Origin of the sequence: Romboutsia sp. Marseille-P6047 (assembly GCF_900604535.1) — a bacterium.
Taxonomy (GTDB): Bacteria; Bacillota; Clostridia; order Peptostreptococcales; family Peptostreptococcaceae; genus Romboutsia_E.
Genome location: NZ_UWOT01000002.1, coordinates 1 through 230,686, shown reverse-complemented (window position 1 = coordinate 230,686; position 230,686 = coordinate 1). Strand labels below are relative to the sequence as shown.

General features: G+C 26.3%; 226 protein-coding genes, 4 pseudogenes, 2 riboswitches and 2 other annotated features. Of the genes and pseudogenes, 42 read left to right on the top strand and 188 right to left on the bottom strand.

Annotated elements, in window-relative coordinates; all coding sequences use genetic code 11:
* Positions 1–2 precede the first annotated feature (2 nt).
* The 14 genes and pseudogenes from EIH23_RS03020 to EIH23_RS16185 form a co-directional block, all read right to left on the bottom strand.
* Positions 3–383 (bottom strand): hypothetical protein, encoded by a 381-nt coding sequence (locus EIH23_RS03020; protein ID WP_122638739.1) that lies wholly within the window; start codon positions 381–383, stop codon positions 3–5.
* Complete coding sequence (locus EIH23_RS03015) at positions 383–1,261, bottom strand: ParA family protein (RefSeq protein ID WP_164488968.1); 879 nt, start codon at positions 1,259–1,261, stop codon at positions 383–385. The genes EIH23_RS03020 and EIH23_RS03015 overlap by 1 nt, the downstream gene beginning before the upstream one ends.
* A gap of 152 nt (positions 1,262–1,413) precedes the next feature.
* A complete protein-coding gene (locus EIH23_RS16825) occupies positions 1,414–1,725 on the bottom strand; it encodes a phosphoenolpyruvate hydrolase family protein (RefSeq protein WP_330566166.1) in 312 nt (103 codons plus the stop codon).
* Positions 1,704–1,778 (bottom strand): hypothetical protein, encoded by a 75-nt coding sequence (locus EIH23_RS17070; protein ID WP_334294984.1) that lies wholly within the window; start codon positions 1,776–1,778, stop codon positions 1,704–1,706. The genes EIH23_RS16825 and EIH23_RS17070 overlap by 22 nt, the downstream gene beginning before the upstream one ends.
* Positions 1,779–2,148: 370 nt before the next feature.
* On the bottom strand, positions 2,149–3,030 hold the full coding sequence (locus EIH23_RS03005; protein WP_122638881.1) for a PTS sugar transporter subunit IIA: 882 nt from the start codon (positions 3,028–3,030) through the stop codon (positions 2,149–2,151).
* Positions 3,031–3,096, bottom strand: a pseudogene (locus EIH23_RS17160) (hypothetical protein); the annotation flags it as partial. It abuts the gene before it with no gap.
* A gap of 10 nt (positions 3,097–3,106) precedes the next feature.
* Positions 3,107–4,231, bottom strand: a complete 1,125-nt coding sequence (locus tag EIH23_RS03000; RefSeq protein ID WP_122638737.1) for a BglG family transcription antiterminator — start codon at positions 4,229–4,231, stop codon at positions 3,107–3,109.
* Positions 4,232–4,301: 70 nt separating this feature from the next.
* Entirely contained in the window at positions 4,302–5,687 is a 1,386-nt protein-coding gene (locus EIH23_RS02995) for a PTS ascorbate transporter subunit IIC (RefSeq protein ID WP_122638736.1), read from the bottom strand.
* Positions 5,688–5,707: 20 nt separating this feature from the next.
* Entirely contained in the window at positions 5,708–5,989 is a 282-nt protein-coding gene (locus EIH23_RS02990; protein WP_122638735.1) for a PTS sugar transporter subunit IIB, read from the bottom strand.
* 17 nt (positions 5,990–6,006) lie between these two features.
* Positions 6,007–6,465 (bottom strand): PTS sugar transporter subunit IIA, encoded by a 459-nt coding sequence (locus tag EIH23_RS02985; protein ID WP_122638734.1) that lies wholly within the window; start codon positions 6,463–6,465, stop codon positions 6,007–6,009.
* Positions 6,466–6,480: 15 nt separating this feature from the next.
* The gene (locus tag EIH23_RS02980; RefSeq protein ID WP_122638733.1) at positions 6,481–7,191 is read right to left on the bottom strand and encodes a transaldolase; all 711 of its coding nucleotides are present in this window, start codon (positions 7,189–7,191) and stop codon (positions 6,481–6,483) included.
* A 256-nt stretch (positions 7,192–7,447) separates the two neighbouring features.
* Entirely contained in the window at positions 7,448–8,857 is a 1,410-nt protein-coding gene (gene nhaC, locus EIH23_RS02975; RefSeq protein ID WP_122638732.1) for a Na+/H+ antiporter NhaC, read from the bottom strand.
* Between the two features lie 12 nt (positions 8,858–8,869).
* A complete protein-coding gene (locus EIH23_RS02970) occupies positions 8,870–9,421 on the bottom strand; it encodes a hypothetical protein (protein WP_122638731.1) in 552 nt (183 codons plus the stop codon).
* Between the two features lie 296 nt (positions 9,422–9,717).
* Entirely contained in the window at positions 9,718–9,885 is a 168-nt protein-coding gene (locus EIH23_RS16185; protein ID WP_164488967.1) for a hypothetical protein, read from the bottom strand.
* A 188-nt stretch (positions 9,886–10,073) separates the two neighbouring features.
* On the opposite strand from EIH23_RS16185, the gene EIH23_RS02965 reads away from it, so the two are divergent.
* The 3 genes from EIH23_RS02965 to EIH23_RS02955 all read left to right on the top strand — a co-directional run bounded on the left by EIH23_RS02965 (position 10,074) and on the right by EIH23_RS02955 (position 12,521).
* The gene (locus EIH23_RS02965) at positions 10,074–10,505 is read left to right on the top strand and encodes an RrF2 family transcriptional regulator (protein WP_122638730.1); all 432 of its coding nucleotides are present in this window, start codon (positions 10,074–10,076) and stop codon (positions 10,503–10,505) included.
* Positions 10,506–10,534: 29 nt separating this feature from the next.
* A complete protein-coding gene (locus EIH23_RS02960; RefSeq protein WP_122638729.1) occupies positions 10,535–11,407 on the top strand; it encodes a nitroreductase family protein in 873 nt (290 codons plus the stop codon).
* Between the two features lie 112 nt (positions 11,408–11,519).
* Positions 11,520–12,521: an NADP-dependent oxidoreductase gene (locus EIH23_RS02955; RefSeq protein ID WP_122638728.1), complete on the top strand. Its 1,002-nt coding sequence runs from the start codon at positions 11,520–11,522 to the stop codon at positions 12,519–12,521.
* A gap of 606 nt (positions 12,522–13,127) precedes the next feature.
* On the opposite strand, the gene EIH23_RS16180 is transcribed toward EIH23_RS02955, so the two are convergent.
* From EIH23_RS16180 to EIH23_RS02945, 3 genes are all read right to left on the bottom strand, one after another.
* On the bottom strand, positions 13,128–13,298 hold the full coding sequence (locus EIH23_RS16180; RefSeq protein WP_164488966.1) for a hypothetical protein: 171 nt from the start codon (positions 13,296–13,298) through the stop codon (positions 13,128–13,130).
* Positions 13,299–13,416: 118 nt separating this feature from the next.
* The gene (locus EIH23_RS02950) at positions 13,417–13,728 is read right to left on the bottom strand and encodes a hypothetical protein (RefSeq protein WP_147515870.1); all 312 of its coding nucleotides are present in this window, start codon (positions 13,726–13,728) and stop codon (positions 13,417–13,419) included.
* 66 nt (positions 13,729–13,794) lie between these two features.
* Positions 13,795–16,179, bottom strand: a complete 2,385-nt coding sequence (locus tag EIH23_RS02945) for a PAS domain-containing sensor histidine kinase (protein WP_122638726.1) — start codon at positions 16,177–16,179, stop codon at positions 13,795–13,797.
* A gap of 236 nt (positions 16,180–16,415) precedes the next feature.
* Here EIH23_RS02945 and EIH23_RS02940 point away from each other — a divergent pair, with 236 nt between their 5' ends.
* From EIH23_RS02940 to EIH23_RS02930, 3 genes are all read left to right on the top strand, one after another.
* Positions 16,416–16,700: a GntR family transcriptional regulator gene (locus EIH23_RS02940; protein ID WP_306666830.1), complete on the top strand. Its 285-nt coding sequence runs from the start codon at positions 16,416–16,418 to the stop codon at positions 16,698–16,700.
* A gap of 152 nt (positions 16,701–16,852) precedes the next feature.
* Complete coding sequence (locus EIH23_RS02935) at positions 16,853–17,545, top strand: DUF1648 domain-containing protein (RefSeq protein WP_122638725.1); 693 nt, start codon at positions 16,853–16,855, stop codon at positions 17,543–17,545.
* 69 nt (positions 17,546–17,614) lie between these two features.
* Entirely contained in the window at positions 17,615–17,896 is a 282-nt protein-coding gene (locus tag EIH23_RS02930; RefSeq protein ID WP_122638724.1) for a DUF5808 domain-containing protein, read from the top strand.
* Positions 17,897–18,045: 149 nt separating this feature from the next.
* Here the strand turns inward: EIH23_RS02930 and EIH23_RS02925 are convergent, their stop codons facing one another.
* The 11 genes from EIH23_RS02925 to EIH23_RS02880 form a co-directional block, all read right to left on the bottom strand.
* Positions 18,046–20,373 carry a bifunctional diguanylate cyclase/phosphodiesterase gene (locus EIH23_RS02925; protein ID WP_122638723.1) on the bottom strand — a complete coding sequence of 776 codons (2,328 nt, stop codon included), beginning with the start codon at positions 20,371–20,373 and terminating at the stop codon, positions 18,046–18,048.
* Between the two features lie 261 nt (positions 20,374–20,634).
* Positions 20,635–20,928: a hypothetical protein gene (locus tag EIH23_RS02920; protein WP_122638722.1), complete on the bottom strand. Its 294-nt coding sequence runs from the start codon at positions 20,926–20,928 to the stop codon at positions 20,635–20,637.
* 31 nt (positions 20,929–20,959) lie between these two features.
* The gene (locus EIH23_RS02915) at positions 20,960–21,169 is read right to left on the bottom strand and encodes a hypothetical protein (protein WP_122638721.1); all 210 of its coding nucleotides are present in this window, start codon (positions 21,167–21,169) and stop codon (positions 20,960–20,962) included.
* 5 nt (positions 21,170–21,174) lie between these two features.
* Positions 21,175–21,267 (bottom strand): hypothetical protein, encoded by a 93-nt coding sequence (locus EIH23_RS17155; RefSeq protein ID WP_122638880.1) that lies wholly within the window; start codon positions 21,265–21,267, stop codon positions 21,175–21,177.
* Positions 21,268–21,502: 235 nt separating this feature from the next.
* Positions 21,503–22,702 carry a sensor histidine kinase gene (locus EIH23_RS02905; RefSeq protein ID WP_122638720.1) on the bottom strand — a complete coding sequence of 400 codons (1,200 nt, stop codon included), beginning with the start codon at positions 22,700–22,702 and terminating at the stop codon, positions 21,503–21,505.
* Positions 22,662–23,231 carry a PAS domain S-box protein gene (locus EIH23_RS02900; protein ID WP_164488965.1) on the bottom strand — a complete coding sequence of 190 codons (570 nt, stop codon included), beginning with the start codon at positions 23,229–23,231 and terminating at the stop codon, positions 22,662–22,664. Before EIH23_RS02900 ends, EIH23_RS02905 begins: the two co-directional genes overlap by 41 nt.
* A 157-nt stretch (positions 23,232–23,388) precedes the next feature.
* Positions 23,389–24,120, bottom strand: coding sequence for a 2,3-diphosphoglycerate-dependent phosphoglycerate mutase (gpmA, locus tag EIH23_RS02895; RefSeq protein ID WP_122638718.1), 732 nt, complete (start codon positions 24,118–24,120; stop codon positions 23,389–23,391).
* A gap of 182 nt (positions 24,121–24,302) precedes the next feature.
* Positions 24,303–25,070, bottom strand: coding sequence for a radical SAM protein (locus EIH23_RS02890; protein ID WP_334294983.1), 768 nt, complete (start codon positions 25,068–25,070; stop codon positions 24,303–24,305).
* A gap of 35 nt (positions 25,071–25,105) precedes the next feature.
* Positions 25,106–25,288 (bottom strand): hypothetical protein, encoded by a 183-nt coding sequence (locus tag EIH23_RS16820; protein WP_330566165.1) that lies wholly within the window; start codon positions 25,286–25,288, stop codon positions 25,106–25,108.
* Positions 25,289–26,698 carry an AmmeMemoRadiSam system protein A gene (gene amrA, locus EIH23_RS02885; RefSeq protein WP_122638717.1) on the bottom strand — a complete coding sequence of 470 codons (1,410 nt, stop codon included), beginning with the start codon at positions 26,696–26,698 and terminating at the stop codon, positions 25,289–25,291.
* A 633-nt stretch (positions 26,699–27,331) separates the two neighbouring features.
* Positions 27,332–27,859 carry a hypothetical protein gene (locus EIH23_RS02880; protein WP_122638716.1) on the bottom strand — a complete coding sequence of 176 codons (528 nt, stop codon included), beginning with the start codon at positions 27,857–27,859 and terminating at the stop codon, positions 27,332–27,334.
* Between the two features lie 314 nt (positions 27,860–28,173).
* Between EIH23_RS02880 and arr the strand changes: the two genes are divergently transcribed.
* Complete coding sequence (gene arr, locus EIH23_RS02875; RefSeq protein ID WP_122638715.1) at positions 28,174–28,620, top strand: NAD(+)--rifampin ADP-ribosyltransferase; 447 nt, start codon at positions 28,174–28,176, stop codon at positions 28,618–28,620.
* A 128-nt stretch (positions 28,621–28,748) separates the two neighbouring features.
* Here the strand turns inward: arr and EIH23_RS02870 are convergent, their stop codons facing one another.
* Entirely contained in the window at positions 28,749–29,261 is a 513-nt protein-coding gene (locus EIH23_RS02870; protein ID WP_122638714.1) for a HugZ family pyridoxamine 5'-phosphate oxidase, read from the bottom strand.
* 179 nt (positions 29,262–29,440) lie between these two features.
* Positions 29,441–29,860 (bottom strand): HIT family protein, encoded by a 420-nt coding sequence (locus tag EIH23_RS02865; RefSeq protein WP_122638713.1) that lies wholly within the window; start codon positions 29,858–29,860, stop codon positions 29,441–29,443.
* Between the two features lie 255 nt (positions 29,861–30,115).
* Between EIH23_RS02865 and bsh the strand changes: the two genes are divergently transcribed.
* Both bsh and EIH23_RS02855 read left to right on the top strand, forming a co-directional pair.
* Entirely contained in the window at positions 30,116–31,102 is a 987-nt protein-coding gene (gene bsh, locus EIH23_RS02860; protein WP_122638712.1) for a choloylglycine hydrolase, read from the top strand.
* Positions 31,103–31,274: 172 nt separating this feature from the next.
* Positions 31,275–31,688: a hypothetical protein gene (locus EIH23_RS02855; protein ID WP_122638711.1), complete on the top strand. Its 414-nt coding sequence runs from the start codon at positions 31,275–31,277 to the stop codon at positions 31,686–31,688.
* 40 nt (positions 31,689–31,728) lie between these two features.
* Here the strand turns inward: EIH23_RS02855 and EIH23_RS02850 are convergent, their stop codons facing one another.
* From EIH23_RS02850 to EIH23_RS02795, 12 genes are all read right to left on the bottom strand, one after another.
* Entirely contained in the window at positions 31,729–32,847 is a 1,119-nt protein-coding gene (locus tag EIH23_RS02850) for a sensor histidine kinase (RefSeq protein WP_243113306.1), read from the bottom strand.
* A complete protein-coding gene (locus EIH23_RS02845) occupies positions 32,837–33,532 on the bottom strand; it encodes a response regulator transcription factor (protein WP_122638710.1) in 696 nt (231 codons plus the stop codon). Before EIH23_RS02845 ends, EIH23_RS02850 begins: the two co-directional genes overlap by 11 nt.
* A gap of 124 nt (positions 33,533–33,656) precedes the next feature.
* Complete coding sequence (gene vanT / locus EIH23_RS02840; RefSeq protein ID WP_122638709.1) at positions 33,657–34,799, bottom strand: serine racemase VanT catalytic subunit; 1,143 nt, start codon at positions 34,797–34,799, stop codon at positions 33,657–33,659.
* 24 nt (positions 34,800–34,823) lie between these two features.
* Entirely contained in the window at positions 34,824–35,375 is a 552-nt protein-coding gene (locus tag EIH23_RS02835; protein WP_164488964.1) for a VanZ family protein, read from the bottom strand.
* Positions 35,376–35,783: 408 nt separating this feature from the next.
* Positions 35,784–36,260, bottom strand: coding sequence for an acyltransferase family protein (locus EIH23_RS17150; protein ID WP_122638707.1), 477 nt, complete (start codon positions 36,258–36,260; stop codon positions 35,784–35,786).
* Positions 36,248–36,448, bottom strand: coding sequence for a hypothetical protein (locus EIH23_RS02825; RefSeq protein ID WP_122638706.1), 201 nt, complete (start codon positions 36,446–36,448; stop codon positions 36,248–36,250). Before EIH23_RS02825 ends, EIH23_RS17150 begins: the two co-directional genes overlap by 13 nt.
* Positions 36,438–37,280, bottom strand: a complete 843-nt coding sequence (locus EIH23_RS02820; protein ID WP_122638705.1) for a D-alanyl-D-alanine carboxypeptidase family protein — start codon at positions 37,278–37,280, stop codon at positions 36,438–36,440. Before EIH23_RS02820 ends, EIH23_RS02825 begins: the two co-directional genes overlap by 11 nt.
* An 11-nt stretch (positions 37,281–37,291) precedes the next feature.
* Positions 37,292–38,359, bottom strand: coding sequence for a D-alanine--D-serine ligase VanG (gene vanG / locus EIH23_RS02815; RefSeq protein ID WP_442970275.1), 1,068 nt, complete (start codon positions 38,357–38,359; stop codon positions 37,292–37,294).
* 177 nt (positions 38,360–38,536) lie between these two features.
* A complete protein-coding gene (locus tag EIH23_RS02810) occupies positions 38,537–38,749 on the bottom strand; it encodes a helix-turn-helix domain-containing protein (RefSeq protein ID WP_122638703.1) in 213 nt (70 codons plus the stop codon).
* A 12-nt stretch (positions 38,750–38,761) separates the two neighbouring features.
* Positions 38,762–39,247, bottom strand: a complete 486-nt coding sequence (locus tag EIH23_RS02805) for a DUF2975 domain-containing protein (RefSeq protein ID WP_122638702.1) — start codon at positions 39,245–39,247, stop codon at positions 38,762–38,764.
* A 208-nt stretch (positions 39,248–39,455) separates the two neighbouring features.
* Complete coding sequence (locus EIH23_RS02800; RefSeq protein ID WP_122638701.1) at positions 39,456–41,681, bottom strand: sensor histidine kinase; 2,226 nt, start codon at positions 41,679–41,681, stop codon at positions 39,456–39,458.
* A gap of 349 nt (positions 41,682–42,030) precedes the next feature.
* Positions 42,031–42,684 carry a YczE/YyaS/YitT family protein gene (locus EIH23_RS02795; protein ID WP_122638700.1) on the bottom strand — a complete coding sequence of 218 codons (654 nt, stop codon included), beginning with the start codon at positions 42,682–42,684 and terminating at the stop codon, positions 42,031–42,033.
* Between the two features lie 140 nt (positions 42,685–42,824).
* On the opposite strand from EIH23_RS02795, the gene EIH23_RS02790 reads away from it, so the two are divergent.
* Positions 42,825–43,268, top strand: a complete 444-nt coding sequence (locus EIH23_RS02790) for a MarR family winged helix-turn-helix transcriptional regulator (protein ID WP_122638699.1) — start codon at positions 42,825–42,827, stop codon at positions 43,266–43,268.
* Positions 43,269–43,345: 77 nt separating this feature from the next.
* Positions 43,346–44,710: an MATE family efflux transporter gene (locus tag EIH23_RS02785; protein ID WP_122638698.1), complete on the top strand. Its 1,365-nt coding sequence runs from the start codon at positions 43,346–43,348 to the stop codon at positions 44,708–44,710.
* Positions 44,711–44,849: 139 nt separating this feature from the next.
* Here the strand turns inward: EIH23_RS02785 and EIH23_RS02780 are convergent, their stop codons facing one another.
* Positions 44,850–45,197 (bottom strand): YrvL family regulatory protein, encoded by a 348-nt coding sequence (locus EIH23_RS02780; protein ID WP_122638697.1) that lies wholly within the window; start codon positions 45,195–45,197, stop codon positions 44,850–44,852.
* Between the two features lie 183 nt (positions 45,198–45,380).
* Here EIH23_RS02780 and mscL point away from each other — a divergent pair, with 183 nt between their 5' ends.
* The gene (mscL, locus tag EIH23_RS02775) at positions 45,381–45,776 is read left to right on the top strand and encodes a large conductance mechanosensitive channel protein MscL (RefSeq protein ID WP_122638696.1); all 396 of its coding nucleotides are present in this window, start codon (positions 45,381–45,383) and stop codon (positions 45,774–45,776) included.
* Between the two features lie 67 nt (positions 45,777–45,843).
* Here the strand turns inward: mscL and EIH23_RS02770 are convergent, their stop codons facing one another.
* The 6 genes from EIH23_RS02770 to EIH23_RS02745 form a co-directional block, all read right to left on the bottom strand.
* Positions 45,844–47,178, bottom strand: coding sequence for an MATE family efflux transporter (locus tag EIH23_RS02770; RefSeq protein WP_122638695.1), 1,335 nt, complete (start codon positions 47,176–47,178; stop codon positions 45,844–45,846).
* A complete protein-coding gene (locus tag EIH23_RS02765) occupies positions 47,178–47,774 on the bottom strand; it encodes a TetR/AcrR family transcriptional regulator (protein ID WP_122638694.1) in 597 nt (198 codons plus the stop codon). Before EIH23_RS02765 ends, EIH23_RS02770 begins: the two co-directional genes overlap by 1 nt.
* 280 nt (positions 47,775–48,054) lie before the next feature.
* A complete protein-coding gene (locus EIH23_RS02760) occupies positions 48,055–48,405 on the bottom strand; it encodes a hypothetical protein (RefSeq protein ID WP_122638693.1) in 351 nt (116 codons plus the stop codon).
* A 125-nt stretch (positions 48,406–48,530) separates the two neighbouring features.
* Entirely contained in the window at positions 48,531–49,571 is a 1,041-nt protein-coding gene (locus tag EIH23_RS02755; protein WP_122638692.1) for an aldose epimerase family protein, read from the bottom strand.
* 79 nt (positions 49,572–49,650) lie between these two features.
* The gene (locus EIH23_RS02750) at positions 49,651–51,012 is read right to left on the bottom strand and encodes an MFS transporter (protein WP_122638691.1); all 1,362 of its coding nucleotides are present in this window, start codon (positions 51,010–51,012) and stop codon (positions 49,651–49,653) included.
* 20 nt (positions 51,013–51,032) lie between these two features.
* Positions 51,033–52,814 (bottom strand): sugar-binding domain-containing protein, encoded by a 1,782-nt coding sequence (locus EIH23_RS02745; protein ID WP_122638690.1) that lies wholly within the window; start codon positions 52,812–52,814, stop codon positions 51,033–51,035.
* Positions 52,815–53,094: 280 nt separating this feature from the next.
* Here EIH23_RS02745 and EIH23_RS02740 point away from each other — a divergent pair, with 280 nt between their 5' ends.
* Entirely contained in the window at positions 53,095–54,024 is a 930-nt protein-coding gene (locus EIH23_RS02740) for an ArsR/SmtB family transcription factor (RefSeq protein ID WP_122638689.1), read from the top strand.
* Between the two features lie 142 nt (positions 54,025–54,166).
* On the opposite strand, the gene cspD is transcribed toward EIH23_RS02740, so the two are convergent.
* The 6 genes from cspD to EIH23_RS16175 all read right to left on the bottom strand — a co-directional run bounded on the left by cspD (position 54,167) and on the right by EIH23_RS16175 (position 58,922).
* Positions 54,167–54,367, bottom strand: coding sequence for a cold-shock protein CspD (gene cspD, locus EIH23_RS02735; RefSeq protein ID WP_122638688.1), 201 nt, complete (start codon positions 54,365–54,367; stop codon positions 54,167–54,169).
* A 306-nt stretch (positions 54,368–54,673) separates the two neighbouring features.
* Positions 54,674–55,432 carry a nitroreductase family protein gene (locus EIH23_RS02730; protein ID WP_122638687.1) on the bottom strand — a complete coding sequence of 253 codons (759 nt, stop codon included), beginning with the start codon at positions 55,430–55,432 and terminating at the stop codon, positions 54,674–54,676.
* Between the two features lie 35 nt (positions 55,433–55,467).
* A complete protein-coding gene (locus EIH23_RS02725) occupies positions 55,468–56,733 on the bottom strand; it encodes a DUF5643 domain-containing protein (RefSeq protein WP_122638686.1) in 1,266 nt (421 codons plus the stop codon).
* A gap of 1 nt (position 56,734) precedes the next feature.
* Positions 56,735–57,241, bottom strand: a complete 507-nt coding sequence (locus tag EIH23_RS02720) for a sigma-70 family RNA polymerase sigma factor (RefSeq protein WP_122638685.1) — start codon at positions 57,239–57,241, stop codon at positions 56,735–56,737.
* A 599-nt stretch (positions 57,242–57,840) separates the two neighbouring features.
* The gene (locus EIH23_RS02715; protein WP_164488963.1) at positions 57,841–58,761 is read right to left on the bottom strand and encodes a GNAT family N-acetyltransferase; all 921 of its coding nucleotides are present in this window, start codon (positions 58,759–58,761) and stop codon (positions 57,841–57,843) included.
* A complete protein-coding gene (locus tag EIH23_RS16175; RefSeq protein WP_164488962.1) occupies positions 58,758–58,922 on the bottom strand; it encodes a hypothetical protein in 165 nt (54 codons plus the stop codon). The genes EIH23_RS02715 and EIH23_RS16175 overlap by 4 nt, the downstream gene beginning before the upstream one ends.
* Positions 58,923–59,143: 221 nt before the next feature.
* Between EIH23_RS16175 and EIH23_RS02710 the strand changes: the two genes are divergently transcribed.
* The gene (locus EIH23_RS02710) at positions 59,144–59,437 is read left to right on the top strand and encodes a DUF2700 domain-containing protein (RefSeq protein WP_122638682.1); all 294 of its coding nucleotides are present in this window, start codon (positions 59,144–59,146) and stop codon (positions 59,435–59,437) included.
* Positions 59,438–59,523: 86 nt separating this feature from the next.
* Here EIH23_RS02710 and EIH23_RS16815 read toward each other — a convergent pair whose 3' ends face one another.
* Both EIH23_RS16815 and EIH23_RS02700 read right to left on the bottom strand, forming a co-directional pair.
* Positions 59,524–60,591, bottom strand: a complete 1,068-nt coding sequence (locus tag EIH23_RS16815; protein ID WP_330566164.1) for a YHYH domain-containing protein — start codon at positions 60,589–60,591, stop codon at positions 59,524–59,526.
* A 210-nt stretch (positions 60,592–60,801) separates the two neighbouring features.
* Positions 60,802–65,007 (bottom strand): DUF7507 domain-containing protein, encoded by a 4,206-nt coding sequence (locus tag EIH23_RS02700; RefSeq protein ID WP_122638681.1) that lies wholly within the window; start codon positions 65,005–65,007, stop codon positions 60,802–60,804.
* 151 nt (positions 65,008–65,158) lie between these two features.
* Here EIH23_RS02700 and EIH23_RS02695 point away from each other — a divergent pair, with 151 nt between their 5' ends.
* The gene (locus EIH23_RS02695; protein WP_122638680.1) at positions 65,159–65,707 is read left to right on the top strand and encodes a hypothetical protein; all 549 of its coding nucleotides are present in this window, start codon (positions 65,159–65,161) and stop codon (positions 65,705–65,707) included.
* A gap of 324 nt (positions 65,708–66,031) precedes the next feature.
* On the opposite strand, the gene EIH23_RS02690 is transcribed toward EIH23_RS02695, so the two are convergent.
* Both EIH23_RS02690 and EIH23_RS02685 read right to left on the bottom strand, forming a co-directional pair.
* Positions 66,032–66,727 (bottom strand): YjjG family noncanonical pyrimidine nucleotidase, encoded by a 696-nt coding sequence (locus EIH23_RS02690; RefSeq protein ID WP_122638679.1) that lies wholly within the window; start codon positions 66,725–66,727, stop codon positions 66,032–66,034.
* Between the two features lie 294 nt (positions 66,728–67,021).
* Positions 67,022–68,023 carry an amidohydrolase family protein gene (locus EIH23_RS02685; RefSeq protein ID WP_330566163.1) on the bottom strand — a complete coding sequence of 334 codons (1,002 nt, stop codon included), beginning with the start codon at positions 68,021–68,023 and terminating at the stop codon, positions 67,022–67,024.
* A 281-nt stretch (positions 68,024–68,304) separates the two neighbouring features.
* On the opposite strand from EIH23_RS02685, the gene EIH23_RS02680 reads away from it, so the two are divergent.
* The gene (locus tag EIH23_RS02680; RefSeq protein ID WP_243113305.1) at positions 68,305–69,657 is read left to right on the top strand and encodes a dicarboxylate/amino acid:cation symporter; all 1,353 of its coding nucleotides are present in this window, start codon (positions 68,305–68,307) and stop codon (positions 69,655–69,657) included.
* Between the two features lie 122 nt (positions 69,658–69,779).
* Here the strand turns inward: EIH23_RS02680 and EIH23_RS02675 are convergent, their stop codons facing one another.
* The 18 genes and pseudogenes from EIH23_RS02675 to EIH23_RS02585 all read right to left on the bottom strand — a co-directional run bounded on the left by EIH23_RS02675 (position 69,780) and on the right by EIH23_RS02585 (position 88,345).
* The gene (locus tag EIH23_RS02675; protein WP_122638678.1) at positions 69,780–70,202 is read right to left on the bottom strand and encodes a hypothetical protein; all 423 of its coding nucleotides are present in this window, start codon (positions 70,200–70,202) and stop codon (positions 69,780–69,782) included.
* A gap of 147 nt (positions 70,203–70,349) precedes the next feature.
* Entirely contained in the window at positions 70,350–70,937 is a 588-nt protein-coding gene (locus EIH23_RS02670) for a TerD family protein (protein WP_122638677.1), read from the bottom strand.
* A 12-nt stretch (positions 70,938–70,949) separates the two neighbouring features.
* Positions 70,950–71,531: a TerD family protein gene (locus EIH23_RS02665; protein WP_122638676.1), complete on the bottom strand. Its 582-nt coding sequence runs from the start codon at positions 71,529–71,531 to the stop codon at positions 70,950–70,952.
* Between the two features lie 28 nt (positions 71,532–71,559).
* Positions 71,560–72,159 (bottom strand): TerD family protein, encoded by a 600-nt coding sequence (locus EIH23_RS02660; protein WP_122638675.1) that lies wholly within the window; start codon positions 72,157–72,159, stop codon positions 71,560–71,562.
* A gap of 18 nt (positions 72,160–72,177) precedes the next feature.
* Positions 72,178–73,251: a toxic anion resistance protein gene (locus EIH23_RS02655; RefSeq protein WP_122638674.1), complete on the bottom strand. Its 1,074-nt coding sequence runs from the start codon at positions 73,249–73,251 to the stop codon at positions 72,178–72,180.
* A 24-nt stretch (positions 73,252–73,275) separates the two neighbouring features.
* A pseudogene (locus tag EIH23_RS02645) lies at positions 73,276–74,772 on the bottom strand (YceG family protein).
* Between the two features lie 206 nt (positions 74,773–74,978).
* Entirely contained in the window at positions 74,979–75,551 is a 573-nt protein-coding gene (locus tag EIH23_RS02640; RefSeq protein WP_122638671.1) for an accessory gene regulator ArgB-like protein, read from the bottom strand.
* Between the two features lie 58 nt (positions 75,552–75,609).
* Entirely contained in the window at positions 75,610–75,750 is a 141-nt protein-coding gene (locus tag EIH23_RS02635) for a cyclic lactone autoinducer peptide (RefSeq protein WP_122638670.1), read from the bottom strand.
* A 12-nt stretch (positions 75,751–75,762) separates the two neighbouring features.
* A complete protein-coding gene (locus EIH23_RS02630; RefSeq protein ID WP_122638669.1) occupies positions 75,763–77,079 on the bottom strand; it encodes a sensor histidine kinase in 1,317 nt (438 codons plus the stop codon).
* Between the two features lie 276 nt (positions 77,080–77,355).
* Positions 77,356–77,931: a helix-turn-helix transcriptional regulator gene (locus EIH23_RS02625; RefSeq protein WP_243113304.1), complete on the bottom strand. Its 576-nt coding sequence runs from the start codon at positions 77,929–77,931 to the stop codon at positions 77,356–77,358.
* A gap of 35 nt (positions 77,932–77,966) precedes the next feature.
* Entirely contained in the window at positions 77,967–79,151 is a 1,185-nt protein-coding gene (locus EIH23_RS02620) for a M20 metallopeptidase family protein (RefSeq protein ID WP_122638668.1), read from the bottom strand.
* A gap of 201 nt (positions 79,152–79,352) precedes the next feature.
* The gene (locus EIH23_RS02615; protein ID WP_122638667.1) at positions 79,353–80,489 is read right to left on the bottom strand and encodes a M20 family metallopeptidase; all 1,137 of its coding nucleotides are present in this window, start codon (positions 80,487–80,489) and stop codon (positions 79,353–79,355) included.
* Positions 80,490–80,511: 22 nt separating this feature from the next.
* Positions 80,512–81,942 (bottom strand): YfcC family protein, encoded by a 1,431-nt coding sequence (locus EIH23_RS02610; protein ID WP_122638666.1) that lies wholly within the window; start codon positions 81,940–81,942, stop codon positions 80,512–80,514.
* A gap of 189 nt (positions 81,943–82,131) precedes the next feature.
* Positions 82,132–82,339: a binding site (T-box leader), on the bottom strand.
* Positions 82,340–82,490: 151 nt separating this feature from the next.
* Positions 82,491–83,825 (bottom strand): L-fucose:H+ symporter permease, encoded by a 1,335-nt coding sequence (fucP, locus tag EIH23_RS02605; RefSeq protein ID WP_122638665.1) that lies wholly within the window; start codon positions 83,823–83,825, stop codon positions 82,491–82,493.
* A 44-nt stretch (positions 83,826–83,869) separates the two neighbouring features.
* The gene (locus tag EIH23_RS02600) at positions 83,870–84,574 is read right to left on the bottom strand and encodes a class II aldolase/adducin family protein (protein WP_122638664.1); all 705 of its coding nucleotides are present in this window, start codon (positions 84,572–84,574) and stop codon (positions 83,870–83,872) included.
* Between the two features lie 20 nt (positions 84,575–84,594).
* Entirely contained in the window at positions 84,595–85,035 is a 441-nt protein-coding gene (locus tag EIH23_RS02595; RefSeq protein ID WP_122638663.1) for an RbsD/FucU family protein, read from the bottom strand.
* A complete protein-coding gene (locus EIH23_RS02590; RefSeq protein ID WP_122638662.1) occupies positions 85,029–86,531 on the bottom strand; it encodes a rhamnulokinase in 1,503 nt (500 codons plus the stop codon). The genes EIH23_RS02595 and EIH23_RS02590 overlap by 7 nt, the downstream gene beginning before the upstream one ends.
* Positions 86,532–86,551: 20 nt before the next feature.
* The gene (locus EIH23_RS02585) at positions 86,552–88,345 is read right to left on the bottom strand and encodes an L-fucose isomerase (RefSeq protein WP_122638661.1); all 1,794 of its coding nucleotides are present in this window, start codon (positions 88,343–88,345) and stop codon (positions 86,552–86,554) included.
* A 187-nt stretch (positions 88,346–88,532) separates the two neighbouring features.
* On the opposite strand from EIH23_RS02585, the gene EIH23_RS02580 reads away from it, so the two are divergent.
* Positions 88,533–89,399, top strand: a complete 867-nt coding sequence (locus EIH23_RS02580; protein ID WP_122638660.1) for an AraC family transcriptional regulator — start codon at positions 88,533–88,535, stop codon at positions 89,397–89,399.
* Positions 89,400–89,445: 46 nt separating this feature from the next.
* Here EIH23_RS02580 and fucO read toward each other — a convergent pair whose 3' ends face one another.
* From fucO to EIH23_RS02530, 10 genes and pseudogenes are all read right to left on the bottom strand, one after another.
* On the bottom strand, positions 89,446–90,612 hold the full coding sequence (gene fucO / locus EIH23_RS02575) for a lactaldehyde reductase (protein WP_122638659.1): 1,167 nt from the start codon (positions 90,610–90,612) through the stop codon (positions 89,446–89,448).
* Positions 90,613–90,771: 159 nt separating this feature from the next.
* On the bottom strand, positions 90,772–91,668 hold the full coding sequence (locus EIH23_RS02570; protein WP_122638658.1) for an SPL family radical SAM protein: 897 nt from the start codon (positions 91,666–91,668) through the stop codon (positions 90,772–90,774).
* Positions 91,669–91,777: 109 nt separating this feature from the next.
* Complete coding sequence (locus EIH23_RS02565) at positions 91,778–92,812, bottom strand: hypothetical protein (RefSeq protein ID WP_122638657.1); 1,035 nt, start codon at positions 92,810–92,812, stop codon at positions 91,778–91,780.
* A 498-nt stretch (positions 92,813–93,310) separates the two neighbouring features.
* A pseudogene (locus tag EIH23_RS17145) lies at positions 93,311–93,494 on the bottom strand (DUF1700 domain-containing protein); the annotation flags it as partial.
* Positions 93,495–93,506: 12 nt separating this feature from the next.
* Positions 93,507–93,815 (bottom strand): PadR family transcriptional regulator, encoded by a 309-nt coding sequence (locus EIH23_RS02555; RefSeq protein ID WP_122638655.1) that lies wholly within the window; start codon positions 93,813–93,815, stop codon positions 93,507–93,509.
* 182 nt (positions 93,816–93,997) lie between these two features.
* Entirely contained in the window at positions 93,998–95,359 is a 1,362-nt protein-coding gene (locus EIH23_RS02550; RefSeq protein ID WP_122638654.1) for an MATE family efflux transporter, read from the bottom strand.
* A gap of 93 nt (positions 95,360–95,452) precedes the next feature.
* Entirely contained in the window at positions 95,453–96,775 is a 1,323-nt protein-coding gene (locus EIH23_RS02545; RefSeq protein WP_122638653.1) for an aminotransferase class V-fold PLP-dependent enzyme, read from the bottom strand.
* A 90-nt stretch (positions 96,776–96,865) separates the two neighbouring features.
* Positions 96,866–97,390 (bottom strand): GNAT family N-acetyltransferase, encoded by a 525-nt coding sequence (locus EIH23_RS02540; RefSeq protein WP_122638652.1) that lies wholly within the window; start codon positions 97,388–97,390, stop codon positions 96,866–96,868.
* Between the two features lie 136 nt (positions 97,391–97,526).
* The gene (locus EIH23_RS02535; protein ID WP_122638651.1) at positions 97,527–98,789 is read right to left on the bottom strand and encodes a cation:proton antiporter; all 1,263 of its coding nucleotides are present in this window, start codon (positions 98,787–98,789) and stop codon (positions 97,527–97,529) included.
* 169 nt (positions 98,790–98,958) lie between these two features.
* The gene (locus EIH23_RS02530; RefSeq protein ID WP_122638650.1) at positions 98,959–99,855 is read right to left on the bottom strand and encodes a 3'-5' exoribonuclease YhaM family protein; all 897 of its coding nucleotides are present in this window, start codon (positions 99,853–99,855) and stop codon (positions 98,959–98,961) included.
* Positions 99,856–100,215: 360 nt separating this feature from the next.
* On the opposite strand from EIH23_RS02530, the gene EIH23_RS02525 reads away from it, so the two are divergent.
* Positions 100,216–101,334: an AI-2E family transporter gene (locus EIH23_RS02525; RefSeq protein WP_122638649.1), complete on the top strand. Its 1,119-nt coding sequence runs from the start codon at positions 100,216–100,218 to the stop codon at positions 101,332–101,334.
* A gap of 30 nt (positions 101,335–101,364) precedes the next feature.
* Here the strand turns inward: EIH23_RS02525 and EIH23_RS02520 are convergent, their stop codons facing one another.
* The 7 genes from EIH23_RS02520 to EIH23_RS02490 all read right to left on the bottom strand — a co-directional run bounded on the left by EIH23_RS02520 (position 101,365) and on the right by EIH23_RS02490 (position 107,256).
* Positions 101,365–101,703 (bottom strand): HNH endonuclease signature motif containing protein, encoded by a 339-nt coding sequence (locus EIH23_RS02520; RefSeq protein ID WP_122638648.1) that lies wholly within the window; start codon positions 101,701–101,703, stop codon positions 101,365–101,367.
* Between the two features lie 9 nt (positions 101,704–101,712).
* Positions 101,713–102,447, bottom strand: coding sequence for an OmpA family protein (locus tag EIH23_RS02515; RefSeq protein WP_122638647.1), 735 nt, complete (start codon positions 102,445–102,447; stop codon positions 101,713–101,715).
* 3 nt (positions 102,448–102,450) lie between these two features.
* Positions 102,451–103,920, bottom strand: coding sequence for a hypothetical protein (locus tag EIH23_RS02510; RefSeq protein WP_122638646.1), 1,470 nt, complete (start codon positions 103,918–103,920; stop codon positions 102,451–102,453).
* 140 nt (positions 103,921–104,060) lie between these two features.
* Positions 104,061–104,795 carry a bile acid:sodium symporter family protein gene (locus EIH23_RS02505; RefSeq protein WP_122638645.1) on the bottom strand — a complete coding sequence of 245 codons (735 nt, stop codon included), beginning with the start codon at positions 104,793–104,795 and terminating at the stop codon, positions 104,061–104,063.
* A gap of 9 nt (positions 104,796–104,804) precedes the next feature.
* Positions 104,805–105,044: a hypothetical protein gene (locus EIH23_RS02500; protein ID WP_122638644.1), complete on the bottom strand. Its 240-nt coding sequence runs from the start codon at positions 105,042–105,044 to the stop codon at positions 104,805–104,807.
* Positions 105,044–106,231: a DUF3226 domain-containing protein gene (locus tag EIH23_RS02495; RefSeq protein WP_122638643.1), complete on the bottom strand. Its 1,188-nt coding sequence runs from the start codon at positions 106,229–106,231 to the stop codon at positions 105,044–105,046. Before EIH23_RS02495 ends, EIH23_RS02500 begins: the two co-directional genes overlap by 1 nt.
* Positions 106,228–107,256, bottom strand: a complete 1,029-nt coding sequence (locus tag EIH23_RS02490) for an AAA family ATPase (protein WP_122638642.1) — start codon at positions 107,254–107,256, stop codon at positions 106,228–106,230. Before EIH23_RS02490 ends, EIH23_RS02495 begins: the two co-directional genes overlap by 4 nt.
* 220 nt (positions 107,257–107,476) lie before the next feature.
* Between EIH23_RS02490 and EIH23_RS02485 the strand changes: the two genes are divergently transcribed.
* Positions 107,477–107,734: a hypothetical protein gene (locus EIH23_RS02485; protein WP_122638641.1), complete on the top strand. Its 258-nt coding sequence runs from the start codon at positions 107,477–107,479 to the stop codon at positions 107,732–107,734.
* A 26-nt stretch (positions 107,735–107,760) separates the two neighbouring features.
* Here the strand turns inward: EIH23_RS02485 and EIH23_RS02480 are convergent, their stop codons facing one another.
* Together EIH23_RS02480 and EIH23_RS02475 are read right to left on the bottom strand one after the other, a co-directional pair.
* A complete protein-coding gene (locus tag EIH23_RS02480) occupies positions 107,761–108,339 on the bottom strand; it encodes a GNAT family N-acetyltransferase (RefSeq protein ID WP_122638640.1) in 579 nt (192 codons plus the stop codon).
* Positions 108,340–108,403: 64 nt separating this feature from the next.
* Complete coding sequence (locus EIH23_RS02475; protein ID WP_122638639.1) at positions 108,404–109,999, bottom strand: CgeB family protein; 1,596 nt, start codon at positions 109,997–109,999, stop codon at positions 108,404–108,406.
* A gap of 214 nt (positions 110,000–110,213) precedes the next feature.
* On the opposite strand from EIH23_RS02475, the gene EIH23_RS02470 reads away from it, so the two are divergent.
* Together EIH23_RS02470 and EIH23_RS02465 are read left to right on the top strand one after the other, a co-directional pair.
* Entirely contained in the window at positions 110,214–112,028 is a 1,815-nt protein-coding gene (locus tag EIH23_RS02470) for a leucine-rich repeat domain-containing protein (RefSeq protein WP_164488959.1), read from the top strand.
* A gap of 11 nt (positions 112,029–112,039) precedes the next feature.
* The gene (locus tag EIH23_RS02465) at positions 112,040–112,750 is read left to right on the top strand and encodes a glycosyltransferase (protein ID WP_122638637.1); all 711 of its coding nucleotides are present in this window, start codon (positions 112,040–112,042) and stop codon (positions 112,748–112,750) included.
* A gap of 94 nt (positions 112,751–112,844) precedes the next feature.
* Here the strand turns inward: EIH23_RS02465 and EIH23_RS02460 are convergent, their stop codons facing one another.
* Entirely contained in the window at positions 112,845–114,104 is a 1,260-nt protein-coding gene (locus EIH23_RS02460; RefSeq protein WP_243113303.1) for a nucleotide sugar dehydrogenase, read from the bottom strand.
* Positions 114,105–114,345: 241 nt separating this feature from the next.
* Between EIH23_RS02460 and EIH23_RS02455 the strand changes: the two genes are divergently transcribed.
* Both EIH23_RS02455 and EIH23_RS02450 read left to right on the top strand, forming a co-directional pair.
* Positions 114,346–114,891 carry a hypothetical protein gene (locus tag EIH23_RS02455; protein WP_122638635.1) on the top strand — a complete coding sequence of 182 codons (546 nt, stop codon included), beginning with the start codon at positions 114,346–114,348 and terminating at the stop codon, positions 114,889–114,891.
* 13 nt (positions 114,892–114,904) lie between these two features.
* Entirely contained in the window at positions 114,905–115,531 is a 627-nt protein-coding gene (locus EIH23_RS02450; protein ID WP_122638634.1) for a hypothetical protein, read from the top strand.
* Between the two features lie 37 nt (positions 115,532–115,568).
* Here the strand turns inward: EIH23_RS02450 and EIH23_RS02445 are convergent, their stop codons facing one another.
* The 6 genes from EIH23_RS02445 to surE form a co-directional block, all read right to left on the bottom strand.
* Positions 115,569–116,498, bottom strand: coding sequence for a putative bifunctional diguanylate cyclase/phosphodiesterase (locus tag EIH23_RS02445; RefSeq protein WP_122638633.1), 930 nt, complete (start codon positions 116,496–116,498; stop codon positions 115,569–115,571).
* Positions 116,499–116,506: 8 nt separating this feature from the next.
* Positions 116,507–117,859 (bottom strand): diguanylate cyclase domain-containing protein, encoded by a 1,353-nt coding sequence (locus tag EIH23_RS02440; RefSeq protein ID WP_164488958.1) that lies wholly within the window; start codon positions 117,857–117,859, stop codon positions 116,507–116,509.
* Between the two features lie 285 nt (positions 117,860–118,144).
* Positions 118,145–118,939, bottom strand: a complete 795-nt coding sequence (locus tag EIH23_RS02435; protein ID WP_122638631.1) for a TIGR00266 family protein — start codon at positions 118,937–118,939, stop codon at positions 118,145–118,147.
* 162 nt (positions 118,940–119,101) lie between these two features.
* Complete coding sequence (locus tag EIH23_RS02430; RefSeq protein WP_122638630.1) at positions 119,102–119,362, bottom strand: hypothetical protein; 261 nt, start codon at positions 119,360–119,362, stop codon at positions 119,102–119,104.
* Between the two features lie 70 nt (positions 119,363–119,432).
* A complete protein-coding gene (locus EIH23_RS02425) occupies positions 119,433–120,305 on the bottom strand; it encodes a flavodoxin domain-containing protein (protein ID WP_122638629.1) in 873 nt (290 codons plus the stop codon).
* A gap of 71 nt (positions 120,306–120,376) precedes the next feature.
* Positions 120,377–121,135 carry a 5'/3'-nucleotidase SurE gene (gene surE / locus EIH23_RS02420; RefSeq protein WP_122638628.1) on the bottom strand — a complete coding sequence of 253 codons (759 nt, stop codon included), beginning with the start codon at positions 121,133–121,135 and terminating at the stop codon, positions 120,377–120,379.
* A 187-nt stretch (positions 121,136–121,322) separates the two neighbouring features.
* Between surE and EIH23_RS02415 the strand changes: the two genes are divergently transcribed.
* Complete coding sequence (locus EIH23_RS02415; RefSeq protein WP_122638627.1) at positions 121,323–121,505, top strand: hypothetical protein; 183 nt, start codon at positions 121,323–121,325, stop codon at positions 121,503–121,505.
* A gap of 12 nt (positions 121,506–121,517) precedes the next feature.
* Here EIH23_RS02415 and EIH23_RS02410 read toward each other — a convergent pair whose 3' ends face one another.
* From EIH23_RS02410 to msrA, 15 genes are all read right to left on the bottom strand, one after another.
* Positions 121,518–121,985, bottom strand: coding sequence for a hypothetical protein (locus EIH23_RS02410; RefSeq protein ID WP_122638626.1), 468 nt, complete (start codon positions 121,983–121,985; stop codon positions 121,518–121,520).
* A 206-nt stretch (positions 121,986–122,191) separates the two neighbouring features.
* Entirely contained in the window at positions 122,192–122,410 is a 219-nt protein-coding gene (locus EIH23_RS16810; protein WP_330566171.1) for a hypothetical protein, read from the bottom strand.
* A 47-nt stretch (positions 122,411–122,457) separates the two neighbouring features.
* Positions 122,458–122,856 carry an acyl-ACP thioesterase domain-containing protein gene (locus EIH23_RS16805; RefSeq protein ID WP_122638624.1) on the bottom strand — a complete coding sequence of 133 codons (399 nt, stop codon included), beginning with the start codon at positions 122,854–122,856 and terminating at the stop codon, positions 122,458–122,460.
* 26 nt (positions 122,857–122,882) lie between these two features.
* Entirely contained in the window at positions 122,883–124,856 is a 1,974-nt protein-coding gene (locus EIH23_RS02395) for a GTP-binding protein (RefSeq protein WP_122638623.1), read from the bottom strand.
* A gap of 99 nt (positions 124,857–124,955) precedes the next feature.
* Positions 124,956–126,245: a glycosyltransferase gene (locus tag EIH23_RS02390; RefSeq protein ID WP_122638622.1), complete on the bottom strand. Its 1,290-nt coding sequence runs from the start codon at positions 126,243–126,245 to the stop codon at positions 124,956–124,958.
* Between the two features lie 50 nt (positions 126,246–126,295).
* On the bottom strand, positions 126,296–127,132 hold the full coding sequence (locus EIH23_RS02385; protein WP_122638621.1) for a DUF7164 domain-containing protein: 837 nt from the start codon (positions 127,130–127,132) through the stop codon (positions 126,296–126,298).
* 124 nt (positions 127,133–127,256) lie between these two features.
* Positions 127,257–128,213 (bottom strand): D-2-hydroxyacid dehydrogenase, encoded by a 957-nt coding sequence (locus EIH23_RS02380; RefSeq protein ID WP_122638620.1) that lies wholly within the window; start codon positions 128,211–128,213, stop codon positions 127,257–127,259.
* Between the two features lie 84 nt (positions 128,214–128,297).
* Complete coding sequence (locus EIH23_RS02375) at positions 128,298–130,256, bottom strand: sensor histidine kinase (protein WP_122638619.1); 1,959 nt, start codon at positions 130,254–130,256, stop codon at positions 128,298–128,300.
* A 142-nt stretch (positions 130,257–130,398) separates the two neighbouring features.
* A complete protein-coding gene (locus EIH23_RS02370) occupies positions 130,399–131,277 on the bottom strand; it encodes a thermonuclease family protein (protein ID WP_122638618.1) in 879 nt (292 codons plus the stop codon).
* Positions 131,278–131,333: 56 nt separating this feature from the next.
* Positions 131,334–131,837, bottom strand: coding sequence for a hypothetical protein (locus tag EIH23_RS02365; protein WP_122638617.1), 504 nt, complete (start codon positions 131,835–131,837; stop codon positions 131,334–131,336).
* A gap of 20 nt (positions 131,838–131,857) precedes the next feature.
* On the bottom strand, positions 131,858–132,766 hold the full coding sequence (locus tag EIH23_RS02360) for a hypothetical protein (protein WP_122638616.1): 909 nt from the start codon (positions 132,764–132,766) through the stop codon (positions 131,858–131,860).
* Positions 132,767–132,813: 47 nt separating this feature from the next.
* Positions 132,814–133,740 (bottom strand): hypothetical protein, encoded by a 927-nt coding sequence (locus EIH23_RS02355; RefSeq protein ID WP_122638615.1) that lies wholly within the window; start codon positions 133,738–133,740, stop codon positions 132,814–132,816.
* 11 nt (positions 133,741–133,751) lie between these two features.
* Positions 133,752–134,438 carry a hypothetical protein gene (locus EIH23_RS02350; protein ID WP_122638614.1) on the bottom strand — a complete coding sequence of 229 codons (687 nt, stop codon included), beginning with the start codon at positions 134,436–134,438 and terminating at the stop codon, positions 133,752–133,754.
* A gap of 215 nt (positions 134,439–134,653) precedes the next feature.
* Complete coding sequence (locus tag EIH23_RS02345) at positions 134,654–135,133, bottom strand: fascin domain-containing protein (protein WP_122638613.1); 480 nt, start codon at positions 135,131–135,133, stop codon at positions 134,654–134,656.
* 82 nt (positions 135,134–135,215) lie between these two features.
* Positions 135,216–136,145, bottom strand: coding sequence for a peptide-methionine (S)-S-oxide reductase MsrA (msrA, locus tag EIH23_RS02340; RefSeq protein ID WP_122638612.1), 930 nt, complete (start codon positions 136,143–136,145; stop codon positions 135,216–135,218).
* A 179-nt stretch (positions 136,146–136,324) separates the two neighbouring features.
* On the opposite strand from msrA, the gene EIH23_RS02335 reads away from it, so the two are divergent.
* The gene (locus tag EIH23_RS02335; RefSeq protein ID WP_122638611.1) at positions 136,325–137,137 is read left to right on the top strand and encodes a carbon-nitrogen hydrolase family protein; all 813 of its coding nucleotides are present in this window, start codon (positions 136,325–136,327) and stop codon (positions 137,135–137,137) included.
* A 56-nt stretch (positions 137,138–137,193) separates the two neighbouring features.
* Here the strand turns inward: EIH23_RS02335 and EIH23_RS02330 are convergent, their stop codons facing one another.
* Positions 137,194–138,030, bottom strand: coding sequence for a sulfurtransferase (locus tag EIH23_RS02330; protein ID WP_122638610.1), 837 nt, complete (start codon positions 138,028–138,030; stop codon positions 137,194–137,196).
* Positions 138,031–138,169: 139 nt separating this feature from the next.
* On the opposite strand from EIH23_RS02330, the gene EIH23_RS02325 reads away from it, so the two are divergent.
* A complete protein-coding gene (locus EIH23_RS02325; protein WP_122638609.1) occupies positions 138,170–138,856 on the top strand; it encodes an HAD family hydrolase in 687 nt (228 codons plus the stop codon).
* Positions 138,857–138,906: 50 nt separating this feature from the next.
* Here EIH23_RS02325 and EIH23_RS02320 read toward each other — a convergent pair whose 3' ends face one another.
* The 9 genes from EIH23_RS02320 to EIH23_RS02285 form a co-directional block, all read right to left on the bottom strand.
* The gene (locus tag EIH23_RS02320; RefSeq protein WP_122638608.1) at positions 138,907–140,874 is read right to left on the bottom strand and encodes a [FeFe] hydrogenase, group A; all 1,968 of its coding nucleotides are present in this window, start codon (positions 140,872–140,874) and stop codon (positions 138,907–138,909) included.
* A 188-nt stretch (positions 140,875–141,062) separates the two neighbouring features.
* On the bottom strand, positions 141,063–141,794 hold the full coding sequence (locus EIH23_RS02315) for a hypothetical protein (protein ID WP_122638607.1): 732 nt from the start codon (positions 141,792–141,794) through the stop codon (positions 141,063–141,065).
* Positions 141,795–141,806: 12 nt separating this feature from the next.
* The gene (locus EIH23_RS02310; RefSeq protein WP_206425637.1) at positions 141,807–142,343 is read right to left on the bottom strand and encodes a YdcF family protein; all 537 of its coding nucleotides are present in this window, start codon (positions 142,341–142,343) and stop codon (positions 141,807–141,809) included.
* Between the two features lie 68 nt (positions 142,344–142,411).
* Positions 142,412–142,576, bottom strand: a complete 165-nt coding sequence (locus EIH23_RS16170) for a hypothetical protein (protein WP_164488957.1) — start codon at positions 142,574–142,576, stop codon at positions 142,412–142,414.
* Positions 142,577–142,714: 138 nt separating this feature from the next.
* Positions 142,715–143,863: an XRE family transcriptional regulator gene (locus tag EIH23_RS02305; RefSeq protein WP_122638877.1), complete on the bottom strand. Its 1,149-nt coding sequence runs from the start codon at positions 143,861–143,863 to the stop codon at positions 142,715–142,717.
* A gap of 129 nt (positions 143,864–143,992) precedes the next feature.
* On the bottom strand, positions 143,993–144,307 hold the full coding sequence (locus EIH23_RS02300; RefSeq protein ID WP_122638605.1) for a hypothetical protein: 315 nt from the start codon (positions 144,305–144,307) through the stop codon (positions 143,993–143,995).
* A 15-nt stretch (positions 144,308–144,322) separates the two neighbouring features.
* Positions 144,323–145,516 carry an alanyl-tRNA editing protein gene (locus EIH23_RS02295; RefSeq protein ID WP_122638604.1) on the bottom strand — a complete coding sequence of 398 codons (1,194 nt, stop codon included), beginning with the start codon at positions 145,514–145,516 and terminating at the stop codon, positions 144,323–144,325.
* Between the two features lie 188 nt (positions 145,517–145,704).
* Entirely contained in the window at positions 145,705–146,343 is a 639-nt protein-coding gene (locus tag EIH23_RS02290) for a hypothetical protein (protein ID WP_122638603.1), read from the bottom strand.
* Between the two features lie 141 nt (positions 146,344–146,484).
* A complete protein-coding gene (locus EIH23_RS02285) occupies positions 146,485–147,387 on the bottom strand; it encodes a PfkB family carbohydrate kinase (RefSeq protein ID WP_122638602.1) in 903 nt (300 codons plus the stop codon).
* Between the two features lie 236 nt (positions 147,388–147,623).
* Between EIH23_RS02285 and EIH23_RS02280 the strand changes: the two genes are divergently transcribed.
* Entirely contained in the window at positions 147,624–148,244 is a 621-nt protein-coding gene (locus EIH23_RS02280; protein ID WP_122638601.1) for a hypothetical protein, read from the top strand.
* Positions 148,245–148,285: 41 nt separating this feature from the next.
* Here the strand turns inward: EIH23_RS02280 and EIH23_RS02275 are convergent, their stop codons facing one another.
* From EIH23_RS02275 to EIH23_RS02245, 7 genes are all read right to left on the bottom strand, one after another.
* Positions 148,286–149,050 carry a DUF6241 domain-containing protein gene (locus EIH23_RS02275; RefSeq protein WP_122638600.1) on the bottom strand — a complete coding sequence of 255 codons (765 nt, stop codon included), beginning with the start codon at positions 149,048–149,050 and terminating at the stop codon, positions 148,286–148,288.
* Positions 149,044–149,535 (bottom strand): sigma factor-like helix-turn-helix DNA-binding protein, encoded by a 492-nt coding sequence (locus tag EIH23_RS02270; RefSeq protein WP_122638599.1) that lies wholly within the window; start codon positions 149,533–149,535, stop codon positions 149,044–149,046. Before EIH23_RS02270 ends, EIH23_RS02275 begins: the two co-directional genes overlap by 7 nt.
* A gap of 80 nt (positions 149,536–149,615) precedes the next feature.
* Positions 149,616–150,479 carry a RelA/SpoT domain-containing protein gene (locus EIH23_RS02265; protein WP_122638598.1) on the bottom strand — a complete coding sequence of 288 codons (864 nt, stop codon included), beginning with the start codon at positions 150,477–150,479 and terminating at the stop codon, positions 149,616–149,618.
* Positions 150,480–150,496: 17 nt separating this feature from the next.
* The gene (locus tag EIH23_RS02260; RefSeq protein WP_122638597.1) at positions 150,497–151,954 is read right to left on the bottom strand and encodes a DEAD/DEAH box helicase; all 1,458 of its coding nucleotides are present in this window, start codon (positions 151,952–151,954) and stop codon (positions 150,497–150,499) included.
* Between the two features lie 154 nt (positions 151,955–152,108).
* Complete coding sequence (locus EIH23_RS02255; RefSeq protein WP_122638596.1) at positions 152,109–152,621, bottom strand: hypothetical protein; 513 nt, start codon at positions 152,619–152,621, stop codon at positions 152,109–152,111.
* A 110-nt stretch (positions 152,622–152,731) separates the two neighbouring features.
* Entirely contained in the window at positions 152,732–152,917 is a 186-nt protein-coding gene (locus tag EIH23_RS02250; RefSeq protein ID WP_122638595.1) for a DUF1858 domain-containing protein, read from the bottom strand.
* Between the two features lie 201 nt (positions 152,918–153,118).
* The gene (locus tag EIH23_RS02245) at positions 153,119–154,453 is read right to left on the bottom strand and encodes a LysM peptidoglycan-binding domain-containing protein (RefSeq protein ID WP_122638594.1); all 1,335 of its coding nucleotides are present in this window, start codon (positions 154,451–154,453) and stop codon (positions 153,119–153,121) included.
* A 220-nt stretch (positions 154,454–154,673) separates the two neighbouring features.
* On the opposite strand from EIH23_RS02245, the gene EIH23_RS02240 reads away from it, so the two are divergent.
* Entirely contained in the window at positions 154,674–154,949 is a 276-nt protein-coding gene (locus tag EIH23_RS02240) for a hypothetical protein (RefSeq protein WP_122638593.1), read from the top strand.
* A 74-nt stretch (positions 154,950–155,023) separates the two neighbouring features.
* On the opposite strand, the gene EIH23_RS02235 is transcribed toward EIH23_RS02240, so the two are convergent.
* The 7 genes from EIH23_RS02235 to uvsE all read right to left on the bottom strand — a co-directional run bounded on the left by EIH23_RS02235 (position 155,024) and on the right by uvsE (position 162,222).
* Positions 155,024–155,638 carry a DUF4397 domain-containing protein gene (locus EIH23_RS02235; protein WP_122638592.1) on the bottom strand — a complete coding sequence of 205 codons (615 nt, stop codon included), beginning with the start codon at positions 155,636–155,638 and terminating at the stop codon, positions 155,024–155,026.
* 206 nt (positions 155,639–155,844) lie between these two features.
* Entirely contained in the window at positions 155,845–157,047 is a 1,203-nt protein-coding gene (gene metK, locus EIH23_RS02230; RefSeq protein WP_122638591.1) for a methionine adenosyltransferase, read from the bottom strand.
* Positions 157,014–157,949: an agmatinase gene (gene speB / locus EIH23_RS02225; RefSeq protein ID WP_122638590.1), complete on the bottom strand. Its 936-nt coding sequence runs from the start codon at positions 157,947–157,949 to the stop codon at positions 157,014–157,016. Before speB ends, metK begins: the two co-directional genes overlap by 34 nt.
* Positions 157,939–158,790, bottom strand: coding sequence for a polyamine aminopropyltransferase (gene speE / locus EIH23_RS02220; protein ID WP_122638589.1), 852 nt, complete (start codon positions 158,788–158,790; stop codon positions 157,939–157,941). The genes speB and speE overlap by 11 nt, the downstream gene beginning before the upstream one ends.
* A gap of 161 nt (positions 158,791–158,951) precedes the next feature.
* Entirely contained in the window at positions 158,952–159,365 is a 414-nt protein-coding gene (gene speD / locus EIH23_RS02215; protein WP_122638588.1) for an adenosylmethionine decarboxylase, read from the bottom strand.
* Between the two features lie 35 nt (positions 159,366–159,400).
* Positions 159,401–160,885, bottom strand: coding sequence for an aminotransferase class I/II-fold pyridoxal phosphate-dependent enzyme (locus EIH23_RS02210; RefSeq protein WP_243113302.1), 1,485 nt, complete (start codon positions 160,883–160,885; stop codon positions 159,401–159,403).
* Positions 160,886–161,265: 380 nt separating this feature from the next.
* A complete protein-coding gene (gene uvsE, locus EIH23_RS02205) occupies positions 161,266–162,222 on the bottom strand; it encodes a UV DNA damage repair endonuclease UvsE (RefSeq protein WP_122638587.1) in 957 nt (318 codons plus the stop codon).
* A 144-nt stretch (positions 162,223–162,366) separates the two neighbouring features.
* Between uvsE and EIH23_RS02200 the strand changes: the two genes are divergently transcribed.
* Both EIH23_RS02200 and EIH23_RS02195 read left to right on the top strand, forming a co-directional pair.
* Positions 162,367–162,681, top strand: coding sequence for a hypothetical protein (locus tag EIH23_RS02200; protein ID WP_122638586.1), 315 nt, complete (start codon positions 162,367–162,369; stop codon positions 162,679–162,681).
* 145 nt (positions 162,682–162,826) lie between these two features.
* Complete coding sequence (locus tag EIH23_RS02195; protein WP_122638585.1) at positions 162,827–164,404, top strand: oligosaccharide flippase family protein; 1,578 nt, start codon at positions 162,827–162,829, stop codon at positions 164,402–164,404.
* 45 nt (positions 164,405–164,449) lie between these two features.
* Here the strand turns inward: EIH23_RS02195 and EIH23_RS02190 are convergent, their stop codons facing one another.
* From EIH23_RS02190 to asnS, 5 genes are all read right to left on the bottom strand, one after another.
* Entirely contained in the window at positions 164,450–165,313 is an 864-nt protein-coding gene (locus EIH23_RS02190; protein ID WP_164488956.1) for an alpha/beta hydrolase, read from the bottom strand.
* A 167-nt stretch (positions 165,314–165,480) separates the two neighbouring features.
* The gene (locus tag EIH23_RS02185; RefSeq protein ID WP_122638584.1) at positions 165,481–165,921 is read right to left on the bottom strand and encodes a zinc ribbon domain-containing protein; all 441 of its coding nucleotides are present in this window, start codon (positions 165,919–165,921) and stop codon (positions 165,481–165,483) included.
* An 84-nt stretch (positions 165,922–166,005) separates the two neighbouring features.
* Entirely contained in the window at positions 166,006–167,295 is a 1,290-nt protein-coding gene (locus EIH23_RS02180) for a hypothetical protein (protein ID WP_122638583.1), read from the bottom strand.
* A gap of 100 nt (positions 167,296–167,395) precedes the next feature.
* Positions 167,396–167,698 (bottom strand): rhodanese-like domain-containing protein, encoded by a 303-nt coding sequence (locus EIH23_RS02175; RefSeq protein ID WP_122638582.1) that lies wholly within the window; start codon positions 167,696–167,698, stop codon positions 167,396–167,398.
* Positions 167,699–167,895: 197 nt separating this feature from the next.
* Positions 167,896–169,296 (bottom strand): asparagine--tRNA ligase, encoded by a 1,401-nt coding sequence (gene asnS, locus EIH23_RS02170; protein ID WP_122638581.1) that lies wholly within the window; start codon positions 169,294–169,296, stop codon positions 167,896–167,898.
* 59 nt (positions 169,297–169,355) lie between these two features.
* Positions 169,356–169,588: a binding site (T-box leader), on the bottom strand.
* A gap of 168 nt (positions 169,589–169,756) precedes the next feature.
* Here asnS and EIH23_RS02165 point away from each other — a divergent pair.
* Both EIH23_RS02165 and EIH23_RS02160 read left to right on the top strand, forming a co-directional pair.
* Positions 169,757–172,939: a ligand-binding sensor domain-containing protein gene (locus EIH23_RS02165; RefSeq protein WP_122638580.1), complete on the top strand. Its 3,183-nt coding sequence runs from the start codon at positions 169,757–169,759 to the stop codon at positions 172,937–172,939.
* Between the two features lie 86 nt (positions 172,940–173,025).
* Positions 173,026–173,427 (top strand): hypothetical protein, encoded by a 402-nt coding sequence (locus tag EIH23_RS02160; RefSeq protein ID WP_122638579.1) that lies wholly within the window; start codon positions 173,026–173,028, stop codon positions 173,425–173,427.
* A 40-nt stretch (positions 173,428–173,467) separates the two neighbouring features.
* Here EIH23_RS02160 and EIH23_RS02155 read toward each other — a convergent pair whose 3' ends face one another.
* From EIH23_RS02155 to cspBA, 3 genes are all read right to left on the bottom strand, one after another.
* On the bottom strand, positions 173,468–173,659 hold the full coding sequence (locus tag EIH23_RS02155) for a CDIF630_02480 family spore surface protein (RefSeq protein WP_122638578.1): 192 nt from the start codon (positions 173,657–173,659) through the stop codon (positions 173,468–173,470).
* Positions 173,660–173,778: 119 nt separating this feature from the next.
* Positions 173,779–175,458 (bottom strand): bile acid germinant receptor pseudoprotease CspC, encoded by a 1,680-nt coding sequence (gene cspC / locus EIH23_RS02150; RefSeq protein WP_122638577.1) that lies wholly within the window; start codon positions 175,456–175,458, stop codon positions 173,779–173,781.
* Between the two features lie 11 nt (positions 175,459–175,469).
* Positions 175,470–178,787 carry a bifunctional germination protease/germinant receptor pseudoprotease CspBA gene (cspBA, locus tag EIH23_RS02145; RefSeq protein ID WP_243113301.1) on the bottom strand — a complete coding sequence of 1,106 codons (3,318 nt, stop codon included), beginning with the start codon at positions 178,785–178,787 and terminating at the stop codon, positions 175,470–175,472.
* A 162-nt stretch (positions 178,788–178,949) separates the two neighbouring features.
* Between cspBA and EIH23_RS02140 the strand changes: the two genes are divergently transcribed.
* Positions 178,950–180,041 carry an AI-2E family transporter gene (locus EIH23_RS02140; protein ID WP_122638575.1) on the top strand — a complete coding sequence of 364 codons (1,092 nt, stop codon included), beginning with the start codon at positions 178,950–178,952 and terminating at the stop codon, positions 180,039–180,041.
* 94 nt (positions 180,042–180,135) lie between these two features.
* On the opposite strand, the gene EIH23_RS02135 is transcribed toward EIH23_RS02140, so the two are convergent.
* Together EIH23_RS02135 and EIH23_RS02130 are read right to left on the bottom strand one after the other, a co-directional pair.
* On the bottom strand, positions 180,136–181,767 hold the full coding sequence (locus EIH23_RS02135; RefSeq protein ID WP_122638574.1) for an amidohydrolase: 1,632 nt from the start codon (positions 181,765–181,767) through the stop codon (positions 180,136–180,138).
* Positions 181,768–181,933: 166 nt separating this feature from the next.
* On the bottom strand, positions 181,934–183,439 hold the full coding sequence (locus tag EIH23_RS02130; RefSeq protein WP_122638573.1) for a hypothetical protein: 1,506 nt from the start codon (positions 183,437–183,439) through the stop codon (positions 181,934–181,936).
* A 252-nt stretch (positions 183,440–183,691) separates the two neighbouring features.
* Between EIH23_RS02130 and EIH23_RS02125 the strand changes: the two are divergent.
* A pseudogene (locus tag EIH23_RS02125) lies at positions 183,692–185,014 on the top strand (conjugated bile salt MFS transporter); the annotation flags it as partial.
* A gap of 150 nt (positions 185,015–185,164) precedes the next feature.
* On the opposite strand, the gene eam reads toward EIH23_RS02125, so the two are convergent.
* The 4 genes from eam to EIH23_RS02110 form a co-directional block, all read right to left on the bottom strand.
* Positions 185,165–186,430: a glutamate 2,3-aminomutase gene (gene eam / locus EIH23_RS02120; RefSeq protein ID WP_122638571.1), complete on the bottom strand. Its 1,266-nt coding sequence runs from the start codon at positions 186,428–186,430 to the stop codon at positions 185,165–185,167.
* 141 nt (positions 186,431–186,571) lie between these two features.
* Positions 186,572–186,778, bottom strand: a complete 207-nt coding sequence (locus EIH23_RS02115; RefSeq protein ID WP_122638570.1) for a hypothetical protein — start codon at positions 186,776–186,778, stop codon at positions 186,572–186,574.
* Between the two features lie 137 nt (positions 186,779–186,915).
* Complete coding sequence (locus EIH23_RS16475) at positions 186,916–187,350, bottom strand: hypothetical protein (protein ID WP_243113300.1); 435 nt, start codon at positions 187,348–187,350, stop codon at positions 186,916–186,918.
* 2 nt (positions 187,351–187,352) lie between these two features.
* Positions 187,353–188,459 carry an Ig-like domain-containing protein gene (locus EIH23_RS02110; protein ID WP_243113299.1) on the bottom strand — a complete coding sequence of 369 codons (1,107 nt, stop codon included), beginning with the start codon at positions 188,457–188,459 and terminating at the stop codon, positions 187,353–187,355.
* Between the two features lie 226 nt (positions 188,460–188,685).
* Here EIH23_RS02110 and EIH23_RS02105 point away from each other — a divergent pair, with 226 nt between their 5' ends.
* The gene (locus EIH23_RS02105; protein WP_122638569.1) at positions 188,686–190,242 is read left to right on the top strand and encodes a nitrite/sulfite reductase; all 1,557 of its coding nucleotides are present in this window, start codon (positions 188,686–188,688) and stop codon (positions 190,240–190,242) included.
* 254 nt (positions 190,243–190,496) lie between these two features.
* On the opposite strand, the gene EIH23_RS02100 is transcribed toward EIH23_RS02105, so the two are convergent.
* From EIH23_RS02100 to EIH23_RS02090, 3 genes are all read right to left on the bottom strand, one after another.
* Positions 190,497–190,841 carry a cupin domain-containing protein gene (locus EIH23_RS02100; protein WP_122638568.1) on the bottom strand — a complete coding sequence of 115 codons (345 nt, stop codon included), beginning with the start codon at positions 190,839–190,841 and terminating at the stop codon, positions 190,497–190,499.
* Between the two features lie 110 nt (positions 190,842–190,951).
* On the bottom strand, positions 190,952–192,055 hold the full coding sequence (locus tag EIH23_RS02095) for a peptidylprolyl isomerase (protein ID WP_122638567.1): 1,104 nt from the start codon (positions 192,053–192,055) through the stop codon (positions 190,952–190,954).
* A 95-nt stretch (positions 192,056–192,150) separates the two neighbouring features.
* Positions 192,151–193,005 carry a hypothetical protein gene (locus EIH23_RS02090; protein WP_122638566.1) on the bottom strand — a complete coding sequence of 285 codons (855 nt, stop codon included), beginning with the start codon at positions 193,003–193,005 and terminating at the stop codon, positions 192,151–192,153.
* A gap of 209 nt (positions 193,006–193,214) precedes the next feature.
* Here EIH23_RS02090 and EIH23_RS02085 point away from each other — a divergent pair, with 209 nt between their 5' ends.
* Positions 193,215–194,474, top strand: coding sequence for an NAD(P)-dependent oxidoreductase (locus tag EIH23_RS02085; protein WP_122638565.1), 1,260 nt, complete (start codon positions 193,215–193,217; stop codon positions 194,472–194,474).
* A gap of 31 nt (positions 194,475–194,505) precedes the next feature.
* Here the strand turns inward: EIH23_RS02085 and EIH23_RS02080 are convergent, their stop codons facing one another.
* Entirely contained in the window at positions 194,506–195,084 is a 579-nt protein-coding gene (locus EIH23_RS02080) for a hypothetical protein (protein WP_122638564.1), read from the bottom strand.
* Positions 195,085–195,331: 247 nt separating this feature from the next.
* Positions 195,332–197,452 carry a DNA topoisomerase III gene (locus tag EIH23_RS02075; protein ID WP_122638563.1) on the bottom strand — a complete coding sequence of 707 codons (2,121 nt, stop codon included), beginning with the start codon at positions 197,450–197,452 and terminating at the stop codon, positions 195,332–195,334.
* A gap of 315 nt (positions 197,453–197,767) precedes the next feature.
* On the opposite strand from EIH23_RS02075, the gene EIH23_RS02070 reads away from it, so the two are divergent.
* Positions 197,768–198,358 carry a CD3073 family putative ECF transporter S component gene (locus tag EIH23_RS02070; protein ID WP_122638562.1) on the top strand — a complete coding sequence of 197 codons (591 nt, stop codon included), beginning with the start codon at positions 197,768–197,770 and terminating at the stop codon, positions 198,356–198,358.
* A gap of 41 nt (positions 198,359–198,399) precedes the next feature.
* Here the strand turns inward: EIH23_RS02070 and EIH23_RS02065 are convergent, their stop codons facing one another.
* Positions 198,400–199,641: a glutamate-5-semialdehyde dehydrogenase gene (locus EIH23_RS02065; protein WP_122638561.1), complete on the bottom strand. Its 1,242-nt coding sequence runs from the start codon at positions 199,639–199,641 to the stop codon at positions 198,400–198,402.
* Between the two features lie 16 nt (positions 199,642–199,657).
* Positions 199,658–200,470: a glutamate 5-kinase gene (gene proB / locus EIH23_RS02060; protein ID WP_122638560.1), complete on the bottom strand. Its 813-nt coding sequence runs from the start codon at positions 200,468–200,470 to the stop codon at positions 199,658–199,660.
* 306 nt (positions 200,471–200,776) lie between these two features.
* A riboswitch (glycine riboswitch) is annotated at positions 200,777–200,864 on the top strand.
* A 249-nt stretch (positions 200,865–201,113) separates the two neighbouring features.
* Here proB and EIH23_RS02055 point away from each other — a divergent pair.
* On the top strand, positions 201,114–202,490 hold the full coding sequence (locus tag EIH23_RS02055) for an alanine/glycine:cation symporter family protein (protein WP_122638559.1): 1,377 nt from the start codon (positions 201,114–201,116) through the stop codon (positions 202,488–202,490).
* A 77-nt stretch (positions 202,491–202,567) separates the two neighbouring features.
* Here EIH23_RS02055 and EIH23_RS02050 read toward each other — a convergent pair whose 3' ends face one another.
* The 4 genes from EIH23_RS02050 to EIH23_RS02035 all read right to left on the bottom strand — a co-directional run bounded on the left by EIH23_RS02050 (position 202,568) and on the right by EIH23_RS02035 (position 205,861).
* Positions 202,568–203,698 (bottom strand): sodium ion-translocating decarboxylase subunit beta, encoded by a 1,131-nt coding sequence (locus tag EIH23_RS02050; protein WP_122638558.1) that lies wholly within the window; start codon positions 203,696–203,698, stop codon positions 202,568–202,570.
* A 28-nt stretch (positions 203,699–203,726) separates the two neighbouring features.
* Positions 203,727–204,074 (bottom strand): biotin/lipoyl-containing protein, encoded by a 348-nt coding sequence (locus EIH23_RS02045; RefSeq protein WP_207734804.1) that lies wholly within the window; start codon positions 204,072–204,074, stop codon positions 203,727–203,729.
* Between the two features lie 91 nt (positions 204,075–204,165).
* On the bottom strand, positions 204,166–204,441 hold the full coding sequence (locus tag EIH23_RS02040; RefSeq protein ID WP_122638557.1) for an OadG family protein: 276 nt from the start codon (positions 204,439–204,441) through the stop codon (positions 204,166–204,168).
* Between the two features lie 16 nt (positions 204,442–204,457).
* Positions 204,458–205,861 carry an oxaloacetate decarboxylase subunit alpha gene (locus EIH23_RS02035; protein ID WP_122638556.1) on the bottom strand — a complete coding sequence of 468 codons (1,404 nt, stop codon included), beginning with the start codon at positions 205,859–205,861 and terminating at the stop codon, positions 204,458–204,460.
* Between the two features lie 217 nt (positions 205,862–206,078).
* On the opposite strand from EIH23_RS02035, the gene EIH23_RS02030 reads away from it, so the two are divergent.
* A complete protein-coding gene (locus EIH23_RS02030) occupies positions 206,079–206,657 on the top strand; it encodes a TetR/AcrR family transcriptional regulator (protein ID WP_122638555.1) in 579 nt (192 codons plus the stop codon).
* 79 nt (positions 206,658–206,736) lie between these two features.
* On the opposite strand, the gene EIH23_RS02025 is transcribed toward EIH23_RS02030, so the two are convergent.
* The 7 genes from EIH23_RS02025 to EIH23_RS01995 form a co-directional block, all read right to left on the bottom strand.
* The gene (locus tag EIH23_RS02025; RefSeq protein WP_122638554.1) at positions 206,737–207,486 is read right to left on the bottom strand and encodes a DUF4405 domain-containing protein; all 750 of its coding nucleotides are present in this window, start codon (positions 207,484–207,486) and stop codon (positions 206,737–206,739) included.
* A gap of 110 nt (positions 207,487–207,596) precedes the next feature.
* Positions 207,597–208,376 carry an ABC transporter ATP-binding protein gene (locus EIH23_RS02020; protein WP_122638553.1) on the bottom strand — a complete coding sequence of 260 codons (780 nt, stop codon included), beginning with the start codon at positions 208,374–208,376 and terminating at the stop codon, positions 207,597–207,599.
* Positions 208,376–209,365: a FecCD family ABC transporter permease gene (locus EIH23_RS02015; RefSeq protein WP_122638552.1), complete on the bottom strand. Its 990-nt coding sequence runs from the start codon at positions 209,363–209,365 to the stop codon at positions 208,376–208,378. Before EIH23_RS02015 ends, EIH23_RS02020 begins: the two co-directional genes overlap by 1 nt.
* A 21-nt stretch (positions 209,366–209,386) precedes the next feature.
* Positions 209,387–210,280 carry a heme ABC transporter substrate-binding protein IsdE gene (isdE, locus tag EIH23_RS02010; RefSeq protein WP_122638551.1) on the bottom strand — a complete coding sequence of 298 codons (894 nt, stop codon included), beginning with the start codon at positions 210,278–210,280 and terminating at the stop codon, positions 209,387–209,389.
* Positions 210,281–210,289: 9 nt separating this feature from the next.
* The gene (locus EIH23_RS02005; RefSeq protein WP_122638550.1) at positions 210,290–210,838 is read right to left on the bottom strand and encodes a class D sortase; all 549 of its coding nucleotides are present in this window, start codon (positions 210,836–210,838) and stop codon (positions 210,290–210,292) included.
* Positions 210,839–211,495, bottom strand: a complete 657-nt coding sequence (locus EIH23_RS02000; protein WP_122638549.1) for an NEAT domain-containing protein — start codon at positions 211,493–211,495, stop codon at positions 210,839–210,841.
* Between the two features lie 8 nt (positions 211,496–211,503).
* Complete coding sequence (locus EIH23_RS01995) at positions 211,504–213,567, bottom strand: NEAT domain-containing protein (RefSeq protein WP_122638548.1); 2,064 nt, start codon at positions 213,565–213,567, stop codon at positions 211,504–211,506.
* 192 nt (positions 213,568–213,759) lie between these two features.
* On the opposite strand from EIH23_RS01995, the gene EIH23_RS01990 reads away from it, so the two are divergent.
* On the top strand, positions 213,760–214,503 hold the full coding sequence (locus EIH23_RS01990) for a helix-turn-helix domain-containing protein (protein ID WP_122638547.1): 744 nt from the start codon (positions 213,760–213,762) through the stop codon (positions 214,501–214,503).
* A gap of 48 nt (positions 214,504–214,551) precedes the next feature.
* Here EIH23_RS01990 and EIH23_RS01985 read toward each other — a convergent pair whose 3' ends face one another.
* From EIH23_RS01985 to EIH23_RS01965, 4 genes are all read right to left on the bottom strand, one after another.
* A complete protein-coding gene (locus EIH23_RS01985; RefSeq protein WP_164488955.1) occupies positions 214,552–215,946 on the bottom strand; it encodes a sensor histidine kinase in 1,395 nt (464 codons plus the stop codon).
* A gap of 107 nt (positions 215,947–216,053) precedes the next feature.
* On the bottom strand, positions 216,054–216,506 hold the full coding sequence (locus EIH23_RS01980) for a hypothetical protein (protein ID WP_122638545.1): 453 nt from the start codon (positions 216,504–216,506) through the stop codon (positions 216,054–216,056).
* A gap of 202 nt (positions 216,507–216,708) precedes the next feature.
* Positions 216,709–217,407 carry a response regulator transcription factor gene (locus EIH23_RS01970; protein WP_122638543.1) on the bottom strand — a complete coding sequence of 233 codons (699 nt, stop codon included), beginning with the start codon at positions 217,405–217,407 and terminating at the stop codon, positions 216,709–216,711.
* Between the two features lie 189 nt (positions 217,408–217,596).
* Positions 217,597–218,172, bottom strand: coding sequence for a hypothetical protein (locus EIH23_RS01965; protein ID WP_122638542.1), 576 nt, complete (start codon positions 218,170–218,172; stop codon positions 217,597–217,599).
* A gap of 468 nt (positions 218,173–218,640) precedes the next feature.
* On the opposite strand from EIH23_RS01965, the gene EIH23_RS01960 reads away from it, so the two are divergent.
* The gene (locus tag EIH23_RS01960; protein ID WP_122638541.1) at positions 218,641–219,939 is read left to right on the top strand and encodes a dicarboxylate/amino acid:cation symporter; all 1,299 of its coding nucleotides are present in this window, start codon (positions 218,641–218,643) and stop codon (positions 219,937–219,939) included.
* Positions 219,940–219,994: 55 nt separating this feature from the next.
* On the opposite strand, the gene fsa is transcribed toward EIH23_RS01960, so the two are convergent.
* The 5 genes from fsa to EIH23_RS01935 form a co-directional block, all read right to left on the bottom strand.
* Positions 219,995–220,645, bottom strand: a complete 651-nt coding sequence (gene fsa, locus EIH23_RS01955) for a fructose-6-phosphate aldolase (RefSeq protein ID WP_122638540.1) — start codon at positions 220,643–220,645, stop codon at positions 219,995–219,997.
* Positions 220,646–220,901: 256 nt separating this feature from the next.
* A complete protein-coding gene (locus EIH23_RS01950; RefSeq protein ID WP_122638539.1) occupies positions 220,902–221,474 on the bottom strand; it encodes a xanthine phosphoribosyltransferase in 573 nt (190 codons plus the stop codon).
* A 149-nt stretch (positions 221,475–221,623) separates the two neighbouring features.
* Positions 221,624–221,725: riboswitch (purine riboswitch) on the bottom strand.
* 37 nt (positions 221,726–221,762) lie between these two features.
* Positions 221,763–222,080, bottom strand: a complete 318-nt coding sequence (trxA, locus tag EIH23_RS01945) for a thioredoxin TrxA (RefSeq protein ID WP_122638538.1) — start codon at positions 222,078–222,080, stop codon at positions 221,763–221,765.
* Between the two features lie 16 nt (positions 222,081–222,096).
* A complete protein-coding gene (gene trxB / locus EIH23_RS01940) occupies positions 222,097–223,032 on the bottom strand; it encodes a thioredoxin-disulfide reductase (protein WP_122638537.1) in 936 nt (311 codons plus the stop codon).
* A gap of 32 nt (positions 223,033–223,064) precedes the next feature.
* The gene (locus EIH23_RS01935; RefSeq protein WP_334294981.1) at positions 223,065–224,624 is read right to left on the bottom strand and encodes a M3 family oligoendopeptidase; all 1,560 of its coding nucleotides are present in this window, start codon (positions 224,622–224,624) and stop codon (positions 223,065–223,067) included.
* 262 nt (positions 224,625–224,886) lie between these two features.
* Between EIH23_RS01935 and yidA the strand changes: the two genes are divergently transcribed.
* Positions 224,887–225,702, top strand: a complete 816-nt coding sequence (yidA, locus tag EIH23_RS01930; protein WP_122638535.1) for a sugar-phosphatase — start codon at positions 224,887–224,889, stop codon at positions 225,700–225,702.
* A gap of 62 nt (positions 225,703–225,764) precedes the next feature.
* On the opposite strand, the gene EIH23_RS01925 is transcribed toward yidA, so the two are convergent.
* From EIH23_RS01925 to EIH23_RS01905, 5 genes are all read right to left on the bottom strand, one after another.
* A complete protein-coding gene (locus tag EIH23_RS01925) occupies positions 225,765–226,064 on the bottom strand; it encodes a nitrous oxide-stimulated promoter family protein (RefSeq protein ID WP_122638534.1) in 300 nt (99 codons plus the stop codon).
* A 10-nt stretch (positions 226,065–226,074) separates the two neighbouring features.
* Entirely contained in the window at positions 226,075–227,718 is a 1,644-nt protein-coding gene (locus EIH23_RS01920; RefSeq protein WP_206425638.1) for an ABC transporter ATP-binding protein, read from the bottom strand.
* Between the two features lie 31 nt (positions 227,719–227,749).
* Entirely contained in the window at positions 227,750–229,513 is a 1,764-nt protein-coding gene (locus EIH23_RS01915; protein WP_122638533.1) for an ABC transporter ATP-binding protein/permease, read from the bottom strand.
* A complete protein-coding gene (locus tag EIH23_RS01910) occupies positions 229,503–229,895 on the bottom strand; it encodes a YbaN family protein (protein ID WP_122638532.1) in 393 nt (130 codons plus the stop codon). Before EIH23_RS01910 ends, EIH23_RS01915 begins: the two co-directional genes overlap by 11 nt.
* A 137-nt stretch (positions 229,896–230,032) precedes the next feature.
* The coding region (locus EIH23_RS01905; RefSeq protein WP_122638531.1) for a potassium channel family protein at positions 230,033–230,686 on the bottom strand (654 nt) is incomplete at its 5' end.

The window sequence follows — 230,686 nt, the reverse complement described above, 5'->3', positions numbered from 1 at the left end:
ATCTATTTTAATTTAACTTTTCCAATGGTTTCTCTCTCTAAATTCCATCCAATTACAATATCTACTATTCTCTCAATAATCTTATCCTTATTGTAACTCTTAGGAATTTTTACCTCTAAAAACTCACTCAACTGAAGTAACTTCACCTTAGTAAGTTTAGATTTAACTAGTATATCTTTAGCTTCTTCCCTACTATTACTTTTCTTTATTTTTTTATAAATGGCTTCAATTTCTCCATTGTCTTTTAAAATTTCTTTTTTCTTAACCTCAACATTAGTAAATGCAAGTTTATACTCACCACTAATTAATTTATTTAAATCATCATTTTTTGCTTTAGAAATAAATTTATAAATAATCTCTATTAATTTCTTACTATCTTCCATTACATACCTATCCTTTCTAAAAATTCATTAACTAAATTATCTAACTCCTTATTTATGTCATTATATTGGCTATTTAATTTTCTCATGGTTACTGGGATACCTTCTTTAGGAGCATCTCCGTATACTGACTTATTTTCTCTTAGCATACTATTAAATACCGGTATATCTCCTTGTTTTAATTGAGATAAGTAATATTCCTCAGTTGAAATTAAACCTTCTTTTCTTCTAGTTACCATATTACAAACTACCCCTAAAAATTTTGGAGATATTTCTTTATTAGTATTTTTCAAATTATCATTATAATCTTTTTCTAACTCTTTTATGTGTTTATTAAGTTCTTCAAGTCCTAATGTAGATAAGCGGTCTAGCTTAATAGGTACTAGATAGTAATCACTAGCTACAATTCCATTTCTTGTTATCATATTAAAACTTGGTGGGCAATCTATAAGAACAATATCATATCCCCTTAACTCTTTAATTCCATCCTTTAAAATATCATGTAATTTTATGTAGTTTTCTTTTTGATTTTTATTACTTATACTAGATATTTTGCAAGCCATGTCTATGTCAGAATATATAAGTCCTATATGAGAACTTATTATGTTTAGATTCTTATCTTTTACATTATTAGGATTTAAGATTAGATTTTCAAATCTCAAATCCCCCTTACTTTCAAACCAATTTTTTATAGTTTTATTTTGAGCATATTTATCTTTCCACTCATCTAAATTAAAAAACGAAAAAGTTAAATTTGATTGAGGATCTAGGTCTATTGCTAATACTTTATATTTTCTCTTTGCAAGTCCTGCTGCTAAATTTGATGTTACTGTTGTTTTTCCTACTCCTCCTTTGTAATTTACTACTGAAATTACTTTCATATATTCACTCCTTAAATGTATTTTATACATTTTATGAATATAATTATTAATATTTCCTTATTTCTAATAGAAAGCTTGTCCTTTTAGAAAATACTCAAATAAAAAAAAGTGACTAAATAATAATCTATTTAATCACTCTTTTTCATCAATAATTATTTACTTATATTTTTAAAAGCCTCAGCTTGATTCTTAATTCCAGACTCAGTAGCAAGTCTCTCTATACTAGATGCACCAAAGAAACCATCAACACCAGTATTTCTCTTAATTACATACTCTGCATCACATGGCTCAGCTATAGGACCACCATGACAAATTGCAATTATATCTGGATTTACAGATTTACCAGCATCAGCTATTGCTTGAACTCTTTTTACACTTTCATCTAATGTAAGTGCAGTTTTTGCACCTATAGTACCTTTAGTAGTAAGACCCATATGAGCAACTAATATGGATCTGTTCCACAAACTCCAGCTAATACTGGCGTATATTTAACAACAGGTAATACTTCATCTCCCATTTCTACAACTATTTGATTAGCATCTCCATATGGTAAAAGTCCTGCTAAAGATCATGTTCCTGCACCTGCCCCTAATATTATATTCCCTTTTTTTATTTCATCTCTTAAATTATCATTATATATTTATCATCTTAATATATTTTATCAAACGTAAATTTCTTTAGATAGTGATTATAATTAAGTGATATCACCCTTTTTTTAATTAAAGTATAAAAAAAGGATGAACTCATATGAATTCATCCTTTCTCTTTTCATAGTTTTAGTTTAAAACTTGTTTATTTTGAGTACTTTATCTAAACTTAAAACTCATATCAGTTGATAATAATCCTAATATTGTATATAAAAAAATTTAAACTACTTACTAGTAAGCCTATATATAATTAATATAATCTAAAACATCATCACTTGAAGATGAATTTTCTAATAAATTTATAAATTCTTCTTTATCAATAAGCTTCATAATCTGTGTAATAAAGTCAATATGACTATCATTATTAGGACTTGATATAGTTATAAATATTTTTATATTATTATAAGTCCCAATTTTAATAGGATTTTTAAAAGTAGTTATGGATACTCCAAAATCATTTACATAATTTCCTGGCTTTGCATGAGGCATAGCTATCATATCATCTACAACAATATAAGACCCTAGCTTATGTATATTATCAATTATTGCATCAACATAGCCTTCTTCAATTATATTATCATCAATTAATGGTTTGGCACTTTTTATTACACCATCTTCCCAATCTTTTGCATCTATATTTAATTGTATATTAGACCTATTTATACAATGCTTTATACTCTTAAAATTCCTACTACCTGTTTTCAAATATTTCTCTATATCTTGCACCAATTTATCCTTATCTTTTATTACACAACTATCTTCTATTATCTTTATTAAATCAGTGATAGTATAGTTTTTCTCTTTATTAATCTTATAACTAAAATATTGTTTTAAATTATTAACATCACTATCATTAAATATGGCAGGAATAGTTATAACTGGAGCAAAATAGCAATCACTTATCTCTGTTGTTGATATTATATAATCTATATTTTCATTTTCTTTATATGTATTTATATCATGTATTGATGTTATTGCTACTATATTTACATCAAATATATTACTTATTCTAGATTCTAATAATCTAGCTGTCGCAAATCCTGAATTACAAGCTATTATTATATTCTTTTTACCATCTTTAGTTTTATCTTTCATATTTTCTTTAGCTGTATATATATACATAGTTATATAACTTATCTCATCATCATTAACTTCACAATTAAATTTCTCTTCTATAATCTTAGCAATATTTTCGAAATTAAAAACTTTCTTTATAGTTTTTCATTATAGAGTCACATATAGGATTATAAGTAAATGTATTAAACTTTATTCTAAATATTAAATTGTTTATATGATTTATGAATGATTTATATAACTTGGAATCCATACTAAAGTCTTTTATATATTGCTTTCTTATTTGAAGTATTATTAAATTTGCTAAACTACTTGCTTCTAGATAGTCTTTAGATTCAAATATATTTTTATTATTTTTACTTGATGATAATATAATTGATGATAAGTAGCTTATTTCTTGTTTATCTATGTTTAATGAGAATTTACTATTAAGCTTTTCAATAAGTTTGCATACTTCAATATGCTCTTTTGCATATTCACTTTCTATTGATTTATATGTATTATCATCAATAAACCTTTTATCTATATTTCTATTAACTATTATATAAATATAAATTACTATATTCATAAAATCATTATCTGAAAATGTTCCAAAACTAACCTCTAATTCTCTAACTAAGCCCTTTATATATTCTATATTAGTAGATGATAGTTTTATTTTTCTAAAATTTTTTATTGTATCAGAATTTTCCTTTGTATACAATTTTTCTAAGGTTATCATTACATTATATTCATTATTTGCTATTAATAAGTCCGCTATAGCTCTTCTTATATTAACTTCTAAACCTTCAACTAAAATCCCCTTATTACTTGATTTAACTATATTTAAATTATATTGTTTTAACCATTCTTTCGCTTTTTTCAAATCAGATACTACTGTACTTTTACTTACACCTAGCTTATCTTGAAGATAAGAATATGTACACTCATTATTCAAACTTAGAAGTTCATATAATAAAAGTCCACATCTTTCACTATTAGATAGTATATATGTTTGTATATTGATGTTTTTTATTAATTCTTCAATTTCTTCTTTTTCTTTTTTACTTATATTTAGCTTTATTGGAGAATTAGGCTTTTTTTCTATCTCATTAATTTTATGCTTTCTTAAATAATCATTTATAGAATCTATGTCATATCTAATCATTCTGTTAGAAACATTAAATTTATTGGCTATATGATCTACACTATATGTTTTATCTTCTTTAGATAATAACTCTAAAATTTTTATACATCTTGAATTTAACATTATGCTATTCTCTCCCCAAAGCACTTAATGCAAGGCTATAAAGCCTTGCTATTAAGTATTATATATTTAACTATATGTTTTCACTTTCTTCATCTTCATAGTAATTATTTATTACATTAGTTTTAGTTTTCATAAAGTTAGGAACTATAACACATGCAACTAATACTACTAATAATCCAAGTACTCCTATAGACCCTAGATATTCATATAATTTTCCTATTAATATACCTATTACACCAAAGTCAAAGTCTCCAAATGTTGTATTTTGGAATCCTAAGTTTCCTAGCACTGGAAGTAATAATGCTGGTATAAATGTTATTAATAATCCATTTATAAATGATCCTACTATTGCACCCTTTTTACCACCAGTTGAGTTACCATATATACCTGCTGTTGCACCACAGAAGAAGTGTGGTACTAGTCCTGGTATTATTAAAACTCCACCTACAGCACCTAATATTAACATTCCTATTATACCGCCTATAAAACTTGAAACAAATCCTATAACAACTGCTGTTTGTGCATAAGTAAAGAATACTGCACAGTCTACTGCTGGTATTGCATTTGGTATTACCTTCATTGCGATTCCTTGGAATGCTGGAAGTAAATCTCCTAATATCATTCTAACACCAGAATATACTATTGTAACTCCAACTGCAAACTTCATTGCACTCATTAATGCAAATAACACTAAGTTTGTTCCATCGGATATTTCTGCTACAAATTCTGGACCAGCTGCAATAGCTGCTATTAAGTAAAATACCATCATTGTAAGTGCTGTTGATATAGTTGTATCTCTTAAGAAACTCCATTTTTCTGGTATTTCTATATGCTCAGTACTATCTTCTGGTTTACCTACTTTAGAACCTATCCATGCAGATATATAGTAAGCTAAACTACCAAAGTGACCCATTGCTATATCATCACCATCAGTAACTTTAAGAGTATATTTTTGACCTATAGCTGGAAGTATAGCACTTATTACTCCTAAGAATATACCTCCTACAGCTATTAATACAGCTCCATTAAATCCTGCTGTTTGTAAAACTGCTGATAATAAACATGCCATAAATAAACTATGATGACCTGTTAAGAATATATACTTAAACTTTGTAAATCTTGCTACTATTAAGTTTACTAAAAGTCCTACTATTAATATGGACATTGTTTCTACACCTAATATAGTTTGTGCCAAAGAAGTTATAGCTTCATTATTTGGTATAATTCCGTTTATATGAAATCCTGCTTGTATCATTTCACCTAGTGGATTTAAGTTTGCTGTGATAAAATCAGCCCCTGCACCCAGCATTAAATATCCTAGTATAGGCTTTAATGTTCCTGACATAATCTTATGACCTGGTCTTTTTAATGCTACTAATCCTACAAATGACATTAGACCCATAAGTAAAGCTGGTTGACTTAAAAAGTCATTGAAAAATCCTAATATGCTACTCATTTAATCACCCCTTATTATTTTTATTTTAATGCTGATGATCTATTTTTTAACTCTTCTAATATGTCCTCTTTTATCTTTTTCTTATTTGTATAGCTTCTTACAATTAAAGTTTTACTTTGATCTAAGTTTGGAGCTAATTCTTTTACTGTTACAAATAAATCACAAGTTTTTCCTGGTGCAGAGTTTGCATCACAAGATTCTACATCTGCTGATATTCCTTCTGCATCACATAATTCTTGTATCTTCATTGCTAACATTAAACTACTTCCTATTCCATTTCCACATACTGTTATTATCTTCATTATAATTCCTCCCAAATTTATATACTTTCTGCGTATACTTTTTTTATTAATGAAATTAATTCACTTTTCTCTTTACAATCTTTAGCTTTTTCTATTAAATCTTCATCGTCCATAATATTACTTAGATCTGATAGTAGCTCTAGATGAGATTTACTATCTACTGATGATAAACCTATAACCATTCTTACTGGATCAAAATCTTCATTCCCAAATTCAACTGGCTCTTTTAATGTTATTATTGATAATGAAGTTTCTTTAGCTCCATGCTCTGGTCTAGCATGAGGCATTGCAATCCCTTTAGCCATTACTATGTATGGCCCCATATTTGTTACTGTATCTATCATTGAATCAATATATCTTTTCTCTATCTTATCGTTAAGTAATAATAATTTTCCAACTTCTTTAATGGCATCTTGCCATGAGCTTACATCTACATTTACATCTACATTTTCTTCATTTAATAAATTATCAATCATTTTACTACCCCTATTTTAAAGTATTGAAAATCCTAAGCTGTTAGCATCTTTGAAGAAGTCTTGAACTGTTTCTACAGAATATTTAGTTAAATCTTTTCCTACATTATCTAGTTTATCTAATATACTATTTTGAACAGTAATTATATGGCACCCTGAGTTTTCTGCTTGGAATATATTGTATAACTCCCTACAACTAGCCCATAATATCTCAACATTTTTGTATTCCTTTGCTAACTCAACTGATTCTTTTACTAAGTCCATTGGATCAACACCAGTATCAGCTACTCTTCCAGCAAATATTGAAATTATTGCATGACTATCTTTTTCTAAATTTTCTAATATATCTTTAACTTGATTAATTGTAAATACTGCTGTTATATTTAATTTTACATTTTCTTTTGCTAATACATTTATTGCATTTTTATTAAATTCACCTTTTGTATTTACTACTGGAACTTTTACATATATATTATCAGCCCAAGTAGCTATTTCTCTAGCTTCCTTTATCATTAATTCTTCATCATCTGCAAATACTTCAAATGATATTGGCATATCTGTTATTTTAGATACAACCTCTTTTCCAAAACTTTTATAGTCTTTTACTCCTGCTTTTTTCATTAAAGAAGGGTTTGTTGTAAATCCTTTCACTAAACCTTTATCATATTCTTTTAACATTGAATTTACATCTGCTCCATCTGCATATATTTTTACTTTTAAGTTTTTCATCTTTTTCTCCCCCTTATAGTTTTTATATTATTATAATAACTTAAGTTAACGTTTTCCAAAAGTTCAACTTATTTCCCTTTTAATCGGAAGATATTACTTTATATTTTTATAATTAAAAACATACATATAAATTAAATAAAAAAGAGAAGTATAAAGTAACAAAATATCACTCCATACTTCTCTATTTTATAAAGTCACTTAATAAATTCCTCATCATTTTCCTCTAATTTACTCATCGATTTGTTTACCATACATATTAATCTTTATTTTTAATCTTAGCAATGGAGAATCCAGTAAATCCAAATATTATAGCAAAAACAAAACTAGAATAACAAAGAACTGCAAATGGAAGATATTCAAGAGTTGGAACACCAAGAGTTGTGGACATGTAAATACCTGCAATTGACCAAGGAACAAGTGGAACTACACAAGTACCAGAGTCCTCCAATGTTCTAGATAAATTCTTAGCATGGAGTCCCCACTTTTTATATAAATCCTTAAACATTTCTCCTGGAATTAATATAGCTAAATAAGAACTACCTGTAAATATAGACATAAGTATTGTTGCTATTACTGTAGATAAAATAAGTTTACCAACAGATTTAACCTTAGAAACTATCATAGATAAAATAACTTCCATACATCCAACCTTACTAACAATACCTGCAAATGAAAAAGCACACAATATAAGTAATACAGTTGACATCATACCCACCATTCCACCACGATTTAAAAGTGTTGCAATTTCAGGTACAATAGAAGATGTATCAACTCCTCTAGTTTGAAGCATATCTACACTAAATCCTTTTACTAATGCATCTAACGCTGTATTTATACTAAATCCTTGAACAAATATAGCAAGAAGTACTGCTACTACTGAAGATAGTAATAACATAGGTATTATAGGCTTTTTAGTATATGCACCAACAAATACTATTATTGGTGGTATTATTAATAACCAACTAAATTTAAATATAGAACTAAGCCCTGTAAGCATAAGTGTTACTTTTTCATTATCTGATAATAGACTATGAGGTGTGTTAAATCCTATTATTGTAAAAACGATTAAGCTTAGTATTGTTGCTGCTCCTGTAGTATACATCATATGTTTTATATGATCATATAAATTACATCCTACTGCAATTGGTGCTAGTATTGTTGTATCTGAAAATGGAGATAGCTTATCACCAAATACAGCGCCTGATATAACAGCTCCTGCTGCATAAGGTAATGGAACACCTTGAGCATATGCAATACCCATTATTGCTACACCAGCTGTACCTGCTGAACCAAATGAAGTGCCTGTAAATACTGATATTATTGCAGTTACTATAAATGCAGTTACTAACAAAAATCTTGGATTAATTAACTTAATTCCATAATATATCATCATTGGTATTACACCAGATACTATCCAAGTACCTATAAGTGCACCTACACATATCATTACAAATATTGATATCATAGAACTAGATACTTTTTCTGTTATTCCACTCATCATAGTATCCCAATCAAGTCCAACTCTTTTTCCTACTAAAAATGCTATAAATGCTGCTAATAATAATAAAACTTGTATCGGTAATTTATAGTATCCATATCCTACACCTAATAATACAAACATTGCTACTATGGGTATAATAGCTTCAGTTTTTGTAGGTTTTCTCATACTTACACCACCTTATTTTTTTACTCTAGTAATTGTCATAGCACATCCATTTCCTTCTCCATCTGCTACTGTTGTTGGAAACTCTATCTCTACATTAGAGAAAGGATGGCAAATTGCATAGTCACATTGACCTAACATATCTCTACAAAACATTTTTATTTCTTCTTTACTTAGTCCAAGTTCTGTTAAAGCTTTTACATGAGGACATTGGTTAAACATTTTTACAGCTTTTTCATCTGTAAATTCTAGTATTTCTTGGTCAAATACCATTACTCCACCTTTTGATGTTTGACCCATTATAGCTTCTTTTGGACCTATGTTTTCATAACCGTATTTTTCTAATATTTTTTGTCCTTGATATAAACCAAAGTCCCATGATCCTTCTCTTATAATTTTATTTGCATCTATGTCTGGGTATAATTCTTTGATTTTTTTCCATATAAAGTATACTTGTCTTGTTCTGTCCATATATGCTGATAGTATTGCTTGATAAAATTCTTCATTTGTTGGAGATTCGTTTAATTTTAGTGAATCTAAGAATTCATTGGCTTCTTTTTTACTCATGTGTAACCTCCTTATTATTTTTTCTGTTATAATTATACTTTTTGTAATACTTTTTTATGATTTGTATGGTAGTACATCTTTTTTATTTTGGCTATGTTACACCTCTTAGTGATAAATGTGGCATAAAAACAACCACACCTTAGACTTTTCAATACATTGAATTATAAGATATGGTTACATATATAACTTACTATAAATTGTTCGTAATATATTAATATTGTTTATTAAATATCTTCTACAAATTATTAATCTTTATTTATCATATTCTCTATCTAAATAAAATCATTAGATTAACATTAATAACAAACTTTACAAGCTACATAACCTTTCTTTTTAGCAGCAGTTTCAGTCATTTTTATGGCACATTTCATACCATGATCAGTAGCAGTTTTATGGTATTTGTTAGAAGAAGAAGTTCCTCCATTTGCATATTTTGTTTTGTTACAGGATATTAATTTGTACAAACTCCTAAATATATCATTACAGTAATACATAAAAAAATCAGGCTCTATCACTAATTAACTATAATCCAATAATCTTTAAAATTTATTTTATTGCAAATAAAATAATAATATGATATTATCATATCACTTAAGTTGTAATATCAATCATTACAAGTTAGTTAATTTTTATTATAACAGGAGGATAAGTTTTGAAAATCAATACAAAATGTTCTTTAGCGATACACATTCTAATATCAATAGCAATGTTCTCAGATAAAGTTAAGGTAACAAGCGAAATAATTGCAAATAGTACAGGAACTAATCCTGTTATTATTCGTAACATATTTGGATCACTAAAAAAAGCAGGAATTATTAAGGTTCGCCGAGGTTCTGCAGGTGCAGAATTGGCGATGAGTCCATCAGAAATTACGATTTTTGATGTATATAATGCAGTTGATCCAACTTCACTAGAAAATTTAATTGGAATACACAAAAATCCATCTCCTGAATGTCCAGTTGGTTGTAAGATACATGATGTTTTAGAAGAGCCTTATAATGCTGTACGCGAAGGAATAAAAGATATTATGTCAAAATATACTTTAGCAGATTTAGTGCTTAAGTATGATTATCAAGGAAATTAATTAAAATACTAATTGTGTGGAGGTAAAAAATGAAAATAAATATTCCAGTACAAGAAACTATAAAAAAACGTAATAGTGTAAGATCATATGAAGAAAGAAAGCTTTCTACACAAGATAAAGAAAAACTTATGGCATATGCTGATAGTTTAACAAATCCATTTGGAGTGAAAGTAAATTTTCATATTATAGATAAAGATTTAGATGCTAAAGGCAAAAAATTAGGAACTTATGGAGTTATTAAAGGAGCTACTACTTTCCTAGGAGTATCAGTAGAAAATACTGAACTAGGTCTTGAAGCAGCAGGATATGAGTTTGAAAACCTAATTTTATATGCAACTAATATGGGACTTGGAACAGTATGGTTAGCAGCAACTTTTAGTCGTGATAACTTTATGTCTGCTATGGATATTAAAGAAAGTGATTTATTCCCAGCTATTTCCCCTGTAGGATATCCAGCTTCAAAAAGAAGCTTAAGAGAATCAGTTATGCGTAAGACTATGAAGTCAGATCAGAGAAAACCATGGAAAGATATTTTCTTTAAGGATAACTTTTTAACTCCTTTAACTGAGCAAGATGCTAATGAATATGCTGCTTCTTTGGAAATGCTTCGTTTAGCTCCTTCAGCTACTAATGCACAACCATGGAGAGTTCTAAAAAAAGGAGAAGTTTATCATTTTTATGAAACTCATAAAGCTAATGCAAAACCAGAAGAAAAACTTATAAAGAAAGTTGATGTTGGTATAGGTTTAAGTCATTTCCATCAAACAACATTAGAAAATGGTTTGTCTGGAAAGTTTGAAAAATTATCACAAGATAATATTGAGGTTCCTGAAAATACAAATTATATAATATCTTGGATTCCGAAGAAAACTAATAAAAAAATAGTATCACAAGAAATCTGAAAAGGTATGTTAGCTAAACTCTAAAAATTATACATACAATGAAGAATAGAGAACAAGTAATTACAGGAAGAATAAATCTAATATATTGATTTAATATAGAAAGAGGAAATATATGAAAGCTGTACAAATTAATAAATATTCAAAAGATATAAATGTAACGATTAATGATATCCCTATTCCTAAAATTAGTGATAATGAAGTTTTAGTAAGAGTTAAAGCAGCTGCTGTTAATCCATTAGAAATTTTAATTCTTACGGGAAGTGTAAAATTAATTCAAGACTATAATATGCCACTAACATTAGGAAATGAATTATCTGGAATAATAGAGGAAGTCGGCAAAAATGTTACTAAATTCAAAAAAGGAGATAAAATATACTCTCGCCTTCCGATAGATAAAATAGGAGCATTTGCTGAATATGTAGCAGTTAATACTGATGCCATTAGTCATATGCCCAAAAATCTTGATTTTAAAGAGGCAGTTGCTGTCCCATTAACAGGTTTAACTGCCTATCAAGGATTACATGAAGAGTTAGAAGCAAAAGCAGGACAAACTGTATTTATTCCAGGTGGATCTGGAAGCTTTGGACAAATGGCTATTCCCATAGCTAAATCAATGGGACTTAGTGTTATTGTTTCTGGTAATGCAAGAGCTCGTGAACAAATGATGAAGTTGGGGGTTGATAGTTATTTAGATTATACTAAGGAGAATTATTGGGAAGTTATCCATGAAGTTGATTTTGTAATAGATACTCTTGGTCCTAAGGAGTTTAAAAGGGAACTGTCTATTCTAAAAAAAGGTGGTCGATTATTAAGTTTGCGTACAGGTCCAAACAAAAATTTTGCTGAAAAAAATGGATTTCCATTTTTGAAGAGAAAATTATTCTCACTTGCGGGTGCAAAATATGATAAATTAGCTAGAGAAGAAGAAAAGGAATATCGTTTTATTTTTGTACGTGCTGACGGAGAACAATTAAAAGAAATTACGCGAATTGTTGAAGAGAATAACATTGTACCTTCAATAGATTCACGTATATTTACTATTGAAGAAGCGGGCGAAGCATTAAAATTAGTTGCTAATGGACATACTAATGGTAAAGTAATTATTAAATTGTAGGCTATGTTTTAATATAGTGCTTATATTATAAATAATTTTAATATAATACGAAGTTAGTTATATTTGTTGGACTTTAATTTGTAATATATAACAATTGCGTATTTATTTTTTATTATATAATTGTTAACATTGATTTAAATCAGATCATTATTTTTTTATAACTAAATTAAACTTAATTAGTTTAAAATTTTGCATTGTTGACCATATTTATTAGTAAAGGTTATATTGTTATAATCCTTCTTAATATTATAATCACTAGGCAGTCAGCCTAAGTGTAATAGGTATAATTTTAACTAGCGTAGGTTTCTTTAAATAGTGCTTGGCATTAAGTGTTAAGCACTATTTTTATGAGTGTTTTATAAATTAACAATATGTTATAATTAGTGTATGATTTTACATAGGTATGAATAAAAATGTATTCATTTGAACAATAGAAAAAGCTTAATAAAATAATTTTATTAAGCTTCTTTAACTATAAAATTCTAATTAACTCTTTTGTATTTCTGCCATCTGTTAGGTAGCAAATCAAACAATGGAAAAGTTATAGTTATTATTAATACTTGCACAATAGTTTGTTCTAAGAAATCATTTAAAATAATAACATAATTAAATATAAATATATTCAACATAAGTATAGTAAAATGTATATTCCCTATATATATTTGCTTCAGATCTATAATCTGCATTACAATGTGTACACTTTAAATGTCCATTGAAAAGAAACTTTAATCTATCTATAAATGTAAACTTATTGTTACATTGAGTACAAGTTTTCATAATATTATCCCCTTTTTATTAATAATTTCTATTTTATTATACCATAACTTTAAAATTATTAAATATACACTAAAAAAGATGTAGTAAACAAAATTTTACTACACCTTTTCTTAGTTTATTAAATACCCATCATCCTTCCTATAGTTAATATTAAATTCTCAATTTCCATTAATATTACTGGTGAATACTCAATGACCCATACAGGTATCTTATATATCATTGATATACCAACTATTATTGAAAGTAAAATGTTCTTAAGACCTTTATTACCTTCTATCACGTCTATTATTTCTTCTACTTTATCTTCTTCTGTATTTTTCTTAATACCTATTACCGGTGTGATATGATATATAAAATGTTCATTTGGCATCCTATACTCACTAATATTACTTTTATCAAAACTCACTGTTTTTCTAAGTATTTTTACCACACCCTTTCTTTATATGTTACATCTATATTCTATTTCTAATTGTTAAATTACTCCTTCTTTTTTATACTACAAACTATATATATCTGAGAACTCTATGTGACATTTTTCTATCTGAAAATCTTTACTATCATAATTATATTCATATTCTTTTTTATTATCTAATAACTTAATAGGTATATTAAAAACAAATTCAGTTCCATTTCCAATAGAACTATATGCTTGTATTTTTCCACCATGCATCTCAACTATTGCCTTTACTAAAGATAAACCTATACCACTACCTTCACATCTTCGTGTTAAAAGATTGTTTGCCTGTCTAAATCTATCAAATATAATATCTAGCTTATCTGATGGAATACCTCCACCACTATCTTTTACTGATACAATTATGTTATCATCATCAGTAGTTATATTAACTTCTATACTTCCATCTTCAGGTGTATGCTTAATAGCATTAGATAAAAGATTTAACATTACTCTCTCTATCTTATCAGGATCACAGGAGGTTATTACTTCTTCAGTATCTGTATCAAATATCAGATTTATATCTTTATGTTCTATATAGTCAGCTACTGATAGGGTTATATCTTCTATTATATTTATTATATTATGATTTGAAGGCTTTAAATTATAATATCCAATATCTACTTTACTTATATCTATAAGGTTGTTTACTAATCGTAAAAGCCTATATGAGTTTTGCTTTATTGTATCTGAATGCCTATTTAAGTTTTCTATTCCTATGTTATTATTTTCTATATTTTTTTTAATCAATTGTATTGTTCCTAAAATTATATTTATAGGTGTTCTAAATTCATGTGATATATTAGCAAAGAATTCATTTTTAATTCTTTCTAAATGAATTTTCTCTTCTAACTTTCTCTTTTGAATTTCCATATCCTTTTGTTCTGTAATATCTTTTGCAGTTCCTATAATTATACTTTTTTTCTCATCATATCTGAAGTTCCAATCTAGCCATATGTATCTACCATCTTTATGTATATATCTATTAGTTAAAGTAGCTGTTGTATCTTTCATATTCTTAAATGATCTATAGTTATTTACATCATCTGGATGTACAAAATTTACATATGATTTATTAATTAAGTCTTCTTTATCCCATCCTAGTAGCTTAGTCCAATTTTCATTTACTTTTAGAAATTTTCCATTCTTATCAAAGGTAGAAACCAAATCTGCTGCTATATCTAGATAATTTTCTAATTCTAGTTCTACTAATTTTCTTTTTTCATTTTCATTTTTGATTTCTTCTGAAAGTCTACAATTTTTAATGACCATAGCTATTCCATTACACATAGATCTCATGATATCATCTCTATTGTATGTTGGTATATAATCATATTTATAAGATATATTTAATATTCCTATAAATTCATCATATAGCTGAATTTTATATGAGCCTATATATTTAACAGATTTAAAATAATCTTCATTTAAATCATATTTAATTGAATATTCATCTACTAACTTTAATCCATCATATTCACCATATATCATATTTTTATATTCTTCATCATTTCTTATAGGTATTTTATCAATACCCTTAAGTCCCTCTAGTGCACCTGCAAGCTTAATGTATGGTATAAGCGATTTTTCATCCTTATCATATAATAGTATGGAAAGTCCATCTGCGTTAGTTGCACTTACTATTTTTTCTCCTATATGTTTTAATAAATTATACATATCTATATTATTAAGATTATTTATATCTAAATTATTTATTTGAGTATAACTCTTGTAAACTTCATCCTCTAATATTTTTTCTATTGTTATATCTCTAATTGTAGATGTCATATATTTAAAATCTCCATTTTCATCATATATAGGAGACTTATATACATAATACCAAACTTCTTCACCATCAATTGTTATTTTTTGATTATAGTGCCTATCCTGTTTTAGTCTAAGTACTTCTTTGTCACTCTCTTGATGAATTTTATATAAATCTTTTGGAAGATAATCTTGCATTGATAATCCAAGCATATCTTCTTGATTTACTAGTGAGATTTTTGAAAGTGATTTATTTACATATAAATACCTTGAATCTTTATCCTTTATATAGATCATCATTCCTGAATTATCAAGTAAATTTTCTAAATCTTCAATTGTATAATATTTATGTCTTATATCTTTAGAAATAATAAAAATTTCCTTATTCTTTTTAAAATAATCAACACTTATATCACTATAAACTTTTATTATTTCTTTAGACTTTGAATAAAGGCTTAAATCAATAGTTGTATCCTTTGAGTATTCTAATATATTTATTATTTCATTATATTTTGTTACTAAAATATCTTGTATATTAAAATTGTATAATTCTTCTTCCTCATATTTTAATTTTTTTAATAATTTATCATTTGCAAAAATTATACTTCCATCATATTTGATTACTAGTACATAGCTATCAAATTTATTAAATATCGATTTCATCTATAATTAATATCCCCCTTACAAATCCAAAACTATTAATTCTCTATAGTTTCATATTTTATATATTTTATCATTTTCACTACAATTTTACAATTTTTGCTATTTATTTTGATATTCTATGTCATACTTTATATTATCTATTTTATTATGATAATTATCAATTTACTTGCAATCCCTCATTATATTGTTATATTGTATATATAACAAATATATTATGTAATATAAGAGGTGATAAAATGATACTAAACTTAGATTTTAACAGTGATATTCCTATATATACACAAATTAAAGAACAAATTATAAAATCTATTGCAACTGGTGATTTAAAACTGAACGAATCATTACCGTCTGTTAGAAATATGGCCGAAGAAATAGGAGTTAATCTTCATACTGTAAATAAATCCTATAACTTGCTTAAAGATGAGGGATATATAAATATCGATAGAAGAAAAGGCGCTATAGTAAATACTCTTCCTTTAGAAAAAAAGATGACAATGTTGAAAAAATCAAATCTACATTAGAACTATTAACTGCCGAGAGTTATCTTTTAGGTAGGTCTAAGGAAGAATTTATAGACTATTGTAATAAATTATTTGATAGTTATGGGGTGAAAGATTATAAATAGTACTTTAGCAGTTTTGATAAATATTCCAATGTTATTGTTGTGTATGTAATGATGTACTTTACTCAAGCGTTAAGTGGAAAAAGACAGTTTTATAGTGTTAGTTTAAATAGTGATTATTTTACAAAAGAAGAATTTAAAAGTTTAGATAAAAAATTTAAATTACTTCTTACTATAGGATTTATTGCATTTATAATAATTACATTAATTAGTATTTATATATTTAAAGCTTATTTAGCTTCTTCTATTATTCCAATATTAGGATTTTGTATATATCAATTTATTATATTTGTATATATCCATAATAAAGTAAAAACTAAAAAAAAAGATTTATCGTTAGAAATAAACGATTTAGAGCTACAAAGAACTAAAATTATACTAGATACAGATTTTATTAATGAAAAAAATAGAATTATAAAAAAATACTCAATTCTATTTTTAGCTCCACTTATAGTTAATATACTAGTATCAATATATTTATCTACTCAATATAATTCACTACCTGACATTATACCTACTCACTGGGGATTTAGTGGTCAGCCAGATGCATTTTCACAAAAATCATTTTTCAGTGTATTTGGAATTGTGCTTATGAGTATAGGAATTGGAATAATAATATATACTAGTTCTGTAAACTCTTTAAAAAGTAGAGCTAAGTTAAGTTATGTTAATATTAATGAAAGTAAAAAAGCTCATTTAAATTATTTAAGTAAAATTGCCTTTACTTTCTTTATATTAAACTGATCATGTCAGATTTTATTTATTAATATATTAATTGCTACAGCTAATGCTAGTGGTGTGAATACTTATATAATGTGGACTACTACAATATTATTAGTTGTATCTTCTATTTACCAAACATACTTGTATTATAAATCACCAAGTAAGTATAAAACTGCGGTTTATTCTGTAGATGATGATGATAATTGGATATTTGGAAGTATATATAATAACCCTAATGATCCATCTTTATTTGTTCAGAAAAGATTTGGTATAGGTTGGACTGTTAATATAGGTAGTGTTAAAGGAAAAATAGTGTTCTTTTCTCCTTTTATAATAACAATAGTTATACTATTTATAACATTTAATATGTAATTATATATTAATCATCATAAACTATTACCTTCTTATTTGTATCAATAACAGTATAGACTAACTTTTCTCCCCTTATTTATTGTATCTATGTCTTTAAAAAATCCCCCTATAAAAAACTAATTTTATAGGGGGGATTTTCATATTAAATACTAATAATCTATATTCTCTAAAAGTTTAGAAAACTCTTCATTTCCTAATGGTCTTGATAAATAATATCCTTGAAATAAGTCACATTTTATTTCTTTTAGTTTTTTAAATTGACTTTCAGTTTCTACTCCTTCAATAATTACCTTCATATTTAATATATTTGAGATCTTTTTTATATGATTAATAATCTCAAAATCATTTTGAGAAGCATTATCCAAAAGCACCTTATCTATCTTTAAAATATCTAATGAATACTTGGTTAAGTAATTAAATGATGCATAGCCAGTTCCAAAATCATCCAACGCTATCTTAATCCCCTTCATTCTAAAAGATTCTATATTTTTAAAAACAGTATCATTATTCTCCAATATAACAGATTCTGTAATTTCAAAGCAAAGTTTGTTATAGCTTACATTATATTTTTCTATAATTTTCTTTACATTTTTATCAAAATTAATTTCCATCAATTGAATAGGCGATACATTGATACTAATTTCTATATTCCAATTATTATTCTTGATATATCTGCAAACCTCTTCAATCACCCAGTATCCTATTTTTATGATATCCCTAGTCTCTTCTGCATAGTTAATAAATTTATCTGGTCGTATAAAACCTAGTTTTTTACTGTTCCATCTTAATAAAGCCTCAGCCTTTTTTACTTTTTTATATTCATCATAGATTGGTTGAAACTCTAATATAAGTTCATTTCTTTCACATACATATGTTAATTCATTTTTAATGGTTTCAATATACAGCATATCCATGTAAGTATCATCATTAAAAAATAATATTTGGTGATTAATATTATCTTTTTTATTTTTATACATCATAAAATCACTTTTATTAATTAATTCATCAACATCCAAACCATCTCTAGGATAAACTGCTACACCTGTTGAAAAGTCAATAAATGTTTTAACATCTTTATTAATCTCTATAGGCTTTTTAAATTTTGATAAAATCTCACTTTTATAGTAATGCATAAATTCTAAATCATCTTTGAAGTCTTTGTATACAATTACAAATTCATCCCCAGAATATCTAGTAATAATGCCTTTATCATTCAAAGCATTCTTCATAATATTACTAAACTTAACTAATAATTGATCTCCAACTAAATGTCCATACACATCATTTATTATCTTAAATTTATTTAAATCAATAAAAACTAATGCAAACTTAGTTTTACTATCTATTAATTCATTGCAAATTATTTTTAATTGTTTTCTATTAGGTAAATTAGTCAATTCATCATAATAAATAAGAGATTGAACTTTTTTATCAAAGCTCTTACCTAAAGAATCTGAAATTATCTCTAATTGCTTAAATTCATCTTTATTTTCAAATGAAATCTTACCTTCATCTAAATAATTTAATATATATCTTAACTTTTCAATTGATTTTAATGCAGGCTTAAATGCTAATCGTATTGCTACTACTAATGCTATTGATATAAATATACCTATTGCAAATAAAATAATCGTTGTTGATTCAATAACCAATTTCATATATGGATTATTTTTAATAGAAAACTTATTAAAAGAAAATAATAAATAATTTCCATTACCTAGGTAATCTTTATTATTACTAATATAATAATTATTATGGTTATTTATGTATTTATTATCTTTTATTTCTCCATCTTCTGAGTAAAGTATTTCATTATTCTTCAAAATATATGTATTTAAGTCTCCTGAGTAAAAAGATGTATTTGAATATTTTAGTAAATCTTTTACAAATATATCCAAAACGGCTGCCCCTAAAAGTTCATTATCATCAGAATAAATGAATGATATAATTGCTATAGTTTCTAAATTTGTACTATAATCCTTATGCATATCAGTTATAATTGTTTTACTATTACTATTTAGAAGTCCTTTATTAAACCACGGTCTTTCAGTAAAGTCAAAATTTTCATATACTACACCATTAGAAAATAAATACTCTCCTGATAAACTAGCAATATTAATTGTTTTAACAAAACTTGATGACTTTAAAACTCCTTCAAATGCATTAATTTCAGTTAATATCAATTCAGATTCTTCTCTACTTAATTCTTCGAAGCTCCTGTTTTCATCTAAAATATTTATAATTTTATTATCATTAGCTATTTTTTCAGTACTAATTTTTAAGAGGTCAATTTCTTCGTCTATTCTACTAGAAATTTGATTATGGTAAACATTACAAGTAAGTTCAATACTTTTATCTAGAATAGAATCTACGAAGAAGCTATTTGCTAAGATGAATATTATCATAAATATACTAGCGATGATAATCAATTTAATATTTATTTTTTTTGCAAATAATATAATAATCGCCTCCTTCACATAATAAATTCCTAGTGATTGTATCTATAATTACTAAATAATTAACTAATCTGAACTATAAAATATATAATAATTTTATAGAAAAACCATCTTAAAACCCTTACAATACTCAAACAGGTTTTAATTATATTTAATTAATATGACATATAGAGTCTTATTCATTATAAAAAAGTATTTTTTTGGATAATTTTGTATTTTTTTGTAAAATCATTAATGCATATTAATATAATAAAAAAAGTCTCTATATAGAGACTTTTTAATTCATATAATCATTTTTATATCATTTTTATTATTTATATATTCAATTAAATCTTTATTGATTATTTTATCTATAATTTTAGATTGTGATATTTTATTTATCTTAATTAACATATAATCATCACTATAGCAATATAAAAACATTCCTTCTTTTCTTAAAATATATGATATTGGTAATGTTTCATATTTCTTTTCATCTACTATTATTTCAATAGCTTTACCAGCATCTAATGCTTGGTTAATTCTAATGCATACTTCATTAAATATGTCTATATCATTGTTTTCTAAATCAATCACAAAACATGATTTTAATTTGTCTAAATTATATTTAACTTTTTTTAGAATCTATCATTAACATTTTTTCTATAATAGAGACGTATTTACATTTTAATATTTTTTTCAGATATATAAATGACATTATTAAAGATTTATAATCATCTATAGTCATAAATCCTTTATGTATAGTATAATCTTTATCTAACTCTATACCACCATTACCACCTCTATACGTAACTATTGGTATACCTAAAATAGTCAATTTATCTATATCTCTTGTATGGTCTTCATTGATACATTAAAATGTTTAGAAAGCTCTTTAGTTGTAGATTTATTATTCTTTAATAAATAAAATAATATTTCTAATAATCTCTATAATTCCTCCAAAATGGTAAAAATTCCTATAAGTTTTGAATATGCAATAATAATAGTTTAAAGATCGAATAATGACTATTTTACTTATAATATTATAGTCTTAGTATGTATTTAGTAGATTAATTATAACATATATTTATATATAAGTAGATGTTATAAAAATATTCAGAAAACTACTTTTGTATTTTATTTCACCAAAATACTTAAAGTAGTTTTCTTTTTATATGTATATATCTGAAAGTTCAATATCGCACTTTTCTATAATATCATTTTTACCTATTTTTTGATTATATACATATTCTTCATCTATAGTATATATAGGTAAATAAAATGTTATCTGAGTAGCATTTTCTATACTATCTATATATATTTTACCACTATGCATTTCCACAAATTTTTTAACTAAAAATAATCCTATACCACTACCCTCATTCTTTCTAATAAATAAATCATCTATTTGAGTAAACTTTCCAAATATACGCTCTCTATCGCATTCGTCTATTGTTTGACCATAATTTTTGACAGATACAAATAATCTATTTAAGTCTAAATCCGTCTTTATTTTTATTTCTATATCAGTATTGCAATATGAAAATTTGATTGCATTTGATATTAAATTAAACATTATTCTTTCAATATTATCTGAGTCACAAGCTAATATTACATCTTCTTTATCTGTGTCAAAGACTATATTTAATCTTTTGTCATTGGCATATCTTACAGTTGACATAGTTATATTTTCTACTATGCTAATAATATTGTGATTTTCTAATCTTAAATCATATGAGTTATTACTTATCTTTGCTGTATCTACAATATTGTTAACTAACCTCAACAATCTATATGCGTTTTGCTTTAATATTTTTAAATATTCTGTCATTTTTGTTTTACTAATATTAGAATTTGTACTGTTAATATATGAATTTACTAACTGTACAATAGAAAGTATTATATTAACTGGTGTTCTAAATTCGTGAGATACAATATTCGCAAAGAAATCTGATTTTATAGATTCTAATTCAATTATAGACTCTAATTCATCTTTTTTCTGATTTATGCACGATATTTGATCTTTATTTTCTATTTGTTTTATTATAATACTTATTTTAGTTAAAATTTCTTCCAAATAAGAATCATCCTTACATGTATTATATATTTCTTCTTCATAAGATATACATACTAGTCCAAATAGCTTATTAGCTAATTTCATACTTTTAATTTTTAAATTATCTTTTATATTATCTTTTTGCAACTTAGATATACTTTCATGTATTTCAAAGTATCTATTTTCATAAACTTCATTAGAGCATAGTTTATTTTCTATTTCTTCATTTATATGTATTTGTGATCCTTCTTTAAATTTACTTTCTTCTTTATTTTCACTTAAATATAAGTTGAAATTTTTTTTTATCTTCATCATATAAAAAAATTTCTATATTTTTACATTTTATAAATTTCTTTAAGCTTACTAATGTAGAATGTAAAATATTTTTAGAATCATCTTCAATTTTACTTTCATCTAAATAACTTAAAAGGTTGCTTTCTAATTCCAATTGTATTTTTTTATCTAAACTTATCTCTTCTGCTATACCACCTATAAGATTTTTCTTGGTAGTATTTTGGTTTACTATAAATTTGTGTACTTTATGATATATATCCTGTCCATCTATATTGCTCTGTTCTTCATTGTATATATCATGGTTCTTATCTATTAAAACTCTATCTGTTTCAGCACACTGTTTTGCTATATTATAATCTCTAATATCATAGTCAGACTTGCCTATTATGTCTTCTTTAGATAATCCAACCTTCTCTATTCCTAATTTATTAATGTATACATACTTTCCATCTTCATCTTTTAACCATATTTGATAAGGTAGTTTATCTAGTATTTCTTCTAAGTCTTCTATAGTATAATGTTTAACTGATTTATTAAGTTCTTTATTCACTGTATCCCCCCCTATGATTTATGTTATAGATTTATAATAATATAAAGTAATGTACTTAGCAAGAACAGTTAAATCAACATTATGTTATTTATTTAATCACCTTATCAAATAAAGTATTTCCCCTTAATACTAAAATAGTTTTAAGGGGATTTTTTTATTATATAGACTTAGCAGTTTCTTTTTCTTCAACTTCCCCTTCTGATGATAAATAATAATGTCTTATTGGTTTTAAGTCATCATCTAACTCGTATACTAAAGGTATTCCTGTTGGTATATTCATATTCTCAATATCATCATCTTCTATATTATCTAGATATTTTACTAAAGCTCTTAAAGTATTGCCATGCGCAGATATTATAATCTTTTTATTATATTTTAAACTAGATACTATTTCATCATACCACTCTTCTATTACTCTTTTTTCTGTATCTTTTAAGCTTTCTGTAAATGGTATTTTATCTTTTGGCAAATGTTTATATTTAGTATCATTTCCTGAGTATCTATTATCATCTATTGTTAATGATGGTGGTGCAATATTTACAGACCTTCTCCATTGCTTAACTTTCTCTTTTCCATATTTTTTTGCTATTTCATCTTTATTTAAACCTTGCAAAGCTCCGTAATGTCTTTCATTTAATTTCCAAGATTTATAGACTGGTATCCACATAAGATTCATCTCATCAAGTATTATCCATAGAGTTCTTATAGATCTTTTTAGAACTGATGTGTATGCCATATCAAATTCGTATCCGTACTCACTTAGAATTTTTCCAGCCTTTCTAGCTTCTATTAATCCATTTTCTGATAGGTCTACATCAGTCCATCCTGTAAATTTATTTTCTAAGTTCCATAAGCTTTGACCATGCCTTATTAATACAATTTTTCTCATTAAATTGACTCCTTTCATAGTAGCTTTATTATGAGGTTATAAATGAACTATATTCTCTAATGACTATATTTATCATATTAATAAGGCTGTTTATTGTTACTTTTTCTATTTTAAAATTTTTACGAGTTCAATTAGCCTACTTTATCAACCACATAATATAATAGATTTAAAATTATAAATCATTAAAATACTATATTTATATATTCTTTGCAACTAGGGCACTTATGTCCATGAATATGTACTTGAGTCAAGTAAACATCTCTGTTAACTAAATTATATCCACAATTAGGACAATAAGTATTATTATCTACACCTGCAATATTCCCTACATAAACATAATTTAAATAATTCTTAGCCACTTCCTTTGCTTTCATTATATTTTCAACCATAGTTGGTGGGTTTTTCATTTCATATCTTGGAAAATATCTACTTAAATGAAGAGGAATATTTTTATCTATACTCGATATAAATTTTGCAATATACTCTATTTCTTCTACTGAATCATTTTCATCACTTACCATTAAGGTAGTTATCTCAACATGAGTTGATTTACTTGCTATTTTTATAGTTTCTAATACCGGCTGTATATCTGCTTTACAAATTTTATTATAATATCTATCTGTAAATCCTTTTAAGTCTATATTCATTGCATCTATATATGGAAGTATTTTTTCTAAAGGTTCTTTATTTACATATCCGTTAGTGACTAAAACAACGCTAATATGTTTATCATATTCTTTTATTCTCTTAACCACATCATATATATATTCATACCACATAAAAGGTTCATTATAAGTAAATGCTATCCCTACATTATCAGGTATATTTACAATTAAATTTATTAATTCATCTATGTCTGTAAATTTTGATTGTGGCTTATTTTGTGATATTTCATAATTTTGACAAAAGCTACATTTCATATTACAACCAAAAGTCCCTACAGATAAAATCTCACTTCCTGGTTTAAAATGATAAAGTGGTTTTTCTATATTGGATCTACATTAAATGAAGTTACTTCTCCATAATTTATAACAATAGGTATATTATTTTTTACAGTTCTAAGAGCACATACTCCAAACTTATTTTCACTTAATAAGCAATTATGAGGACAAAGCTCACATTTTACATAACCTTCCTGTGATTTATAGAATCTTAGTTTTTCATCCATTTAATCACCTTCTTTATATCTAGTAACTTGAAATCTTTCTATTTCATAATCTCCATTAGAATCTATTCCTGCTTTATCACAAGCAATTTGAATCTGTTCTTCTATTGTATCTACATCCTCTAAATCTGGAAGTAATAGTCCTCTTTTATATCCTTGACTAACTATTATTCCATATTTTTTAGGGTCTAAATCTTCTTTTGTTGTTTTATGTGGTCTTTCTAATACATCTACAGATATATCAATATCTATTAATTCATCTTCTTCTACCCTTGTGAATCTTGGATCCTGTGTAGCTGCTTGTACCGCATTAGTTATAATCTCTTCTGCTATAGAGTCTGTTGTTGGTAAAAAAGTACCTATACATCCTCTTAAGTTATTGAATTTTTTTAATGATACAAAAACTCCACCTTTTTCTTCACTTAATTCTTTTAGTAAGTTTGATGGTTTTGCCATAAGAGTTCCACTACTATAGTAATGATTTAAACTTTCTCTTGCTAACTTAACATAGGGGTTAGAGCTTAATATTTTTTTATTTAATTTTTCTCTTTTCATATTTATTAATGATTCTAAAATGCTATCATCTTTTAACTCATTATTAAAAGTCATAACTCCATATCCAACACCAAAGGGTCCTTCATAAGATAATAATTCTCCGTTTACTTTTTCTTTATCCATTGCTCCAAGCATAATAAATACAGATCTAAGTCCACATTCACCTGCACACTGGACTGCATATTTATCCATATTAAATACATTTAATACATTTCCACTTTGTAAATTTTCTAATAAAGCTTTGTCAAATTTAGATCCTTCTGGAGAGTATTCATATGGTCCTTCTTCACTTAATCTATGAGATAAATCACCACTAGCTATAAATACTATTTTTTTGTTTAAGTTCTTAGCACTTTCTTTTATTGCCATTCCAAATTTATATAATTCAATATCGCTAAGAGCTGCATATGTAATATGAACTATTTTATAGTCTTTATAATATTTATTTATAAAGTACATAGGAATCATTGCACCATGATCTAATTCATAATCTCTATTAAATCTTCTAAGAAGATTAGAATCTACACCTGCTGCTGATATATTTTCTCTTTCACAAATGTTAATTAATCCTTCATTAAATTCTTTATCTATTGTACCTTCAATTTGAGTATCAAAATCTCTAAATTGTCCAAAATCCCCTCTTATATATTCTTCATTTGATATTGCAATGGCATCTGAGAACATAGTTCCATGAGGAGTTATAATTACAACTGTTTCTGGTTTTAGATTTCCTATTTCTTTTCCTATTTTATTGCAAGCATCTATTGTATTTTGAATTGTTTTTTCTTGCCCTTTTCCAATTGTTGGGATTATTAGTGGTGGATGTGGCATTAAGTAGTATTTTAGTATATTTTCCATGATATACACCTCACTTATTTGTTTTATTAATATGTTTTATATTTCCCTAAATTATTATTCTATTTCCTTAGTTAAATAATATTTTTATGAATTTATTTGAATTAATTGTTGTTATAGTACCTGATTTTATAAAGGCTATAACTTTATGAGGTTATCAATGGATGATGGGTTTTGCAATAGTTCCAATACTTATGTATAATGGTAAACTTTGAGTTAATAATAAGTTTGTAAGATGGATGTTTTATTGGTTTTATCCTATACATCTAATTGTAATTGTATTATTATAAAGATTAATATGTAATTAAAATATTAATTTCTATACAAAAAGGCTATAAATAAAGATTTTAAATCAATATTTATAGCCTTTCATATGCTTGATGGATTTATTTAATTATTAATAATTAATAATTAAATTATGATATTTAAGTTTTAATTGTAAGTTTAAATTTTAATTGTAAGTTTAAATTTTAAATAACTTGATATTTGTAAATTGTAAAATCCTTGATATTTGTACTTAATATAATTCTTATTTCCTGTTTGAAAGCTATTAAAGCTAAAAATTGTATAACTTTTATCCATCAAAGCATATTTTATTATAAATATGAGGTTTTCACCTCATATTATAATAATCAACTAAAATTGTATAAATGTTTCATTATTAGCTTTGTTTATAGCAATTTCTAATTCTAAAACATCTTCATTTAGGTCTTTTACTAATTTCTCCATTTCTTTTCTATCAAAATTCAACTCAGTAATCTTGTAATATACAGAAGTTGCAGCAGCATCTACTTTTCTTTCTTTGTTAACTTTAACATTCTCAAGTAGATTTTCAAGTTGAAAAGCTAATTCTCTTTTTAGTTTCACCTTATTTAAGGCTCCTTGAATGCTTATTTTACTTTCTAATACTTCTATTTCAGTAGTATTATTTGCGTAAGCTATTGCTGTTTTTAGTGTTTCTATTTCTTTAGATAAAAGCATTAATTCATCTAACTCTGCTTTAAAATCAATTTTTTCATCACAATCAAATCTACTTCCATTAGATTCTAGTATATAAGTTATGCTAGCCTTCTTTTTGTTTAAAAGATTAGGTAATTTGTATCTATAATTTCTTTCCAATTCTGCTACTTTTAGCATGGCTTGATTTATTGTAAGATTTTGCATATTAAATATCCCTTTCAATTTAACTCTATATTGATATATCATTAATAAACTTTCTATTTTTATCTATATTTATCAGATACATCCACTATAACACATCTTATGAATATTTTTCTATAGCTACATAAAATGAATTTATAAATAAAATTATTTCTAGTTAAAATTGATATAAATAAAAAAAGAAATTCACTACTATTTAGTAAAGTTCTCCTTCTACTTTAATTATATCAGATATAAAATGAAAACTTAAGTCTACAATTTTTATGAAATATAAACTAAGATAATATGACTATATTAAAAATATAAGGAGATATTTTATGAGTATTAAAAATAAAACACATATTCAAAATAAATCAGATTTAATTTTAGATGAAGGTCCTTTTTACCACGGAACTAAGGCTAATCTTAAAATAGGGGACTTAATTAAAACAGGATTTAAATCTAATTACGGTAAACGTAAAAAAGCTAATTTTGTTTATATGACAGCAACCTTAGATGCAGCAATCTGGGGAGCAGAACTAGCACTTGGTGATAATACTGAAAAAATATATATTGTTGAACCTACTGGTGAATTTGAAGATGACCCTAATTTAACTGATAAAAAATTTCCTGGCAATCCAACTCGTTCTTATCGAACTACCTATCCATTGAAAGTTGTTGGGGAAATAAGTGATTGGCAAGGACATTCACCAGAAATGCTTAAAAATATGAAGGATAATTTGCGTAAGCTTAAAGAACAAGGAATTGAAGCTATTAACGAGTAATAATGTATCAATATCTTATAATAGAAGAATTGTGTAGATATTTATAAAGTTTATGACATATTAAATAACCACACCTTAGAATCAATAACATTTAAAATACTAAGATGTGGTTATTTTAATATATTTTCTTACTTACGACCTATCATTTCTTTCATCTTATCACTAGACATACCATGTCCCATTTGATTTCCATTTCCAGTAACTTGAGTATACTCTGCTTTTCCATCAACAAACTTAATTTCATAAGCTTGTCCAAATCCTTTTACAAGTCTTCCAGACTTTATATTAAGTTCAAACATATCAAAGTCCATATTCTTAAACATTGACATCATTTTAGCATCATGAACTTCATCAAATTTAGCAAATATCTCATCACTAACAGACTCCATCATATTTGCTTCACAAGCAAATGATACTCTAGTTCTTGCAAATATTGTCTTACATGTACTTTCATCTTCTATAATCATTACACTACACTTATGATTATCTCTTAAGTTATAATAGTGATTTGCAGCTTTACTTAAATATAAATAAATTTTATTATCTATCATTACAAATGGTGCATAACTTATTTCTGGATTGTTATCTTTTCCTAATGAACTTATCATTAAACTTTTTTGATTTTTTAATAAATTTTCCACGTCATCATCCCTCTGCTTTCATAGTATTATATATGATTTATACATATATCTTTACCCTATTTATATTTATATTACTCACTTATAATATAATTTTTAAATTATTTTTTTATAAAAATAAAAAAAGCTAATTTATATAAAAGAAATATTTCTTTTACTTTAATTAGCTTCTTTATTATATACTATAAGTTTTCTCTTACTTTATCTATTAATTGAGTATACTCTTCTTCACTTAAAAGAACCTTTGGTGATGGCATCATCTCAAAAGTGCCTCCCCATCCTGGTCCATCTTCGTACTTAGGTACTAAGTGGAAATGTAAGTGAGGCATTTTATCTGAATATGCTCCATAATTTACTTTGTTTACATCAAATGCTAACTTCATTGCTTTAGCAGCTCTAGTTACATCCTTAATAAATAAATCTCTTTCTTCATCAGTTAAATCAAATAATTCATTTTTATGACCATTAAAAGCTACTAAGCATCTTCCCCTATATGTTTGCTCCTTAAATAAATATAATGTAGATGCTTCTAATTCGCATATTTCTATCATTAATTCATCTAATGCTTCATTTTTTTGACAATAAAAACAATTGTTACTCATTTTGAAGTCCCCCTATGATTATGTATTTTGTTAATATATATAATACCATTTTTATCTAACTTTAACATTATATTTTACACAAAATTACCATTATATTCTAATATAAATTTCAAACTATAGTATTTAAAATTTGTAAAAATACCTTCCATTTATATCATAAATCTAAAAAATTCAATTTTAAATATAATGATTTTATTTTGGTAATACTAAATTTGTTAATACTAAATAAAATATATAATTTGGAGGGTTTTAATTATGTGTACGTCTCTAACATTAAAAACTAATGATGGATACCATCTATTTGGTAGAAATATGGACTTAGAATATACATTTGGACAATCTGTTGTTTTAGTTCCAAGAAACTTTAAATATGAGGATAAAATTAGTGAGCAAATTAAAAACACTAAATATGCAGTAATAGGTATGGCAAGTTTAAATGGAAAACATCCATTATTTGCAGAAGCACTAAATGAAAAGGGATTAGCATGTGCAGGACTTAACTTTCCAGCTGCATATTGGTCAAAGGATGTGGTAGAAGGTAAGGAAAATATACCGCCATATGATTTAATACTTTGGATAACATCAAACTTTGAAACTCTAGATGAGTTAAGACCTCATTTAGATAATTTAAATATCGTTGGTAAAGCATATGATGAAAAAACTCCACTTCCAACTCTTCACTGGATTGTAACTGATAAATCAGGAAAATCATTAGTTATAGAAAAAACTGAAGATGGTCTTAAAGTATTTGACAATCCTGTAGGAGTATTAACTAATGCACCATCATTTGATTGGCACTTATTAAATTTAACTCAATATACAGGATTAACTACAAGTAGACCAGATACTCGTAAATGGAGTGATTTAGAGTTAGTTACTTTAGGAAATGGTAGTGGTGCTTTTGGACTTCCTGGAGATTCTTCTTCCCAATCTAGATTTGTAAAAACTTCATTTTTAAAAAGTCATGTAACTATAGGTGATTATGAAAATGCTGGTGTAATTGAATTCTTTAATATATTAAGTAACGTAGCTATGATAAGCGGTACAGTAATTGACCCACAAGGTAGAAATGAAATTACTCAATATACATCTTGTATGTGCCAAGAAAAAGGAATTTATTATTATAGAACTTATAAAAATAGTCAACTAAATGTAATTGATATGAACAAAGAAGATTTATCAAGTAGCGAATTAAAAGTATATCCTTATAATGATGACCCATCTTTTAAATACGAAAACTAAGAATATAAAAATAGCTAGATTTATTGAAAATCTAGCTATTTTTATATTCTTTAATTAATCTTCAGATTTCTATATACACTCTTCCCTTTTTTCATAACCTTGACTACTTAATTTAAAGTAAGTAAAATATATCTTACATTACATACTATAAATACTTTTAAGGAGAATATTAATGCAAATTTATTTACCTAAGATAATATACTCATCACCTACTAAACTACCTACACTTGAAAAGCTAATACTCTATTATGTAATACATAAAGCATTTGAAAACAATATAACAAATAATGAAGATTCAAATATAGAAATAGATTTAAAGGAACTATATACAATACTAAATAATTCTTCAATAGAATTTACAGATGTAAAATCACAAATAAAATCTGCAATAGATAATTTAACTAAAATAAATATGAGCTTAGTTGACAATGGATTCCATATAAAGTTAGCTCCAATAACTGGTATTTATTTAGATAAATTTTCATCTAAGCTATATACAGTTATAAACCCTATAATAATTGAATATTTAGACCAAGTATTTACTGGTAACTATATAAACTTTGAATTAAATAAACACTGTAAATAGATTTGCTTTAAACAAACCTATCTACAGTCTTTTTCATTTTTTACTCTATTGGTAAAATAATTTTAAATGAAGTTTTACTACTATTACTTTCAACTAAAATATTTCCATTATGAGCTTCTATTAGATTTTTACTAATAGCAAGTCCTAAACCAGAACCTCCATCATTTCTATTTCTTGATTTTTCAACTCTATAAAATCTATCAAATATAAATGGTATATCTGATTGTGGTATTGGTTCTCCGTAGTTAATTATCTCTACCACTGCTTTATTACTTTCTTTTTTAGTAATGATATCAATATATTTTCCATCACTTCCATATTTAATTGCATTATTTATTAAGTTTTCTAGTACCCTTACAAGCTTATCAGGGTCTGCATTTACTATTAATTTATCATTAGAAAATTGAGGCCTTATTTCCATATTTACTTCACTTAGTTGATAGCCCAAATATGATATTACCTGAGATACCAATTCTACTAAGTTAATGTCAATCTTATTAAGAGGTAATGTATTATTTTGTAATTTTGTTAGTTCAAATAAGTCATTTATAAGTATATTTAAATCCTTTGACTTTTCATAAGCTATATTTGTATAATACCTAAGCTGAACTTCATCTTTGTATCTATCTTCTTCTATAAGGTTAAGATATCCTATTATAGATGTTAATGGTGTTCTTAAATCGTGGGATACATTAGTTATTAAATCAGTTTTTGTTTGTTGAGCTTTTCTTTCTTCTACTGTCTTATTTTCTAATTGCTCAATTATATGATTTATATTTCTTGATAATTCTCCTATATCATCATCTGAATTAACATCTATTCTTTTATCTAAATCACCACTTGCCATTATCTCTACACTTTCCATTAATAGAGCTATATTTTTCACTTTATTATGAGTGAGTATAAGATATATACATGAAGTTAAAATGAATACTATAGTTGAATATGTAATAAAATCACCAATATAATTATTTTTCATATATAAAAATAAATGTACCAGTTGTCTAATTATAGGTAAATGTTGAAAGTCACTTATAGTGGTACGTAAGATAAATAATGTAAAAATAGCAATAGCAGCACTTACTGCTAAGTATATTACTTGACCAAAAATATATTTATATACTTTGATTACATAATTATTTCTGTCTTTATTTTTCAATTTTATATCCTACCCCCCATACTGTATGAATAACTTTACTTCCTTTCATATGTTTTTCTATTTTATCTCTTATTCTACTCATATGAACCATTACAGTATTATTAGATTGATAGTATTTTTCTTTCCATACCTTTGAGAATATTTCTTCTGTACTAAATACTTTTCCTCTATTACTAGCTAATAAATATAAAATATCAAATTCTCTTGATGTTAATGGTATTTCTATATCATCAACAGTTACTATGTGTTTACTTTTATCTATTTTTAATGATTCTATTGTTATAATATTATCTCTTGTATTTTCTTCTCTATTATTAAAATAATATGCTCGTCTTAAAAGTGCTTTTACCCTAACCGTAAGCTCTAATGGATTAAATGGCTTTGTTATATAATCATCAGCTCCAGTCATAATTCCTTGTATTTTATCCATATCTTCTGACTTTGCACTAAGCATTAATATTGGTATATTCATTTTTTCTCTTATTCTCTTGCAAGCTTCTATACCATCCATCTTAGGCATCATTACGTCTAATACAATTAGTTTTATATCATTATTATTAACTATTTCAATAGCTTCCTCTCCATTACTAGCTTTTATTACATCATAACCTTCATTGGATAAATATATCTCTAGTAAATCTCTTATTTCTGCTTCATCATCTACTACAAGTATTGTATTTTTCAATTTATTTCGCTCCTTACTAACTTATATTGTTTACTTTTTAAATATTATAATATCAAGAAAGGTGTATACTTAGAATTTTCTAAGTATACACCTTATAACATGCATAATTATACATTATTTTTTGCTAAATGTATATCTTCGTAACTCTATCTCCTATAGCTGTTAAAGTTTCATTGTTAATAGTATTAGTTACTTCACTAATTTTATCTATTGAAATATATAACTTCTTATCTTCACCTATTAAGGTAACTGTATCTCCATCCTTTATATTATCTATATCACTAACATCTAATATCATTTGGTCCATACATATATTACCTATAATTTTAGCAACTTGTCCATTAATTAATACTTCAAAATCACATTTTGATAGCCCCCTTGGATATCCATCAGCATAACCAATAGTAGCTATAGCAATCTTCATATCTTTAGTTACTGTAAAATTATTTCCATACCCTACAGTTTCAGATTTATAAACATCTTTTACAGATGCAATCTTTGTTTTTAGTGAAAGTACTGGTTTAAGTCCTAACTTTTTAAGTTTTTTATCATTAGGCATACTTGAAACGCCATATAATATTATTCCTGGTCTAACTAAATCACATTTTAAGTTTTTATAATTTGTAATACCATAACTACTTTGAAGATGTATTTTACCTACATCTATATTACATTCTTTTAATTTATCTATTATCTCATAAAACTTATTAATTTGATTATTTGTAAAGTTTACATCATCTTCTAATACACTGTCCGCTCTAGATAAGTGGCTAAATGTTCCTTTTACATTGAATTTTTCACTTTTATATATATTAATAAGTTCTTCTAATTCTTCAAATTTTGTACCTAATCTATTCATCCCTGTATCTAATTTAATATGAACATCTAAGATACCTTCTAATTTACATAATTCTTTTGCATAATTTATATCAACTATAGTTTGAGAAATATTATAACTTATTAAGTCATTTTTACTATAAATAGGAGTATAACCAAGTACTAAAATTTCACCTTTTATACCTGCTTTTCTAAGTTCAATAGCTTCATCTATACATGCTACTGCAAAATGTTTTATACCTAATCTTTGTAAATATATTGATATTTCTACTGCACCATGTCCATAAGCATCAGCTTTTACTACGGCCATTACTTTACAGTTATCATCTATTAATGACTTTATTTGAAGTAAGTTGTGTTTTAAATTTGAAAGATTGATTTCTCTATATGCTCTTAGGCCTTCTTTATTTGTATTTTCTATATTACTCATTTCAATCTCCTTGTTTATTAATATTTATGACTTTTCTATTAGGATATGTTCACCATCTTTGCGATAACTAATAATTTTGCTTATATAAGAAAAAATTATAAAACCAGTATAAGCTCCAAGTGAGTTAATTAAAATATCATCAATCTCTGCAAATCTTCCACCAAATAATTGTAATAATTCTATACTAAAACTAGTAGTAAATCCTATAATTAAAATTTTCTTTCCATTAACTCTTAGTTTTTTAAATACACATGGTAATAAAAATCCATATGGTAAAAATAATAAAAAGTTTAGAAATAACATCATTATAGATACATCTTTAAAAGGTATCAGATTCATGTTATACATGCCATTCATTACATATGAAAAATAAAACTTCATTCCTATTATCCCTGTTATTTTCAATAGAGTTATTGTATATGTAAGTAACATAACTTCAAATATAGATTGCATTAATTTAAATATTTTTCTTTTTTTTGTTATCCATAATATACTTAAAAATACTAAGTACATCTTAAGAGCTATTACTATATTAGATGTTAATATCCAAATACCCGTCCAAATATATTGATCCATCATTTGCCCCTTTTCTTCTTCTTTTTCTGCTTATTATCTATTAAAATTTATTTTCTTTTATATTTATTAATATTATTGATATTAAAATTGACAGTATAATTACTACAATATAATTAATTAAACTATTATCTATAATAAAATAACTAAGTTTTGTTATTTTTCCTATTACTCTAGATAGAACTATAATCATAGGATGTAATATATAAATATATAAGCTTAGTTGTCTTAAGTTTTTCATTTGTATATTTTTAAATTGTAAGCATATCTTAAATAAGAAATATACAGCTGCTACTAAAAATTACTGTCATACTATCATGTTTTGGTATGTTATATATTTTTAATATTGTAGATTCTACAAAAATAATAAAAGAAAATTATAAATAATAATAACTTTTTTTAATAATTTATCTACTTTGTTTTATCATACATACATGATAATTTATAACCTAAAGTAATATATATAGGCGCAAAGAATAAACCATTTCTAGTATATTTAAATATTAAAAATAAAATATCATATGTATGTTTTAATAAACTTATATTGTTAGATATTCCATAATAACTATCTCCAAATAAACCTACAATATATAAAAGTATTGATATAATTAATGTGTTTTTTAGTTCAAATCTACTTATTAGTAAATAAACTATAATCATACCTAATATTAATGCAGGAAGGTACCAAAGATGATACATAGTTCCATTAAATATTAAGTCCTTTAAGATACTTAATATACTGTTATTTTCCTTAAAGTAACCATTATATAAATTAATAGGAATATAAATAATTATTGAAAATAAATATAATTTAAATACTTTATTTATATATTTAAATAAAGATTTATTATTGTTACATTTATCATCACTTAATTTTATTGAAAACAAATATCAGATGATATAAAAAAGAATGGTACTGCTAATCTTGAAATTATTCTAGTTAATATAAAGTTTGCAGAGTCACTATAAGTAATTAATGGATCTGTATGAATTGTAATTACAAGTATTGATGCAATAAACTTAAATAAGTCTATATTACCAAATCTTATTTTATCATTTACTTTTTCATAGTTCATAATTAGTCTCCATATGTTCAAATGAAGTAATTATAAAACCATCAACATTATTTCCTGATATATTATACTTTTTATGTTTATCTAGATTTATTTCTACTGCATTACCTTTCATTTCAATATAGAATATCTCTATTTTTGAGTTATTTTCTTCTATTTTTAAATGATTAGTGTTATATTTAAATTGTTTTAAAAAGTCTATATACTCTTCTAAGCAATAATTATATTTATTAATCAACTTTGCATGAGGTGTTCCTACATACCTAAAATGCCATTTTTCCTCTGATATATTTGTTATGTTTTCTTTATCTTTTTTATATCTCATTATAAATCCATATTCTTTAGCTAAATCTTTGAAATCTTTGCATATTCCATAGTCAGGAAAAGATGGACATATAAAATCTACATTTTCTACTATCTCTCCAAGGTCAATTGCTAATCCAGTTTGATGCTCACTTTCTTTTGGTCTTGCTACATATTTTTTTGTATACTCTATTCCATTTTCTAATATTGAATTATTATATATTTCTTCTTGTTCTTCTTCACTTCTATATCCACTAACTGCTATAAGCTTCTTTCTTGCATTTATACTATCAATTAAATTTAACAGTGGTTTAATTATTTCTTGACTAACATATATTGGCTTATCACAATAAATTTCAAAATATAAGTTATCTATAGGGAGTAGCTTTACTCCCTTTTGTTTAAATTCATTACCTTGATTGACTAATATTAAGTTCCCTAAATATAAATCTTCCTTTGTAAGTTTTATAGTTTCATATTCTTCATTTTGTAAATAAGAATCTTTTTTATATTTATCTATTAATACATTCATAATAAAACTTCCTATACACTTAAAGTTTCAACTAGTTCATTTACTAATGTAACTTCAATTAATTTATCTATTAATTTAATGTAACTAAGCCCTATTAAGTCCATCATTTTAGGGTATCTACTACTTCCACTAAATCCTGGTATTGTATTTACTTCATTAAAGAATATATCTCCGTTTTTATCAATAAACATATCCACTCTTGCCATTCCTTCACAAGAAAGTAATTTATATATTTTAATAGCAGTTTTCTTTACTTCCTCAAGCTTAGTATCACTAATTCTAGCTGGTGCATGAATTTTGGATGTTTCTAAAGTGTACTTTTCATTAAAATCAAAGAATCCTCTTGATAATTCAATTTCATCAACTCCACCAACTATAAGGTCACTCTTTCCTAAAACTGCACATCCAACTTCAAATCCATCTATTGCTTCTTCTATTACTATCTTATTATCATGAATAAATGCTTTTTCTATAGCTTCATATAAGTCAGATAAATTTGATACTCTTGTTATACCTATTGAAGACCCTGATTTTGCAGGTTTTATATATAGCGGAGTTTTCATATTTTTTTCTTTTATTATATTAACTACATTTTCATATTCTTCAAAGATTGTTACTGATTTAGCTACATTTATTCCAGCTTCGCTTACTATGTTATGAGCAATTGCCTTGTCCATACAGATTGCTGATGATAAAGTCTTACATCCTACAAATGGTATTCCTGATAATTCTAATAATCCTTGTAGTGTTCCATCTTCTCCAAACTTACCATGTAGTATAGGAAATACTACATCTACTTTTATTATTTTTGTTTCAAAATTATCTATTTCTATAAATCCTTTATGACTTCTACATGGTGATATAAATGCTTCTTTACAGTCTTTGTTATTAAACCATGTATTATTTCTTATCTCATCTGTTGTTCCGTTAAATCTTAACCATTTTCCTTCTTGAGTTATTCCTATCATCATAAGATTGTATTTTTCTTTATCTATATTATCTATAACAGCAGAAGCAGATTTTAAAGATACCCCATATTCATTTGATTTTCCGCCAAATATTATTAATACATTTTTCATTTTTATATTCTCCTTTTTATTTAACTAACTTATTTGTTTATGAGTTTATTCTATTTTACAAACCTTAAGTAATTTATAAGTAATTCTTAAGTTTTCTTAAGTTGATAAAATAAAAATAAAGGGATAAACTCACATAGAGTTCATCCCTTTTTACCACTAAAAATATGTATCAATAACTTATTCATCATCTTTCACATACTCAAGAATATCTCCTGGCTGGCAATCTAAAACCTTGCATATTTCATTTAAGGTAGTAAATCTCACAGCTTTAGCTTTATTATTTTTCAATATAGACAAATTAGCCATAGTAATTCCTAATTTATTAGAAAGCTCTGTTGCACTCATTTTTCTTTTTGCCATCATCACATCTAAATTCACGATTATAGCCATATAATATCCTCCTTAAATAGTTTTATCATTTTCATCTTTAATCTCTATGACTCTTTCAAACAATTTAGATGAAATAAGTGCAAACACGCCTATTGCCAGTGATAAGAATGAAACTATAACACAACTAAAAATAGTAATTGCATAAAGATATATATCAAATGCAAAGTAAAATATTATATTCATTAAGTTAAAAATAATAACTTCGCTAAAAGCACAATAAGCAATATTATTTATATACTTTGGTATACTTCTTGAAAAAGCATCTTTACTTGTAATATATTTACATAATCTTCTTAAATTAAATAATGCAACTACATAAGGAAGTGCACAAATATAAACCCCTCCAGTTATCGTTACTATAAATTTTGATTCAATACCTATATCTGCGCTTTTACTAAGTGCCCCTAATATAAAAGGAATACCTGCTAACAACATTATAGTTAATAATATACCTACTAAAACTATAATATTTAAAATTTTAGAATAATTATTTTTCATTTTACACTCTCCTTTTTTAATTTATATAAATATATTAATATATTTTTTATATAAATACAATAATTTCTTATCGATAAACAATAAATTTTTATTATTTATCATCAAATTTTAATTTATCATATTACATAAAAAAAGGATATCTCCTTTAACGATTGAAAAATCATTTTGAGATATCCTACTTTTATTCATTTCACTATAAATTTAATTATTATAAACTATATATATCAGAAAATTCTATATGACACTTTTCCACATGAAAATCTTTACTATCATAATTATGTACATGCTCATCTTCTTTATCTAATAATCTAATAGGTATATTAAATACAAATTCAGTTCCTTTATTAACATTGCTATACACTTGTATATTTCCACCATGCATTTCAACTATTGCCTTTACTAAAGATAAACCTATACCGCTACCTTCACATCTTCTAGTTAAAAGGTTATTTGCTTGTCTAAATCTATCAAATATTACATCTAACTTATCTGATGGAATACCAACTCCACTATCCTTAATTGATACAATTACATTTTCTAAATCTGAAGTTATATTAACATTGATAATTCCATTATTAGGAGTGTACTTAATAGCATTAGATAAAAGATTAAGTATTACCCTTTCTATTTTATCCGGATCACAAGCAGTTATAACTTCTTCTATATCTGTATCAAATATAAGCTCTATATTTTTATCTTCCACATAATCTACTACAGAAAGAGTTATATCTTCTATGATACTTACTATATTATTATTTGAAGGATTTAAATTATAATATCCTATATCTACTTTACTTATATCTATAAGATTATTTACCAATCTTAAAAGTCTATATGAATTTTGTCTTATTGTATCTATATATTTAAATAAGCTTTCTGAATTTAATTTATTATTTTCTATGTTTTTCTTCGTTAGTTGCATTGTCCCTAAAATTATATTTATAGGAGTTTTAAATTCATGTGATATATTGGCAAAGAATTCATTTTTAATACTTTCCAAATGAACTTTCTCTTCTAACTTTTTCTTTTGTTTTTCTATATTCATCTTCTCGGTTATATCCTTTGCCGTTCCCACAATTATCTTTTTTTCATCATCATATTTAAGTCTCCAGTCTAACCATATATATTCACCATTTTTGTGTAAATATCTATTAGTGTGCATATATGGTGTGCCTAACATATCAATTCTATATATATTATCTTTTATATCCTCTGGATGCATAAACTCTCTATATGAATGATTAATTAATTCATCTTCACTCCACCCTAATAACTTGGTCCAATTTGAATTTATTTTTAAAAAGTTACCATTTTCATCAAAAATAGAAACTAAATCTACTGCTGTACTTAAATAAAGTTCTAATTCTTGCTCTGTTGATTCTCTTTTTTCATTTTCTAATATTACTTCTTGTAAAAGTCTACTATTCTTAATTATCATAGCTATACTATTACATATAGATTTCATAAACTCTTCTTGATTATAAACTGGAGTACATTTGCATTTATATGAGATATTTAAGATACCTATAAATTCATTATAAAGTCTAATTCTATATGAACCTACATATGTAAGATTTGGCAAATATTGTGGATTTTCATCATACTTTATTAAAGAATCCTCTACTTTAGTTAACCCTTCAAATTTACCATTTACCATACTTTCATATCCTTGTTCACTTTTTATTGGTATAAAATCTATATTTTTAAAAGCTTTCTTCGCATCATTAAGGACAGTATATGGAATAAGACCATTTTTTTCTTTATCATATAATAATATAGAAAGACCATCTGCACCTATTCGATCTACAATTTTTTCACCTATTCTTTTTAATAAATTGCTCATATCTATGAAATTTGATGTAGCTGTATCTAAATTTGTTAAATTTGTTATTTGATTATAGTTTTTATAGAGCCCATCTTTTACTACTTTTTCTAAGGTTATATCCCTTAGTGTACATGCCATATACTTAAACTCTCCATCTTCATCATATACTGGAGATTTATATGCATTATACCAGACCTCTTCACCATTACCTAATCTTCCTCTTTGATTACACGATCTATCTTCTCTTGAATTTATAATTTCTCTATCACTAGATTCATATTCATTAACTAAGCATTCATTTGCATAATCTCTCATAGATAAACCTATTATATCGTCTTTATTTTTTAGAAATATACCTGCAAATGCTTTATTTACATATAAATATCTTGAGTTTTTATCTTTTATATATGCCTTAACTTCACATTTATCTAATAAGTTTTCTAAGTCTTCAATTGTATAATATTTATATTTTATATCTTTAGATATTATAAATATACATTCATTTTTTTCAAAGTAATCTATACTTATATTACTATATAGTTTTATTATTTCCTTATCTTTAGAGTAAAAATTTAAATCAATTTTTATATCTTTTGATGTTTCTAACATATTTATATCAAAATCATCTTTATTTAATAAAATATCTTTTAGTTTAAGCTTGTATAAATCATCTTTATATTTTAACCTTTTTAATAATTTATCATTTGCAAAAACTATATCCCGTTATAATTTATTACTAACACATAACTGTCAAATTTGTTAAATACTGATTTCATATTTAATTAATATTCCCCTCACAATATAATACTAAATAAGAATTTTCATATTATAATCTTATCATTTTATTCATTTAATTACAATTTTTGAAAATATATTTTACATTTCATACTCTATTATCTTTTATATATTTATAATAAATAAAAATTTAAAAAAAAAGCGCTATAAACCTAGCACCTTTTTATACATCATTCATCATATAATTTATATCTATATTCTTTTTTAATATCTTTTTTTCAAAATATTTATTGAAGAACTGTACTAATGGTCCAGTTCCAAATGCAATTATAAGTGTACTTATACCTATACTTCCACCAAATACTATTGCAAGTATAACACAAATAGTATCACAAAATACTCTCCATATTCCAAATTCAAATCTAGTTTTTTCTGACAGTATAATTGGTAAACAATCATAAGGTGCAATTCCTAGATCCGCTGTAATATAAAGCGACATACCTATTACTTGTACTAATAAAGCAACTAATAATAATATTAACTTTCCTAGTATAGTACTTGGTGCAGCTAAAAATTCACCATATAAAAAACTAAAGTATTGAACCATATAGCCTAAAAATAACATATTTACAATTGTTCCAAGTCCCATTAATTTTTTTATAAGTGAAAAAAGTATTACAAACAAACCTATATTAAGACACATTTGAAAAATCCCCAATTGAATAGAAAACTTATTACTTATTCCAATAGTCATAGACATAAATGGATCTACCCCAAATCCTAAATTTCTAAATAATGTTATTCCTATTCCTAAAATTATATTGCCTATTATCATTATAAGTAATCTTTTGTTTTTTTGCTTAGTAACCTCATTCATTCTCCAAATACTCCAATTCGAATTTTATTTTTGTATATAATTACATTAATTTAATAATATAATTAATAATTACTATTGACACAAATATATATACTATGTATTATAGTTTAGTACAAAACATATTTAAAAAAGGTGATATTATGATAAATAAAGATAAATTAAAGCTAGGACTTGATATTAGTAAAATAAACCACATAATTTCAAGAAAGATGGATGCTGCTGTAATTAACGCAATAGATGATAATTTAACTGTATCTCAAGCTTATGTAATAGATTTTATTTCTAATATAGAAAAAAGTAAAGATATATTTCAAAAAGACTTAGAAAAACAATTCGACTTAAAACGTTCATCTATTAGTCTTATGCTAAATAATATGGAGAAAAGTGATTTAATTCAAAGAATACCTGTTGCTAAAGATGCTCGTTTAAAGAAAATAGTTTTAACAGAAAAATCTATAGAACTTAACGAGAAAATTTCTAATGCAATTGATTCAATTGAAAATAAATTATCTAATGATTTAACACAAGAAGAAATAAAAGTGTTTTATAAAGTTCTTAATAAAATGAGAAATAGTCTAGAATAATTTTTAATCTCTAGACTATAAGATATTATATAAATATTGTTTTGTGCAAAACTTAATTTAAGTAAGGAGATTGATATATGACAAAAGTATCTAATTTTACAGAAGGTAAAATATTTTCACCTTTATTAAAATTTACAATACCAATACTAATGGCTCTGTTTTTACAGACTATGTATGGAGCTGTAGATTTACTTATAGTTGGGCAGTTTGGTAATGCTGCTGATGTATCTGCTGTTTCAACTGGAAGTCAGGTAATGCTTGCTATAACATCAATGATTACTGGACTTACTATGGGAGTTACTATATTAATAGGACAAAAACTTGGCGAAGGAAAAAGAGAAGAAGCAGGAAATGTTGTAGGAAGTGGTATTTCAATATTTGCTGTTCTAGCTATAATTATAACTATTACTGTTGTTAGCTTTGCACCTTCTATTGCAACTTTAATGCATGCTCCAGCAGAAGCTTTTAATAATACAACTTCATATATAAGAATTTGTGCTATGGGTGCAGTTTTCGTAATTTCTTATAATGTTATTGGAGGAGTATTTAGGGGTCTTGGAGATTCAAAAACACCATTTATAACAGTTGGTATAGCTTGTATAACAAATATTATAGGTGATTTAATATTCGTTGGTGTATTTAAAATGGCAGCAACAGGTGCAGCTTGTGCTACTGTTTTGGCTCAATCAACTAGTGTAATTTTATCTTTAATATTAATAAAAAAACGCGGACTTCCTTTTGAGTTTTCTAAAAAAAGTATAAAGTTCCATAAGAATTTAACTTCACAAATAATTAAATATGGTGCTCCAATAGCTCTACAAGATGTCCTTGTAAACTTATCATTTTTAGTAATTATGATGATAGGTAACTCAATGGGAGTAATTGCATCAGCAGGTATAGGTGTTGCTGAAAAGTTGGTTGGATTTATAATGTTAATACCATTATCATTCTCTCAATCAGTATCTGCATTTGTGGCACAAAACTATGGTGCTATGAAGTATGATAGAGCTAAAAAAGTTTTATTCTATGCTGTATTATCATCTTTATGCTGTGGAGTTTTAATGTTTTATATTACATTCTTACATGGAAATTTACTTTCAGGAATATTCTCTAAAGATGATGCTGTTATTTTAGCTTCTTGGGATTATATGAAAGCTTATGGAGTTGACTGTTTATTTACTGCTATCATGTTTAGTATGGTTGGATATTTCAATGGATGTGGCAAAACAACATTTGTTATGATTCAAGGTATAGTCGGTGCTTTTTGCGTTAGAATACCTGTATCATATTTAATGAGTAAGCTAGAACCTGTATCTTTATTTAAAGTAGGTCTTGCAACACCAATATCTACTTTAATTCAAATTATATTATGTGTATCTTTCTTTGTATTTTTATCAAGAAAATCAAAAAAAGAAGATATGATATTAGATATTGCAAATTAATATAATCTAAATAAATTATAATAAGAACTCCAATATAATTATCATATTAGAGTTCTTATTATAATAGCTATTCTTCACTTATCTTTTTATCTAAAAAATAAATTAAATAAATAAGTTATTATAGAAAATATAAATGCAGTTAACATTGAACAAGAAACACCTTTAATAAGGTATTCTGACATTCAATTATAATCATAGTTAATGGTATATCTAATATAAAATATAATATATTATGTTGAATATCTGTTAATCCTTTTATCTCTTTTAATACCTTTAAAAAGCATACCACTATAAAATCTATTGGTATACTTAAAATCAATAATACTCCAAAAAACTTCGCCAAAGACCAAAAACTATCGTATTTTAGTCCAAATAATAATAAAATAGATCCTCCGAAAAAAAATATAAATCCATAAATTATTGAAATTAGTATAATTCCAGCAATTATCATTAATATAACATCTTTTATATTTTTGTCATTTCTCATAAAAGTCTCCTCATAGTTAATAGGTTCGATTGTTCAATTATAATATAGCTTAGACAATTATACTAGTTATTAACTTCTTAATTTTACATATATTTTTATACTCATCTTATTATTTTAAATAAGAATAGAATGTATATTATTTACTCATATTAAATTTATATAACTTTAATACGGAGGATTATCATGAGTGAATTTTTAGTAGAATTTAGAAATTTTATTACCAAAGGTAAAGTAATCGATTTTGCTTTAGGTGTTATTATAGGAAATACTTTTTCTAAAGTTATATCATCTGTAGTTTCTGACTTAGTTATGCCTATAATTAGTATTTTCTTTAAAATTAGTGATTATAAAGATTATACAATACCTATTGGAAATGGTGGTGCTTCTATTGCTATAGGAAGTTTTATTGATAATTTAATGAATTTATTATTAATAACAATTATATTGTTTTTATTTGTTAAGATGGTAAATAAAATAAAAAAAGGAGATGCTATAAGTTTAAATAGTGAACCTTCAAAACCTGATGATATAGCCTTATTAGAAGAGATACGTGATTTACTAAAAAACAAAATAAAGTAAAGGTCGCAATGCTATGCTACCTTTACTTTATTTTGTCTCTGAATTATTCCTTTTTTATTATCCTATATTAAAGGTTCATTTCATTTTTGATACATTTTCTCCAAAGAATAAGAGCAACAACTACAGATATTGCCCCACTAATTGTTGGAGTTACAAATATTCCATAAACACCAATAAATTTAGTTAAAACTAAAGTCATAAATAATGGTAATACTACTGACTCTGCTAACATAAGTACAATAGATGAAGTAGCTTTTTCAAGTCCTGTCAAAAATCCACTTACCGTCATAATAAACCAAATAAATAAATATGATGGTGCATATAAAAGTAGTGCCTTCTTAGCCATGTTTATGACAGCTATGTCTGACTTAGAAGAAAACAATCTAACTAAAAAATTAGGAAATACAAATATTATAATCATTGTTAAAATAGAAATAGTAAGTGCTACAGTACAAGTTATTTTGAAAAAAGTCATTATACGTTTATTATTTTTAGCACCATAGTTATAACTAATAACAGGTTGTACAGAATCTATCATTCCAAAAAGCATTGGTACAATTAATGATTCTATATACATAACAATAGAATATGCCGCTACTCCTACTGCTCCACCAAAATGAAGTAAAAAAATATTCATAATAATTGCCATAACAGATCCAGAAATATTACTAAAAAATTCTGAACTACCATTGTAAATAATTCCTAATATCTCTTTTATTTTTATTTTTGGTTTTGTAAATTTAAGTACTACTTTTTTCATAATAAAAGGATATATTAAAATTACTGTTCCAATAGACATACTTAATGAACTAGCAAGAGCTGCGTATTCTATCCCTAGTTTTAAATATCCTATAAAAATAGCATCTAGAATAATATTAAGTACTGATACACTTATATTTATCCACATACTCATATTAGCCTTACCACATATTCTTAAATAATTATCTATAGCAAAAAAAGGAGCTATAATTGGTAAGAACCAAATAAAAACATAAGCAAACTTATATGCATGCTCTGCAAGTTGCTTATCTTTAATTAAAATAAAAATAATATCTCTTGCAAAAATTAAACTTAAGGCTGCAAAAACAATATTTAAAATGAATATAAATAAAATGGCTACTGAGAAAATTTCACTTGCTTCTTCTTCTTTCTTTTCACCTAGTTTAATCCCTATCTTTACAGCTGCTCCTGATGCTATCATATCTCCAAATGCAAAAACAATCATAATTATTGGAAATACAAGATTTATAGCTGCTAAAGCCTTACTTCCTATTACTTTACCAACAAATATTCCATCTGCCATCATATATATAGATGAAAATAGCATACTAATTAAACTTGGTACTGCTAGCTTAGCAAATAACTTTTTCGGTTCCATTATTCCAAAATGTTCTTGATTCATTATCTTATCTCCTTACAAAGTGCAAACATAGCATCAATATTAAATCTCCAAATCTTTCTTGCATCAATTTTAATATTACAAATAAATGATTTATCTAAACCTATGATCATATTATGTATATTTTGAGAAAATGTTTTAAGGTCTGCTTCTTTACTAAATGCACCTATTTCCCTACCATGCAAAGCAATTTTGTACAAATTATCTGCTATAATATTTTCACATTCATCTACTATCTTTTTTGCTTCATCAATTCTAGTTGTTTGTAAATCTATTTCAGCACAAATTTTGCGTATATCTATATCTTCTTCATATGATTCAATAAACTTATCACCATACTCATATAATGCTTTTTTATAATCTTCAATTGATGTAATAGACTTTATTTCATCTAAAATAATACCAAAGTTAGATGGATATGTTTCTTTAATTATATTAATAAATACTTCTTCTTTTGAATTAAAATAATGATAAAATGTTGGCTTTTTCACACCAGCTAATGTACAAATCTTGTTTATAGATGCTTTTTCATAACCTTCTTCAGCAATTAATTTATACATAGCTTTAATTAAATTTTCCTTAGTACTATTTTTAGTCATTAATTTCTACCCTTTCTATACCGACCGTTTGGTATATAATATATCACCTTTATTTTATCATGTCAATTAATACAGTAACTTTATAATTATTAAATAATAAAAAGTTTATTTTTATTGATTACTATCTAAATTAGATAAAAAGGATATGCATTTTTGTTTTTGCATATCCTTACACTTTAATAATCCATTAAGTTTATATTAATTCTTGCTAAACTTTCAAATTTTATATTAGTAAATATAATTCCATTAAAAATTAAATAGTTTATCCTTCTATATATGTTTACTCTATTGTTCCTTTAATATTTTCATATTCATCTTTAGAAAATTTAATTAATGCTCCACATTTTTTACATCGAAATGCTGGTACTATATATAATCCTAATTTAAAGAACAATACATATATCAATATTAATGATAACTTAAAATATAATATAGATGCTAATAGTATAATTACTGATACCAATTCTATCATTGGTTCATATATAGCTCCTATTAATATTAATAATGATACTGCAATTAATAATATTATTATAGCTATGCTTGTCATTTTTGATTTAAATATTCTTAAGTCAACATGTTCGCCACATTCAGGACATTTACCTATATTAGTTGCAGTTTTAATATAAATCACCACCTAATTATATATAATTATTAATTATTATATTTAAAAATTATTTTTAGGTGCTTGTCCTAAAAAAAATTCTAAAAGTTCAATATGAACTTTTAGAATCTTTTATATTTCTATTTAAATTTATATTATTTTAATGAGAATTTATAAATTGTCTTTTCCTTAAATAAATCATTCTTTTTTAATACTACAGATGGAAAATGCTTATGCTCTAATGCATTTGGATAATACTGTGTTTCTAGGCATAACCCGTATCTTTCATTGTAATTAACTCCATTTTTTCCAAGACGATTTGATAATACATTCCCACTATAAAATTGAACTGCTGGACAAGTAGTGTAAAGATCCATTTTTATATTGCTTTCATCTCCACATAAAAAGCCTGCATATTTTAAATCTTGCTTTGAATCTAATATATAGTTATGATCATACCCTACTCCATTTTTTAATTGTACATATGTATCATTAATATCTTTTCCAATTTGCTTTTCACATCTAAAGTCAAAAGGCGTATTTTCTACACTTAATATTTCTCCTGTCGGTAAGCATTTTTCATCATTCTCAGTATAATAACTGGATTCTAAACTTAACGTATGATTTAATATAGTTCCACTACTTTCTCCATTTAAATTAAAATATGTATGGTTAGTAAGATTTACTACAGTATCTTCATCACTTTTTCCTTCGTAGTTTATTATTAATTCATTCTCATCATTAAATTCATATTCAACTTTTACAATTAAGTTTCCTGGATATCCTTCTTCTAAATGTTTTGATTCTCTTTTTAAGACTAGCTTGTTATCCTTTACTTCATATTCCCATATATGTTTATCAAATCCCTTATCTCCACCATGTAGGTGATTACCTCTATCATTAGTTGCCAAGTTGTATACTTTTTCGTTAAGTTTAAATTTACCTTCTTTTATACGATTTGCATGTCTACCTACAACAGCTCCTAAGTATCCATCATTATTTTCGTATTCTGATATTGTTTTATATCCAAGGCATACATCAACTTTTTCACTATTTTTATCTGATATAACTATATTTCTTATTGTTGCTCCATAGTTTAAAACTGTTATATAATTCCCTTTTTTATTTTCTAATTTAAATTCATATATTTTATTTTTGTTTTTATCAATTCCAAATTCTGTTTTTAGTATACTCATTTATCTCTCCCATTTTTATATAACTAGAAATAGATAAGAGTTATATTTAATAATTCTTATCTATTTCTTATGATTTATATTATATTGCTTTTCTATTTTTTAATATTTCTAAGTCGTTTTTATATTCGTCTTCTGTATATTTATATGTAGATAGTACTATTATTCTTATAACTGATCCTAATACAGGAATTATAGATATAGCTAAGAATAATCCATTAAGTGTTTCTGGTGATTGTACTGAAACATTAGCATTATATCCTATAAATGTTAATACTGCTCCACTTAAAGCTCCTGATATTGCTGCTGCAAGTTTCCCAGTAAATGTTTGTCCACTAAATATTATAGCTTCACATCTTTTGCCAGTTTGTACTTCACTATATTCTATAGTTTCTGCTATCATAGTAGACATTATAGGACCTGCAGATGCATGTAAGAATTGTGTTGCAGCAAGCATTATCATTAATAACGTTGCATTATCGTACCCCATTAAGTAAAGAGCTACTCTTACTGCTATATCAATTGAAGCAATTCCTAATAATATATGTTTTTTCTTAAACTTCTTAGTTAACATTGGTATAAAGAAGAACCCTAGCGCACTTGCAGTTCCTACTATACCAAATATAGTCATAAGTCCATCATTTCCCATATTATAAGTAAAGAAGTATATTACCATTCCGTTTACAATATTCATAAATAAATTCATAAAGAATATTATTAACATTTTGAATAAATGTTTATTTGCTTTTAAAGTATTTACAACATCTTTTACTGCAACTTTTTCTGCTTTAGATGGCTCTACTCTTTCTCTTATAGTAGAATATCCAAACATCATAAATGCATAACCAACTACCATTATAGCTATAACACCTAGTAAATATCCTTTAGATAAGTCACCTTTTCCAAACATTATAACTAATGGAGGTAATACTGATCCAACTATACCTATACCTGCAAAAACTCCTAAGTTAGCTGCAGTTACTAAGCTAGTTCTTTCTTGTGGATCATCTGATATAACTGCTGATAATGACCAAAATGGTATATCTGATATTGTATAAACTGTTCCCCATAATATATATGTAATACCAGCATATATAACCTTACCACTTGTAGATATGTCTGGAGATACGAAGCATAATATACTTGATATCATTACAAAAAGTGGAGCAAACTTCATATATCCTTTGAATTTACCTGATTTTGTTCTTCTTGTATCCATAAACCCTGCTACCATTGGGTCATTTACTGCATCCCAAACTCTAGCTATTAAAAATATTGTACTTGCTGCTGCAACTGATATTTTTAATATATTAGTATAGAAAAATAATATAAATGAACCAACTAATCCGTAACTAAAGCATTGTCCAAATCCATAAGCAAAATATCCAAAGTACTCCTTTTTACTTACAGATGTGCTTATATTATTTTTTAATGAACTCTCCATTATTCTTTTCCCCCTTTAATTTATTTAAAAATAAAACCTAAATTATGTTTATACTCTAGTATTTCCCTTATTATCTTTGGATCAAATTTATATTCATGGTTATGGTCTAACAATCCATTTATCTCTTGTTCTACATCTGAAAGCTGTGTATAACATAAACCACAAACATCTTCAATGTCCATTACTACTTCTGTTAATTCCTTAATCTTATTAAGTACTGATTCTTCTCCTATAAGTCTTTCTCCATATCCCCATGTAGCATCTTTTTCATCATCTTTACTTGTATCATATGCTACACCACCATATTCACTTATTATGATTGGTACATTATTATACTCATACCCTTTGCTATAACATCTTCTTGTACTTGTTCTTGATGGCGATCCATTTGCTGCTTCATTTATGTTTTTATAACTTTCTCTCATTGTATCTTTATCAGAATTATAATCATGTATCGTTAATATATCAGTTGTTGTATGTTCCCATCCATCATTTCCTACTACTAATCTAGTACTATCTAATGATTTTGTTAAATATACTAAAGCATTTACAAAGTTTTGTTGTCTTACATCTTTATATACTTCATTAATTCCCCATGACTCATTTAATAATGTGTATATTATTACTGATGGATTATTGTAATGCTTATCTATAAATTCATATAATTCTCTAGTTACATTTTCATTAGTTTCTTTACTATATTCAAATGTACTTGGCATCTCAGCCCACATTACTAAACCTAAAGTATCACATAAATACATAAATCTATTATCTTCAATTTTTTGATGCTTTCTAACTCCATTGAATCCCATTTCCTTTATTTTAAGTACATCATCTTTTAACTCTTCTGGAGTTGCTGTTAATCCACCATCCTTAAAGTATCCTTGATCTAGTACTAGTTTTTGATAAAATTCTTGATTGTTTAAATATATCTTTTTACCTATAGACTCTACATTTCTCATTCCAAAATAACTATCTATAGAGTCAACTAGTTCATTGTTTTTGTATAACTTGAATTTTATATCATATAGATTTGGTGTATTTGGAGTCCAGAAATTTAGTCTAAAATGAGGATTTTCAGAACTTACATCTACACTTAGTCTACTCCTTTGTGCTTTGAACATTGTTGTAAATTTATTGATTAGCTTATCTTCAAAATATATCTCTCCTACAAGGCTTGTATCATTATCATCTTCACCTATAAATATATCTAAATCAATAGATGCATTATCTATATCTGGTGTCATTTTTATATTTGTTATGTAATTTTGACCTACTTCTTCAATCCATACAGGTTGCCATATACCCACAGTTCTTGTGTACCAACATAAAAAGTTTGTATCCTTCCATGATTGTTTTCCTATTGGTTGTCTACAAGAATTTCTATCTTCAACTTTTACTACTATTGAATTACCTTCCTCTTTAAGATAATTAGTAATATCTAAGTTAAAAGGTGTATGTCCTCCTTTATGAGTAAACATATGATTTTCATTAATCCATATATCACACTTATAATCTACTGCTCCAAAGTTTAATATGTACTTCTTATTTTTCTTAACTTCTAGGTTTAAATCTTTCTTATACCATACTATTTGATGATCTTCATTTAATCCTATACCTGAATTTTTAGTATGATAACTATATGGAACAATTATATTCATTTTATAAAAATCATCATTTAAAAATTCTTTACTTATTTCCCCTAAATTTTCATCATCAAAAGTAAATTTCCACTGTCCATTTAAATCTATCCAATTTTCTCTTATAAATTGAGGATTTGGATAATATAACTTCTTTAACATATGATACCCCCTAATTTAATTATATAAAGTTAACTATACAGTTAATTATATAACTAATTACACATTCTATTTTCAGTATTTTTATAGAATTTAATAATTATCATAAACTTTTCAGTTGTTTTATTAACTCTTTAGTTAACTTAATTACAGTATAAATATAATATATGAAATATCTATTGTCAACGTTTTCCTTTATTTTTTATTTAAAATTTCACATTTTTTCTAATCTACATAAGCATTATGTTATAATATTCTTATAATACGGAGGTACAATTTAAAAATGAGTAATAAGAATTTAAGTAAGATATATATAAAAGCTTTAGATAAAAACTTAGCATTTTTTCAAGCATTAGCAAGTGAAACTAGATTAAAAATTATTTCTTTAATACAAAATAAAGAAATGTCTATAAAAGATTTAAGTTCTGAACTTAATATGTCGTCTGCAGTAATTACTAAACATATAAATCAACTAGAAAGCGTTGGAATTGTAGAATCTTATTCTCAACCTGGTGTAAGAGGATTACTAAAGTTATGTAAAATAAAGACTAGTGAAGTACAAGTCATACTAAATAATAATTATGAGGAAAATCCTAGTAATTACACTGAAATAGATATTCCTATAGGATCTTACTCAGCTTTTAAAATTTATGCTCCTTGTGGATTGGCTTCAAAAGATAAGCTATTTGGTATATTAGATGATCCAAGATATTTTGCTTCTCCTAATCGTAGCGAAATTTCTCTTATATGGTTTACATCTGGTTATCTAGAATATTCTATACCAATTTATGATATAGACTTTAACAATTTAACTGAGATAGAAATTTCTTTAGAAATTTGCTCTGAGTTTCCAGGATATAATAATTCCTTTAAATCTGATATTTATTTTTATCTAAATAATCTATCTTTAGGCAAATGGACAAGTCCAGGTGATTTTGGTGATAGAAAGGGAGTTTTCACTCCTAGTTGGTGGGATTTAGGAACTGAATATGGCTTATTAAAGATGATTAAAATTAATGATGAAGGATCATTCCTTGATGGTATTAAACTTTCAGATATTAAATTATCTGATTTAATCAAAGATGATATGGATAGCTTATCTTTCAAGATAGAATGCCCTAAAGATACTCAGAATCCTGGTGGTATTAATATCTTTGGTTCAAACTTTGGAAATTTTAACCAAAATATTAAAGTAAAATGTTATTATAAATAATAAATAAGCTAATATTCATTATTTTTTTATAATAAAAAGTAGATGTCTTTATATTATTTTAATGTATTAAGACATCTACTTTTTATTTCAATTGCAATAAAAAAGACACATAATGTGTCTTTTCCATGAACATGTATATATATTATAATATAGTTACGTTCTCTGCTTGTGGGCCTCTAGAACCTTCAACTATATTAAAGCTTACTTTTTGACCATCTTCTAATGATTTAAACCCATCAGTTTGTATAGCTGTGAAATGTACGAATACATCATCTCCACCTTCTACTGATATGAAACCAAATCCTTTTTCATTGTTAAACCATTTTACTATTCCATTTTTCATTAAAAATACTCCTGTAAACCTATTACTAGGTTTTTCTTAATTTATTTGTGTATCGCTACAAATATTATTATATCACACATTCCTAATAATAGATACCTTTTTATTTTAAACTATATATCTTCCCTTTATTAGTTTATATTTTCATATAATTGACTATATTTACTAATGGAGGTGAATTTATGACAGTTATTACAAATATTATAATCACTTGGTTAGCAGGGCTAGGTGTAATAGGTATAATTTTAGCAAGCGTAGGTTTCTTTAGATAGTGCTTGGGAAAATACCAAGCACTAGTTTTTATTGTTATTAATCTTCTAAATAATTAGTAAAACTCTTAATCCACTTCTTTATAGATCTATCCATCTCAATAGAAAAATCTGCACTAGTTTTTCTTTTATAAGTTAACTCCCCAAAATTTTTTGCATTAAAAGCATTATACTTAGGCATATTCTCTTCTTTTTCTTCAAACATTTTTATTAAACTTTTATCATCTAATCTTCTATATTTTTCATCAAATACAACGTAATCTTTTTTAAATCTTTCCCTATATATTCTCTTAATATTTTCCGGGTAATATCCAAGAGTTATCATAGCTGCTGGAAATGTATAATTGGGTAAGTTTAATAATTCTTTATGTACTTCATAATTTTCCATAATATCCCCTATATAACAACTTCCAATACCTAAGCTTTCTGATGCTAAAACAGCATTTTCACATGCTATTATTGCATCATTTATAGATAACATAAAATCATTCATACCTGGATATTTTATATTTTCTATATTACATAATTTATAATAGTCATACCATTTTTGCATATCCGCCAAAAATATAAGTATTAAAGGTGCTTTTTTTATAAATGGTTGATTATCGCAGCTTTTACTTAAAATTTCTTTTGTTTTTTCATCTTGTATTTTTAATATTGAATACATCATCATATTACCTGCTGTTGGTGCTTTTATGGCACTGTCTATTATTATGTCTATGTGTTCCTTTGATATATTTTTTGCTTGATATTTTCTTAGCGATACCCTTTTGTTTATAGTTTGTATAACCTCATTCATACTGGTTTCCCCCTTATAGTTTAGGCTTATATATTTTACCTAATCACATTAATCTTAACATCTATAGGATAGTTATATTTTAATATTAATGCTAAATTTAAATTATAACTATCTTTTTTATCAATATCAAACCTACTTCCATACCACCCTTCAGATATATAATAACCAGAACTTGCATATTCTTTATCTATAGAACTTGCTCCAGCATAGCTAATATTATCATCTTCTAAAACTTCCACAATTAATTTGTTATCTATATACTCAACTTTTCTTATAGTTAATACATGTCCAAAATAATCTATTTCTTTTGGGTAAGTATCATTTAAATTAATTTCTATTTCTTTATTGGCATCAATAAGTACACCCTCAGCTTTTAAATTTAAACTTTTGCTTTTATCATAATAAACTGATGGAATTATAGTTTGTCTCCATCCACCATCTTTTCCAATACCTGATAGTGATAAACTTTCATTATACATACTTCCATTATCTGATAATATCTTAAAGTTGTATAATCCTTGTATATTTCCAACTTCCTCTAATTCGCCTGATGTATCCATATACATCATTGTAGGCGATACTACTAACTTTTCTATACTAATATTTAAACCATCATCTTTTATTACTTTATTTATTTTAATTTCTTTTGTATTTTGTACATCCTTAGGTATATTAATAGTTATGTCCGTTTTACCTAATATCTCCTCTTCAGTATCAATATACTTTACTAATTTTAATTTTAAATTTAACCTGTCTTTATTTTTTATTAAATTAGAAACTCCATCACCAATAATTTGAACATTAGCTTTTAACTTATTATCTTCTTCATAAAAAACGCCGTTATTTACTGATATCTCTTCAAAGCTAATTCCTTCAACATATAAACTACTATTTGCATCCATATCATCAATATATTTAATATCACCTAAAATTACTGCTTCAAAACTGATTCTCAAAGTATCTATGTATATATTTTCTATACTAATATTATAATTACCTATTTTTATTTTTTGATTTTCTCCACTACTATACTCATTATTAACTGCATTCTCAACACCAATATCACTAAATATATATTTAAAAACTGAATCTCCAAAACTCCTAAAAGATGGAATTGTAATATAAGAAATTCCTATTACTAAAATAGATGCAGCAGAAGATACTATCCATTTTTTATAAGGGTTAAGCTTTAGTTCTTTTAATTTCAAATTTAACTTATCGTCTAATTTATCTGGAACTTTTATTTCTTCACTTTCAAATTCTTCAAGTAACTTTTCTATATCATTATCATAAATTCTCATATTACTTCACCTCCAACTGTTTTTTCATATCTTTTAATGCTGTATACATCTTTCCTTTCACAGTTCCTATTGGTACATCTAAAATGCTGGATATTTCTTCTAATTTATATCCCATATAATATTTAAGTCTTATCATTTCCCTAATTTGTGGTTCTACTTTCTGTAAACATACTTCTAAATCTAGCTTAGATTCTTTATCCTCATGTTTAACATCTTTTCTTTCCTCTAATTCTTCTAGATAAATTACTTTGTTATTTTTATTAATAATATTTTTAGCTTCGTTTATAACAATTTTTAAAAACCATGTTTTAAAGTATTTAGCCTCTTTTAAGCTTGTAATATTTTTCAATCCTTTTTCTACTGCTTGTAAGTATGCATCTATACTGTCATGTTCATTTTTCAAAATTGTATAAGCTATTTTATATCCTTCATTCTTCAAATTATGCACTAGAATGCTATATGCATTGAAGTTTCCTTTGATCGCTTTTTTAACTAATTTTTCATCCATATTATGTCTCCTCTCATATATTAGACTAATGAAAGTATCAAAAAGTTATAATTTATTATTGAAAATATTTCAATAATAAAAAAGTAGGGGTATACCAATTAGGATATCCCTACTTTTTTTTCATATTATTCTAAAATTATTTATAATTTGTATTTAAGTATTTCATTTTAATTCCTATAAACTTTAATAAATAGTTTACTAACCAAAATGTAGCAAGATAATATGATACAAAAAGGCTTGTGCTCGTTTTATTATAAGCAATTACACTCTCTAATATTAATAAAATACAATTTGCTATACAAAATAATAATTGTAAATTATAATAATTATCTTTTGAAACATTTATCCTTTTATTACGTATGGTGTAAATTATACGCTTCTTTTTACACGATATTATACTATATATTAAGAAAATCAATGCTATGCTTATATAAACTGTAAATACTACATTCCCCATACTATTCTCCTATTTGGTATAATTAATAAATTAAATTAAATTATTTGTTCTCTTAGTAAAACTTTCTACACTTGCTAACTTTACAAAAAAACATATTATGATTTATTAATAAAAGACTAGATTTTACCTAGTCATATTTATTTTAAACATTAAGTTTTTTCCAATAGCTTTTTATAAAACTTTCTTCAAATCCTCTTTTCTTATACATTTCATAAGCAACCTTATTATCTTCAATAACAATTAAATTAACACTAGCTCCTAATTCTACTAAAAAAGAAATTGCAGTTTCTAATAATCTACTACCATATCCCATACCTCTATATTTTTTACAAAGACCAATATCAAACATTCCTTTTCCATCTTCAATAGTAACTTCCATAAATCCTATTTCATCTTGATTATCACATACAATATAGTAAAAGTGAGTTTTATCATTATTATTATTAATTTTTCTTAAATACTCTTTTACATCTTCTTCACAAATAATACACCCATGAGGCATATCTTTAAATGAACTATTATATATTTTTATATACTTTTCTTTATTATAATAATTCAATTCTTTTAGCTGTAAAATTTCACACCTCTTATCAGTATCATTTAGTTCCATTTGTAATGCTCTATATTCATCCTTAAATCCAAGACTTTTAAAAACTTCTATTACATCAGGACTTATGCCTAATCTAATATCATTTGCTCCATGCTCTTTTGATAGTGATATTCCTTCTTTTATAAGTAACTCTAGTATTGCATATTTGTTGTTTATTTCTTTATTTATTGTTATATCATATATAAAGCTATTTCCTATAGTTTTTGCGCTTTCAAGTACTACACATATACTTGCAACTGCTTCATTATCTATAAAATAAAATAATGCACCCTTACCATTTTTGTATGCTTTATTTTGAAATTTATCTTTTAGTTCCTCTTTATCATTTATTTTATTTTGATTTTTTAGTAACTTATATATACTTTGTATCTGACTTTGTGTTGGATTTTCATAGTTTATAATTTTATGTATATTACCTTTATTATCTATATTTGAGCTCTTAATTTCTATCATAAAACTTTGCATACTCCTCCACACTCTAAGCATACAAGGTCTGGTTGTTTATCTTCACTTATTTGTACTGATATGCTTTTGCATTTTTCACATTTTAATTTATATACATTACCACTTTTTAATAAGTTTCCTATTAGTTTGTTTTCTTTTTTATTTTTCATTTTATCCCCCTATAATGTTAATTATTATATTTATTATAACAAATAGGTTGTATAATTTGGATAATATTTCAGGTTAATTTCTTCATGAATAGAATTTGTAACTAATTTTCGATTGTAAAATAATTCTAATATGATAATATAATTCTAATATGATAATATAATTCTAATACATTATATTTATATATTCTGCTATTTTAAATAGATTATAAGGAGTAAGATTTATGATTAATATTATTTTACCATTATTAGCTGTAGGTCTTTTAGCTATTATGTTCATAAATAAAGTTAAAAGAGTTAACAAAAAAAGAAAAAGTTTGATAAATGATAAATCAAATAAAAGAAGTGATTATATAGAAGATGATTATATGTCTATGGGAATGACCTTAGGAATGTGTTTTGGAGTTGCACTAGGTTCCGCATTTACAAGTATCTTCGGTCCAGAGGCTATTTCTTATGGAATATGTTTTGGAATGTTAGGTGGTCTTATTATAGGTAGTACTATAAAGAAAAAGTAATTTTTATTTATACTTAATTATTAGATATAGGATCTATAAGTAGGTTTATGTAAAATTAAACTTACCTATAAATCCTATATACTATTCTAAACTTTATCTTTATCTCTATTCATTCTATTCTTTCTAGCTTTGTAATAAATTGCTCCACCAACTCCAGCTATTGCTCCTAAGCCAACAATACCAGAAGTTGTTTCTTTCTTTTTATCACTAACACCTTTGACATAAGATTCATTAATTACATATTCAGCCAAGTTCATTTCTTCACTTATATCTAGCTCTTCACCTTCATAACCTAAATTATAAGCCTTTTCTATTCCATCTTCTAGGCTAGAAGTTCCATCGTCATAACCAGTCTTAAACCATCCTATATATTTTTCATTATTTTCATCTATAGATTTATATTCTTCACCTTTAATAGCTGATGTAAAACCTAATTTATAGTATTTATTTTTTAATTCTAATTGAACATCATTATATGATTGTATATATGCATTTTTAAATTCTTCTTCAATATCATCTGTAAAATCTATTATTGCCTTATCTTCATAACTATCATTTTTACCTTGTAAAGTATACTCTTCTATTTTTACTTTTTTATATTCACTAAAGCCTTTATTATATCCTTCTTCATATGCTTGTGATAATGCCTTATTTGTATAAATATTATTTAATAAAGCTCCTGATAAACCAATATTATATCCACTATTTTTTACAGAATCTATTTCTAACTCAAGTTTTTTACTTCCTTCATCATACCCATTTTTGTATCCTTCACTATATTCCTCACGATAATTTCCAGTGTAAGATGATGTATCTATATAACTATTATTATATCCATCTTTATACCCTTGATCATATCCCTTAGTTTTCGCTTTCTTCTTATCACTTTCTACTGATGATTGTGTTGATGTTGACGATTGTACTGTCGCCGATGATTGTGTAGTTTCACCTGAACTTTTATACGGACATCCATTAGTATGTAAATGTGCAGGATATCCTCCACAATGATAATGATAGCTACCTAGTCCAGATTTATTTTGATTATCTCTATGACCTCCCGAACCATCAGTTCTCCCAGAATGAGCATTTGAAAAACTACTCATACCAACTATAAAAATAGCTGTTATAATACCACATTTTTTTAATTTAAACATAAATTCCTCCCTCAATTTGCAAAATATAAAATATGCGAACTAATGTATTATAATATACACTTTAATAGAAATTTGTTGAACTTTGTCATAAATGTAATATATTTTTAATTTAAATATTTCTATTTATCATTAAATTTAATCTATAATATTAATTTAATAAAAGAATGGTAGATATAAGCATCTACCATTCTTTTATTAAGTTTACTCAATTTATTTAACAAAATCTGTTACAATAAATCCTTTCATACCTTTTATTCCATACATTAGTATAGGTTTATTTTTTATCATAATATCACAACAAGAACGAACCTTAACTTTAAATTCTATAACAGCTCTTTCTCCTATACCAACAGTACCTAATATTATTCCTTTTTCAATGCTCTTATTATAAACTTTATATCCATTTATCATTAAGCTATCACTTATAAAATCAACATTTTCACATAACTTATCGAAAAAAACTAATGGTATATTATTAGAACCTATTTCTATATCACCAATATTTTCAATTATTATAGTATAAGTTATAATATCTCCTACACATATATTCTCTTTATCAACTTTTCTTATTATATTTAGCTGAGGATTTAATATCTCCAAATATACAGTATTACTTTCATCAATTAAATTATTAGTACTCATATTTCGTACAACACTATATCTTACATTTGCATTATTTGATATAACTAGACTTGGGCATATTGAATTTACTACTGCTTTAAAAGTCAATACAACTTGTTGATTTACATTTAAAGTTCCAATATTAACTCCATTTATTATATTTTGATTTGAAGGAACTCCATTTATGATTAAACTATCTGGAACAAATGTAAGTTGTGATGAAAGTGGATCTTCTATTATCGTATTTTCATATGTCATATTACCCGTATTTCTAACTATTATAGTATAAATTATCGTCTTACCAACAGTTGCTATAGATGTACTTTCTAGTTTGACTATACATATACTTAAATTGGGACATATACTTGTAACTGATTGAGTATCTGTAGCTGAACCACTTACTGTAGTTGGTTGATTAGCATTATTAGCTTGTACTGTTCCACTTGCAGTAACAATATTTTTAAAATTATTAAGATTATCTGATAATACATATACTGTAACTACTATAGTCGTTGTCTGTCCTACTAATAAATCACCTATATTTAATCCATTAAGATTAGTTGTTCCTACAATAGTTCCATTTACACTTATACTTCGTATTGATAACTGAGATGGTAGACTATCTTGCAATATGACATTAGATACTTTTAATCCACTATTATTTGTAACTGTTATTGTATAGTTAAATGTTTCCCCAGGGTATACAATATTTTCATTTGATACTTTTGTAACTTTAATGCCCGTATTATAAACGTTTAATGAAACGGTGTTACTAGTTGAACTATAGCTAGTAATCGAACTTTGATCTATAACATCATAACTAACTGTTGAATAATTAGTTATAGTTGAATTTTCTAAAACAGAATTTACTTTAGCTTCAAAAGTTAATATTGCTTCTTCATTTACATCTAAATTTCCTATATTTACTCCTGTTGTTATATTTAAATTTGATTGTACTTCATTTATTTTCAAACTTCCAGATACAAATGTTAATTCTGGCTCAAGCTTATCTTCTACAATTACATTGGTATTAAGTGTATTACCTGTATTTTTAACTACTAATGTATAGGTAACTATATTTCCTACTATAGCTTCATCTATATTTTCTGATTTTACGATTGATATATTTGGATTCTTATCTATTACTATTACAGATTGCTTATCTATTGCTGATCCTCTTACTGTTACTGGTGGGTTAGCTGTATTTACTTGAACTGTTCCACTTGTAGTTACTATATTTTTAAAGTTATTAATATTATTTGACGTTACAAGTATTGTTACTAATATTGTTACCGTTTCTCCTATATTTAAATTTCCTATATTAAGTCCATTAAGTTCAGTGCTTTGTATTATTATCCCATTTACATCTATGCTTATAACTTTAAATGCTGATGGTAAATTATCATTTAGTATAACATTTGATATATCTAAGTCACTAGTATTTGTAACATTTATAGTGTAAATATAAGTTTCTCCTACACACACTTCTTGCTTACTTGACTGCTTAGTTACTTCAATACTAGGAGTATAAACATCTAACTGAACTACATTACTTGTTGCACTACTATCAATACTTATTCCTCCAATTAAACTACTATAAGTAACATTTGCACTATTATCTATAGTTAACGTTGGTGGTGTATCATTTACTATTGCTTTAAATGTTAATATAACTTTATCACCTACATTTAAAGTCCCTAAGTTTACACCTGTAACTATACTATAATTAGAAGCTCTATTATTTATAACTAAACTGCCTGGAACGAAAGTTAGTTGTGGTACAAGACTATCTTTTACTATAGTATTTATAGATTCTATATTGCCTATATTTTCCACAAGTAAAGTGTAAGTTACTTCATTTCCAATAATTGCTTTGCTTATATTTTCTGATTTTACTATTGATACATTTGGATTCACTACTAATGTATAAACTGTATTACTAATACTATGTTCAACTACTTCACCTTCATCTAGATTTACAATATGACTATATGTTATATTTGCTACGTTTGGTATTGGATTTGGATTAGGAAGAGTATTTACTTTTACTTGAAACATTATCACTGCTTGTTCTCCTGGTTGTAGCGGATTTGTTAAATTTATACTTGTAAGTGGACTTCCTGTAAATGCAACTGTTGATGTTATTGAATTTTCTATATAACTTGTTCCATTTGGTATAACATCATCTATTTTTATATTATTAGCCTCAATATTACCTCTATTTTGTGCAATTATAGTATATGTTAGTGTATCTCCAATTTGTACATATTCTTTATCAACTAATTTTGAAAAACTTGCATTTGGTTCTGTTACTCCACCTATAATAGCTCTACCAATATAGACTTTGGTGTCATTACTATCTCTATTAAAAGTATTTGGTATTCCACCTCTTATTGGAGTATATTTATAAGTTACATTGGCTTTATTGATTATATTTGGATCTTGTGGCAAACTTATTACTTTTACCTTGAAAGTAATGATTGTTTTACTTTTTCCTTCAATGTTAGGTACATTAAATCCATCATTTGGATTATATGATGGATATGATATGTTATTTATAGTTACACTTCCACTGATAAATTCTAATGATGATGGTTGTGGATCTTTAAATATAACATCCGTTAATGGATTATCATTTGTATTATCTAAAGTTACAGTGTATTGTATTGTATTTCCAACATTTGAAGTTCCACTGTCAACTTCTTTTACTGGAGAAATCACAGGATACCTTATTAATCTTAACTTCACATCATCAACTGCATAATCATTTCCTGGAGCCGCTGCTCCTTCACTATAAAAATTTAGTCCTATTGATTTATTATCACTTGTATTTAAGGCTGTACCTATTTCTTTCCATATTGGCAAAATTGACTCAGTTGGTCTAAAGAGATCTTCCAATTTATCATTATATAATATCTCCTCAGGTGTATCTCCCATAATTTCAACACCAAATTTAGGTGCTTCTTGAGATGCATTATCATCAAGATTTATTAACCATGCAGAAAATACATAATCAGTATTAGTATCAACATCAATTCTTGTATGAAAAAAACTAGCTCCTTCATATGCTCCATTTACAATTTCCATTCTACCAGTTTCTATACTAGTTGTATGGTCTGATAATCTCCACCAAAAAAAATGTGGATATGGGTCTATTGTATTACCTATACTATAATATCCATCATGAATAACTTCTCTTTGAGGAACAAAAGTAAAACTATATGCTATTCCTGGATAGGGATTTATAAGTGGACCTCCATTTGGATGTGTTCCAGCTTCTACATCTCCAAATGTTCCATAATCTACAGCATCTAATAAATTCACTTCTGATATTGTTGCAGAGCTATCTAATAATAAATTAATTGATTCATATCTTGCTGGTCCAATAAAAATAGTTTCTGCCTCTATATTTTTATCATCAGAAACTGTTACAAATATAGTTGTAGGTGTTACAGCATTTAATGTATTTGTTTGTTTAGGGTAACTTCCAGTTAAAACTGTATATGGAGGAAGTTTTGCAGTTGGTATTTCTCCTACCTCCGTATTTGTATTTATGAATTCTGCCGGTGTACTAAGTATTTTGCCACTATAGCCATATACCAAAACTATACGATAATTTCCATTTTGTACATTTGTAAAAGTATAGTTTCCTTCTTTATCTGTATATACTCCCAATTTTTCATTTGTTGATATGTTTTGCAATACTATAGGTATGTCTATAATTCCATAATCTTGTACATCAATTTTGGCATTTCTATTTATATCAAATATTAATCGCCCCGATATATTTGCCATTTTGCACCCCCTATGCTTATTATCACTTAATATATTATTCTCACTTATATATAAAAGTTACGTTATATAAGCATTAAATGTTTTTTATAATTTGCACAAATCAAGCTCTAGTGCTATCATATAAAACAAAACTATATTAATGGAGAAAAATATGATAAATATAATAAAATATACACTAATAACAACAATCTCATTAATAGGTATTTTTATGGTATTTGCCCTATTAATAACATTGATAAATAAAAAACTAAATAAATATCTTTATTGGATATTTGATAGCAATTCTCTTACAATAACAGGTATAATCGGTGTGCCAGTACATGAAGTAAGTCACTATATAATAGCAAAGCTATTTAATCATAAAGTAAGTGATATTAAGCTATATAGACCTATTGAAAGTAAAAATGATGGGGTTTTAGGGTATGTAAGTCATTCATATAGTAGAAGTAGCTTGTATCAAAAGATTGGAAACTTTTTTATAGGTATTGGCCCTATAATTATGGGACCACTTGTTATAGCCTTTAGTTTTAGAATTCTAATACCTCATTTATGTGGTAATATTATAAGTTCTATTAATATAAATTCTTATAATACTTTAATTGAAAGTTTCAATATTATAAGCTTAATTAACCTTTATATTTCTGATTTTTATAACATAGTTATGATTATTTTATTAAGTAATCCTTTTTTTACTATATGATTTTGGATTTTTGTATTTATAACTTTTTCTATTTCTATAAATATGAATTTAAGTAGCAATGACTTAAAAGGAAGTTATTCAGGATTAATCACTTTATTTTTAGGAATGTTTATTTTAAATACAATATTTACTGTATTTGGATTTGATTATAATATCCTTAAAATTTTTATCATTAAATGGAATATTATTATTGGATTTTTCTTATCTTTTATAATTTTATTTTCATTATCTAGCTTAGTTATTTTATCTATTTTATATAATCTAAAAAACATTAAACTATAAAAAGTCTAATTGGACATAATGTCCAATTAGACTTTTTGATTACTAAAACTTATTTAGTAATAAATCTCTTATACCATCAAAATTAGATATTTCATAAGTAGGACTTAAATCTGTTTTATTTTCTACATTATTTGGATTAAACCAGCAAGTATCTATATTATAGTTAATGCCACCCCTTATATCAGAGCTTAAACTATCTCCAATCATAAGGACTTCATCCTTACTAAAACCACCTAAATTACTTATAGCATGTTCAAAAATTTCTGGATTTGGTTTTGATACGCCTAATTCCTCTGAAATAACTATATCTTTAAAATACTTTGCTATAACAGATTTTTTAATTCTATTCTCTTGCACTGAAGTAAGTCCATTAGTAACAATAGAAAGTGTATATTTATTACTTAAATCTTCTATAAGCTCCACTGCTCCATCAAATAAAAATGACCCATTCCCTAAGTGCTTCATATAAGAAGCTGCAAATTTATTTTCATCAAATTTAACTTCTAATTTATCACTAAATCTTTTAAATCTTTCTATTTTTAATTTTGATTGAGTTATAAGTCCTTCTTCAAGTTCCTTCCATATAGCATCATTTATTTCTTTGTATATACTAAAATGATAATTTTCATCATAATCGAATCCAAATTCTATCATAGTATTTTTAAAGGCTTCTCTTTCAGCTTTCTTAAAATCAAATAAAGTTTCATCTGCGTCAAATAATATAGCTTTGTATTTCATAATTGATTATCCCTCCAATGTCTCTTATAAGTTTTTTAAATAATCAAATTATATCACAAAACAAGAATTTTTTACTTTTATTTTAAAAATTATTCATATTTTATAACCTATATATTACTTAATATATTAACCTCTTAACCCAATTATTATTACCAGAGTAAATAAATCTTTCAAGTCTTTCTTCTAACTTAAGACTTCTATTATCTAAATTATCATCAACTATAAGAGCATCAAATTCATAATCAACTTCAAAACTACCAACTTTGCCAAAGAAACTTCCTCCACCTTTTGTTGCTAAATAGTATGCTTCATTAATGTCATATCCAAAGTATGACCTGCGCCTACATCTGAACCTAGCCCTACTGATATACCTTTATTTAAATATTTTCTAAGAGGCATAATACCACTGGATAAATTAAAATTAGATTGAGGACAATGTGCTACCATTATATTATATTTTTTTAAAATCTCAATTTCATCTTCTTCATTATAAATACAATGAGCCATTATTGTTTTATTTTTTCTAAGAAGTCCATAATATTCGTAAACCTCACAAAAACTATTGCATTCTGGATGAAGTTCTTTAACCCATCTAATTTCATCATTATTTTCATCTAAATGAGATTGAATTGGTATCTCATGGTCCTTCGATATTTTTCCTAATCCTTTCATAAGCTCTGGTGTAGTGCTTGGTACAAATCTAGGGGAAATTATATAATTAACTAATGGTTTAAAATTATCATCAGTTCTATTTCTTGATTTTAGTTCTAGAATAAGTTCTTTTGTATTTCGTATAGATTCTTTTGTATTTTCTATTAAATAACTTGGTGAATTTCTATCCATATTTACTTTACCAATATATGAACCTAAACCTGATTTTTCAAAAAGTTCTATTAAAATCTTTGTTGCATCTTTATGAAGTGTTGCCATAACACAAGACCTAGTTGTTCCTACTTTGCATAACTCTTTTACAAATTTTTCATATGCCTTATATGCAAATTCTATATCTTTAAACTTGCTTTCTAGTGGAAATGTATATTCATTAAGCCATGGAATAAGCTGCTTACTATATCCAATCCCTACATTATATAGTTGCGGTGCATGTACATGTATATCTACAAAGCCTGGAATAATAAGTGAATTTCCTAAGTCTTCTACATCTTCTTTTGTATACCCCTTAGGAATTTCTTTTGTAATACTTTTTACTTTACCATCTATAACTAATATATAGCTATTAGGATAGGTTTCAAATTTATCTGGCCTTGATGTAAATATTATATTTCCTTTTAATATCACTAAATCGCCCCCTTAATAAATTTATATTAAAAATAATATCTATAGTTTAAATTTACTTTAATATTTATTTATCCTCTAATTGTTATATGTCAAAATATATATTTTAATGTAATTTTTTATTGACACATACTTTTCTATACTGTATATTAAAAAACAGGATACCTTTAAGATAGTCCTGTGAGACTAATAAGGAAATGTACGTAACGTAGTATTTTTGCCTTAATATCTTTTGGTATTAAGGCTTTTTTGGTATCCTAAAAAAAATTTTAGGAGGATACTATATGAGTAAAATTCAAACTTCAATAAATCACGCCAACAAATTGGCTATCAAAATGGCAACTGCCTTAATAATAGGATTAATAGCTGGAACATCATTTATTTTCTTAAGAGAAAACTTAATCTCAAATGGAAATGGTGACACTTGGACAATAATAAATAATTTATTATTCCAAGATATAACTAAACCAGATGCAAATAAGGCAATTGGAATCTTTTATATAGTTGGTCAACTATTTATAAATTCACTACAATTAGTAATAGTACCTATGGTATTTACATCAATAACTCTTGCTATGTGTAATATAAGTGATACAAAAAAATTAGGTCGTATATCTTATAAAACAATATTAGGATTTTTAGGTACATCTATCTTTGCATTAATATTAGCTGGTTTATTCGGAATGACTGCTAATAAACTCGGATTATTTAATGTAAGTATAAACAATATATCTTCAAGTGAAGGAGCTGTTTCTAGCAATCCACTTTTAGTATTTGTACAAGCTATACCAAACAATATAACTTCAGTATTTGGTGAAAATGGACGTGTTTTATCTATAGTTTTCTTAGCTAGTGTTACTGGAATTTGCATTAACTCATTAGGTGATGAAATTTTAGTATTAAAAAAGTTATTACAAGATATAAATAAAATAATCACTACTTTCTTAACATTTATAATAACTAAGTTTGGACCAATAGCTATCTTTGTTTTAATAACAAGAACTTTTGCAATTTATGGTATTGATCATTTAAAACCAGCCCTTGCATATGTTGGTACTACTACTATAGCCTTACTGTTATTTTTAACTGTTGGATATGCTTTATTTATTTACTTTACTACTGGGTTAAATCCAATAATATTTGTAAAGAAAATTTCAAAAGTAGCTTTATTTGGTTTCTCTACTTCTTCATCTGCTGCAACACTTCCTTTAAATACGAAGACTATTGTTGAAGATTTAGGTGTAAGTGAAGAAATAGCTTCTTTTACATTACCACTTGGTATGACTATTAATATGAACGGAACTGCTATAATGCAAGTTATTGCAGCTATATTTATAGCATCTAGTGCTGGATATGATGTTACTGTAGGAAATATATTGATAATATCATTATTAGCTTTAATAGCATCAATTGGTACACCTGCTGCACCTGGTGCTGGAGCTATAATATTATTTACAGTTTTAACAGGTATGGGATATCAAAATGATGCAGCAGTACTTGCTTATTCATTAATACTAGCAATAAACAGACCAATAGAAATGCTTGTTACTTCACTAAATGTAGTTGGAGATGCTGCAACTGCTGTTTATGTATCTAAATCAGAAAATAACTTAAATGAAGAAATTTATAATGGATAATAAATAATAAATTAATGAACTGTAGGTAAGGTTTGTATAAAATCAAATTTATCTACAGTTCTTTTTGTATATTAACTCTTTATAATAAATCATTTTATAATATTTATTAATTAAGACTATATTTATCCTTCATAAATTAAATATAACTTAGCTTTGTATTTTCCTATTTCAAGTTTTGGTGCATATTTTTCTACTATCTTGCTTTCAATATTACTATCTACATCATAAAAGAAAATATTATAATCGCTAAAATTATCTGGCATATATTTTATAATTGCTTTTATAATTTCTTCAAAATTGCCTTGTCTATTATAATTAATATCAAAATTGTCATACCATAATGAAATAAATACACTTTTCTTTTCTATATCTACAAATGTTGCATAATAGTCATTCGGTGATATATTGAAATCACTATATTTTTCTCCATATATAATTTTAAAATTACACTCTATACCTTTAGGTAACCCTTCTATATGATAGTATTCATAAAACTGATTATCTAAATATTTTTCTGTTTTATCTTTTTTTATCTCCAATTCCATATAAAATCCCCTCTATTACTTTAGTATATTTTTATTTATAGCTATTAATAAAATTCCTTATTTATTCTCAAATTTTTAAGCATAAAAAATAGAGCGTAAGTAATTACACTCTATTTTTATAAAACATATTAATTTTAAATTTTCTATTTAGTTATATAAAGCTAATACCCCATTAAGGTCAGCTATTTTCCCTTCTCCAAGAGCTTTAAATTGCCATTCTCCCATATCTCTATAAAGCTCTGCAAATATAACTGATGTAGCAGTTGATCCATCTGATTTTAAGTTAAATCTACAAAGTTCTCTATCATTATTTACAGTATCTAATAGTCTTACATAAGAATTATTTACCATCCCGAATGTTTGTCTTCTAGATTGAGCTTCATGTATTGTAACTACGAAAACTATTTTTTGTATACTTGGATTTATACTATCTAAGTCTATTGAAATAGTTTCATCATCACCATCTCCAGCACCAGTTCTATTATCTCCTGATAAAGCTATTCCTTGCCCTTGTTTATTATTGAAAAATATTACATTTGATACAGTATTAAATTTATTATTTGCATCTAATAAAAATGCTGCTATATCTATATCAAAATCAACTCCACCATTTGATATATCCCATCCAGCTCCTAGAGTAACTTTTTTAAGTCCTGGATTTCTCTTTGTTAAATCTAATATTTCATTTTTTTGTAAGTTTAATATTTGTGGTGTTCCACCTAAATTTATTCCCATATTATTCACCTCTTATTGATATTTTTGTATTAATGTAGTTAAGTTACCCTCTAATAATTGTCCAACTGCTTTAAAATTCCAGTCAGAACCTATTTTTTCTAATTCTGCAAATATAAGTGATGTGGCTTTTCCACCATCTTCACTTAAGTTATATCTACATATCTCACTATCACCTTTATCGCTATTAAGAACTCTAACATAGGCGTTTCTTACCTTTGAAAAATCTTGTCTTCTTTCTTTTCCTTGATATATATTTACTGAGAAAATAACCTTTTTACAGTTAGAAGGTAAACTATTTAATGTTATAGATATTTTTTCATCATCACCATGTCCTTCTCCTGTTCTATTGTCATTATGTAAAAATATACCTGGGCCTCTTTGATTTCTAAAGTATATTATGCCTTCTTCGCCTATTATTCTTCCATCTTCACCTAATAATATTGCTGATAAATCTAGGTCCATATCTGGTGCACCAAAATTAAAGAATCCTCTTTTAACTACATCCCATCCTGCTGCTAATACTATATTGTTTAATGAAGGATCTTTTTTAGTTAAATCTAATATATCATTTTTTTGTAAGTTTAATAAATTCATAAGATTTCCCCTTAGTTGTATTTTTTTATTACATATATAAACCTAGCATACCATTTAAGTCTGCTATTTTACCATCACCTAAAGCTTTGAAATACCATTCATAACCATCTTTGTATAACTCTGCGAATATAACTGAAGTAACAGTTGATCCATTTTCTTTTAAGTTAAATCTACAGATTTCTTTTTCATTATTTTTAGCATCTAATAATCTTACATAAGAATTATTTACCATACCGAAAGTTTGTCTTTTTTCTTGTGCATTGTGTATAGTAACTATGAATACTATTTTTTGAATATCACTTCTTATTTTACTTAAATCAATTTGTATTCTTTCATCATCACCATCACCTGTACCAGTTCTATTATCTCCTTCTAGATAAATTCCATCTCCAAACTTATTATTGAAAAATATTACATCTTGTGGAACTTGAGTAACTTTATTACTTGCATCTAATAAAAATGCTGCTATATCTATATCAAAATCTTGACCTATACTTGCTACATCCCATCCAGCTCCTAGAATTACATTTTCAAGACCTGGATTCTTTTTAGTTAAATCTAATATATCATTTTTTTGTAAGTTTAATGCATTTACAGTGTTCTTATTTATTCCTAAATTTATAGCCATTTATTTACCCCCTTTATATTATGCGCTTGGTATATTTCTTTTCATACTAGCCTTCATTTGCTCTAATTTTATAGTATTTTCATTTCTTCTTGCTTTATTTTCATTTTGTATTGCTTTAGTATCTTCTATACCTTTTATTATTGTTTGGTAGGATTTTTCTAATGTTTCAATTGCTACAACACTTCCTGAACTCATTCTAGCTATATCTACAGATTGTCTAGCAGTAGATTGTGCATTTCTCATTATAAGCTCATTAGTTTTATCATCTAATTGTTTTAAAGATTTTGCTTGTATTTCTTGTCTTTTTAAAATTATAGCTTGTGCTAAACATTGCTTAAATATTGGCAATGTTATTATAAAAGATGTATTTATCTTTCTTAATAAATTAAAGTTTGACATTTGCATTGTCTGAATCATCGGCGCTGCTTGTATAGCTATATTTTCAGCTACTTTTAAATCATATAAACGTTGTTGTAGCATTTCCTTACAAACTTCAAGTTTTTGAATCATCATATATCTTTCTTCAGGATTCATAGTGTTGTCATTTGTAAATTGATTTATATACATATCAACTTCTTCAGCTGCTAATTCACCAGCAACAATGTATTTCTCTAACTGCTTATAATGTTCTAAGTTTCCATCATATAGCTTTTTAAGCTTTGCATTTGATTCTTTTATTTCATTTTCATACCTTTTAAGAAGTACATAAACTTTTTCTATTTCATATCCCATAGTATCATATTTTTGGAATAACTTAGCTATAGTATCGCCTGCCTTTTTAAACAATTTTGTCATTAAACTTGATTGCTTTTGATTTTCAAGTTCTTTTATATCAAACTTGTCCATAATTTTAGTAAGACTTACAAGCATTTCTCCTGCTTCCTCAGCTTTCACTTCTTTCATAGATGATAATAATTCATCAGATATTTTTGATATATTTTCACTTGCTTTTTGTCCAAATTGAATTATAGAATTTAAATTTTGTACTTCTATTTCATTAGTTAAATTTTGAACTTCTGGTAACTGTCTTAAATTTTGTTTATAAATATCACTTTGTTCTATTATATCTACTTCACTGTTAAATTCATTCATGATATATCTCCTATATTGTTACTTTTATTTAAATAGCTTTGTAAATACACTTGGTTTTATTAAACTAAAGACTAACTTATTGTATGTTGTGTCATAGCTTATTTTATCTAATCTTACTTGGTTAAATTTATCACTTCTTATTACATTACTTAAATTACACATTCCAGAAGGATTGAATATTATAATATCAATTCCTATATTATGAAGATATCCAAGTAACATAATCATATTTTCACTTATAGTATCTTCTTTATTTAAAAATATAACTATTTTAGGAATATCTCCAACAAAATCAAAATTATCTATTATTCTTATAATATCATGGTTCAAATTAAGAACTAATACAAGTAGTTTTAAGCAACTATCTTTATCTAATTTATTTACAAATAAATCATTCCTTTTTATTACTTCATTAAATTTATTAAGTAAAAAGTTTTGTACTACTTCATTGTATTTTTGAAATTTATAGATATTTAATTTTTAATTTCCTATATCAAAAGTACCATCACTTAGTTGACAAAACATAAGTTGAAACATCTCATCACTTATGCCTTCATCATATGATATTTTTCCATTCTCAAAGAATAATTTATTTGAAGATGAAATAGGATATGGTTCTAAGCATTTAGATACTAATTTAACATATTTACTTCTATCAGCATACGCACCATCTATTTTATAAAAGAAAGTTGGAACTTTAACTATATTTCCATCAACATCAAATCCATCTCTTAACTTAGCTGGCTCATTAAAGTAAATCTCTATATCTTCTACTATAGTGTCTAAAAGTACACTTTTAGTAAATCCATTTCTAAACTGCCATGGTTTAAACATTCCTGTATTTACAAAAAGCTCTTCATGTATTTCTTTTTGAATTTGTTTTGTGATAGTCTCTATATTCTCTATTATTTTTCCCTTTTTACATCTTTCATTAAAAGATTCTATTGAGTCTATTTTCATACTTTTTTTACATATACTCAATTTATCTTTATCTATTTCTTCGAAATATTCTTCTTTTAAAGGGTTTATATATAAAATATCAAAATTCATCTTATAAAGTAACATTAAAAAGTAGATTTCATGTCTTTCTATTTTTCCGTAATAAATACATAGAGGATTATAGCCCTTATTAAAATCAATATTTTTAACGTACATATATGTCCAAACTATAAGTTTTGTTATAAAGTTATTTCTTATATTATCATTAAAAAAATTTTCATTTTTCATGCCTAAATTAACTGCATATTGTAATGCTTCTAAAAACTTATTGTTAATTTGAAAATCATCAAATATAGTTATATCTTGATTAATCAAATCATTTATATTCATAGTTTGTAATTCATTATATATATATTGTATAAGTTCCATTTCTCCACTTAATACAATTTCATTATCAAATATTAAACATGCATTTTCTAGTTCACTACATTTTGATTGAAGTGTTTTTAATTCATCATTATACTTAAAAAAATCTTCAATTCCTATAAATCTATAAAAATAATTTTTATCATTATTTTTCAATTTAATTTGCAACAATAATCCCCCTTTCTAAGTGTCTAATATAGTTACTATTTCCCGTATTCTTATATTTTATATTATAACATAAAGTATAAAATTAATATATTTCTTAAATATATGTAAAAAAATTTTATTATCTATTCTAAAATACTTTTATTGAAATAAAAAGATATTAACATAGTTTCATGTTAATATCTTTTTTTTAATATTTATTTTGTATAAATTCCTAATAGTAATAATATACAAGTCCAAATTATAGCAAGTAAAGAATATATAATATATTCTTTAAAAATATTAAATAAAATACTAGCTATAAATATAATACTTATAAGTCCAACTATTTTCATAACAACTCTTTTATACTTTTCTTTTTCTTCCTTGCTAAGTGGTTTATTTCTATGCTCTTGAGGAGCAATCTTATAAATTATATACATACTAAAAATCATAAATAATATTAATAAATACTTATATTTATTAATATTTATGTTATTAGCCATAAAAATAGTTATGGTATAAATAACAACAAATGTCAACGTACACTCTGTATAATTTCTAGCATGATACCCACCAGTAAATTGTCTTATACTGCAATAACAAGTTAAAAAGATAATTGTATGTATAAATCTATCAAAAATAGCACCTATAAATAATGCTACTGATATATTTACTATAAAATAAATCAATGTTTCAAAACCATACCTATATATTTCAAAATCTTCGTCCTCTATTATATCATTTTTACTAAGCATATCAGCAAACTTATATGATAAACTTTTAAACATATTTCCTCCTCATTCATAAAGCCTCTCCTTATAATTAAGGAGAGGCTTATCTCTTATATTATTTCTTTAGTTTATTTAAAGCTTGAGGTTCTTTTGCTTGATGTGCTATCCATGAACTTGCACTATTTGCTGATAATACAGCTATCCCTAAACTTAATGCTGACATATTTTTTAATAACTTTAATGCTATTTTTTTCATTAGTCTACTCTCCTATCCACCTATTGGTATCATTATTTTTAATATAAATTCATTATCTGAGTAATTAACAACTACTTCACCATCATATTTATCAACTATATATTCAATACTAGCAAGACCTATCCCATGTATCTTTTCATCATCTTTACTAGTTTTTATACGTTCATCAATAATTCTAATATCATTCACTTTAGAATTTATAAATTTTATTATTGAAAAACCATTAATATATGTGGCTTTTACCTCTATCCTTTTTTCTATTTCATTATCTATATTAACACATGCTTCTATTGCATTATCTATTGCATTTGCAAATATAGCACATATATCAATATCTTTAATAAAACCTAACTTAGATATATTTATATTATCTTCAAACTTAATATTATGTTTTTTACAAAGATGTATTTTTTCGCCTAAAATTATATCTAATGTTTTATTTCCTGTATTTTTAACTTTCTCAAAATCACCTATTTGATTTTCTAAATTATTTATGTAAGATATTATTTCTTCTTTTGTGTCATACCCCTTCATACAGATCATATGATTTTTTAAATCATGATAAACAAATTTTAATCTATCATATATATCATATATATTTTCATAGTTTTTGTGATTTGTTTTTATTCTTTCATTTATAAGCTCATACTCTAATTTAACTTTATCATCTTCTATAATTTTTCTTATTACTATTAAAAGTACTATACTTGATAATACTATAAGTGCTGTTGTAAATACTAACATAATAATATGTTCCGTACTAATTCCATCACTTTTTAAGTTATACCCAAAAATTAACAATAAGCTAACTATATTTGATAATAATGGCAAGCTTATTAGTATCATATCTTTTGGTTTAAAGTCTAATGATAATTTAAAATACTTAAAGATTATAAGAGTTATAGATAAAAATATTTTTGATACTATAATAGCTTCTATCCTAAATAAATTACCATTTAAAATTATGTTAATATTATTTAGTTCATTCATCATTACTACTATACTTACAGCTAACCCTTCAGCAAGAATTAACCCTAACCAAAATAATAGTGTAACTAATACACATTTATATATTTTATCTTTATAAAATAAAGAATAGAATATACCTCCTACTATCATACATATGATAATCTTTGTATTTGGATTAATACCAGATACATTGATAGATCCCATAAGTATAAATATGAACATAATTCCAAGTATATATTTTATATTAGATAATTTTCTCTTTCCAAATGAGTCAATTGATAAAAAGAAAATAATCCAGTCTACAGTCCCTGTGGCTATATTAATAATATCCCATAATTCTATATTTAATTTTTCTAACATACTATATCTCCTAATATATTAATTAGCACTAATTCTAATATTTAATTAGATGCTAATTATTATTATATATTCTACCATTTTTAGACTATTTTGTAAACTTTGACATTAATCGTCATTTTAATAAGTTTTACTGTCACGCAAATATATTAAGTTTAATTTTTTCAAAATAAAAAGTACTCATAGATAATATATGAGTACTTTTTATTTAAATAAATTTTATTTTATCTTTATTTTCATTGTAACTAATTATATTACCATCATAAATTTTATTACATATTATAACATTAGATATTTTGTTAATATTAATAACAATATATTCTTATAACAATATAAACATAATCCATCCTTCCTTAATATATAAGAAATTGGATATACTTCAAATTTTTCATCATTTATTTCTAATTCTATAAAAGATTTATTATCTAGTGCTATATCTATATCTTTACATATTTCAGTTTTAGTATCAAACTTATCTTCAAATAAATCTATTATAAATCTATCTTTAATATTATCTAAAATTTTAGTACACTTACTTTTATCTACAGACTTAAACTTATCTATTAAAAAAGATTCGCTTATGTTTTTGCTGATACTTTCACCTATATAAAGTGCAAATATTAAAGATTCATAATCACTATATTTTAATACATGCTTTGCTATTATATAGTTTTTATCAATCTCTACACCTCCATTTACACCTCTATATGTTATTATAGGTATTCCTATTATAGATAATTTGTCTAAATCTCTTCTTATAGTTTTTGTAGATACATTAAAAACCTTAGATAGTTCCTTAATTGTAACTTTAGAACTACTTCTTAATAAATAAAATACAATGTCTAGTAGTCTCATTAATATTACCTTCGAAGTTATTATTTATAGTATAATTATTTATGATTTTTTAACCACATTATTGCACTGTATGCATGTATAGCAGCACCTGTTGGTAAAACATCTTCATTAAACACTACTTTAGTATTATGCATTGGTTTACCGAACTCTGGATTCTCATTAGCAGCTCCAGCTCCTAATATTATATATAAACTTGGAACTTCATATGAGTAAGAAGCGAAGTCTTCAGAACCCATTCCTCCACCTTCAAACATGTAGATCCCTCTTTCACCTACGATGTCTTTTAAGTATCCAGTAACTTCATTTGCTAAATCATTATCATTAGCTAATGGTGGAACAGAAGATAATTCTATTAATTCAGCTTCTCCTCTGAACATTTTAGCAGTTGTAGTAACTATTTCATTCATTCTGTTAAATATGAATTCTCCTACTTCTTTATCTAAAGTTCTTATTGTTCCCTCCATAACAACTTCACCAGGTATTATATTTGGTGCATCTCCACCTGCAAATTTACCTATTGTTACAACTACTGGTTGAGTAGCAACTATTTCTCTACTTGTTATTCCTTGTATAGCTAAGTATATATGAGCTGCTATGTTTATTGGATCTACTCCAGTTTCTGGCATAGCCCCATGACATCCAGTTCCTTTTACAACTATTCTAAATCTGTTACATCCACCTATACTTGTTCCTAGTCCACATACTACTAAGTTTGATGGTGTTCCAGAGTTAACATGCATCGCCATTGCAGCATCTACTTTAGGATTTGAAAGTACTCCAGCTTCTATCATTTTTTTAGCTCCAGTGAACCCTTCTTCATCAGGTTGGAATACTAACTTAACTGTTCCTTCTATTTCATCTTGGTTTTGCTTAAGTAATTTAGCAGCTCCAAGTAACATTGCAGTATGCATATCATGTCCACAAGAGTGCATGCATCCATTTGTAGCAGCAAAATCACATGATGTAGATTCTTCCATTGGAAGAGCATCCATATCGGCTCTTAATAAGAAAGTCTTTCCTGGCTTAGGACCTTCAATAGTAGCTACTATACCACTTTCACATATTTCTTTAGGTTCATATCCAAATTCTCTTAACTTATCCATTACATAAGCTTTTGTTTTAGGTAATACTGCTCCTACTTCAGGATTACTATGAATTGTTCTTCTATAATCTATTAAATCGTCTTTTATTTCTTTAGCTTGTTCTATGAATTTATTCATAATTTCACCTCATATGTTTTTGATTTAGTTTATTTTTAGCATATCTAAATATATTAATTCAGTTAAGTATGTAATTAAATTAATATACTATATAATTTTACACTTCATAAATTTATACGTATAAATTATATATTAGATAATAATAAAAAAAGTGGACATATACAGTCCACTTTTTTTATTTTTTTCATTTTATTTAGTTTTTTAACTATTTTTATCTAAATCAATATTATTAGTTAATACATCATATCCTGTATAGGCAAGAGCTAATGCTCCAATTAATAATCTTTCATGAGCTAGTTTGGTTGTTGTTGCATCTGCCATTTCTACACTGTGGCTTGTTATGCAACAGTCAGTTATTCCAATATATGGATGTATAGTAGGAGTCTTATGACTTACATTTCCAATATCACTTGATCCACTTTGTCTTGACTCATAAATATCCGTAATTCCTAAGTTTTTTAAATTTTCAGTAAAGGCTTCTGATAAATTTTCATTTGTAACTAAGTTATCATTAGGTAATTCATATCTACTCATTTCAAGAGTTGCACCTGTCATAAGAGCAGCTCCTTTTGCAATTTTTTTAACTTTTTCTAATAATTCATCTAAAGTTTCTTTCTTATCTGCTCTAAAATAAAACTGCGCTGTTGCTTCATCTGGAACTATATTTGCAGCTACTCCACCATTAGTTATTATTCCGTGCATTCTAACATCTGGAGTAACATGTTGACGTAGGGCATCTATACCATTAAATAATTGTATTACACTATTTAATGCATTTATTCCATCTTGTGGACATGATGCTGCATGAGCTGTTTTTCCTTTATAAGTAAACTGTAGTGGGTAAAGTGCCATAGATGTACCACTTTTAGCAGTTATATCTGCTGGATGAACCATCATAGCTACATCTAATTCATCAAATACGCCTTCCTCTGCAAGTATAACTTTTGCTCCATTAGTTTCTTCTGCTGGAGTTCCATATACTATAATACGTCCTCCTACTTCATCTATTACTTTGCTTAAAATTACTCCTGCTCCTGTTGACATAGTTCCTATCATATTATGACCACATCCATGACCTATTAAAGGAAGAGCATCATATTCACATAAATACCCTATAGTTGGACCTTCTTTTTTACTATCATAAATTGCTCTAAAAGCAGTCTCTATACCCAGTAACTCTTTTTCTATTTCAAAATTATGCTCTTTTAAAAAGTTAGTTAATACTTCAACAGCTTTATATTCCTTATTCCCAAGCTCTGGATTTTCGTAAATATAATCACTTATTTCACATAACTTTTCATGTACTTCTTGTCCTTTTTCTAATAATATATTCTTCATTTTATATCCCTCCAAAATATTTTTAAGCCCATCCTATTAATGATGCTATTGTTATAAACCCTATTGAACATATAAATAATATAATTTGTAATGGTATTATCCATTTTAACCATTTACCATAAGGAACCCCTGCTATACCTAAGCATGCTATTAGTACTCCTGATGTAGGAAACATTGCATTAGAGAATCCATCCCCTAATTGATATATTAAAACTGTTAATTGACGAGATATTCCTACTAAATCTCCTAATGGTGCAAGTATTGGCATTGTTAAAGCTGCTTGCCCCGAACCAGAGTTTATAAAGAAGTTTATAAACATTTGTATAGGATACATTACATATGCAGCAAGTAAAGATGGTAAGTTTCCTATTATATTAGATAAATTGTATAAAATAGTATCTATTATATTTGCATTTTCTGCTATTATCATTATTCCTCTAGCAAATCCTATCATAATTGCTGGGCCTATCATTCCCTTTGCACCTTCAATAAATGCATTTGCCATTTGATCTAGAGATAATTTTCCAAGAACTCCACTTATAAATCCTACAGCTAAAAATACTGCTCCTATTTCTGATATCCAAAAACCTTTATCTAATACTCCCCATACTATTACTCCTATAGCTATTGCAAAAGTTAATAATATAAATTTATGAGATAATGTAAAATCATCTTTTCTCTCTTCAAAACTTTGTAGGCTTTTACGCTTTACTTGATCACTTTCATAAACTGTACTTATTTCTGGATTTTTCTTAACTTTCACTGCATAAGCCATTATAAATGCAGTTCCTACAGCAGTTGTCATAAACCATATAATAGTACGAAATTCTATACCTGAATATAATTGAATACCTGCTATAGACTGTGCAATACCTACTGTAAATGGATTAAGCATTGCTGATGAAAATCCAAGTGTACAAGCTAAACTAGTTATTGCAACTGCAACTATACTATCATATCCTAATGCTAATGTTAGAGGTGCTAAAATTGATATAAATGCAACTGACTCTTCACTCATTCCAAATGTAGCTCCTCCTAATGAAAATGAAAATATGATAATTGGTAATAATAAAATCTCTTTACCCTTAAATAAATTAACTATTCTGACTATTCCAAAGTCAATAGCTCTAGTTTCAGCTATTAAATTAAATGCGCCTCCTATAATAAATAAAAATGCTATAATTTCTGCTCCATCTATAATCCCTTGTATAGGTGCTTGTAAAATTTTAAATAAATTTTGTGGCTGACTTTCAATATATTTAAATGATCCATCTACTACTATATATTTTCCAGCTTCATTTATTACTGTTTCATATTTTCCACCTGGTATAAAATAAGTTGCTATAGATACGATCATAATAATTGATGCAATAATTACTAATGTATGTGGTACTTTTATACCTTTTTTATCTATTTTGCTATTCTTTTGTTGTTTTATTTTTGATAGTTCCATACTCTTTCTCCATTTCAGTTATAATTTCATATGATAGTTGGCCAAACTTATCATAAAAAAAGCCTCTTAGCAATTATGCTAAGAGGCGAGTTTCCGCGGTACCACTCTTATTGGTAAGTTTATATAAATATCAATATAAGAATAATAACATAGAAATATTTTAATAAAAAAAGCCCCTTGGAATAAAATCCAAGAGGCGAACTATCTCCGCGTTACCACTCTTATTGGTAAAAAACTTACCCACTCAATCTCTTAAGGCGAGAACACCTACTGCCATACTCAATTTTCCTGCAGTCTTCTCCAAAGCTCTTTTCACATAACCCTCAATGCATAGCTTCCACCATCCTATGCTCTCTATAAAATTAAATTATGCTACTCTCTTTTTCATAGAATTTTGTTATCGTTTTTTTCAATTATACTATTATATTTATTTTTATGTCAATATTTTTTATTTAATTAATTTTAAATATTTTCTAAATATTATAATTAAGTATAATGTTATTCTTGATACTATAATAATTTCTATAGTAATTTTTATTTATATTTTTCTAAGCATTTTTCTTAGTTCTAAAACATATAGAGTATATTAATACTACTGCAAAACATACTACTGGAATTAAAAATGATGAACGAACTGCTGCTTGAGCTCCTGAGTATGCTGGTACTATTGATGATAACATTCCTGTATCTATCATTTTTCCCATTATAGGAGTTATAACTGCACCTCCTAATATTGCCATTATAAGACCTGCTGCTCCAACCTTAACTTCTTCTCCTAAGTCCTTAAGTGCTATACCATAAATTGTTGGGAACATTAATGACATACAAGCTGAAATTGCTACTAAACACCATACAGATTGATTTATTGGTAAGTATATAGTTCCTAAGCTACATAATATACCTCCGACTGCAAATACTGCCATCATTATCGCTGGATCTATATATTTCATTAAAGCTGTACATATCCAACGACAAACTATGAATGATATTATAGCTATTAAGTAATATCCTGATGCTGTAGCTTCATCTAATCCAAGATTAGTCATTACATATCCTATAGTCCAAGTCCATACAGCTATTTGAACTCCAACATAGAAAAATTGTGCTATTACTCCAAATATATATCTAGGTATTTTTACTAATTTACCAATTGAACTTACTATATTAAGATCCCCTGATGTATCCTTTTCTGAATCTTTATGCTTTTTGAAAAATGCCCATATTATTATTGCTATTGCAACTAATCCTACATATGGTACACATACCCATAGTAATTCATTAGCTCTAATAGAGCTTAATGCTTCTGGACTCATAGCTATACGTTCTTCATAAGTTGCAGGATTTAAATTACTTAAAATAAAATATTTAGCCATTATAATACCTGTTAATGATCCTAATGGGTTAAATGCTTGAGCTAGATTAAGACGACGTACACTAGTTTCTTCTGGTCCTAGAGATATTACATAAGGATTGCAAGTTGTTTCTAATATAGATAACCCTCCTGCTAAAACAAATACTGAACCTAAAAATAAATTAAAGTTTTGAGATATTGCTGCTGGTATATATCCCATAGCCCCTACTATATATAAGCCTAATCCTACTAATACTCCAGTTCTATATGAATATTTTTTTATAAGTATTGCTGCTGGAAGTGCTAATACTGCATACGAACCATAAAATGCAACTTGAGTTAATGATGCATCTGCAGCCTCTAGCATAAATATTCTACCAAATGCAGGTACCAAGTTATCTGTCATATTATTTAATAATCCCCATAGTATAAAACATGATACAAGCATTATAAAATGTACTGTATATTTTTTTGGAACAATTGGTGTTGAATCTTGTTTATTTCCTACAGAACTTTTTAACTTACCTTCCATTTTAGTTCCCCCCTAATATATTCTCTTTGCATACTTAACCTTAATTATTTTCTATTTCTATAACGCTTAAATCCTGGATGTCTTCCTGTTACTCCGTATCCTTTTCTCATTCCAATTAATCTATTTATGTTCTTTTCTGATATTTCTTTTTCTCCTCCTAATAAATGTGCTGTTAAGCTTATTTTTGCATATAATTCTAATGTTTCCATTCTATAATATGCTGTTATTAAATCAGAACCTACTGTAAGTGCTCCATGATTTTCAAGTAATAATACATCATGTTCTTGTAAATATGGCGCTATTGCATCTGGAACTTCATAAGTAGATGGTGTTCCATATGGAGTTACTGGTATTGATCCTATTGCTATTACTGTCTCTATCATAGTATATCTATCCATATCTAAGTGAGCTACTGCATATCCTGTTGCTGTTGGTGGATGTGCATGAACTACTGCCCCTACATCTTCTCTTTCTTTATAACATCTTAAATGCATCTTTATTTCTGATGATGGTTTTGCACCTTCTGGCCCATCTAGTATTTCACCATTTTCATCTATATGAACTAATTTTTCTGGAGTTATAAAACTTTTACTTATTCCTGTTGGAGTTGCTAAAAAAGTTCCATCTTCTAGTTTTACACTTACATTACCATCATTAGCTGCAACCCATCCTAATTGCCACATTTTATGGCATACATCGCATATTTGTTCTCTTATTTCCATATATGATAAAGTTTTTACACATTCCATTTAATTTGCCCCCTTAAATTTTAGTCTACTACTACACCTTTTTGTAATATTATATTTGCATATAAAGCTTTTTCACCTGTTGCAATTATTGCATACGCTTTTTTAGCTTCATCATAAAATTTAAATCTTTCTATAGTTCCTACTGTATCTTCTCCACGACTATCATGTTTTTTAATTATATCTTTATATTCATTCCATATAGGAGTTTCTACATTATCACCTTTCATAACTTCCATTAAATTAACTGGCTTTTCTACATAAGTATCTAGTGGAAAAACTGTTAATATTGCATCTAGCAACTCTGGTACTCCATGACCATCACATCGAATTACTATACAGTCCTTTCCCATGCTTTCAGCTGGAAAATTCCCATCAGATATTACTATTTGATCACTATGTCCCATTTCACATAAAACCTTTAGTAGTTCTGGGGATAAAATTTGAGGTATATTTTTTAACATTTTACTGCCTCCTTAGTTTCAATTATTTCTTTAAAAGTATCATACTTTTCATTCCATACTTTTGTATTAGTAGGATAATAGTTGATTATATCTTGTGAATTTTTAATTATTTGGCGTGCTTCTTTTAAGTCTTTAATTTCATTTCTTGCCATCAATTGAATTGCTATATTTCCAAGTACTGTAGCTTCTATAGGACCTGCTGATACATTAATATCACAAGCATTTGCAGTCATTTGACATAAAAGTTTACTTTGTATACCTCCACCAAGCATATAAAGAGTTTTATAATTTTTATTTGTACAGTCTTTGATTTCTTCTAGTGCATAACGATACTTAAGTGCCAAACTTTCATTAATACATCTAACTATCTCACCTTCATTTTGTGGTACTTCTTGATTTGTTTTCATACAATATTCTTTGATTCTATTTGGAATATTTCCAGCTGGAACAAATACTGGATCATCTGGATCTATAAAACATTTAAATGGTTTTGTTTTTTTCGCTAACTCTTCTAACTCACTAAAGCTATATTCTTTTCCTTCTCTTTCCCATTGTCTTTTACTTTCTTGAATTAACCAAAGACCTATAATATTTTTTAAAAATGATGCTTTATTTTCATATCCGCCTTCATTAGTTATATTATAATGTTCTGATTTTTCATTTATTATAGGTTCATCAATCTCCGTTCCTAAAAGAGACCATGTTCCACAACTTAAAAATACAAAATCATCTTCCATTGCTGGCGCTGATACTAATGCACTTTGAGTATCATGTCCTGCTACAGCAACAACATCACACATATCTATACCTAATTCTTCACTTATATCCTCAGATATTTTTCCTATTATAGTTCCACTTGGTACTATTTCTGTAAATATTTTTTTAGGTAGTTCCAATGAATCAATTACTTTATTAGACCAATTTCTATTTTTAGCATCAAATAATTGAGTTGTAGATGCTATAGAGTTTTCAGTAACCTTCTTACCTGTTAATAAATAATTAAATAAGTCAGGCATTAGTAGCATCACATCTGCTCTTTCTAGCAGATGTGATCTTTTTTCTTTTAATGATAGTAATTGAAATGCCGTATTTATCTCCATAAATTGATTACCGGTTATATCATAAAACTCTTCTTTTGATATTTTTTTAAAACTTTCCTCAACCATTCCTGCTGTTCTACCATCTCTATAGTGAACAGGATTTTCAAGTATATTTCCATATTCATCAAGTAGTGCGAAATCAACACCCCATGTATCAATTCCTATACTTTGAATTTTTCCAAATGACTTTGCTTTTATTAGGCTTTGCTTAATTTCAAAGAACAATCTAAGTACATCCCAATACATAGTTCCATTAACAATAACTGGATCATTAGAAAATCTATGTATTTCTTTAATACTTATTTTTGTTCCATCATATACACCAAGCATACATCTTCCACTAGATGCTCCAAAGTCAAATGCTAAGACTTGAGTTTTTAAATTTTCAATTTTCATGATATCACCTTCTACACATATTACTTATACATTGGTCCATAAGTACTACAAGCTCTGTAGTCTTGACCTTCTTTATCCATACCAAATGCATTCCATGCAGCTGGTCTAAATATTTTTTCTTCATCTACGTTATGCATACTTACAGGTATTCTTAATATAGAGCATAAAGTTATTATATCCGCTCCTATATGTCCATAACTTATTGCTCCATGGTTAGCTCCCCAGTTGTTCATTACATCATAAGCTGATTTAAATGCACCTTTTCCAGTAAGTCTTGGAGCAAACCAAGTACAAGGCCAAGTATAATCAGTTCTCTTCCATAATTTATCAGATACATCATCTGGAAGTTTTACAGTATATCCTTCTACTAATTGAACAACAGGTCCAAGTCCTTTAACTAAGTTTAAACGCATCATTGTTACTGGCATTTCAGCTTCTGTTAAAAATCTTGAAGAATATCCACCACCTCTAAAGTATCCATTATCTGCTGCATTCCATGTAGTTGACTTTAATATAGCTTCTTGATCTTCTTCTGTTATATCGTACCAAGCTTTCATTACACCATTTCCATTTTCATCTTTTGCTTGGCCACAAGCATCTAAGCAAGATGCTCCTGAATTTATTAAATGTATAAACCCATCAGCTTCCTTAGCTACACCTTCTAGTTCATATCCTGTTGCTTTTTTAACTGCTTCTGGACTCCAATAAGTACGAACATCTGAGAATATTTGTGGAGTATTAGTAAGTAGTTTTCCAAATAGCATACTTATTCCGTTTAATACATCATTTTCAGTTGCTAATATATATGGTTCCCTTTTTCCATTCCAGTCAAATGAAGTATTAAGAAGTGCTTCTGGGAAGTCACAGTTTGGATAGAAATCAGTCCATTGTCTTTGACCTTGGAATCCTGCAGCTATTGCATTGTGACCTAATTTTTCTTCTTCACACCCCTCTGGTAAGTTTTCATTTCCATTCATTAAGTCTTTTATTATGCACATCATTTTAACAACAAATTCCCAATCTGCATCTTTTTGTTCACGAGTTTTTTGAACATGCTCTGGATTTTTATCAAATCCTTCTATACACTTCTCTTTAGTCCATTTTAATGCTCTTTCATATTCATCCTTATCATATATTTCTTCAGTCATTCTTCTTATTACTTCAGTTTCATCAACTGATTCAACTCTCATTCCTAAGTATTCTTCTATAAAAGCAGAATCTATTATAGATCCACCTATTCCCATACATATAGAACCTATTTGTAAATAAGATTTTCCTCTCATAGAAGCTGCTGCTACTGATGCTCTACCAAATCTTAATAATTTTTCTTTAACATCTTCTGGAATTTCTGTTGCATCTGCATCTTGAACATCATGACCATATATACCGAATGCTGGAAGACCTTTTTGTGCATGAGTTGCTAAAACTGATGCTAAATAAACAGCTCCTGGTCTTTCAGTTCCATTGAATCCCCATACTCCCTTTATAGTTGTAGGATCCATATCCATTGTTTCTGATCCATAGCACCAACATGGTGTTACTGTAAGAGTTATATCTACGCCTTCTTTTCTAAATTTTTCTTGGCATGCTGCTGATTCTGGAACTCTACCTATTGTAGTGTCTGCTATAACAACTTTAACTGGTTCACCATTAGAGTATTTTAAGTTTTCTTCAAATAATTTAGCAGCTGATTTAGCCATATTCATTGTTTGTTCTTCAAGAGAACCTCTTACATCTAAAACTCCTTTTCTTGCATCAATTGTTGGTCTTATCCCTATTACTGGGTATCCTCCTACTAATCTACTTTTTGCCATTTTTTTATCCCCCTTATATTTTTATAATATATTTTATAATTTTCTTTTTTTAGTTTAAAAAGTAAGACTTTTTCTTTTTTTCTTACCTTTTATACTTTAATTATACGCATCCCAAGAAACGTTTTCTTGTGATATAATGGTTTAAAAATATAATAATATTCACTTTTTATATTAGGGGGATAGTCTTATGAAATACTTTGATTATAAAGAAAAAAAGCAACACGGTACTTTTGATTTTCCAATTGAATTTTATCATGTTACCCCATCTCATCCTAGGTATAATATGCCTTATCATTGGCATACGGAGTGTGAAATAATAAGAATCTTAAAAGGCGAATTTTCATTAATAATTAATGATGAAAATATACTAGCAAAAAAAGATGATATAATTTTTATTCACGAAGGCATGTTTCATGGTGGAACTCCAAATAACTGTATTTATGAATGCATTGTATTTGATATGAAGGTTTTATTAAAAGAAAATCATACTTGTACAAAACAAATCCAAGATATAATAAATCAAAAAAAAATCATCGGACCTATATTAAAAAGCAATTGTGATGAATTAAGGTCTTGTTGTGATGGATTATTTAAATCAATGAAAGATGAAAATGTAGGATATGAATTTATTACACAAGGCTCTTTATATTATTTAATAGGTATAATATTAAAATATAAATTATATAAAAATAAAAATAAAAGTAATAAGAGAACTGAAGAAAGAATACTTCATTTTAAAAATGTATTATCATTAATAGAAAGTGAATATAGCAGTCCTCTTACTCTTGATGATTTATCAAGAGCTGCAGGTATGACTCCTAAATATTTTTGTAAATTCTTTCATGAGATGACTAATAAAACACCTATTGAATATTTAAATTATTATAGAATAGAAAGTGCTTGCGAACAACTTCTTACAACTGATTACTCTATAACTGAAATTGCTTTAAATTGTGGATTTAATGATAGTAGTTATTTTATAAAAACTTTTAAAAAGCACCGAGGTGTAACACCAAAACAGTACATAAAACAAAATCATTATTTAGAAAAATAAAAAATAGCTCCAGTCATTAGTTAATGACTGGAGCTATTTTTTATTTTTATGCTAAAGTTTCAACTGAAACTAAAGATTTATATAAATTAACAATATCTTCTTTACTAGCTTCTTTTGGGTTTCCTGGTTTACAAGCATCATTATATGCTGATTCTGCTAAGAAATCTATATCTTCAACCTTAACTATATCATTTAAGTTAGATGGTATTCCTATATCACTAGAAAGTTTCTTAACTGCATCTATTGCAGCTTTTCTATATTCTTCTACACTCATAGTCTCAACATTTTCAACACCCATAGCTTTTGCTATATACTTATACTTATCTCCTGTTACATCTGCATTATATTCCATAACTGTTGGTAATATTATTGCATTAGCTATACCATGAGGAGTATCATATAATGCACCTAGAGGATGTGCCATTGAGTGAACTATTCCAAGTCCTACATTAGAGAATCCCATTCCTGCTATATATTGTCCAAGTGCCATACCTTCTCTACCTTCTGTAGTATTCTTAACTGCACCTCTTAAATTTTGTGATATTAATTCTATAGCTTTTATATGGAACATATCGCTCATAGCCCAAGCAGCCTTTGTTGTAAACCCTTCTATTGCATGAGTTAATGCATCCATTCCAGTAGCAGCAGTTAAACCTTTTGGCATGCTTGACATCATATCTGGATCTACTATTGCTACAACAGGTATATCATTAGTATCTACGCATACAAACTTTCTATTTTTTTCAACATCTGTAATTACATAGTTTATAGTAACTTCTGCAGCAGTTCCTGCTGTTGTTGGTACAGCTATTATAGGTACAGATTTATTTTTAGTTTGTGATAAACCTTCTAAACTTCTAACATCTTCAAATTCTGGATTATTTATTATTATACCAATAGCCTTTGCTGTATCTATAGATGAACCTCCACCTATAGCTATTATGTAATCTGCATTAGAATCTTTAAATGCCTTTACACCACTTTGAACATTTTCTATTGTTGGATTTGGCTTTATATTAGAATATAATTCATATTCAAGATTTTCTTCATCTAATAAATTAGTTACCTTTGTAGTTACCTCAAATTTTATTAAATCTGGGTCTGAGCATACAAATGCTTTTTTAAAATTTCTTCTTTTTACTTCTGTTACTATTTCTTTTATTGCCCCTGATCCATGATATGATGTTTCATTTAGTACTATTCTATTCACCATAATAATATCTCCCCTTAAGTTATTGTTAAATTTTTGTTTTAGTTCTTATAATTATTATAGTATGTTTATTTTTAGTTTTGTATAACTTTTATAGAATATAAATATAATAATTTTCACTTTGTATACTTTATATAAGTATACAACATATATTAATTGTACTTAAAACCAACTAAGTTGCTGTTTTTCATACTTTCTTTTATAATCATTTATAATATCTTTCATATCATATAATAGATTATACTTTTCACACTCTCTCTTAAATACATTGAATAAATATTCATAGTTCCTTGCAGGATTCTCATAAGACTTACCATAAGAATCTGTATACCTTTTATCTAATTCTTGATTCGGAAATATTTTTCTTAATTGTTCAAAATAATACTCCCTTTGGTTATCTCTTAATGTAACTCCTAATCCATAAGAAAATATAAATTTTGCTCCGCATTTATATGCTGATTTTATAATATTTTTTATATTTTCTTCATTATCATTAATAAAAGGCATAATTGGCATTAATAATACACCAACATATATTCCATTATCAGATAGCTCTTTTATAGCTTTAAATCTATCAGAAGTTGGACATACATTTCTCTCTATCTTTTTGCATAGCTCATCATCATATGTTGTTATTGTTATTTTTACAATAGTAGGTGAATGACTTTGTATCTTTTTTAATATATCTATATCTCTAGTAACTAAGTTACTTTTTGTTGCAATAGCTATTCCAAATCGATTTTCATCAATTAATTTCAAAGCTTCTCTTGTTAACATATATTTTTTTTCAAATGGATTATACGGATCACTCATAGCCCCTGTACCTACAACACCTTTTGTTTTTTTTGATTTAAGATTTTTCTTTATTATTTCTATTGAATTTTCTTTTATTCTAACTCTATCAAATTCAATAATTTGATAGCAACTACTTCTAGAATCACAGTATATACAACCATGACAACAACCTTTGTATATATTCATATTATAGTTTATACCAAACCAATGTGGATTTTCTTTATACGTAGACGATACTATTGATTTACTTTGTATTAATTCCATAAAATTTTATTCCTTTCTGTTTTATTTATTATACTATTTTACAAATAAAAAGGAGTGTAGAAAATATTTATCTACACTCCTTTTTTATAAATTTTATCTTTAGATTTTACTATTCAAAAGTTACAGAGTCACTCTCTATATTAATAACATATTCATCAGATTTTTCTAAAAGAGATTCATTCATGACACCAATAAATTCTCGTTTTGTAGTATCTTCATTATCTTCATTAAAATACTTTTCTAAAGGAGTCCCTACATACTTATCATAATCTGAATTCTCATATGATATACCACTTAAAGTATTTATATTAAAATTAAACTTATACTTTAATATAGGTAAATCTAGACGCACATTAGAGTTTGAGTTTATTGTAAGGTTTTTAGCTATTGGTAAATTTGTATCAATACTTATATTATTATAATAATCACTATTTAGTGTATATATTTCTACTTTATTAGGTATTATAGAATCCTCATAAACAGTGCTTCCATCATGTATATTTACACTATATGATTCTACTTTGATATTTTTTATACCGTACATTTCCGAAGTAGATAAATATACATCAAGGTTAGACTTGATATTTAAATTCTTAAAACTTAAACTTGGATCTAATGATATATTACCATTATTAGTTTCAAAATTTAAAGTATCTGATACTACATCTTTTTCAACATTTAAATATCCATTAATAGTTTTTACATCTATATCAGTTTCTTTAGGTAAATAAATTACTATAGTAGACATATCATACGTATATATCTCATCTATTATTTGCTGAACAATATCATCTACATTTTTAGCATCTTTCTTGACTCTTTTACTTTCTTCACTTATTATTAATTCATTATTTTCATTATTAATAGTAATATTGCTTATATCTTTATTTCCAGTTCTTTCAACTAAAACATTGTTTTTATTATGATGTCTTATCTCAATATGGCTAACTGGTAATTCTACACTTAACTTAGATATATTTAATTCTCCATCGTATAAAACTTCATTTTCATTAAATTTGCTTTGTACCTCATCGTATTTACTCATAAGTGATGGCATAGCATTTATTCCTGATATGATTCCACCTATAACACCCGTTGTAAGAAATACTACTCCAATAGTTGTAGCTATATGTTTTTTATTCATCTAGATCACCTCCATATTGATCATTTTCTTCTTTCTGTATACTTGCATTTATATATCTTTGATTTGTATTAATCCATCTTATATATCTTTTTGTATATTTTTTTTCTAATTTTATAAGTTCAATAAATAATTGCCATATTAATATTTCAAAACCTATATAAGCAATTACTCCAAATATAACTACTAACTTAACTTCAGGCATTACAGACATTAAACTTACTGCAAAAGGAGCTCCTACTGCCGCTAAAACTACTGAGCTTACAAGCCCTAATGCAAAGCTAGCTGTTCCTAAGAAAATACTTATTACAATTGGTATTAATATTATAGTAATTAGTACTTGTAAAAGTCTTGTTTTCTTTCTTGATTTAGCATGATCTTTATCATTTAGATTTATTTTAAATTTATTTGAATATCTTTTCAATTTACCTTTTACTTCTATTAATATGCCTTCAGCTTTACTCTTTATTTTACTTGTATTTTTAGAATTACTTTCAGATAATAATTCATTAGCTATTTCTTTTGGGGATCCTAAACCTGATATTATCTCCATATCACTTTTACCTTCTATAGCTCCATCTATAAAATACTCTTCGTAATCTCTTAATATATCCATTACTTCATCTTCAGAAAAACCCTTCTTAAGATAATCTTTTAATATTTCTAAAAAATCTTCTTTTTTCAACTTTATCCCTCCTTAATCATTTATAAATGAGTTTACAGCCACTACAAACTCATTCCATTCTTCTTTTAACCTATTTAAATTTTCTATACCATCTTTTGTTATTTTATAATACTTTCTTGCTGGCCCTTCACTTGATTCTAATATATAGTTTTCGAAATATCCTTCTTTCGTTAGTCGTCTAAGTATAGGATATATTGTTCCTTCATTTACTTCGATTACTTTTGAGATATTTTGAACTATTTCATATCCATACATATCATTTTTTGATATTAATGTAAGAACACAAATTTCAAGAACACCTTTTCTAAATTGAGTATTCATCAACTACTCCTTTCTTATTCTTTATCTTGTATAAAATGCATAGTACTGTGTAAAACATAATACCTACTTTTAAGATAACACAGTACTGTGTTTTGCACAATACTTTTTATAATATATAATATGCATTATTTTATAAAAAAAGCTTAGAGTGTTTACTCTAAGCTTTTTTAATTTAAATTATACTATACAGTCGCAATATTCTTTTCCTTTTCATTTTCATCTATAATCTTTTTAGTTTTGCTATAATAAGCAAACATTAAAGGAACAGCTGCGGCTATCCAAGCAAGTGGATCTGATAAACATATTCCTGTAAATCCAATAAATTTAGGAAGAGTAAATGCAACTATACTTCTAGCAACTAATTCATAAACTCCTGCCATCATTGGTATAAAAGATTCTCCCATACCTTGTAGTACATTTCTATAGACAAATATAAATCCTAAGAATATCATAAAAATTGCAGAATAATTAAGCACTTCTTGAGTATATCCAACTATCTCCGCACTTGGATTTTCCATAAATAGCATTACGAAATACTTTCCAAAGAAAACTAAAACAGCTCCTGCAATTAAACTTGTTACAATAGAAACTTTATTCATTATACTAACACCATTTCTTATACGATCAAATCTTTTCGCACCTAAATTTTGACCTGCATAAGTAGCCATAGTAACTCCAAATGATACTAATGGTTGCATAACTAATTGAAGTACTTTAGACGATGCTGTATATGCTGCTATTATATTTGAACCAAATACATTTACAGCACTTTGAACTATAATTATACCAACTGCTGTCACTGAAAATTGTAATCCCATTGGTATAGCAATTTTTAAATGTGTACTATAATAGCTTTTTTCTACCTTAAAGTCTTCTTTTTTAAGTCTTAAAACTTTAAACTTTTTATAACTATATACTAAGCATAATATTGCAGATATACCTTGAGCTATATTTGTAGCATAAGCCGCTCCTGCTACACCCATTTTAAAGTTTATAATAAACACTAAATCCAAAACTATATTAAGTATTGAAGATACTATTAAGAAATATAGAGGAGTTTTACTATCCCCTAATGCTCTTAATATTCCTGCTGCCATATTATAAGCCGTTTGAGTAAATATACCAGCAAATATTATAGTTATATATGTGTTTGCATCATTAAAAATATTATCTGGAGTATTCATAAGAGAAAGTAATGGATTTTTTACTATTAAAGAAACTGTAGTCATTATAATTGTTGAGATTATTGTTAACTTTATATTACTTGCTACAGCTTTTTTAAGACCAACCTCATCTTTTGCTCCAAATTTTTGTGATACTAATACCGAAAAACCACTAGTCAGTCCTAGTATCATACCATTTACTAAAAAGAACATAGAACCTGTAGAACCTACTGCCGCAAGTGCATCAACGCCTACAAACCTTCCAACTATTATAGTATCAACCATACTATATAATTGTTGAAATATATTACCTATAAGTAGTGGTATTGAAAATAACATGAAAATCTTTAATGGACTTCCTTTTGTCATATCATTTGTCATAATTCACCTCTAGATTATTATTTATAATTTTTCTCTGATTATAGATTATATCTATCATCATATACTTATGTCAAATAAAACTTTCTTTAAATTTTAAAATCTTATTATTCCTTTAGATCTTCTATATCTACGATTAGGATTTCTTCTATTTGCAATAAATTCTAAATGATTTAAAAAATTATCTGCTTCATTTTTTGTATTATAAAGACCAAGACTCGCTCTTACCATACCATAGTAATAATCCCCTGAAACTATATCTCTATATGCATCACTATCACTAGCTCCTAACAGTCTATATACATATGGGTGTGCACAGAATTTACCTGCTCTTAGTGATATTGCTTTTTCTGTAGCCATTTTTATAGCTAAATCTTCGTAATTTCTTTCATTAACATTAAATGTTATTACACCTAGTCTATCATCAGTATTATTTGTGTCTCCATACATAACTACATTTTTTATACTTTTCATATTATTTATAATATAGTTTTTTAGGTTAGACTCATGTTCTCCTATATTTTCAAATCCAATATTTTTTAAATCATTTAATGCTTGTGCCATTGATATTACACCAAAAAAGTTTTGAGTTCCTGCCTCAAACTTTTCTGGTATTGATGTCCAAATAATACTCTCATCAAATACACCTGCAACACATCCACCTCCAGATAAGAATGGATCTGATTGATTTAGATATTCTTTTCTTCCAACAATAGCTCCACTTCCAAAAGGTGCATAAGCTTTATGTGCTGAAAATGTTAAGAAGTCTATAGATTCTTCTGCACAATTTCCGTTCATATTAATCTCTTTATGTGCTACCAATTGTGCTCCATCAACTATTATAATTGCATTATATTTATGAGCTAATTTTGCAATATCATGTATTGGTGTAACATATCCTGTTACATTTGATGCACCTGTTATAGTTACAATTTTAATTTTTCCATTTGCTTTTATAAGCTCTTTTTCTATATCATCTATATTAATTCTTCCTAAACAGTCTACATCTACATAAACCATTTTTCCTAATTTTCTAAAGGGTAGATCATTAGCATGATGTTCCATTCTAGTTGTAAGAATCATATCTTCTTTATTTTTTATAAGTATATTTGCTAGTATATTTAATGACTCTGTATCAGATTTTGTATATACTACAGTATGAGTATTGCAACTACCTAAGCCAAAGAAGTCTAATATAGTATCTCTAGCCTTATTAAACATGGTAGTGCAATACTCACCTTTAAATCCTACGCCTCTAGCAATAGGTCCATAATATTTTATATTATCTGAAATTAATTTTGTTACACTTCTAAAGGGCGGCGTTGTTGCTCCATTATCAAAGTTAATAGGTGTTATATAAGTTCCATCCCCTAATTCAATAGGTTCATCTATGCCATCGTATAAATCTCTATAATCCATATAAATACCTCCTATTATACATTAGTATAGGTATATTATTTTATATAGAAATTTATGTTGATTTTCTATATTTTATTATATTTAAATTATCTATTTTCCATATACTTCTTTATATATAATATTTTTATATTCTTCAAAGTCTTTTGAATCTATCTTTTTATCATAGCTCATAATTTTTAATTCAAATGGTAAATCTCCTTCATTTAAAGGTTGTTGTAAATAATAAAAATCATTTAAATAAAAATTTAACTTTTCATAAAATTTAATTCTTTTCGTAGATATTTCACATTGTGGGGGTTCTACCTCTAAAAATACTTCTTTGTTGCATTCTTTTAAGTAATTATCAATTAAAGAGGTTCCTACACCTTTTCCTCTTAATTTATTATCAACTGCTAAGTGCTCTATAAATACAAATTTTTCAAACTCCCATGTAGCCATTATTGCTAGTACTTCATCCCTCTCTTTAAAAATAAGGGGTCTATAGTTTTCTTTATCTAAAAGAGATAATTGATCTACATATTTTCTTCTTTCATTATCTGGAAATGATTTTTCTAGTATATTAAAAAATGATTCAAATTCTTCTTTTTTCATATCTATAAATTTTTTCTTCATCATAAATAATTCCTTTCAGCTATATTCTCTTATTTATTATACTAAATTATAATAATAAGAATCAATTTATATATAATTACTTGTATAAATAATATAAAAGGAGATAATTTCAAAATAAAATTATCTCCTTTTATATTATTTATATAGCTTCTTGTAATTCATCTAATGATTCATCTTCTAAAACACCAAGTTTTTTTGCAACCATCTTTGTAGTACTTGCTTGTACTATAAGAGTAACTAAAATAGTCATAAATACTACTGATGATATAATTTCATATCCTGGAAGTTTCATAGAAACAATTATTCCTGATAATGCAGCAGGTATAACGCCTGTTTCTCTAACCCACATCATAAATAATTTTTCTTTAAAAGTCCATTTTGAATTTTTATCAAATGCTGTACATATTAAAACTGATAATGGTCTTGCTACAAACATTAAAACTAATACTATTACTAATGCTGGAGCCCAATATTTTACAAGTGAGTTTAAGTCTACTTGTGTTCCTAAAACCACGAATATAGACATACGACACATTGTTCCTACACTCTCTGAAAAATGGTGTATAGACTGAAAATCGTATTCTGGTATCCAAAGTCCAAATAGTTTTTTATTTCCTGATATAAGCCCTGCCATAAATACAGCCATATATCCACTACCTCCAAGTGCAATAGCTATTTCATAAGCTAAAGCAACTTTAAGTATTGCCATGATAGGTGCATATGAGTGGAATACTCCTATTTTCTTATCAGAAACGAATACTGTTAATACATATCCAACTAATATACCTACTCCTACTCCTACTCCTGCAGACATTAGTAATTCTTTTACACTATCTAGTGCTGAAAACTCTCCACTAGTTACAACCCCTAGTAATGTAGATACTAGTATTGCTCCTACAGCATCATTAAACGCTGATTCACTTACTACTGTTTGCTTTATTTTATCTTTTATACTAACTTGCTTAAATACTGGTATAAGCGCTGCTGGGTCAGTTGATGCAATTACTGATCCTAAAAGTAGTGCTGTCATTATAGGTAGTCCAAATACCTTACTTGATACACCGCCTACTATAAGTGCTGATATCACAACTCCTACTGTTGCTAACATACCTACACTAAGCTTTACTTTATTTAATATTTTTAAATTTATTTCTTTACCACCTTCAAATAATATAAATGCTGATCCAAATGTAAGTATAAGATTATTTTCTACTGGAAAAGATTGTATACTTATTATATTTAGCATTGATGGCCCGATTATAATTCCTGCGATTAGATATAGTATTACATCTGGAATTTTTAGTATTTCACTAACTCTTCCTAAAACTATACCTGTGACACCTATAATTGCAAATATTAAAATTAAATTATTTGCTGATATTGCTTCTACTGTACTTTCCATACCGATGTCTCCTTTGTGTATATTTTTATTAATTCATAAATTGATAAAAGCAATTATAGACCTTTTAGTTGACATCGTCAATAGAATAATTTAAATTCTAAATATTTATATTTTTAACATATTTCATAATGTTTTTTAATAATATTACTTACTACTTTTATTTTAATGATTAAAGATAAAGCTTAGTTTCTATCCTTCTATCATATGATGACCATGTATTTTCTCTTGTATTTTCCTTTAATTGTTCTATCTTATTCATAGTAGCATCAACAGTATCTGCATAATTTAATATAAATGATTCCTCCATATTACAAGATTTTGGAGAACCATATTCAAGTTTACCATGGTGTTGTACTATACACCCCTTAATTCTTCTAATAAAATCATCACTAAATGGAATATCTAAATCAATAATTGCTCTATCTATCATTTGAATGCCTATAACAATATGACCTTCTAATTCTCCCTCTAAAGTATATTTAAAAGGACCGTTATAATCTAACTCATAAATCTTTCCTATATCATGTAGCTTTGCACTAAGAACTGCTATTTCCTTATGTCTACAATCATATCTATCACAAAGTACACTTGTTAAATACATTACATTAAGAGTATGCTCTGCAAGTCCACCGATATAATTATGATGCATAGATACACCACCTATACCTTTTTTGAACTTGTCTAAGAATTTTTCATCCTTAAAAAAATAATCATTTAACATTTTGCCTTGTGGTGAAGTTATATATATTTTAGTTAATTCTTCTATATCATTCATTATATCTTCTATAGGTCTTTTTACACTTACAAGATAATCCTCTAGTTCATAATTTTCAATTAACTTTAAATTTGTAATATCTATTGTATAGTCTTTATTTCCTTCTATTTCTATAACTTGACCTGGCTCTAATTTGATTTTTTGAGCTACTTTTCCATTTATGTATCCACTTTTATCACTTAATAAATATACAACTTTGTTTCCATCTTTGTATAATTTCTTCATTACCATAAGAGATACTTTTATATTTCCATCTTTTAATTCTGACAAAAAAATCTTTTTATTGCTCATAACCATCCTCCTTATATCAAAATAAACTTATAGACCTCTAAATCTATATACCCCTCATCTCAAACTCATTAATATATTAACCATTAAACAGTTGTTTTATTTTAATTTATATATTTATTTTATCTATAATAAATAATAATTGTTGATATTAAACATAACATATAATATAATTTAATCTATATAATTGAGTTCCTTAAAGGGGAGTAGCTTTCACAAATGTGATAATCAATCGTCATTTCGGATTAAGATCCCGGTTGATTAGCAAGAAATCTTGTTTGCAAGACCTTTAAAGATATTTTCATTCATTAAATGAATTTATCTTTAGAGGTTTTTTATTTTTAATAAGGAAGGTATTAAAATATGAACAAAATAAAAGATGAATTATATAAATCTATAAAATACGTAATTCCAATTATACTTATCTTTATAGGAATACTAATTTTAAAACATTTTTCTTCAATATCGAATTTTATAGCAATAAATTTATCTAATATTAGTGATTTACTTGCTCCATTTTTTATAGGTTTTGTAATAGCATATATACTTAATCAACCTTTAAAAATTTTAGAAAATAAATTTAAACTTAAAAGACCAATATCATTAGCTATAGTTTATGGTTTTGTAATAGCAGTAATAATATTTTCTTGGCTATTTATAATTCCAGTTATAAAATCAAATATAAATGATATTTATGCTTATATACCTCAAGGTGTTGATAGTATACAAGAATTTATAAATAATCTATCTACAAATTATAAGTTTAATATAAATAACCAAGAAATAAAGCTTCAAATAAATGACTTTATAACAAATATATTGCTTCCACTATCTACATCAACAGCTAGTATACTTAGCGAAATGATAATAAACACTACTAGTACCATAGTCTCTTATGTATTTAATGTATTTTTAGGAATAGTTATATCTGTTTATTTACTATTATCTAAAGAAAAATGTATAAATGTAATAAATATTTTATCTAAAAAATTATTGAAAAAGTATTACTTAGTCGTAAAAGAATTTGTTAATGTTTTAGATAAAAATATAGGAGTATATATAGTTGCAAAAGCCACTGATTCAGCCATTTATTCAGTTATATGTATAATCATTCTTTCTATTGTAGGATCTAAATATGCTTTATTCTTAGGTATAATTGCTGGTATTACTAATATGATACCATTCTTTGGACCTATAATCGGTACAGTGGTAGCTGTAGTTGTTAACTTATTCTTCTCTCTTGATAAAGCTATAGTTGTGTTAATAGTAATGATAATAGTTCAACAATTAGAAAGTGCTGTACTTGAGCCTTTCTTTGTAGGAAAACAAGTTGGTGTTCCTCCTATATTTACAATATTAGCTGTTACATTTGCTAGTAAATATACAGGATTTATTGGTATATTATTATCAGTGCCTATTACTGGTGTACTTTTAATGTATGCTAATAGATTTATAAAAAAAGAAACTGATTTGACATCTTAATATTAAAATAATAAAAATAAACCATATTGCTTATTTGCAATATGGTTTATTTAACTCTAAATAACATTTTCTACATAATGATTTTAAATTTCTATAACTATTATTATATCTATTTCCATTAATATGATGAACATGTAAATAGTACTTAGTAAGTGAACAATCAAGTCCACACTCTTCACAAGCCCAACCTTTTGATATCATATAACTTTGAGCAACATTTGCCCAATCTCTTGTGTAACTTTTATCATTAAATTGAATACTTTTATATTCAACATTAAAATTACAATCAACATACTCATCTTTTTTAATTTTCATATTGTCTATTATGTTTGTAAAAACTCTATTTTCATTAAAATCAGGTAATCTCATAATATACCTCTACTCATTATAATTATCTAAAATATCATTAATAGTTTCTTCTGAATTAGTAATAATTTTAAACTCAACTCTTCTAGATGCACTTTCATCTTCAGTATTATCTTCTTTTAATATACGCTTACTATAAGACATTCCATTTGCAGTTATATTATCAATAAGCCAATCTTCATATACTTGTAATTCATCCATATTCATAACATAATTAAGTACATTTCTAGTTCTATCTTGAGATAATTCCATATTTCCAAAATATGACTCTTTCTTAGTTGAATTTTCTTCCCATTCACTAGACGTATGCCCTTCTATTCTTATTTCATTTACATTATCTTTGTAATTATCATATACTAACTTTATATATCTAGGAAAAAATGAATTTAATATTTCTTTAAATTCATCTTTAAGTTCTGATTTACCTTTTTCAAAATAAACATCTGGTTCTTTAAACCTTATAGTACCATCCTTATCTATTTCCATATCCCAACCATTCATATCACTTTTAAACTCATTATATAAATCATCATATAAGTTTACTTTATTTTCTTCATAAGTTTCTACTATATTTTCAACTGTTTCTTGCTGTTTTTTTATTTTTATATTTTCATCTACAACCCTACTCATAAAAGCTACTGATATAAATAAAAATATTATCATTAGACCTGACATGAGATCTGATATTGAAGAAAATCCATTTTCTTCCGTTTTTTTCTTTCTTTTAAATTTATCAAGTTTGCTCATATATTATCTAACTCCTTCTGCTATTTTAACTACATCCTTTAACTTATCAGCAAGAGGTATATAATCTTTAGCAAATCTATTAGATATAGTAGCTAATTGTTTACCTAATGAATTTAAAGACTTTTCAAGTTCTATTTCAAGAGTGTTATCTAAATGCTCAATTTTTCTTGTAAATATATCTTCCATATCTTCTACCATAATTTTTATTTGATTTTGTGTTGCTATATTCATATTTTCTAATCTTTTAGTTGATTGTGAAATTGTATTATCTAAATTATTATTTATACTAATTGTAGATTTTTTTAAATTATTAACTTGATGATTTATGCAGTTATAATTTTCTTGTAGTGCATTTTGAATTTCTCTTGTAAATGAACTTAACTCATTATTAAATTTATCACTACTTCTTTGTAGACTGTTGCTTATTTCTGGTATGCATAAATTTATATCGTATACCATTTTCTTAAATTCACTTATATAATTTTTAACTTCTTCATTAAATATATTTTTATTTTCTTCAACTTTTGATATAACCTCAGATACTATATTTTCTAAATGCGCTTCTACATTATGTATATTTTCATAAAGTGAACCTTGTAGGTTGTTTACAGCTTCATTTGTATTAGTGTCTATATTTTCAAAATATGAATTTATTAGAGGTATTGACTGCTCGGCTTTTTGAGATATGCTAATTATTGATTTTGTTCCATCTACAATTATACTTTGAGCACATTTTATATCTCTTAAAATATCACTTAGGTTTTCATTGTTTTCTTTTATTAATAGTGAATTTTGTGATATATCTTTTATAGAATCATCTATATAAGTTATTGATTTTACCACTGTATTTAATTCTTTTGTTGTCATTTCTATTGTATTCTTATAATTTTCTTGCCAAGATAATAAATTCTCTACTCCGTTATTTAAAATTTTGAAAGTTTCACCTAATTTTTTAAATTCGTCTATAAGCTCATTTTGTTTAGATATTGTATTATTATTTAATTTCAAAATTTCATTGCTTATATCACTAGTAAATTTACTTTGATTACTTATCCAAACTTCACTTATTTTATTAAATACAAGTTCCGTATTTTTTTGATTTTCTATAAGTGTATTATTTACTGCTCTACTTTCATTTATCATGGTATTAAATAGCTCCATAATATCATCTATATTTTCATCGTCTTCATGCTTTAATGCAGTATACTTCATAAATATCGCCGCACTCATACCAACTATAGATGTTGCAAATGCTATCTTCATACCAGTAAGTAACATGGGTACACTCTCACTTATATTACTAGGGTCAAATTTCCAAAGTCCTATTGATATACCAACAAAGGTACCTAATACTCCTATAGTTGATGCAATATTTCCTAGTGATGACTCATTAGAATATTGTTTATCTTTTAAAAACTTATAAACTATCCATACAACTAATAATGCAAAGACTATTGTTACTATTTGTTCCAAACTTACCCTCTCCCTTACTTATATACTTTTTTATTATTACTTGGTATTAATATATAAAAAGACTAGCATTATATAATACTAGTCCTTATTTGTTGTTATTAAATCATATTTTTTATTTATTGAAATTATACTAATTATTACTAACCTTTTACTAATTCTAACTCAGTATCTTTTTTCTTTGACTTACTTGCCCAGTATTTAGAAAGTATTACTGCAAATATTGTTTGCCATGTTCCTGCAATAGCTGCTGGTAAAGCTACAATTAATGAAAAATGATTTACTGCTAGTGTAGTAGCTAGACCTGTATTTTGCATACCAACTTCTAGTGAAACAACTCTTCTTTTTTCTTCGCCCATACCAAATTTTGCGGCTAAAAGATATCCTAAAAAATGACCAAATACATTATGCACTATTACGGCTGTAAATAGTAATATTCCTGTACTTTTTAAATTATCAATACTGTTGCCAGTTACTCCACCTACCAAGCACATTAATGCCGCACTTGATAGCATAGGTATACATTGCATAGGTATACATTTTTCAACTTCATTACTAACTCTAGGTAAGTATTTATTACATATACCTCCTGCTATTATGGGAACTAAAACTACCTTTACTATTGATAAAAACATTGATAATACAGATACATCTATATAACTTCCAGCTAAAGCTAATGTTATAATTGGTGTAGCTATTAGTGCTATAAGTGTAGATACCGTTGTTAAACTAACAGAAAGTGCCACATCCCCTTTTTCAATAAAACTCATCATATTTGATGAAATCCCACCTGCACAACTTCCTACTAATATAAGACCTATGCATATATCTTGTGGTAAATTTAAAAGTTTACATATAAGATATTCTACAAATGGCATTATAGTAAACTAACCTAAAGCTCCTATAAGTACATCTTTTGGTCTTTCTAATACAGTTTTAAATTGGTCTAAACTTATTGTAACTCCAACACTAAACATCATAACTTGTAATATTGTATTCATATTAGGCACAACCCACAATAATGTTTTAGGTTTAATAAATGAATATATACAAGCACCTATTATTAAAAAAGTCATATACTTTGACATTATCTTCCCTATCTTTTCAATATTGTTTAGTAATTTCATTATAAAATCCCCCTTAAATTAATATTTATTTTTTCAATAAAAAAAGAGCCTTCTAATGAGCTCTTTTTCATACTATAGTAAAATTGTAAAGTTATAATATTGTATTTAGTTAGTATAATACAGGTATAACTATACTTCATATAGACATTATTCTCATTAGGAAAATAGCTTCTCTTAAATTTGCATAAAAATTTTCTAGCGCTAAAATAATAATAGCCCCAGCTAAAAAAGCTAAAAAATCGTCTTGCTAAATTTCCTAATTTCATAATAATATACTCCTTTTGTTTAATAATTTTATTTATGATAAGTATAGTACTATATAAACTTTTTACAAATTTTATTTTCTCAATTTTCAGAAATTTATCCATATATAAAATGATTATATATTTTAATCTCAATTCATGTTTTATATAGTTATATATATAACTTAAATATTCACATTTATTTATAGTTTTTTTACTAATCCAATCACTTTCCTTTATATGAAAACTATTACCCACACCTGGATGTAATACGCTTCCTAAGCATGATATTTTTGCTTTATCAGACTTAGAATTTTTAATCGACCATTTTTCTTTATACTTATAAGGAACATTATTTAAAAATATCTCTACTGATTTTAAAAGCTCATTATCCACTACATCTATGCTTTCTAATAATACATTTTCTAATCTACCTAAATCTTTATTATTTGGAAATACAAAAACTTCAAATGGTATAATAAAATCATCTATATCAGTTATTTTTAATCCACCATGCTTAATATAAGATACATCAAACATTTTTATATTTTTTATATTCTTAAACTTTTTATCAGTTATTTTGTTTATTTTTTCTTCTCTATTATCAAGGTCTCCATCACAAAACACTATTATTTTAGTTAGTTTTTGCATTTCTTTAAACTTTAATTTCTTTAAATTTAAATCTAATTCCCTTAATAAGTTTTGTTCTCCATTAGCATTTATTATTGCTATATAATCATTTTCTTTTTTTAAAAAATATGGTATTTCATTATAACAATCTATTCTATCTTCAGTATTTGGAATACTTCTTAACATTAATTTATTAATTGGACTTACTAATTCTTTTGTTTTTTTAAGTTCTGCATAATCCAAGATAATAAGTAGTTTTGAAATTAATGCTAAATCATGAACACCTTCTACTATGAAAATATATTGATTTATCATCTTAAATCACCACCACCTTGGATTACTATTTCATAAGCATCTTTCCCTGAAAATTGTCTTACATAATGTTTATTTCTAAATTCTTCTAATCTATATAAAGCTATATCATCCAAGTTTTCATCTAAATTTTCAAGTAGTATCTCTAAAATTTCTATACTATGAGTTGTTGCAATAATTTGAATGTTATATTTTTTTATATTTTTAATAATACTTTTAAATACTTTTCCCAATAAATCTTTATGTATCCCTGTTTCTAGCTCATCTATAAGTAATATTCCATTTTGAGCCTCTATTAATTTTGATATAAGAGCAATAGATTTTTTTAGACCATCACCAAAGCTTGACATGTTCATTATTTCTTTATTTTTCTTAGTAATATATATTTCTTTATCTGATGTAAAATTTATATCTACTATATTTTCATCAAATAATTTTAGTAAATCAATTAATACTTCTTTTTGACCCTTTTTTATAACTGAATCTAGAGATTTGAATAAATTTCCTAATACATAAGTATCAATAGGAACTAAATATGATATATTTAAAAACTCGCGTTTATCTCTAATCAAATTTAAATTATTACTTTTATAACTTTCAACAGAATATTTTTTCATCTTATCATTAAATTTATATTTTAAATTAAATTTGTACAAAGGTCCTTGTTCTATACTAATATAATCTCCTTCTTCTATAGAAGTAAGTTCTTCTTCACCTTTTATATTTAGCTTACAAGAACCATTATTAGTATCAGCTATTATATCTATTTCTTTTTCTAAATCACAATCATTAAATATACCTTGAATTTCATTATATCTAATTCCTCTTTGTATATATTTTCTTCCTGCTATTTTTAAATGCATAGAAAAATCAAAAGGCCTTTCTAAAAAACTAATTGCTTCTAAAACTGATGTTTTTCCAGAGTTGTTATCTCCTATTAATATATTTATACTTTTCATATCGCTTAATATTAAATCTTCAATACCTTTGAAGTTATGTATCTCTATACTATCTATATAATTAGCCATTAATCACTCCCTAGTAACGTAAAATCAATAAGTATTAATTTTATAAATGAATACCCATACTAGCTTTTTATTGATTATTAATATATATGACTATTATTAATAGAATATATATTTAATTTATTGACTTAATATATAGGTATATACTTTTTTGCATATATAATAAAAGTAGAAGGTATTATTATTTTATTATAGAAAATATACTATAAAGGAGGTTTAGGCTATGGATAATAATAATATTTATCAACTTAACTGCCCTCATTGTGGCGAATTTATAACACTAAGTGTTCCACCTCATAATAACTTAAAAAATGAAGATTCAATAGTGTGGTCTGATAAAAACCTTGGAAATATAACTATATCAAACTCTTATAAGAATTCTGGTTCATTTGGTACTTATGAAGCTATGGATGTAGAAATGATTTGCCCCCACTGTTCTTATAACTTCAAGTCCACTGTGCATGCTAACTATACACTTTAATATTCTAAACAAAAAGGATGTTGCATTTAATTTACAACATCCTTTTCTGTATTATATTTAATCCAATCAGATTTTAAAATTGCGTAATGGTCTACATCATGATAAATTCCTTTTACTTTAACCTCTTGAATCCCTCTACCTTCAAATTTCATATTACATTTTTGCATTACTCTTCCAGAGCCTGGATTTTCAGTATAATGCTCAGCTTCTACTCTATTTAACTTTAATACGTCAAAACAAAGCTTCAACATTAAATCTAAAACTTCTGTCATATATCCTTTATTCCAATATTGCCTATTTAATATATATCCAAATGATGCCTTATCATTTTCAGAATCTATTCTTATATCAAAGCATCCTATACACTTTTTATTTTCTTTTAGCTCTATAGCATATACTCCGCCTCTACTGTAATAATTTAAAATTGAATTTGCAGATTGATCTATACTTTTATGAGCTTCCCAAGTTACGAATTTAGTAGCTTCTTCATCTCCAGCAAACTCAAATACATCTTTTCTATCTTCCATACTAAATGGTCTAAGTTTCATCCTACTTGTATATAAGTTTTTATATTGGGATAAAATTAAACTATATTTCCTCCCCATTAAAATCCTCCTCTGTATATTAACTTTTAAAATAATTATAACATAACATTTATTATATTATAGATTACTTAATTTTCGTTAAATTATTTTTGTCTATAGAAAAATACGTGTAATCTATATCATCTATTTCATTATTATCTATATACTTTATTATTTCCTCCAATTTATTACAATTTAGTATTTCTTTTTTTATTATACATTTATCTAAATCTAAATTATCTACATATCTAAAATCCATATTTTCATTTACTAGATTTAAACTTCCACTTTTATTAATTTCGTAAAATGAACACTTTCCTATGATTTCAGCATTGCTATACAATCGTCCAATCATTAAGTCTTCAAAATAAAAATCCCCATATATATTTTTTGTATTTATAAATCCAATATAATCAGTATCTAATAAGCTTTTTATATCTTTTTTCATATTATTTTTGTCACAATATATAACTACTATTTCATTCATTTTTAGTAAAAAATCATATAGTAATTTATTTTGTGTAAGTATATATAACTTTTTATATTTATAAGTTTGCTTTAAATATATATCTTTCAATGTTTTATATTCTTCTAAAGTATCTATCCTTGATAGTATACCTAAACTTATATTTTTTCTAATAATATTTATTCCTATTTTATCTAATATAAAAGATAATCTTTTTTGATATGTATGATTTTTTAATACCTCCCTAATTCCTCTTACTACTTTATCATAGTAATAATTATCATCTTTTAGCCTTATAAATTCTTCTCTAAGCTCATCTTCCTTATCGCTAGCAACTACTAATCCACTAAATAAATTATTAATTCCTAATGAGTAAGAACTTATAATTGGAGTTCCACTTGCTAAACACTCAAATACTCTTCTTGAAAACATAGTAGGAGAATTTTTAACAGAGTTTACATTTAAAGATATTTTATATCCTTTATTAGCTTTATAAATATTGTCTACATCTAAATATCCTTTTATATAATCATTAAAAATACTTGGAAATCTAGTTATAGGATTATTAAATTTATAATTTCTATCATATATATCAAGATCTGTATACTCTATTGCTAAATTAAATAATTTTTTTAAATCTTCTCTTCTCTCTTTATATCTATTTCGATAATAACTTCCTGCAAAACATGATTTATCAATTCTTTTATCTTGAAGTTTTATAGGATTATGTATTTTAGGATTTGCAGCAAATGGCAATGTGTAAATATTCTCATGATTTAAATCTACCTTATACTTACTTATACTATCCTCATCTGTGGTAAATACATAATCAAATAACTTAGCAACGTCTAGAAAATTATTATAATGAACTGGATCTTCTTTGTTCCAAAATACAGTTGGAACATTATTATAATTACACCATTGAATAATACTTTTTAAATTTTCATCTACATCATGCTTCCTATTTGATAGTTTATTGTTCCAGGTATTGTAAATTCCATTCCATGCTGATTCAACAAAAAATATATCAGGCTTATTTTTTGAAATTTCATCCTTCCATCCATTATATGATATGGGTATAAGGTCTACTATGCTTTCATAGCACTTCATTGTAAATGAATCAAAAACACATGCAACTTTTAATAATCGTATACTTTCGTTAGGGCTTTTAACTTTTATATTTAATTCATCATCTATATATATATTTATATACATTTTTGCTATACCTCTTTTATATAAAAATTTATTGCTCTTATAATACTCCAATTATTTACATTTGTAATATATTAAAAATGTTATTTTAAATAAATAAATCACTTCTAGTCAAAAAAAAAACATATTATATGATAGGTTAGCGTGATAGTTAACTTTATTTAAAATCTAAAAGAAGGTGATTAAAATAAATAAATCAGAAAGCTTTTTTTCAAAATTGAAAAATTTATTTATAGATTCCAGTATATCTATTGAAAAACTTGATAGTTTAGAAAAAAAAGATATAATTTCACAAGAAGTTCAGAATATTAATAGCTCTATTTCTAGTGAAAATAATGTCGATAATACTATCAATGAAGTAAATGCTACGTCCAATACAGCCACATTAAATAGCGAAGCAGAGTGCTTAAAAAAACTTCAAAACCCTAGATCAATTATAGAATATAAAAGAATCCTATTTAAGATTGATAAAAGTAAATTTCAGTATCCATTCTTAAAATATACTGAGTTAACAACATATCTTAACTTACCTATAGTTAGAAATGTTCAATATATTCAAGAAAAAAATCAAGAAACTTATACTATAAACATAGGAGAGTGTCCTGATGCAAAGGGTTATTACACAATTAATTATACTTCTATATCCGCAAAATTATTAATAGACTTCTCTGTTGCTTTATATAAACAAAAAACAGAAACTGAAAATTGCCCATATGATATAAATAATTTAGATATATATGGATTTGATAGTGATTCATTCTTAGCAAAACCTTTTAAATTTTGCTACACAGGAGATACTTTAAATATTACACCTAGTGATTTTTCAGTTGAACTTACTACTATAACACCTGTAGTAAGACCAGTTTGTGAGTTTGATAATTATTATTTATATGAAGTAGATGTTAATATTTTAATATCACTTTTACCTAATATAATTTTAAACTATACTGATGAAAAAACATTAGAAGCATTAAATAAACCTGTAGGAAATACAGATTTGACTAACAGAGAATTTTCAAGAGACCAATTAGCGTCTATACATGAATTAGATTTATCAAGCAATCCCGAATTAACTTATGAGGTTTTTCCTTATTTGATTAATTTGAATAAATTAGATGTATCAAATAATCCTAATTTAAATTTTAATATATTCCAATATTTAGGCAACTTAGTAGAGCTTAATATATCCAATACAACATCTGATCCAATTAAATTAAATAATCTTGCTTATTTATATAACTTAAAAATATTAATAGCTAGAGATAATAATATAACTAATTATGAACCTTTTAGAGACCTAGTTACATTAATAGAATTATATCTTGATAATGGATTACCTTCTAGCACGTCATTTACTACTTTTCAAGTTTCACAATCTGTAGATATTGCACCTTTAACTAATTTAGTTAACTTAGAAGTCTTAAGTTTATATAATAATAATATTACTATTATCCCTGAAAGTATCTCAAATTTAGTAAATTTGAAAATATTAAATTTAGGCAATAACAATATAGTTGATGTTTCTAATTTATCACTACTACCATCACTTGATAAGTTAATTCTTGAAGGCAATCCTATTGATCCTAAAACAGTTAGTAATTTATCAATAACTGAACTAGATTTATCTAATACAGGTCTAACTAATGATGGCTTACGTGATATTACTATTTCTATAAATTTATTAAAATTAAATATATCAAATAATAAATTATCTAATTTATCAACTCTATATGGATATAATAATTTAACTGTAATTGCTACTAGTCAAACAATAGATTCTGGAACTATATATCCTGATGAAGATGGTATGTTTATACTTGATTTAAGTTTCTTAAAGGACATAGATTCTTCTACTCCAGGAATAACTGAAATTTCTAATAATGGTTCTTACTGTGATGATGAAAGTTGTTATGAACCTTCTATAATATGGGAAAATATAAATTCATTAACTAATGCTTCCTTTAAATTCGCTAATAATTCTAATTCATTTACAGGTATAGTTAATGTAATATTAAATCCTACCATTATATAGGATTTATAACTATGATATATAATAAAATATCTGTAATTACTACAACGAAAAGATTAAATTGTATAAATAATATAATAAGTAATTTTTTAAGACAAAGTCTAGAAGATAAAGAATTAATTATTGTTATAAATAATGATGATATAAATATTTCAGAATATTATAGTTACACAAAAAATATCAACAATATTTATATTTATAAACTTTCAGAAAATATTACATTAGGTACATGTTTAAATTTTGCATCTCAAAAATGTAATTATGATATTATTGCAAAATTTGATGATGATGATTATTATGGATCTTTTTATTTAAATGAAGTTATAAATACTTTTCTAAAAATAGATTGTCAGGTAATTGGCAAGACAAAAACTTTTTTATATTTTGAAAAGTATAAAAAACTTATGTTAAAAAAACTTGGTATAGAGAAGTCACTTGTTAGCACAGTGCTAGGTTCAACCCTCTGCTTTAAAATAGATGTTCTTGATAAGGTAAAATTTAGAGATGTAAATATAAGAGAAGATAAATATTTTAATGATGATTGTATAAAAAATGGCTATAGTATATACTCCACATCTATTTATAACCATATAGTTTTTAAGCATGCTAATATAAATGAACATACTTTTAAATATGATTTAGAATTTTTAATTAAGTTATCTTCAAGTATAAAAGATAATATAAATTTTAGTGAATGTTTTGCACTAGTTGATAAAATAAAATAAACTACTTTAATAAGTGATTATCTTGTTTATAAATTTATAGTATTATAAAAATAAAAGTCATTATTTAGAACATAACTAAATAATGACTTTTATTTTACATTTTTCCTAATAATTTATATATAAATCCTGAACTTTTAATTTTATTTTCATTAAAGAAATTTCTAGTATCTAATACTATATTGCCTCTTACTACTTTTTTTATTTCATCCCAAGGTAAATCTTTAAATTCATCATGATCGACTCCTAAAATTATTAGATCACTATCTTTACAACTATCGAGTAAGTCTTCATTTACTAAATTATTATCTTTTATAAAAGTATAATATATTTCAACTTTATATCCATTATCTTCTAAAATATTTACTAATTTTATTATAGGACTTTCTCTCATGTCATCTATGTTGGCTTTATAAGTTGCTCCTAATATTGTAATTTTTTTATCATATTTTATATCTTTAAGAAGTTTTTCTATTTTAGAAAATATAAAATTTGGCATAAAATCATTAGTTTCTCTAGATAAACCTATTATTTTAGCTAATTTAGGTTCTTTTTCAACTATAAACCAAGGATCAACCGCTAAGCAATGACCTCCTACTCCAGGTCCAGGATTATGAATATTTACCCTTGGATGTTTATTACAATATTTTATAACATCCCATACATTAATTCCTAAATCTTCACATATCATAGCTAACTCATTTGCTAACGCTATATTAACATCTCTATAAGTATTTTCCATTAGTTTGCAAAGCTCTGCTGTTTTACAATTAGTTGTATATATATTTCCATCTACAATGGTTTTATATAATTCTTTTATTTCATTAGCTGATTTTTCATTTATTCCGCCTACAACTCTATCATTGTGCTTTAATTCATATATAATATTTCCAGGGATTACTCTTTCAGGCGAATATCCCAATAATACATCTTTTCCAATATTTAAACCACTATTTTCTAATATTGGCTTTATTACTTCTTCAGTTGTTCCAACTGGTGAAGTTGACTCTAACACAACTATATTCCCTTTTTTCAATACAGGAACTATAGATTTTGTTGCAGATATTACAAGTTCTATATTTGCAGTTTTATCTTTATTTATAGGTGTAGGTACACAAATTATAAATACATCTGATTCTTTTGGAACTATACTAGCAGATAAATTTCCACTACTTACCACTTTTTTTACAAATTCTTCAAGTCCTGGCTCTGTTATTGTAATTTTACCTTTATTTAAAACGTTTACTACATTTTCATTTATATCAACGCCTATAACCTTATGACCATATGAAGAAAACATTGCTGCTGTTGGTAATCCTATATATCCTATACCTACTATACATATATTTTTTTTCAAAACTATTCCCCTTCTCTTCATTAAATGTCCTATGGAATTAAATTCCTACGTTATATTATGAATTGTTTATTTAATCAGTTCCTATATAAATATTATATTATCTATAAATTGACCTAATTCTCTATACAACTAAGTTTTTTTTTTAAGAATTTGTCGATAAAAGGAACCATTTTCATTTTTTAAAATAATATATATTAGAAGGTTTTGCCTTCCAGATTTTATTCATATTGGAGGAATATTAATGAATTGTAATGGTTATTTAGATATAGAATTTGCAAGCTATCTTGTTATAAATAACTGGATGAATGTTACAGATATAGATGTAAATGATATACAATTATCTATAGCAGTAAATACTGATAATCTTAATTTTTATAAAGCTGTAGAAAATTATACACTTCCAGAACCTGTAACTATACCTAATCCTTGTGATCCAACAGATCCTACTAAAGCAATAATTGTTAATGATGTTGATTTAAATGTTGTAAGAGTAGATGGGCATATTGGATATTATGTTGGAGCAGAGATTTTAACTCAAAGTGAAAATGTTGAAATAGATAATAATGAACCATATAATCAACTTAACAAAATGAATTTCGCAACTGTCGGAGGAATTGTTTACGTATACGATGAGGATGTTTTAATTCAAGATAATCCAAGTGACCCTATTCCAGAATTTAAAGTTAAAGTTATGAATACTGAATTATCTTCTGTTGGCTCTAATGATGCAGGTGAACATGTTTACCTTATAGAAGGAATTTTTAGAATAGATTTAAATCAATTATAAGGAGATGTATAATATGAGTGAAAATTCATTCTTTAAACCATTAGCTAACGGTCTATCTTGTGCTACTTATGAAATGCAACCTCCTATATATATAGAGGTTAGAAGAGAGGTTTTACTTCATAATGGTATAGGCAACCCTGATAATCCTAATGATTTTTCTAGCATTATTGACAATGTATTAGTATATGCAAATGATATAAACCCACCTTTTATTAGAGTTTTATCAGAAGAAGTATATGGTGGTGATATTTCAGCTAGTGTATGCCCTAATTCACCAAGTATAAGTATTCCGATTATGCTACAAGGTTGCAGAATTATAGCATCTGGAAACTATACTGCTTTACTTTCAAGCTTAAGTAAAAATGTAGCATTTAATTATTATAACCAATTCGTTGGACTAGATCAAATAGTAGATTACCTTGCACCTAATAAAACTTTGCCAAGCCCTAGTATTTTCGATATAGATATTGAATTCGAAAATGGAATAATTGATGATAAAGAAACTACAGGATTTACTAATCTAATATATGTTTATGATATACCAGAAGGTCAACTGGGCTTTAATCCTAACGGTAATGGATACTATTTCTTTACTGTTATCCCAAAAGTAAAAATAAAACTTAAAGATATTCATAACTAAGCTAAAAAAGAGGCTGTCTAAAGCAACCTCTTTTTAACTATATATATTTAGTTTCTAATTCTTTTACAGATAATGGTTTACTATATAAATAACCTTGAATTACACAACTTCCTATATTCATAAGTTTTTCTTTTTGTTCATTATTTTCTACACCTTCTGCAACAACATTTAAATCTAAAGATTCTGCTAATGTAAATATCATTTTTATAATTTTATCATTTTCACAAATATAGTCCATAAACTGTTTATCTATCTTTACTCCACTTATTGGAAGTTTCTCTAAATATCCTAATGCACTATATCCTTTACCAAAATCATCTAAATATATATCTATACCTGATTTGTATATTGCGTTTAAATTGTCTACTATTTGCTTTTGATTTTCTATAGCAAAATTTTCTGTAATTTCAAATACAATCTTATCAGTTGATACCTTATACTTTTCTAACATTTCATTTACATTACTATAGAAATTTTTATTCATTAATTGTATTGGAGATATATTTATACTTACTTTCGGAATATTAAATTCCATCTCTTCCCAAATATTAATTTGCTTAAATACCTCTTCTATAATAAAGTTACCAAGTTCATGTATAGTTCCAGTTTCTTCAGCTATATTTATAAACTCATTTGGTGCTACAAATCCAAGTGTATTACTATTCCATCTAACAAGAGACTCTACACCTTCTATATTACCTGTCTTAGGATTTATTTGTGGCTGATAAACCATATATAATTCTTTATACTTAATACCTTCAGATATTGATATTCCAGTTACTAATTTTTTCATATATGAATTATATTCAACATAATTATTTCTTCCATTTTTCTTTACATTATACATAGCTAAATCACCTTGAACCATAAGATCATTTATATTATTGCTATCATCTGGATAAAATGTAATTCCTATTGATACGGTAGCTTTTATACTATATCTACCTATTTTAAATGGTTTATTCATATATTTAACTAAATTATTTGGTAAATTCCTTTAATATGATCTTTATCTTCATAGTCTTTTACAAAAATAACAAATTCATCTCCAGATGTTCTTGCTACTATACTATTTGCTATCAAAGTTTTAGATATTCGATTAGCTAATTCTATTAATATTGAATCTCCAATTTTATGACCATATATATCATTAATATTTTTAAATTTATCTATATCTAAAAATATTAATGCTGCCTTATTATTTTCTTTATTAAAGTTATCTTTATATATTTCAAATTCTTTATTAAATCCAACTCTATTGTAAAGACCAGTTAGTTCATCTGTATTTGATTTAATTACAATTTCTTTATAGTGATTATTTAACTCTTTTACTAGTGTATCAATTTGATTTTCTACAATGACAAGTTCATCATGTGTGTCTAAATCTTTATACTGCTTTTCTAAACTAAATTTCTTCAATTTTGATATTGATTTTACAATATTATTTATTTTAGACATAAAGCTATTATTTAAAAATGTCCATGTTGAAACTATTATAATTACATATAATACTAAAATTCCTAAAAATAATATCCTTGTCATGTTTATAGTATTAATTAAAGTTTCACTAGTACTTAATTTAAAATTTATATAACTATTATTCTCAAAATCTTTTATATATATATCCCCTTCTATATTAGGAATATAGTCTTCCATAATACTTATACTTTTTTGAGAAATTTCTAAGTTCTTTGTATCAGAATGTAAAGATATATATGTTTTTATATTCTCTTTCGATGTTATACTATTAGATTCTGTTATTATAAATTTTGGTATAATCTTTTCTAGCTTTTCCTTAGTTATTTCTCGTCCCATTAATAAAAATCCAACATTTTGTCCGCTTCCATTATCTTCAAGAATGGGATTCATAGAAATAAAATACAATTTATTTTCATACGGTATAATACCAGCTCTGTACCTTTCTTCACTTATACTTTTAAAAATTTCTTTATTTAAAATTTTATATTTAATATGTTTTATATTCTCATAGCTATTTGAATCATCTTTCTTACCTAAAGATTCATATATTAAATTCCCATCTTTATCTAAAACTATTATCGAATTTAATTTTAAGTAAGACATATTAACTTCTGCAAAATATTCTTCTTCAAACTTCTTGGCATATTCATTTTTAATATCATCAGTTTTTAATATAATATACTCATGCATCTTATTCCAATTAGAATAATCATTACATATACTTTGAACAGTACTTAGCTCATTATCTAAAAAGTTCACTATATTATCAATTTTTTGGTTTATTCTAACTTCTTCTAAATCAATAATAGTATTTATTATTACTTTCTGACAAAAAACGTTTACAACCATTACAACCCCTATAATTTGGAATATAAAATAAAAGATTATCTTTTGGTTTAAACTCATTTTATTCAAAAATATTTCTTTATTTTCTCTCTTTTTTTTTTTGTTTTAAAAATATTTTAAAGTCCATTTTAATCACCATTATATTTTTTAATACTTTAATATATTACCATATTATTACATAATATTCACTCTTTTATTTTTACCTAGACTTTCAAATATTTTTATACAAATAAAAAAATAGAGAAATCAGGTTCAAAGTAACACTAATTTCTCTATTCAACTAATTATTTATCTCTCAAAAAGATTACCAAATGGACCTAATACACTACCTTCATCACTCTGTTTTCCATATGACTGAGGTGCTGATGCAAATACCTTAGATGCTAAACGACTAAATGGTAAACTTTGTATCCATACATCACCAGGTCCTGTAAGTGTTGCAAAAAATATACCCTCTCCACCAAATAAAGTATTTTTTACCCCTCCTACAAATTCTATATTATAATTAACATCTCTTGTCATTGCTACTAAACATCCAGTATCAACTTTTAGCTTTTCTCCTGGTGCTAGTGTTTTTCTTATTATAGTTCCTCCAGCATGTATAAAGCAAAGACCATCACCTTCTAGTTTTTGAAGTATAAATCCTTCTCCTCCAAAGAATCCTACACTCATTTTCTTTCTAAAATCAATTCCAATGCTTACTCCTTTAGCTGCACATAAAAACGCATCCTTTTGGCAAATTAACTTTCCTCCAACAGTAGATAAATCAACGGGAATTATTTTTCCTGGATATGGTGATGCAAAAGCTACTTTTTGCTTTTTGTGACCTTCATTAGTGAAAGCTGTCATAAAAAGGCTCTCTCCTGTTATAACTCTCTTAGCTGCACCTCCTAAAGCGCCCCATAAACCACCAGAACTACTCTTATGGCTACCATCTCCAAATATAGTATCCATTGCTATATCATTGTCCATCATCATCATTGCTCCAGCTTCAGCAACTACAGTTTCTCTAGGGTCTAACTCAATCTCAACAAACTGCATATCATCACCATAAAGTACATAATCTACATCATGTGAATTCATATGTAATCCCTCCTAAAAATATAATTGAATACTTATTTTACATAACTTATATAAAAAAGACATATTTAGGTTTTTGTGTTTATATATAAAGGTCTAGGTGTTAAAAATAAAATTTTCACACCTAACCTCTACTATATAATTACTAAAACTTTAAATATGTCTTTATTCTGCATCAAAATCAATATGGAGTTTACCTTGTGGTGAATTTATATCTATATAAGATAAGTTAAACTCATCATCCATTACATCTATTTTATACTCAAAGAATATGTCATCTTCTTTCTTAGACATAAATATATAACTTCCATTTTCTTTATCTTCTATCTCATCACATATTTCATCGTAAATTTCTTGACCATCTACAACTCCTGTATATCCTGATTGTGCTATTTTCTCTTCTATTATTCTATATATTGCTTCCATCTTAGTCCTTCTTTCCAAAGTGTTTATTAATATATAATTAGTTTAAACATTAAAAATTCATTAGTCAAGGTTATAATTTAATATAAATTTGTTTACTATCATACCCCATTTTTTTTAAATCAGAATTTATATATTCATATTTATTTGGTTTCACCTTAAATATATTCATTGATATATTTAAATTTTTTAAGCTACCTATATTTATATTATTCAATCTAAGAACTTCTTTATATTCATCACTAAAATAATCTAAAATTTTAACTTCGCCACTAACTTGCAGACCCTTTAAATTACTCATTGATGTATAATTTTCATATATACTCATTGAAATATTTTTATTATTTAATATTCCTACAAACTTTAGTCCACCTTCACTTATAAAATAAAAATTATCTTTAAAATATTTATATTCTATAGGTGTTGACCTAATAAAATTATCATATCCAGTACATAGAGTACATGTGTTATTACTATTAATAAAGTTATCTATTTCTTTTTTTATAATTTCCCTGGGAGCCTCCTTTATTGGCTTATCAAAGTATTCTTTTATTTTTATACCACAAGTTATTGATTTTTTATCTTCAAATTCATAAACATCGTGCTCTCCATGTATAAAATAATAGTAAATATCATTTTTATTAATTATATCCTTAAGTTTCAAAACAGCTTTTATGCACTCTTCTTTAGATGATCCAACTATAACTATACTTACCCTTTTTTGAGAAAGATCAAATTTATACTTATCAAAATATGTAATTATATTTTCTGCAAAATTATTCTCATATAAAGGAAATGTTATGACTAAATTTTCAAACTCATTTATATCATTAAATTCTTTTTTTACATTACATAATCTAGCTGGACCTAAAATAAAAGATAAAATTCTTGCTAATTTTTCAGTTTTTCCATACTTACTTTCATATAAAATAAGAGTTTTTTTCATAATTTCACCTCTTTTAATATTGTGAGTTTTATTGTTCTCTTATTTTATATACATATATTAGGTTACTTATTCTATAAAAGTTTCATATCTTTTAAAATTTTGACTTTATTTAAATTTGTCATCTCTATATTTACAGGTGTTATAGAAATATAACCTTCTTTTACAGCTACAATGTCACTACTTTCATCTTGATGTAATTCCTTTACTTTTCCACCTATCCAAAAATACTTATTTCCATAAGGGCTCATTCTCTCCTCTAGAACATTTTCATATTTTCTTTCACCTAAAGTAGTAATTCTTATACCCTTTATATCAGTACTTGGTATATTTACATTCAGTATACAATCATTAAATATATTCATATTTTCTTTTAACTTATTAACTATATCAACTACATATTTCGTAGCTTCTTTATAAGTTTCTTTATTAATATTAAATTTATCATAAGATATAGCTATAGATGGCTTATTTTGTACAAGCCCTTCAATAGCAGCAGATACTGTTCCAGAGTATATAACATCAGTACCTAAATTAGGACCATTGTTTATACCACTTAAAACTAAGTCAAAATTTACCTCCGAAAATAATGCTTCTATTCCTATTTTTACACAGTCTGCTGGAGTTCCAGAAATAGCATATGCTTTTATTTCATCATCTACAAAAACCTCCTTTACCATTATAGGATTATGAACTGTTATTGCATGACCAGTTGCACTTCTTTGAGAATCTGGTGCCACAATATATACATTAGCTATGCTTTTCATAGATTTAGCTAATTCTAATATTCCATCTGCATTTATTCCATCATCGTTTGTTATAAGTATATTCATTATTTACACCCTTTCTATAATTTTATTTTAATCTTATATTATCTATTATATATATTACTCATATAAAGATTAAATTAATTATAACAAATTATAAATTTAAATATATGGTATATAAATACTGTAAGTTACATAAAAAAATATTAAATCTAATTAGTCTAGTCCTAGTTTTATAATAAGGAGGTATAGTATGGATTGTAGATTTATGGATATTCTTATAAAGTGTTGTTTTGAATGTAAAGTTCGTGATATTTGTCCTAAGGTTTGTAGTGGTTTTGGTTCGAAAGGTAAAGATTGTACTTTTTATGATAATACTATTGATGCGTTATGTGTTTTTGAAAGTAGTGTAAAAAAAGGAGAACCGCTAGATTAAATAGCGGTTCTTTTATATAATATTTAGCTTTTTAGCACCTAGTTCAATATATCTTATTAATAATTCTCCTTTTTTAGAAAACAAATCTTCTATAATTTCTTCTCTACTTTCATAATAATCATCTTCATCTTCATAAAGATTACTTAAATATTCATTTTGAATAATTATTACTTTCTCTTTTTCAGATTTTCCTTTTATTAAATCTTTACCTAAACTTATAATTTTGCTAATTATTATAAGATTTTCTGTTTCTATTTCATTTAATTTTTCTGAGAAGATTTCCATTTCATCTAGCCATGTATCTTCTATTTTACTTTCTTTATGATCACTGTATTCATTATCAAATTCTACTTCATATTCTATGGAATTTAAATCTTCATAATCAGTAAATTTATATTCATTTTTAAAGTCTTTTACTATGTTTATAAAATTAATTAAATCTTCTCTAATGTCATATATATTAATCATATTATTTAGCATATAAGACACCTCTTTTTTATAATTATATATTTATAATTTATTTTTATGTAATTATATATATAATCATTTAAAGGATTTATTACATATTTTTGAATATATTTATATTATCTTATAAATTAGCTTTATTCCAATAAGTTTCTATTAATGCAAGTTCTTCATATTGATCATTAACTAACTTATGAATGGTACTAATTTCATTACTTTCTTCATTTATACAATTTATCTGTTTGTATACTTACATTAGTACCATATACAACCTCTTTTTTATACTTTATTTTTATTTGATGAGTTCTGTAATTTTTAATTATATCTAATGGTATAGTTTCTAATACCCATTCAATATATTTTACATTTCCTACATGCCAATTCATGTCTATATCTGTATAACGTACCTCTACCTTTTTTTCATAATCTAACCTTTGAATATTCTTAAATTCTAAATCTCTTTTTCCTTGTCCACAATTTTCTTTTTCTACACCATATGCTTTATAATACTCATTAGGAATTCTACATGGCCTTTTTTTATAGTATCAATTAAAAGAGCTAATGTAATTCCCTCACTTATAAGTTCATTATCTTCGTTATACATTTCAAATACTCTTAGTGCGTAAAATTTATTTAAACTTTTAGCATATGTTATAACTCTTACCTTCTCTTTATATTTAACATATTTATATACTATTACATCATAGTCATAAAGCATCCATGTATGATTATTTTTTACCATTTCCGGCAATGAAAATCCTAACTTCTCTTCTTGACTAAGTCCACAATCAGCCATAAAATTCATATAAGAAGTAAAAAAACATTCTCCTCTTGCATCAGTGTCTCTATATGTTACTTCATAGTTTTTTTCAAATTTATTAAGCATAATTTATATCTCCTATTCCCAAATAATTATAAGCAATGCATATGATTTTCTACTTCATCAGAATCTACTCTGTAGGCTTGACCCTTTGAACAAAATATAGAACTTGATGTATAATCTATGTCTGCATCTTTGTTATAATTCCTTTTTTCTAAAACTTCTTCACTATTATGACAAACATCATATCCATCTTGTATATATTGTATACTTCCCGTACCTTTGCTAAAAGATAGTAATTCCATACTGTAATCCATAAATGTACTAACCGGCCCTCTTCCTTTAATTATGGATCTATCATTTATAATTTGTGGTTCTTCAAATTCTCCACTCATTTTTTGTATATCTGATAATACACGTCCTATATAATCTAAGCTAATTTCAATCCTAAATTTATAGTATGGCTCAAGAAGTATATTTTCTACTTTTTCTATACCTTGTCTTAATGCTCTAAAAGTTGCTTCTCTAAAATCTCCTCCACTTGTATGCTTATTGTGAGCTCTTCCATTTATTAGAGTTATCTTAATATCAGTTAAAGGATATCCACCTAAAATACCTCTATGTTCTCTTTCAAATATATGAGTTTTTACTAAGTTTTGATGACCTATTTGTAGATTATCTACTAATGCCTTGCTTTCAAAACTTATTCCAGAATTTCTATTAGATGGTTCTATTATTATGTGAACTTCTGCATAATGACCTAACGGTTCAAAGTGCCCATATCCATTTGTTTCCTTATTTATTGTTTCTTTATATAATATCTCACATTGTCCAAATTCTATATCTAAATTAAATCTTTCTTTTACAATATCTTTTAATATTTCTAGTTGAATTTTTCCCATTATATGTACACTTATTTCTTTTAACTTATCATCATAAAATACATTTAGTGATGGCTCTTCACTATTTAAAATCTTAAAGTAACTGTAAACTTCATTTATATTAAAAGATTTATCAAATATGACCTTAACTTTTAAATTTGGTTGAATTTGTGTACTTGTATTATAAAATTTAATTTTACTTTCTTCGAAATCATTACTAAATATATAGTCTCCAATATTTGCATTATTAAGTCCAGTTACTGCAAATAATTGTCCTCCTTTAGCAGTATTCTCAGTTATAAACTTTTCACCATTGTAAATTCTTATTTGATTTATTTTTTCATTAATATTATTATACTTTATCTCATCTTTAACTTTTAAACTGCCTTTTAAACCTTTTATAAAAGTAATTCTATTCTTATTTTCATCATGAATTACTTTATACACTATCCCAACAAATTCACCTTCATCACAGTAATTCGTAGTAGTTAAAAAATCTAACTTATCTAAGAAAGAATCTATACCAATATTATTTAGTGCCGATCCAAAACAACACGGATATACTTCACAATTTTTAATTTCTTCTTTTAATTTATTAATCCACATGTCTTTATCATAGTATTCGTCTAAATATTTTTCAAATAAGATATCATCTCTTTCAGCTATAAATTCTATTAAATTCTCATCTAAATCATAATTATTTTTTATATCTAATGAATTACTAATATCTACAATATCACAACTTAAATTAAGTTTAATATCATTTAGAACACTATCTATATTTGCTCCTGTTCTATCCATCTTATTTACAAATATAAATACAGGAACATTATATTCTTTCAATAGTCTAAAAACTGTTTTTGTATGTGATTGAACTTTCTCAACTCCACTTATTATTAAAACTGCATAATCTATAATGTTTATGGATCTTTCCATTTCTGGAGAGAAATCTATATGACCAGGAGTATCAATTAAATTATATTCACAACCTTTATATTTAAAATTACCTTGAGAAGAAAATATAGTTATACCTCTAGATTTTTCTATATTATGATTATCTAAAAATGTATCTTTATGATCTACTCTCCCTAATTTTCTAATTGAATTTGTATGATAAAGTACTTGCTCACAAAAAGTTGTTTTCCCTGCATCTACATGAGCTAAAATACCTATTGTTTTATTCATCTTTCACCTCTTATACAATTGTTATATACTGATTATATCATATAATTATAAATTAAGACGTGCCTTAAGTTTACATAGCACGCCTTAAAATTTCCTATTTTATTCGTATAAAAGTGGCTTTAGTTGATTTTCATAAACCCACTTAGGACTATATCTATTTCTTGCCATAGTTTTTGCTCTTATTACGCAATTGCTTTCCATTTGCTCTATAATATTTTTAGCATGATATTTATAATACTCTAACTCCGTTGGATAATATTTTTCTTGTGTCATACCATAAAAATTCCTTGCGTCCCATCTCATAAAATATCCGTCAATCATATTTCCAATTTCTTTTAACGCTGGTACAGCTTCATTTAGCACTATATAATTCCCTCTACTTGCAGCTTCTAAAACTGTCAAACCAAAAGACTCAGCAAGTGATGGACATATATATAAATTAGATAAAGTAAATAATTCTAAAACACATTCTCTCTTAAATCCACTGACATGACCATAGTCACTTGTAAATACTATATCATCTTCATTTAAACCATAACTAACTCCTTGACTAATTATAGTTTTTTTATACATTTTGGGATCAATGTCCATAGATGGGAATTCACAGAATATAACTTTTACACTTTTATTTGTTTCTTTTTTTATAACTCCAGCTAAACTTGAAACCTTCTCAAATCTCTTTCCTGTAGTAAGTCTAGCTGGATATACTATTAATATATCACTTGAAAGTAAATCTACTTTTTCATGTAGTTCTTGAACTTCTTTACTCATATCTTGAATTATATCTAGTGTATTATTTATTACCCTACATTTACTTATATCTACATTGTATTGTTTAGATAAAGATTCTAATCCACATTCAGTTGGATATGCGTATATCGTGTTTGGCATAGGTGAATATCTTGCAGAATCTGGCCATTCTACATTTCTACCAACTTGGCTAGTATCTGGCATGGAGTGAGTCATGGCTATAAATTTCACATTAGGTAGTTTTTTCTGAGCATATCTGACTGCTAAATTATGAACCATATGCCATCCTTGATAGTGAATATCGTGCATCATGCACACATCAACATCTTTTAATTTATCGATTAAATCTTCTCCAATAGCTTCTGATTCAGGTATTAATGTGCCATGCATTTTTATCCCTGGGTAATTATAATCTCTCCAGTGTATTTGCTTTCCATTATACCTATTACAAACTTTAACCCATTCTATTCTTTCATCTAAGAAAATACCATACCTTTCACTATCATTACAATCTTGGCAAACTAATAACGTTACCTTTTGCCCTCCATCTAATAACATCCTTATATGCTCAGCAACTACATTCACCAAAGAATAAGTACTTGTTAATCCATTAAACATTGTTAATATTGCTACTCTCATTGAATTTCTCCCCTCAAATAGTAAATATTATTAAATAATTAATATTTAATTTATATAAAATTTCTAGATTTTAATGCAATATACATACAGTAATCAGCAACTTCATTTATATTTAATAAATCAATTCTTTCATTATTATATTTTCCATTTTCAAACATGAACTTTGAGAACTTATCATTAGTATGCCAACAATGAATATGTGGATGGTCATATATACTTTCTCTACTAGCACTACCAAAATCTAATTTATTACCATCTAATATTACACTATCAACCAAATGATTAACAGCTATCTCATTAGCATAAAGTAGTGATACCCCCTTATACCAACTAGGCCAATTTCCTTCATTTTCTATAAACTCATTTTGTAGTATATACTTACATACTTCTGTAGTTAATTTACAAACTTCTCGTACTAAAGCTGCATTACCATAGTTTGTAGAACCTACATTAAATATATTTTTATGCTTTAATCCTAGTTTATTAGATATATTTAATATTTTTTCTTTTGTATATTCATCATTTACATATCCTCCTCTTCCTGCGGTATATAATATTGGAATATAATTATTCCAAGCTGGAGTTAGGAATGTATCTAAATCACTTCTAAGTATTAAGTCATAATCATTTAAAAATTCAGAGTTTTCATGTGTCATGCACTCTACAGAGTTTATATATCCATAATTTTGCCACAAAGTCTTTCTACTAGCTGCTTCACATTCTATTTTTATACAATCATTTGGTATACTATCTACTATATCTTTAGTACAAAATACTACTAAATCCGTATCATTACTTTGTATATATTTAAGTGATGTATACAAACATTTAAATTGAATCCATAAATGTCTTTTATTTTCTATAAATACAGAGACTGCTCTCTTCATAAAATTATCTCCCCCTAATCTAGGAATACTATCTATCATTTTATAATATGCAACTTACTATTCTTTGATATAAATAAAAAGCTCAAATGACAAAATCTTTTCTTTTATCATTTGAGCTTTTTATTTATTCTACATATCCAGTACTAAAGTCCACTATATTACATAATTTTTTACCATTTATAAAACGTTCTAAGTTATTTATACTTATTTCAAAAATATTTTCATATGTTTCATCTAAATTATATCCACCTGCAACATGTGGAGTTATGACTATATTTTCTAAGTCCCATATCCTATGTTCACTAGGCAGTGGTTCAGGGTCTATAACATCTAAGCCCGCACCACCTAAGTGGTTATTTTCTAATGCATCGCATAAAGATTCCGTATCAACTGTATTTCCTCTTCCAACATTTAATAAAATGCTTCCCTTTTTCATTTTTTCTATTTTACTCTTTGAAAATAAATCTTGTGTATCTTTCGTTGAAGGTAAACAAATGGCTACAATATCTGCACTTGGTAATAATTCATCTAAATTATCAATTAAATGTAATTCGTCTATAAATTCAGGCTTTAAAGTATTTCTACGTTTTACACCTATTGTATAAGCCCCTAAAGATTTAACCATTTTACCAAAACTACATCCAATATCACCAAGGCCAACGATTAATATCCTTGATTTATTTATTGATTTTACCTTACCTTCACTTTTCCATATTTTTTTATTTTGATTATCTCTATAAAGATGTAATTTCTTTAATAATTCTAAAAGCATAGCTAACATATGCTCTGATACTGCTAATCCATAAGCTCCTGTAGCATTAGTTAAAATTACATCTTTATTAAGTACACCTTCTTTTATATATTTATCTGCTCCTGCTGAGTTTAGCTGAATCCATTTTAAATTATTTGAATATCTAATTATATCCACATCAGGATTTCCTATTATTATGTTTGCATCTTCTAATTCTTTTTTAGTTACTTTCTCTTGACTTGAATAAACAATTTTACAATCAGCTGCTATTGAATTTAACTTTAACTTTTTTTCATCATCTAATGGTAATAATACTAAAATATTAAACATAGCCCCTCCCCCTAAATTAATATATCTTTCTATTTAACATAATATCATATTGATTTATCCTTAACTATTTATTTTGCATTAGATTTAATCATCTTTATGATATATATCTGAAAGCTCAATTTTACTACTGTAAGCTAAAGGAACATTCATAAGATTATGACTTGAGTTTTCTTTATCTACAAATACTTGAGGTATTGTTATAGTAAATTTTGTACCTTCGTTTAATTTACTTTCTACTTTAATCGTACCTTTATGAATTTTTACCAATCCTTGTACTATAAATAAGCCAAGTCCGCTACCTTCATTTGCCCTTTCTAAAGAAGGGTATAACATTGCTTTTCTAAATTTTTCAAATAAATGTGTTTGTAATTCTTCTGACATACCAATTCCATCATCTTTTACTTCTATAAATATATTTTTATTAAGCTTACTTATATTTACATATATATGTCCACCACTATCAGTAAATTTAATAGAGTTAGAAAGTAAATTTAGCATTATTCTTTCTATTTTACTTCTATCTACTGCTGTTATTATTTCCTCTTCTTGTGTATCAAAAATTATTTCTATATCATAAGATTTTGCTAAATCTACCACTGACATAGTTGCATCTTCAATAATATCCACTATATTTTCATTTTTAAAAGTTGCATCTACATATCCACTTTCTATTTTACTTACATCTATTAAATTATTTATTAACCTTAAAAGTCTATTTGAATTTTTATTTATTAAACTTATCTGTTTACTAAAAAATTCAGAATCATAATTATTACTATAAACCTTTAATCTAAGTAGTTTATTTGCATTTATTATTATATTTAAAGGCGTTCTTAACTCATGAGACATTGTAATTATAAAATCAGTTTTTATCTCATCTCTTTCTATTGACTCTCTAAGTAATTCTTTTTCTTTTAATCTTTTCTTTTTATTTAAGAAATGAATATATATAAGTATTGATATAAATAGTATTATTACAAATATTCCTCCCAAAATTAATATTTCTATATATCTTGGCACTAATAAATCAAATTTACCTTTATTTATAATTACACTATTTTGAGGAAGTAATAGTGGGTTTATTTTATAATATCTTAAAGCTTTATAGTTAAACATAGGTACATTAAATGCATTATAAGATGGCATTGTAATATTTTGTCCTTCTCCATTTAACTTTTTTTTAAGAAATATTGCACTAATTTCTCCTAATTTTTCTCCATCATTTATGATTCCACCTAGCGCACCTGCTCTTACGTATTTTTCTAATTTCGTATATATAGGAGCATTAGTTACTTGTTTTATATTTTTAATGATTTCTTCTTCTTTCATAAAATCACCATTGTCAGTGTCTTTATAAACTCCACATAAAATAATGGCAGATGAATCTCCTATGTTACTTATTTTATCTTTTATACCTTCATATGAGTAATCAGATAAAACATTTATATTAAACTCTCTTGATGTAAAATGAGTTAAATCTTTTACATTTTCTTTTACAGTTTCACAATATATACTTTTATCTAAGAGTAAATATATATCTTTTACATCTTTATTTAAATTAAGTATTGTATCTATAAAAAATAAATTATCTTGATACTCTAATAGTCCTTTAATATATTTAGCTTCTTCTTTATTTAATGAAACATAACTATTTGCGCCTACAAAAACTATTTGTTTTTTATACATAAATGATTCTTCATTAAATAGATTTTGTTTAGCAAAGTTTAAAGCTTCATCATCAATAGTTAATATACAATCTATATCTTCATTTTCATATTTAATATTTAATACTTTCATAAAACTCTCATTGTATATATCTGAATTAGCAGACGTAGAATCTAAAAACTCAACTTTTATTAATACATCATTTAGATTATTTTTTACACCTGTTATTACAGAATCTTCCCACTCATTTTCTGCATTGTACGATGCTAAAATTAAAACTTTCTTCTTATTTCCTTCACTATATGAGTTTGTATTAAATGAAGTAATTATAATAAATAACACTAATAATAAAATACTAAATCCTTTTTTATAAGTCATCTTCTTAGCTCCTAACTTTAATTTAGTATAAAATTATTTTATGTTCTCTAATATTATTAATACAGTTAAATTTTTCCTAAATGATTATAATAAAATGAGTATAAACCAAATTTTAGTATTTGATTTATACTCATTAATTACTTTATTTATAACAAGTTTTACACGGTGAATATCCTGCTTGTTTTGCTTGTGATTCAGTCATTTTTGTGGAACTTTTCATAGCATGAGCATCAGATGTTGAATGATACTTTTTAGAAGATATATTTGCATATACAACTTCTGAGTTAGTATTACTTTGAGATGTATTACTTTCATTACTTGTGTTATTTGATACTGGTGCTAAACTTTGATCAAATCCTTTATCTGTTGCATATCCATCTATAGACCATATATATTTTTTACCTTGTTTAGCTTCATTTTCTGCTAATTTCATTTTATCTAAATGTCTAACTGCATCATAGATATATCCAACTCTAGCAAGTCCTGCTCTTACAACTTCTTCATTGTACATCTTATAGTCTTTATTACCACTTGCATCATACCATAAGTATCCTAAGTAACGCCCATATTTATCTGTTTTAGCTCCATCAGTTTCTACATAAACAGTATCACCAGACTTAATATTTTCTTTTGCAAAACTAGTAGCTACATCTCCTAAATATTGCTTTTCCTTAGTGTCTTCAGGTGTATCTATCAAAAGTATTCTTAAACTTTCACTACTTCCATCTTCAAGTTTGACTTTAACAGTATCTCCATCTACGACTCTTTCTACTGTAGCTTTTAAAACATAATTTGGTATATTACCATTTTTTAAAGATTTCACAAGTTCATCATAAGAAAGTACTTCATCTGATGAATTTTCATTATTTGAAGTATCCTGTAAGTTTGATATTTGAGTAGATACTTGTTCTAGATTATCTACAATATTTGAATTACTATTGCATCCACCAATAAAAAGTGATGTTGATAATAATCCTGATAAAATTAAATTTCTAATACCCTTAGTTGTTAATAATCTCATAATTTGTCTCCTTAGTAAATTTATTCTTATATAATTATATCATAAATTATGTATATTTATATTTTTACTAAATCAACAATTGCTCCTCTAAGTATGCCCTTTTCTAAATCAACTTTTTTGATTTTGCATACAACTTTGCTACCTTCATATTCTCTAGATTCAACATATTTTGCATTACAAAGCATATCTATGTCTTTAATAATTCCAACAAAACATCTTCCATTTACAATTTCTTTAACTATTCCTAATACTAAATTTCCCTTTTTTAAATCACTGTAACTTAATGGATTATTACTTTCAAATTTATTTTTTATCTTTACACAAATATGTCCATTTTTACTTATTTTTCTAAATTCAATACCTTCAATTGTATCTCCCTCTTTATAAAAATCTTCAATACAGCTATTATCATAGGAAAAATCGCAATTTCTAATTAATCCACTTATTCCATTTATTGAGATATATGCTCCTCTATCTGTTAATTTTATTATTTTAGCATTATTTATTTCATTGCTTTTTAATTTTTCTACAACTATATCTCTGTCTATTTCATTTAACATATGTTCCCACCCTATTTTCTCTAAATTGCTACTCCATTTATAGATTTGCTATTATCTATCATAAATTTCATATTAGTTAAAACTATATCAGCTAAATTTATCCCCATATACCTTAATCCAGCTTCAACAATTCTCATATATTCATCATTTGTAAACACTAAATTTAGCTTAACTGATTTTACATCTAGTGAGCAATATTTGTCTATATAGCATCTATTCACTTTAAACATATTAAACTTGTCTATATCTAAACATATTTTTTCTATTTCATCATCTATTATCACTTTTATAAAATATGCAGTTTCTATTGTTTTATCTATATTTAACATTAAGTCTATTTTTAAATTTAAAAATGGTGACTTACCACATTCTTTTTCACTATCTGTTAATAGCATGTATTCCCTTATTCTAAATCTATTCTCCATATTAACTATATTAGATTCATTTAATTTATTTAGATATACTTCTGTACAAACTAAAGATTTGATTACACTATAAGGATGTATTTGAAATATACTGTCAAAGGTTTTTCTTTGACTTGTCAAATCATCAACTCTTGGATTTATATCTTCATTAGAATAATTATTTAGTAAGTACATACCTCCAATATCTAGTGTATAACATATTATATCTTCATTTTTCTCATTATGTAATTTTATTTCATTTATTAGATTATAAGATTTATTTAGTTTATCAAGTCTATACGACCAATTTTTATTACATCCAATAACTTCAAAATATCTGTTTATTTGATCTAATGTTGCCATTTTGAATTTATGTAAAAACTCACATAATTTAATATCCATTATAGATATTTTTAGACGTCCATTTATTTTATCACTAAATCCATTTATTACACACTTTGCTATCTCATTATAACTTGTAGAAATATGTCCACAGGAGATACTTATTTTATAATTATTATGCATTTAACTCACCTAAACTTTCATGTTTGATATCTTCCATAATTCCTGTACTATATAATTCCTGTACTATATAATTCTTCACTATTATAACCATTTCTCTTAAATGCATTTTTACTACTTAAAAACTGTAAATTTAAAATTTCATCATATGTATATAATACTGTTGTATTCATATGCAATGAAGATACCCTTAATCTCTTTGAAACTATATTTAACATTTCTTTATCTTCACATATAAATATTATCTTTGGCTTTTTACCTATACCATGAGTACTTCTTTTACAAGCATCATTTGATAAATATCTTTCAAATTTCAATATCTTTTTAAAAAAACTAGCTTTTAAATCACTCTTTCTAACTATATCTACTATAAAGCATTCTTCTTTTTCATTATTTGTTAACGTGAATTCTAACTCTATATTTACACTTTCTAATACCATATATCTTTGAGATGGATTTAAAACTATATTAGTTATATTTTCAATTCCATAAGATTGTACTAAGTTTATATAAAAATCTAAAGCCATTACATTTTTTAAAATTCGCTCTGCACTTTTAGATATATCTCTTATCATCCATTTTCTACTATCTATAGCCGAGAAATTTCTAAGTATTTCTACTAAATTTTTTCCTGAACAGTATAATATATTTTCTTCTTTTATTTCATCATTCTCAATACAATTCATATTTTTAAGAACGCATCTTTTCAGAACATTTTTTTCTATTAAAAAATGTATATTATCTTGATCAAAATCAACTTCAGCTAAATCCATATATTGCTTTATTTGATTTAATGTTGCAAATTTAAATCCATATATAAACTTACATAACTCTATAATCCATTTGCAATCTTTATTTATTAAGTGTTCTTTTAATAACTCATTATAATCATAGTTTATATCTATATCTAATATTTCTTGATAATAATCTACAGGTATTATATATTTTTCATCACGTTCTAAATTGAAGTATCTCATTTATTCTCCCTCTACTCTGTAATAATTTTTACTATTTTCCCTCTTAATTTATCATTTTCAGATTTTAATGAAGAAACAGTTGTAAGCTTGACTATAACTTTGCTACCTCTGTCTATATCTTCTTCTAGTTGATCTGGAATAGAACAAATAACATCTCTTTCATTTAAAATATATACAAAACATGCAGTTGGCATTATAGTCCTTACAGTTCCTTCATATTCATTACCCTTTTTTAACTCTTCTTTAGTTATTCCTACTTTAGGACCAACTAATTTAAATTCTAACTCAACTTCTAAAACAGATTTTTCTTTTGACTTAAACTTTAAATTTTCTATTATATCTCCCTTTTTAAATACTTCAAATATTCTTGTATTATCAATAAATATATCTTTATTTAAAGCTTTTACTTGAGTTCCATTAATGTTTATATAAGCTCCCCAATCTAAAATCTTTTGTATTTTACCCGGACCATTGCAATATAAATCTTTTTTTATTGCCTTCATAGTATTTTCTGAGTACTCAATCTTTCCTAATATAAAATTATTTTTATCATCAATTTTTTCTATAGTATAATTCACAGTCTTCCCTATATACTTTTTTTTATCGATATCATATTTTGAATCATCTTTTAAGATTACTCTTTTGTTTGATTTTACTATAAACACATTTTCATCAACTTCATCACAATGCCCATACATTATAATTGTTCCCTGAAAAATCTCCCTACTCAATAAAAACACAACCTCTCTAACTCCACTATTTATATTTACAATATTTTACATATGCTAATTAAAATAATAAGTTAGTTTATCTACATATGTCAATATTTCAAAAGAATTTTAAAATAAAAGGATTGATTATGTAATTTATTGTAAATAGCTTTATCACATAAACAATCCTTTTATTTAAATTATCAATAATATTGTACTATTCGAAATTTAAATCCTGTTTTTTCGCTCATATTATATTCATCTGCTACTAACCTATTATCTTCGTCTCTAAGCTTTAGGTATTTACCATTTGGTGCTAATATTGAATATACTTGATCTTCTATTCTATCTAATCTAAATACGTCTGGATATTCATTGCTAAAATCCACAATTAGATGACCATTTTCATTAACGGTTAAAAACCTTGAACCATGTAACCTAATCAATATTTCATTATTAGGTAATAATATAAAACTAAATATTTTTCCTGTAGTAGGATTTTCTTCACTAGCATAAAAATATTCATCAAATCCTATTCCTACATATTTATTATTATATTGAGATTTTATTTGAACTATCAATGATTCATTACCTTCTTCAATATTCTTAGGTAATTCTATAAAATATGTTGGTGGAAGGTTTGATAAATCTTGTGTACCTATATCTCTTCTATTTCTATACATTATAATCCCCCTAATGGTTTAGACTTTCAGTATACTCTATTTTATGAGACTTAAAATTCATGGTTACATATTATTTCTTATTTTAATCTTTAAAGATATTTAAATACTCCTCATATCCAAGTTCTTTCATTTTTTCTTTTGGTATAAATCTTAATGATGCAGAATTTATACAAAATCTTATTCCACCAAGTTCTTTTGGTCCATCATCAAAAACATGACCTAAATGTGAGTCTGAATTTTTACTTCTTACTTCTATTCTATCCATTCCATGAGAGTAATCTCTTACTCCAATTAATGATTCTTTATTTATTCCTTTTGAAAAACTTGGCCAACCACAACCTGACTCAAATTTATCTGTAGAGGAAAATAAAGGTTCGCCACTAACAATATCAACATATATCCCTTCATCAAAGTTATCATTATATTCATTATTAAAAGGTGGTTCTGTTTTATTATTTTGTGTTACTTCATATTGAATTGGAGTTAAATTTTTTCTTGCCCAATTTCTTTTTACAAAATCAAATCTACCCGAACCTTTATAGTATCTATTATAATGTTCTGGATTTTTTTTATAATAATCTTGATGGTAATCTTCAGCTTCATAAAAGTTCTTGACTTTTATTATTTTAGTAGCAATAGGTTTATTATAAAATTTACTCTCTTCCAATTTCTTTTTTGATTCTTCAGCTTCTTGTTTTTGATTTTCATCAAAATAATATATAGCAGTCTTATAATGATCTCCTCTGTCATTAAATTGTCCACCATCATCAGTTGGATCTATTGCACCCCAAAATATATCTAATAATTCTTTATAGCTTATTATTTCATCATCATATGTAATACAAACAGCTTCTTTGTGACCTGTATTACCTAAGCAAACCTCTTCATAAGTTGGATTTTCTATATATCCTCCACTATATCCTGATACTACACTTATAACTCCTTTATATTTATCAAAAGGTTTTATCATACACCAAAAACAACCACCTGCAAATACTGCCTTTTTTAACATTATAAACTTCTCCTTTTTTATTAACTTTTATTTTAATATTCATATATATATTTTTATTAAAGATTATCTTTTTATTCTAAATTATAATTTATTAGTTTTTACCCCCATATTTCTACACTAAAACTTTTATTTAGTATGCTACTATATTATTAAATTTCTTTAATAATATGGAGGTTTCTATGAATAAAATAAAAATAGCAACTATTCAAATGTTAGTTGAAAAGGATAAAGTAAAAAATCTAGAAAAAGCTGATAAATTTATAAGAAAATCTGCTAAAGACTATGCTGATATAGTAGTTCTTCCAGAAATGTTTTCATGTCCTTACGATAAATCTAATTTTTCCTTATATGCAGAAAAAGAAGGTGATATGTCTTATTCATTATTGTCTAAAATAGCAAAAAAAAATAATATATATTTAGTTGCTGGATCAATTCCTGAAAAAGATGATAATGGTAATATCTTTAATACCTCTTATGTTTTTGATCATTTAGGAAATAAAATAGCTAAACATAGGAAGGCACACCTTTTTGATATCGACATGGAAAATGGACAATCTTTTAAAGAATCTGATACTCTTGATGCTGGAGATAAAGCTACAGTTTTTGATACTAAATTTGGTAAAATAGGACTTTGCATTTGCTATGATTTTAGATTTCCTGAACTTTCTAGATTAATGGTAGATAATGGAGCTAAAGCAATAATAGTTCCTGCAGCTTTTAATATGAGTACAGGACCTGCTCACTGGGAACTTCTATTTAGATCTAGAGCTGTTGATAATCAAGTTTACACTATAGGATGTGCTCCTGCTAGAGATTATAATGCTTCTTATATTTCTTATGCAAACTCCATTGTTGTATCTCCATTTGGAGAAGTTATTTCACATATGAATGAAGAAGAAGGATATAGTATTTGCTCTATAGATTTTGATTATGTAAATAAAATTAGAAATGAGTTACCTTTATTAGCACAAAGAAGACTTGATATATATTAATATAAAGATAGTTGTTATAAATATATATCATATTTATGACAACTATTTTTACATTATTACTTTATATCTACTTTATTATCATCATAACTGATCCAATCACTAAAACTTCCTGTATATACCTTATGATTAATTCCAATTTCACTAAGAGCCAAGCTATTTGGACAAGCTGTTATTCCAGAACCACAATAAACGATTACCTCTTTATATCCTTTTAATTCTTCAAATAATTTATTAAGCTCTTCTTTACTTTTCAAATTGAATTTTCCACTTTTTTCATTTAGTATATTCATCCAAAAGTAACTTTTTGCATTTGGTATATGACCGCACTTTTTATCAACTGGTTCAAATTCACCTATATATCTTTTATATTCTCTAGAATCAACAATAGCAACATTCTTATTATCTATTCTATTCCTTACATATATCATATCTGCTCTCATATTTTCTTGAATATTAATATCTATATTTCCCTTATTAACATCTCCTACTTCCCTTGTAATTTCTCCCCCAATTTCCTCAAATTCTTTTATACCTCCATCTAACACATATACATTTTTATGTCCTAAGTACTTTAATATCCACCATAATCTTGCCGGTCCTGATAAATCTCCTTCATCATAACAAACAACTATTGAATCATTTCTTATTCCTACATTCTCAAAAGTATTTTTAAGTTTATCTATTGATGGTAATGGATGTCTTCCTCCATGAACCTTTACCTCACTAGAAAGCTCAGTTTCTATATCAATTCTTCTAGCACCTTTAATATGACCTTTCTCATATGACCTTTTACCATATTCTTTATCCATAAGATTAAATCTACAATCAACAATTACAATATTCTTATCATTTAAGTGTTCTTTTAACCATGATGCATTAACTAAATTACTCATATTAATATACTCCTAATAACTAAAATTTAATTTTACCATATTCTACAATAAAAATAATCTTATAACAAGTAAGCTATTTGAAATAATTTACCAATAAATATATAATTATATATATCAATGTGTATTGGAGGAATATTAGATGTATAAATGTTGTATTTTCGATTTAGATGGGACACTAGTAGATTCTATTAAAGCTATAAATTATACAATTAACTTAACTTTAAAAAAGTATAATTTAGGCCCTATTAGTGAAGATGAGTGTAAAATATTTGTAGGGGATGGTTATAAAAAATTAGTAGAAAGAGCTTTAATTCATTGTGGTGATAAAGATTTAGTCCATTATGAAGACGGTATCCTAACTTATACGGAATATTTTAAAGTACACTGCCTATATAAAGTTAAAGCTTATGATGGAATTAATGATTTACTTAGTTACTTAAAAAATAATAATATAAAAGTTGCAGTTTTATCAAATAAGCCACATGATAGGGTTATTGAAAATATTGAAAGTATGTTTGAAAATAAATACTTTGATTATCTAGCTGGTGAAAAAGCTAACATAAAAAGAAAGCCAGATCCTGCAGGTGCTATTATAATTTCTAATGAACTAAACATATCTTTAGAAAATTGTTTATACATTGGGGATACTGACACTGATATGAAAACTGGTATTAATGCTAATATAGATACAGTTGGAGTTACTTGGGGATTTAGACCTAAAGAAGAATTAGAGCTTTATAATCCTAAGTATTTAGTTAATCATCCAGTGGATATTATTAATATTATAGAAAACTCTAAAAAACTTAAACTTTCAAATTCTAATTAGAAATTTATTTAATAAAAAATATAGCTATTATAATAGCTATATTTTTTTATCTATCTATCTTCATCTCTTATATAATCATGTCCTTTTTTAGGTCTAGCAAAATATCTAGTATGAAGTAGCTCGTGAGCTTTATGACTTAATGGGTAGTCTAAATACTTTTCATAAATAGCTTGTACTGCTGGATTTTCCTTAGATACCCTAAGTTCTTTGCTTCTATCTATTGCATTTAAACCTTCTCCTCTTTTTCTAAGAACTTCATCTTTATTTTTTCTTACCTTAGGTTGGCCACCACCACCTACACATCCACCTACACAAGCCATTATTTCTATAGCATGGAAAAATTCTTCTTTAGCCCTTATCTTATCAAGCATCTTACCTGCTTCTTGCAATCCATGAGCTACACCTATTCTAAGCTTAATATCACCAACTTCAACTTCACAAGCTCTAAATCCATCCCATCCTCTTAGTGAATGAAATTCTATATTTTTAATTCTTTCACCTGTCATATTTTCAAGAGCAGTTCTAAGTGCAGCTTCAATAACCCCTCCTGTTCTACCAAATATAATACCTGCACCTGTATATTCTCCCATAATTTTATCTATCTCCTCTGGTTCAATTTCTTTTAAATCTATTCCAGAGTCTCTAAATATTTTTATAAGTTCTCTTGTTGTTATTACATAATCCACATCATAGTTTAATCCTCTTGAAAACTCAGGTCTTGATGCTTCATATTTTTTTGCAACACACGGCATAATTGCAACTGATGTAACATCATCTCTAGTCATGCCATTTTCTTTTGCCCATATATCTTTTGCAACAGTTGCAAACATCTGCATTGGTGATTTTGCTGATGATGGAACATCTAACATATCTCCGTAATTTTTTTCAATAAAATTTACCCATGCTGGGCAGCATGAAGTAAGTATTGGAAGCTTAACACTTTTATCTCCTGCAAAGTATTTTTCAAGTCTATCTTGAAGCTCTGCTGCTTCTTCCATAATTGTTAAGTCTGCAGCCCATGTTGTATCAAAAACATAATCAACACCTAAAGCTCTAAGACCTGCAGCAACTCTACCTTCTACATTATCTCCTGGTTCAAATCCAAATGCTTCCCCTATAGTTACTCTTACAGCAGGTGCCATTTGAGTAATAACAACTTTATTAGGAGTAGATAAATCTCTTATAAATTTAAAAGTGTTATCTCCTGCTGTTATTGCATCTACTGGACAAACTGATATACATTTACCACAATGAGTACATCTATTATAATCTATATAGTGTTGTTGTCTTGGTTCTCCAATTATGCAATCTACTGGACATGCTCTTTTACATGCTCCACATCCTATACATCTATGTGTAATGGTAAGCTTTATAAGATGATTACATTGAGATGTGTAACATTTATTTTCTTCTATATGTTCTTCTATTTCATGATAAAACTTATCTATTATTTCTTCCATTATATTATATCTTTGTTTTAATGTATCCTTAACAGAAGATGCTAACGTTCTTAAAATATATATATCTCTCATATTAGAACGTCCTTTACTAATTCTATCTAATATTCTCCACATTCTTTTTATTTCATTTTCTACTACACCATACTGCTCATAGCTACCTTCTTGCATTTTCCCTAATAAGTAATCTATGTAATATCTTGCATACTGAATAATGCAGTCTTCTTCTGATAAAATTATAATTGTTCTATTAGTATTTTCATCAAATAACTTAAAATCTAATTCTTTGTCAAAGCTTTCCTTTGTCAAAAAACCACCAAAAGGAATTCCAAGTTGAGCTGCTTTAAAATTACTATTATTTAATATACCTCCACATAACTCTATTATGTCTTTTAGTGATGCTCCATTAGGTACATCTATAATTCCAGGATTATTTATTTTACCAGAAACTGCTACCTTTCTATTACTATCTGAAGTTATCTCTTTTATTTCATCTTCACTAAAAACAGAAAATACAGATCCTCTTCCACTTTGTATCATTGTCGGATTTTTATCTGTCATATGGCACACTCCTTAAATTTTAATTTAGTTATATTTTTAAAATATCCCATTCATTTAAAGAGTATACTTAAGATTCCATTAGTTAATTAGAGTTATTGTTCATTTTCGTATTTATTTAGTTACATTATATAAAATATAAAAATAATAAAGGTGCCTAGCAACTTTTCATTTTTTGGCACCTTCGATTATTAAAATTTATTTTTTATTATTTTCATAATATTTTCTTTATTTTCACTAAGTTGAATTAATCTATGACCATTAGCTCCTGATGGATGTGGAAATCCTCTTAATATCTGATCTTCATTTATAATTTTATTATAAGCTAACATTTCTAATACTTCCTCCACAGCTTTTCCTAAAGGTATTATAAGTACATCACCTAGTTTTTTAATGTTTTCATTAAAATTTTCATACACATAGTCCATTAAAAATTCACTTTTTATAAGTTTTGGACTATGACCTGTATAATTATTGCCTTTTGAAAAAACAGAGTATGGAACTAAAGATGTTGTATGTAGTAAATAATCTTTATCTTTAAATAATTCTTCACAACTATCTATATTTAAAGCTTTATTGAGGTGTATTTCATCTAGCATACTAATTATATTTTTTCTTAAACTTCCACTAAATCTACCTGATACCTTACACTCGTATTGAATTTCCTTTATATTTTTATTTTCCTCAATTCCGACTCTAGCACTTGCTAAAGCTGTACTCATTTGCTGAAATCCTGGTGTTATTCCAACTATAAACACTTTTGCATTAGGATTTATATATTCATTATGAGGGGCATAATATATTTCTAAGTTCCCATTTTTATCTATAAGAAAATCATTAGTTAGTATTTCTTCTTTTGTATATTTACTTTTTAGTGGTAATAATTTTATTTTACTTATATATTCATCTAATGTATGTCTCATATCTTACCTTTCTTAATTGTCTAATTTATATATATTTCCTTTAATAAAATCTCTAGTTATGCTAATATACTCACTTATCATATAATTAACTCTCATTTTTATAGGTGTATAACAAGCTAATCCTTCACTTTTCAAGCCTAACAAATTAGATATCATAAGTGATCTAAAAATATGAAATTCACTAGTTATAATTAGAACATGTTTATCTAAATCATTTCTACTTTTTAGTATTTCTTTTGTATATTTTATATTTTCAAATGTATTTAAGGCTTTATCTTCTTTAATTATTTTATTTTTACTAATTCCCATACTAATAAGATAATTATACATTGCATCAGCTTCAGATATGGTGTTATTAGGTTTAAGCCCTCCTGAAAGTATTATATTAACATCATTATTTAATTTATAGTATTCTATCGCCTTATCTAATCTATTTTTTAATAACTTTCCAACCTTATTATCATTAAGACCAGCTCCTAAAACAATAATATAATTTATATCATTTATATCATCCATATCTTTATGGTTACATATAGAAAGTATAATCATTCCTTCTACTATTAAAAATGAGCTTATAAATATAATAACTACAAATTTATATATATTATACAACTTTTTTAACCATTTTTATTAATTGAAGTTATAACTCTTTTTAAAATAACCAATGAGTATATTATTAATATACAACTTATTATAAATAAAGCTGATATATTTAATCCATTCATGCTAAGCAAAAATAGACTTAGTGCTAATATTACAAGTATCTCAAAAAATATTTTCATAAACTTAAATTTACCTTCTTTTATTATTTTTACTTTTTATATATTATATAATTATTATGTATATTAAATTATGCCCTTATCTATAAAATTAACAATTAATATAATAAGTAATGAGCTATATTATATAGCTCATTACTTTTATTTTCTTTTTTTATTTTTAAAGTCTACAACTTTAACGTTGTTATTTTTATTTTCTTTACTTTTATTAATTTTAACACCTAAAGTTCCTTCTTTTAATCCTATTAATAACTCTATATCTTCTGGATACATATTTATACCGAAATTACATAAATTATCTATTAATGTATTCTTACTCATTATATTATTTTCAAATAGTAATTCAACTGCAGTTTTTAGTGTCTGTGGTGCAATCCCTTTTATATTATCATCTAAAGGCTCTTTTTTAAGCCATCCTTTTTTATTCATCTCATTCATTAAGAAATTATATTTCTTATAATTTATAGCACCTAATGTATATGCCCTAAATATCATCGTCGAAATTGGAACTAACCATTTAGCCTTCATTTCTACATAAAAGTCTAATTCATTAGGGTTAGTTAAATCTTCTAAGAATGTGTCTTTTGGTAATAAAAATGCACAAGCAAATTCATCCGCATTAAATTTCTTAGATGGTATATTTAATTCATTTGATATTATATATGCTAGCTCATATGCTAGATCATAATTTCTAGTTGTAGCAGATTTTTTATCATTACCTAGAGCAACCACATATTGACTTACTTTATTTAAAGTTTGCTTTTGAGTATATGGTGATGCACCTTTTCTATCTATATTTATACCCGATAAAAGTACACCATTGCTTTCTAACAAGCTTACCATATTCCCTATTGCTCCATCACCTAATCCCCAATATCGTCTAGTTTTGTTAGCCATCTCTTCTACATCGTCATTTCTACTTAAGTTATTTGGTAAATTAAGTTCTGGGAACTTTATATAACCTTGCATAAATGTGTATATTTTATGTGTCATTATTAACTTTTCTCTATATGATATTTCTTCATTTCTAGGTATAGTCGATTGAGGATTAAAGTGGCTACTATCTACTGTAACTTTCATATTCTCATTTTTAAAAAAGTACTCTCTTGGAAACTGTAAATTTATTGATAACTTCATTGTGTTTTCATGAGTTGGCTTATACTTATTTTCTTCAAATGCAATTATATCTTTTTTATTTATATTAACTTCTTTTGCAAGTTGATCTACGGTTTTACCTCTGTATATTCTTGCAATTTTTAACTTAGCTCCATTGAATATTTCTTTTTTCATATTAGATTCACCTTCCATATAATCTATATTACGTCCTATTTAACAATAAAAATGCTCTGTTTATCAATGATATACAGAGCATTTTGTTTATAATAACATATTTATTGTATATAGTCAATTTTAATCATATTAAATAAAAAATACAGTTATTGTTGAACAAATTAGCGAAAAACCTAACAACAATCTACTTAAGTAAAAATTATTTTTCTTTAATATTAAACTACCTATAAAGCATACTACATAAAATAAGCTTAGTACCTTTGTTAATATATCATTACTTGGACCTGATGTATATTGAATATAAGCTAATATTAATCCATATATACTTATTATATACATTAAAATACTGTCCTTAACAAACTTTCCCTTTTTAGAAAATAACATTATAACTGAAATTATATCTAATATAATAACTGCTAAAAATATAATAAATAATTCTCCCATATTAAACTCCTCGTATTAATTTTTTATAATCTTAATTGCTAATTTTATTGCTTCATCAAGATTTTCATTATTACTTCCTGCTCCTTGGGCTAAGTTAGAACTACCTCCACCTTTACCATTTACTACAGGTAATACTTTTTTTATTAAACTATTCATATTTAAGTCTTTTAAATCTTTAGAACTAGCAAAAACTAAATTTACTTTTTCCTTACTATCATTACCAATTAATAAAACAATATTTTTATGTTCTTCTGTAATTTTATTAACAAGCTTACTTATATATCTAATATCTTCATTTTCATATATTTTACTTATAACTATTATATCATTTATTAATTTACCACTTTCTATAAGTTCTTTTTCTTCATATTTTGATACTATATTCTCTAATTTTTTTCTATCTTTTATAACTTTATCTATTTTTTCTTCTAAGTTATTTATTGCCTTTAATAAATCTTCTTCCTTAGATTTTAAATATTTACAAGCTTTGGTTAAGTATATATCTCTTCTTAATACATCATCTATTGCTCTTTTTCCTGATAAGAACTCTATTCTTGTAGATTGTCTATTTTTTTCCCATCTTTTAATTTTTATTAATCTAAGCTCTCCTGTAGATTTTGGATGTACACCACAACAAGCATTAATATCAAGATCTCCAATTTTAACAATTCTTATTTCTTCATCAGTATTAGGTAAATCTCTTCTTAAATATATATTATCTAATTCTTCTTTACTTGGTGTTAATATAGTTAATGGTATATTTTGTCTTATGACTTCATTTGCATATATTTCTATATTTCTAATCTGATCTTCCTCTAAATATCCTTTTATATCAACAGTACTAAAATCCTTTCCTATATGAATTCCTGTTGTATTAGCTTTATATTTAGTATAAAAACATCCTGACAATACATGTTGAGCAAAGTGTTGATGCATACCATCTTCTCTTCTATCCCAGTCTATACTACATTTTACTAAACTATCTTTTGGTTTTATATCTAAAACATGATATATTTTTCCATCTTCTTCATATACATTAAACACTTTATTTCCATCTATCTCACCTAAATCACAAAACTGTCCTCCTCCACCAGGGAAAAATGCAGTTTTATCTAAATATATATGAAATTTTTTATCTATTTCTTTTATTTCTAATATATTAGCTGTAAAATTTTTTATATACTGATCTTTATAAAATAATTTTTCCATCTTTCAATATTTCCTCTCTTAATTTCCTATGTAAATTTTATGAATAATATAATACTATATATTATCTGTAAAAACTATGTTATTTTCAAAATAGCTTTAAAAATACTTATATAGTAAATTAATATACAAAAAAAGCAGATATTAGAATATACCTCTAATACACTGCTCTTTAATATATTATATATAATTTAATTCAATACTTCTTCACTCATTACATCTTTTACTTCTTTATTTTTAACATTAAAATCATACCATCCTATTGTTGCTGTATGACTTTCATCTTCATTTTTTACAACTTCATATATATGTATTGTATATATATCACCTTCTACAGTAACGTCAACATTAGGTATATTTGAACCTATTTTTTTTTTAATTATATCAAGTGCATAGTTTATATTTTCATTATAATCAGAGTATCTTATTAATCTTTTGGGATTATCTCTAAATTCTATATAAACAACCTTACTTTCTTTATCTACACAATACCTTGCATACCAAATATCTTGATTTTCAACATTATAGTAACTAGTATTTACTCTATAGCAATTTTTTTCTCCAACTGAAAATATATTACTATAGCTCTCATTATCCTTTATATTAGCATGAACTGTATAATAAGTATTATCGCCTACCACATAATTGTCACTAGTTACTATTATATCGTATCCTTTATCAATTTTACTTATTATATCTTTTGCTTCACTTTCAGATGCATTTCCTTCAGAAAAGAATATAAAATATACACATGTAATCATAATTACAATCAAAATTCCAACTATGTACTTGTATCTTTTATTTAATCTTTCATTATATAAATTACTCATATAGCATCCTTCCCATAATTTAAATAAATTTTATTTTAATCTTTATATTAAAATAATTATAATAATATTCCATAAAGTATAATTTATTATAAATTATAGTAAGAACTTTTTAATTTTATACTACTAATTTTATATAATCATTTATATTATGTTATATTCTTTAATATCAAAATATTTTTCTTCTAGCCTGCTTTCTTCTATTGATACAACTTTTGAGGCTACTTTATTAGCAAAATAGCAACAGTCACCTAGATTATAACCCATAGAATATCCAACTATAATAGCCCCCATATGACTATCTCCTGCACCTATTGTATTTTTAATTTCACTATCAAAACTATCAACAAATCTATACTCACAATTGTTAGCACACATAACTCCATCTTTTCCTAGAGTTATAAAAACTGTATTTTTTGTAATTTTATTTATAGCTCTAGCTGCTTCAACAATACTTTTTTTATTAGTAAATGATAACGCTTCCTCTTCATTTATATGTATTATAGGTCTAAGTTTTAGTATCTTATCTAAGGTTTCTTTTTCTATTTCTCCCATTCTAGGACCAGGAGCAAAGAATATATTTTTGTCTTCTAATTTACTTATCCAGTTAGATATTATTTGTCCACTTTCGCCTTCCATTTCATAACCTGATATATATATATTTTTATAGTCATCTGGGTTTATACCTTCAAACCAAGACTCACTATAATTAGTTTCAATCCCTTTAACAGTTATAAAACTTCTTTCTCCACTTTCTTCAACTAAGCACATACAGTACCCATTATCTCCGCTATCTACTTTAATATTAGGTTTATAACCACTCTTTATAACTTCATTTTCTATTATACTTCCATATATTCCATTTCCTACAGGAAATACTAATGTATGGTCTATGTTAAAGTTTTTTAATATTGTTGCTACATTATAAGCACATCCACCAACAGTAACAATATGTTTTTTACACACAATATCATCACCAGTCTTAGGCAGATGATCTACATTGATTATTATATCAACATAAACATTACCTATAATTAAAGTTTTCATACATTGCCCCCTATTTTCTTTTTAATATAATTTTATATATTGTCTATGGCTTAATCAATAAAATAAATCATTATTGAAATTTATTATTTCGTTATTAATTTGATAATATCCTTTTTAAATTTAAATAATTTATTAACTTTTATACTACTATTTAATAATTCATATATAATTATAATATCATAAATATATGCACTAAATAAAACTCTTATATTATAATTATAAGTAGAGGTGATTTTATGAGTAGCAAGATAATTGGAATCATTATTCAAAATCAAGATGGAAATATACTCTTTCATGATAATAGCTATTATTATGAAGCTACAGTTAATGAAAATGAAGATATAAATAGGGTTATTGCTAAAACACTAAGAGATGCAATTGATAAAAGCATTCATAGAATTATAAAAGTATATAAATATCCTCTACACTCAAATAATAAAGAAATAACTATGTATCTAGTTGAAGTTGGTGTCTACAATAATAATTTTGTTTTTATTAGTCCAGAAAAAATATTAGATTACTTATCTTATTCTCCAGATAAAGTTTTTTTTGAAAAATATATTGTAAGATATGAAGAAAATAAAAGTTTAATTTATTCATCTATTGCAATATCATTATTAATCTTATTTTTAATAGATATTCCATTTAAATTAAATCTTAATCTGCCAGAAAATTTTCTTTGGATTGAAATATCTCTAATTATTATATCATTTTGCATTTTAGTAAAATATATAATCCCTAGAATCGCTAAGTATTTACTAAAATTTAACTTTAATACCAGAAAAATTTTGCAAATTTTAGATATTTTACTATTTATACTAGCATCTATTAATATAATAAAAATTATAATAAATTAAAATGGAATATCTCATTCTTTCTATAAGATATTCCATTTTTATTATTCATTTTTATTATTAAAATGATTTTTTAATATTTTTTCAATCATTAGTTCATCTAATTCTTCTGCAATTCCAATACTTCCATCTAACATATCCCAAACATAGTTATGTAAATCTACTCCATTTGAAAAATTACCTTCAGACCACTTATTTAATGCATTTCTTAAGTAGATTCTGTCATGATCATCATCTATAAGTTCAACACTTTTTAATGCTATTTCTATAGTTTTTGGTGTAACTTCTGTGCTACCCCATTTATGTTGGGCTTCAACAAGAGTATTCGCCATAGAATGTATTAAGTTTAAAGCTTCTTTTGAACTTGTTGGAGCTTTAACTTCATCTTCTTTTATAAGATTTGGATCTTCAATTATTTGTAACTTCCCAGATTCATCTAAATCAACCTTTGGTATAATATTGTCAAATCCTAATAAGTCAACTATAAAATCTATATTAAGTGACTCATTTATATTTTTAAAAAACTTATACACTGGTGGTATTTTATAAGTTAATATAGGATTGTATAAAGATACCATGCTGAATATTAACATAGAAAAAATAAGAATATTACCAATTATAACTTTATCAAATTCATATCTTTCTTTTACTGCTTTTTTTATACATTTTTTTGTTGTAGAGTTTAGGTTTGGAATTTCAATACTATCTACAATATCTAAATTTATATTAAAAGATTTTATATCTTCTTTTATTTCAAATTTTGTTCTTTTATCTATATCAATACTGTCAAAGTCAATTCTTTCTAACATATACAATCCTCCTTTAAAAGATTTTTAATTTCTTTAAAGGCCCTTCTTGTAAATGTCTCTACTGTACTTGGGTTTAATTCTAAAATTTCAGCTATTTCGTTAACACTAAACTTACAATAATACCTTAATATAATTACACTTTTAACTTTAGATTCTAATATATCTATAGATTTAAATAAATCAATATTATCTTCTTCTAGTTCAAATTCTAATTCAACCATCCCTACAGATTCTAAAAAATAATCTATTTCATTTATAAGAATTCTTGTTAACCAGATTTTAAATTTATACGGTGATTTCAATTTATGTATATTTTTAAATCCATTATACACAGTTTCTTCAAAGATACTTTTTGCATCATCTTCAAGTTTAGTATGAAGATACGCTATTTTATATAAATAAGCAGTATACTCTTTTATTAAATAATAAAAAGCTCTTTTATTACCTTTCATAGCTTTTTTTATAATCTCTATATTATCTTCCATAAATGTCCTTTCAAATTAAAACATAATTAATTAAAAATAATGGGTATATTGGCTTAATTAATTCCAATATACCCATTATTTTACTCTTTTTTCAATATTTCATCAATATCTTGTATTAAACTTTCTTTTTCTACATCTGATATGTCTATATTATCTAATATCTTTTCCTTTAAGTTATTAATTTTTTTATCTTTTTCTCTTAATTTATCCTCAAATTCTATTTCAACTTGTTTAAAGCTTTTACTCATCATATTTATCAAAGACGCCATTTCATCTGAGCTTCCAGCAATCCTATTTAATAACATTAAATTTTGTCCTAAAATTTCAGGTATATCATTATGTGAATATCTAAGTTGGTGGTCAATTTCTCCATATCCTTCTTCAAAGATAGTTCTAACTTGAACTTCTGCTATAAGTTTTTTGTTTGTAGGGTAAGACTCGATTAAATAATGTACTGATCTATAGCCTGACAATCTAGAACATACCTCTATATTTTTTGCTTCAAATTCTTTAGTATTATCACCTTCTCTAATATTAGCAACAATTTCCATAACATCCCACATACTAGTTATAAACTCATGTATTTCTTCCCAGTCCTCTTTGAAAATATGAATAACTCTTATACCCAATAAATCGGTAATTTCATTTTTATAATTTTCAACAGTAAATTTAAAATCCTTACCATACTTAGACCTTCTTTCAGGTGTTTTTCTGATAACTTTTTCAATTAAGTGTTTTGCATCTTTTACTCTTGTTTTTACTGAGTGAACTTTAGGCTGAGCTCTTAATATATTTGCAATTAGCTCTGCTTGTGTTTCATAACTTTGTCTATATTTTATAAAATCTTCATATATTGCTTCTAAATCCTGCCAATCTATATTTAAGTCTGCTAATTCTTTTTCATCTATTTTATACATGGCAAGAAATTGTTCTTTGTTAAGCATCAAGGTCCTCCTATAATTTAATTTTTATTGTCTTTTCTAACTTTTACAAGTTTCTTCTTTATACTTATCTCTTTATATTTCTTTAAAAATTTACTTCCTTTATTATTTAATAAGTCCACATAAGAACACAAATCTTTAACTTCTACAACTCCAATGTCTTCATTATTTATTCCTTCAATATTGCTAAGTGTTCCAACAATATCTATAACTCTTATTTTCTTTTTCTTTCCTGCATTTAAATAAATTCTAGTTACTTCTGAATTTGTATCTTTTTCATACTTCTTATCATTTCTCAATTTTATAAGTTTACTTTCAATTTCTTTAAATCTGACTCTTCCCATATTAACTTCTTCTTCATTAATTTCAACTATTTCATGTAATTTTCTATTCGTATAATTTTCTATTTCTTCTAAGTACTTTTCCTCATTTTGAGATACTAGTGTTATTGCTTTTCCAAACTTATTTTGCCTTCCAGTTCTTCCTATTCTATGTACATAATTTTCTTTATCCTTTGGAATATCATAATTTATTACTAAGGATATATCATCTATATGTATACCTCTTGAAGCTACATCTGTACATATCATTATATTAAATTTATGTTCTTTAAAATCTTTTATTGTATATAATCTCTTTTCTTGCGACATATCACCATGAAGTTGCCTTACTAAAAATTTATCTTTTTTCATTTTATTATATAAATCAATTACACTATCTTTTTTATTAGCAAATATTATTAATGAGTCAGGAGATTCACTGTAAATTAACTTTTTTAAAGTTTCATATCTATTTTCTTTAGTTACATTTATACACTTTTCAATTATTTGTTTTTGTGATACCTCTTTTTCATTAATCTTTATATCTATATAAATTGGGTTTACCATATATTTATTGCATATCAAACTTATATTCTCATCTATAGTCGCAGAAAATAACCCACTTGTGCATTTATGTGGTAGTTTTACAAATATACTTTCCATATCATCTACAAATCCTTTATTAAGCATTTTATCTGCTTCATCTATTATAAAATATTTTAAATTATCTAATGATATGGTTTTTCTACCTATATGATCAATTATTCTACCTGGTGTTGCTACTACTATATGTACTCTTTGCTTTAGTTCTAAAATTTGATCTTTTATTGGTTGTTTTCCAAAAATTGCACTACACCTAATTTTTTTTAATCTTCCTATTGAAGATATCTCTTCTTTTATTTGAAGTGCTAATTCTCTTGTAGGAGCAACTATTAAAGCTTGCACGCTATTATTATTGATATCAATGCTTTCGCATATTGGAATTGCAAAACTAGCAGTTTTTCCACTCCCAGTTTTTGATTTTACTATTACATCTTTATTATCTAAAAGTTCAGGTATTGTTTTACTTTGAACTTCTGAGGGAACCTTATAATTTAAATTATTTAAAGATTTTATAATTTCTTTATTTAAATTGAATTTTTCAAAATTATTATTCATTTTATACCACCTTACATTTATATACGTAATTATTAATTATATCATATTTTGACACTTATATTTTTATCTATAACTATAAAAATTTCTTTCATTTATTTAAATAAAAAATGCTTTAAAAATTATTGATAATATTTTTAAAGCATTTTTTAGTATATTAATCATTCTTTTTGATTTTTGACTCCCCTAACAGAAATCCTATAGACATACACATTAAATCTCTAAATTGAGATAATATAGCTACATCCTGAGTTATTTCAAATACATATATAATTATCATTACAATCGCTGAAATTACAGTAACTAAGAATGCTATTACAATTTGTACTGAATTTCCTTCATTTCGATACCTTTTTTCTATTACCTCTTTACAATCTTCTTTTATATCTTCTTCTTTTATACTATATTTTTCAACATAAGGTATATTTTGTGGTTTGACATTCTTTATATTTGAACTTAATATAAATCCAAATACAGATGCTAGTGATGATCTAAATATAACTTCAATAGTTTTATATATCTCACTACAATATACTTTATATAATGCAACAAATATTATTGTAGAAAATAAAAATCCACCTATAAAAACTAATGCCTTTGCAGCTAAATTTAACTTATCCCAATCAGTTTTTAATTCTGTTAAAAATGCTATTCTTCGATTGCACTTCATAATATACTCACCTTTTGAATTTTATGATTATATTATAAGTTACTAATCTATACTATATAATGTGCATAAAAAAGGTAATTTCTAAAAATAGAAATTACCTTTTTTAAAATTTATTTACTGTTTAACTTATTTAATACATCTTCTAATTTTAAGTCATGTATAAAGCAAGCTTGCTCTAAAGTTTCCATAGTTGCAGATGGGCAACCTAAGCATCCCATTCCAAAATCCATTAATATATCTGCTGCCTTTGGATTTATTTCTAATATTTCGCCTATTGTATTATCTTTTGTTATCATTATAATATCTCCTTTATCTATATTTATTTCTTTTTAAATAGATATACTCAATCTTATATACGTATTATTATCATAATAAACATATTATATATCTATAGTATTTAAAATTTCAATCTTAAACTCTTTTCTATACATAGTATTATAAATGTTATTATAAATAAAATCGGTAACAAAAGTTACCGATTTTATTTATTTTAAGGATTATACTCTTAAAATTTCTCCTACATAAATTAAGTTTGGATTTTGTATATTATTTAATTCAACTAAATTTGATACTGTTGTATTAAATTTCTCTGCAATACTAGTTAAAGTGTCTCCATATTTAACTATATAACTTCCTGTAAAGCTTTTTTCATCATTTGAAGATGCAGATGTTTCTATTTTTAAAACTTGACCTACATAAATTAAATTTGGATTTTGTATATTATTTATGCGTACTAATTCAGCTACTGTTGTATTAAACCTTCTTGCTATTCCACTTAATGTATCTCCTTCTTCTACTACATATGTCAGTGTATGCATATGTTCTGATACTGATGCTGTTCTTTTTATATTTTTAGTTGTTGGTATCTTTAAAATTTCACCTATATAGATTAAGTTTGGATTTGATATATCATTTAATTTTACTAATTCATCTACTGTTGTATCAAATCTTTGAGCTATGCCACTTAATGTATCTCCACGTTGTACTACATAAGTTCTATAGAAATTTTTTTTTCTTGATATTATATTCCTTGATGATGTGTATATCTTTAAAACTTGACCTACATAAATTAAGTTTGGATTTTGTATGTTATTAATTGATGCTAATTGTGCTACTGTTGTACCAAATCTTTGAGCTATTCCACTTAATGTATCTCCTTTTTGCACTGTATAATAAATAACTGAACTTTGATTTGATTCAGGTTTTCTTTCTCCTTCTATTTTAGATGAATCATCTAATAATATTCCATCATAAAATATATCTAAATCAATATTTGCTTCTACTCCATCTATATATCCAGTATCAGAGTATTGCCAACCTACATATTCATTTCCCCATATAGGATTATATTCAGGCGAACTCTCAGAGTATTGAGCTATCCATACTGGATAATTTCCTATACCTGTACTTGAAACAAGTTCTGTCTGTGCAAAATTTGTATAAGTATATACCACAACTTTTTTGCCACTATACTCTTCTACAGCTTTTAAAAAATCAACCGCTTGGTTCGAAATCTCTTCTGGTCCTAAACCTCCTGTTTGTTCTAAATCTATTGCTAATCTACATTCAACCTCCATACCACTAATAGCATCTACAAAGTATCTAGCTTGTTCTCTAGGTGTTGGAGAGCTTCCAGGGTTAAAAAAATGATAAAAACCAACTTTTAACCCATTATTTTTTGCTCCATTATAAAATTCCTGAAGATATGGATCAGTATAAAAAGTTCCTTCAGTTGCTTGTATATATACAATTTCTACTCCAGATTCATTCACAGCTGCAAAATCTATACTACCACTCCAGTTACTTATATCTATTCCTTTTATTTGTCTCATTATTATACCTCTTTTCAAATATAATAAACTAAATAGTCTTGTCATTTTATTATATTTGTATAAATTTAAAACGTGACTTTTATTATAAATTTTCATTATCATTCTATTAATTTATATATGTAAATTATTATAAGTATTTATATTTGATGCTTTCACCTATTAACTATAAAAATATTTTTGCATAATATATAACTATCATATATATTAGGAGGAGCTTCTTATGAAATGCTGTGCTTTTAAAATGGGAACTGTAACTGAAATAAGGTATAATATGCAACATCGACTTACCTTTATAACATTTGCTACAGATGTGTCTAATATTTATACATCTTTTATACTAATAGTAAGCGATACAACTTTAGTTATGGACGAATTTTACAACGAAATATCTATAGATGATTTACAAGTTGGTGACTTAATTGGTTCATATCACTCACCTATAATGACTATGAGTATCCCACCACAATCTCAAGCATTTATTATCGAGTTAAAGTAAAAATCTAAAATAAGAAATCCTATGTATATAAGTTTATTCATACATAGGATTTCTCTTCTTTTAATAAAACTAACTTATCTACATAAATAAGTATTAACATCAACTGATTGAATAGCCGATAAATCAGGATATTCTCCTACTATATACAAAGTGTAAATTCTATTTGGCTTTAATACTGCTCCAAAAGATAAAACTGATACATTATTCTCAGTTAAGTATAAATCAATAGTATACTGATTAGGTCTTGCATCTACATAACTTATATTTTGCTTATATTCTAATCCTTCGACTAAATCTTTATTATTAACTAATACATTTACTGAAGGTAGGTTAGGTGATAGTTGCACTATTCTAAATGCACTTTTATCATGTATTACTTCTTTATCCACGTGATCACTAATAACTAATAATCCTAAATCACCTATATTACCTATAGATGCTATAGTTAATATCTGACCATCTTCTAAATCTAGACTACCACTTATTATTGATTGATCAGTTGATTGACTTACAAATACATCTATTCTATAATCACCTTCTGGCAATGTTATATAATTAGAAAATTGTTTATATTGTAAATTACTAATTGCTAGTCTTTTATTAATATATACATCTATAGCATTAACTTGTGGTAATGAATTAAGAACTCTAATTAAGGAAGTTCCCTCTTTTATTTTTATACAGTCCATTAGTGTTTCCCCCTTGACGCTATTATTTTAATATATATTATGTTACGTATAAATTTTTAGTGATAGCTAATAATCTTATTTATATACCTATACTTTACATAACAAAAATGGCTACATCAGATAAAACTCTGACATAGCCAACCTACTTACATATTTTAAACTTAACTATATATTCTAAATTTTTGCGTGAATTTTAATATTTATATTTAAGCCATTGTAATTTCTAATGCTTGCTGTTTTAATATTTCAGCTTTATCAGTTCTTTCCCATGGTAAATCTAAGTCTGTTCTACCAAAGTGTCCATAAGCTGCAACATTTCTATACATTGGTTTTCTAAGATCTAAATCTCTTATTATTGCACCTGGTCTTAAATCAAAGTTACTGTTAACTAATTCAACTAATTTTTCTTCGCTAACTTTGCCAGTTCCAAAAGTATCTATAAATATAGATAAAGGTTTTGCTACACCAATTGCATAAGCAAGCTCTATCTCACATTTGTTTGCAAGACCTGCTGCAACTATATTTTTAGCAACATATCTAGCAGCGTAAGCTGCTGATCTATCAACCTTTGTAGGATCTTTTCCAGAGAATGCCCCACCACCATGTCTTGAGTATCCTCCATAAGTATCTATTATTATTTTTCTACCTGTAAGACCTGTATCTCCTTGTGGTCCACCTATAACGAATCTGCCAGTTGGATTTATGTATATCATAGTTTCTTCATCTAATAATTCATTTGGTATAACAGCTTTTATTACATGATTGATTAAATCTTCTCTTATAGTTTCGTTACTTACTTCTTCTCCGTGTTGTGTAGAAATTAAAACGGTATGCACTCTCACAGGTGTATTTCCTTCATATTCTACTGTTACTTGAGTCTTTCCATCAGGTCTTAAATAACTTAGTAACCCTGATTTTCTAACTTCAGTTAACTTTCTTGCTAATTTATGAGCTAAAGATATTGGTAGAGGCATTAATTCTTCAGTTTCATCACATGCAAAACCAAACATTATACCTTGGTCTCCCGCTCCAACCTTTTCTATTTCATCTTCTACACTTTCCCCTGATTTGTTTTCTAAAGCTTCATCAACACCCATAGCTATATCCCCTGATTGCTCATCTATAGAAGTTATTACCGCACAAGTGTCACAATCAAATCCATATTTCGCTCTATCATAACCTATTTCTTTAACTGTTTTTCTTACTAACTTAGGTATATCTACATATGCATTAGTACTTATTTCCCCTGCAACAAGCACTAATCCTGTAGTTACTGTAGTTTCACATGCTACTCTTGATGCACTATCTTTTTCTAATAATGCATCTAATATAGCGTCTGATATTTGGTCACATATTTTATCTGGATGACCTTCTGTTACTGATTCTGAAGTGAATAAATGTCTTGCCATTTTTCAATTCCTCCTTGATTTTGTTTATTATGCTTATCTAGAGCTACTAAAGCTAATTCTCTTAATATTTTACATGCCGTCACTGTTGATACATTTGTGTCATCGTAGTCAGGACTTAACTCTACTATATCGCATCCTACTAAATTTATATTTGAATCCTTTAAGATTTTAAATATATTTTCAAACTCTCTATATGTTATACCTCCAGGTTCTGGAGTTCCTGTTCCTGGAAATATAGATGGATCTAGTACGTCCAAATCTATTGTTAAATATATATTCTTTTTATCTAAACTTTTTACAACTTTTTCAAATGTATCGATTGACGATACTTCCATATATGTATGTTTTTCTTTTAATGCAAAATCAAACTCTTCCTTAGTACCCGATCTTATACCGAATTGATATATTCTATTATCTCCAGTAATATCCCAAATTCTTTTTATTACTGTTGCATGAGAATGCTTATTATTATTATATTCATCTCTAAGATCTGTATGAGCATCAAAGTGAAGTACATATATATCTCTATATTTTTCATAAACTGCTTTAAATGCTGGTAATGTAACTAAATGTTCTCCACCAATCATAAAAGGTATTTTATTATCCTGTACTATTTTTTTACATCCTTCGTATATTTCTTCTAATACTAAGTCTGTATTTCCTATACTTAACTCTAAGTCACCTATATCGCAAATATTAAAGTCATCTAAATCAAGATCTAACATTGGACTGTATGTTTCTAATCCGTAAAATTCAGGTCTCATCGCACTACTTGCAAATCTAGTACCTGGTCTATTTGAAGTAGTTCCATCAAATCCTACTCCAAAAACTATTAAATCTGAATCTTCATAAGAGTCATCCATGCTCATAAATGTGCTTACATGAGAAAATTTATTTTTCATCTAACATATCCTTTACATACTGAGGTAACATAAATGCACCTACATGCACTTCGCTATTATAGTACTTAGTTTTTAGATTTAAACTTTCCCAACCTTTTACATTTTGGTCTTTTATTGGATCTAACTTTTTCGATGCAAATCCAAATAACCAGTGCCCTGATGGATATGTTGGTATATGAGCCTGATAAACCTTAGCTATTTCAAATATCTCTGATATCTTAGCATTTGCTCTTTTCATTTCTCTAGCATTAAAATCAAAGTAAGGGCTTTCATTTTGATTTACAAGTATACCTTCATCTGTTAATATTCTATAACAATCATTATAAAAATCTACTGAGAATAATCCTTCTCCTGGTCCTATAGGGTCAGTTGAATCAACTATTATTAAATCGTAAAATTTATCTTTTGACTTTTTAACAAAAGCCACACCATCTTCATAGTATAAACTTACTCTTTTATCATCTAATTTACACGCGCATATATCTATAAATTCTCTAGATACATCTACAACCATTTTATCAATTTCAACCATGTCTATTTTTTCTATTTGAGGATATCTAGTAAGTTCTCTAACTGTACCTCCATCTCCGCCACCTATAACTAAGATATTTTTTATATTCATATTAGTAGCCATTGGCACATGAACTATCATATCATGGTATATGAATTCATCTTTATAATTTACCATCATAAGTCCATCTAAGGTTAAAAACTTTCCAAATTCCTTACTCTCAAATACATCTACTCTTTGAAACTCTGACTGTTTACTGAATAAATGCTTATCTGTCTTTATTGAAAAACGAACATTGTCAGTCCATTCTTCTGTATACCAAAGCTCCATACTATTCCTCCAAATTTATTTTATTTATTTTTATTTATATAATTAACATTATTTAATTTATCATCAATTTGAAAATTTCTCTTTTTTATGTTATAATGTTAGTCCAAATTTATTTTTATTTATTTTATTTTTTATTTATTTTTAATTTAGGTATTTATTATTTATACAGCTTCTGGCTTATGAGTAATATTGCCTAAATCTTTTTTTGCAAACTTTTTTATTTTTGATGTTAATCCCCTTGGAATTTCAGTAGATTCACTTCTTTCTGCTTTTAAAAGTTCTTCTAATAACTCAAAACTTTTCCATGGATCTATATCTCCACATGTAAAGAAATCTGCAGCTGCATATCCATATTCTGGCCAAGTATGTATAGTTAAATGAGATTCTGCTATTATAACTGCACCTGATACTCCCCAAGGATTAAAATGGTGAAATACTGAATCAACAATAGTTGCTTTAGCATTTAGAGCTGAATCATTCATAAACTTTTCTATAAGCTTAGGATCTCTAAGTACTTCCTCATCACAGTTGTAATATTCTACTAAGATGTGTCTACCTAATGTTTCAAACTTCATACTAGTTTACCTACTTTCTATTTAATTTTAAATTGCTATTTTACTACTAATATATTTTTTAATTCTTTATCTTTCATATCAGTTAAGTACGCATTGTTATCTTTTAATAATTTTATATACTCTATAATTTCACTTGTTATTATCTCTCCTGGAGATATTATTGGTATCCCGGGAGGATACGCCATAATTGACTCTGCACAAATTTTATTTATACTTTTATCTAAAGATATACTTTCTTTGATAGAGTAAAAAGCTTCCCTTGGACTAATTTCCACCCTTGGAATTATTTGTCTTATATTTATTTCACTACTTGAACTTTGTTTCTTATGTATCCTAGAAATAATTGAAATAGATTTTATAAGTTTGTCTATATCTTGCTTAGTTGTTCCAATAGATATAAGCGCTAATATATTGTACATATCTCCTAGTTCAACTTGTACTCCAAAATCTTTATATAGTAACTCATAAACTTCAAATCCACTCAAATTTAACCCTGCTACATTTATACATAGCTTAGTTTCATCTATAAAACTTACTCCATCTTTTTTTAAGAATTCATGAGAAATTACTCTTATTCCTTTAATTTTACTTAATTTACTTTTTGCATATCTTGCTAAATTAAGTGCCTTTGATAATTGAGATCCTCCATTTTGGGTTAAATTTGCTCTTGCTCCATCTATGCTTGCCATAAGTAAATATGACGCTGATGTTGACTGTAATAGGTTTATATTTTGTTTTACCTTTTTTTCATCTATATTTTTACTTTTAACTAAAATTGCTGATGCTTGAGTTAATGCTCCTCCAGTTTTATGAATACTTATAGCTGACATATCTGCACCACATTGCATTGCTGATGGTGGTAAGTCATCATAAAAAGGAAAGTGTGCCCCATGAGCTTCATCAACAAGTACCAAAATATTTTTATCATGGCAAATATCAACAACTTCTTTCAATGAGGTACATGCACCATAGTATGTTGGATTTAATAAAAATAAGACCTTTATGTCTTTATTTTCATCTAACGCTTTTTTTATATTATTTATACTTACATTTAGGCTAATTCCAATCTCATTATCATACTCAGGCTGTATATAAACTGGAATTCCACCAGAAAGAATAAGTGCATTTATAACAGATTTATGTACATTTCTAGGAAGTAAAATCTTATCTCCTGGATTTATACAACTCAAAATCATAGCATGTATACCTTGTGTAGTACCATTAGTTATAAAAAAAGCGTAGTCTGCATCATATGCTTTTGCCAATAAATCCTCTGCTTCTTTTATAATTCCCCTTGGATTTGAAACATTATCCATTAATGGTGATGAATTTATGTCCATTTTCATAATATTTCTTCCAAAATATTTATTCAGAATTTCTACACCATTATCTCTTACATGTCCCGGTACATCAAAGCAAGCTATATCCATATTAGAATATTCTTCTAAACCTTTCAGTAAAGGTACTTTTTCATATTCTAAATCAAATAAGGAATCCATATTTTTATTTGTATCTTGCAATATTTCACCTCCTATTTTATTAAGTTTTGAATAAGTTATAAATTATACTTACTATTTCTATTCTCATAATTCAGTATTGTTAAACTTACTTTTACATTATATTTATTTTTTATACATTTTTCAAGTATATTTTAAAACATTTTTCTTTTTATTTTATTTAAAAGTAACAAATGTGTATTTTTCAACATCTTAACTTATATTTTTTTCAAAATGTTTATATTAATTTTATTTTTGTTTAGTATTCCTAATCATATGTTTATATTAATTTTGCACCAGTTTACTTATACTAAACTTTTTACGCTTTTTAGTTAGTTTTTTACAAAATTAAAAAGATGCTCATTTATTAAAACTAGCTAAATGAACATCTTTAAAATTCCATTCTATAATTCAATAGTTGAATCATCTATAAATTTTATTTTAAATTTACATTGTTTTAAATCATCTATTAATTTAAATAATGCCTGATCTTTTTTCTTTGCTTCTATCATAACATCAAAGTCTTTATTAACTCTATCTTTAGCCATAGATAAAAATTTTATAAAGTCATCCACTTTTATATAATCTGCATGCTTTCTATCATTCTCAAAGTCTCTAGGTGTTGAAAAATGCATTTTAGGAGGCAACGATTCATTTTTCCATGTATCAAATATATTACTTAATAAGTCTTCTATTTTTTCATTGTCATTTTTGCAATTGTGATGATGTATATCTAAAACCATAGGTACCTTAATTTTTTCACATATCTTCAGTGCATCATTTGCAGTAAATACTTTGTCGTCATTTTCTAAAATTAATCTTTCTTGTATCCTTTTAGGAAATTCATTAAAGTTTGATATAAATCTATTTATACTTTCTTCCTTTCCACCTTGAGAACTTCCAATATGTATAACAAGTTTTCCTTCTTTATAATTTAATAGCTCTAATATATCTACTGCTGTATTTAAGTTAATTAAGGTACTTTCAACAACATTTTTTTTAGTACTGTTTATAACATTGAACTGATCAGGATGAAAATCAACTCTCATATTACTTTTTTTTATTATATTTCCAATATGTTCAAAATCTTTTTTAAAATATATTTTATAATCCCACATTACCTGAGGATGAGTGGCTAATGGAATTAAATTTGACGTTAATCTATAAAAATGAATATTATTATTAATATTATATTTTAAAATCTCTTCTAATGCTTTTATATTTGAGTATGTTACAGATTTTAATTTATTAATTCTTTCATCCTCATTCAACTTATTATATCTAGCATACGTTAGTGTACTAGATGATGTTGTTTTTTCTAAATTAAGCGCTATAGCTACATAGCCTAATCTAACTATCATATTTTTACTCCTTATATTATGTCTTTTTTATATTTTTTAAAATTTTGTATACTTTTATTCTGAAATCTACTACTATATAAATAAACTTATTTACCAAAATCATATTTTATATTTTCTAAATATCTATAAAAGGGGGAAATAATAATGGGGACATATAATAAAATTGTTAGAAATAATATTCCTGATATGCTAAAAGAATTAGGTAAAAGATTTGATTACGAAATACTAGAAGAAGAAAAGGCTTTAGAAGCTTTATACTTAAATTTAATAGCTACAATCTATGATGGTTTAGATAGTAAATCATTAAGTGATATAGTAGAATCTATAGATTTATTAACTGAAATAGGAAAAGAATATGGATATTCAGAAGAAGAGATTAATAATTTTAGAAACACAACAAAAAAAGAAAAAGGTGATTTTTCAAAAAAAATATTTCTTAAAAAGACATACTACATTTAATAGTATATAAAAAATGGATGAAGTTTTATTTCATCCATTTTTTATATACTATTTTTATAATATTTTGGACTTACATTAGCATATAAATATATATATCATTCCATTTAATCAATGTATTTTATAATTTTATAGGAGATATTTACTTATGAGAAAAAAAAGAAAAAAATTAATTTTAAACGCTTTGCTACTTACAATTAGTACAATGACATTTGGATTAGTTAATATGATTTTTAGAGTATATCTTTCGAATAAAATAGGTGCAGAAGGTATGGGTATTTTCCAGCTAATTATGAGTATAAATGTAGTTGCTAGCACATTAGCTATCTCAGGAATAAGGGTTACTATCACTCGTTTAGTCGCTGAAGAACTTGGTAAAGGTAATTATGGAAAGATAAAAAATATAGTAAGTAAAGGATTTATTTACACCTTATTCTTTGGAACTCTTACTGCTGTATTTCTGTATAATAGCTCTGAATTTATAAGCAATGTATGGATAAAAGATTCTAGAGCAATAATGTCCCTTAAAATTTTAGCATTTAGCATGCCTTTTGTTGGTATATGTTGCTGCTTTGCAGGTTACTTTTATGGTGTTCGAAAAGTCATGAAGAGTGTTACATCCGATATTGTAGAAGTTTTTACTATGATGTTAATTATATGTTTGTTTGTAGGTAAATTCATACCTCTAGGATTAGACTATACATGTGCTTTAGTATCAATTGGTATGACTTCAGGTTCTATACTTTCTGCTATATATTCTTATTTATTATATTTATTTGAAAAAAAGAAAAAATCAACCAGTGTATTATCTTTAAATAATAAATGCTCTTTATTAGATATAAGTTCAATTTCTTTACCCATAGCATTTAGCGCATATGTTCAAACTTCTTTAAGAACAGCCGAAGATATACTTATTCCAAATGCACTTAGGTCATATGGATCATCTAATGAGTCTTCCATAGCTATATTTGGTATGATAAAAGGTATGGTTATGCCAATACTTAATTTTCCATCTATATTTTTAGCTTCTTTTTCAACACTTATCATACCTGAAATAGCTGAATCAAATGCTTTACATAAAAATAAAAGAGTTAATTACATAATTTCAAAAGTTTTTAAGTTTACGCTTTTAATAGCATTATTTGCAACAGGTCTATTTATGATATTTTCAAAAGAACTAGGATTAGCTATTTATAATAACACTGAAAGTGGATTTATGATGAGAATATTAGCTCCTCTTATACCTTTAATGTATCTTGATAGAATTGTTGACGGTAGTTTGAATGCTTTAAACCAACAAATGTATACCTTAAAATATAATCTCATGGACATGGTTCTTCGAATTATTATTATTTTGGGATTTATCCCCAAAAGTGGAATTGAAGGTTTTATACTAGTACTTTTTGCTAGTACCATATTTAATGCTTCCTTAAGTATAAACAGACTTTTAAAAGTTACTAATTTAGAGTTTGATTTAATAGATTGGGTTATTAAGCCAATTATATGCATCATTATTTCTAGTTATACAATTAAGTTCACTTTTTCACTTTTAAATTTAGAATCTCTTCTTATATTACAAGTCCTAGCTGATCTGATTTTATACTTAGCTCTTTTATTTATTATTAGATGTATTAGGTTTAAAGATATAAAATGGTTCACTGATGCATTTAAGAATGACATAAAAAAAGTCGATTGGAACAGTGTTAATCTATACAAAAAACTTTAAAATAAAAAATGCTTGGTTTTAGCCCAAGCATTTTTTATTTATAATTTAATTTATCTTATTCATAAATCTTATAATATTTTTTGATGCTACATCTATTTGCTCTTCCCTACTTATTATCGATGTTTGATCTCCTTTTTGTTCACCATAATCACCGAATTGAGCATGATTAGCTCCTTCAATTTCCACATAAGTAGTATCTGTAGGTAATTTTTCTTTTGAGTTTATTAGATTTTCAAAATTAACTACACCATCTTTACTTCCCCAAATAGAAATTACTTCTTTGCCCATATCTTTAAGTTCTGTTCCCATTGGATAAGATGCCAACAATACAACACCATCTATCATATTATTTTCACTTGCTAGTTTAGCTGCCATAGTTCCACCTAGTGAATGTCCACCTATAACCCATGTTTTTATATTACTATATTCATCTATTACAGATTCACCTTTTTTATAAGACAATATAGCTAAATTAAGAGGCATTTTTACTATAACTACTTCATATCCCTCACTTGCAATTTCCTTACATAATGGAGCATAAGCTTCGGGTTCAACCTTAGCTCCTGGATAGAATATAAATCCTTTTGTCGGGTTTATATTTTTAGGTGTGAATGTTATATATTTTCCTACATTTACTTCTACTGAACTATCGCTTACAAGTGAATTTTCTGCTAAGGATTGTGGCTTATAGCTGTCGCTAGCCCATATAAAAAAACCAACTATACTAATAATTAAAACCCCTAAAATTAACTTTAATATATTATTTTTTATTCTTCTTGACTTTTCATTTTGTTCTTGAATATATACTTCATTTCTTAATTCATCGTAAAGCAAAGGCCTTTCTAATTCCATAGTTATGCTAAAAGTATCGTCTAAATTATGTCCTTTGGACTTTACATCTTTTTTCATACACTACCTCCCACCAATCTAAATACATCTTATAGTTTATCATATCTACTATGTTTTTTCATCTCATAAAATATTTCAAATTAATTACAAATCTTAATAAAAAAGACTAACACACATATTTATATATACGGTATTAGTCTTTTATTTGTTAAAAATCAAATATTATTTTAATAATTTAATTCTACTTTTTTACCACAACATACACAATAATTAGAGTCTGCATCAATTTCAGTCTCACATAAGTCACATATTATAGTCTCTTCTTCATATATGTCTTCTACATTTTTTCCACATACAGAACAAAACTTATCTTGATCTTTTATTGTGTTTCCACATTCACATTTATTAATACGATTCAAACTTTCTAATTTTTCTAATTCTAAATTAGACTTATATATAAATTTATCTAGTTCTATAATCTCATTAGAGATTTCATTAAAGTCATCATCTCTTAAATATCCGTCTCTTATCTTCTGATATGATAAAGTCCCCATTTCTATTAATAATAAAGTTTTTTTGTCTTCAGCTTCATTTATTAAATTATTTATTCTAACTTTCTCTCTATAATTTTCTCTTCCACTTTTATCTTTTAATATTTTTTCTTTCATATTTGAAAATCTATCACTTTCTATATTTTTTTTTTATCCTCCGTTACTAATTAAATATATTTAACTTATATCCCATTAAAGATATTACAAACTATATATAAATGTAATTATCATCGATTCTATTAATCCAAATCCCATTACTGATGCTGTCGCAAAATTACTAAAACTTAATCCATCAGTACCTACGTTTAACATTAATTTTGTTGTTATAGATAATGTTCCAATTAATATAGCATAAAAAGAGCTCATTAATATAATAGGTTTTATACCTTTTTCTTTTCCATACTTACTTTCTAATTTGCAAGCTGATACTATTATTACTAATGTTGATAAGAAAAACATAGCTATTAGCATTAAATTTATAGTTGAATATAAATCTGAACTTATTAAATTTCCAAATGATAATACTTTATTTCCAATACTTACAGGAACAAAATTTCCAAATGACCATATATAAACTGATAATTGAGCTATTATTACCAATTTACTAAATATATCAGTATAGCTAGACATTCCTAAACTATACAGATAACTTTTATCAACAATAGTCAATATAAATATTATTATAAATGTACATATATAACCTACTAACAACATGTTTATAGCTCTTTTAAATATTTCTAGGTACATATTATCATCTTCATATTCTCTTCTATAAAGAACTACATATGTAGGTAAAAAACCTAATATAAATCCTTTTATTGCCATTCCTAGTGCTCCAAAACTAAATTGATTAGCATATCCATACTGCATCATGTTATACGAATAGTTAATCTTTATTCTACTGATTAAAGCTAAAATAAATAATATAATCCCATAAGAAATACCAACACCTAAAGAATTCCTAAATACATCTTTAATGTTCTTAATATTTTTTTTATTAAAAATCAAATTAGATATAGCTATTGATATTATAGGTAATATAGCAAAAACAACTAGACCAAGTTTTAGTTCATTTCCACTCCACCCCATCATAGTTGATTTATAATAAGTTAAAGAACCTAAGTTTAAACCTAATAATATATGTATTGGGTTTACTAAATCGTCTATATTAGAAATATAATCACTAATTATATTTTTTCCTAATATTGATATTATAAATAATATAAATGTTGCAAATGTAGCTGTAATTAAGGTTTTAGGCATATTAAAATAGTTAATAATGTCTTTATAATTCCAACTTACAGTAACATCTTTAGTATAAATTGATGTTTCTTCTAAATTAAACCCACAATATTTACAATAAATGTCAATATCATAAATATGCCTGTCACATTTAGGACAATTTTCTATCTTTAATTTTCTCCTTTTAATATCATTATTTTTTGTTTTTCTAGTCATAACACCGTTAATCTTAGAATAGTTATTATACATACCGATCCTCCAACTGCTAAAATTATTAAATTTATTATACAAAAAAATACTTAACTATAGCTTAACTGAAAGCTTTAATTAAGTATTTATATATATTTTTCTATATCACATAGTCTATTATTCCCATTTCTAAATTATATAGATCATCATAACCTTCCATTGAAAGCAAATTACATGCTGTAATACTTCTATGACCACTTCTACAATACACTATTATCTTTTTATCTCTATATTTTTCAATATCATCCATATTAAAAAATAACTCTTGTAATGGTATGTTTACTGCTCCCTCTATTTTATACTCACTAAATTCTTCTTTAGTTCTAACATCTAAAAGTAAACATTCTTTCTCACTTTCTAATAGATTCTTCAATTCATATTTATTTATATTAGTGTAATTCATAATCCACCTCATTCATTCAAAATTTATATCTATTATATACCCAATTTTAATCTATTAAATCTAACCTTCTCTTATCGTAAAATATAAATCGTTATATTCAATTAAATAATAAAAATCACTGAAATATAAATTAAGTCAAACTTACATTTCAGTGATTTTTTAATTTAAAATAATTTTTAATAAATTTTTATATAAATTTAGAACTCAGCATTTCTTGGAGTACGTGGGAATGGTATTACATCTCTTATATTTGACATACCAGTTAAGTACATTATCATTCTCTCAAATCCTAAACCAAATCCAGAATGAGTAGCTGTTCCATACTTTCTAAGCTCTAAGTACCACCAATAATCTTCCTCTTTTAATCCTAGTTCTTTAATTCTTTCTAATAATACGTCTTCTCTTTCTTCTCTTTGAGAACCACCAACTATTTCTCCAACACCTGGAACTAATAAGTCCATCGCTCTAACAGTTTTTCCATCTTCATTCATTCTCATATAGAATGCTTTTATATCTTTTGGATAATCAGTTACAAATACAGGTGCATTAAATACTTGCTCTGTTATATATCTTTCATGTTCAGTTTGTAAGTCATCTCCCCAAGTAACTGGATATTCAAATTCTACTCCTGATTTAGTTAATATTTCTACAGCTTCAGTATATGTAATTCTCTTGAATGGAGAGTTAAGTACATTATTTAATCTTTCAAATAAGCCTTTATCTATAAAGCTATTGAAGAATTCCATTTCTTCTGGAGCATTCTCCATAACATAGCTTATTATGTATTTTATCATATCTTCAGCAAGTTCCATATCATCTTCTAAATCACCAAATGCTATTTCTGGTTCTATCATCCAGAATTCAGATGCATGTCTTGCAGTAAATGAGTTTTCCGCTCTAAATGTTGGTCCAAATGTGTAAACATTTCTAAATGCAAGAGCCATTATTTCGGCATTTAATTGACCACTAACTGTTAAGTTAGCTTCTTTTCCAAAGAAGTCTTTAGAGTAATCCACATTTCCATCTTCTGTTTTAGGAACATTGTTTAAATCCATAGTTGTTAATCTAAACATTTCCCCTGCACCCTCACAGTCACTTCCTGTTATTATTGGAGAGTGAGAGTATACAAAGTTTCTTTCTTGGAAGAATTTGTGTATAGCATATGCTGTTAAACTTCTTACTCTAAATACAGCAGAGAATGTGTTACTTCTTGGTCTTAAGTGCGCTATTGTTCTTAAGTACTCAAGCGTATGTCTCTTCTTTTGTAATGGATATGAGCTGTCTGATTCACCTTCTACTATAACATTTGCTGCATGTATTTCTATTGGTTGCTTAGCTCCTTCAGTTGACACAACTTCTCCTTCAACTATTATTGATGAGCTTATTGGTAACTTAGTTATTTCTTTAAAGTTTTCTAATTTATCATCAGATAAAATTATTTGCATGTTCTTAAAGAAACTTCCGTCATTTAATTCTATAAATCCAAAGTTTTTTGATCCTCTAGATGTTCTTATCCAACCTGCTACCTTTACAGTTTTACCAATATACTCATTTTGGTTTCTGTATAGTTCTTTTACAGTCACAAATTGTTTTTGCATTTTGTATTTCCTCCCTATTTTAGTTATTATTAAAAATAAAAAAAGCCTTTCATCCCATATAAAGGGACGAAAGACTATACTCTCGCGGTACCACCCTAATTGTCAAAATATGACCTCTTAGTTAAGCTATGCTTATGATCGTAACGGGATCATCCGTCTAGGCCTACTTGCTATCGCTTTCGGGTAGAGACTCCGAGATGTTCTTCAATATAAATTTCGTATTGGGCTCACACCTTATCCCAACTCTCTGAAAACTAAATTTTATATCTACTCTTCTCATCATAGTCTTTAGTTCTAGTATTACTATATTGTAAGAAGATTATACCAACTTCTAAAATTTTAGTCAATATCTTTATTTTTTTATGTTTTTTACATTTTATTACTCAATTATAATTTATTAATTTCCTATTTTTTGATATAGTCTAATTATAGATTACATAATAAGCTCTCGAGGTGAATAATGACAAAGAACATAAAAAGTTTTATAGATAAATTTTTATTAGCTTTATTTATTATTATTTTAAGTCCAGTTTTATCTTATGCTAATACTCCTGATAACATAAATTTCAGAAGTATTACAATTGAAGATGGGTTATCCCAATCTACAGTAGAAACTATTTTTCAAGATAGCAATGGCTATATTTGGATAGGAACTAATGATGGTTTAAATAAATACAATGGATATAACTTTGAAAAATATACTCACGATATTTATAATAAAAATACCATTAGCAGCAATTATATTGTAGATATAATTGAAGATAATGAAGGATATGTATGGGTATCTACTATAAATGGTTTAAATAAAATAAATACTAAAAATGATAATATTACTAGATATTTTTCAGAGTCTAATAATGGAACACTGTCAAATGACCGCATATGCGAAATTTTAGTTACTAAAGCTGGTGATATATTAGTTACTACCTCAAATGGGTTAAACTTATATAATAAAAATACAGATTCATTTGAAAGGATTTTAAATAATAATAATGATTTACCTACACAGTATATACACTCAATAGAAGAGGATTCTAATGGTGATATCTGGCTTGGTACTCAAAGTGGTTTAGTTAAACTAGACAAAAACCTAAAGAAAATTAAAGAATTTACTAATAATAATATAAATACTATCTCAGACTATCCTATATATAGACTCTATAATGACAATAAATATATATGGATTGCTACCTTAGGATCTGGCTTATTTAAAATAGATATTGATACTTATGAGTTTAAAGTTTATACAAATACAAATTCAAATAATTCTATTCCTAGTAATTTTATAAGAGATATACTAAGAGATTCTAATGGCAACTTATGGATAAATACACAGGGAGGATTATCTAAATATAATACAGAAAACGATAACTTTATAAATTATAAAAATAAAATTTATGACCAAAATAGCCTTATAGATGATAAAACCTACTGTTTAATAGAAGATAAAAGTGGATTAATTTGGGTTGGAACATATAAAGGGATTTCTATTTTCGACCCTAATAATAACTTTCAACATTATAAGTATGATCCCTTTGATAAAAATTCTTTAAGCAGTAATATGATACATGGAATTTATGAAGATGATGATGAGTATATTTGGGTTGGTACTAGTTTAACAGGTGTAAACATAATAAATAAAAAAAATGATGATCGTTACTTTTTAACTAGTGAAAATAGTAGTTTATGCGATAATACTATCCAAGATATAACAGGCCTAAACAATGAAATTTATATAGGTACTTCAAATGGGCTTACTATTGTTAATAAAAATTCTAAAACGATCCAAAACTTTTCAGTTGAAGATGGATTACCTGTTAATATGATAAAATCATTATTTGTTGATAGCAAAAACTACCTTTGGATTGGAACAAATGTAGGTTTAGCTGTTATGAATATTGAAACTAAAGAAATAACTAATATAACAAATTATCTTATAAAAAATTCTATAAGTGATTTATTTATAAGAGATATTTATGAAAGTAAAAACGGAAAATATTATATAGGTTGTTTTCTAGATGGAGGGTTAGTAGAACTAAATCCCAAAGATAATTCTATTAAAGTATATAAGAATATAGAAGATGATAATACTAGTATAACTAACAATTCAATTAGAAGTATAACTGAAGATATGTTTGGTAATATAGTTATAGGAACTAGTCATGGTCTAAATATTTTTGATACTAGTACAGAAAAGTTTACTCACTATACAACTAACGATGGATTACCTAATAATAATATTTATGGTATTTTAATCGACTCTAACAATAATTTTTGGATGAGTACTAATAGCGGGATCTCTAAATTCAATACAAAAACTAAAGTGTTTGAAAATTATACAGTTATAGATGGACTTCAAAGTAATGAGTTTAATGGAAAGTCATACTTTAAAAATAAAAATGGAGATTTTTATTTTGGTGGTATAAATGGATTTAATATATTCAAACCTAAAGATATTAATACTTCTAAATATAAACCTAATGTAATATTCAATAAGTTTGAAGTTAAAGGTTTAAATTATAAAGATATCTCTAATCGTAAATTTGAATCTACTGAGAATAATATTACTTTAAGTTTTTTTGTTGATGATTATAAAAATTTAGACGGTGTGCAATATTATTATATGCTTGAGGGTTCTGATAACGATTGGGTATTATCTCATACTAACAAAATAGTTTATGCTAATTTATCACCTGGAAAATATACTTTTAAAGTTAAGGCTTTAAGTTACAATGGCATAATGAGTGACGAAAATAAAGTTTCATTTATTATAAAGCCCCCTTTTTGGAAAAGTAAGTTAGCAATCTTAGGATACATTATATTTACACTAATTATTATTAAATTTAATATGACAAAAGTTAAAAGGCTAGATAACTTAGTTGAAAATAGAACTAAAGAACTAAAATCTGAAATGAAAAAAAATAAAAAGTTATTTAATAAATTAATTACATTAGAAAAGAATAAAAATAACTACTTTGTTAATTTATCTCACGAACTTAGAACTCCACTAAATGTAATTAACGGTACTGGTCAATTAATAAGAGACTTTAACAGAAAAAATGAGCTAACACCTGATAAACTTGATTACTATATGGATATAATGGGAAGAAACTGTACACGTCTGTTAAATATAATTAATAATATAATAGATACTAGCAAACTTCAAAGTAACAGCTATATTATCAATAAAAAAGAAGAAGATATTGTATTTATAGTCGAAGAAACTATATTAGGATTAAAAGATTATATAGAAAGTAAAGGTATAGAATTTACTATAGATACTATGATAGAAGAAAAAATTATTGAGTGTGACAGATATGAAATAGAAAGATGTATTGTAAATTTAATTGGTAATGCAGTGAAGTTTACGCCACCTGGAGGAAAAATTGATGTATTTATAAATGATTTAGATGACTATATTCAAATCAGCGTAAAAGATACTGGTATAGGCATAAGTCAAAGAAATATTGATAAAATTTTTGATAAGTTTAATCAAGTTATAGATTCTACATCTGAAGTAAAAGGTGGTAGTGGTCTAGGACTTACTATAACTAAACATCTAATAGAACTTCATAATGGAAAAATATCTGTTGAAAGTGAAATCGGTAAAGGTAGTACATTTATAATAACTTTACCCAGTTAAATAAAAATATATAATTATAGGGTTTATATTTCATTTGATATAAACCCTATATTTTTGTCAATAATACTAATTAAGAGGTGATATATTTGAAGTATTGTTTACTCTTTTTATTAGTATTATTTTTTATTGCTCCTAATGTAGACAATAATAAATCTATATCTCAAGTTTTCAGAGATGGATTTTATGATTATATAACTTGTTTAGATGAAGTTTCTAGTTATGCATATAAAAATATACCTTTAGTAGCAAAACTTTATGAAATTCCTTATAAAAATGCTTATAATAAAATAATGTCAGATAGAACATTTACTAAGCATCTCGTTGTTTCCGGAGAAACAATAGATGATATTATAAAAAAATATAATTATGATATTAGTAATGAAGACTTAAAATATTTTAGAAAAATTGTATATAAAGAAAATATAAATATTATATCAGATGACTACAATATAGAAGCAGGGCAATATATAGTTGTTCCTTCTCAATAAAAGGGTTATCTAATTAGATAGCCCTTTTATTTTAATTATATTAAGTTCTACTTCCATTATCTACCCAATCTTTAGCTTGTAATGTATTTTCTTCAGATGGTATATTAACATTAGTTTCTGAATATACATCATGGGCATCTGCAAATGGTGCATTTATAGCTCTATCAAGAGCTTGTTTTAAATCTAATCTACGATTATTTTCACCATTTAATGCTTTAGCTTTATCCTGCATCAAAGTCACCACCTCTTGTTGCCTTTTTAATTATTATTAACTTTTTTTTGTGATAAATTCACATTATTACAAATTACATATATTTTAATATATAGTAAAATATATTATCTTTTTTAAATTCATAGATTATTTGCTATAGCTTCTATTGTTGATCTTAAATTTAAAATTCCATATCCTTGAGAATCATTTGGATATGTGTATATAGGACTTTTAGTTGCTCCAAGCATTAAGTATGTTTTTAAAACTTGAGTAAATAAAGAGTTTCTTTGATATCCTCCTTCTAGTGATATATATTCCATAATTAATGCTAAAACTCCACATGTTAATGAACTACTTACACCAGTTCCTGTAGATTTTATATATTCTTGATTTATAAACGTAGATATAATATCTACTCCAGGAGCAACTATATCAGGTTTTATTGTAGTTCTAGCTCTTATAGGACCTTTTGATGATCCAATCCACATGCTATTAGTTTTGTCATTAAATGCCCCTACTGTTATTACACTATCAGTTGCTCCATATAAAGTTATAGTTGTAAATGAATTTGGGTCCAAAAACTTAGTATTGCTAGAAATTAAGTTACCATTTGGTAAATACAAATCAAATTCACCAGTTGTCACAAATTCTGGAAAGGTTCTTATTGTCCAAATACCTGGCTTTATATTATTTATTTTTATATACACTTCTCCATTACCAGATAAAAGCCATGGATATATTGCTTGTATTTCATAAGTTGTATTTTCTAAATTAAATTTTCCTCTATATACCTCATTGTCAGGAGAATAATCTACTCTATAACTTAATTCTCCTGATGGAGATATTAATTGAATTCCACTTCTTCCTGGTCCATTCGGACACATTGTTATGTCTAATGCTTTTTGATTTCCTACTTCTAAAATAACATCCGTAGAAGATAAATTTTTTAATATCCCTTCATAGTGTATATTTGTATTACCTTCATTTCCAGCACCACTAACTACAACAATACCTGTTCTGGTTAAAAACTCAAATGTATCTAGTAAGTTAGTTAAAATTACAGATCTTGATCTTTCTCCTACAGTTAAATTTATTATAGTCAGTTTATTTTCTTTTTCCGCTACATCTATTATATATTTAATAGCCGCTAAGAAATCATTATTTATATAGTTGATTCTACCCTCTAAAAATGTTCCTTCATATTCTCTTAATTTAACTACAACCAACTCACTTTTTGGAGCTACACCCTTGTATAAAGGATTTTTTCTTCCAGATCCAGAAGCTATTCCTGCTGCAATTGTTCCCGTTCCAATATTATCTACAGTTAGACTAGGATCATTTTCTAGTATTGCCCTATTTAAATCTTCTCTTGTAAATTCACTTCCAAAAATCATGCCTTGAGGAGGACTTTTTTCATCTTCATTTCCATTTTGGTCCCATATAGAAATAATCTTACTAGTGTTATCATCATTTATAAAATCCGGATGTAAATAATCAATTCCTGAATCTATTATAGCAATCATAACACCTTCACCTTTTACAGTTATATATGGATTATTTTCTATATATTCAACTTGAGATGCACTAGATACTGTTTCTCCATCAGAGATACCTTCCCCAATTTGTATCAAACTACTAATAGGCCTTCCCTCTTGCCACCATGCAATTTCTTCTATTCTATTCAGCCTTAATGAATTAAAATCATCATCTGTATATAAAACTGTAAGTTGATTATTTAAAACCATAAAATCATTTAAGCCATTTCTACTTAAAGCATTAGATATATCCCCTACATATACTATTGAGTATGATTTTCCCATAATCTCCCCCACTATCTAAGTATTTCAAAAACACCTCTTATATTTAAAATACCATATCCATAATTATTATTTGGATATATATTATCATTATTTCTAGTGGCACCTGCTCTAAATAAAGTCCTTATTTTTTGAACAAAGGCTTTATCAGGATAATTACCTTCTACTAATAAATATTGTAAAAGCATTGCTACACATCCTGAAGTATAACTTGCAGATGCTGCAGTTCCTGTTATGGTTGCATATCTACTTCCAGGATATGGTCCTATAATATTTACACCTGGAGCTATAATATCCGGTTTAAGCAAACCACTTATCGTAGGCCCTCTCGATGATTCTTGCCATAAACCACGATTTATACTATCATACGCACCCACTGCTATGACATCACTATATGTAGCTGGGTAATTTATAGTTTTTTCTGGACTAGGGTTTCTAAATTTAGTACCTGGATTTAATAATACCCTATTGGGTAAGTAAGCATTATACACTCCATTAGTTATATAATCACCGATTAGGCGAATTTTCCAAATCCCTGTTTTTACATTTAATAGGTTTATAATTATTTGTTGTTGACCTGAATAAGTTGTTGGATATATATATGTTATTCCATAAATAGTACCCTCTAAATCAAATTTTCCTACAGATGTGTAAAAGTCGCTTACTTGTGGTTGTTTGCTTGGTTCTCCTGTAGGACTAATAACAGATGCTTCTGCAGTATCTGGTTTATTTAACCATATTTCTATTGTCAAACTAGCTTCTTCACTTTCTATCTCAAGTTCTATATCTTGATTATCACCTGTAAATAATATCCTTCCACTTGTATGCGTTTCTGCATTTCCCTCATTTCCCACTGCGCTAACTACACAAGTGCCTCTATTAAAAAATATCTTATCACTTAAAGTTCTACTGCTTATTCCTGCTAATGAGTTTGTTCCATATATATTATTAATAACTATTGGCATATTTAATTGGTCTGCTTTTTCATAAGCATATTGAGTTGCTACCAAAGCCATTGCATTACTATAAATATCATCAAATTTTGCTAATTTTACTATTATTAATTCTGCATCTTCTGCAACTCCTGCATAATCACTATTTAAATTTCCAAGGCCAGCACAAATTCCAGATAATATAGTTCCATATCCTTCCTCATCTGTTGATAATGATGAATCTTGTTGTTCTATAGCTTCATTTATCTGTTCTCTAGTGTACTCAGTTCCTATAGTATATCCATCTGGAGGATTTCCTTCTTTTGTTTGATCCCATAAATATAATATTTTAGATGTTCCATCTGGATATATAAAATCTGGATGCAAATAGTCAATTCCACTTCCAAATACCCCTATCAAAACACCTCTTCCATTTAAGTTTATATCTGGATTATTTTTAAAAAAATTAACTCCAATTTCTTCATTCGCATTAACTCCATTTTCAGTTCCCATATTAATTCTTCCTAATATAGAAAGTTTAGTAAGTGGTAGTAATCTTGTTATAGAAGGAACAGATATTGATGATGCTATTGCATTTAAGTTACTTTCATTAAAAAAAACAATTGCAAAGTTATCACTTAACTTAAAAAAATCGGCTTCTGGAGCAACTCTCCTTAATTCTTCTTCAAACCCTGGTTCATATAAGACAATTATTCCATTAAAAAGATTACTTTGCCTAAAGTAATAGTTTTTTATTTTTTTCTTTTTCTTTATTTTTCTTCTACTTGTTTTTTTTCTATAAAAATAATCTAAATCTTCATTAAGATCTGCTAATTGATCTAATTCTAGTGTTGCTAAATTTAATAACCCATACCCTCTTAGACTATTTGGATAAGATATATATTCAACTCTTCTTGCTGATTTTAATAATAGTGCCTTAAGCTTTGCTGAATATAAAAATGGATCATTATTATTTACAACTCCCCATTGTAAAAGTAAAGAACATACTCCTGTAACATGTGGAGTAGCCATACTAGTTCCACTTAAAGCGCCTTGATTACCTCCAGGTAAGTAGGATAATATTTCTTCTCCTGGAGCCAATATATCTGGCTTAAATGCACATCTTTCGAAATCACCTTCACCAGAAAATATAGAAACAACATCTGTTTTAGAATTATAACTTCCTACAGTTATAACTCTACTTGCTGTTCCCGGAACAGTTACTGTAAGTTCAGTTGTTGGAGTCAGAAATCTAGTATCTTTACTTAACCCTTCTGATGTTGGAAGATATATATCTATATTCCCTTCTACTATCTTTACTGGTTCGAACACTATTTTCCATATTCCAGGTGTTATTTGACTACTTGTTGTTAGTTGAAATGTTACTCTTCTTTGTAATGAATATGGAGCAATAGGATAAAAATACCCTTTTATTCTTGTTGTTCCTATTGAATTTCTTACTTCACCTGATGTTAAAGAAATTGACTGAGTTTTTTGATTTGAAGGATTTACTAAGTACACATTAAAATCATCTGCAAAATTAGGCCATATATTTATATTTATGACTCTTTCATTTTCACCTATAGTAAATTCAACTTCCTCAATTTCATTTTCTAATTTTATATTTTTATGTCCACCTTTATTCCTATTATTTCCCGCTGCAACAACAATATTATTTTTCCAAAATAAGCACATATCATCTATATATTGATCAAATAATGATAATCCCCTATGAGATCCTTCATTACTTCCGTAGCTCATATTTATTGCCACTGGCATTTGTAATTCTAAAGCCCTATCTAATATAAACTTTATGGCTCTCATAAATTCCGTGCTTCTTGAATAATTATCTACAGTCCTACTTCCTACCTTAACTACTATTAAATTCGCTTCACTTGCAATTTGAGATGCTATACTTGCGACATGAGTTCCATGAAAGTTTGATAATGATATTGGTATGCTTTGACTTTCTATTGCATTGTTTATATCTTCATTTGTATATAATGTACCTTCCTTAAATCCATCTGGTGGATTTCCTGGGGTTTCTTGATCCCAATAATATAATATTCTTGATTTACCTTCACTATCTTTAAATACTGGCAATGTATAATCAATTCCAGAATCAATTATCCCTAGTAAAGTTCCTTTTCCAGTTAATCCACTTCTATTTTTAAAATTACTTATACCTGTACTTGAGAAACTCTGGGTATCTTGACTTTGAAGTATGAATGGTTTTTCTATATATTCTATCTGAGGATATGAAAGTAAATCCCTAATTTGATCTTCTGTTTCGGCCGTTATTATAGCATATATAGGTGTTAGTATTTCAACAGAAACGCCTAATTTACTTTCAAGAAATAATATATCTCCACTGTATTTAACTATTACTTCATAATCCATAACATTCACCTCCTAGAAAATAATTTTTATACCTATATATTTTCTTAAATATTTATTAAGTTTCATAAAATCTATAGGTATTGCTAATATTTTTATTGTATAATACTACTATTAATTATATTGAAGTTAATTTAATTTATATGACTAAAAGGATGTGTTGTTTTGAAAGAAAAAAAGATTTACTTAAATATTGTGCTTACTGTAGTTGTCTCATATATATTAATTAAATTTATAGATAACTATGATTATTTTTTTAGTATAGTAAGCTTATTATTATCATTACTTACTCCATTTGTAATAGCATTTATATTAGCTTACATACTTAATCCAGTTGTAAATTTTATTGAAAAAAAACTTAAGTTAAAGAGGATATTTTCGTTATTTATAACCTATGGATTTTTTCTTATTTTACTTGGCGGATTTATAATTTTTACAGTTCCATCTTTAATTGAAAGTATTTCTGATATAGTAAATCAATTACCAACTTATGCTAAGCAAACTCAAGATTTTTTATTTAAGTTTGGTGAAAGCTTAAAAACTATTGACCCTAATACCTTAAAAGATGTTATGAATAAAATTATGTCTGCTATGCCTCAATTTAGCAACTTATTTATAGGTTATATTGGTAATATATTCAATACTACATTTTCTATAGGTAAATTTATAATACAATTTTGTTTAGCATTTATTATATGTTTTTATATTCTTTTAGAAAAAGAAAGTTTCTTATCTTTTTCTAAAAAATCGGTGTACATAGTTTTTGGCAGAAAGTTTGGAAATTTAATATTAGATATTTGTAGTAATTTAAACTCTAATATCGGTAAATATTTCTCGGGAAAAATTTTAGATTCAGCTATAGTTGGGTTATTATCAGCAATAGGTCTTTATTTTATAGGATCTAAGTATTCCATTCTATTTGGTACTTTAGTAGGTTTCATGAACTTAATCCCGTACTTTGGTCCTGTTATAGGAATGACGCCAGTTGTAATAATCAACTTATTTTATGATCCTAAAATAGCCATGTTCTCTTTAATATATTTGATTTTAGTTCAGCAAATAGAAGTTGCTGTAATTGAACCTAAAATAGTTGGAGGTCAACTTGGACTTAGTCCATTTTTAACAATACTTGCAGTTACAGTAGGTGGAGGATTCTTTGGAATACCTGGAATGATTTTATCAGTGCCTATAATGGGTGTCTTAAAAATATATATTGTCAAGTTTGTTGAATCAAAAAATATTGATCTAAGTAATTAAATAAAAAATAAAAGTCTATTTCATATTGAATGAAATAGACTTTTATTTTTGACAATTTTATACTCAATTTATTACTTGATAGCATTATTATAGTTTATTTTTTAAAAATTGTATTTCCTTCTTTTATAGTTTCTAAAACTTGTACAGTTTCTAATTCTTCAACTGGTATGCTTAATAAATCTTTATCAACTATAACTATATCAGCTACTTTACCTGGTTCTAATGACCCTTTAGTGTCTTCTTCGAAATACTGATATGCTCCATTTATAGTAACAGCTTTTATAGCTTCCATTACTGATATTCTTTGATGCTCACCTAAAACTCTACCAGATTCAGTCTTTCTGTTTACAGCATTGTGTATACCTAATATCTGGTTAGGCATTTTTACTGGTGGATCTTGATGTATAGTAAACTTAATTCCTTTTTCTAATGCCCATCCCATTGGAGATATGTTTTGAGCTCTTTCTGGACCAAAAACTTCATCATGGTGTAAATCTCCCCAGAATCTTACATGGTCATTAAAGAATGTAGGTACAGCACCTAAAGCTTTTACTCTATCTAACTGATCATATCTTAAAGCTTGACAGTGAACCATAACCGGTCTTAATTCTGTTCCATGTCCTGTTATTTCAACAGCTCTTTCATAACATCTTAAGAATTGTTCACAAGCCTCATCACCATTTACATGAGTATGAACTTGAATGTTCATGTTTATACAATCAACAAAGTATTGAGTTACTACATCATCAGTTTGAGTTCCATATCCACAGTAATCTGCTGGTTGTCCTTCTGGTACAACATGATATGGATTACTTAACCAAGCTGTAAATCCTTGAGGTGAACCATCTAACCAAGTTTTAGCGCCTGCTAATTTATAATGATTGAAGTATTCTCTTTTTGGAGTACCTTCATCCTTCATTAAGTTTTTAGTTGATGGTTGAGTAGCAAGACCTACAACATCTATTATTAACATATTATTTTGAGCACATGCTCCTAATATATGGTTGTATCCGTTAGCTTCTTCAACAGATGCATCTTGAGTTGTTGTTACTCCTAATGATGCATATAATTTTTGAGCTTTAACCATAGCTTTTAATATTTCTTCAAATCCTGGTGCTTTTACAATTTTTTTCTTTTCACTATCTAATATAGCATTTTCTTCAAGTACTCCATTTGGCTCTTTAGAATCAGGAGATACAGTTCTTACAACTCCACCTTCTGGAACTTCATAATCTTCACCTACATAACCATATAATTCTAGTGCCTTAGAGTTTACAGCAGCTAAGTGTCCTGACGCATGAGAAACTGATATTGGAATTTCTGTGCTTATTTTATCTAAATCAAACTTAGTTGGATGTTCTCCACCTTCAAATTTAGTATTATCATATCCAAATCCTATTAACCAATTATCTCCAGCAGGAGGATCATTCTTTAATGACTCTTCTAATCTAGCTAATAATTCTTCTTTAGATGTAACATCTCCTAAAGTAACTATCATTAATGTTTGTGCAACAGGAACTATATGACCATGTGGATCTATAAATCCTGGAAGCATAGTCTTACCACAAAGATCCACTTTTTCAATTGATTCATCATATTTAGAAAGTATCTCTTCATTAGTTCCTAACTCTTTAATTAATCCGTCTTCAATTACTATTGCTTCTTTTACAGATTCATTCTTATCTACAGTTATTATATTTCCATTAAAATAAATTTTTCTAGTCATTACTTTATCTCCCTTACGATCGCATTTATGTTTCAAACATTTTTAAAACATGATTTAAGATTAATTCCTTTTAAAAAATAAGTCAACTGTATAAAAATCTTTTTAATATGCTCTTTTTCAATTAATTCAATATTACCTTGAATAATTCAAGTTAATTCTAGAGTATTTAATTTTTATAATTTTTATTAACAATTTTAGCATAGGCTATTGCTTTATTTATACGTTCTAGTATTTCTTCTTTATCACTAATTATTGAAGATTCATCACTATTCCAAATAGTATCAAAGAATTTATCACATATACCCTTAAACTCAGTATCGTTTATTATTTCATAATCACCTACTCCATTATCTATATCTTTAGGTAATATATTTATACTTCTTGATAGATATATAGTTGGGTTTTTATTTTCCTTAAATGTATCTATTAAACTACTCTCTATAAGCTTAACTTCAACTTTTGATGATTCTAATATTATTTTTTCAATATATTTTAAATGTTTTTCTCTTTGCTCAAATGTTAATTTCACTCTATTATTAAAGAAATTTAACTCTCCAGAAGATATATATCTTTTTAGCTCAGATTCACAAATTAAAACTTTTAGCTTTGATTTGTAAGTTACATTTTGTAAAAATATATTTATATTGTTTACTTCCTCTAAAACAGATTTATCATTCTTAAATGTAGAACTACATACTTCTTCAAATATATCTAGTGGCATGAATATTTCATTCATAGATCCTATTAATAATCTTAAATCTTGCCCCATAATATATTGAGTATATACTTTCTCTTTTATTAAATTTGTTGAAGATATACTATTTACCAATGGTTTACCTTTATTTTTTAATATCTCCTCTAAATTATAGTACATATCATCTACAATTCTTTTTTCTCTTGACATAGTTGTAAATAAACACTGATCTCCTCCAGAGTAAACCGCACTATGGAATATTCTATTTTTTATAACTGAAATTATAGAATCAGAGTTAATATTACAATTATATATTTCAAACTTCATTTTAGGATAAAGTGTAATAAGATTTATCAATAATATGGTATTAAATATTATATCTTTGTCATCACCACTAAAACCTGTTAAAAATCTAATCTTTAACGTACTATGATCTTCCGTTTTAGATAAATCATATTTCATACGTGCAATTGACATCTTATCACTAATATTTAACTTATATAGATTAGCATAGATTATTAAATCTAGTTTATTAACTTTAGTAATATATGCTTCTAAATCTTTAGATAGATATTTTTTTCTCAATCTAGGATTAATATGAATCATTCCATTGTAATGATCTTCACAATGTGTATTTTTATATACATTTGGCAAACTCTTTTGAGACGTTTGCATATACGCTTCTTTTAAATATTCTTCAATATATTGTTTTAATATATTTGTATTGTCTATATCAGCACCCATTTCAAAGTAATCAAGAATATCTTGCATTGAAGTAGCTGTAAGGGAATTAACTATGAATTCTGATGTTGACTTACATATACTTGATATACCTTTTTGAGTTGGTAAATTCTTACCATTAATCCATTTACTTATATATGAGTCATCATATCCTAATGCATTTGCTAACGCGCTTTTCTTTTGATTTGATAAATACAGTAATTTTTCCAGTAATTCTCCAAATGTAATACTTCTCACTTACTTTCCTCCGCTTATTTTAAATTTGTTAGTACTACTTATTATTCAATTAACTTTGTTCCATTATTCTAAGTATAAATTATTTTATACATTTTTTTATTGAATTTTTTTGTATTTTTATTCAACTTGATTCAAGTTTACTCTCTGTTGTAATGTTCTTTTCAAGTTTTTCTATGATAGTATTTTATTGTTCGGTAAACAAATTCTGACTGATTGTGACATTTATCGAGACTAAAATTAAATAAAAAAAGGAGAAAAAGCAAAATGACTACTTTAAGTAACAATAAAAAGTCTAAGTTTGCTACAGGCTGGCTTATAGTTGTAGCTTGCATGCTTATACAAGCTATACCTTTTGGAGTTGCATCTAATATACAACCTCAATTCGTAAGTTATGTCGTAGAAGAAAATGGTTTTACACTTGCTGGTTTTTCACTAATATTTACATTAGGTACAATTGTATCAGCAATAGCATCTCCATTCATAGGAGCTATGTATAACAAAATAAACCTTAAAACTATGTACTTATTAGGAACAATTCTTTCTGGTGGAGGTTTCTTAGCCTTTTCTATGTGTAAAGAATTATGGCAATTCTACATAGTTGCAGGTATTGTTCAAGTTGGTACTGCTGCAATATCTTCAATAGGAGTTCCACTTTTAATAAATGGTTGGTTTGATGAATTATCTAAAGGAAAAGCTCTAGGACTTGCTTTTGCTGGAGGATCTATAGGTAATATATTCTTACAACAAATAACAGCTTTCTCATTAGCTAATAATGGTGCATCTAAATCTTACTTACTTTTCGGTTTACTTTCATTAGCTGTAGGTATACCAATAACGCTATTATTCTTAAGAATGCCCAAAGATAGCTCTGAGATTGTTAAAGGTAAATCGAACAGTAATGTTGAAGATAAATCTTCTGATAGCGAAGAAATCGATTGGGGATATTCTTTAAATGAAGTTAAAAATATAAAATTCTTCTGGATATTTGCATTAGGATTATTCTTCTTAGGAATGTATGTTTCTGCTTTAGCAGTTCAATATCCAGCTTACTTAAAACTTCACTTAAAAATAGACCCTATGATAGTTGGTATGGTTGGTTCTATATTCGCTTTATGTTCTTTAGGTGGAAACCTATTTGGTGGAATAATATTTGATAAGTTAGGTGTAACTAAAGGTCTAATAGTTGCTGCTATATTAGCTGCTACTTCTTGTTTAGCATTAATGTTCGCTGGACAAATGCCAATACTTGCTCAAGTATTCGCTGCGTTAAAAGGTCTTTCTGTATTCGCTTATATGATGGGACCATCTTTACTTGCAGGTTCATTCTTTGGTAAAAAAGAATTCGGTGCAATATTAGGAGTAGTTCAAATATTCTTTGCTGTTGGATTTGCTGCTGGTTCATCTGTATTCGCATTATTAGTTGATAAAGCAGGATACAGCGTTGCATGGACAACTATATTAGTGTTTATAGGAGTATGTTATACATCTCTTGTAACTGCATCTATAGGTATGAATAAATTAAATAAGCAAAGAATAGAAAAATTCAAAAATAATAGTATAAAAGAAGCTATATAGTAAGAATTAATATTAATTATTTAGCACGGTTATATTATTTTAGCTGATAAATAACTTAAATGTTATTTATAATAAATTTTACTAATTAAAACTAATAAAAAAAAAGGCTTAAAATTGTTAAAATTTTAAGCCTTTTTTCTATAATTTTATTTAAGCTAAAGTATTTTTTATTAAAGATTTTATATCCTTCGCTGGAGTATCTTCAACTTTTATAACTTCGCCTTCCCAAGTTCTTATCTTAATATAATCTGTTCCTTTTGATATTAAATATTGAGGAAGTAAAGGAGTTTTACCTTTACCCTTTGGAGCATTTATTATGTATGTTGGTATAGCCATACCAGACGTATATCCTCTTAAATACTCCATTATTTCCATTCCATCATCCACTGATGTATTAAAGTGTCTAGTTCCTTTTACATGCTTACTATGGAATATATAATATGGTCTTACCCTTATTTTTAATAATTCATGATTTAAATATCTCATTATAAATTTATCATTATTTACACCATTTAATAAAACAGCTTGATTTCCTAATGGAACACCGATATTAGCTAATTTTTCACACGCTTTTTTAGTTTCTTTTGTAATTTCCATAGGATGATTAAAATGTGTATTTATATATATTGGATGATATTTTTTTATCATATCACAAAATTCGTCAGTAATTCTTTGAGGCATAGTAACTAGTGTTCTTGTTCCTAACCTTATATAGTCAACATGTTTTATTTTTCTTAGTTCACTTATTATCCATTCTAACATACTATCATTTAATGTTAATGGATCACCTCCTGTGATAAGTACATCTCTTATCTCAGTATTTTCTCTTACATAATCTATAGATTGTTGTAAAACTTCTTTTGATTGTTGACAATCTTTTTGTCCTATATTACGTCTTCTTTGACAATGTCTACAGTACATAGCACATTCATTTGTAACATTTATTATTAATCTATCTGGATATCTTCTAGTTATGCTTCCTGCAGGATTTGTAAATTCTTCTCCCATTGGATCTAAATCACTTTGTTCATCTTCTAATTCTATAAACGATGGTATAGACATTAATTTTATTGGATCAACAATATCCTCAGGATTAATTAAACTTAAATAATATGGAGATATGGCCCATCTAAATTGACCTTCAACTTCTTTGATTTGATTTATTTCTTTTTGTGTTAATTTTAATATTTTAGACAATGTATCTACATCTGTTATTCTATTTGATAACTGCCATTTGTAATCATTCCAATTTTCTTCTGTTCCGCCTAGAACACTTAATATATGTTTTTTTCTTTTATCTATTTCTTCTTCTAATTCCAATCCATTTGGAATTTGTTTTCTTATTTCAATATAATCTTCTATTCTTGATTTTAATTCTGAAGCTCTTTCTAGAGAAATTCTTGTACTTTCGTTCATAAAATGTTCATCAAGGATCTATAGTTTCCTTGACTTCCCCCCTTCTTTTGTTGTTTTTATATTTATCCCTAATTTAATTCTATCATAAAGAAAACATTTTTCCAACAAATCTAAACATTTTAGATTTTAATATGCTACTCTTTATGTATTTTCATCAATTTTTTTACTCAATCTTCCCATCATATTTTTTGCAAAATTTGAAATATCATCTGGTACACATTTTGATTCAGCTAATAAAAGATATATTTCTATAGCTCTTTTGTAATCTTTTTTTCCAGCATAAGCTTTATATGCTTCCTTTGACAAATCTTTTGATGCTATACTAATTCTTTCATATCTTCTTTTCACTGTTCATCTCTCCAATACAAGTATTATATTTACTTATAAATTCTATTTTTATTTACACCAATTTATTACATAAATTAGTGTAAATATGCATAATAAAAAGGATAAACTTCAAGCTTATCCTTTTTATTATTTTAAAATTATTTAAAAACTTTTATATCACTTCTAGCTATTTCATTTCCATTGCTTATTGCACATACATATATTTCTATATCTATATTCTCACTTATATTAACTGTGTAGTTAGTATCAATTAAATTAGATGCTAATAGTTTAAATTCATCATTTCCCTCAGCCATGTCTTTTATATAAATATTATATTCACAGTTATCTATTGAGTTCCATTCTAAATTTATTATATTATCATCTTTATCTATATTTGCGATTAAGTTAATAACATCTTCCTCAATTTCTTCAATAGAGTGTTTTATATTAGTTATATTACTTATATTTGTATTTCCTTTATCAGTAACACCTACAACATAAATATCTAAATCGATATCTTTTAAGTCACTTATATCTACTTCTATAGTAGTTTTTATTTTACTTTCATTATCTAGGTCAATCTTATCCATTATTATAGATTTAACAAGCTATACTCTTCACCTAATGAGTTGTTTTTTAAGTATATATCATAATTAAATATTTCAGATATACTACTCCATGTCAATGTAATTATCATCTTATTATCTTCTATATCATATGATGATATTAGATCTTGTATAGATTGATTAATTAATGGTTCTTTTACAACTTTTACAGTTATTATTTTACTTTTTTTATTCCATCCAACACCACATGATATCAATACTTTTTCTTCGCCTTCTCTAAGTCCTACAATAGTTCCATTTGGATCCAATCTTATTGACCTTTCTATTGGAAGTTTAGATTCTACTAATTGATACTCTATATCAGGATTTTTTAATCCTCTTGGATTAGTAATTATTTTAGGTTGTATTTTTTTTATAGATCCAACACCTAATTCTATAGAATCATCAATTTCCATTTTTTCTACTTTTGCATTTATTTTATATCTAATTGAATCTACCTTATCCCCTGATTTAGCATAAATAGTAGCACTACCTACGCCTACAGCCTTCACTTCATTATCTTCAATTTTTAATATATCTTCATTTGAGCTTTCATAAGTAACTTCATATGAATCTTTAAATCTTTTATAATCTACTTCCACACTGCTATTTATTTTTGCACTATCTCCTACAAAAACCAAGCTTCCATCTACCTGTAGATTTAAATTTTCAACCTGAGGATCTACTACTAACACAGTAGCTTTTTTTAATACTCGTGAATCCTTAACAATAGCAATTGATGAATAGCCTTTTTTTATCCCTATTAATGTAGCAGTATTCTCTTCTTTATCACTATTTTCAATAATTTTAAGTGATTTATTATTATCTAATATTTTAAAACTTATATCTGGGTCTTTTGCGTAATTAGGTATTTTTATATAGTCTCCACTAGATAAGGTTACTTCCTCTCCTAATCTTATAACATATTTATCTATATCTTGAATATAATCTCCATTAATTATTTTTATTTCAACGCCCTTTATCATAGGTTTTAAAATTCCAAATTTAAAAAGATAATATTGAGCTATAAGTAATACAGGAATCATAATTATAATAGCTAATTTTCTATGTTTGTCATCTTTAATAATCCTCATACACTCACATCCTTCAGATTATTCCTATATTTATAATTTTCTTGTCTTAATTATAAACCATAAAGTAAAAACTTAAAACAAAATACTACTAGTTTATTTCTTTTATTTAATTATATCACGTCTTTTATATATAATATATTTTTAACTTTAAAATAAGTATATATAATATTTATACCTTTAACGTAAATAATATATTTTGAAACAAATATATAGTTGAGGTGTAAAAATGGATAATTTAAAAGAAAAATTATTAAAAGAAATTCCTAATTTTAAAGAATTTTCTTTAAAGTTTTTTAATGGTGAAATACCTAAAATGGAATATAAAAGATTTTCAGGCGGATATGGAGTTTATGCACAAAGAGATCAAAAGTCTTTCATGATTAGACTTAGAGTTTCTTCTGGTGTGTTATCTCGTTCTCAACTACATACTATCTACCAAATGGCAAATAAGCATAACTTAAGCCATATACATTTGACAACTAGACAAGCTATACAATTACACGGATTAGATATTGATGCTATTTGCAACATTATGGAAGAAGGAATAAATAATAATATATTTACTAGAGGTGGTGGAGGTAATTTCCCTAGAAATGTTGGTTTATCTCCTTTGTCTGGAGTTGATAAGAATGAAGCTTTTGATGTAGCGCCTTACTCTATAGCTACAGATAATCATTTTATAAATAAAATTACAACTTATCATTTACCTAGAAAATTAAAAGTTTCATACTCTAATTGCGAAAGTGATACTGCTCACTGTACAGTACAAGACTTAGGATTTATAGCTACAATAAAAGATAATCAACCATATTTTAAAGTATTTGTTGGTGGTGGGTTAGGACAAAATCCATCGGTTTCTCTACAATTAGATGAATTAATTAAACCATCAGATGCACTTTATTATGTTGAAGGTCTTACTAAAATGTTTATGGATCATGGAGACTATAAAAATCATAGTAGAGCAAGAGTAAGATATATGGTTAGCAATCTAGGAGAAGATGAATTTTTAAAAATTTTCAAAGAATATGTTGCTAAAGAAAAAGAAAAAGGTGGCCTCGATCTTAATCCTGAACCAATAAAATATGATGAAGGTGGCACTGAATTAGATATTTTCAACACTAGATTAATAAAACAAAAACAACAAGGAAGATATGCTGTTTATATCCACCCTATTGGAGGTCTTTTATCTCTTAGAGATTTGAAATCTTTGTTATATGAATTGGATAAATGTAAAAACCCTATGATTAGATTAGCAATGACAGAAGGCTTATATATTATAAATCTTGATGGAAATGAAGCAAAAAAAATCCTTGAGATAACTACTAATATAAGTGGGAATACTAGCATAGAAAAAAGTGTAGCTTGTATAGGCGTTCCAATTTGTCAAATTGGAATTCAAAATAGCCAACAAATGTTACAAGATATAATATCATTTTTTAAAGATAATGGAAATGACGATATACTAAATGCTATTCCTAGAATATATATATCAGGTTGTATGAATTCATGCGGTGTGCACCAAATAGGAGCCATTGGATTAACTGGTAAAAAGAAAAAATCCGATGGACAATTAGTAGATGCTTTTGGAGTGTTTGTTGATGGCGATTTCAAATTAGGTAAAACTAGACTGGGTAGATTTATAGGTGATTTCAAAGCTACAGATTTGCCAAAATTATTATTTGAAATAGGAACCGCTGTTAATAACAAGAAAAAAGATTTTTATACTTGGATAGATGAGGATAATGATGAACTAGAATCTATAATAACTAAATTTAAAATATAATAAATAAAGTAGATTTTGGTTAAAATAATATTACTAGAATTGCCTAAGGTTATAAGCAGTACTATATTTTACTATATCATGATAACCATATAAATATGACATCACCCACCATAGTTTTTTTATATTATATAAATTTATCATTGTTTATATTGATATAAATATAATAAGTGTTCTAGCCTCTATCTAACTAATTAGTCTTAACTTCCCTTAGGCAAATCTATTTAAATAATGCTCTGGAATACCAGAGCATTTATTTATTCATATAAAACTAATGCTATTAACTCTAAATCCTCGTTTCCTATGTTTTCTATATAATGTTCATTTCCATCTGCAGTATATATTACATCACCTTCATTAACTTGAATAAGATCACCATTATCTAAGACTTGCCCTGTTCCTCTTAAAATATAATATACTTCAAAATCTTCAGTATGATCATGCATCCCTATAGAATTACCTTTTGGTATTGTAATTTTAGCAAAAAGTTTTCCTTTTCCCTTAAATTCATCTCCCTTAATTATATGCTCCCTTTTTACATTACCTTTTCCATTTCTTAAGTTTCCATCCTCAATGAATAAATCGCTCTTTTTTTTAATCACAATCTCATCTCCCTTTATACATTTTATAATATCATAAACTTATACATTTTTTATAATCGTATAATAAAAATAAGGTAACTAATATATTAAGTCACCTTATTTTTTTAAAATTATTCTTTTATTTCTACCTCATATTTTTCTAGTACATCGTCTATTAATGTATTTTGTTTATTATAAGATAATTCACTTATTAAAGACTCTTTTTCATCATCAAATGAAGAATATTGTTCATCAGTCTTTATAATTATATGATATCCATAATCAGTTTCTACAACCTCATCATAAATTTGACCATTTCCTAAAGAAAATGCTGCTTTTTCAAACTCTTCTACCATATCACCAGATTTAAAAAATCCTAAGTCTCCACCATCTGTTGCACTACTGTCTTCTGAGTATTCCTTAGCTAAAGAAGCAAAATCTTCTCCATCTTTTGCCTTTTTTAATATTTCTTCAGCTTTTAATTTGGCCTTTTCTTTTTCTTCATCACTTAATTCATTTCCATCATCATCAGTTGTTTTTATTAATATATGTGATGCTTTAACCTCTAAAAATTCATCTTTATTTTTATCATAATAATTTTGAGCTTCTTCTTCAGTTACCTCTGTTGATTCTTCTAAGTATTTTATAGCAATTAATTCTTTTTTTAATTCTTCTTTAAGAGACTTCTCAGTCATATTAAATTCTTTTAAATACTCATCTTCTGTCATTCCAAACTGATACTCTATTGAACTCATTGTACTTTCATATTCAGAATCTACCTCATCATCTGTAATACTAACATCATTTGCTATTGCCTCTTTATACATAGCTTCTACAGTAGTCATATAATCTAACATACTATATTCATATGATTCTATCTCTTCATCACTTAACTTGGTATTTCCTTGTAAATAGAAGTATGGATCCATCATTGATTGTAGCTGTTTACCTGTAATAGAGGTATCTCCAACTGTAGCATATACCTTACCTTTACTGTACGTCTTTGAAGTGGCTGGTAAACCTCTACCTACACTTTTACCATATGTAAATCCTATTACTAAGCAAATAACACCTACTAGAGTAAATGATATTACTTTTTTAACTATATCTTTTTTTATATTTACTTTTTTTAATCTTTTCTTTTTCTTATTAGTTTTGTCTATATAATTTATAGAGTCAGTAGATTCAACTACTAAATCTTCTTTATTTTCTCTTACACCCTTATCTTCTGACATAAGTTCCTCCTAAAAATTTATTCTATATTTATATTACATTATTTATTATCAGAAAGTGTGAATACTAAATGAAAGTAAGATGAATTTATTATGAATTATATATTCCTTAAACTATATCTTATTTCATATCTACCAACTTTGTTATATCCATGTTTTAATTTATAAGTAATTTCATTTTTATCTTTATTTAAGTAATCACAACAACTTACTAAAGACTTAAATACTTCAATTACTTCTCCTTTTTGATTCACTAACTCAATTTTTTTATTTCCACCTCTTTTAATTATAGTCCCATACTTTGTAAAGTAATCATCGTATTCTTTATCTATACACTCAAATTTATAATGCATCTTCAACGGTTCAATTTTATCACTTGATAGAATTTCTTCTCTTTTTTCTTCAGAAATTTTATTTGAAAATATTTTATCATTTAAATAATTAAATAATTCAATTGGAGTTTTATTGCTATTTAAATACTCGCTTTCATCTTCCATTGATTCTCCAAGAGATTCTTTTAGATAATTAATTGCACTTCCCATATAATCTGTATGTCCATATTTTAAATTTTCCTTTATGTATGACAGTGGTACTTTTAATTTTCTGCTACACTCCTTGTATGTATTAAACTCTAATACTTCTTCACTATATAAATCTATAGCCCTTATTCCTCGACCTCTATTTATTTTAATATTTTTTATATATTCCTCATTTTCTTGTAAGAATTTCTTTACATTATCCATTTCTTCTTTCGATATAATTTCTTCTGCGTCTTTTTTACTATCTTCATTAATTTTTACTTTAAGTAATTTGTCTGTTTCTAATTTTTCTTCATTAATTTCAGCTATAGAAACTTCATTTTCTGCATTAACAACTTCTATATTATTGCTAACCTCTTTTAAATTTTCTGTTTGTTTTTTCTTATTAATTAAACTAAAAAGCTTTTTAAACAATTATGATTCCTCCTAAGCAGTACTATTTATCTTTTTTTACAATATCATATATAATATTACTAAAATATACATATTTAGTAAACTATAGTAGTTAAAAAACAAAATATACATTTATCTTTTATCTTTGTTAAAATATAAATTAAATTTCACTTTACTTTTTTGATATAATATAATCTAAATAATAAAATTAATACTACAAGGGGGATATTATGAATAATCTTTTAAATGAAGCAAATAATTGTCTTTTATGTAAAAACGCTAGATGTCAAAAAAATTGTCCAATTAATACTCCAATTCCAGAAATAATAAAACTTTTTAAAGAAAATAATTTCGAAGAAGCGGGTAAAATACTTTTTGAAAATAATCCCTTATCTTCTATATGTGCAATTGTATGCCCACACGAGAATCAATGTAGTGGTAACTGCATAAGAGGTATAAAAGGTGAACCTGTGCATTTTTATGATATAGAAAAAGAAATTTCATTTGAATATTTAAAAAATATGAAAATTACAAAACCCGAGTCTAATAATTTAAAAGTAGCTATAGTTGGTTCTGGTCCAGCTGGAATAACAGTTGCTTTTGATTTAGCTAAAAAGGGATATGATGTTACTATTTTTGAGAAAAATGAAAAAATAGGCGGAGTATTAACTTATGGTATACCAAGTTTTAGACTGCCTGAAAATATAATTAATTTACTTGGTACAAGATTAAAAGAATATGGTATAAAGATAAAAATAAATTCTTTAGTTGGACCTGTTGTAACTTTAGATAAGCTTTTTGAAGATGGATATAAAGCTATATTTATAGGTACAGGTGTTTGGAATCCAAAAAGATTGAATATTAAGGGTGAAACTTTTGGTCATTGTCATTATGCCATAAACTATTTAAAGAGTCCTCACCTTTATGACTTAGGTGAAAAAGTTGTAATAATAGGTGCTGGTAATGTTGCTATGGATGCAGCTAGAAGTGCAAAGCACTATGGAGCTAAAGAAGTATATATAACATATAGACGTGATTTTGAAGATATGACTGCTACTAAGCATGAAATTAATGATGCTAAAAATGAAGGTGTTTTATTTGATACTTTTAAATCACCTGTTGAAATAGTAGATGAAGGTATAATACTTGCTGATACAAAAAAAGTAACTAATGAGGATGGTTCTACTTCACTTATTACTATCGAAAATAGTGAAAAATTAGTTGAGTGTGATTCTATTTTAATTGCAGTTAGTCAAGAAGCTAAAAATAATATAGTAGTTAATAATAAAGGATTAGATGTAAAAAGAGGAGGTCTTTTACATACTAATGAATTTGGACAAACAACAAGAGAAGGTGTATTTGCATGTGGAGATGTTGCCCATGGTGCAAGTACAGTTATAGAAGCTGTAGTTGCCGCTAAGAGAATTTCTCAATCTATAGATGCATATATACAAGGAACTTTAAATGATGAAATTGAGTTTACATCATAATATTTATAAATAAAAATAAGAATATCTCAAATTAATTTGAGATATTCTTATTTTTTAATTTTAAGGTGAAATATGGTATAGATATTATAGAACCTATAAGTGCATCAATCATATCAATCATAGTATCTTTTAATCCACCAATTTGTGTATGCATTCCGAATAAACTATCTATAGTAAATTCTAATATTTCCCACATACTTGCAATTCCCATTACAAACATAAATAAAAAAGTAATTATAAAAATTATATTCATATTATTTATATTTTCACTATTATTAAAATACTTAATAATTAAATATGCTATATTACATGTAATTATTCCTGAATATAAGTGTAAAAAATCATCATAATGATTTATATTGTAGAATTTAAAACAAGTTCCAAGTAATACAGATATAAAAATAAAAAACGTTAAATTCACAAATATACCATTATCTAAAAGCTTATTATATTTTATATTTATTATACTTAATGCTATGGTACCTATTATACAAAGCCCTATTGTGATTATTTTTTGCATTTCATTCTCTTTAAAAAAGTAAACCGAAGAAGCTAAATATATACTATAAATAACAATTAAAAAACACTTTATGATTTTTTTATTTTTCATTACAATACCTCTTTAACATAATTTAGTAAAGGATTTGATGAGCATGCTTAAATCATCTTTAATTACTTCATCTTCTAAAGTATTATACGTAATAATTTGAGTTTTCATATCGTTTAATATCCCCATAAATTTATTATATATAAGTACCTCCTTACTTATAATTCCTATAAAAAGTATAGCATAATTACGCATAAAAAATATGGTATATAGAAATTGATGCTTTAATTTCCATATACCATATTTTATATTATTTTTTTAATTTTAAAAGAGCTTCTGCAAATGGGTTATTAAAAGCTTCATCATTTTTATTTTGATTTTTTAAATACTTTTTTATATCTTTTTTAGATGCTTTGTTTTTTTCTTCTTTTTTACGCTTATTAAATGCTGATAACTTTTCTCTATATCCACATTTACAAACAAAAATTCTTCCGTCACCTTCACCTTTTAATTCTAACTTTTTATGGCAATTTGGGCATCTAGAATTAGTAACTTGTGAAATAGTCTTTCTAGTATTACATTCTCTATCTTCACAAACTAGTATTTTCCCTTTCTTTCCATTTACCTCAAGCATATATTTACCACATTCTGGACACTTATTTCTCGTTAAATTATCATGCTTAAATTTATTATCACTATTTTTTATTTCTTTAACAATATCTTTAGAATAATTATTTATTTCCTTTAAAAATACATCTTTACTTAGTTTTCCTTTCGAAATGTGATTTAGCTTACATTCCCATTTTGCTGTAAGTTCTGGTGTTTTTAAATCACTTGGGACTAAGTCTAACAATTGTCTTCCTTTAGATGTTATGTGTATCTCTTTTCCTTTTTTCTCTACTAAAAATGAATTAAATAATTTTTCTATTATATCTGCTCTAGTTGCCACTGTACCTAAGTTATTCTTTTCCATAGATGTAAGAAGTGTACCTTCATTTAGATATGATGGAGGATTAGTTTTTCCACTAGTTTTATTGATCCTACTTATATCTAATATATCGCCTTTCTTTAAATCAGGTATACTATCATAATCCTCTTCATCATCTATATCTTTATAGTTTTCTTTCCACCCTAAGTTAATTATTTTATTTCCTTTTAACGAAAACTGTTCACCTTCTATTTCACCTATAGCTATCGTTTGAACATATTCATATGGAGGACATAATACACTTAAAAATCTCTTTACTACTAAATCATAAATCTTTCTTTCCTTATCACTTAAATCGCCTAAAAATACTCTTTCTTCTGTTGGTATTATTGCGTGGTGATCACTTACCTTAGAATCATCTACAAATGATTTATTTCCTATTAATTTAGATTTTAATAATTTTGTACAAATTCTAGTATAGTCACTTACATTTACCGCTTTTATTCTATCTTTTAAGGTATCTACTATATCTTCAGTTAAATACCTAGAATCTGTTCTTGGATAAGTAAGTATTTTATGGTGTTCATATAGCTTTTGCATTATAGATAATGTTTCTTTAGCTGAATAACCAAATATTCTATTTGCATCTCTTTGTAATTCAGTTAAATCGTATAGCTGAGGAGAATATTTCTTCTTCGTGCTTTCACTTACTTCAATTAGTTTTAATTTATTGTCATTTATCTTTTCAATAATAGAGTTTATTTTATTTTCACTAAATGTTGATTCACTTTTATTTTTATTATCTTGCCATATAAATTTTAATTTACTATTCCCTTTAATAGTATTAACTTCTATACCATAATAATCTTTAGGTTTAAATTTTCTTATTTCGTCTTCTCTTTTTAATATCATACCTAATGTTGGAGTTTGTACTCTACCACAAGAAAGTTGAGCATTGTACTTAGTTGTTAAAGCTCTAGTTGCATTTATACCAACTACCCAGTCAGCCTCTGACCTTGCTATTGCTGAATAATATAAATTATCATATTCTTTTCCATCTTTTAACTTGTTGAAACCATCTTTAATAGCCTTGTCAGTATTAGATGATATCCAAAGTCTTTTTAATGGCTTACTTGTTTTAACTTTATCTATTATCCATCTTGCAACAAGCTCTCCTTCCCTTCCTGCATCAGTTGCAATTACAATTTCATTTACATCATCTCTATTCATTTGTGATTTTACTACATTAAATTGTTTACTAGTTTTTTTTATTACAACAGTTTTTAAATATTTTGGAAGTATTGGTAGATCCTCTATATTCCAATTTCTATATTTTTCATCATAACTCTCTGGGTCTGCTAAGGTTACTAGATGTCCTAAAGCCCATGTAACTATATATTTAGGACCTTCTATATATCCATTCTTGTCATTTTTACAACCTAATACTCTAGCTATATCTCTACCTACTGAAGGTTTTTCTGCTAAAACTAATATTTTTCTCATAAGGTATTCCTTTCTATTTTCATCGCTAAAATCTATCAAAACTTAAATCTAATATACATTTTTGACTTTCTTTATTATTCTACCATTACTATGTTCATATGTTTAGTATAAATAAGTCATCTAGTAAAAAAATATATAAATTAATATCTGTTATATTTCTACATATTATTACTTTTAATTCCAAATATATATATATATTTATCCTTAAAATAACTATCCATAATAAATACTGATGGTTATATATCTTAGTATAAAAAATTGCAATTTCAGTTATTATTCTCTTTAATCTACACTTTATCCTAAAGGGGTGGTTATATGAAAAATAAGTCTATTACATTTATATTTTGTATTTTTATTAATATTATCTTAGGATTATTTGTACAAGTTTTAAATATTCCGTTATTATTTTTAGATACTGTAGGCACAATATTCGGTGCAGTAACATTAGGTCCAATTTTAGGTGCTCTTATTGGTGGATTATCAAATATTATATTAGGTTTTGTCTCAAATCCTCTTACATACTCATATATTCTTGCTAACATTGCCTTAGGCTTAATAGTTGGATTTATTTCTAATAAGAAAGGCTTTTCTTATAAAGAAGCTTCTATTGTTGGGGTTATACTGTCTATAATATGTCCTTTAATTAGTACTCCAATTTCTTTATATCTATTTGGAGAACTTAATAGTAATGGATCTAGTCTATTATTAGCTATATTATCTAGATCAAACGAAATAATTTTTAGTGGCGTTTTTATACCTAGATTAGTAAGTAACATGGTTGATAAAATTATTTCATGTTTATTTGTAGCATTTATATTAACTAAAATATCTCAAAAGTATATAAGTAAAATTGATGAAGCAAAAAAAGAAAGTCAATTAACAGTTGAATTAGTTGAAAATAATTAAAAAATAGGCTTACTCAAAATTTATTTGAGCAAGCCTATTTTTTATCTAACTTGACCATTACCATAAATAATGTATTTTATAGTAGTTAATTCTTTTAATCCCATTGGTCCTCTAGCATGTAATTTCTGTGTGCTTATTCCTATCTCTGCTCCAAATCCAAACTCTGATCCATCTGTAAATCTAGTTGATGCATTTACATAAACTGCTGCTGCATCTACTCTTTGTAAGAATTTTTGAGAGTTTTTGTAGCTTTCTGTAACTATACATTCTGAATGTCCTGTTCCATATTTATTTATATGAGATATTGCTTCATCTAGATTTTTTACAACCTTTATAGCTATTATATAGTCTAAATATTCTATATTCCACTCATCATTGACAAAATCTATATCGTTAACTATAGATTTTGATATTTCATCACCTTTTACTAATACATTTTTTTCTCTAAGCTCTTTTACTATCATTGGCAAAAACTCTTTTGCTATCTTTTCATTTACTAATAATTTTTCTGCTGCATTACATACGCCTGGTCTAGATGTTTTAGCATTTATTATAATATTTTTAGCCATATCAAAATCTGCTGTTTCATCTACATATATATGACAATTACCTGTTCCAGTTTCTATTACCGGTACTGTAGCATTCTTTACTACAGATTGTATAAGTCCTGCTCCGCCTCTAGGTATTAATACATCTATAAATTCATTTAGCCTCATCATCTCTGTTGCAACACTTCTAGATGTATCTTCTATAAGTTGTATTGAGTTTGTTGGAAGCCCTGCTCTTTCTATTCCCTTTTTTAAAGCTTTTACTATCGCTTTATTAGAATTTATAGCATCACTTCCTCCTCTTAATATAGATGCATTTCCTGTCTTTAAACAAAGACCTGCTGCATCACACGTTACATTCGGTCTAGATTCATAAATTATACCTATAACTCCTATTGGAACTCTTTTTTGACCAATTTGAATACCATTAGGTCTTTGCCACATAGATGCAACTTCCCCAACTGGATCTTGTAAATTTACTATCTCCTTAAGACCTTTTGCCATTTCATTTATTCTTTCATCACTTAAAACTAACCTGTCTAGTAGTGATTCTGATATTCCTTTGTTTTTCGCATTTTCTATATCTTTACGATTAGCATCTAATATTTCTGATTTACTATTTATAAGCTCTTCTGACATTAAAGTAAGAGCATTATCTTTTTCTTTTGTTGATAAAACTCCTAATTCATAAGATGCATCTTTTGCACTTTTACCTATGACTAATAAATTACTCATATTTTTCCCCCTAAATTTATTTTCTTTTTCCCACAAATAAAGTTCCTATCTCTTTTCCATTTAAGATATCTAAAATTATTTCTGGATCTTTACCATTGGCTAGAATCATATCTATACCTTGTTCCGTGGATTTTTTAGCAGCTATCAATTTAGTAGCCATTCCGCCAGTTCCTAAATCACTTCCAGCTCCACCTGCACATGCCTCTAGCTCCTCTGTTATTTCTTCTATTTCGCTAATTAATTTTGCATTATTATTGTGTCTTGGATCACTATCATAAAATCCATCTATGTCTGATAATATTATCAATAAATCTGCATTTATTAATAAAGATACTATAGCTGATAGGTTATCGTTATCTCCAAAATTAACTATATTTTCTATTTCATCTATAGATATAGTATCATTTTCATTAACTATAGGTATTATTTTTTTTTCTAAAAGTATATCGAAAGTATTGCAAACATTATTTTTAATTCGATCATCTTCTATAACATCTCTTGTTAACAATACTTGACCTACTGTGTGGCTATATTCTCCAAAAAATTTACTATATATATGCATTAATTCACATTGTCCAACTGCAGATAATGCTTGCTTTTCTCTTATATCTTTGGGCTTTTCTTTTAAATTTAGTTTACTTACTCCAACACCTATAGCACCAGAACTTACAAGAGTCACTTCTTTCCCTGAATTAACTATATCTGATAATACTCTTGTTAATTTCTCAATTCTATTTAAATTAATATTTCCATTATCGTATGTAAGAGTCGATGTCCCAACCTTTACTACAATTCGTTTTGCCTCTTTTATTTTGCTACGAAAGCCCATTTTTTCTCTCTCCTTAGATTATTATTTTTTATATTCTATCTATGAAAATATGTTACTATACCTGTTTTACCTTATCAAGAAAAAATGTTTTATATTTAAAATTTTTGATCTTTCATACCTTGTTTCACTTTCCCTATATTTAATTTTTATTAATCTTATTGACATATTTCTAAATATTGTATACGATTACTAATAAATAAGTGCTATAACAAATCAATATCCGTTGAAGCTTTATAGAAGAGTTATCGTTTAGATACGCCGAAGGAGTAACACTCTCAGGAACTTTTATAAGTAGGACTGTAAAGCTTAGGAAACTCTGGAGAGACCCATTAAAGGGCGCCGAAGGGGCAAGGCTTATGCTCAATCTCTCAGGCAAAAGGACAGGGATTATACTATTATTTATGTTAGTATCTATAAATTATTATAATTACTTTAGTTTAACTAAGTATTATTTATAATTTTAATTTATATATAATAACTAAAATTATAGTTTCCATGCATATCCAGAGCTAAGTCATATAGATTTAGCTTTTTTTATTGCATTAAAATTATTAATATTTTATATTAAATTCCTGTCAATTAGTTCATTTAAAACCTCATTGATTTTGTAAAGCATAAAATAATATTATGGAGGAATGTTTTTATGAATTTAATTGATCTATTAAACAATATTGACTCATTTATATGGGGGCCACCTTTACTTATTCTTTTAGTAGGTACTGGTATATTTTTTACTTTTAAATTAAATTTTTTACAAATTACCAAATTACCTAAAGCTTTAAAACTAATCTTTTTTGCTGAAAATGATGGTAGTGGCGATATTTCAAGTTTCGGTGCACTATGCACTGCACTTGCAGCTACTGTTGGTACAGGTAATATTGTTGGTGTTGCTACAGCAGTAAAGGCTGGTGGACCTGGTGCACTATTTTGGATGTGGGTTGCTGCATTCTTCGGTATGGCTACTAAGTATGCTGAAGGTGTTCTAGCAATAAAATATAGAACTAAAGATAAAAACGGTCAAATTTCTGGAGGACCTATGTACTATATCTTAAATGGTATGGGTAAAAAATATAAACCTCTAGCTATGTTTTTCGCTTTTAGTGGTATATTAGTAGCTTTACTTGGTATAGGTACATTCACACAAGTTAATGCTATTACAGATGCTATAAAAGGAAGTTTGGGTATTAACCCTAAAGTAACAGGCATAGTGCTTGCTGTTTTAGTTTCATTGGTAGTATTTGGAGGACTTCAAAGTATTTCTAAAGTTGCTACTAAAGTAGTTCCTTTTATGTCTATAGCTTATATAGTGCTATGCTTATTGATATTAGGAACTTATATTAAAGAAATACCAATAGCATTTTCTTTAATAATAAAAGGTGCATTTAATACCACAGCTGCATTTTGTGGTTTTTTAGGTGCAACTGTATCTATGGCAATTAGAAATGGTATTGCTAGAGGTGTATTTTCTAATGAATCAGGTCTTGGTAGTGCTCCAATATCTGCAGCTGCTGCTAAAACAGAATGGCCTGCTGAACAAGGACTTATCTCCATGACGGGTACTTTTATAGATAGCTTAATCATTTGTACACTTACAGGTTTAGCCCTCATATTATCAGGTGTTTGGAAATCTGATTTTAACGGTGCATTAATGACTCAAGCTGCCTTTAAAAGTATTTTACCTACAATTGGCCCTTTATTCTTAACTCTTAGTTTAAGTTTATTTGCCTTTACTACAATACTTGGTTGGAGCTATTATGGTGAAAGGTGTTTCGAATTTTTATTTGGTGTAAAAGGAATAAATGGATATAGAACTTTATTTGTTTTAATGGTTTTACTTGGAGCATTTTTAAGATTAGAAGTAGTTTGGATTATAGCTGATATTGCTAATGGATTAATGGCTTTGCCAAACTTGATTGCACTACTTTTCTTGTCTCCAGTGGTTGTGTCTGAAACTAAATTATATATGACTCATTTAGATAAAAAATCAAGTATTAAAGAAAGTAAGACTATGGAAATGTAATTATATAAAATAAAAGGTAATTGATTTTATAATAATTTATTATATAAAATCAATTACCTTTTTGTAGTATTTAATTATTAAGCAAAGAACTTAAGTAATATACCAGCTGCTACCGCAGAGCCTATAACACCTGCTACATTTGGACTCATAGCATGCATTAATAAGAAGTTTGAAGGATTTTCTTCTTGCCCAACCTTTTGAACAACTCTTGATGCCATTGGTACTGCTGAAACTCCTGCTGCACCTATCATTGGGTTAACTTTTCCTTTAGTTAATTTACACATTAACTTTCCGCCTAAAACTCCTGCTGCTGTACCTACTGAGAATGCAGCAAGTCCCATTGCTATTATACCTAAAGTTTGAGCACTTAATAATGTATCTGCATTAGTTGTTGCTCCAACTGATAATCCAAGTAATATAGTTACTATATACATTAAAGAACTTTGAGCAGTTTCTACTAATTTAGGAACTAATCCTGATTCTTTTATTAAGTTACCAAACATTAACATACCTACAAGTGGTGCTGCTGTTGGTAATAATCCTATAACTATTATCATAACTACTATTGGGAATATTATCTTTTCTTTTTTAGTAACAACTCTAGTTTGTTCCATTTTTATAGCTCTTTCTTCCTTAGTAGTTAAAGCTTTTATTATTGGTGGTTGTATAACTGGTACTAGTGCCATATAAGAATAAGCAGCTAGCGCTATTGTACCTAATAATTCTGGAGCTAGCGCACCAGTTAATTGTATAGCTGTTGGTCCATCTGCACCACCTATTATACCTATAGATGCTGCTTGTGGTCCTGTAAATCCAAGAGCTATCGCTCCTAAGAATGCAAAGAATACACCAAATTGTGCAGCTCCTCCAAGTAACATTGTCTTAGGATTAGCTATCATTGGACCGAAATCTGTTCCAGCTCCGATACATAAGAATATAAGTGGTGGATAAATACCAAGTTTAACACCTTGATATAGATAGTAGAATAATCCACCTTTATCACCATCATGTGCAGCTTTCATTAAATCAACACCTGGCATATTTGCAAGTAACATACCAGTTGCTATTGGTATAAGTAAGTATGGTTCATAACCTTTGCTAATAGCTAAGTATAAGAAAAAGCATGCTAAAGCTATGACTATTACTTGTTTAATGTTCATTTGTGCGAACCCTGATTCCATTACGAAATCCATTAACATTTGACCCATGTCATCTTCCTCCTCTAGCTTTTTAATACTATGCTATTTTTAATATTACATCTCCAAGATTTACGTTTTGTCCTTTTTCAACATGTATAGTTGATATAGTTCCATCAACTGGAGCTATTATTTCATTTTCCATTTTCATTGCCTCAAGTATAGCTACTACGTCACCTTTTTTAACTGCTTGTCCTTCTTTAACTAATATGTTGAACATGCTTCCTGGCATTGGAGCAGTTATATCTTCACCAGCACCATTTGAAACTGGAGCTGCTTTAGGAGCTGGAGCAGCAGTTTGAACTGGCTTTTGTCCTGGCTGTACTTCTTCTACTTCAACTTGATATACTTTTCCGTTTAATGTTATGTTATAAGCTTTTATACTCATTTTAATCTCCCTTTCATTTCATAAAAATAATTTTATAATTTCGATTTTAATTTTTTATATTTTTTATAATCATGTTAGTGTAAGTTAATTATTACTTTACTCTTTTTATACTTCTTATATGAAGGTTTGGATTTAACTTTCCATTTCCAGCCATTATAGATGCTGTTAAGCAAGCTACTAATCTTTCTTCTTCGTCATTATCATCTATCACTGTATTTGTAGTAACCGGTTTAACTTCTTCTTTTTTATTTTCTTTAAATAAAACTTTAAATGAGCTAAGTACTACAGCTATTAAAGCTAAAGTTAAAAGAACGATTGTCATACTTGATATTGTGATAGATATACCATCCATAAATGTTATATTCATATTTACCACCTATTCTCTACATAGTTACTGTTATATATTGTATAGCATTTTCATCAACTTCTTCAGTTGTAGCACATTCATTGTACTTAGATTCTAAGAACTTTGGAGCTACTTGAGGGAATAATGCATAAGCTAATACATCTTCATCAGTCTTAGCTAATTCACCAGCTTCTTTTTTCATAGCTTCAAATTCAGGAGCTATTAAATCAGCAGGTCTTACAGTTATTACTTCATCATCTCCAATTATTTTCTTTTTAATTTCTTCATCTATTGATGCAGGAGCCTTACCATATAATCCTTTTACATAGTCTTTTATTTCTTTTGGAACTAACTTATATCTTTCTCCTGTTAAAACATTGAATAAAGCTTGTGTTCCAACCATTTGACTTAAAGGTGTTACAAGTGGTGGGTATCCTAAGTCTTTTCTAACTCTTGGTACTTCGTTAAGTACATCTTCATATTTATCTTCAGCATTTTGTTGCTTCATTTGAGATAAAAGGTTAGATAACATTCCTCCCGGAACTTGGTACTTTAATGTTTGAGGATCTGTTAGTAAAACCTTTGCATCAAGTACGCCTTCGGCCATATACTTATCTCTTATTGGCTTAAAGTACTCTGCAACTTCAAGTAAAGCTTCCATATTTAATTCTGGATTTCTATCCATTTCAGCAAAAGCTATTGCTAAAGATTCAGTTGGAGGCTGAGAAGTACCACCAGATAATGGAGATATTGCTGTATCGATTATATCTATACCTGCCTCAACAGCTTTCATATATAACATTTCAGCTATACCACCTGTACAATGAGTATGTAGCTCTAAAGGCAAATCAGTTACTTCTTTTAATTTCTTTATTAAGTCATATGCATTGTATGGTGTAAGTACCCCTGCCATATCTTTTATACATATAGAATCAGCACCCATATTTTCCATAGTTTTAACTAATTCAACATAGTACTCAGTAGTATGTACTGGACTTGTTGTATAAGATATTGCACATTGACAGTGTCCATTATATTTCTTTATGGCTTTCATTGATGCTTCTAAGTTTCTAACATCATTTAATGCATCGAATACTCTTATTATATCAATTCCATTTTTTATAGATAATTCTATAAATTTTTCTACTGTATCATCAGCGTAGTTTCTATAACCTAAAAGATTTTGTCCTCTAAGTAGCATTTGTAACTTTGTATTTTTAACATGCTTTCTTATAAGTCTTAATCTTTCCCATGGATCTTCATTTAAGAATCTTATACAAGAGTCAAATGTTGCTCCACCCCAAACTTCCATTGAGTAGTATCCTACTTTATCCATCGTTTCTAAAATAGGTATCATTTCATCTGTTTTTAACCTAGTTGCCATTAAAGATTGATGTCCGTCTCTTAAAGCAGTTTCAGTTATTTTTAACTTACTATCCATTAACTCACATCCTTTATTTTTAATTTAAGACCATTATATATATATATAGTTATAATGAACTCATTCACTGAACATGTTCATTATAACTATTTTTTACCTTATTATCAATATTAAATATAAAATTTTTATTAAGTTCTATGTATTTACATGATTTTTTTATAGTTGTATAATTAAATAAATAAATTATTTACATAATTTAATATAGGAGAGTTTAAAAATGAAAAAAAACTTAACAAAAAGACAACTCCAGGCTATAGAAACAAAAAACAAAATACAATTTTGTGCTAAGAAACTTATCAGAGAAAACGGATATGAAAATGTAAGCGTTAGAGATATTTGTACTGCAAGTGGTGTTGCTACAGGAACATTTTATCTATATTTCCCTTCAAAAAGTGATTTATTTGTATCATCTTATGAAAGTAATCAAAATGAGGTTGCTAATAATATAAATTATGAATTAGAGTCTAAAGATACTCTTACAAAAATAAAAGTTTTTTTCTTAAATTATATTAAATATAACGAAGATTTTGGTGTTGATGGCTTAAAAATTGTATTCTCTGATTGGAATAAATATAGAAGTGGAAAATTAGGCGAAATCCTTAAACATATAATATTAGATGGTCAACAAAAAGGAGAACTATCTACAGAACTTTCTGCAGATGAAATGTATATTTACTTAATTTCAGCTGCTAGAGGCTTACTTCATGAATGGTGCATAAGTAATGGTGAATTTAATTTACAAGAAAGAGCTTATAAATATATAACTCTTTTAATTAGCTCTTTACCAATAAAGTAATAATTATATATTTTTATACAAAAAAACTGTTAATAAAATTTTATTAACAGTTTTTTTATATAATATATTATTTTATGAGTTAAGCTATGTCTTTGCTTATTTTTAAGACATGTTTTTTATTTTTCTTTAAAGTCTTATCACAATAGTATGTTGCAATTGAAAATACTGATAATATTGATCCATATGTGCTTGCTACATTTATAAATGATGGTTTCTCATGTTCGCCATAATATGAATTTCCACCATCTATATCCTGTGGTTTTATATGTTGTACTACATATTCTAAACATGAGTAAGTTTTTGTAAAGTATTTTTGGCTATAAATAGTATAAGATCCAAGCGCTAATATAATTAGAACTACTAAAGTTGATATTAACTTTGTAACTTTGGTATCTTTTTTTATTTTAAATACATTCTTTGACATATTCATTACCCAGCTCCAATAAATACCTATGTGTATACCTATTAAAGATAACGATAAATATGATGCACCAAAATGAAGCATCTTCCAAAACATTACTCTGTCATAAGTGTTTGCCTTCATAATAAACACACCACTTAGTATTATCGTTATGATTGATATAAGTAATATTAAACTTAACAAATATGAGAATTTAGTTCTAAATTTTATTTTTCGGTCAAATAGTCTTTTACTTATATTTACTATCCATTTTCTATTTAAAATCATATGCGCAAGTATAAATATTCCAAATACTAATCCACTCATCGTATGGAATTTAAAGCTTATTAGATTTTTCTTAAAAAATGTTATAAATAAGATAGCCATTGCTATATCTAAAGTTAATTTTATTTTATTTTTTGTACTCATCTTTCCTCCAAGTAATTGATTTTCAATTTCATTTACTCTTATTATTTTACATGAATATCTAAAATTAACTTTAATTATATTTAGTTTTTTTTAATATTTTTATATTTTTATTATAAATTACAAACCTTAGTTGGAATGAAATACTGCTCATTCTCTAAGTTATTCATAATACCATCAACTTTATAAACTTCTTTTAACAGATTTATATCCATTATATTTTTAGCATTGCCACTTTTTATAAGGCAACCATTTCTCATTACAACGATATTATGGCTGTATTTTATAGCTTGATTTATATCATGAAGTACCATAACTACAGTTATACCATGATCTTTATTTATAGACTTTACAAGTTCTAAAATTTCGATTTGGTGATATATATCTAAATATGTAGTAGGCTCATCTAAAAATAAAACTTCAGGTTTCTGAGCTAATGCCATAGATATAAATACTCTCTGTCTTTCTCCACCTGATAAACTCATAACGGGTTTATTTCTATACTTTTCTAAACCTGTACAATTTATTGCCCATTTAACTATATCATTGTCATTCTTATTTTCTTTTTCAAAAAATTTTTTGTGAGGTAATCTACCATAACTAATTAAGTTTTCTACAGTTATATCATTTGGCACAGAGTTTTGTTGATGTACAGTGGCAACTTTTTTTGCTATATCTTTATACTTCATTTTCTTTATACTTAAATTATCAATTAATATTTCACCATTTTTAACTTTATTTATACCACATAATAAACTTAATAGTGTTGATTTACCACTACCATTTGGACCTAGTATTGTAGTTATTTTACCTTTTTCTATATTTATATTTAAATTTTTAATAAAATCTTTATTCTCATCATAAGAAAATTCTATATCATTTCCAATTATCATTATACTTCACTCCTTCTAAGTAAACATAAAAATACAAGACCACCTATTACCGCCATAACAACACCTACTGGAATTTCTAGTGGGCTAAATACTATTCTTCCAACTGTATCAGCTATTAAAAGTAATATTGCTCCCATTGTTATACTAAATGGTATTAAGTATTTATGAGTCGATCCCATAATTATTCTACATATATGAGGCACTACTAAACCAACAAATGCTATTACTCCGCCTATTGAAGTTGCTGTTGCACTTAAAAATACTGCAACTATACATATTAAGAACATATGTAAATCATAATTTAGTCCTAAGCTCTTTGCATTTTTTTCCCCCAGCGCTATTAAGTCACATGATTTATAAAGTAAAAATGCACCAATATGTCCGATAATTGAATACACTAATAAAAGTTTAATATCTATCCATGTTATATTAGCTAAACTTCCGGTTAACCAACTTTGTATACTGCTTATAGTTCCGGCTCCAAACTGAATAGTTATATTTGTAATTGCAGTTATCATCGCATTTACTGCTACTCCAGCTAAAACTATTCTTATAGCTGACAAGCCTTTTTTATATGACAATGAAAATACCATCATACAAGCTAATAGCCCCCCTAAAAAACCAAATAATGGTCTTATAAAATTTAATTTCGGTAAAAATAATAATATTACCACTGAAACTAATGAGGCCCCTGATGATATACCTACTATTGAAGGCTCTGCGAGTGGATTTCTTATTATAGCTTGTAAAAGTACTCCTGATACAGCTAAATTGGATCCTATAATTATAGCTGCAATAACTCTAGGAATTCTTATATCTTTTATTATATTTATTTTGGGATTATTCGTATTATATAGTAACCCTTTTATAAGTTCGTTTATTTCGACTTTTATACTACCTAAGTTAATAGATACTAAAAATAATCCTAATACTGCTATTAATGATAGAAGTATCAAAAAACTTTTCTTTTTATTTGAATTTATTTTCATTTCTATAAAACCTCATTCTCTTTAGTAAAGTATATCATGCATCATATCCAAAGCTTCAATTACTTTTAAATTTGCACTCATGCCAAAGTAGTCATTTTCTAAATAATATACATTTCCATTTTTTACAGCCTCTAAGTTTTTCCATGCAGCATCACTTTCTAAAGTTTCTTTAACTTGAGCCTTTGTAGTTTCTGGATCTGCATGAGTCATTACTACAATTTTATCTGGATTTATATTTAGCAACTCTTCTTTATTAATTTGAACAAAAGAAGAACTTGAATTTTCTAATGCATTATTTCCACCTGCCAATTCTACTAAATTACCAACATAACTTTTGCTTGTTCCAAGCATCATAGTACCAGGTGCTCCAAATATAACTAATACATTCGGCTTTTCACTATTATTAAATTTAGCTTCTAATTCACTTTCTTTTGATTCTAATTGTGATATTATCTCGCTAGCCTTTTCTAACTTACCAAACTTCTTTCCTAGAGTATTTATAGTTTCTTTTAAACCATCATAACTACTTAAGTTTACAAATTCGCTAGGTATATTATTTTGAGTAAATGTATCTATAAAGTCTTGACCTAATGTATCTACTGATACAACTAGATCTGGATTTAAAGATTTTATAATTTCTAAATCTGGATTCATTGGAGCTCCAACTTCAATTGCATCTTTTGTACTTTGTGGTAATTCATAAGATGTTTTTGGTACTCCACTTACTTTAACTCCTAACTCATCTAATATTTCAGTAACTGCAACTGATGTTGCAACTACTATCGAATCTTCACCGTAAGTTTTATCTTCTGGTTTAGCTACATTATTTTCTTTAGCATCATCATTTGAGCATCCTATTATTGTCATCATTGACATTAGTGCAAATATATTTATCAAACATTTTTTTAATTTCATGATTGTCTCCTACTTCTTTAAATTTCCTTTTACTATTAACCTATCTTTACCTTGATTAGTACAAGTAACAATCGTTAATTCTTTTAAATCATTGTCTTGATTTAAAACACTCATATTAGTAGGCTCTGTCTCAAAAATATCGCTTACTATATAAGTAAATTCACCTTTTAAACTGGTTATTTTTATTTCATCATTAATCTTTATTTTATCTAAATCATTAAATATATTATTGTACACTGTGCTACTATGTCCAGCTATACAAAAATTCCCATTTTCTCCTGGCATTGCTGTATTCTCAAAATGACCTACGTAGTATCTTATTTGTTCCTTATTAGTGCCACTTACTATAACAGAGTTTATTCCAACACTAGGTATATCAATTAATCCAATTTCGTCACCAAGATTAATTTCACTATTCTCATTATTTTCTTCATTGATTTTTTGTGTAAAGTTATTTTTAGCTTCTTCTTGTTTATATTTTGTATATATATTTAAAGACACTGAGCCCAATACTAATACTAGGCCCAGTGTAAATAAAATCTTAGATATTCTTTTCATTTACTTCTTTCTCTTAAATAATACAAATATTATTGTTATTGCTAAAATAACTACTACACCAATTATAATTACATTACTTAAATTATTTTGAGAAGATTCCTTAACTTGAGTTTGGACATTTTCACTTTCTTTATCTTCACTTGAAGAATCAACTTCTTCAGGCGTTGATTCTTCAAAAGCTTCAACTAACTCTAATGAATCTAAATTAGGTATTAATTGATATTCTACATCTCTTCCCATAGCATCTACATACATTTGTATAAGAATAGTATCATCAGGATTTGTAACTTCAAATTTTAACTTTATAGTTCCTTCTTCTAAGTTCTCTTCTACTTTTTCAAATTCTACACTTTCATCGTTAACAAGAATCCTATGGTTATTCATATATTGAGCTCCAGAAAGACCTAATGTATAGTAAATCTTTCCATCTCTCTTTTCAAGAGTCATATTCTCATCTGTATATGATCTTGACATAGAATCTCCTATTTCATTTCCATCTAAATATTTTGTTTCATTAGTTAATGTGTATATACCACTTGCTATTTCATCATTTTTATCTGCATAAGCAAAGTTTGAAGTTAATGTCATTATTCCTATTAACAATAATGACATTAATTTACTTATTTTTCCCTGTAATATATTTTTAAATGATTTCATTTAAATTCCTACTTTCTTTTTCTTCTACCTAAAATGCCTGCAGCTAAAATCATTGTAGATCCTGCTCCTATCATCATGCTTGAGTCTAAAGCTGAACCAGTTTGAGGAAGAGTTCCATCTTCATTTAAATCAAAATCTTTTACAAATGTTAATGTATCTTCTAGTAATGTTACTCCAAACTCTATATCTCTAGACATTGGTATTACATACATTCCAACTTTTATAGAGTCACTTAATTCAGATACTTTAAATCTTAAACTTATGCTATCTCCTGATTTTGATACAACAGTGTGAGATACCTTACTTCCATTTACATATATAGCATGATTTTTCATATAACTTGATCCTGTAAATGTTAATGTTACATATGTTTCTCCATCTACTATTTCTACTTTAGATGTTGAACTTAAATATTTTCTAGCCATTTCTTTACCTGTTTGACTAGAGTGAGAAACTGTATTTTGTATAGTATATAACTTTCCTTTTTTTACAGTTGCTGTAGTTTCATCAGTGTTAGTATCTGTATTTGTAGTTGTACCATTATTTGTAGTAGTTGAATTTCCATTATTTGTAGTATTATCACCAAATACTAATGTACTTTTATCAAATGTAGTTTTAAAACTTACATCTCTACCCATAGCTGTAACATTTACACTAACTAATACTTCTGAATCTATTGATGGTATTTCAAAGCTTATTGTTCTATTTTGTTTATTTACATCTAAAGAAACATTTTTCCCATCTACACTTACTCTGAAATTATCTAAGAATGAGTATTGTGCTTCTGTGAATCCTAATGTTACTTTTATTTTTCCATTTACAACTTCAATTTTAGAATTTTCTTCAAGTACTTGACGTGCCATACTATTTCCAAGCTCACTGTTTCCTGTTCCTACATAAGAAACTGTATTCTTAACAGTATAAGTACCATCTTTTATTGTTCCAGTTGTTTCCGATCCTATAGATCCCCCTGTATTCCCATTTGTTCCTGAGTTATCTTCTGATCCTGTAGATCCTCCTGTGTTTCCACCTGTTCCTGAGTTATCTTCTGATCCTGTAGATCCTCCTGTGTTTCCACCTGTTCCTGAGTTATCTTCTGATCCTGTAGATCCTCCTGTGTTTCCACCTGTTCCTGAGTTATCTTCTGATCCTGTAGATCCTCCTGTGTTTCCACCTGTTCCTGAGTTATCTTCTGATCCATTTGATGGTTTTGATACAATTATTTCTTCATATTTTATATTTGTTTTATCAAATTCAGTAGAAAAACTTACTTCTCTTCCCATCATAGTAACATTTACACTTACAACAACTTTAGAATCTATTGATGGAATTGCAAAGCTTATTGTTCTATTTGCTTTATTTACTTCTACATCTACACTTTCATTATCAACCTTAACTTTAAAGTCACCTAAGAATGTATACATTGATTCGCTGAAAGTAAGAGTAGTTTTTATCTCACCATTTTTTACTTCTATTGTAGAATTTTCTTCAAGTACTTGACGCGCCATATTATTTCCTATAGTTGCATCCCCTGACCCTATGTATGACACTGAATTTTTAACTGGATATGTATCATCTTTGATTACTTGCTTTACATCAAATTGTGGTACTATTTGGAATGCCATTGCTGAAGAATGAGCTGCTACACCCGGTATGTTAACTTTCATACTTGCTTCAACTTTCGAATTAACACTATTTAATTCTATAGTGTAAGAAGACCCTTCATTTTTATACTGAACTTCTTTTCCATCTACTATAAATTTGTGTTCATCCATAATTGCGTGTGAACTTGCTTTATATTCTACAACTAAGTATATCTTTCCATTTTCTACTTTTACTTTAACCCCTTGCATATGAGCCTTTATATGATTTGATTTATCTTGTCCATCCTTTATATATATAACATCATAATTTACATCATATATATCATCAACTAATGATCTTTCTATTGATATTCCTTCATTTGATATATAACTATCTGCATGAACATAGTTCACTGATCCTGTAGCTACCATAGAAAATATAGCAATTGCCGCTGCTGTTGTTTTTAATGCCTTATTTTTAAATATCATGTATTCCCTCCAAATATATTAATTATTTCTGTATTGACTTTTATTTTTATAAAAAGTATTATTTATTATATGATACTGATTTTCATTTACGATATGATTATACTACAAATTACATAAATATTTTTCATTATATTTATATTTTTTAAGTATTTTTACATTTTTTATGTATTAAATAAATTTTAGGAGTTATATATGAATTTTGAAACTAGCATTTTAACAGACTTTTACAATTGTTGTAATGTTCCAATAAGATTAACAAATGAAGAGTTTAAAGATCTCTGTAAAGTTGGATATACAGATTTTTTTGATAGGATATATCCTATAGAAGAAATCAAATTAAATATAAATAATTCTGAAGAAGAGTTCACAAATTTTCATTTGAAATTGAAAAATGATATAAATTATAAAATTGTTGATATGTCTAAATATAATAAAAAAACTGGATATTTTGTTATAGGGCCTTTTAGAACAAATGTTATTACTAATTTAATAAATAAAGATATTCCTTATAAACCTATCGCTTGTTGTCAATATTTAAGTACTTTAATTCTTAGTATCTATGAAGATAAATTAAAGCAAAGTACTCCATCTTCTATAATGAGTCCTTATATAAGAAAAGCGATAGGATATATACATATGCATTATAAAGAAGAGATTTCTATAGATTCTATTTGTGAAGAGTTAGATATAAATAAATGTTATTTCTGCAGTTTATTTAAAAAGTATACAGGAAACACATTTTCTTATTTTTTAAATAATTTTAGAGTTGAAAAAAGTAAAGAACTTTTGAGAAATACAAATTTAAGTTTACTAGAAGTGGCTTTTTCGGTTGGATTTAACAATCAAACTTATTATAGTATAATCTTTAAAAAGTTTACAAATCAAACACCTTCTCAATATCGTTCTTCATCACTTTTATGCGAATTAAATGAATAAAAAATGATGTAAGATAGTTTTACTATCTTACATCATTTTTTATAATTATTAATTTATTTCATCAAATTCTAAAATAGATTTAAACAAATCTCCATCTATTTCTATTTTAAAGTTACCACCTTGTAAATTTACTAAATCCCTTGCTATCGCTAAACCTAAACCACTACCTTCTGTATTTCTAGATTCATCTGCTCTTTTAAACCTTTCCATTATTTCAACTGGATCGAAATTTAATTCATAGGAAGATATATTTTTCATTGTTAAATTTACCGTTCCATCATTAACACTTATATCTATATATACCCTCGTTCTTTCTAAAGAGTACTTTACTATATTAGATAAAAGATTTTCAAAAACTCTAAACATACGTCTTCCATCAGCATATATATATACCTTCTCTTTAGGTGCATTTAGCTTTATCTCTAATCTTGTTTCTAATAATTTTTCTTCCATTTCGCCAATACTTTGTATTAGTAATTGCTTCAAATCAATCTTTTCCATATTAAGCTCTATATTTCCACTACTAGCCTTACTTGCTTCAAATAAATCTTCAATTAATATATTAAGTCTTTTAGATTTCGAATCTAATACGTTTATATAATCGTTTATATAGGACGGCTGTATATTTTCTTCCTTTTTTATTAACTGTATGTAATTAATTATAGAAGTTAAAGGGGTTTTTAAATCATGAGATACATTAGTTATAAGCTCAGTCTTCATTCTTTCACTTTTTAATGTATCCTCTATTGAGTTTTCTAATCCCTGTCCAATATTATTTATGTTTTCAGCTAATATATTTAAATTATCATCTTCTATGATAGATATTTTATAATTTAAATCACCAGATTTTATTCTCTCTGAACCTTCAATTATTTCATTTATATAGTTAAGTTTTTTTAATATATATGATGTAAAACAAATCATAGTTATAGTCATTACTATAGACACAACTCCTATACCCAAAAATAAAGATAATAAGTTTAAAATCATACACCCTATACCTATTATTGCTATTTTTCTTATTATACTAATTTTATTATTAGCTTTAATGCTACTAACTATTATATATTTAGCATTTATTAAATTTTTAATTATAAAACTAGTTTTTAATATGCCAGTCTTTTTATCAAAATATTTAAACTCACTTTTAAACATTACTATACAAAATATAAATATAAAATTAGCTATTATAATTAAAATACTAGATAAAAAATCAATATAGTAATATGTATAATTATCATTAACAAAAGCAAAAAGTAATATTAATAATACAATTATGAATTCTACTGGAATTTTGCTATAATATTTTAATAGTTTACTTTCCTTAATTGTAATATCTACCTTTCTCAATTTGCATACAACGGCTGATATTATACATAATATAGACGACACTAATCCTATAAAGAAATAATTTTTAATGAGATTTATTGCTCTTGTATACATATAATATTCTCCATATAAACTTCCTTGTTCATTTAACTTTTTAGGTATAGATAAATATAATTCCATACTATTGTTTATATTAGAAATATTACTATAGTAGTTAGTATTTATTTTTTTTCTTCATTTCCAACCTTTTTAATATAAGTATTGCTAGTTTTATTAACACTTATATTTACATATGAATTTGTATTTCTTTCAAATTCATCTACATCAGTATATTTTGTATTTGTAATATAATCACTGGTACTTTTATCTATAGCAATAAATTTTATATTATCTAGTGAATTAGATTCATAATACCCATAATATGAATTAATATTACTATCTCCATACAACTCAATTTCAATCCCTTGTACAATAGAAGGTAAAACTTTATCATCAAATCTTTCACTTTTATAAAAATTTGGCTCTATAAAACTCCACTTATCTTTATTTATATAGCTAGTGCTCATATCACTAGTTCCACTTTTAAAAACTATCATAACTGATGTTAATAAAAAAGATAAAGATATTATAAATATTGTTAATATAGTAAATTTAGCCTTTTTGTCTTGTTTCATTAAGCCACCTCTTCTTACTGTTTATATAACAAGTACTTTATATAATATTAAATTAACTAAAACCATTATAGATATAATTGCTAATATACTTTCTCTAAAAAATGTATAACAAATTAGTATACCGGCTATTTGCATTAATATATACAAAGCTAATATTAGTATACAATTAAATATTAAACTTTTACTTTTTATTATTTTCCAACTATAATTTTTCAATTTTATATCCAACTCCCCACACAACTTTTAAATATTTCGGCTCTCTCGGATTGATTTCAATCTTCTCTCTTATCCTTCTTATATGAACTGCTACTGTATTTTCTACATTAAAACTTTCTTCTTGCCATACTTTTTCATATATCTCATCAATTGAGAATACCCTACCTTTATTGCGTAACAATAGTTCTAATATTTTGTATTCAATAGGCGTTACTTTTATAATTTCTCCATCTACTTTCACTTCTTTAGTATAAGTATTTAACTCTAATCCACCACTTTTAATTACTTCTTTATTCACATCTAAATTACTATAATTGCCTAAATTCATATATCTCCTTAAATTAGAGTTTACTCTTGCTACTAATTCTAACAAGTTAAAAGGCTTTGTTATATAATCATCTGCACCTATATTAAGTCCAATTATCTTATCTGTATCTTCACTCTTAGCTGACACTAATATTATAGGTATATTCTTTTCTTCTCTAATTTTTATAGTAGCTTTTATACCATATAATTTTGGCATCATTATATCCATTAAAATTAGGTGTATCTCTTTACTCATAATTATATCTAAAGCTTGTATTCCATCATAAGCCTTATAGGTATTAAAACCTTCGTTTTTTAAATATATTTCTATAGACTCAACTATTTCTCTATCATCATCAACAATCAGAATATTATACATATATTACCATCCCTTATTTTTAAATAATATCAAATCTGCTTATTTTTCTTTCTTCCATTATACAATATATCTATTTATTTTTACCTTTACTGACAATATTGTAATAAACATTTCTTAACAAAAGATTAATCTAAATCTTACAATTTTCTTACAATAAAAAAAGAACAAGCTATAAGCTTGCTCTTTTTACTATTTTATTAATTCTAAATATCCACTTGGATGGAATAGATATATGTTAGAATTAACTTTATCAACAAAGTATCCCATATCTCCATCTACATTTGGTAAAAATACATAACCACTTAACCCTTTTTCTTGTAGTGCAGAGAAATCACCTTCATTTCCTTGGTATATATACTCAACATTAGGATACATAGATTGTAATATATTCTCTGCTAAATTTTCAGTTAAAGCTATGTTTTCTTCTACAACAGTAGTCTCTTCATATTCTGATACTTCATTTTCTTTCTCATTAATGAAAACATCACTTTTTTCTTGTTCACTATTATTTTCTTTTATAATTTCTTGAGCATCTATTATTTCTTGAGCATCATTATTCTTATTAGCTCCATCACTCATATTACCATTACTTTCATCTTCATTATTTATGTAATTATTATCATCTTTAATTTCGTTTATAATGTTTGAAGGTACATTATAATTTATACTATCATCTTTAATTGCAAAACTCATATTTTTCATCGGGTTTAAAAATACTAATAAACCTGTACATAATATAGATACTGATATAATTCCTTTTTTCATTAATACACACCCTCTTCTGCAAATAATTCTTGCTTATTTTTTATAAATTTTAATATGATTTCTATAACCTAATAGTACCACTTAAAATAGATAAATAACAGTTACATCTCTGTTACCTATGATTACAAATCAGTAACAAAAACTACATAAAATTAATTAATATACTCATATAGATATAATTACATTTAACAGTAATTATTACTTATCTTTTCGCTTTTTATTCAATTTTAATAAAATTGATTTATATACGTATATTAAATTCATTTTTCAAAATTATTCATTTATACCTTAAAGTTGTACATTTATTTACACATTGATTTTCAAGTATTTGCTTAAGTGTTAATTCATTACAAAATAATATTTTTTATTTTTTTGAATGCTTTATATTTTTTCTTGCATATTCATCCTTTTATTGCTACTATTTAACTATAAAATAATTGATAGATTTTATTAAAAGGAGGAATTACTATGAAAAAAAAGTTAGGTCTGACTTCAAAAATTTTTATAGGAATATTTTTAGGTATAATTTGTGGCTTTATAATCAAATCTATGCCTAATGGAAACTTAAAAGATAATATATTATTAGGTGGTATTATAGAAATACTAGGAACGGGTTTTATAAGTGCAATAAAAATGCTTGTTGTCCCTTTAGTTTTCATATCATTAGTATGTGGTTCTTCATCTATGGGGGATATAAAGAAATTAGGAAGAATTGGTATTAAGACAATGTGCTTTTATTTACTTACTACTGCATTAGCCATATCAATCGCACTTGGAATTGGTAAATTAATAAACCCTGGATTAGGATTAGATATGTCTAGCTTAATAACTTCAGAAACTACTATTGGAGAAAGTAAATCTTTGGTTGATATAATACTGGGCACTATTCCTACAAATCCAATTCAGTCTTTAGCAAATGGAGAAATGCTTCAAATAATATTCTTTTCTTTATTATTAGGAATAGCTATGAGTATGGTCGGTAAAAAAGCTGAATCTGTTAGAGTATTTTTTGAATCAGCTAATGATATATGTATGAAAATGGTATCTATAATAATGTCATTTGCTCCATACGGTGTTTTTGCACTAATAACTAAAACATTTTCAACTGTTGGCTTTGAAGCTTTCGCCTCTTTATTAAAGTATATGTTTGCTGTCGTTTTAGCATTATTTATCCAAGCTATATTTGTTTACTCTGGTATGATAAAAGGACTTACTGGACTTAGTTTAAAGCCATTTTTCAAAAAATTTGCAAATGTAGCTGCAGTAACATTCTCAACAGCTTCAAGCAATGCTGCTCTACCTTTAACAATAGAGACTATGGAAGACTTAGGAGTTGATAATTCAGTAGCTTCATTCACCTTACCATTAGGTGCAACAATAAATATGGATGGAACTGCAATAATGCAAGGTGTTGCTTGCATATTTATATCTCAAATTTATGGTATAAATTTAGGTATAAACCAACTAATTACAATAATATTAACTGCTACTTTAGCTTCAATAGGAACAGCAGGTGTTCCAGGCGTTGGAATGATAACTTTATCTATGGTTTTAACATCTGTTGGCTTGCCAATAGAAGGTGTTGGATTAATTATGGGTGTTGATAGATTATTAGATATGACAAGAACTACTGTAAATGTAATGGGAGATTGTGCTTGTACTTTAATTGTAAGTAGTAGTGAAAAAGAATTCAATAAAACTAAATATTATCAAAATGATATAAATAACAAAGAAAACGAAAATGAACTAGTTGATTCTATATTATAAAGAATAAAAAAGGCTATACCTGTATGAGTATAGCCTTTTTTATTCTTTATAACTACTATAATTTTAATTCTGAACCTTCCCAATCTTTCATAAATTGAGCTATTCCCTTATCAGTTAAAGGATGTAATAGCATTTGTTTTATAACTTTAAATGGTACTGTAGCTATATGAGCACCTAATTTAGCTGCTTGTAATACGTGTATTGGGTTTCTTACACTTGCAACTATTATCTCAGTTTCTATTGCATTAACATCAAAAATTTCTGCTATTTCTGCTATTAGCTCTATTCCATCTTTACCTATATCATCTAATCTTCCAACAAATGGGCTTACATAAGTAGCTCCTGCTCTAGCTGCTAATAATGCTTGAGCTGCTGAGAATATTAATGTAACATTTGTTTTAACACCTTTTTTAGATAATATATTTACAGCTTTTAAACCTTCTTCTGTCATAGGTATTTTTATTACTATATTTCTATGTATTTGAGATAACTTTTCAGCTTCCTTTACCATACCTTCATGATCTAAACTTATTACCTCTGCACTTATTGGTCCATCAACTATAGATGTAATTTCTTTTATTACTTCTATAAAATCTCTACCTTCTTTAACTATTAATGATGGATTTGTAGTTACTCCACATATAACCCCTAAATCATTAGCTTGTCTTATTTCTTCAACATTAGCTGTGTCTATAAAAAATCTCATTTATGTACCTCCTATAAAACTAACTATAGTCATTAGATTCTGTAAAATAAATATTTTTAAAGTTTATTTTTATTTTACCTAAAAATTTAATTTATTATTATATAATATTTAAAATAAGGAATCTAATAATTCCCTTCGATTTTTATAGTATAGCATCTTTTTATATAAAATAATATATAAATAAAATTTTAACACCTATATATAAAAAGTAAAAGCTTAAGTCTATATATACTTAAGCTTTTTTACTTTTATTCAATTATCTAAAAGTTATATTTCCATTTTCAATAGATTCTATTATGGCTAGTGATTGTAAATTAATACCAGCTTCTTCTAATAAGTTTCTTCCTTCTTGGAACCCTTTTTCTATTACTATTCCGATACCTGCTAAATTAGCATTGGCTTGCTCTACGATATCTTTAAGTCCTAAAGCTGCTCTTCCATTAGCTAGAAAATCATCTAAAACCAATATATTTTCATCTTTATTTAAATATTTTTTAGAAACCTTTACACTATACTCTTTACCTTTAGTAAATGAAAATACCTTTGTCTCATATACATCTTTATCTAAATTTTTAGATTCAACCTTCTTTGCGAAAACTACCGGCACATTCCCAAAATGTTGCGCAGCTATAGAAGCTATAGCTATCCCTGATGCTTCTATAGTTAATATTTTATCTATCTTTTTATCTGCAAATCTTTTTTTAAATTCCTTTCCTATCTCATTTAAAAAGTTTACGTCTAATTGATGATTTAAAAAACTATCTACTTTTAGTATATCACTTCCAGATACACTACCTTCATTTAATATTTTGTCTTGTAATAACTTCATACTCATTTCCTCCCTGATATACTAAAATGTTGATGTATAAAATAAAAACTCCTGTCAAAATTAGACAGGAGTTTTATATTCATTTTAATAAACTTATTCAATCATATTATATTTATATATTATTAATATAGATCTTATTAAGTAAAATATTTTATATTATAAACCCCTGTAGTCAAGCAATTTACGGCAGCTTGGTAGAAACATTTGAACCATATCATCAAAAATATACAGGATATATATTTAATTTTATTATATTATATATTAAAAATATATTTTCTTCAATAAATATTATATATATTTCTTTACCATATTTTCTATATTTTCTTCAGTTGCATTATCTTTTACTACTTCATCTACTCTTTTCCCTTTTTTATAAATAACTATTGCTGGTAATCCTAAGACTTTTTCTTTTATAGCTACCCTTATAGACTTTTTTGTATCAAGTTCACAAAACTTTATTATTTTGCCATACTTTAAATCTAACTCTTCTAAAAATGGTAATAATTCTTTACATGGCTCACATACTTGACTCCAAAATTCAACCACAACTATTCCATCGTAATTTAAAACTTCTTGTTCAAAATTATTCTTATCTACAGTTATCATAAGACTCACCTACAATTTAGATTAAATTTCTTAAATACTCTTCTACACTCAATGCTGCTATAGCTCCATCGCTAGTAGCTGTTACAACTTGCCTTATTTTTTTGTATCTACAATCTCCTGCAGCAAAAACTCCATTTATGTTAGTTGCCATACATTCATCAGTTATTATATATCCATTATCCATATTAATAAAATTTTTAAATAATTCCGTCTTAGGATTAAGACCTATAAATACAAATAACCCTATAACACCATCATCTTCATCCCCTCTATACTCTACCAATTCATTAGTATAAATATCTCTTAAGAAAATCTTTTCTAATATCTCCTCTCCATCTATTTTTTCAACAACCTTATTAAAAATCAAATTTATTTTAGGGTTATTAATTAATTTATCCTTCATATACTGTGAGCATTTTAATTTATTACTTCTAACAACTATATTAACTTTTTTCGCATATTTAGCTATATAAAGAGCTTCCTTTATAGCACTTTCTCCAGAGCCAACTACAAATACTTCTAAATCTGTATATAAATACGCATCACAGATAGCACAATATGATATACCCTTACCTATAAAATTATTTTCTTTAGGTATATTTAATTTTTTAGGTAAAGATCCCGTAGCAATAATTAGTGATTTGCACTTATAAGTTCTCTCTTTACTCCTTAATATTTTTATATCTGATTTCAGATCTACATCAACTATAATATCTTTAATTATATTACCGCCTAGTTCTAAATACTGTTCTCTCATACGCTTCATTAAGCTAATTCCTGTTTCATTTTTTATACTACCAGGATAATTTTCTATTTCACAAGTATCAGTTATAATCCCACCAACTTTTTTCTTTTCAATTATTAAAGTATTTAACTTAGACCTTCCACTATAAATTCCAGAAGATAGTCCAGCAGGTCCCCCTCCTAAAATTATCAAATCATATATATCCATTCATATTTCCCTCTATATTATCCCCTTCTATTTTATAAACTTGTATCATCTACGCTATCTAACCAGCATTTTATATTAGATACAACACTCTCCACACATCCATCTTCAAATGGAGATTTTAAATCACCTATTTTAATAATTTCGAGAAATGACTTTCTACCACCAACTTTACAAATATTTATATAATCTTCCCATCCTTGCACTTTATTTTCTCTTACCTTTTTCCAAAATTGAAGAGAGCATATTTGAGCTAGAGTATAATCTATGTAATAGAATGGATTTTTAAATATATGGCCTTGCTTAAACCACCACGTTCCTTTTTCTAAAAAATCACATCCTTCGTAGTTTTTATGAGGAAGATATAATTTTTCTAGCTTTCTCCATACAGATTTTCTTTCAGTCTTACTCATATTAGGATTTTCATAAATATGGTGTTGGAATTCATCTACCAATACACCATATGGTATGAACTTAATAGCTGATGACATATGAGTAAACTTATATTTTTGTGTATCTTCCTTAAAGAATAACTCCATCCATGGCCAAGTAATGAATTCCATACTCATTGAATGTATTTCACAACTTTCAAAAGTCGGGAAATTTATTTCTGGCATTTCTATATCTCTAGACATATATAATTGAAATGCATGGCCTGCTTCATGAGTAAGAACATCAATATCATCAGCTGTTTTGTTAAAATTAGAGAATATAAACGGAGACTTGTATTTAGGTATATATGTACAATATCCACCAGCTGCCTTACCTTTTTTAGTAACTAAATCCATAAGTTCATTTTCTAACATAAAATTAAAGAACTCTTTAGTTTCATCTGATAATTCAAAATACATTTGTTTACCCATTTCTATTATATATTCAGGATCCCCTTTAGGTGTTGCATTTCCACTTTTAAACTCAAAATTCTCATCTATATAAGTTAATTTATTTAAATTAAGCCTTTCACCTTGTCTTTTATAAAGTTCTTCTGATAACGGTACGATATATTCTAAAACTTGCTTTCTAAAATTAGAAACCATATTCGCATTATAATCAGTTCTCATCATTCTTATATATCCAACTTCAACAAAGTTTTTAAATCCTAGCTTTTTAGCTATATCATTTCTAACTTTAACTAACTTATCAAATACTTCATCAAATTTGTCTTCATTTTGTTCAAAATATGCATAATATGCTTTTGAAGCCCTTTTTCTTATCTCTCTATCCTTTGAAAGCATAAATGATCCTAAGCCCGAAAGATTTCTTTCTTCACCTTCAAAATCTATCTTTGCTGAAGCTAGTAATCTTGTATATTCTGAACATAATTTATTTTCTTCTTGTAGTTCTTCTATTATCTCACTTGAAAAGGACTTTATTGAGTATTCACATATACTAAAAAACTGTTGTCCATAATCTTTAATAACTTCATCTTTAAATTTTGAATTAACTATAGATTTATAAAACATAGAATTTAATTCTTCAAATAGAGGTGAGTTCTCATCCCAATACTCTCTCTCTTTCACATAAAAATCAGACTCTGTATTTATACAGTACCTTATAGACGCTATAGTAGACATGCTTTCTATTTCATTTCTAATAACATTTAACTTTTCTATAGCACTTTTTTGATCTTCATATGTATTAGATATATTTATTTCTTCTACTATATTTTAAATAAAACTTTTATTTTATTATAATCTGGTCTTTCTATAATTAAACTCAGAAAATTTCATAATATCTCCTTTTACTAATACTTAATAATTAAATTATACAATATTATATATTTTTTCTATACACTAATTATAAATATATTGGTATAATCTAACTTAGAAACAAATTATTCATTGCTTGGGAGGTTGTATGTATAAATTAATCGCACTAGATATAGATGGAACTTTGTTAAATACTGAAAAAAAAATAACACCTGAAGTATTTACTTCTATCCAAGAAGCAAAAAATCAAGGGGCAAAAGTAGTTTTATCTACTGGTAGACCGCTACCAGGTGTAACACCTTTATTAGAAGAGTTAAACCTTACTGATGATGGTGACTATGTTATTTGTTTTAACGGGGCTGTTGTTCAAGAAGTAAAAAGTGAAAAAATTTTATGTGATTTAGAAATGGAATTAGAAGACTTTAATTTGATTTATAATGAAATTTATAAAAAACACAATACATTTATTCATATAAATACACCTACTAACTTAGTAACTCCTTGTAAGATACCTGGTAAATACACTCAGTTAGAGGCTACTATTAATAAAATAGATGTTGAATATATACCTGTGGAAAAAATAGATAATAATATTAAATTCTGTAAAGTAATGATTGTTGATGAATCAGAAAAGCTAGAAGAAATAATAAAATCAATACCTAAAGAGTTTTACGATAAATACACTATAGTTAGATCAGCTCCTTATTTCTTAGAATTCTTAAATAAAGATGCTAATAAAGGAAATGCTCTTAAAGCTTTATGTGATAATATAAATCTTCCTATAGAAAAAACTATAGCTGTTGGAGATGAAGAAAATGATCAACATATGATAAAATATGCTGGTCTTGGTGTTGCCATGGGTAATGCCCGTGATAGTATAAAAGACATAGCAGACTTCATAACTACTAGCAACAATGAACATGGTGTTGCTAATGTTATAAATAAATTTATATTAAATAAATAATATTGTAATTCTAAATAAGGAGTATACGAAAATACTATATTTTCATATACTCCTTTAGTAATTTACTTTTCTATAATATGCTTAATAACTTGTAATGGGCTATGTAATAGTAATCTAGGACCTGAAAATTTCATAACATCCTTAACTTTTGCTTTCATATCTTTTTTATAGCAGTGTATTGGACATTTACTACAAAACTTTTTCACTTCTCCAAATTTACAAAAATCTAACCTTTTATTTGCATAGTCTAAAAGTTCTCTGCACTCATCGCATAGGTCATTATTCTTACTTTTATGTTTTTTATTACAATAAATTTTTATCATTAAATCTATTGTTTCTTTTTCTCTTTGTATTCTTCCCATAGTAACCTCATTAGTTAAATTCTAATCTATTATTTCTTACATATACTTTTTTATCACATATTGCAGCACTAGATTTTCTATGAGATACCATTATGATAGTTTTATCATCAGATTCGTTTTGAATACTCTTTAGTATTTGTGCTTCATTTAAAGTATCTAAGTTACTAGTTGGTTCATCAAGTATTAAAACATGCGGATTATGTAAAAATGCTCTTGCTATACCTAATCTTTGTCTTTCTCCTGAAGATAAGTTACCTCCAATTTCTCCTACATTAGTTTTATATCCATTAGGTAAAGTCTTTATAAACTCATGTATAGATGCCTTTTTAGCAGCTTCTATTACCTCTTCTTCAGATGCATTTATGTTTCCTATTTTTATATTATTTTCTATAGTATCATTAAATAAAAATGTTTCTTGGCTGACTAAAGATTGCGTTTTTCTTAATGATTTAGTCGGTATATTTTTTATGTTTTTGCCATCAATTTCTATAGATCCATTATTAACATCCCAAAATCTCATTATAAGTTTTAATAATGTACTTTTTCCACAACCACTTTTACCTATTATAGCTACTTTTTCACCTTTGTTAATTTTTAAGTTTATATTTTTTAATAATTCTTCTTCTCTTCCTTTATATTTAAATCCAACATGCTTAATATTTATACTATCCATATTCAAGTCGCATTCACCAGGCACTTCTTCTACTGCCGGAACATCATCCAGTATATTAAATAATCTTTGAGCACATGCAAAAGTATGCATTAAGTTATTGGATAAGTTACTTAAAGCAACAGTAGGACCAAATGAACTAGCTAAAAGAACTATAGCTAATATTACTTGACCTAAGTTTATAATATTAGATTCAAATAATTTTACACCTGTAAATAAAGTTACTAATATAGCTAACATTATAGTTATATCTGTAAAGGCTCTAATTATACCCTCATGTTTCTTTATTACCTCAAGTTTTTCATTTAATTTTTCACTATTTTCATTTATAGTTTTTATTCTTTCTTCTCCAGTTCCAAAAAGTAAAACTTCTTTTATACCTTTTAAAGAATCCAATAAAAAACTATTTGTATTACCGAACTCATTTCTATATTCAAGCCCTGCTTGATTTGCATACTTAGAAGATAAAACTGGTATAGCTACTCCAACAATTAAATAGAATACAAATCCTATTATCCCAAAGTAAGGATGAACAGTATATAGTATTGCTCCAGTTATAGAAGAAGTTAATATAGCTATTGCTATGGGTGCTATTGTATGAGCATAAAAAACTTCTAATAGTTCTATATCACTAGTTATAACTGATATTAAATTTCCTTTTTCTTTTGTCTCTAATTTTGCTGGTGATAGCTTTCTTAAAGCTTTGAAAACTTGATCTCTAAGTATTGCTAATATCTTAAATGCAATGTAATGTCCAGAATATTGCTCTATAGCTCTAAGCCCACCTCTTAATATTGCACATGATATTATTATTTTTATAGTAGTACTAAGTTCAAATCCTATTTCTATACCTAAAATATTACTTATAGCAACAGCTCCAAAAGTCGTTACGGCTGTTGCAGCTAAGAAACCTATAACTCCAAAAGTTATTGTTATCATCATTATAGGCGTCAGTGGCTTTAATATCTTTATTAGTCTTGCCATTATCTTTATTCCAGATATTCTTTTTTGTTCATTATTCACAAGAAGCCACCTCCATCTCATTTTCATATACATTTTCTAAATCACTTTGCTTAGTGTATAAATTATAGTAAACAGATTTATTTTTCATAAGTTCAATATGACTTCCACTTTCAGCTATTTCACCCTTATGTAACGTGTAAATTCTATCTGCATTTATTACATTTGCTAATCTATGGGATATTACTATAACTGTTTTTTCCTTTGATAGTTCTTGTATTGTTTGTAATATACTATCTTCACTTTCAACATCTATATTTGAAGTTGCTTCATCAAATATATAGATTTCAGGGTTTGTAAGTATCATTCTAGCTAAAGCAAGTCTTTGTTTTTGACCTCCTGATAATAAAGATCCCCCTTCTCCAACTTTAGTATCTAATTTATTATCTAAGTTCATTACAAATTCATATAAATTCGCACTTATTAAAGCTTTATAAAGATCCTTTTCACTTGCATTTTTATTTCCCATCATTAAATTTTCTCTTATTGTTGTATTGAATATATAAGAGTTATGGCTTATAAAGCTTACTTTTTTTCTTAAAACACTAAATGGAATATCCTCTATATTAACTCCATTTAATGTTATCTTTCCATCATCAACTTTTCTTAATTTTAATAAAAGATTAGTTATAGTACTTTTACCACATCCACTTTCTCCTACAAGTGCGACCATAGATTTATTCTTAACTTCTATATTTATATTCCCAAGAATTTGTCTATCTTTATTATAACTAAAGTTTACCTTTTCTATATTTATAGATATATCTTTTAACTTATTTATATCTTCTTTAGATATTTCACTTTCTTCTTCAAGTTCTGTATCTAATAATTTAAACATTTTTTCAGATGCAGCCATACCATTAGTGGCTACATGGAAGAATGATCCTAATAATCTAAGTGGTATAAAGAACTCTGAAGATAATAAAATTATTACTACAGCTCCACCGACAGTTACATTTCCTCTTGATAATTCATTAACCGCAATTAATATACCTAATGCTGATCCTCCAAATGCAATCAAATCCATTATAGTTATAGAACTTAATTGCATAGTTAAAACTTTCATAGTTACTTTTCTAAAAGTTTCAGCTTCTTTGTTCATCTCATCATTTTTCTCTTCATCTAAATCAAATATTTTTAAAGTTGTTAAACCTTGAAGATTTTCTAAGAAAGAATCACCTAAGTTAGTATAAATACCCCAGTACTTACTTAAAAGCTTTTTAGCAAGTTTCATAACAGCCGCTATTGATATTGGTATTAATGGTATACATACTAGTAACACTAGAGCTGCTTTTAAACTTATTGTTGCCATAACTGCAAATAAAGTTAATGGACCTAATATACCATAAAATAATTGAGGCAAGAATTTGCCAAAATAGATTTCTAGTTGTTCTACCCCATCAACTGCAATTTGGACAGTTGAAGATGTAGATAAAGCATCACTATAATTAACTCCTAAGTCTAGTAGTTTTTTATATATCTTTTCTCTTAATATACTTCTAACTTGTCCCGAAGAGTTATGTGAAAATTTACCAGCCATAAAATTAGAAATGAATCTTATTATCATTAAAGAAGCTAAGTAAATCACATATCCTCCTAAATTAAAACTAAAATCATTATTAAATAATTTATTGATTATTTCACCTACAAATAATATTATCCCTATATTGCATATAACTGAGATCCAGTTAGCTATTACAGTTAAAAATATGTATTTTTTAGGCTCTTTACATATGGATAATAATCTTTTATCTAGCATATTTTGTCTCCTTTTTTATTGTTTTTATTTTAAATGTGAAGTAGTATAACTTAGTAAGAGAAACTAGTATCAAACTTATTCTCATATATAGATTATCTATCATAATAAATGGAAATAACATCATAATATCAGCAAATAGCACTAATGTAACTTTTTGTTTTAATGTCATAGATCTTGTTTGTACAAAACTTTCTAAATGTTTTTTGTATAACTTTGTACTTTTAAACCATCTATCAAATTTTTCAGACCCTTTTACAAAGCAAACAGATGCAAGCAAATAAAAAGGTGTTGTTGGCAATACAGGCAAAACAACACCAATAGATCCTAATATAAATGCTATCATACCTATAGTTATATAAAAAAACTTTTTAATATTAGCCATAATTTCCTCCATTAATTTATATTTTACTTATTCCAATAATATTTTATATTATTTGATAACTATTTTCAATACCATTTATTTACTATATTTTTAACTATATTTATATTTTTTTATATTTTTTTGCATTATTCTGAAAATTATCTAGTTATTTTTCTAGCTAACACAGCTGTCCATACTCCAATCATAGTAACCCCTAATACCATCTCTATACTTGATAAAATTATACTATATCCAATGGGTGTTATATCCCCATATCCAACTGCTGTAAATGTAACGATACTAAAATAAAGTGAATGAAAGAAATCCAAAGCTAAATTATCTATAGGCAGCTTAATTATAAAATCTATATTATAATTTATAATATTACCTCCAATGTCCAATCCTAAAAACATGTAAATTATTGCAAATATTAATAAAATTTCTATAGAAGTTATAAGTGCATAAGTAGGCCTTTCACCATAACCACATAATATCCAGAATATGTATGACTTAAGCTTATCTATTCCCTTTAATTTTTTTTGCTCCATACACTTAGATAAATAGTAATATTCTCCAGCATTATCAAAAAGTCTATTAGCTTCATATATAGCTTCTATATTTTTATAAACTATACTTGTCCTTTCATAAAAACTACTATCAACTTTATTAATATCAATTTTATCTATAAATGTATTCTCATTAAATTTAGTTATAAATTCATCTTTAAATTCTATATTACCTATAACACTATTTATAACTTTAAAACTTCTACAGTCACAATCCTTAAAATATATGCTTTCTAAATACGACAT

Bases quoted from the DNA above. Each gene is read 5' to 3' on its own strand.
- EIH23_RS02665 (WP_122638676.1), bottom strand. From the start codon at position 71,531: ATGAATTTATTAAACTTACAAAAAAATGATATATTAGATTTAACTAAA.
- EIH23_RS02200 (WP_122638586.1), top strand. From the start codon at position 162,367: ATGGGGACATATAATAAAATTGTTAGAAATAATATTCCTGATATGCTA.
- EIH23_RS02725 (WP_122638686.1), bottom strand. From the start codon at position 56,733: ATGAGAATTTATGATAATGATATAGAAAAGTTACTTGAAGAATTTGAA.
- EIH23_RS02695 (WP_122638680.1), top strand. From the start codon at position 65,159: ATGATAAATATAATAAAATATACACTAATAACAACAATCTCATTAATA.
- EIH23_RS02565 (WP_122638657.1), bottom strand. From the start codon at position 92,812: ATGAATAAAAAACATATAGCTACAACTATTGGAGTAGTATTTCTTACA.
- EIH23_RS02440 (WP_164488958.1), bottom strand. From the start codon at position 117,859: ATGGTTGTAAACGTTTTTTGTCAGAAAGTAATAATAAATACTATTATT.
- EIH23_RS02135 (WP_122638574.1), bottom strand. From the start codon at position 181,767: ATGACTAGAAAAATTTATTTTAATGGAAATATAATAACTGTAGATAAG.
- EIH23_RS02905 (WP_122638720.1), bottom strand. From the start codon at position 22,702: ATGATGAAGATAAAAAAAAATTTCAACTTATATTTAAGTGAAAATAAA.
- EIH23_RS01950 (WP_122638539.1), bottom strand. From the start codon at position 221,474: ATGAAGTTATTACAAGACAAAATATTAAATGAAGGTAGTGTATCTGGA.
- EIH23_RS02835 (WP_164488964.1), bottom strand. From the start codon at position 35,375: ATGGATCAATATATTTGGACGGGTATTTGGATATTAACATCTAATATA.
- speB (WP_122638590.1), bottom strand. From the start codon at position 157,949: ATGAAAAATAAATTTTCTCATGTAAGCACATTTATGAGCATGGATGAC.
- EIH23_RS02620 (WP_122638668.1), bottom strand. From the start codon at position 79,151: ATGAATAAATTCATAGAACAAGCTAAAGAAATAAAAGACGATTTAATA.
- EIH23_RS02040 (WP_122638557.1), bottom strand. From the start codon at position 204,441: ATGAATATAACATTTATGGATGGTATATCTATCACAATATCAAGTATG.
- EIH23_RS01915 (WP_122638533.1), bottom strand. From the start codon at position 229,513: ATGCTAGATAAAAGATTATTATCCATATGTAAAGAGCCTAAAAAATAC.
- EIH23_RS02555 (WP_122638655.1), bottom strand. From the start codon at position 93,815: ATGAATACTCAATTTAGAAAAGGTGTTCTTGAAATTTGTGTTCTTACA.
- asnS (WP_122638581.1), bottom strand. From the start codon at position 169,296: ATGCAAAAACAATTTGTGACTGTAAAAGAACTATACAGAAACCAAAAT.
- EIH23_RS02880 (WP_122638716.1), bottom strand. From the start codon at position 27,859: ATGCAAAATCTTACAATAAATCAAGCCATGCTAAAAGTAGCAGAATTG.
- EIH23_RS16805 (WP_122638624.1), bottom strand. From the start codon at position 122,856: ATGCTTAATAAATTTGAAAAAAACTATGAAGTAACATATAGAGACACT.
- uvsE (WP_122638587.1), bottom strand. From the start codon at position 162,222: ATGATAGTTAGATTAGGCTATGTAGCTATAGCGCTTAATTTAGAAAAA.
- cspC (WP_122638577.1), bottom strand. From the start codon at position 175,458: ATGGGAAAATCATACTCAATAGTATATGTAGGGGATATATCTAATGCT.
- EIH23_RS16820 (WP_330566165.1), bottom strand. From the start codon at position 25,288: ATGGATGAAAAACTAAGATTCTATAAATCACAGGAAGGTTATGTAAAA.
- EIH23_RS02990 (WP_122638735.1), bottom strand. From the start codon at position 5,989: ATGAAGATAATAACAGTATGTGGAAATGGAATAGGAAGTAGTTTAATG.
- trxB (WP_122638537.1), bottom strand. From the start codon at position 223,032: ATGGATATATATGATTTGATAATTTTAGGAGGGGGACCTGCTGGACTA.
- EIH23_RS02390 (WP_122638622.1), bottom strand. From the start codon at position 126,245: ATGAGAGTAGCAATATTAACAATGTTTAATGGATTAACAAGTACTTAT.
- EIH23_RS02025 (WP_122638554.1), bottom strand. From the start codon at position 207,486: ATGAGTACAAAAAATAAAATAAAATTAACTTTAGATATAGCAATGGCT.
- EIH23_RS02740 (WP_122638689.1), top strand. From the start codon at position 53,095: ATGAGTAATAAGAATTTAAGTAAGATATATATAAAAGCTTTAGATAAA.
- EIH23_RS02240 (WP_122638593.1), top strand. From the start codon at position 154,674: ATGAAATGCTGTGCTTTTAAAATGGGAACTGTAACTGAAATAAGGTAT.
- EIH23_RS02940 (WP_306666830.1), top strand. From the start codon at position 16,416: ATGATACTAAACTTAGATTTTAACAGTGATATTCCTATATATACACAA.
- gpmA (WP_122638718.1), bottom strand. From the start codon at position 24,120: ATGAGAAAAATTGTATTAATAAGGCATGGTCAAAGCTTATGGAACTTA.
- EIH23_RS02960 (WP_122638729.1), top strand. From the start codon at position 10,535: ATGAAAATAAATATTCCAGTACAAGAAACTATAAAAAAACGTAATAGT.
- EIH23_RS02465 (WP_122638637.1), top strand. From the start codon at position 112,040: ATGATATATAATAAAATATCTGTAATTACTACAACGAAAAGATTAAAT.
- EIH23_RS02720 (WP_122638685.1), bottom strand. From the start codon at position 57,241: ATGGATGAAAAATTAGTTAAAAAAGCGATCAAAGGAAACTTCAATGCA.
- EIH23_RS02430 (WP_122638630.1), bottom strand. From the start codon at position 119,362: ATGGAAGCAATATATAGAATAATAGAAGAGAAAATAGCACAATCAGGA.
- EIH23_RS02410 (WP_122638626.1), bottom strand. From the start codon at position 121,985: ATGCTAAATAATATGATTAATATATATGACATTAGAGAAGATTTAATT.
- arr (WP_122638715.1), top strand. From the start codon at position 28,174: ATGAGTATTAAAAATAAAACACATATTCAAAATAAATCAGATTTAATT.
- EIH23_RS02780 (WP_122638697.1), bottom strand. From the start codon at position 45,197: ATGAGAAATGACAAAAATATAAAAGATGTTATATTAATGATAATTGCT.
- EIH23_RS02710 (WP_122638682.1), top strand. From the start codon at position 59,144: ATGATTAATATTATTTTACCATTATTAGCTGTAGGTCTTTTAGCTATT.
- EIH23_RS01965 (WP_122638542.1), bottom strand. From the start codon at position 218,172: ATGAAAAAAGGAATTATATCAGTATCTATATTATGTACAGGTTTATTA.
- EIH23_RS02490 (WP_122638642.1), bottom strand. From the start codon at position 107,256: ATGGCTAATTATATAGATAGTATAGAGATACATAACTTCAAAGGTATT.
- EIH23_RS02165 (WP_122638580.1), top strand. From the start codon at position 169,757: ATGACAAAGAACATAAAAAGTTTTATAGATAAATTTTTATTAGCTTTA.
- EIH23_RS02930 (WP_122638724.1), top strand. From the start codon at position 17,615: ATGTGGACTACTACAATATTATTAGTTGTATCTTCTATTTACCAAACA.
- EIH23_RS02640 (WP_122638671.1), bottom strand. From the start codon at position 75,551: ATGTTTAAAAGTTTATCATATAAGTTTGCTGATATGCTTAGTAAAAAT.
- EIH23_RS02360 (WP_122638616.1), bottom strand. From the start codon at position 132,766: ATGCATAATAATTATAAAATAAGTATCTCCTGTGGACATATTTCTACA.
- EIH23_RS16170 (WP_164488957.1), bottom strand. From the start codon at position 142,576: ATGAAAATATTTTTTGAGATACTTGTAATATTAGCACTAAGTCTATTT.
- EIH23_RS02325 (WP_122638609.1), top strand. From the start codon at position 138,170: ATGTATAAATGTTGTATTTTCGATTTAGATGGGACACTAGTAGATTCT.
- EIH23_RS02770 (WP_122638695.1), bottom strand. From the start codon at position 47,178: ATGAATCAAGAACATTTTGGAATAATGGAACCGAAAAAGTTATTTGCT.
- metK (WP_122638591.1), bottom strand. From the start codon at position 157,047: ATGGCAAGACATTTATTCACTTCAGAATCAGTAACAGAAGGTCATCCA.
- EIH23_RS01920 (WP_206425638.1), bottom strand. From the start codon at position 227,718: ATGGCAAGACTAATAAAGATATTAAAGCCACTGACGCCTATAATGATG.
- EIH23_RS02550 (WP_122638654.1), bottom strand. From the start codon at position 95,359: ATGACAAATGATATGACAAAAGGAAGTCCATTAAAGATTTTCATGTTA.
- EIH23_RS02190 (WP_164488956.1), bottom strand. From the start codon at position 165,313: ATGAAAAAAGATGTAAAGTCCAAAGGACATAATTTAGACGATACTTTT.
- EIH23_RS02755 (WP_122638692.1), bottom strand. From the start codon at position 49,571: ATGAGTATACTAAAAACAGAATTTGGAATTGATAAAAACAAAAATAAA.
- EIH23_RS02690 (WP_122638679.1), bottom strand. From the start codon at position 66,727: ATGAAATACAAAGCTATATTATTTGACGCAGATGAAACTTTATTTGAT.
- EIH23_RS02980 (WP_122638733.1), bottom strand. From the start codon at position 7,191: ATGAAAAACTTAAAAGTAAAAATATATGCAGATGGAGCAGATGTAAAT.
- EIH23_RS02855 (WP_122638711.1), top strand. From the start codon at position 31,275: ATGCAAATTTATTTACCTAAGATAATATACTCATCACCTACTAAACTA.
- EIH23_RS02110 (WP_243113299.1), bottom strand. From the start codon at position 188,459: ATGAGGATTATTAAAGATGACAAACATAGAAAATTAGCTATTATAATT.
- EIH23_RS02255 (WP_122638596.1), bottom strand. From the start codon at position 152,621: ATGAAGTGCAATCGAAGAATAGCATTTTTAACAGAATTAAAAACTGAT.
- EIH23_RS02075 (WP_122638563.1), bottom strand. From the start codon at position 197,452: ATGAGAAAAATATTAGTTTTAGCAGAAAAACCTTCAGTAGGTAGAGAT.
- EIH23_RS02065 (WP_122638561.1), bottom strand. From the start codon at position 199,641: ATGAGTAATTTATTAGTCATAGGTAAAAGTGCAAAAGATGCATCTTAT.
- EIH23_RS02505 (WP_122638645.1), bottom strand. From the start codon at position 104,795: ATGCCATTTGTAGAATATCTTATATGTAAACTTTTAAATTTACCACAA.
- EIH23_RS02105 (WP_122638569.1), top strand. From the start codon at position 188,686: ATGGATAATTTAAAAGAAAAATTATTAAAAGAAATTCCTAATTTTAAA.
- EIH23_RS16175 (WP_164488962.1), bottom strand. From the start codon at position 58,922: ATGAAAAATAAAAAAGAAAACAAACTAATAGGAAACTTATTAAAAAGT.
- EIH23_RS02495 (WP_122638643.1), bottom strand. From the start codon at position 106,231: ATGATAAATCAATATATTTTCATAGTAGAAGGTGTTCATGATTTAGCA.
- EIH23_RS02500 (WP_122638644.1), bottom strand. From the start codon at position 105,044: ATGAAATTACTAAACAATATTGAAAAGATAGGGAAGATAATGTCAAAG.
- amrA (WP_122638717.1), bottom strand. From the start codon at position 26,698: ATGGAAAATATACTAAAATACTACTTAATGCCACATCCACCACTAATA.
- EIH23_RS02520 (WP_122638648.1), bottom strand. From the start codon at position 101,703: ATGAGATTACCTGATTTTAATGAAAATAGAGTTTTTACAAACATAATA.
- EIH23_RS02310 (WP_206425637.1), bottom strand. From the start codon at position 142,343: ATGATTATACTTTCTATATGTAACCATAAAGATATGGATGATATAAAT.
- EIH23_RS02195 (WP_122638585.1), top strand. From the start codon at position 162,827: ATGAGAAAAAAAAGAAAAAAATTAATTTTAAACGCTTTGCTACTTACA.
- EIH23_RS02155 (WP_122638578.1), bottom strand. From the start codon at position 173,659: ATGCAGGATAAAGCTAAAGCATTAAATGGTGAAAATAATCGTAGATTA.
- EIH23_RS01990 (WP_122638547.1), top strand. From the start codon at position 213,760: ATGAATTTTGAAACTAGCATTTTAACAGACTTTTACAATTGTTGTAAT.
- EIH23_RS02415 (WP_122638627.1), top strand. From the start codon at position 121,323: ATGGATTGTAGATTTATGGATATTCTTATAAAGTGTTGTTTTGAATGT.
- EIH23_RS02380 (WP_122638620.1), bottom strand. From the start codon at position 128,213: ATGTTTAATATTTTAGTATTATTACCATTAGATGATGAAAAAAAGTTA.
- EIH23_RS02450 (WP_122638634.1), top strand. From the start codon at position 114,905: ATGAGTGAAAATTCATTCTTTAAACCATTAGCTAACGGTCTATCTTGT.
- EIH23_RS02275 (WP_122638600.1), bottom strand. From the start codon at position 149,050: ATGTTAGAAAGAATTGACTTTGACAGTATTGATATAGATAAAAGAACA.
- EIH23_RS02020 (WP_122638553.1), bottom strand. From the start codon at position 208,376: ATGATAATTGGAAATGATATAGAATTTTCTTATGATGAGAATAAAGAT.
- EIH23_RS02080 (WP_122638564.1), bottom strand. From the start codon at position 195,084: ATGAAAAATAAAAAAATCATAAAGTGTTTTTTAATTGTTATTTATAGT.
- EIH23_RS02290 (WP_122638603.1), bottom strand. From the start codon at position 146,343: ATGAGTAATTTATATAATGAAAGATTAAATAAAAGATACAAGTACATA.
- yidA (WP_122638535.1), top strand. From the start codon at position 224,887: ATGTATAAATTAATCGCACTAGATATAGATGGAACTTTGTTAAATACT.
- EIH23_RS02800 (WP_122638701.1), bottom strand. From the start codon at position 41,681: ATGTTAGAAACATCAAAAGATATAAAAATTGATTTAAATTTTTACTCT.
- EIH23_RS01970 (WP_122638543.1), bottom strand. From the start codon at position 217,407: ATGTATAATATTCTGATTGTTGATGATGATAGAGAAATAGTTGAGTCT.
- EIH23_RS01925 (WP_122638534.1), bottom strand. From the start codon at position 226,064: ATGGGAAGAATACAAAGAGAAAAAGAAACAATAGATTTAATGATAAAA.
- EIH23_RS01910 (WP_122638532.1), bottom strand. From the start codon at position 229,895: ATGGCTAATATTAAAAAGTTTTTTTATATAACTATAGGTATGATAGCA.
- EIH23_RS02545 (WP_122638653.1), bottom strand. From the start codon at position 96,775: ATGGATTATAGAGATTTATACGATGGCATAGATGAACCTATTGAATTA.
- EIH23_RS02795 (WP_122638700.1), bottom strand. From the start codon at position 42,684: ATGAATGAGGTTACTAAGCAAAAAAACAAAAGATTACTTATAATGATA.
- EIH23_RS01995 (WP_122638548.1), bottom strand. From the start codon at position 213,567: ATGATATTTAAAAATAAGGCATTAAAAACAACAGCAGCGGCAATTGCT.
- EIH23_RS02385 (WP_122638621.1), bottom strand. From the start codon at position 127,132: ATGAAGAGAGCAGTCTCTGTATTTATAGAAAATAAAAGACATTTATGG.
- EIH23_RS02095 (WP_122638567.1), bottom strand. From the start codon at position 192,055: ATGTCAGAAGATAAGGGTGTAAGAGAAAATAAAGAAGATTTAGTAGTT.
- speD (WP_122638588.1), bottom strand. From the start codon at position 159,365: ATGAAGTTTGAAACATTAGGTAGACACATCTTAGTAGAATATTACAAC.
- vanT (WP_122638709.1), bottom strand. From the start codon at position 34,799: ATGAGTAATATAGAAAATACAAATAAAGAAGGCCTAAGAGCATATAGA.
- EIH23_RS03005 (WP_122638881.1), bottom strand. From the start codon at position 3,030: ATGTATATATATACAGCTAAAGAAAATATGAAAGATAAAACTAAAGAT.
- EIH23_RS02480 (WP_122638640.1), bottom strand. From the start codon at position 108,339: ATGGGGAGGAAATATAGTTTAATTTTATCCCAATATAAAAACTTATAT.
- nhaC (WP_122638732.1), bottom strand. From the start codon at position 8,857: ATGAGAAAACCTACAAAAACTGAAGCTATTATACCCATAGTAGCAATG.
- EIH23_RS02945 (WP_122638726.1), bottom strand. From the start codon at position 16,179: ATGAAATCGATATTTAATAAATTTGATAGCTATGTACTAGTAATCAAA.
- EIH23_RS16180 (WP_164488966.1), bottom strand. From the start codon at position 13,298: ATGAAAACTTGTACTCAATGTAACAATAAGTTTACATTTATAGATAGA.
- EIH23_RS02000 (WP_122638549.1), bottom strand. From the start codon at position 211,495: ATGAAATCATTTAAAAATATATTACAGGGAAAAATAAGTAAATTAATG.
- EIH23_RS02250 (WP_122638595.1), bottom strand. From the start codon at position 152,917: ATGATAACAAAAGATAATACAATAGGCGAAATATTAGAAATAAATCCA.
- EIH23_RS01985 (WP_164488955.1), bottom strand. From the start codon at position 215,946: ATGTATACAAGAGCAATAAATCTCATTAAAAATTATTTCTTTATAGGA.
- EIH23_RS02045 (WP_207734804.1), bottom strand. From the start codon at position 204,074: ATGAGTATAAAAGCTTATAACATAACATTAAACGGAAAAGTATATCAA.
- EIH23_RS02970 (WP_122638731.1), bottom strand. From the start codon at position 9,421: ATGAGTAAAAAAGAAGCCAATGAATTCTTAGATTCACTAAAATTAAAC.
- EIH23_RS03020 (WP_122638739.1), bottom strand. From the start codon at position 383: ATGGAAGATAGTAAGAAATTAATAGAGATTATTTATAAATTTATTTCT.
- EIH23_RS03000 (WP_122638737.1), bottom strand. From the start codon at position 4,231: ATGTTAAATTCAAGATGTATAAAAATTTTAGAGTTATTATCTAAAGAA.
- EIH23_RS02245 (WP_122638594.1), bottom strand. From the start codon at position 154,453: ATGAGACAAATAAAAGGAATAGATATAAGTAACTGGAGTGGTAGTATA.
- EIH23_RS02730 (WP_122638687.1), bottom strand. From the start codon at position 55,432: ATGAATGAGGTTATACAAACTATAAACAAAAGGGTATCGCTAAGAAAA.
- surE (WP_122638628.1), bottom strand. From the start codon at position 121,135: ATGAATATACTTATAACAAACGATGATGGAATAAATGCAGATGGAATA.
- EIH23_RS02805 (WP_122638702.1), bottom strand. From the start codon at position 39,247: ATGAAAAATAATTATTCTAAAATTTTAAATATTATAGTTTTAGTAGGT.
- EIH23_RS02525 (WP_122638649.1), top strand. From the start codon at position 100,216: ATGAACAAAATAAAAGATGAATTATATAAATCTATAAAATACGTAATT.
- EIH23_RS02610 (WP_122638666.1), bottom strand. From the start codon at position 81,942: ATGGAACTATCAAAAATAAAACAACAAAAGAATAGCAAAATAGATAAA.
- EIH23_RS02670 (WP_122638677.1), bottom strand. From the start codon at position 70,937: ATGGGAATAAATTTAGGTGGAACACCACAAATATTAAACTTACAAAAA.
- cspBA (WP_243113301.1), bottom strand. From the start codon at position 178,787: ATGGATTATGAAGTAATAGTTAAATACAGTGGAGATATATTATTTCTT.
- EIH23_RS02015 (WP_122638552.1), bottom strand. From the start codon at position 209,365: ATGAAAATAAATTCAAATAAAAAGAAAAGTTTTTTGATACTTCTATCA.
- vanG (WP_442970275.1), bottom strand. From the start codon at position 38,359: ATGAAAAATGTATTAATAATATTTGGCGGAAAATCAAATGAATATGGG.
- EIH23_RS02175 (WP_122638582.1), bottom strand. From the start codon at position 167,698: ATGAATTACACTAATATAAATAAATATGAATTGAAGAATCTATTAGAA.
- EIH23_RS02260 (WP_122638597.1), bottom strand. From the start codon at position 151,954: ATGAATAATAATTTTGAAAAATTCAATTTAAATAAAGAAATTATAAAA.
- EIH23_RS02485 (WP_122638641.1), top strand. From the start codon at position 107,477: ATGGATAATAATAATATTTATCAACTTAACTGCCCTCATTGTGGCGAA.
- EIH23_RS02315 (WP_122638607.1), bottom strand. From the start codon at position 141,794: ATGAGACATACATTAGATGAATATATAAGTAAAATAAAATTATTACCA.
- EIH23_RS02765 (WP_122638694.1), bottom strand. From the start codon at position 47,774: ATGACTAAAAATAGTACTAAGGAAAATTTAATTAAAGCTATGTATAAA.
- EIH23_RS02580 (WP_122638660.1), top strand. From the start codon at position 88,533: ATGAAATACTTTGATTATAAAGAAAAAAAGCAACACGGTACTTTTGAT.
- EIH23_RS02185 (WP_122638584.1), bottom strand. From the start codon at position 165,921: ATGAAAGAAAAAATATTAAAAGATAAAAGTGGAAGAGAAAATTATAGA.
- EIH23_RS02700 (WP_122638681.1), bottom strand. From the start codon at position 65,007: ATGGCAAATATATCGGGGCGATTAATATTTGATATAAATAGAAATGCC.
- EIH23_RS02600 (WP_122638664.1), bottom strand. From the start codon at position 84,574: ATGGAATGTGTAAAAACTTTATCATATATGGAAATAAGAGAACAAATA.
- EIH23_RS02335 (WP_122638611.1), top strand. From the start codon at position 136,325: ATGAATAAAATAAAAATAGCAACTATTCAAATGTTAGTTGAAAAGGAT.
- EIH23_RS02655 (WP_122638674.1), bottom strand. From the start codon at position 73,251: ATGAATGAATTTAACAGTGAAGTAGATATAATAGAACAAAGTGATATT.
- EIH23_RS03015 (WP_164488968.1), bottom strand. From the start codon at position 1,261: ATGAAAGTAATTTCAGTAGTAAATTACAAAGGAGGAGTAGGAAAAACA.
- EIH23_RS02675 (WP_122638678.1), bottom strand. From the start codon at position 70,202: ATGGAATTGGAGATAAAAAAAGATAAAACAGAAAAATATTTAGATAAT.
- EIH23_RS02515 (WP_122638647.1), bottom strand. From the start codon at position 102,447: ATGAGCAAACTTGATAAATTTAAAAGAAAGAAAAAAACGGAAGAAAAT.
- EIH23_RS02005 (WP_122638550.1), bottom strand. From the start codon at position 210,838: ATGAAAAGAATATCTAAGATTTTATTTACACTGGGCCTAGTATTAGTA.
- EIH23_RS02865 (WP_122638713.1), bottom strand. From the start codon at position 29,860: ATGAGTAACAATTGTTTTTATTGTCAAAAAAATGAAGCATTAGATGAA.
- EIH23_RS02355 (WP_122638615.1), bottom strand. From the start codon at position 133,740: ATGAGATACTTCAATTTAGAACGTGATGAAAAATATATAATACCTGTA.
- EIH23_RS02265 (WP_122638598.1), bottom strand. From the start codon at position 150,479: ATGCTTAACAAAGAACAATTTCTTGCCATGTATAAAATAGATGAAAAA.
- EIH23_RS02395 (WP_122638623.1), bottom strand. From the start codon at position 124,856: ATGAATAAAACAATAGGTATTTTAGCTCATGTAGATGCAGGGAAAACA.
- EIH23_RS02320 (WP_122638608.1), bottom strand. From the start codon at position 140,874: ATGACAGATAAAAATCCGACAATGATACAAAGTGGAAGAGGATCTGTA.
- EIH23_RS02745 (WP_122638690.1), bottom strand. From the start codon at position 52,814: ATGTTAAAGAAGTTATATTATCCAAATCCTCAATTTATAAGAGAAAAT.
- EIH23_RS02785 (WP_122638698.1), top strand. From the start codon at position 43,346: ATGACAAAAGTATCTAATTTTACAGAAGGTAAAATATTTTCACCTTTA.
- EIH23_RS02630 (WP_122638669.1), bottom strand. From the start codon at position 77,079: ATGTTAGAAAAATTAAATATAGAATTATGGGATATTATTAATATAGCC.
- EIH23_RS02300 (WP_122638605.1), bottom strand. From the start codon at position 144,307: ATGGGAGAATTATTTATTATATTTTTAGCAGTTATTATATTAGATATA.
- EIH23_RS02030 (WP_122638555.1), top strand. From the start codon at position 206,079: ATGAAAAAAAACTTAACAAAAAGACAACTCCAGGCTATAGAAACAAAA.
- isdE (WP_122638551.1), bottom strand. From the start codon at position 210,280: ATGAAATTAAAAAAATGTTTGATAAATATATTTGCACTAATGTCAATG.
- EIH23_RS02660 (WP_122638675.1), bottom strand. From the start codon at position 72,159: ATGGCTATAAATTTAGGAATAAATAAGAACACTGTAAATGCATTAAAC.
- EIH23_RS02570 (WP_122638658.1), bottom strand. From the start codon at position 91,668: ATGGAATTAATACAAAGTAAATCAATAGTATCGTCTACGTATAAAGAA.
- EIH23_RS02180 (WP_122638583.1), bottom strand. From the start codon at position 167,295: ATGTATAATAACTATTCTAAGATTAACGGTGTTATGACTAGAAAAACA.
- EIH23_RS02820 (WP_122638705.1), bottom strand. From the start codon at position 37,280: ATGAATGTATTAATAGATAAATATAAAAAAGATTCTTATTTACAAAAT.
- EIH23_RS02810 (WP_122638703.1), bottom strand. From the start codon at position 38,749: ATGGCTATAATCGTGAATTTAGATGTGATGATGGCAAAAAGAAAAATG.
- EIH23_RS02625 (WP_243113304.1), bottom strand. From the start codon at position 77,931: ATGAGACTACTAGACATTGTATTTTATTTATTAAGAAGTAGTTCTAAA.
- EIH23_RS02635 (WP_122638670.1), bottom strand. From the start codon at position 75,750: ATGAAAAAAATAGCATTAAAGTTATTAAAAAATATGTCAGCATTAAGT.
- EIH23_RS02955 (WP_122638728.1), top strand. From the start codon at position 11,520: ATGAAAGCTGTACAAATTAATAAATATTCAAAAGATATAAATGTAACG.
- EIH23_RS01980 (WP_122638545.1), bottom strand. From the start codon at position 216,506: ATGAAACAAGACAAAAAGGCTAAATTTACTATATTAACAATATTTATA.
- fucO (WP_122638659.1), bottom strand. From the start codon at position 90,612: ATGGTGAATAGAATAGTACTAAATGAAACATCATATCATGGATCAGGG.
- eam (WP_122638571.1), bottom strand. From the start codon at position 186,430: ATGAACGAAAGTACAAGAATTTCTCTAGAAAGAGCTTCAGAATTAAAA.
- mscL (WP_122638696.1), top strand. From the start codon at position 45,381: ATGAGTGAATTTTTAGTAGAATTTAGAAATTTTATTACCAAAGGTAAA.
- EIH23_RS02425 (WP_122638629.1), bottom strand. From the start codon at position 120,305: ATGAAAAAAACTCTTATTTTATATGAAAGTAAGTATGGAAAAACTGAA.
- EIH23_RS02995 (WP_122638736.1), bottom strand. From the start codon at position 5,687: ATGAGTAGCATATTAGGATTTTTCAATGACTTTTTAAGTCAACCAGCT.
- EIH23_RS02280 (WP_122638601.1), top strand. From the start codon at position 147,624: ATGAGTAGCAAGATAATTGGAATCATTATTCAAAATCAAGATGGAAAT.
- EIH23_RS02085 (WP_122638565.1), top strand. From the start codon at position 193,215: ATGAATAATCTTTTAAATGAAGCAAATAATTGTCTTTTATGTAAAAAC.
- EIH23_RS02345 (WP_122638613.1), bottom strand. From the start codon at position 135,133: ATGTATAGAAATAGAAGAGATATAGGTACACAAGATTTATCAAACCTT.
- EIH23_RS02455 (WP_122638635.1), top strand. From the start codon at position 114,346: ATGAATTGTAATGGTTATTTAGATATAGAATTTGCAAGCTATCTTGTT.
- EIH23_RS02370 (WP_122638618.1), bottom strand. From the start codon at position 131,277: ATGAGATTATTAACAACTAAGGGTATTAGAAATTTAATTTTATCAGGA.
- EIH23_RS02055 (WP_122638559.1), top strand. From the start codon at position 201,114: ATGAATTTAATTGATCTATTAAACAATATTGACTCATTTATATGGGGG.
- fucP (WP_122638665.1), bottom strand. From the start codon at position 83,825: ATGGAAGGTAAGTTAAAAAGTTCTGTAGGAAATAAACAAGATTCAACA.
- EIH23_RS02585 (WP_122638661.1), bottom strand. From the start codon at position 88,345: ATGGCAAAAAGTAGATTAGTAGGAGGATACCCAGTAATAGGGATAAGA.
- EIH23_RS02680 (WP_243113305.1), top strand. From the start codon at position 68,305: ATGAGTAAAATTCAAACTTCAATAAATCACGCCAACAAATTGGCTATC.
- EIH23_RS01960 (WP_122638541.1), top strand. From the start codon at position 218,641: ATGAAAAAAAAGTTAGGTCTGACTTCAAAAATTTTTATAGGAATATTT.
- EIH23_RS02270 (WP_122638599.1), bottom strand. From the start codon at position 149,535: ATGGAAGATAATATAGAGATTATAAAAAAAGCTATGAAAGGTAATAAA.
- EIH23_RS02435 (WP_122638631.1), bottom strand. From the start codon at position 118,939: ATGAATTCACATGATGTAGATTATGTACTTTATGGTGATGATATGCAG.
- msrA (WP_122638612.1), bottom strand. From the start codon at position 136,145: ATGTTAAAAAAGGCAGTATTTGCAGGTGGTTGTTTTTGGTGTATGATA.
- EIH23_RS02535 (WP_122638651.1), bottom strand. From the start codon at position 98,789: ATGGAAAGTACAGTAGAAGCAATATCAGCAAATAATTTAATTTTAATA.
- EIH23_RS02375 (WP_122638619.1), bottom strand. From the start codon at position 130,256: ATGACTTATAAAAAAGGATTTAGTATTTTATTATTAGTGTTATTTATT.
- EIH23_RS02750 (WP_122638691.1), bottom strand. From the start codon at position 51,012: ATGGAGAGTTCATTAAAAAATAATATAAGCACATCTGTAAGTAAAAAG.
- EIH23_RS02790 (WP_122638699.1), top strand. From the start codon at position 42,825: ATGATAAATAAAGATAAATTAAAGCTAGGACTTGATATTAGTAAAATA.
- EIH23_RS16475 (WP_243113300.1), bottom strand. From the start codon at position 187,350: ATGGATAAGATTGACCTAGATAATGAAAGTAAAATAAAAACTACTATA.
- EIH23_RS02365 (WP_122638617.1), bottom strand. From the start codon at position 131,837: ATGTTAAATGAAATAGACAGAGATATAGTTGTAGAAAAATTAAAAAGC.
- EIH23_RS16815 (WP_330566164.1), bottom strand. From the start codon at position 60,591: ATGTTTAAATTAAAAAAATGTGGTATTATAACAGCTATTTTTATAGTT.
- EIH23_RS02285 (WP_122638602.1), bottom strand. From the start codon at position 147,387: ATGAAAACTTTAATTATAGGTAATGTTTATGTTGATATAATAATCAAT.
- EIH23_RS02305 (WP_122638877.1), bottom strand. From the start codon at position 143,863: ATGAAAAAAGAAATATTCAATGGAGCTAAGTTAAAAATTGCAAGAATA.
- fsa (WP_122638540.1), bottom strand. From the start codon at position 220,645: ATGAGATTTTTTATAGACACAGCTAATGTTGAAGAAATAAGACAAGCT.
- EIH23_RS02235 (WP_122638592.1), bottom strand. From the start codon at position 155,638: ATGGACTGTATAAAAATAAAAGAGGGAACTTCCTTAATTAGAGTTCTT.
- EIH23_RS02330 (WP_122638610.1), bottom strand. From the start codon at position 138,030: ATGAGTAATTTAGTTAATGCATCATGGTTAAAAGAACACTTAAATGAT.
- proB (WP_122638560.1), bottom strand. From the start codon at position 200,470: ATGGGCTTTCGTAGCAAAATAAAAGAGGCAAAACGAATTGTAGTAAAG.
- EIH23_RS02825 (WP_122638706.1), bottom strand. From the start codon at position 36,448: ATGAACTATGAAAAAGTAAATGATAAAATAAGATTTGGTAATATAGAC.
- EIH23_RS02530 (WP_122638650.1), bottom strand. From the start codon at position 99,855: ATGAGCAATAAAAAGATTTTTTTGTCAGAATTAAAAGATGGAAATATA.
- EIH23_RS02350 (WP_122638614.1), bottom strand. From the start codon at position 134,438: ATGTATGGGCATTGTGATGAAGTTGATGAAAATGTGTTTATAGTAAAA.
- EIH23_RS02295 (WP_122638604.1), bottom strand. From the start codon at position 145,516: ATGGAAAAATTATTTTATAAAGATCAGTATATAAAAAATTTTACAGCT.
- trxA (WP_122638538.1), bottom strand. From the start codon at position 222,080: ATGATAACTGTAGATAAGAATAATTTTGAACAAGAAGTTTTAAATTAC.
- EIH23_RS02475 (WP_122638639.1), bottom strand. From the start codon at position 109,999: ATGTATATAAATATATATATAGATGATGAATTAAATATAAAAGTTAAA.
- speE (WP_122638589.1), bottom strand. From the start codon at position 158,790: ATGGAGCTTTGGTATACAGAAGAATGGACTGACAATGTTCGTTTTTCA.
- EIH23_RS02590 (WP_122638662.1), bottom strand. From the start codon at position 86,531: ATGAAAATTGAAAATTTAAAAACTCAAGTCTTAGCATTTGACTTTGGA.
- EIH23_RS02445 (WP_122638633.1), bottom strand. From the start codon at position 116,498: ATGAATAAACCATTTAAAATAGGTAGATATAGTATAAAAGCTACCGTA.
- EIH23_RS02540 (WP_122638652.1), bottom strand. From the start codon at position 97,390: ATGATGAAGAAAAAATTTATAGATATGAAAAAAGAAGAATTTGAATCA.
- bsh (WP_122638712.1), top strand. From the start codon at position 30,116: ATGTGTACGTCTCTAACATTAAAAACTAATGATGGATACCATCTATTT.
- EIH23_RS02935 (WP_122638725.1), top strand. From the start codon at position 16,853: ATGATGTACTTTACTCAAGCGTTAAGTGGAAAAAGACAGTTTTATAGT.
- EIH23_RS02615 (WP_122638667.1), bottom strand. From the start codon at position 80,489: ATGAAGAATATATTATTAGAAAAAGGACAAGAAGTACATGAAAAGTTA.
- EIH23_RS02715 (WP_164488963.1), bottom strand. From the start codon at position 58,761: ATGATAGAAATTAAGAGCTCAAATATAGATAATAAAGGTAATATACAT.
- EIH23_RS02050 (WP_122638558.1), bottom strand. From the start codon at position 203,698: ATGGGTCAAATGTTAATGGATTTCGTAATGGAATCAGGGTTCGCACAA.
- EIH23_RS02985 (WP_122638734.1), bottom strand. From the start codon at position 6,465: ATGATTGATAATTTATTAAATGAAGAAAATGTAGATGTAAATGTAGAT.
- EIH23_RS02070 (WP_122638562.1), top strand. From the start codon at position 197,768: ATGAAAAATAAGTCTATTACATTTATATTTTGTATTTTTATTAATATT.
- cspD (WP_122638688.1), bottom strand. From the start codon at position 54,367: ATGAAAAATGGAATAGTAAAATGGTTTAACAATGAAAAAGGATTTGGT.
- EIH23_RS02035 (WP_122638556.1), bottom strand. From the start codon at position 205,861: ATGGATAGTAAGTTAAAAATAACTGAAACTGCTTTAAGAGACGGACAT.
- EIH23_RS02595 (WP_122638663.1), bottom strand. From the start codon at position 85,035: ATGTTAAAAAATATACCTCAAATTTTATCCCCAGAACTACTAAAGGTT.